Origin of the sequence: Pseudomonas sp. FP1154 (genome assembly GCF_030687245.1) — a bacterium.
Lineage (GTDB): Bacteria > Pseudomonadota > Gammaproteobacteria > Pseudomonadales > Pseudomonadaceae > Aquipseudomonas > Aquipseudomonas rhizophila.
Genome location: NZ_CP117465.1, coordinates 5,360,001 through 5,590,686, shown reverse-complemented (window position 1 = coordinate 5,590,686; position 230,686 = coordinate 5,360,001). Strand labels below are relative to the sequence as shown.

At 60.7% G+C, this 230,686-nt stretch carries 194 protein-coding genes, 1 tRNA gene, 3 pseudogenes and 1 riboswitch (2 of these 199 only partly in view); of the genes and pseudogenes, 99 read left to right on the top strand and 99 right to left on the bottom strand.

The features are described 5' to 3' along the window. The 15 genes from PSH91_RS25030 to madM form a co-directional block, all read left to right on the top strand. On the top strand, positions 1-435 hold the final stretch of the coding sequence (locus PSH91_RS25030) for a choline ABC transporter substrate-binding protein (RefSeq protein ID WP_047226939.1). The gene continues 513 nt to the left of window position 1, outside the view; the window shows 435 of its 948 coding nt (coding positions 514-948); the start codon falls outside the window, past its left edge; it ends in the stop codon at positions 433-435. Between the two features lie 181 nt (positions 436-616). Continuing rightward, on the top strand, positions 617-1,531 hold the full coding sequence (locus PSH91_RS25025; protein WP_305466908.1) for an alpha/beta hydrolase: 915 nt from the start codon (positions 617-619) through the stop codon (positions 1,529-1,531). Positions 1,532-1,636: 105 nt separating this feature from the next. Next, on the top strand, positions 1,637-2,608 hold the full coding sequence (pip, locus tag PSH91_RS25020) for a prolyl aminopeptidase (RefSeq protein WP_047226941.1): 972 nt from the start codon (positions 1,637-1,639) through the stop codon (positions 2,606-2,608). Next, complete coding sequence (gene dtd / locus PSH91_RS25015) at positions 2,605-3,042, top strand: D-aminoacyl-tRNA deacylase (RefSeq protein ID WP_076383364.1); 438 nt, start codon at positions 2,605-2,607, stop codon at positions 3,040-3,042. The genes pip and dtd overlap by 4 nt, the downstream gene beginning before the upstream one ends. A 349-nt stretch (positions 3,043-3,391) precedes the next feature. Continuing rightward, positions 3,392-5,131 carry a glucan biosynthesis protein G gene (locus PSH91_RS25010; RefSeq protein WP_218277732.1) on the top strand — a complete coding sequence of 580 codons (1,740 nt, stop codon included), beginning with the start codon at positions 3,392-3,394 and terminating at the stop codon, positions 5,129-5,131. Next, positions 5,124-7,694, top strand: a complete 2,571-nt coding sequence (gene mdoH, locus PSH91_RS25005; protein ID WP_047226943.1) for a glucans biosynthesis glucosyltransferase MdoH — start codon at positions 5,124-5,126, stop codon at positions 7,692-7,694. The genes PSH91_RS25010 and mdoH overlap by 8 nt, the downstream gene beginning before the upstream one ends. Before the next feature lie 194 nt (positions 7,695-7,888). Then, positions 7,889-9,559, top strand: coding sequence for a malonate decarboxylase subunit alpha (mdcA, locus tag PSH91_RS25000; protein ID WP_047226944.1), 1,671 nt, complete (start codon positions 7,889-7,891; stop codon positions 9,557-9,559). Further along, entirely contained in the window at positions 9,560-10,435 is an 876-nt protein-coding gene (locus tag PSH91_RS24995; protein WP_274090671.1) for a triphosphoribosyl-dephospho-CoA synthase, read from the top strand. Then, positions 10,435-10,734, top strand: coding sequence for a malonate decarboxylase subunit delta (locus PSH91_RS24990; RefSeq protein ID WP_047226946.1), 300 nt, complete (start codon positions 10,435-10,437; stop codon positions 10,732-10,734). Before PSH91_RS24995 ends, PSH91_RS24990 begins: the two co-directional genes overlap by 1 nt. Continuing rightward, positions 10,727-11,578 carry a biotin-independent malonate decarboxylase subunit beta gene (locus tag PSH91_RS24985; protein ID WP_047226947.1) on the top strand — a complete coding sequence of 284 codons (852 nt, stop codon included), beginning with the start codon at positions 10,727-10,729 and terminating at the stop codon, positions 11,576-11,578. The genes PSH91_RS24990 and PSH91_RS24985 overlap by 8 nt, the downstream gene beginning before the upstream one ends. Continuing rightward, a complete protein-coding gene (gene mdcE / locus PSH91_RS24980; RefSeq protein WP_107323038.1) occupies positions 11,575-12,378 on the top strand; it encodes a biotin-independent malonate decarboxylase subunit gamma in 804 nt (267 codons plus the stop codon). Before PSH91_RS24985 ends, mdcE begins: the two co-directional genes overlap by 4 nt. Further along, on the top strand, positions 12,372-12,995 hold the full coding sequence (locus PSH91_RS24975; protein ID WP_274090672.1) for a malonate decarboxylase holo-ACP synthase: 624 nt from the start codon (positions 12,372-12,374) through the stop codon (positions 12,993-12,995). Before mdcE ends, PSH91_RS24975 begins: the two co-directional genes overlap by 7 nt. Further along, the gene (gene mdcH, locus PSH91_RS24970) at positions 12,992-13,912 is read left to right on the top strand and encodes a malonate decarboxylase subunit epsilon (protein ID WP_076383367.1); all 921 of its coding nucleotides are present in this window, start codon (positions 12,992-12,994) and stop codon (positions 13,910-13,912) included. Before PSH91_RS24975 ends, mdcH begins: the two co-directional genes overlap by 4 nt. Before the next feature lie 67 nt (positions 13,913-13,979). Beyond that, positions 13,980-14,372 (top strand): malonate transporter subunit MadL, encoded by a 393-nt coding sequence (madL, locus tag PSH91_RS24965; RefSeq protein ID WP_047226951.1) that lies wholly within the window; start codon positions 13,980-13,982, stop codon positions 14,370-14,372. Between the two features lie 5 nt (positions 14,373-14,377). Continuing rightward, positions 14,378-15,142, top strand: coding sequence for a malonate transporter subunit MadM (gene madM, locus PSH91_RS24960; protein ID WP_076386537.1), 765 nt, complete (start codon positions 14,378-14,380; stop codon positions 15,140-15,142). Between the two features lie 118 nt (positions 15,143-15,260). Here the strand turns inward: madM and PSH91_RS24955 are convergent, their stop codons facing one another. Beyond that, positions 15,261-16,175, bottom strand: coding sequence for a LysR substrate-binding domain-containing protein (locus tag PSH91_RS24955; protein ID WP_305466907.1), 915 nt, complete (start codon positions 16,173-16,175; stop codon positions 15,261-15,263). A gap of 220 nt (positions 16,176-16,395) precedes the next feature. Here PSH91_RS24955 and PSH91_RS24950 point away from each other — a divergent pair, with 220 nt between their 5' ends. Then, complete coding sequence (locus PSH91_RS24950) at positions 16,396-17,013, top strand: hemolysin III family protein (protein ID WP_047226953.1); 618 nt, start codon at positions 16,396-16,398, stop codon at positions 17,011-17,013. A 66-nt stretch (positions 17,014-17,079) separates the two neighbouring features. On the opposite strand, the gene PSH91_RS24945 is transcribed toward PSH91_RS24950, so the two are convergent. Together PSH91_RS24945 and PSH91_RS24940 are read right to left on the bottom strand one after the other, a co-directional pair. Then, positions 17,080-17,799, bottom strand: coding sequence for a 16S rRNA (uracil(1498)-N(3))-methyltransferase (locus PSH91_RS24945; protein ID WP_047226954.1), 720 nt, complete (start codon positions 17,797-17,799; stop codon positions 17,080-17,082). Between the two features lie 185 nt (positions 17,800-17,984). Continuing rightward, on the bottom strand, positions 17,985-19,391 hold the full coding sequence (locus PSH91_RS24940; protein ID WP_076383370.1) for an adenosylmethionine--8-amino-7-oxononanoate transaminase: 1,407 nt from the start codon (positions 19,389-19,391) through the stop codon (positions 17,985-17,987). Between the two features lie 224 nt (positions 19,392-19,615). Between PSH91_RS24940 and PSH91_RS24935 the strand changes: the two genes are divergently transcribed. Continuing rightward, the gene (locus PSH91_RS24935; RefSeq protein ID WP_305466906.1) at positions 19,616-21,373 is read left to right on the top strand and encodes a flavin monoamine oxidase family protein; all 1,758 of its coding nucleotides are present in this window, start codon (positions 19,616-19,618) and stop codon (positions 21,371-21,373) included. Between the two features lie 571 nt (positions 21,374-21,944). Here the strand turns inward: PSH91_RS24935 and PSH91_RS24930 are convergent. Next, entirely contained in the window at positions 21,945-22,451 is a 507-nt protein-coding gene (locus PSH91_RS24930) for a hypothetical protein (RefSeq protein ID WP_047226957.1), read from the bottom strand. 341 nt (positions 22,452-22,792) lie between these two features. On the opposite strand from PSH91_RS24930, the pseudogene PSH91_RS24920 reads away from it, so the two are divergent. Both PSH91_RS24920 and PSH91_RS24915 read left to right on the top strand, forming a co-directional pair. Beyond that, positions 22,793-23,345, top strand: a pseudogene (locus PSH91_RS24920) (cytochrome b). A 32-nt stretch (positions 23,346-23,377) separates the two neighbouring features. After that, complete coding sequence (locus PSH91_RS24915) at positions 23,378-23,974, top strand: YceI family protein (protein WP_047226959.1); 597 nt, start codon at positions 23,378-23,380, stop codon at positions 23,972-23,974. Positions 23,975-24,227: 253 nt separating this feature from the next. Here PSH91_RS24915 and PSH91_RS24910 read toward each other — a convergent pair whose 3' ends face one another. The 5 genes from PSH91_RS24910 to ahcY form a co-directional block, all read right to left on the bottom strand. Beyond that, entirely contained in the window at positions 24,228-26,093 is a 1,866-nt protein-coding gene (locus tag PSH91_RS24910; RefSeq protein ID WP_047230429.1) for a DEAD/DEAH box helicase, read from the bottom strand. Between the two features lie 266 nt (positions 26,094-26,359). After that, positions 26,360-27,136: a transporter substrate-binding domain-containing protein gene (locus PSH91_RS24905; RefSeq protein ID WP_107323034.1), complete on the bottom strand. Its 777-nt coding sequence runs from the start codon at positions 27,134-27,136 to the stop codon at positions 26,360-26,362. Positions 27,137-27,191: 55 nt separating this feature from the next. After that, positions 27,192-28,274: a hypothetical protein gene (locus PSH91_RS24900; protein ID WP_305466905.1), complete on the bottom strand. Its 1,083-nt coding sequence runs from the start codon at positions 28,272-28,274 to the stop codon at positions 27,192-27,194. 83 nt (positions 28,275-28,357) lie between these two features. Beyond that, the gene (gene metF / locus PSH91_RS24895; protein ID WP_047230426.1) at positions 28,358-29,203 is read right to left on the bottom strand and encodes a methylenetetrahydrofolate reductase [NAD(P)H]; all 846 of its coding nucleotides are present in this window, start codon (positions 29,201-29,203) and stop codon (positions 28,358-28,360) included. A 180-nt stretch (positions 29,204-29,383) separates the two neighbouring features. Continuing rightward, positions 29,384-30,793, bottom strand: coding sequence for an adenosylhomocysteinase (gene ahcY, locus PSH91_RS24890; RefSeq protein ID WP_076383373.1), 1,410 nt, complete (start codon positions 30,791-30,793; stop codon positions 29,384-29,386). 23 nt (positions 30,794-30,816) lie between these two features. Beyond that, positions 30,817-30,923: riboswitch (S-adenosyl-L-homocysteine riboswitch) on the bottom strand. 191 nt (positions 30,924-31,114) lie between these two features. On the opposite strand from ahcY, the gene PSH91_RS24885 reads away from it, so the two are divergent. Together PSH91_RS24885 and PSH91_RS24880 are read left to right on the top strand one after the other, a co-directional pair. Continuing rightward, positions 31,115-31,519: an acyl-CoA thioesterase gene (locus PSH91_RS24885; protein WP_047230424.1), complete on the top strand. Its 405-nt coding sequence runs from the start codon at positions 31,115-31,117 to the stop codon at positions 31,517-31,519. Between the two features lie 201 nt (positions 31,520-31,720). After that, positions 31,721-32,604: pseudogene (locus PSH91_RS24880) on the top strand (formate/nitrite transporter family protein). On the opposite strand, the gene PSH91_RS24875 reads toward PSH91_RS24880, so the two are convergent. Then, the gene (locus tag PSH91_RS24875) at positions 32,555-33,724 is read right to left on the bottom strand and encodes an MFS transporter (RefSeq protein WP_047230422.1); all 1,170 of its coding nucleotides are present in this window, start codon (positions 33,722-33,724) and stop codon (positions 32,555-32,557) included. The pseudogene PSH91_RS24880 and the gene PSH91_RS24875 sit on opposite strands and share 50 nt — an antisense overlap. A 196-nt stretch (positions 33,725-33,920) precedes the next feature. Between PSH91_RS24875 and PSH91_RS24870 the strand changes: the two genes are divergently transcribed. Beyond that, entirely contained in the window at positions 33,921-34,754 is an 834-nt protein-coding gene (locus PSH91_RS24870) for an EamA family transporter (protein ID WP_047230421.1), read from the top strand. Between the two features lie 51 nt (positions 34,755-34,805). Further along, entirely contained in the window at positions 34,806-35,189 is a 384-nt protein-coding gene (locus PSH91_RS24865) for an MAPEG family protein (RefSeq protein ID WP_047230420.1), read from the top strand. Positions 35,190-35,342: 153 nt separating this feature from the next. Here PSH91_RS24865 and PSH91_RS24860 read toward each other — a convergent pair whose 3' ends face one another. Further along, on the bottom strand, positions 35,343-36,527 hold the full coding sequence (locus PSH91_RS24860; RefSeq protein WP_076383375.1) for a murein transglycosylase A: 1,185 nt from the start codon (positions 36,525-36,527) through the stop codon (positions 35,343-35,345). A gap of 123 nt (positions 36,528-36,650) precedes the next feature. On the opposite strand from PSH91_RS24860, the gene PSH91_RS24855 reads away from it, so the two are divergent. Next, entirely contained in the window at positions 36,651-37,100 is a 450-nt protein-coding gene (locus PSH91_RS24855) for a cytochrome c (protein WP_047230418.1), read from the top strand. A gap of 74 nt (positions 37,101-37,174) precedes the next feature. Here PSH91_RS24855 and PSH91_RS24850 read toward each other — a convergent pair whose 3' ends face one another. Both PSH91_RS24850 and ligB read right to left on the bottom strand, forming a co-directional pair. Continuing rightward, positions 37,175-37,570 carry a DUF1090 domain-containing protein gene (locus PSH91_RS24850; protein WP_047230417.1) on the bottom strand — a complete coding sequence of 132 codons (396 nt, stop codon included), beginning with the start codon at positions 37,568-37,570 and terminating at the stop codon, positions 37,175-37,177. Between the two features lie 88 nt (positions 37,571-37,658). Continuing rightward, a complete protein-coding gene (gene ligB, locus PSH91_RS24845) occupies positions 37,659-39,332 on the bottom strand; it encodes an NAD-dependent DNA ligase LigB (RefSeq protein WP_305466904.1) in 1,674 nt (557 codons plus the stop codon). 207 nt (positions 39,333-39,539) lie between these two features. On the opposite strand from ligB, the gene PSH91_RS24840 reads away from it, so the two are divergent. After that, positions 39,540-40,160: a LysE family translocator gene (locus PSH91_RS24840; RefSeq protein WP_076383377.1), complete on the top strand. Its 621-nt coding sequence runs from the start codon at positions 39,540-39,542 to the stop codon at positions 40,158-40,160. A gap of 140 nt (positions 40,161-40,300) precedes the next feature. On the opposite strand, the gene metK is transcribed toward PSH91_RS24840, so the two are convergent. Together metK and PSH91_RS24830 are read right to left on the bottom strand one after the other, a co-directional pair. Next, positions 40,301-41,491 (bottom strand): methionine adenosyltransferase, encoded by a 1,191-nt coding sequence (gene metK / locus PSH91_RS24835; protein ID WP_047230414.1) that lies wholly within the window; start codon positions 41,489-41,491, stop codon positions 40,301-40,303. A 19-nt stretch (positions 41,492-41,510) separates the two neighbouring features. After that, positions 41,511-42,506 carry a metalloregulator ArsR/SmtB family transcription factor gene (locus PSH91_RS24830; protein WP_305466903.1) on the bottom strand — a complete coding sequence of 332 codons (996 nt, stop codon included), beginning with the start codon at positions 42,504-42,506 and terminating at the stop codon, positions 41,511-41,513. Between the two features lie 257 nt (positions 42,507-42,763). Between PSH91_RS24830 and tkt the strand changes: the two genes are divergently transcribed. From tkt to fba, 6 genes are all read left to right on the top strand, one after another. After that, positions 42,764-44,761 (top strand): transketolase, encoded by a 1,998-nt coding sequence (tkt, locus tag PSH91_RS24825; protein ID WP_047230412.1) that lies wholly within the window; start codon positions 42,764-42,766, stop codon positions 44,759-44,761. A gap of 148 nt (positions 44,762-44,909) precedes the next feature. Next, complete coding sequence (epd, locus tag PSH91_RS24820; protein ID WP_076383381.1) at positions 44,910-45,965, top strand: erythrose-4-phosphate dehydrogenase; 1,056 nt, start codon at positions 44,910-44,912, stop codon at positions 45,963-45,965. A 24-nt stretch (positions 45,966-45,989) separates the two neighbouring features. Continuing rightward, positions 45,990-47,153 (top strand): phosphoglycerate kinase, encoded by a 1,164-nt coding sequence (locus tag PSH91_RS24815; protein ID WP_139048965.1) that lies wholly within the window; start codon positions 45,990-45,992, stop codon positions 47,151-47,153. A gap of 31 nt (positions 47,154-47,184) precedes the next feature. After that, the gene (locus PSH91_RS24810) at positions 47,185-47,409 is read left to right on the top strand and encodes a hypothetical protein (protein WP_047230409.1); all 225 of its coding nucleotides are present in this window, start codon (positions 47,185-47,187) and stop codon (positions 47,407-47,409) included. A 57-nt stretch (positions 47,410-47,466) separates the two neighbouring features. After that, on the top strand, positions 47,467-47,802 hold the full coding sequence (locus tag PSH91_RS24805) for an MliC family protein (RefSeq protein ID WP_047230408.1): 336 nt from the start codon (positions 47,467-47,469) through the stop codon (positions 47,800-47,802). Between the two features lie 244 nt (positions 47,803-48,046). Continuing rightward, complete coding sequence (fba, locus tag PSH91_RS24800; protein ID WP_003177554.1) at positions 48,047-49,111, top strand: class II fructose-bisphosphate aldolase; 1,065 nt, start codon at positions 48,047-48,049, stop codon at positions 49,109-49,111. A gap of 1,048 nt (positions 49,112-50,159) precedes the next feature. Here the strand turns inward: fba and PSH91_RS24795 are convergent. The 4 genes from PSH91_RS24795 to PSH91_RS24780 all read right to left on the bottom strand — a co-directional run bounded on the left by PSH91_RS24795 (position 50,160) and on the right by PSH91_RS24780 (position 53,492). Next, positions 50,160-50,444 carry a fructose-bisphosphate aldolase gene (locus PSH91_RS24795; RefSeq protein ID WP_305466902.1) on the bottom strand — a complete coding sequence of 95 codons (285 nt, stop codon included), beginning with the start codon at positions 50,442-50,444 and terminating at the stop codon, positions 50,160-50,162. A 460-nt stretch (positions 50,445-50,904) separates the two neighbouring features. Then, on the bottom strand, positions 50,905-51,573 hold the full coding sequence (locus tag PSH91_RS24790) for a polysaccharide lyase family 7 protein (RefSeq protein ID WP_047230500.1): 669 nt from the start codon (positions 51,571-51,573) through the stop codon (positions 50,905-50,907). A 305-nt stretch (positions 51,574-51,878) separates the two neighbouring features. Next, complete coding sequence (locus PSH91_RS24785; RefSeq protein WP_305466901.1) at positions 51,879-52,547, bottom strand: polysaccharide lyase family 7 protein; 669 nt, start codon at positions 52,545-52,547, stop codon at positions 51,879-51,881. A gap of 279 nt (positions 52,548-52,826) precedes the next feature. Further along, entirely contained in the window at positions 52,827-53,492 is a 666-nt protein-coding gene (locus PSH91_RS24780) for a polysaccharide lyase family 7 protein (protein ID WP_076383385.1), read from the bottom strand. Between the two features lie 319 nt (positions 53,493-53,811). Here PSH91_RS24780 and PSH91_RS24775 point away from each other — a divergent pair, with 319 nt between their 5' ends. From PSH91_RS24775 to PSH91_RS24765, 3 genes are read left to right on the top strand one after another with little or no spacing between them, the layout of a single operon-like run. Further along, on the top strand, positions 53,812-55,935 hold the full coding sequence (locus tag PSH91_RS24775) for a bifunctional diguanylate cyclase/phosphodiesterase (RefSeq protein ID WP_305466900.1): 2,124 nt from the start codon (positions 53,812-53,814) through the stop codon (positions 55,933-55,935). Between the two features lie 40 nt (positions 55,936-55,975). Further along, complete coding sequence (locus PSH91_RS24770; protein WP_047230503.1) at positions 55,976-56,479, top strand: M48 family metallopeptidase; 504 nt, start codon at positions 55,976-55,978, stop codon at positions 56,477-56,479. 4 nt (positions 56,480-56,483) lie between these two features. Continuing rightward, the gene (locus PSH91_RS24765; RefSeq protein ID WP_076383387.1) at positions 56,484-56,780 is read left to right on the top strand and encodes a helix-turn-helix domain-containing protein; all 297 of its coding nucleotides are present in this window, start codon (positions 56,484-56,486) and stop codon (positions 56,778-56,780) included. A 125-nt stretch (positions 56,781-56,905) separates the two neighbouring features. Here the strand turns inward: PSH91_RS24765 and PSH91_RS24760 are convergent, their stop codons facing one another. Further along, positions 56,906-57,358: a GNAT family N-acetyltransferase gene (locus PSH91_RS24760; RefSeq protein WP_047230495.1), complete on the bottom strand. Its 453-nt coding sequence runs from the start codon at positions 57,356-57,358 to the stop codon at positions 56,906-56,908. A gap of 261 nt (positions 57,359-57,619) precedes the next feature. Here PSH91_RS24760 and PSH91_RS24755 point away from each other — a divergent pair, with 261 nt between their 5' ends. Beyond that, positions 57,620-58,357, top strand: a complete 738-nt coding sequence (locus PSH91_RS24755) for an ABC transporter substrate-binding protein (protein WP_047230494.1) — start codon at positions 57,620-57,622, stop codon at positions 58,355-58,357. A gap of 142 nt (positions 58,358-58,499) precedes the next feature. Here PSH91_RS24755 and yccS read toward each other — a convergent pair whose 3' ends face one another. The 12 genes from yccS to PSH91_RS24695 all read right to left on the bottom strand — a co-directional run bounded on the left by yccS (position 58,500) and on the right by PSH91_RS24695 (position 76,093). After that, positions 58,500-60,683, bottom strand: coding sequence for a YccS family putative transporter (yccS, locus tag PSH91_RS24750; RefSeq protein WP_160893959.1), 2,184 nt, complete (start codon positions 60,681-60,683; stop codon positions 58,500-58,502). A 243-nt stretch (positions 60,684-60,926) separates the two neighbouring features. After that, the gene (locus PSH91_RS24745; protein ID WP_047230492.1) at positions 60,927-62,105 is read right to left on the bottom strand and encodes an NAD(P)/FAD-dependent oxidoreductase; all 1,179 of its coding nucleotides are present in this window, start codon (positions 62,103-62,105) and stop codon (positions 60,927-60,929) included. 143 nt (positions 62,106-62,248) lie between these two features. Next, on the bottom strand, positions 62,249-63,586 hold the full coding sequence (gene dbpA, locus PSH91_RS24740) for an ATP-dependent RNA helicase DbpA (protein WP_230682660.1): 1,338 nt from the start codon (positions 63,584-63,586) through the stop codon (positions 62,249-62,251). Positions 63,587-63,884: 298 nt separating this feature from the next. Continuing rightward, the gene (gene mdtD / locus PSH91_RS24735; protein ID WP_076383389.1) at positions 63,885-65,312 is read right to left on the bottom strand and encodes a multidrug transporter subunit MdtD; all 1,428 of its coding nucleotides are present in this window, start codon (positions 65,310-65,312) and stop codon (positions 63,885-63,887) included. Between the two features lie 193 nt (positions 65,313-65,505). Further along, positions 65,506-66,843 (bottom strand): TldD/PmbA family protein, encoded by a 1,338-nt coding sequence (locus tag PSH91_RS24730; protein WP_305468592.1) that lies wholly within the window; start codon positions 66,841-66,843, stop codon positions 65,506-65,508. A gap of 14 nt (positions 66,844-66,857) precedes the next feature. After that, the gene (locus tag PSH91_RS24725; protein ID WP_173406467.1) at positions 66,858-68,300 is read right to left on the bottom strand and encodes a TldD/PmbA family protein; all 1,443 of its coding nucleotides are present in this window, start codon (positions 68,298-68,300) and stop codon (positions 66,858-66,860) included. Positions 68,301-68,528: 228 nt separating this feature from the next. Then, entirely contained in the window at positions 68,529-70,232 is a 1,704-nt protein-coding gene (gene betA / locus PSH91_RS24720) for a choline dehydrogenase (RefSeq protein WP_076383391.1), read from the bottom strand. Positions 70,233-70,451: 219 nt separating this feature from the next. Continuing rightward, positions 70,452-71,924: a betaine-aldehyde dehydrogenase gene (betB, locus tag PSH91_RS24715; protein WP_305466899.1), complete on the bottom strand. Its 1,473-nt coding sequence runs from the start codon at positions 71,922-71,924 to the stop codon at positions 70,452-70,454. 80 nt (positions 71,925-72,004) lie between these two features. Continuing rightward, complete coding sequence (gene betI / locus PSH91_RS24710; RefSeq protein ID WP_047230364.1) at positions 72,005-72,625, bottom strand: transcriptional regulator BetI; 621 nt, start codon at positions 72,623-72,625, stop codon at positions 72,005-72,007. Positions 72,626-73,058: 433 nt separating this feature from the next. Beyond that, entirely contained in the window at positions 73,059-74,237 is a 1,179-nt protein-coding gene (gene choV, locus PSH91_RS24705; protein ID WP_047230365.1) for a choline ABC transporter ATP-binding protein, read from the bottom strand. Beyond that, the gene (choW, locus tag PSH91_RS24700) at positions 74,234-75,079 is read right to left on the bottom strand and encodes a choline ABC transporter permease subunit (protein ID WP_047230366.1); all 846 of its coding nucleotides are present in this window, start codon (positions 75,077-75,079) and stop codon (positions 74,234-74,236) included. Before choW ends, choV begins: the two co-directional genes overlap by 4 nt. A 66-nt stretch (positions 75,080-75,145) precedes the next feature. Next, on the bottom strand, positions 75,146-76,093 hold the full coding sequence (locus tag PSH91_RS24695) for a choline ABC transporter substrate-binding protein (protein WP_047230367.1): 948 nt from the start codon (positions 76,091-76,093) through the stop codon (positions 75,146-75,148). 422 nt (positions 76,094-76,515) lie between these two features. Between PSH91_RS24695 and PSH91_RS24690 the strand changes: the two genes are divergently transcribed. After that, positions 76,516-77,892, top strand: a complete 1,377-nt coding sequence (locus PSH91_RS24690; RefSeq protein ID WP_047230368.1) for an L-serine ammonia-lyase — start codon at positions 76,516-76,518, stop codon at positions 77,890-77,892. Positions 77,893-78,339: 447 nt separating this feature from the next. Then, the gene (locus PSH91_RS24685; RefSeq protein WP_047230369.1) at positions 78,340-79,443 is read left to right on the top strand and encodes a GlxA family transcriptional regulator; all 1,104 of its coding nucleotides are present in this window, start codon (positions 78,340-78,342) and stop codon (positions 79,441-79,443) included. A 96-nt stretch (positions 79,444-79,539) separates the two neighbouring features. Here the strand turns inward: PSH91_RS24685 and PSH91_RS24680 are convergent, their stop codons facing one another. From PSH91_RS24680 to choX, 6 genes are all read right to left on the bottom strand, one after another. Continuing rightward, positions 79,540-79,803 carry a hypothetical protein gene (locus PSH91_RS24680; protein WP_047230370.1) on the bottom strand — a complete coding sequence of 88 codons (264 nt, stop codon included), beginning with the start codon at positions 79,801-79,803 and terminating at the stop codon, positions 79,540-79,542. Between the two features lie 379 nt (positions 79,804-80,182). Further along, entirely contained in the window at positions 80,183-81,346 is a 1,164-nt protein-coding gene (locus PSH91_RS24675; RefSeq protein ID WP_305466898.1) for a gamma-butyrobetaine dioxygenase, read from the bottom strand. Positions 81,347-81,366: 20 nt separating this feature from the next. Continuing rightward, complete coding sequence (locus PSH91_RS24670; RefSeq protein WP_047230372.1) at positions 81,367-81,843, bottom strand: thioesterase family protein; 477 nt, start codon at positions 81,841-81,843, stop codon at positions 81,367-81,369. 162 nt (positions 81,844-82,005) lie between these two features. Then, positions 82,006-82,971, bottom strand: a complete 966-nt coding sequence (locus tag PSH91_RS24665; protein WP_281459765.1) for an L-carnitine dehydrogenase — start codon at positions 82,969-82,971, stop codon at positions 82,006-82,008. Between the two features lie 143 nt (positions 82,972-83,114). After that, on the bottom strand, positions 83,115-84,002 hold the full coding sequence (locus PSH91_RS24660) for a 3-keto-5-aminohexanoate cleavage protein (protein WP_076383396.1): 888 nt from the start codon (positions 84,000-84,002) through the stop codon (positions 83,115-83,117). Between the two features lie 72 nt (positions 84,003-84,074). Next, the gene (choX, locus tag PSH91_RS24655; RefSeq protein ID WP_305466897.1) at positions 84,075-85,019 is read right to left on the bottom strand and encodes a choline ABC transporter substrate-binding protein; all 945 of its coding nucleotides are present in this window, start codon (positions 85,017-85,019) and stop codon (positions 84,075-84,077) included. 168 nt (positions 85,020-85,187) lie between these two features. On the opposite strand from choX, the gene PSH91_RS24650 reads away from it, so the two are divergent. Beyond that, entirely contained in the window at positions 85,188-86,147 is a 960-nt protein-coding gene (locus tag PSH91_RS24650) for a GlxA family transcriptional regulator (protein WP_139048986.1), read from the top strand. 266 nt (positions 86,148-86,413) lie between these two features. Here the strand turns inward: PSH91_RS24650 and PSH91_RS24645 are convergent, their stop codons facing one another. From PSH91_RS24645 to PSH91_RS24635, 3 genes are all read right to left on the bottom strand, one after another. Continuing rightward, the gene (locus PSH91_RS24645) at positions 86,414-86,830 is read right to left on the bottom strand and encodes a DUF3010 family protein (protein ID WP_047230377.1); all 417 of its coding nucleotides are present in this window, start codon (positions 86,828-86,830) and stop codon (positions 86,414-86,416) included. Positions 86,831-86,862: 32 nt separating this feature from the next. Then, positions 86,863-87,189, bottom strand: coding sequence for a helix-turn-helix domain-containing protein (locus PSH91_RS24640; RefSeq protein ID WP_047230378.1), 327 nt, complete (start codon positions 87,187-87,189; stop codon positions 86,863-86,865). Positions 87,190-87,414: 225 nt separating this feature from the next. After that, on the bottom strand, positions 87,415-87,816 hold the full coding sequence (locus tag PSH91_RS24635) for a lysozyme inhibitor LprI family protein (protein ID WP_047230380.1): 402 nt from the start codon (positions 87,814-87,816) through the stop codon (positions 87,415-87,417). Between the two features lie 235 nt (positions 87,817-88,051). Between PSH91_RS24635 and PSH91_RS24630 the strand changes: the two genes are divergently transcribed. The 10 genes from PSH91_RS24630 to PSH91_RS24585 all read left to right on the top strand — a co-directional run bounded on the left by PSH91_RS24630 (position 88,052) and on the right by PSH91_RS24585 (position 104,607). Continuing rightward, the gene (locus PSH91_RS24630; RefSeq protein ID WP_047230381.1) at positions 88,052-89,029 is read left to right on the top strand and encodes a dipeptidase; all 978 of its coding nucleotides are present in this window, start codon (positions 88,052-88,054) and stop codon (positions 89,027-89,029) included. Between the two features lie 78 nt (positions 89,030-89,107). After that, the gene (locus tag PSH91_RS24625) at positions 89,108-89,638 is read left to right on the top strand and encodes a DUF5943 domain-containing protein (protein WP_030139308.1); all 531 of its coding nucleotides are present in this window, start codon (positions 89,108-89,110) and stop codon (positions 89,636-89,638) included. A 15-nt stretch (positions 89,639-89,653) separates the two neighbouring features. After that, entirely contained in the window at positions 89,654-91,714 is a 2,061-nt protein-coding gene (gene dgcA, locus PSH91_RS24620; RefSeq protein ID WP_047230382.1) for a dimethylglycine demethylation protein DgcA, read from the top strand. A gap of 160 nt (positions 91,715-91,874) precedes the next feature. Further along, a complete protein-coding gene (dgcB, locus tag PSH91_RS24615; RefSeq protein WP_305466896.1) occupies positions 91,875-93,839 on the top strand; it encodes a dimethylglycine demethylation protein DgcB in 1,965 nt (654 codons plus the stop codon). After that, a complete protein-coding gene (locus tag PSH91_RS24610; protein WP_305466895.1) occupies positions 93,839-95,059 on the top strand; it encodes an electron transfer flavoprotein subunit alpha/FixB family protein in 1,221 nt (406 codons plus the stop codon). Before dgcB ends, PSH91_RS24610 begins: the two co-directional genes overlap by 1 nt. 15 nt (positions 95,060-95,074) lie before the next feature. Continuing rightward, entirely contained in the window at positions 95,075-95,845 is a 771-nt protein-coding gene (locus tag PSH91_RS24605) for an electron transfer flavoprotein subunit beta (protein ID WP_047230385.1), read from the top strand. A gap of 329 nt (positions 95,846-96,174) precedes the next feature. Beyond that, positions 96,175-96,741 (top strand): GNAT family N-acetyltransferase, encoded by a 567-nt coding sequence (locus tag PSH91_RS24600; RefSeq protein ID WP_305466894.1) that lies wholly within the window; start codon positions 96,175-96,177, stop codon positions 96,739-96,741. 1,116 nt (positions 96,742-97,857) lie between these two features. Further along, positions 97,858-101,310, top strand: coding sequence for a GMC oxidoreductase (locus PSH91_RS24595; protein WP_305466893.1), 3,453 nt, complete (start codon positions 97,858-97,860; stop codon positions 101,308-101,310). Positions 101,311-101,466: 156 nt separating this feature from the next. Beyond that, positions 101,467-103,335: a hypothetical protein gene (locus PSH91_RS24590; protein WP_047228151.1), complete on the top strand. Its 1,869-nt coding sequence runs from the start codon at positions 101,467-101,469 to the stop codon at positions 103,333-103,335. Positions 103,336-103,362: 27 nt separating this feature from the next. Then, a complete protein-coding gene (locus PSH91_RS24585; RefSeq protein ID WP_305466892.1) occupies positions 103,363-104,607 on the top strand; it encodes a metallophosphoesterase in 1,245 nt (414 codons plus the stop codon). A 107-nt stretch (positions 104,608-104,714) separates the two neighbouring features. Here the strand turns inward: PSH91_RS24585 and gbcA are convergent, their stop codons facing one another. Further along, positions 104,715-106,010: a glycine-betaine demethylase subunit GbcA gene (gene gbcA / locus PSH91_RS24580; RefSeq protein WP_305466891.1), complete on the bottom strand. Its 1,296-nt coding sequence runs from the start codon at positions 106,008-106,010 to the stop codon at positions 104,715-104,717. Positions 106,011-106,292: 282 nt separating this feature from the next. On the opposite strand from gbcA, the pseudogene gbcB reads away from it, so the two are divergent. Then, positions 106,293-107,392: pseudogene (gene gbcB, locus PSH91_RS24575) on the top strand (glycine-betaine demethylase subunit GbcB). Positions 107,393-107,564: 172 nt separating this feature from the next. Here the strand turns inward: gbcB and PSH91_RS24570 are convergent. Together PSH91_RS24570 and PSH91_RS24565 are read right to left on the bottom strand one after the other, a co-directional pair. After that, entirely contained in the window at positions 107,565-108,098 is a 534-nt protein-coding gene (locus PSH91_RS24570) for a transposase (protein WP_160894082.1), read from the bottom strand. 236 nt (positions 108,099-108,334) lie between these two features. Continuing rightward, complete coding sequence (locus PSH91_RS24565; protein WP_214912522.1) at positions 108,335-109,375, bottom strand: low specificity L-threonine aldolase; 1,041 nt, start codon at positions 109,373-109,375, stop codon at positions 108,335-108,337. A 196-nt stretch (positions 109,376-109,571) separates the two neighbouring features. Here PSH91_RS24565 and PSH91_RS24560 point away from each other — a divergent pair, with 196 nt between their 5' ends. From PSH91_RS24560 to fdhA, 8 genes are all read left to right on the top strand, one after another. Then, entirely contained in the window at positions 109,572-110,276 is a 705-nt protein-coding gene (locus PSH91_RS24560) for a TraX family protein (RefSeq protein ID WP_305466890.1), read from the top strand. A 217-nt stretch (positions 110,277-110,493) separates the two neighbouring features. Further along, the gene (gene glyA, locus PSH91_RS24555) at positions 110,494-111,747 is read left to right on the top strand and encodes a serine hydroxymethyltransferase (protein ID WP_047228145.1); all 1,254 of its coding nucleotides are present in this window, start codon (positions 110,494-110,496) and stop codon (positions 111,745-111,747) included. Positions 111,748-111,768: 21 nt separating this feature from the next. Continuing rightward, a complete protein-coding gene (locus tag PSH91_RS24550; RefSeq protein ID WP_003177603.1) occupies positions 111,769-113,019 on the top strand; it encodes a sarcosine oxidase subunit beta in 1,251 nt (416 codons plus the stop codon). 14 nt (positions 113,020-113,033) lie between these two features. Next, positions 113,034-113,363 (top strand): sarcosine oxidase subunit delta, encoded by a 330-nt coding sequence (locus PSH91_RS24545; RefSeq protein ID WP_003206305.1) that lies wholly within the window; start codon positions 113,034-113,036, stop codon positions 113,361-113,363. Next, positions 113,360-116,377 (top strand): sarcosine oxidase subunit alpha, encoded by a 3,018-nt coding sequence (locus PSH91_RS24540; RefSeq protein ID WP_047228144.1) that lies wholly within the window; start codon positions 113,360-113,362, stop codon positions 116,375-116,377. The genes PSH91_RS24545 and PSH91_RS24540 overlap by 4 nt, the downstream gene beginning before the upstream one ends. A gap of 135 nt (positions 116,378-116,512) precedes the next feature. Further along, entirely contained in the window at positions 116,513-117,145 is a 633-nt protein-coding gene (locus tag PSH91_RS24535; protein WP_076383401.1) for a sarcosine oxidase subunit gamma, read from the top strand. 166 nt (positions 117,146-117,311) lie between these two features. Further along, the gene (purU, locus tag PSH91_RS24530) at positions 117,312-118,169 is read left to right on the top strand and encodes a formyltetrahydrofolate deformylase (protein ID WP_305466889.1); all 858 of its coding nucleotides are present in this window, start codon (positions 117,312-117,314) and stop codon (positions 118,167-118,169) included. Between the two features lie 225 nt (positions 118,170-118,394). Further along, positions 118,395-119,594 carry a formaldehyde dehydrogenase, glutathione-independent gene (gene fdhA, locus PSH91_RS24525; protein WP_047228141.1) on the top strand — a complete coding sequence of 400 codons (1,200 nt, stop codon included), beginning with the start codon at positions 118,395-118,397 and terminating at the stop codon, positions 119,592-119,594. A 574-nt stretch (positions 119,595-120,168) separates the two neighbouring features. Here fdhA and PSH91_RS24520 read toward each other — a convergent pair. Beyond that, the gene (locus tag PSH91_RS24520; protein ID WP_305466888.1) at positions 120,169-120,381 is read right to left on the bottom strand and encodes a cold-shock protein; all 213 of its coding nucleotides are present in this window, start codon (positions 120,379-120,381) and stop codon (positions 120,169-120,171) included. 275 nt (positions 120,382-120,656) lie between these two features. Here PSH91_RS24520 and PSH91_RS24515 point away from each other — a divergent pair, with 275 nt between their 5' ends. Next, positions 120,657-121,238: a DUF2780 domain-containing protein gene (locus PSH91_RS24515; protein WP_047228139.1), complete on the top strand. Its 582-nt coding sequence runs from the start codon at positions 120,657-120,659 to the stop codon at positions 121,236-121,238. On the opposite strand, the gene PSH91_RS24510 is transcribed toward PSH91_RS24515, so the two are convergent. Further along, positions 121,239-122,126, bottom strand: a complete 888-nt coding sequence (locus PSH91_RS24510) for an acyltransferase (protein WP_160893949.1) — start codon at positions 122,124-122,126, stop codon at positions 121,239-121,241. Positions 122,127-122,414: 288 nt separating this feature from the next. Here PSH91_RS24510 and PSH91_RS24505 point away from each other — a divergent pair, with 288 nt between their 5' ends. The 4 genes from PSH91_RS24505 (at position 122,415) to creD (ending at position 126,599) form a co-directional block, all read left to right on the top strand. Then, entirely contained in the window at positions 122,415-122,918 is a 504-nt protein-coding gene (locus PSH91_RS24505; protein ID WP_047228137.1) for an ATP-dependent zinc protease, read from the top strand. A gap of 69 nt (positions 122,919-122,987) precedes the next feature. Beyond that, positions 122,988-123,668: a two-component system response regulator CreB gene (gene creB / locus PSH91_RS24500; protein WP_076383405.1), complete on the top strand. Its 681-nt coding sequence runs from the start codon at positions 122,988-122,990 to the stop codon at positions 123,666-123,668. Beyond that, positions 123,668-125,086 carry a two-component system sensor histidine kinase CreC gene (creC, locus tag PSH91_RS24495; RefSeq protein ID WP_305466887.1) on the top strand — a complete coding sequence of 473 codons (1,419 nt, stop codon included), beginning with the start codon at positions 123,668-123,670 and terminating at the stop codon, positions 125,084-125,086. Before creB ends, creC begins: the two co-directional genes overlap by 1 nt. Before the next feature lie 139 nt (positions 125,087-125,225). Next, complete coding sequence (gene creD / locus PSH91_RS24490; protein WP_188251820.1) at positions 125,226-126,599, top strand: cell envelope integrity protein CreD; 1,374 nt, start codon at positions 125,226-125,228, stop codon at positions 126,597-126,599. 183 nt (positions 126,600-126,782) lie between these two features. Here creD and PSH91_RS24485 read toward each other — a convergent pair whose 3' ends face one another. From PSH91_RS24485 to PSH91_RS24450, 8 genes are all read right to left on the bottom strand, one after another. Continuing rightward, positions 126,783-127,412 carry a glutathione S-transferase gene (locus PSH91_RS24485; RefSeq protein WP_076383408.1) on the bottom strand — a complete coding sequence of 210 codons (630 nt, stop codon included), beginning with the start codon at positions 127,410-127,412 and terminating at the stop codon, positions 126,783-126,785. A gap of 188 nt (positions 127,413-127,600) precedes the next feature. Further along, on the bottom strand, positions 127,601-127,780 hold the full coding sequence (locus PSH91_RS24480; RefSeq protein WP_076383409.1) for a hypothetical protein: 180 nt from the start codon (positions 127,778-127,780) through the stop codon (positions 127,601-127,603). Continuing rightward, entirely contained in the window at positions 127,777-128,907 is a 1,131-nt protein-coding gene (locus tag PSH91_RS24475; RefSeq protein ID WP_076383410.1) for a PepSY domain-containing protein, read from the bottom strand. The genes PSH91_RS24480 and PSH91_RS24475 overlap by 4 nt, the downstream gene beginning before the upstream one ends. A gap of 65 nt (positions 128,908-128,972) precedes the next feature. Continuing rightward, positions 128,973-131,411 carry a TonB-dependent siderophore receptor gene (locus tag PSH91_RS24470; protein WP_305466886.1) on the bottom strand — a complete coding sequence of 813 codons (2,439 nt, stop codon included), beginning with the start codon at positions 131,409-131,411 and terminating at the stop codon, positions 128,973-128,975. A gap of 212 nt (positions 131,412-131,623) precedes the next feature. Next, the gene (locus PSH91_RS24465; RefSeq protein ID WP_305466885.1) at positions 131,624-132,604 is read right to left on the bottom strand and encodes a FecR domain-containing protein; all 981 of its coding nucleotides are present in this window, start codon (positions 132,602-132,604) and stop codon (positions 131,624-131,626) included. Further along, complete coding sequence (locus PSH91_RS24460; protein ID WP_305466884.1) at positions 132,601-133,119, bottom strand: RNA polymerase sigma factor; 519 nt, start codon at positions 133,117-133,119, stop codon at positions 132,601-132,603. The genes PSH91_RS24465 and PSH91_RS24460 overlap by 4 nt, the downstream gene beginning before the upstream one ends. 215 nt (positions 133,120-133,334) lie before the next feature. Beyond that, a complete protein-coding gene (locus tag PSH91_RS24455; protein WP_047228127.1) occupies positions 133,335-134,042 on the bottom strand; it encodes a PolC-type DNA polymerase III in 708 nt (235 codons plus the stop codon). Continuing rightward, entirely contained in the window at positions 134,039-135,973 is a 1,935-nt protein-coding gene (locus PSH91_RS24450) for a putative nucleotidyltransferase substrate binding domain-containing protein (protein WP_305468590.1), read from the bottom strand. Before PSH91_RS24450 ends, PSH91_RS24455 begins: the two co-directional genes overlap by 4 nt. A 257-nt stretch (positions 135,974-136,230) precedes the next feature. On the opposite strand from PSH91_RS24450, the gene PSH91_RS24445 reads away from it, so the two are divergent. After that, positions 136,231-136,677, top strand: coding sequence for a response regulator (locus PSH91_RS24445; RefSeq protein ID WP_047228125.1), 447 nt, complete (start codon positions 136,231-136,233; stop codon positions 136,675-136,677). 126 nt (positions 136,678-136,803) lie between these two features. Here the strand turns inward: PSH91_RS24445 and PSH91_RS24440 are convergent, their stop codons facing one another. Next, complete coding sequence (locus PSH91_RS24440; RefSeq protein ID WP_047228124.1) at positions 136,804-138,981, bottom strand: malate synthase G; 2,178 nt, start codon at positions 138,979-138,981, stop codon at positions 136,804-136,806. 553 nt (positions 138,982-139,534) lie between these two features. On the opposite strand from PSH91_RS24440, the gene PSH91_RS24435 reads away from it, so the two are divergent. Next, positions 139,535-140,053, top strand: coding sequence for a glycine cleavage system protein R (locus PSH91_RS24435; RefSeq protein WP_047228123.1), 519 nt, complete (start codon positions 139,535-139,537; stop codon positions 140,051-140,053). Positions 140,054-140,270: 217 nt separating this feature from the next. Here PSH91_RS24435 and rarD read toward each other — a convergent pair whose 3' ends face one another. The 5 genes from rarD to PSH91_RS24410 all read right to left on the bottom strand — a co-directional run bounded on the left by rarD (position 140,271) and on the right by PSH91_RS24410 (position 146,066). Next, complete coding sequence (rarD, locus tag PSH91_RS24430) at positions 140,271-141,158, bottom strand: EamA family transporter RarD (protein ID WP_047228122.1); 888 nt, start codon at positions 141,156-141,158, stop codon at positions 140,271-140,273. Positions 141,159-141,361: 203 nt separating this feature from the next. Then, positions 141,362-142,336: a serine/threonine protein kinase gene (locus tag PSH91_RS24425; RefSeq protein ID WP_047228121.1), complete on the bottom strand. Its 975-nt coding sequence runs from the start codon at positions 142,334-142,336 to the stop codon at positions 141,362-141,364. Between the two features lie 204 nt (positions 142,337-142,540). Next, positions 142,541-144,436 (bottom strand): PhoX family phosphatase, encoded by a 1,896-nt coding sequence (locus tag PSH91_RS24420; protein ID WP_107323012.1) that lies wholly within the window; start codon positions 144,434-144,436, stop codon positions 142,541-142,543. A gap of 67 nt (positions 144,437-144,503) precedes the next feature. Next, positions 144,504-145,268 (bottom strand): TOBE domain-containing protein, encoded by a 765-nt coding sequence (locus tag PSH91_RS24415; RefSeq protein ID WP_305466883.1) that lies wholly within the window; start codon positions 145,266-145,268, stop codon positions 144,504-144,506. A 57-nt stretch (positions 145,269-145,325) separates the two neighbouring features. After that, entirely contained in the window at positions 145,326-146,066 is a 741-nt protein-coding gene (locus tag PSH91_RS24410; protein WP_139049008.1) for a ComF family protein, read from the bottom strand. 91 nt (positions 146,067-146,157) lie between these two features. Here PSH91_RS24410 and bioB point away from each other — a divergent pair, with 91 nt between their 5' ends. From bioB to PSH91_RS24355, 11 genes are all read left to right on the top strand, one after another. Next, entirely contained in the window at positions 146,158-147,213 is a 1,056-nt protein-coding gene (bioB, locus tag PSH91_RS24405) for a biotin synthase BioB (protein WP_076383416.1), read from the top strand. Positions 147,214-147,364: 151 nt separating this feature from the next. Continuing rightward, the gene (gene bioF, locus PSH91_RS24400) at positions 147,365-148,543 is read left to right on the top strand and encodes an 8-amino-7-oxononanoate synthase (protein ID WP_047228116.1); all 1,179 of its coding nucleotides are present in this window, start codon (positions 147,365-147,367) and stop codon (positions 148,541-148,543) included. After that, positions 148,536-149,267, top strand: coding sequence for an alpha/beta fold hydrolase (locus tag PSH91_RS24395; RefSeq protein WP_047228115.1), 732 nt, complete (start codon positions 148,536-148,538; stop codon positions 149,265-149,267). Before bioF ends, PSH91_RS24395 begins: the two co-directional genes overlap by 8 nt. After that, the gene (gene bioC, locus PSH91_RS24390; protein WP_047228114.1) at positions 149,260-150,072 is read left to right on the top strand and encodes a malonyl-ACP O-methyltransferase BioC; all 813 of its coding nucleotides are present in this window, start codon (positions 149,260-149,262) and stop codon (positions 150,070-150,072) included. Before PSH91_RS24395 ends, bioC begins: the two co-directional genes overlap by 8 nt. Then, on the top strand, positions 150,069-150,752 hold the full coding sequence (bioD, locus tag PSH91_RS24385) for a dethiobiotin synthase (RefSeq protein WP_076383418.1): 684 nt from the start codon (positions 150,069-150,071) through the stop codon (positions 150,750-150,752). Before bioC ends, bioD begins: the two co-directional genes overlap by 4 nt. A gap of 108 nt (positions 150,753-150,860) precedes the next feature. Beyond that, the gene (locus PSH91_RS24380; protein WP_107323009.1) at positions 150,861-151,157 is read left to right on the top strand and encodes a pyrroloquinoline quinone biosynthesis protein PqqE; all 297 of its coding nucleotides are present in this window, start codon (positions 150,861-150,863) and stop codon (positions 151,155-151,157) included. 275 nt (positions 151,158-151,432) lie between these two features. After that, the gene (locus PSH91_RS24375; RefSeq protein WP_047228111.1) at positions 151,433-153,238 is read left to right on the top strand and encodes a phenylacyl-CoA dehydrogenase; all 1,806 of its coding nucleotides are present in this window, start codon (positions 151,433-151,435) and stop codon (positions 153,236-153,238) included. Between the two features lie 334 nt (positions 153,239-153,572). After that, on the top strand, positions 153,573-154,862 hold the full coding sequence (locus tag PSH91_RS24370) for a GGDEF domain-containing protein (RefSeq protein WP_047228110.1): 1,290 nt from the start codon (positions 153,573-153,575) through the stop codon (positions 154,860-154,862). Between the two features lie 91 nt (positions 154,863-154,953). After that, complete coding sequence (locus PSH91_RS24365) at positions 154,954-156,750, top strand: acyl-CoA dehydrogenase C-terminal domain-containing protein (RefSeq protein ID WP_047228109.1); 1,797 nt, start codon at positions 154,954-154,956, stop codon at positions 156,748-156,750. Between the two features lie 219 nt (positions 156,751-156,969). Beyond that, a complete protein-coding gene (locus tag PSH91_RS24360; protein WP_047228108.1) occupies positions 156,970-158,748 on the top strand; it encodes an acyl-CoA dehydrogenase C-terminal domain-containing protein in 1,779 nt (592 codons plus the stop codon). 332 nt (positions 158,749-159,080) lie between these two features. Then, on the top strand, positions 159,081-159,239 hold the full coding sequence (locus PSH91_RS24355) for a YqaE/Pmp3 family membrane protein (protein ID WP_038436734.1): 159 nt from the start codon (positions 159,081-159,083) through the stop codon (positions 159,237-159,239). 70 nt (positions 159,240-159,309) lie between these two features. Here the strand turns inward: PSH91_RS24355 and PSH91_RS24350 are convergent, their stop codons facing one another. The 16 genes from PSH91_RS24350 to rpsU form a co-directional block, all read right to left on the bottom strand. Beyond that, positions 159,310-161,139, bottom strand: coding sequence for a S9 family peptidase (locus tag PSH91_RS24350; protein WP_305466882.1), 1,830 nt, complete (start codon positions 161,137-161,139; stop codon positions 159,310-159,312). Continuing rightward, positions 161,105-162,274: a pyrroloquinoline quinone biosynthesis protein PqqE gene (pqqE, locus tag PSH91_RS24345; protein ID WP_173406480.1), complete on the bottom strand. Its 1,170-nt coding sequence runs from the start codon at positions 162,272-162,274 to the stop codon at positions 161,105-161,107. Before pqqE ends, PSH91_RS24350 begins: the two co-directional genes overlap by 35 nt. After that, on the bottom strand, positions 162,246-162,521 hold the full coding sequence (pqqD, locus tag PSH91_RS24340) for a pyrroloquinoline quinone biosynthesis peptide chaperone PqqD (protein ID WP_047228106.1): 276 nt from the start codon (positions 162,519-162,521) through the stop codon (positions 162,246-162,248). The genes pqqE and pqqD overlap by 29 nt, the downstream gene beginning before the upstream one ends. Further along, positions 162,518-163,270 carry a pyrroloquinoline-quinone synthase PqqC gene (pqqC, locus tag PSH91_RS24335; protein WP_047228105.1) on the bottom strand — a complete coding sequence of 251 codons (753 nt, stop codon included), beginning with the start codon at positions 163,268-163,270 and terminating at the stop codon, positions 162,518-162,520. Before pqqC ends, pqqD begins: the two co-directional genes overlap by 4 nt. Positions 163,271-163,480: 210 nt before the next feature. After that, on the bottom strand, positions 163,481-164,392 hold the full coding sequence (gene pqqB / locus PSH91_RS24330; protein WP_047228104.1) for a pyrroloquinoline quinone biosynthesis protein PqqB: 912 nt from the start codon (positions 164,390-164,392) through the stop codon (positions 163,481-163,483). 81 nt (positions 164,393-164,473) lie between these two features. Further along, entirely contained in the window at positions 164,474-164,548 is a 75-nt protein-coding gene (gene pqqA, locus PSH91_RS24325) for a pyrroloquinoline quinone precursor peptide PqqA (RefSeq protein WP_003177660.1), read from the bottom strand. Between the two features lie 171 nt (positions 164,549-164,719). Then, positions 164,720-167,158, bottom strand: a complete 2,439-nt coding sequence (gene pqqF, locus PSH91_RS24320) for a pyrroloquinoline quinone biosynthesis protein PqqF (RefSeq protein ID WP_305466881.1) — start codon at positions 167,156-167,158, stop codon at positions 164,720-164,722. Between the two features lie 55 nt (positions 167,159-167,213). Beyond that, positions 167,214-168,008 (bottom strand): carbon-nitrogen hydrolase family protein, encoded by a 795-nt coding sequence (locus tag PSH91_RS24315; protein ID WP_173406483.1) that lies wholly within the window; start codon positions 168,006-168,008, stop codon positions 167,214-167,216. 12 nt (positions 168,009-168,020) lie between these two features. Further along, positions 168,021-169,703, bottom strand: a complete 1,683-nt coding sequence (locus tag PSH91_RS24310; protein ID WP_305466880.1) for an NAD(P)/FAD-dependent oxidoreductase — start codon at positions 169,701-169,703, stop codon at positions 168,021-168,023. Between the two features lie 274 nt (positions 169,704-169,977). Beyond that, entirely contained in the window at positions 169,978-170,439 is a 462-nt protein-coding gene (locus PSH91_RS24305; RefSeq protein ID WP_024779396.1) for an Lrp/AsnC family transcriptional regulator, read from the bottom strand. Between the two features lie 199 nt (positions 170,440-170,638). Continuing rightward, a complete protein-coding gene (locus PSH91_RS24300; protein ID WP_274090699.1) occupies positions 170,639-172,069 on the bottom strand; it encodes a sodium:alanine symporter family protein in 1,431 nt (476 codons plus the stop codon). Between the two features lie 478 nt (positions 172,070-172,547). Next, positions 172,548-172,624 (bottom strand) — tRNA-Ile (locus tag PSH91_RS24295). A gap of 15 nt (positions 172,625-172,639) precedes the next feature. Then, the gene (locus PSH91_RS24290) at positions 172,640-176,383 is read right to left on the bottom strand and encodes a bifunctional diguanylate cyclase/phosphodiesterase (protein ID WP_047228084.1); all 3,744 of its coding nucleotides are present in this window, start codon (positions 176,381-176,383) and stop codon (positions 172,640-172,642) included. Positions 176,384-176,507: 124 nt separating this feature from the next. Further along, positions 176,508-178,355 (bottom strand): RNA polymerase sigma factor RpoD, encoded by a 1,848-nt coding sequence (gene rpoD, locus PSH91_RS24285; protein WP_047228083.1) that lies wholly within the window; start codon positions 178,353-178,355, stop codon positions 176,508-176,510. A gap of 67 nt (positions 178,356-178,422) precedes the next feature. After that, positions 178,423-180,381, bottom strand: a complete 1,959-nt coding sequence (gene dnaG / locus PSH91_RS24280; RefSeq protein WP_047228082.1) for a DNA primase — start codon at positions 180,379-180,381, stop codon at positions 178,423-178,425. Between the two features lie 476 nt (positions 180,382-180,857). Beyond that, positions 180,858-181,073, bottom strand: coding sequence for a 30S ribosomal protein S21 (gene rpsU, locus PSH91_RS24275; RefSeq protein WP_002551877.1), 216 nt, complete (start codon positions 181,071-181,073; stop codon positions 180,858-180,860). Positions 181,074-181,272: 199 nt separating this feature from the next. Here rpsU and tsaD point away from each other — a divergent pair, with 199 nt between their 5' ends. Then, positions 181,273-182,298 (top strand): tRNA (adenosine(37)-N6)-threonylcarbamoyltransferase complex transferase subunit TsaD, encoded by a 1,026-nt coding sequence (gene tsaD, locus PSH91_RS24270; RefSeq protein ID WP_047228081.1) that lies wholly within the window; start codon positions 181,273-181,275, stop codon positions 182,296-182,298. A gap of 10 nt (positions 182,299-182,308) precedes the next feature. On the opposite strand, the gene plsY is transcribed toward tsaD, so the two are convergent. Then, positions 182,309-182,878, bottom strand: a complete 570-nt coding sequence (plsY, locus tag PSH91_RS24265) for a glycerol-3-phosphate 1-O-acyltransferase PlsY (protein ID WP_047228080.1) — start codon at positions 182,876-182,878, stop codon at positions 182,309-182,311. Between the two features lie 74 nt (positions 182,879-182,952). Between plsY and folB the strand changes: the two genes are divergently transcribed. After that, positions 182,953-183,306, top strand: coding sequence for a dihydroneopterin aldolase (gene folB / locus PSH91_RS24260; RefSeq protein WP_305466879.1), 354 nt, complete (start codon positions 182,953-182,955; stop codon positions 183,304-183,306). Next, the gene (gene folK / locus PSH91_RS24255) at positions 183,297-183,824 is read left to right on the top strand and encodes a 2-amino-4-hydroxy-6-hydroxymethyldihydropteridine diphosphokinase (protein WP_047228079.1); all 528 of its coding nucleotides are present in this window, start codon (positions 183,297-183,299) and stop codon (positions 183,822-183,824) included. Before folB ends, folK begins: the two co-directional genes overlap by 10 nt. Positions 183,825-183,931: 107 nt before the next feature. Here the strand turns inward: folK and PSH91_RS24250 are convergent, their stop codons facing one another. From PSH91_RS24250 to PSH91_RS24200, 11 genes are all read right to left on the bottom strand, one after another. Beyond that, positions 183,932-185,158, bottom strand: coding sequence for a multifunctional CCA addition/repair protein (locus PSH91_RS24250; protein ID WP_047228078.1), 1,227 nt, complete (start codon positions 185,156-185,158; stop codon positions 183,932-183,934). A gap of 63 nt (positions 185,159-185,221) precedes the next feature. Beyond that, entirely contained in the window at positions 185,222-186,787 is a 1,566-nt protein-coding gene (locus tag PSH91_RS24245) for a SpoVR family protein (protein WP_047228077.1), read from the bottom strand. Beyond that, positions 186,784-188,055 (bottom strand): YeaH/YhbH family protein, encoded by a 1,272-nt coding sequence (locus PSH91_RS24240; protein ID WP_274090700.1) that lies wholly within the window; start codon positions 188,053-188,055, stop codon positions 186,784-186,786. The genes PSH91_RS24245 and PSH91_RS24240 overlap by 4 nt, the downstream gene beginning before the upstream one ends. 113 nt (positions 188,056-188,168) lie before the next feature. Continuing rightward, the gene (locus PSH91_RS24235) at positions 188,169-190,091 is read right to left on the bottom strand and encodes a PrkA family serine protein kinase (protein ID WP_047228075.1); all 1,923 of its coding nucleotides are present in this window, start codon (positions 190,089-190,091) and stop codon (positions 188,169-188,171) included. 299 nt (positions 190,092-190,390) lie between these two features. Then, the gene (glpE, locus tag PSH91_RS24230; protein ID WP_047228074.1) at positions 190,391-190,720 is read right to left on the bottom strand and encodes a thiosulfate sulfurtransferase GlpE; all 330 of its coding nucleotides are present in this window, start codon (positions 190,718-190,720) and stop codon (positions 190,391-190,393) included. A 33-nt stretch (positions 190,721-190,753) separates the two neighbouring features. Beyond that, positions 190,754-191,632, bottom strand: coding sequence for a symmetrical bis(5'-nucleosyl)-tetraphosphatase (locus PSH91_RS24225; protein ID WP_107322998.1), 879 nt, complete (start codon positions 191,630-191,632; stop codon positions 190,754-190,756). Beyond that, the gene (apaG, locus tag PSH91_RS24220) at positions 191,632-192,012 is read right to left on the bottom strand and encodes a Co2+/Mg2+ efflux protein ApaG (RefSeq protein WP_047228072.1); all 381 of its coding nucleotides are present in this window, start codon (positions 192,010-192,012) and stop codon (positions 191,632-191,634) included. Before apaG ends, PSH91_RS24225 begins: the two co-directional genes overlap by 1 nt. A gap of 108 nt (positions 192,013-192,120) precedes the next feature. Next, positions 192,121-192,939 carry a 16S rRNA (adenine(1518)-N(6)/adenine(1519)-N(6))-dimethyltransferase RsmA gene (gene rsmA, locus PSH91_RS24215; RefSeq protein WP_047228071.1) on the bottom strand — a complete coding sequence of 273 codons (819 nt, stop codon included), beginning with the start codon at positions 192,937-192,939 and terminating at the stop codon, positions 192,121-192,123. Continuing rightward, complete coding sequence (gene pdxA / locus PSH91_RS24210; protein WP_160893922.1) at positions 192,936-193,925, bottom strand: 4-hydroxythreonine-4-phosphate dehydrogenase PdxA; 990 nt, start codon at positions 193,923-193,925, stop codon at positions 192,936-192,938. Before pdxA ends, rsmA begins: the two co-directional genes overlap by 4 nt. After that, positions 193,922-195,238 carry a peptidylprolyl isomerase SurA gene (gene surA, locus PSH91_RS24205; protein ID WP_155417177.1) on the bottom strand — a complete coding sequence of 439 codons (1,317 nt, stop codon included), beginning with the start codon at positions 195,236-195,238 and terminating at the stop codon, positions 193,922-193,924. The genes pdxA and surA overlap by 4 nt, the downstream gene beginning before the upstream one ends. Beyond that, complete coding sequence (locus PSH91_RS24200; protein WP_305466878.1) at positions 195,219-198,017, bottom strand: LPS-assembly protein LptD; 2,799 nt, start codon at positions 198,015-198,017, stop codon at positions 195,219-195,221. Before PSH91_RS24200 ends, surA begins: the two co-directional genes overlap by 20 nt. 130 nt (positions 198,018-198,147) lie before the next feature. Here PSH91_RS24200 and PSH91_RS24195 point away from each other — a divergent pair, with 130 nt between their 5' ends. From PSH91_RS24195 to PSH91_RS24185, 3 genes are read left to right on the top strand one after another with little or no spacing between them, the layout of a single operon-like run. Next, complete coding sequence (locus PSH91_RS24195; protein ID WP_305466877.1) at positions 198,148-199,173, top strand: aminoglycoside phosphotransferase family protein; 1,026 nt, start codon at positions 198,148-198,150, stop codon at positions 199,171-199,173. Next, complete coding sequence (gene murU / locus PSH91_RS24190; protein ID WP_047228067.1) at positions 199,170-199,841, top strand: N-acetylmuramate alpha-1-phosphate uridylyltransferase MurU; 672 nt, start codon at positions 199,170-199,172, stop codon at positions 199,839-199,841. The genes PSH91_RS24195 and murU overlap by 4 nt, the downstream gene beginning before the upstream one ends. 1 nt (position 199,842) lies before the next feature. Then, complete coding sequence (locus tag PSH91_RS24185) at positions 199,843-200,610, top strand: TerB family tellurite resistance protein (RefSeq protein WP_047228066.1); 768 nt, start codon at positions 199,843-199,845, stop codon at positions 200,608-200,610. 42 nt (positions 200,611-200,652) lie between these two features. Here PSH91_RS24185 and PSH91_RS24180 read toward each other — a convergent pair whose 3' ends face one another. Then, positions 200,653-201,648, bottom strand: coding sequence for an alpha/beta hydrolase family protein (locus tag PSH91_RS24180; RefSeq protein ID WP_305466876.1), 996 nt, complete (start codon positions 201,646-201,648; stop codon positions 200,653-200,655). 74 nt (positions 201,649-201,722) lie between these two features. Between PSH91_RS24180 and PSH91_RS24175 the strand changes: the two genes are divergently transcribed. The 10 genes from PSH91_RS24175 to trpE all read left to right on the top strand — a co-directional run bounded on the left by PSH91_RS24175 (position 201,723) and on the right by trpE (position 214,188). Beyond that, complete coding sequence (locus PSH91_RS24175) at positions 201,723-204,119, top strand: transporter substrate-binding domain-containing protein (RefSeq protein WP_173406488.1); 2,397 nt, start codon at positions 201,723-201,725, stop codon at positions 204,117-204,119. 125 nt (positions 204,120-204,244) lie between these two features. Further along, positions 204,245-204,874 carry a response regulator transcription factor gene (locus tag PSH91_RS24170; RefSeq protein WP_047228063.1) on the top strand — a complete coding sequence of 210 codons (630 nt, stop codon included), beginning with the start codon at positions 204,245-204,247 and terminating at the stop codon, positions 204,872-204,874. Positions 204,875-205,220: 346 nt separating this feature from the next. Further along, positions 205,221-206,345 (top strand): ABC transporter ATP-binding protein, encoded by a 1,125-nt coding sequence (locus tag PSH91_RS24165; protein WP_047228062.1) that lies wholly within the window; start codon positions 205,221-205,223, stop codon positions 206,343-206,345. 49 nt (positions 206,346-206,394) lie between these two features. Further along, positions 206,395-207,438, top strand: coding sequence for an ABC transporter substrate-binding protein (locus PSH91_RS24160; protein WP_305466875.1), 1,044 nt, complete (start codon positions 206,395-206,397; stop codon positions 207,436-207,438). Positions 207,439-207,632: 194 nt separating this feature from the next. Next, the gene (locus PSH91_RS24155) at positions 207,633-208,880 is read left to right on the top strand and encodes an ABC transporter permease (RefSeq protein ID WP_047228060.1); all 1,248 of its coding nucleotides are present in this window, start codon (positions 207,633-207,635) and stop codon (positions 208,878-208,880) included. A 12-nt stretch (positions 208,881-208,892) separates the two neighbouring features. Next, positions 208,893-209,717 carry an ABC transporter permease gene (locus PSH91_RS24150; protein ID WP_047228059.1) on the top strand — a complete coding sequence of 275 codons (825 nt, stop codon included), beginning with the start codon at positions 208,893-208,895 and terminating at the stop codon, positions 209,715-209,717. A gap of 202 nt (positions 209,718-209,919) precedes the next feature. After that, positions 209,920-211,068 carry an iron-containing alcohol dehydrogenase gene (locus tag PSH91_RS24145; RefSeq protein ID WP_047228058.1) on the top strand — a complete coding sequence of 383 codons (1,149 nt, stop codon included), beginning with the start codon at positions 209,920-209,922 and terminating at the stop codon, positions 211,066-211,068. A gap of 78 nt (positions 211,069-211,146) precedes the next feature. After that, a complete protein-coding gene (gene rpe / locus PSH91_RS24140; protein WP_047228057.1) occupies positions 211,147-211,821 on the top strand; it encodes a ribulose-phosphate 3-epimerase in 675 nt (224 codons plus the stop codon). Then, positions 211,818-212,636: a phosphoglycolate phosphatase gene (locus PSH91_RS24135; protein ID WP_047228056.1), complete on the top strand. Its 819-nt coding sequence runs from the start codon at positions 211,818-211,820 to the stop codon at positions 212,634-212,636. The genes rpe and PSH91_RS24135 overlap by 4 nt, the downstream gene beginning before the upstream one ends. Before the next feature lie 70 nt (positions 212,637-212,706). Continuing rightward, complete coding sequence (gene trpE, locus PSH91_RS24130) at positions 212,707-214,188, top strand: anthranilate synthase component I (RefSeq protein ID WP_305466874.1); 1,482 nt, start codon at positions 212,707-212,709, stop codon at positions 214,186-214,188. 107 nt (positions 214,189-214,295) lie between these two features. Here trpE and estP read toward each other — a convergent pair whose 3' ends face one another. Continuing rightward, positions 214,296-216,203 carry an esterase EstP gene (gene estP / locus PSH91_RS24125; RefSeq protein WP_047228054.1) on the bottom strand — a complete coding sequence of 636 codons (1,908 nt, stop codon included), beginning with the start codon at positions 216,201-216,203 and terminating at the stop codon, positions 214,296-214,298. Positions 216,204-216,613: 410 nt separating this feature from the next. Between estP and PSH91_RS24120 the strand changes: the two genes are divergently transcribed. From PSH91_RS24120 to PSH91_RS24105, 4 genes are read left to right on the top strand one after another with little or no spacing between them, the layout of a single operon-like run. Beyond that, the gene (locus PSH91_RS24120) at positions 216,614-217,207 is read left to right on the top strand and encodes an aminodeoxychorismate/anthranilate synthase component II (RefSeq protein ID WP_047228053.1); all 594 of its coding nucleotides are present in this window, start codon (positions 216,614-216,616) and stop codon (positions 217,205-217,207) included. A 9-nt stretch (positions 217,208-217,216) separates the two neighbouring features. Continuing rightward, positions 217,217-218,266 (top strand): anthranilate phosphoribosyltransferase, encoded by a 1,050-nt coding sequence (gene trpD / locus PSH91_RS24115; RefSeq protein WP_092400967.1) that lies wholly within the window; start codon positions 217,217-217,219, stop codon positions 218,264-218,266. Further along, positions 218,263-219,099, top strand: a complete 837-nt coding sequence (gene trpC, locus PSH91_RS24110; protein WP_047228051.1) for an indole-3-glycerol phosphate synthase TrpC — start codon at positions 218,263-218,265, stop codon at positions 219,097-219,099. Before trpD ends, trpC begins: the two co-directional genes overlap by 4 nt. 4 nt (positions 219,100-219,103) lie before the next feature. Next, a complete protein-coding gene (locus tag PSH91_RS24105) occupies positions 219,104-219,802 on the top strand; it encodes a lipoate--protein ligase family protein (RefSeq protein WP_047228050.1) in 699 nt (232 codons plus the stop codon). Here PSH91_RS24105 and crp read toward each other — a convergent pair. Continuing rightward, positions 219,799-220,443: a cAMP-activated global transcriptional regulator CRP gene (gene crp, locus PSH91_RS24100; RefSeq protein WP_047228049.1), complete on the bottom strand. Its 645-nt coding sequence runs from the start codon at positions 220,441-220,443 to the stop codon at positions 219,799-219,801. The genes PSH91_RS24105 and crp overlap by 4 nt on opposite strands. 234 nt (positions 220,444-220,677) lie before the next feature. On the opposite strand from crp, the gene PSH91_RS24095 reads away from it, so the two are divergent. Next, positions 220,678-221,100, top strand: a complete 423-nt coding sequence (locus PSH91_RS24095) for an OsmC family protein (protein WP_003206127.1) — start codon at positions 220,678-220,680, stop codon at positions 221,098-221,100. Positions 221,101-221,339: 239 nt separating this feature from the next. Then, positions 221,340-222,134, top strand: coding sequence for an adenosylmethionine decarboxylase (speD, locus tag PSH91_RS24090; protein WP_047228048.1), 795 nt, complete (start codon positions 221,340-221,342; stop codon positions 222,132-222,134). A 127-nt stretch (positions 222,135-222,261) separates the two neighbouring features. Here speD and coq7 read toward each other — a convergent pair whose 3' ends face one another. The 6 genes from coq7 to hemJ all read right to left on the bottom strand — a co-directional run bounded on the left by coq7 (position 222,262) and on the right by hemJ (position 226,701). Then, positions 222,262-222,909 carry a 2-polyprenyl-3-methyl-6-methoxy-1,4-benzoquinone monooxygenase gene (gene coq7, locus PSH91_RS24085; protein ID WP_047228047.1) on the bottom strand — a complete coding sequence of 216 codons (648 nt, stop codon included), beginning with the start codon at positions 222,907-222,909 and terminating at the stop codon, positions 222,262-222,264. Positions 222,910-222,983: 74 nt separating this feature from the next. Then, on the bottom strand, positions 222,984-223,322 hold the full coding sequence (locus tag PSH91_RS24080) for a histidine triad nucleotide-binding protein (protein ID WP_003316306.1): 339 nt from the start codon (positions 223,320-223,322) through the stop codon (positions 222,984-222,986). A gap of 82 nt (positions 223,323-223,404) precedes the next feature. Continuing rightward, positions 223,405-224,193 (bottom strand): SDR family oxidoreductase, encoded by a 789-nt coding sequence (locus PSH91_RS24075; RefSeq protein ID WP_047228046.1) that lies wholly within the window; start codon positions 224,191-224,193, stop codon positions 223,405-223,407. Between the two features lie 62 nt (positions 224,194-224,255). Beyond that, entirely contained in the window at positions 224,256-225,212 is a 957-nt protein-coding gene (locus PSH91_RS24070) for a DUF805 domain-containing protein (protein WP_047228045.1), read from the bottom strand. A gap of 52 nt (positions 225,213-225,264) precedes the next feature. Next, positions 225,265-226,233 (bottom strand): nitronate monooxygenase family protein, encoded by a 969-nt coding sequence (locus tag PSH91_RS24065; protein WP_076383441.1) that lies wholly within the window; start codon positions 226,231-226,233, stop codon positions 225,265-225,267. Between the two features lie 36 nt (positions 226,234-226,269). After that, complete coding sequence (gene hemJ, locus PSH91_RS24060; RefSeq protein WP_047228043.1) at positions 226,270-226,701, bottom strand: protoporphyrinogen oxidase HemJ; 432 nt, start codon at positions 226,699-226,701, stop codon at positions 226,270-226,272. A 134-nt stretch (positions 226,702-226,835) separates the two neighbouring features. Here hemJ and argC point away from each other — a divergent pair, with 134 nt between their 5' ends. After that, positions 226,836-227,870, top strand: a complete 1,035-nt coding sequence (gene argC / locus PSH91_RS24055; protein ID WP_047228042.1) for an N-acetyl-gamma-glutamyl-phosphate reductase — start codon at positions 226,836-226,838, stop codon at positions 227,868-227,870. Between the two features lie 155 nt (positions 227,871-228,025). Beyond that, complete coding sequence (gene erpA, locus PSH91_RS24050) at positions 228,026-228,376, top strand: iron-sulfur cluster insertion protein ErpA (RefSeq protein WP_003206114.1); 351 nt, start codon at positions 228,026-228,028, stop codon at positions 228,374-228,376. A 68-nt stretch (positions 228,377-228,444) separates the two neighbouring features. Here the strand turns inward: erpA and PSH91_RS24045 are convergent, their stop codons facing one another. Both PSH91_RS24045 and PSH91_RS24040 read right to left on the bottom strand, forming a co-directional pair. Beyond that, on the bottom strand, positions 228,445-229,536 hold the full coding sequence (locus tag PSH91_RS24045; RefSeq protein WP_047228041.1) for an anhydro-N-acetylmuramic acid kinase: 1,092 nt from the start codon (positions 229,534-229,536) through the stop codon (positions 228,445-228,447). A gap of 3 nt (positions 229,537-229,539) precedes the next feature. After that, positions 229,540-230,686 carry the 3' portion of a peptidoglycan DD-metalloendopeptidase family protein gene (locus tag PSH91_RS24040; RefSeq protein ID WP_274090707.1) on the bottom strand. It continues 266 nt past the right edge of the window, so only the last 1,147 of its 1,413 coding nucleotides appear in the window; its start codon lies beyond the right edge, outside the window; the stop codon is at positions 229,540-229,542.

The window sequence follows — 230,686 nt, the reverse complement described above, 5'->3', positions numbered from 1 at the left end:
AAGGACTTCAAGCTGATCGAGTCCGGTGAGGCCGGGATGCTGGCGGCGGTGCAGCGGGCGGTGAATCGCAAGGAGTTCGTGGTGTTCGTCGGCTGGACCCCGCACCCGATGAACATCAATATGAACATCACCTACCTGACGGGCAGCGAAGACGTCTACGGCCCGAACGAAGGCGCCGCGACGGTCTCCACCGTCACCGCGCCGGACTACGCCCAGCGTTGTCCGAACGTGAACCGCTTGCTGGAAAACCTCACTTTCACCGCCGCCCAGGAAAGTCAGTTGATGGTGCCGATCATGGCGCGCAAGACACCCCAGGACGTCGCCCGGCAATGGCTGCGTGAGCACCCCGAGGATCTTCAGCGCTGGCTCACCGGGGTGACCAGTTTTGACGGCAAGGATGGCGTGGCGGCGGTGCAGGCCAGTCTCAAGAATTGACGATTAGATGATCGTGGCGAGGGGATTTATCTGTAGGAGCAAGGCTTGCCCGCGACGGCGATATGTCAGTCGACACTGATGTTGAATGTACCGCCGTCATCGCGGGCAAGCCTTGCTCCCACTTAGATCCCCTCGTCTCATAATCAGCGCCCATCCCGATCCTCTATGTTGGCGTCGTTCCATGGCTACTTATCCACTCTCCCAGGCAATGTCCGCCTTCATCGACCAAACCCTGAGCTTCAACGCCCCGGACAACAGCCTCCCTGGTCTACGCCAGGCCTACAGCCAGATGTGCCGGGCCTTCACCCCGCCATGCCCGCAAGCGCTGGCAGTCGAGGATTTCGAGCTGGCCGGGGTAGCCGTGCGGGCTTACTGCCCTCGGAGCGCGCCGCCGTCCGAAGGCTGGCCATGCATCCTTTATCTGCACGGTGGCGGCTGGGTGGTGGGTGATCTGGACTCCCACGACTTCATCTGCATGGAACTGGCCGCGACCCTCGGCGTGCTGGTGCTGGCGGTAGATTATCGACTGGCGCCGGAGCATCCGTTCCCCGCCGGCTTTGAAGACTGCCTCGCCGTGTGGCATCACCTGGCGGCCACCCCCTTTGCCATCGACCCTCGCCGTCGGCTGGTGGCCGGTGACAGCGCCGGAGGCAATCTCGCCGCCGCGTTATGCCTGGCCTTGCGCGATGCCGGGCAAGCGCTGCCACGGGGTCAGGTGCTGATTTATCCCGCCCTCGGTGGCCCGGCCCATCTGCCCTCGCGGCGCGAATGTGCCGATGCGCCACTGTTGAGCAGCAGCGATCTGGACAGTTATCACGCCCTCTATCTGAGCGACGCTCAACCGTCTTCCCTCGCCATGCCGTTGCTCGCCGATGACCTGAGCGACCTGCCGCCAGCGCTGGTCGTCGTGGCGCAATGGGACCCGTTGCGCGACGACGGCGTCCTTTATAGCGAGCGGCTGAACAGCGCAGGTGTGGATGCTGTGTTGTATGTTGGGGGAGGATTGGTTCACGGCTGTTTACGTGGCCGGGGCCAAGTGCCGGAGGTCGATCAGATGTATCGCACACTGCTGGCGTATCTGGCTGACACGCTTTGACTGCGCAGGGGACATGCTCATTCGGGTAATTCGGGTTTATGATGCCGGACGGCAGATTAAATAGAAGTCCCCCCAGGGATGACTCGACCCCTTACGGAGCGCGCAATGCAGACTTTGTACCCGCAGATCAAACCTCATGCCCGGCACGATCTGGCTGTCGATGACACCCACACGCTCTATGTCGATGAAAGCGGTTCCCCGGAAGGCCTGCCTGTGGTGTTCATTCACGGTGGCCCGGGTGCCGGTTGCGATGCCCAGAGCCGTCGCTACTTCGATCCGAACCTGTACCGCATCGTTACCTTCGACCAGCGCGGCTGTGGCCGCTCCACCCCTCATGCCAGCCTTGAAAACAACACCACTTGGGATCTGGTCGAAGATCTGGAGCGCATCCGCAAACATTTGGGCATCGAAAAATGGGTGCTGTTTGGCGGCTCCTGGGGCTCGACCCTGGCCTTGGCTTACGCCCAGACCCATCCCGAGCGGGTACACGGCCTGATTCTGCGTGGGATCTTTCTCTGCCGTCCGCAGGAAATCGAGTGGTTCTACCAGGCCGGCGCCAGTCGCCTGTTCCCCGATTACTGGCAGGATTACATCGCACCGATCCCTCTGGACGAGCGCGACGACCTGCTCGCTGCCTTCCACAAACGCCTGACAGGCAATGACCAGATCGCCCAGATGCACGCGGCCAAGGCCTGGTCGACCTGGGAAGGTCGCACGGCGACCTTGCGCCCGAACCCGCTGGTGGTCGATCGCTTCTCCGAGCCGCAGCGGGCGTTGTCGATTGCCCGGATCGAGTGTCATTACTTCACCAACAACGCTTTTCTCGAACCCAACCAGTTGATCCGAGACATGGGCAAGATCGCCCATCTGCCGGGCGTCATCGTGCACGGCCGTTACGATGTGATCTGCCCGCTGGACAATGCCTGGGAACTGCATCAGAACTGGCCCAACAGCGAACTGCAGGTGATCCGCGACGCCGGTCACGCCGCTTCGGAGCCGGGTATTACCGATGCGTTGGTGCGCGCCGCCGCCCAAATGGCCCGGCGTCTGCTCGACCTGCCGCCCGAAGAAGCATGAAGGGGCTGTTGCAACGGGTCCGCGGCGCTCGGGTCGAGGTCGCAGGGGAAGTCGTTGGCGCGGTGGACCAGGGCCTGCTGGTGCTGGTGGCGGTCGAGCCCGAGGACACCCGGGCCAGCGCCGACAAGTTGCTGCACAAGCTACTGAACTACAGGGTGTTCAGCGACGCTGATGGCAAGATGAACCTGTCCCTGGCAGATGTCGGCGGTGGCTTGCTGTTGGTGTCGCAGTTCACCCTGGCGGCGGACACCAAAAGCGGATTACGCCCGAGCTTTTCGACGGCCGCACCTCCGGCCTTGGGCGAGGAACTCTTTGACTATCTGCTCACCCACGCGAAACAGGTGCATGGCACTGTGGCATCAGGTAGATTCGGCGCCGACATGCAGGTGCATCTGGTTAACGACGGCCCGGTAACCTTCCTGTTACAGGTCTGAAAGTGTTTGAAACATCTTTTCGGTCCTGTTTCGAGGCAAAACAGGGAGTTTTCTCGATAAATACTTTGTTACCCCTGATGCGTTGTCACGCGGGCTACTAGATAATCGCGCGCTACGGGGGACCAGCGTTCGCTGGTCCATTTGACTTAGGTAGAGACTTGTCCTGGGCCGTTTGGGGAATCATTTTGTCCCATCGGAGTCGGAACAATGCTCGCCAACTTGGCAAGAGTGGCCTGCAGGTGCGGATTTCAATGCCGATACCTTGCAGATACTTTATCTGGCCGTTGGTTTTTTGATCTGTTTTCGGCGAGGGTTGCTCGTGATTGTTAGTCCCTGTAATGCACCAAAAATGACTGCCAAACGGTTTAGAAACGCTCTGGTAGCGGGCTCGGCCCTGCTGTGCCTGTTTGGCGCGGGCCAACTGTGGGCATTCAGCCTGGATGATGTATCGGCGAAGGCTCAAGAACTGGCCGGGCAAAAATTCGAAGCCCCGCGCAGCAATCTGCCGAACGAATTCCGCGAAATGAAATTCGCTGACTATCAAAAAATCCGTTTCCGCACCGAAAAAGCCGAGTGGGCAGATCAGAAGACGCCGTTCAGGCTGTCCTTCTATCACCAAGGCATGCATTTCGACACGCCGGTGAAGATCAACGAGATCACCGCGACCACCGTCGATGAAATCAAGTATGACCCGACGCGCTTCGATTTCGGTGACGTCAAGTTCGATCCCAAGTCCACGGAGAAACTGGGCTACGCGGGTTTTCGCGTGCTGTACCCGATCAACAAGGCTGACAAGCAAGACGAAATCATGACCATGCTGGGCGCGAGCTACTTCCGCGTCATCGGCAAGGGCCAGGTTTATGGTTTGTCCGCCCGTGGTCTGGCCATCGATACCGCCCTGCCATCGGGTGAAGAATTCCCGCGCTTTCGCGAGTTCTGGATCCAGCGTCCGAAGCCGACCGATAAGCACCTGGTGATCTTCGCCCTGCTGGATTCGCCACGGGCTACCGGTGCCTATCGCATGATCCTGCGTCCGGGCACCGACACCGTCGTCGACGTGAAGTCGCGCGTGTTCCTGCGAGATCGCGTCACCAAGCTGGGCATTGCTCCGTTGACCAGCATGTTCCTGTTCGGCGCCAACCAGCCGTCCAAGATCCTGAACTACCGTCGAGAGCTGCACGACTCCAGCGGCTTGTCGATCCATGCCGGCAACGGCGAGTGGATCTGGCGCCCGTTGAACAACCCGAAACACCTGGCCGTGAGCAATTTCTCGGTAGAAAACCCGCGTGGTTTCGGCCTGCTGCAACGCGGTCGTGACTTCAGCCACTACGAAGACCTCGATGACCGCTACGACAAGCGTCCAAGTGCCTGGATCGAACCGAAAGGCGATTGGGGCAAGGGCTCCGTCGATCTGGTTGAAATTCCGACCGCTGACGAAACCAACGACAACATCGTGGCGTTCTGGAGCCCGGAAAAGCTGCCTGAGCCAGGTCAGCCGCTGGACTTCGCCTATCGCCTGCACTGGACCCTCGACGAAGCCAACCTGCATTCGCCGGACAGCGCCTGGGTCAAGCAGACCCTGCGTTCGACCGGTGACGTGAAGCAGTCCAACCTGATCCGTCAGCCGGACGGCAGCGTGGCTTATCTGGTGGACTTCGAAGGTCCTTCCCTGCAAGCCCTGCCGGAAGACGCCGAAGTGCGTAGTCAGGTGAGCGTCGGCGAAAACGGCGAGATCGTCGAGAATAACGTGCGCTACAACCCTGAAACCAAGGGCTGGCGCCTGACCCTGCGACTGAAGATCAAAGACCCGAAACAGTCCACTGAATTGCGCGCCGCGCTGGTCCGTCCGTTGGTTCCGGTTGAAGCGCCGGCCGCGTCCCATGCGGTGACCACGACCCTTGCCAAGGCTGACAAGGTCGCCAGGCAGCAGAGCGATAAGGAAACCGCGCAAGAAAAAGAGCAGGAAAAAGAAGCCAAGGCCGACAACGCGTCCACTGCCGCTGAATCGACCCCAACCCCGCAGGAACCGGAACCGACTGAACAAGTCCTGACCGAGACCTGGAGCTATCAGTTGCCAGCCGATGAGTAATACTCCAGTACAGCCAGAGACGCTCAGCGAGTATCTGGCCCATTTGCCCATGACCGATGCGCAGCGTGCCGAGCTGGCGGGCTGCAAGTCTTTCAGCGAGTTGCACGAGCGCCTTTCGTCGTCGACTTTCGATGCACCCACCGAAGCGGCGCAAGCCTCGGTGGGCCGTCGGCTGACCCTGAGCACCGCCGAAGAACTCGAAGACGCCGAAATGCTGGCGCTCGACGCCAGCGGGCGTGTCTGTCTCAAAGCCACACCGCCGATTCGTCGGACCAAGGTGGTACCGGAGCCGTGGCGCACCAATATCCTGGTGCGCGCCTGGCGTCGCCTGACAGGTCGCACCAACCCGCCGAAGCCACCCAAGGACGAGCGCGTGCTGCCGCACGCACGCTGGCGCACCGTGGGTTCGATCCGTCGCTATATCCTGCTGATCCTGATGCTCGGCCAGACCATCGTCGCCGGCTGGTACATGAAGGGCATCATGCCGTACCAGGGCTGGTCGTTGGTGGACTTGGACGAAGTCCTGCACCAGCCGCTGTTGCAGACCGCTACCCAGGTGCTGCCCTATGCATTGCAGACCAGCATCCTGATTCTGTTCGGGATCCTGTTCTGCTGGGTATCGGCCGGTTTCTGGACGGCGCTGATGGGTTTTCTCGAGTTGCTGACCGGTCACGACAAGTACCGCATCTCCGGTGCCAGTGCCGGCAACGAGCCAATTCCCAAGGACGCCCGCACCGCGCTGGTGATGCCGATCTGCAACGAGGACGTGCCGCGAGTGTTCGCCGGTTTGCGCGCCACGTTCGAGTCGGTTGCGGCCACCGGGGACCTGGATCGTTTCGACTTCTTCGTACTCAGCGACAGTAACGAAACCGATATCTGTGTCGCCGAGCAGCAAGCCTGGCTGGACGTCTGCCGTGAAGCCGGGGGCTTTGGCAAGATTTTCTATCGCCGCCGTCGTCGTCGCGTCAAGCGCAAGAGCGGTAACCTCGACGACTTCTGCCGTCGCTGGGGCAGTGACTACAAGTACATGGTCGTGCTCGACGCCGACAGCGTGATGAGCGGCGAGTGCCTGACCAGCCTGGTGCGCCTGATGGAAGCCACGCCGGATGCTGGCATCATCCAGACCGCGCCACGCGCCTCGGGCATGGACACGCTGTATGCGCGCATGCAGCAATTCGCCACTCGGGTGTACGGTCCGTTGTTCACCGCCGGCCTGCACTTCTGGCAGTTGGGGGAATCCCACTACTGGGGTCACAACGCGATCATCCGCATGAAGCCGTTCATCGAGCACTGCGCCCTGGCGCCGTTGCCTGGTAAAGGGGCGTTCGCCGGGGCCATCCTGTCCCACGACTTCGTTGAAGCAGCGCTGATGCGCCGTGCCGGCTGGGGCGTCTGGATTGCCTATGACTTGCCGGGCAGCTATGAAGAGTTGCCGCCGAACCTGCTGGACGAACTCAAGCGTGACCGTCGCTGGTGCCACGGTAACCTGATGAACTTCCGGCTGTTCCTGGTCAAGGGCATGCACCCGGTGCATCGCGCGGTATTCCTGACCGGCGTGATGTCCTATCTGTCGGCACCGCTGTGGTTCTTCTTCCTGGTGCTATCCACCGCGCTGCTGGCGGTGAACACGCTGATGGAACCGCAATACTTCCTCGAGCCACGCCAGTTGTACCCGTTGTGGCCGCAGTGGCATCCGGAAAAAGCCATCGCGCTGTTCTCCACCACCATCGTGTTGCTGTTCCTGCCCAAGCTGCTGAGCATCATCCTGATCTGGGCCAAGGGCGCGAAAGAGTTTGGTGGCAAGTTCAAGGTAACGATGTCGATGCTGCTGGAGATGTTGTTCTCCATGCTGCTGGCGCCGGTGCGGATGATTTTCCACACCCGCTTCGTGCTCGCCGCCTTCCTGGGTTGGGCCGCTACCTGGAATTCACCCAAGCGTGACGACGACTCCACGCCCTGGAGCGAAGCCGTCAAGCGCCACGGCCCGCAAACCCTGCTGGGCTTCTTCTGGGCCTTGCTGGTGATCTGGCTGAACCCGAGCTTTTTGTGGTGGTTGGTGCCGATCGTCGGTTCGCTGATGCTGTCGATTCCGGTGTCGGTGATCTCCAGCCGAGTGGGCCTTGGCTTGAAGTCCCGCGATGAAAGCCTGTTCCTGATCCCCGAGGAATACGCACCGCCACAGGAACTGCTGTCGACCGACCAGTACACCCATGAAAACCGTTGGCATGCGCTGAACGATGGTTTCATCCGCGCAGTGGTCGATCCGCAACAGAACGCCCTGGCCTTTGCGCTGGCCACCTCGCGTCACGGCCAGGCCGAGCCGATCGAATGGCTGCGGATCGAACGGGTTCGTCATGCCCTCAAGGTTGGCCCGGCGGGCCTGAACAACAGCGAGCGACTGGCGCTGCTGAGCGACCCGGTGGCCCTGTCCCGCCTGCATGAGCAGGTCTGGAGCGAGGGGCATACCGAATGGCTGTCGGCGTGGCGTGCATCGGTCAAGGCCGATCCCCACGCTCCGTTACTGCCGCTTCAGCCCATGAGCGCACAGCCTCAACTGGCCTGATACGCAAAAAGCCCCGCTTCTGAAAGGAAGCGGGGCTTTTTGTTGGGGGCTGTTTGAGTATGTGAATACCGCCCGAATGGACCCTATGCGCAGACCATTACCCTAACCGTAACAGTTCGCCACTTAGCTTGATTGATGCCCTCGCCACAACACTCCTAATGTGGCCTCCACGACAGCGAACCCGTGGAGTGGTCATGACAACAACAATATCCCCCGACTCGCGCTGGACGCGGCGGCGTTGCGAAAAGCAGCGGCGTCTCGAGCTGGTGAAGGGGCTTGCCGACGGTGTGGTGTTGCCCACCGACAAGATCGTTGCGGCGCTGGAGGCGTTGATTCTGCCGGGCGATCGCGTGGTGCTGGAAGGCAATAACCAGAAGCAGGCGGATTTCCTGTCACGCTCTCTGGCCAAAGTCGACCCGGCGAAGCTGCACGACCTGCACATGATCATGCCCAGCGTCGGTCGCTCCGAACACCTGGACCTGTTCGAACGCGGCATTGCCCGCAAGCTGGATTTTTCCTTCGCCGGAACCCAGAGCCTGCGCATCAGCCAGTTGCTCGAAGACGGGCTGCTGGAAGTCGGCGCGATCCACACCTACATCGAGCTCTATGCCCGGTTGGTGGTGGACCTGATTCCCAATGTAGTGCTCTCGGCCGGGTTCATGGCCGACCGTGCCGGCAATATCTACACCGGCCCCAGCACCGAAGATACCCCCGCGCTGATCGAGCCGGCGGCCTTCAGCGATGGCATCGTCATCGTCCAGGTCAACCAATTGGTGGACGATGTCAGCGACCTGCCACGGGTTGATATCCCGGCGTCCTGGGTCGATTTCGTGGTGGTGGCCGACAAGCCGTTCTACATCGAACCGTTGTTCACTCGCGACCCGCGCCACATCAAGCCGGTGCATGTGTTGATGGCGATGATGGCCATCCGCGGGATCTACGAAAAACACAATGTCCAGTCCCTCAATCACGGCATCGGGTTCAACACCGCCGCCATCGAGCTGATCCTGCCGACCTACGGCGAGTCCCTCGGCCTGAAGGGCAAGATCTGCCGTAACTGGACCCTCAATCCCCATCCAACCCTGATTCCGGCCATCGAAAGCGGCTGGGTCGAAAGCGTGCATTGCTTTGGCACCGAACTGGGCATGGAAAACTACATCGCCGCGCGGCCGGACGTGTTCTTCACCGGTCATGACGGCTCGCTGCGCTCCAACCGCATGGTCTGCCAACTGGCCGGGCAATACGCGGTGGACCTGTTCATCGGCGCCACTTTGCAGGTGGACGGTGACGGACATTCTTCGACGGTGACCCGTGGCCGACTGGCCGGTTTCGGCGGTGCGCCGAACATGGGCCACGACCCGCGGGGGCGCCGTCACGGCACGCCGGCCTGGCTCGACATGCGCCACGGCGATGGTGAGGCGCCGCTGCTTGAGCGCGGCAAGAAACTGGTGGTGCAGATGGTCGAGACCTTCCAGGAGGGCGGCAAACCCACCTTCGTCGAAACCCTCGACGCGGTGGAGGTGGCGAAAAAAGCCGGCATGCCCCTGGCACCGATCATGATCTACGGCGACGACGTCACCCATTTGCTCACCGAAGAAGGCATCGCCTACCTGTACAAGGCCCGCTCCCTGGAAGAGCGTCAGGCAATGATCGCGGCCGTGGCCGGGGTCACTGCCATCGGTTTGCGCCATAACCCGAAAGACACTGCCCGTATGCGCCGCGAAGGCTTGATTGCCCTGCCTGAAGACCTCGGCATTCGTCGCACCGATGCCACCCGCGAGTTGCTCGCCGCCAAGAGCGTGGCCGATCTGGTGGAGTGGTCCGGTGGTCTCTACAACCCGCCCGCCAAGTTCAGGAGTTGGTAAATGCACGCCTTCAACCTGCAACCGAAAAAATTGACCTTGGCCGAGCGCTTGGCGGATATGGCCGTGGACGCGCTGATCGACGAAGCCGACCTGTCACCCAAACCGGCCCTGGTGGATCGGCGCGGCAATGGCGCCCACACTGATCTGCACTTGGGGCTGATGCACGCTTCGGCGCTGTCGCTGTGGCCGGCATTCAAGGAAATGGCCGACGCCGCCCTTGAATGCGGCGAGATCGGCCTGCCGTTGCGCGAAGCCCTTGGGCGGATCGGCCGTGAGGGGGAAGCGGCGATGCTCGCTACCACCGATGGTGTGAACACCCACCGTGGCGCGATCTGGGCATTGGGGTTGTTGGTGGCTGCGGCCGCGCTGGAACCTGAATCCAGCGTCGCCAGCGCCGTCACTTTACGTGCCGCCCGCCTGGCCTTGCTTAACGATCGCTACGCCCCCAAACCTTTCAGCCATGGCGCTCAAGTGGCCCAACGCTACGGCGTGCGCGGTGCCCGGGAAGAAGCGCAACTGGCATTCCCAGCCGTCACCGGCTTGGGCCTGCCACAACTCAAGCGCAGTCGCGCGGCGGGAGCGGGAGAACAGAACGCCCGGCTCGATGCCTTGTTGGCGATCATGACGACATTGGCCGACACCTGCGTGCTCTACCGCGCCGGTGAGCCCGGTTTGCAGGCCATGCAGCACGGCGCCAGAGCGGTGCTCGACGCCGGTGGCAGCGCGAGCCTGGGCGGTCGTCGCCAATTGCATGCGCTGGACCAACAACTGATTGCCATGAACGCCTCGCCCGGCGGCGCTGCTGACTTGCTCGCCGCCTGCCTGTTCCTCGACCGTATCGAGCGCGGCGATGGCCTCTTCCCAGGAGTGTGCTGATGCAAACCTTATCCTTTGAATTTCCCGCCGGGCAGCCGCCACGGGGCCGGGCGCTGGTGGGCTGTGTCGGCTCGGGCGACCTGGAAGTGCTGATCGAGCCGGGCCTGGCGGGCAAGTTGACCATTCAGGTGCAGACCTCGGTCAACGGCAGTGAACAACGCTGGCAACACCTGTTCGCCCGCATGTTCGACGGCCAGATGCCGCCGGCCCTGGCGATCGACATCCACGATTTCGGCGCCACCCCCGGGGTGGTGCGTTTGCGCCTGGAACAGGGCTTCGAGGAGATCGGCCATGACTGACAGCGCCGCGTTGCTCAACAAACACAGCTTCGTCGAGCTGGGTGCCCGGCAACGGGCCAAGGCCCTGCTGGATAACGGTTCGTTCCGTGAACTGCTCGACCCCTTCCAGCGAGTCATGTCGCCGTGGCTGCTGCGCCAGGGCGTGGTGCCGCAAAGCGACGACGGGGTGGTGATCGCCAAGGGCTTGCTGGATGGCCTGCCGGTGGTGATCGCGGCCATCGAAGGCGCGTTCCAGGGTGGCAGCCTTGGCGAAGTCGGCGGGGCGAAGATCGCCGGCGCGCTGGAGCTGGCCGCTGAAGACAACCGCAAGGGCATCCCGACCCGCGCCGTGTTGCTGCTGGAAACCGGCGGCGTGCGTCTGCAAGAGGCCAATCTGGGGCTGGCGGCGATTGCCGAGATTCATTCGGCGATTGTCGACTTGCGCCAGTACCAGCCCGTCATCGGCGTGGTGGCCGGCAGCGTCGGTTGTTTTGGCGGCATGTCCATCGCCGCTGGGCTGTGCAGCTATCTGCTGGTGACCCAGGAAGCGCGACTGGGCCTGAACGGTCCGCAAGTGATCGAGCAGGAAGCCGGGATCGACGAGTACGACTCGCGTGATCGGCCGTTCATCTGGAGCCTGACCGGCGGTGAGCAACGCTTCGCCACCGGGTTGGTGGACCGCTATGTGGCTGATGACGTGGCGCAGATCCGCGAGCAAGTCAGCCAGTTGTTGCAGTTGGGTGTACCCGCCGAGCACCGCAGCGGTCAGGCCGAAGTGTTCCTGCAACGTTTGGCCCGACTGGACACTGAAGTGCAAATCGAACCGGCCGCGGTTCGCCAGCTGTATCAGGGAGAACGCCCATGAATTCGTATTCGTTGAGAGGCTTGCGCTGGTTCGCGGCTCTGAGCGACGGCGCCACGCCGTTGGCAGGATTGCCCGCTTCTCTGAAAGTGGCCGACGTCACGCTGGGCGAGCAGAACGTGCGGCTGTTGGCCGTCGTGGCCGATCCCGATAGCCGTTTCCCTCGTGCCCGCAACGGCGAAGTCGGTTTGCTGGAAGGCTGGGGCTTGGCCAAGGCCGTGGATGAGGCTATTGACGCCGACCGTGATGCGTCCAGCAAGCGCGCGCTGATTGCCATCGTCGATGTGCCGAGCCAGGCCTATGGTCGTCGCGAAGAAGCCCTCGGCATTCATCAGGCCCTGGCCGGTGCCGCAGACAGTTATGCCCGAGCGCGGCTGGCCGGGCATCCGGTGATTGGTTTGCTGGTGGGCAAGGCGATGTCCGGGGCGTTCCTGGCCCACGGTTATCAGGCCAACCGGTTGATCGCCTTGCGTGATCCGGGCGTGATGGTCCACGCCATGGGCAAGGCCTCGGCGGCGCGGGTGACCCTGCGTAGTGTCGAAGAGCTTGAGGCCCTGGCCGCCAGCGTGCCGCCGATGGCCTACGACATCGACAGTTTCGCCAGCCTCGGTTTGCTCTGGGAAACCCTGTCGGTGGAGCAGATCGAACAGCCAAACGCGGCGGATCTGGCACGGGTCAGGGATTGTCTGCAACAGGCGATCAACGAAGTGGCAGGTGCGCCTCGGGACCTGAGCAGCCGTCTCGGGGCGACGCATCGTGCGGCGTCCAGCACCGTTCGCCAATTGTTGAGAGCGCAGTGGTGAGCACCTTCCTGGCCCACGACCTGCTATGGGGAATGACTCCACAGGCGTTGCCTGCGGATGCGCCGGCGTGGGTCATTGAGTCCTTGAGCCTTGAGCAGCCGGTGGTGGTGCGGCGAGCGATCACCGCGCCGGGACAAATTGCCGTGGGCGTGCGAGGCGTCTCGCGGGAACAGCGTTACGCCACGTCGATGCCGGTGGCGGCGATCCAGCGCCGGGTGCGCCCGGAGGACCTTTGCCATGTCGCATTGCGCCGTGAATTGCCGGCGTTGCAGGCGCTCGCTCAAGTGCGGCCGATGCTGGATGCCAGCGGCTGGATCTGGGGCGTCAGCGGCAGCGCCGGATTTGAACTGGCCAGTGGCATCGAGGCGCTGCATGCACGCAGCGATCTGGACTTGATCCTGCGCACACCGGATCCGCTGGATCGTATTCAGGCCAGGGATTTGTTGGCGCAACTGGACGGTTCGACGTGCGCCGTAGACATGCAACTGCAAACCCCTTTCGGCGCCGTCGCCCTGCGCGAGTGGGCAGGCTCGGCGCGGCGGGTGTTGCTCAAGGATAATCTTCAGGCGCGTCTGGTGACCGATCCATGGCAACCGGCGCTGGAGCAAGTGGCGTGAGCAGCCTTTTGGTATTCCCCGGCCAGGGTGCGCAGCGAGCGGGCATGCTCCAGGGCGTGTCGCCGCAACTGCTGGAACTGGCCTGTGAAGTGCTGGGCGAAAACGTACGACAGCTGGACAGCACCGAGGCGTTGCAATCGACCCGAGCCGTACAACTGTGTCTGTTGATCGCCGGTGTCGCGGCGGCCCGGCAATTGTTGGAACAGGCACCTGTGCCGGATTACGTCGCGGGCCTGTCCATCGGCGCGTACCCGGCGGCGGTGGTGGCTGGTGCGCTGGGGTTCGATGATGCATTGCGCCTGGTCAGCCTGCGTGGCGAACTGATGCAGCAGGCGTATCCGCGAGGCTACGGCATGACGGCGATCATCGGCCTTGATCTGGCGACAGTGGAGGCGTTGCTCGCGCAGGTACACAGCGCCATGACGCCGGTTTACCTGGCCAACATCAATGCCGATAACCAGGTGGTCATCGCTGGCAGTGACGAGGCCATGGCCAGCGTTGCCGAGAGAGCACGCCGCCAGGGCGCCGCGAAAGCGTGTCGGCTGGCGGTGAGCGTACCGTCCCACTGCCCGTTGCTGGAGGTCCCGGCCCGGGCGTTGGCCCAGGTGTTTGCCGACGTGTCGTTGAAAGCGCCCGCTTTGGGTTATCTGAGCGGCAGTCGTGCCCGGCCCGTGGTGAACACCGACGCCTTGCGTGAGGACCTGGCCTTCAACATGTGCCGCGTGGTGGATTGGCGCGGCACCGTGCAAAGCGCCTACGAGCGAGGCGTGCGGTTACAGATCGAACTGCCACCCGGTGCGGTTTTGACGGGACTGGCGCGTCGGGTGTTCGAGCAGGGCACCGTCATTGCCTTCGACGGTGCGCGCCTGGACACCTTGCAGACGCTGCTCAGAGAGGAGGGACGCCGCCGACCCTAAACCACCGACTCAAGCTGGCGAAGCACAAAAACAACAACTTCGACGATGCACTTTGAGGACTACAACAATGATTATTTACGGTGTGGCGTTTTTGGCCTTTTGTACCCTGGCGGGTATTTTCATCGGTGAGCTGCTGGGCAAACTGATCGGCGTGCCGGCCAACGTCGGCGGTGTCGGCATTGCGATGCTGCTGTTGATCGGCCTGGGCAGTTACCTGAGCAAACGCGGCCTGTTCAAGGGCAAATCCGAAGCCGGCGTGGAATTCTGGAGTGCGATCTACATTCCTATCGTGGTCGCGATGGCGGCCCAGCAAAACGTCTATGGCGCGCTCAAGGGCGGGCCAATGGCGATTCTGGCTGGGACCCTGGCGGTGGTGATTGCCTTTGCGATGGTGCCGGTGCTGGTGCGCATCGGCAACAAAGGGCCTGAAACCGATGTTTCCGCCAAGACAGTCGGGTGATTGCCATGTACGAATCAATGATGAAAGTGATCACCGGCTACGGTCTGCTCAGTGGCTTTGCGATTGTCGGCATCACCATGTGGGTGTCGTACTGGATCAGCGACACGTTCACCAAGGGCCGCCTGCACGGTTCGGCCATCGCGATTCTCCTGGGGTTGGTGCTGTCGTACATCGGCGGTGCGATGACCGGCGGGCAGAAGGGTGTAGTAGACATTCCGCTGCTCTCGGGCATCGGCCTGCTGGGCGGCGCCATGCTGCGTGACTTCGCCATTGTCGCCACGGCGTTTGGGGTGAGTGTCGAGGAGCTCAAGCGCGCTGGTTTCGTCGGGGTGCTGGCGTTGTTCGTCGGGGTGGCCACCTCGTTCATCGCCGGTGTCGGAGTGGCGATGGCCTTCGGTTACACCGACGCGGTGAGCCTGACCACCATCGGCGCCGGAGCGGTGACCTACATCGTCGGGCCGGTCACTGGCGCGGCGATCGGTGCCAGTTCCGAGGTGATGGCGCTGTCCATCGCCGCCGGTTTGATCAAGGCGATCCTGGTGATGGTGGCGACGCCGTTCGTGGCACCCTTTATTGGCCTTAACAATCCGCGCAGTGCGGTGATCTTTGGCGGGTTGATGGGCACTTCCAGCGGCGTGGCCGGCGGCCTGGCGGCCACCGATCCGAAACTGGTGCCGTATGGTTGCCTGACGGCGGCGTTCTACACGGCGCTCGGGTGCTTGCTCGGGCCTTCGCTGTTGTATCTGATCATGCGGGGGTTGTTGGGCTAAGGCTTTGAATTTGCTGAGAGCGGGCTGTCCTCATCGCGAGCAGGCTCGCTCCCACATTGGATCGGTGTTCACCATCCCGTGTGGGAGCGAGCCTGCTCGCGATGAAGGCGACTGGGTCTCAAGCCTGGCGATTGGCATACATCCGGCACTCCGCCAGCAACGCCAGCAAATTCGGATCGCGCTCCTTGGCCTTCAGGAATACCACGCCGATGTGCTGCTGAAGCCGATACTTTTCCTGCAACGGGATCAGTTTCACCCGGTTTTCATACACCGCCGCAATCCGTCCCGGCAGCAAGGCATAACCGACCCCGGAGCTGACCATGCTCAGCAGGGTGAAGATGTCGTTGACCTGCATCGCCACCTTCGGCTCGAACCCCGCCTGCTTGAACACTCGATTACCATCCTGATGAGTGGCGAAGCCCTGGGTGAGGGTGATGAAGGTTTCGTTGCACACTTCGGCCAGGTCCACTTCACTGCGTTGGGCGAAGGCTGAATCGGCTGGCGTGGCGAGAAAAATGTCGTCTGAAAACAGCTCGATATGCTCGCAGTCAGGGTCGTTCACGCTGTCGTCCAGGGAGATCAGGATGGCGTCCACCTCCATGTTCTTGAGCTTGTACAGCAGGTCGATGTTCGAGCCCAGGATCAGGTCGATGTTCAGTTCGCTGCGGCGGATTTTCAGGTCCATGATCAACTGCGGCACGGTCTTGACCGTCAGTGAATACAGCGAGCCGAGCTTGAACCGCTCCGCGGAAAACCCGGCGGCTTCACGGGTCAGGCGCACGCTTTCGATCACGTCCTGGATCAGCTTCTGTGTGCGTTCTTCCAGCACGTAAGCGCTTTCCAGGGGGGTGAGGTTGCGGCCCTCGTGCTTGAACAACGGGCAACGCAAGGCGCTTTCCAACGAGTGAATGGCCCGGTGTACGCTGACGTTGCTGGTCTGCAACTCGGCCGCCGCCCGCGCAAGATTGCCGGTGCGCATGAACGCCAGGAACACCTCGAGTTTTTTCAGGGTCAATTCTTCGTCGATCAGCATGGGGTGGACTCTTATTCGTATCGCCCGATTGTGCCCCAATCGGTAGGAGGATGTTGATCTGTGGGAGCAAAGCTTGCTCGCGATGCAGGCGACTAGGCTCCTGAGGCACCGCGTTATCTTCATCGCGGGCAAGCCTTGCTCCCACAGAGAGCTAAACATTGCACTTTGTAGCGCCAAGCCTGAGCCTTGGCGTCTGTTTTGGAATGTGAGGTGGGACTGGATGTATCACGGAGAGCGACTCAACGCCTGGACCCACCTGGTCGGGGCGGTGGCGGCTTTTATCGGGGCGGTGTGGTTGCTGGTAATTGCCGGGATGACGGGCGATGCGTGGAAGATCGTCAGCGTGGCGATCTACGGTTTCACCTTGCTGGTGCTGTACAGCGCTTCGACGGTTTACCACAGTGTGCGCGGGCGCAAGAAAGCAATCATGCAGAAGGTCGATCACTTTTCGATCTATCTGCTGATCGCCGGCAGCTATACGCCGTTCTGCCTGGTCACCCTGCGCGGGCCGTGGGGCTGGACCTTGTTCGGGATTGTCTGGGGGCTGGCGCTGATCGGGATCTTGCAGGAGATCAAGCCGCGCTCTGAAGCACGAATCCTGTCGATCGTGATCTACGCGGTGATGGGCTGGATCGTGCTGGTGGCGGTCAAACCGTTATTGGCCGCCTTGGGCAGCGCCGGCTTTGCCTGGCTGGCTTCGGGTGGTGTGTTGTACACCGTCGGCATTGTCTTTTTCGCGCTGGACCATCGGTTGCGGCACGCCCATGGCATCTGGCATCTGTTCGTGATCGCCGGCAGTTTGCTGCATTTTGTGGCGATCTTGTTCTATGTGCTCTAGCTCATAACCACCGCTGGTCCTGTGGGAGGGAGCAGGCTCGCTCCCACACGGCTTCTTCATTCGACTTTAGAAATCCCCCCACAGCTGCTGTGCCACGGCCAGTGCCACCACCGGTGCGGTTTCAGTGCGCAGCACGCGCGGGCCGAGGCGGGCGGCGTGGTAGCCGGCGGTCCCGGCTTGTGCCACTTCGGCATCCGACAAACCGCCTTCGGGGCCGATCAGGAAGGCCAGGCTCGACGGTCTGGCATGGCTGACCAGCGGCTCGGCCACCGGGTGCAGCACCAGTTTCAGTTCGGCGTCGGTTTGCTTCAGCCAGTCGGCCAGTAGCAGCGGCGGGTGGATCACCGGCACGGTGGAGCGCCCGCACTGCTCGCAAGCGCTGATCGCCACCTGGCGCCAGTGCAACAGGCGTTTGTCGGCGCGTTCGTCCTTGAGGCGCACTTCGCAGCGCTCGCTGAAAATCGGCGTGATCTCGTTGACGCCCAGTTCGGTAGCTTTCTGGATCGCCCAGTCCATGCGCTCGCCCCGGGACAGGCCCTGACCGAGGTGGATGCGCAAGGGCGATTCAACCTGCCCGGCGAATTGTTCGTTCAACTGCACAAGCACGCGTTTTTTGCCGACTTCGGCCAGGGTGCCGCGAAACTCCTGGCCAGAGCCGTCGAACACCTGCACCGCATCGCCCTCGGCCATGCGCAGCACCCGACCGATGTAGTGGGCCTGGGCTTCGGGCAGTTCGTGAGCGCCGAGGCTGAGGGGGGCGTCGATGAAGAAGCGGGACAGTCTCATTTCGAATCTCTGAAAAAGTTAAACCTGTGGCGAGGGGATTTATCCCCGCTGGGCTGCGAAGCAACCCCAAATGCTTACAACGCGATTTGCCTGAAGTATCGGAATGTCCGGTTTTAGGGCTGCTGCGCAGCCCAGCGGGGATAAATCCCCTCGCCACAACAGTATTCCAACAAGAACACCGGGGTTTAACCCGGATCACGGAAACCGGGATGAAAATCCTTCGGCACCGCCACGCTGACCTTGTCCCGGGTGGCGATGTCGATGCCCTCGCTGGCCACTTCAGCCAGGAAGTCGATTTGCTCGGGGGTGATGACATACGGCGGCAGGAAATACACCACGCTGCCCAGCGGCCGCAGCAATGCGCCGCGCTCCAGAGCATGCTGGAAGACCGTCAGGCCGCGACGTTCCTGCCATGGGTAAGCGGTCTTGCTCGCCTTGTCCTTGACCATCTCGATGGCCAGGACCATGCCGGTCTGGCGCACTTCGGCCACGTTCGGGTGATCGGCCAGGTGCGCGGTGGCGCTTGCCATGCGTTGGGCCAGGGCCTTGTTGTTTTCGATGACGTTGTCTTCTTCGAAGATATCCAGCGTCGCCAGGGCCGCCGCGCAGGCCAACGGGTTGCCCGTGTAGCTGTGGGAATGCAGGAAGGCGCGCAGGGTCGGGTAGTCGTCGTAGAACGCGCTGTAGACCTCATCGGTCGTCACGCACGCCGCCAGCGGCAGGTAGCCGCCGGTCAGGGCCTTGGACAAACAAAGGAAGTCCGGGGTGATACCGGCCTGTTCACAGGCGAACATCGTGCCGGTGCGGCCGAAGCCGACGGCGATTTCGTCGTGGATCAGGTGCACGCCATAGCGGTCGCAAGCCTCGCGCAGCAGTTTCAGGTACACCGGGTGATACATGCGCATGCCACCGGCGCCCTGGATCAGCGGCTCGACGATTACGGCGGCCACGGTGTCGTGGTGTTCGGCCAAGGTCTGTTCCATGGCCGCGAACAGATTGCGCGAATGCTCTTCCCAGCTCATGCCTTCGGGGCGGAGGTAGCAATCGGGGCTCGGCACTTTGATCGTGTCCAGCAGCAACGCCTTGTAGGTTTCGGTGAACAGCGGCACGTCGCCCACCGACATCGCGGCGATGGTTTCGCCGTGGTAGCTGTTGCTCAGGGTGACGAAGCGCTTCTTGGCCGGCTGGCCACGATTGATCCAGTAGTGAAAGCTCATCTTCATCGCCACTTCGATGCAGGACGAGCCGTTATCGGCGTAGAAACACCGGGTCAGGCCTTCAGGCGTCATCTTCACCAGGCGCTCGGACAGTTCGATCACCGGCTGGTGACTGAAGCCGGCGAGGATCACATGCTCCAGTTGATCGACCTGGTCCTTGATGCGCTGGTTGATCCGCGGGTTGGCATGGCCGAACACGTTGACCCACCAGGAACTGACGGCATCGAGGTAGCGCTTGCCTTCGAAGTCTTCCAGCCACACGCCTTCACCGCGCTTGATCGGGATCAGCGGCAGCTTTTCGTGGTCTTTCATCTGGGTGCAGGGATGCCATAGCACCGCGAGGTCGCGTTGCATCCACTGATTATTCAGGCCCATATACAGTCTCCTCGAGGCGGCTCGCGGCGGGCGCGGGCAAAACAATCGGGCAAGCCTATGCAATGGCAGCCCCGGGGACAACCCATTGTGTCATTCCTGCTACCTTGAGTAAGGCGATAGACGCCGCTGGCGGCGCTGGGGTGGCTGACGTATTCTTCGCCGTTCTCTGAGCCGTCTGGCTCGAAAAACTGATCGTTCCTGCGTTTTATTCCGGAGTTCGCTGAATGTCTGCTGGTTGGCTGCGCGCCTGTGCGCTGGTGGTGATAGGGCTGTTCAGCGTGTGTGCGCTGGCCAAGGACAAGCAACCGACGGTGATCGTCATCGGCGGCGGCCTGGCGGGGCTCACGGCGGCCTACGAGCTGCAGAACAAAGGCTGGCAGGTAACCCTGCTGGAAGCCAAGCCAAGCCTGGGCGGTCGTTCGGGCATGGCCACCAGTGAATGGATCGGCAACGAAAAAACTCAGCCGGTACTGAACAAGTACATCTCGACCTTCAAGCTGAGCACCACACCGGCCCCGGAGTTCGTGCGCACCCCCAGCTATTTGATCGACGGCACCTACCTCACCGCCGCTGACCTGGCGACCAAGCAACCGGCCACGGCTGAGGCCCTCAAACGTTACGAAACCACCCTGGACGACCTGGCCCGTTCCATTGAAGACCCACAGAACCCGTCGGCCAACAACACGTTGCACGCACTGGACCAAATCAGTGTCTCCAACTGGCTCGACCGTCTGCAATTGCCGACCACCGCGCGGCAGTTGGTGAACCAGCAGATCCGCACCCGCTATGACGAGCCGTCGCGACTGTCGTTGCTGTATTTTGCCCAGCAAACCCGGGTCTACCGTGGTGTGTCCGACCGTGACCTGCGCGCCGCGCGCCTGCTGGGTGGCAGCCCTGTGTTGGCCCAGGCTTTCGTCAAGCAACTGAAAACCATCAAGACCAGCTCGCCCGTCTCGGCCATCTCCCAGGACAAGGACGGCGTTACCGTCAAGGTTGGCAGCGTCGGCTATCAAGCTGACTACGTAGTGCTGGCGGTGCCGTTGCGAGCCCTGAACAAAATCCAGCTGACCCCGGCCCTGGACGCCCGGCATCAGGGCGCGATCAAGGGCACCAACTACGGCTGGCGCGACCAGATCATGCTCAAGTTCAAGACCCCGGTCTGGGACAGCAAGGCGCGCATGTCGGGTGAGATCTACAGCAACACCGGTCTGGGCATGATGTGGATCGAGCCGGCCATGAAGGGCGGCGCCAATGTGGTCATCAATCTGTCCGGCGACAACGCCCGGGTGATGCAGGCCTTTGGTGACAAGCAGATGGCCGATCAGGTGCTGATTCGCTTGCACGCGTTTTACCCGCAGGCCCGGGGTGCTTTCACCGGTTATGAAATTCGCCGCTACAGCACCGACCCGTCCATGGGCGGCGCGTACCTGGCCTTCGGACCGGGCCAGATCAGCAAGTACTGGCGCCTGTGGGAAATGCCGTTGCAGCGCGTAGCCTTTGCCGGCGAACACACCGATACCTTGTATCCGGGCACCCTGGAGGGCGCGTTGCGTAGCGGTCAGCGGGCAGCCAGCCAGGTTGAAGACCTGGCGGCGGGCAAATCGTTTGAACCGGCCAAGGTCGTGCCGGTGGCAGCGGCAGCAGCTGCCGGTGCGGTGGCGGCGAAGAAGGGTAATTTTTTCTCCAACCTGTTTGGTGGCTCGGATGACGACAAGAAGCCGGAGCCGGTCAAGGCTCCGGAGCCGGTAGCGCCTGCTCCAGTGCCGGCACCCGCCCCAGCGCCCGCACCGGTGGCACCATCCGCGCCAGCCCCGGCGAAAGTTGAGCCCGCCAAGAAAGCAATCACCAAACCAGCGGTGAAAAAACCAGCCGCCAAGACCCCGGCCAAAAAAGCCCCGGCCAAGGCTCCGGTGAAAAAGGCCCCGCCGGCGAAGAAGCCGGCAGTCAAACCGACGACGACTACTGAAACCAAGGCTCAGTAACGATCAGGTGGAAAGAACGCGGCTCAAGGGCCGCGTTTTTTATCCAGTATCAAGCGTACCGGCGGCGCCACTCAAAGCCCGGCGTCGCTTAATAAGCGCTACGTCCTACACGCCTTGGCGATATATCGGAAACTTCCCACCCTTTAACCAGAAGCAGGCTATAGCGCTTACCAAGCCATAAGTCTAGGCTCCTCGAAAAACAGGAGCGCGTATGAAAATACTAATGGCAGTGGTTGTATTGGTTTCGATATATGGATGTGTGTATGGCGAATGCCGGGATCCTTTGACAATTCCGATGATTCCAAAAAGAGATCCGCAGTTAGCACACAAATGCTCCATCGATCCATATAAGCCTGAGTGTTCGGTAAACTAATTTTTCAAGTTTCAGGCTCGTAAACTGGAGCGACCATGAAACCGATAGAAGCTTTGATGTTCTTTATAATGCTCGCCAGTAGAGGCTTTACTGACGGTCGTATGACGCTTAAAAAATACGACCCTCAATTGGCGTACAGATGCGATATGGATCCACAGGTCCGAGTACCCCATTAAGTAACATTACCTAAGAGAATTTTTAGAGGGGGGGTAACGAAAATGACCACGTATGAATTGGCACGTCCTCAAACAGGATCCTGACCCGCTTCGGCTTCGACATACGTCCCGGAACGAAGCCAAAGCGGGCCCAGCAGAGGTTGCCTGTTCGCATGTCAAAAATGACTAGGTTTCCATCGTCCTGCATGGTCATACAAGTGTTATACCAAAGTGACTTATCAGTACTGTGGGTGCTTTCGGCGATCCACAATCGCCGTCTGGACGGATCATAAAGAAAGCCGCTGTTGCTGACGACGAATTGTAGAGGTTCACGCATTCTCCTTGGATACAACGTGACGCTGTGAGGTTGTTTATCACCAGCGGTCCAGATAATTGCCTCGCGGTCCTTGATTACCAAGTTTCCATCGGCCTGCAATATCAATCGGAACCGCCCATTACTGGATTTTAGGTATTGCCCCGGGGACATCGTTTGATTAGGGGGTAATTGCGGCGAGCCGTTAGCTTTAAAATGGGTATAACGAACAGCCATTTTGTTCACCTTGTTCAATGAGTTGTGGAGCGCTCATTTGATCAAGGGTGAAAGTGAAAATGGCGATAGATATATATATTGAATGGAACAAATAGTTGGACGGCGGTGACGGCTCCGGTGCGGTCCCCTGTGGGAGCGAACCTGCTCGTGATGAGGTCCATACAGGCCCCAAAGGCTGCCTGATCGCCTCGCCATCACCCGCCGTTTCCCCTTTAATCTTTCCTTAACCCACCCCCTCCAGACTGATGATCGTATTTCTCGATATTTCAAAGCAAAATTTTCCGCTTTAAATCGATAGATAACTCGCTAGTCTTGGTCGCAGTTTTCACAGGATATGAGCAATGCAGCTACGCAACTCTTCTTCTCGCTATGGCTGGGTCAGCATCGTTTTGCACTGGGGCATTGCACTGGTGGTGTACGGGCTGTTCGCGCTGGGGCTGTGGATGGTCGGCTTGGATTACTACAGCACTTGGCGTAAAGACGCGCCGGACCTGCACAAGAGCATTGGCTTGGTTGCTGCTGGCAGTCATGTTGCTGCGGGTGATCTGGCGGGTTGTCAGTCCGCCACCACCGACCTTGTCAACCTATGGCCGCCTGACCCGCGTCGGCGCCAAGCTTGGCCATAGCGCACTGTATCTCGGGTTGTTCGCCGTGATGATTGCCGGTTACCTGATTTCCACCGCAGACGGTGTCGGGATTCCGGTGTTTGGTCTGTTTGAAGTACCCGCGCTGGTGTCCGGACTGCCCGATCAGGCAGACGTTGCCGGCCAGATTCACTTCTACCTGGCATGGGCGCTGGTAATTTTCTCCGGCCTCCATGCGTTGGCAGCATTGAAACACCACTTTATCGATCGTGACGCGACCCTCAAGCGCATGCTGGGACGCCAAGCCTGATGTTCAACCTCGACTCCAAAGGAATAGAAAGCATGTTGAAAAAAACGCTCGCCGCCCTGGCAATCGGTTCTGCCCTGCTGTCGGCCGGTCAGGCCATGGCTGCCGACTACGTGGTCGACAAGGAAGGCCAACACGCCTTCGTCGACTTCAAGATCAGCCACCTGGGCTATAGCTACATCACCGGTACCTTCAAGGACATCGACGGCAAGTTCAGCTTCGACGCCGCCAAGCCTGAAGACAGCAAGATCGAGTTCAACGTGAACACCGCCAGCGTGTTCACCAACCACGCCGAGCGCGACAAGCACATCGCCAGTGCTGACTTCCTGAACGCGAGCAAATTTGCCAAGGCCACCTTCGTGTCCACCAGCGTCAAATCCACCGGCAAGAACGCTGATGGCAAGGAAACCGCCGACGTGGCTGGTGACCTGACCCTGCTGGGCGTGACCAAGCCTGTCGTGGTCAAAGCCACCTTCCTGGGTGAAGGCAAGGACCCGTGGGGCGGCTACCGTGCCGGCTTCGAAGGGACCACCAGCATCAAGCGTTCCGATTTCGGCAAGCAGAAAGACCTGGGCCCAACGTCCGACGTGGTCGAGCTGTACGTTTCGTTTGAAGGTGTCAAAGCGAAATAACATTCGCGCCTGACAAAAAACGCCCCTGATCTTGGATCAGGGGCGTTTTTTATTGCCGTATGGAATCTTGTGAACCGCACATGACCCCTTGTGGGGGCGAGCCTGCTCGCGATAGCGGTGGGTTAGTCAACCTCTGTACTGGCTGAACCGACGCAATCGCGAGCAGGCTCGCTCCCACGGGGTGAAGTTGGCGTTACTCAAAAAAAATGCCCCTGATCGCGAGATCAGGGGCATTTTTACGGCTTGGAGAAACTCAGCGATTGCGGGTCAGCAGTGCCGGCTTCTCGCCCCGTGGACGGCTTGGCAGTTGATCCAGCTGTTCAGGCGTCGGGAATCGATCGATCTTCGACTCCTTGTGCATGATCTTCGGCTGGTTACCACGAGGGGCTTGCACGGCAGGTTCCTGACGAGGCTGCTCGTCACGTGCCGGGCGGCGAGGGCGGGAGTCTTCGCGGCGGGCCTGGCCGTCACGAGGTGCGCCGTTGCGCGGGCCGCTGCGCTTGGCCGGCGGGGTGCCGGTGGACGAGCCGTTGCTGTTGCGCGGGCCGTTCTGACGCCCCTGGGATTGGCCACGAGGAGCACCTGCGCCCGCCGCGCCCTGTGCCGGTGCGCCAGGACGACGTCCGCGACCCTGGGCGGGTTTCTGCTGCGGCACGTAATCGACGCGGTTGCCGAAGTTATCGATATCGTCGTCCAGGAACTCGTCCGGTGCGCGATCGGCAGCGGCACGTGGTGCCGGGCGCTGCTGTTCACGGGCCGGGGTACCTTCGCGAGGCTTGTGCTCGCGAGCCGGGCGTTCGCCGCGACTGGTGCTGGCCGATTTTTCCTTGCCCTTGTCCTTGCCTTTGTCTTTACGGCCGCCGCCACCACCGCCGCCGCCATTTGGACCGTCACCGCGAGGGCCACGGGCATTGCGTGGGTTGCGCACGTCCGGACGTTCACGCACTTCAGGCTTCTCGGCCTCGATGGTGCTGGCATCGAAGCCCATCAGGTCGCCATCGGCGATTTTCTGCTTGGTCATGCGCTCGATGCTTTTGAGCAGTTTCTCTTCGTCCGGCGCGACCAGCGAGATCGCTTCGCCCGAACGGCCGGCCCGGCCAGTACGACCGATACGGTGTACGTAGTCTTCATCGACGTTCGGCAACTCGAAGTTGACCACGTGGGGCAACTGGTCGATGTCCAGACCGCGAGCGGCGATGTCGGTGGCAACCAGAATGCGCACTTCGCCGGCCTTGAAGTCGGCCAAGGCCTTGGTGCGGGCGTTCTGGCTCTTGTTACCGTGGATCGCCACGGCCGGCAGGCCATGTTTGTCCAGGTACTCGGCCAGACGGTTGGCGCCGTGCTTGGTGCGGGTGAACACCAGGACCTGTTCCCAGGCGCCGGCGGTAATCAGGTGCGCCAACAGGGCACGCTTGTGGCTGGCCGCCAGGCGGAACACACGTTGTTCGATGCGCTCGACCGTGGTGTTTGGCGGTGTGACTTCAATGCGTTCCGGGTTGTGCAACAGCTTGCCGGCCAGGTCGGTGATGTCCTTGGAGAACGTCGCCGAGAACAGCAGGTTCTGACGCTTGGCGGGCAGGCGGGCCAGCACTTTCTTCACGTCATGGACAAAGCCCATGTCGAGCATGCGGTCGGCTTCGTCCAGCACGAGGATTTCCACGTGGGACAGATCGACGCTGCCCTGGCCGGCCAGGTCGAGCAAACGACCCGGACAGGCCACCAGCACGTCGACGCCACGGGCCATGGCCTGGACCTGAGGGTTCATGCCAACGCCGCCGAAAATGCAGGCACTGACGAATTTCAGGTCGCGAGCATAGATCTTGAAGCTCTCGTGTACCTGGGCCGCCAGTTCGCGGGTAGGGGTCAGGACCAGGACGCGCGGTTGGCGCGGGCCGTGACGCTGGGATTTGTCTGGGTGACCGTTGGGGAAAAGCCGCTCCAGGATAGGGAGGGCAAAACCACCGGTTTTACCAGTGCCTGTCTGCGCCGCGACCATCAGATCGCGACCTTGCAACACGGCGGGGATGGCCCGCTGTTGCACCGGGGTAGGCTGGGTGTAGCCGGCAGCCTCGATGGCGCGGACTAAAGCCTCGGAGAGACCGAGGGAAGCAAAGGACATGAGTAATCCTGTTTTAGTGAGGGCCTGGCCCAATGGGATAGTCTTGCCGGGCGCGAATGACGTTCAACAAAAAGACGTCATCCCGTCCGGTCCTGCCGAGTCTGGAAGGCAGGTCCGGACAGGGCTCGCGCGGGCTGGAAGCTGCGCTGTAGCGGTGTCGGGATGCCTTTTGCAAGACCGGGCGTCCGGGCGTGAGCCTGGCGGGAAGGCCGGAGTATAACAGAGCAAACGCCGTGCGCCGCTTTCCTGCTGCTCAACGGTTTATTTCAACGCTGCACCGGGCTGGACGGTTTGGTCCTGGCAGACGGAACGGCGCCATAGCGGGCGATCAGCTCGGCATAGGCCGGTTCGCGCTTGAAGCGCTTGAGCTCGGCGCTGAAGCGCTGCACCAGCAGATCCATCCCGGCGTTGCGCCGCACCGCCAGGTATTGGCTTTGACGGCTCACAACCACGGGGTTTTCGGTGATCTGGTCGCCCAGTTGCATTTGCTTGAGTACGTGCCGACCCACCCGGCGGTCGGTGATGAGCAGGTCAATCCGGCCCAGTTGCAACTTGCCAAAGTTGGCTTCATGGGTGGGTGCCGTCTCACGTTTGAACAGGGGCGATTCTCTGAAGGCCTGGCTGTACAGATAACCGGGCGAGGTGCCCACGGTCAGGCCGACCAAGTCATCGAGCGTGCGAAAGGGATGGGGGCGGGCGTTGGCGTAGAACATCACGAACTCCACGTCCGAGAGCGGTTCGCTGGGGTAAAGCAGCATGGCGTCGCGTTCGTTGCTGTGGAAAATGTCCAGCGCACCGTCCGCCAGGCCCTGCTCAAGCATCGCCAGGCAACGTTTCCACGGCAGCAGTTGCCATTGCACATCAATGCCCAGGCGCTTGAACACAATGGCGGTGGTTTCGTAGTCGAGTCCCAGGACCTGGCCGTTCTCTTCGTAGACATAAGGCGCCCAGGGTTCGGTGACAATGCGCAACTTCTCGGCCCGGGCATCCATGCTCAGGTACAGGAGGACAAAGGTGGTCAGTAACCGGGTGATGAAGGGCATGGCCTGAGGTTACGACGAGAGCTCATCAAATAGCTAGAGCCCTCTGGCCCGCGGCTTAATTGCCTTTTGCCTGCATTAGGTGCCGATAGATGGCTTCGCGGCGCTCGCCCAGCACCCAGCGAATCAGTGGGTGGTTGAGCCATCGTTTGAGTTCATGGTCTTTCAATGGCTCTTTCAGGCGATTTTCAACGTTCTCCCTGGCCTTTTCCCACCAGACCGGCGCGCAGGCCTGGTCGAACGGGTTGGTGTGACGGTAGCAGCCGTAGAGAATTTCGCGCATGAATTGCCGTTTATGGCTGGGTAACGCCACGGTAATCAATTTATAAGCCAGACGTTGCAATGTGGGCGGTCGGGGTAACGTCGCGGTGACTTGTCGGGTTTCATCCAGGGCCGATTGGCACATGGGCGCGGCATGATGTTTGTCGAGCCAAGCCTTGGTTTTGGCGCGGAACAGCTGTTTGCGGCTCCAGTAATGGTGAATCAGGTCCGGACATTCGCGCACGTGTACCGAACGATAGGCCGCCACCGAAAGGCAAAACTCTTCCAGCGTGTAGGCTCCGTTCGCCATGGGATAAAACTCGTCCATCAGGGCAATCGAGCGATCCAGAACTGATGCGTCGGTCCAATGAAGACCAATCACGCCCGAGTTCAACTGCGGCATGTTGTCATCCGCCAGTTGCCGTCGTTGCAGGGCTTGCGCCAGCGTTACGTAAAGTACGGCATCCTTGTTGGCGCCATAGTTCAGATCTACCGCGTTGCAGAGCAACGTGCCGGGCTGAATGCGCCGAAACAGCTCCAGAGGAGAGCAGTGGAAGAAGGTGTCGGTGTCGATCAGCAGTGCCAGCTCGACTTCCTCAAGCACCTTTTGCATGACTACATGCTTTGCACGAAAGTGATAGCCGTGCGGCTCGATCCAGGCCTGACGGGTTTCGTTGTCGAGGTGGCGTACGCGCACCGGGAGTCCAGCGTAGGGCATGGGATTGTCGGTAAATACTTGGATGTCCAGTGCCTCACCCGGGCTCTCGCGCAGTCCGGCCAAGGCGCTGGCAATGCTGAACACGGCTTCTTGATGATAGGTCTCGGCCCCGTAGACCAGATAAATGAGTTGTGGGGTCGTTAACCTTTGACCAATAGGCATCTACTGCATCCCTCCAGATATTTCGGGTAGAAAAAAGGCCTTGGGTTTTCGCCAAGGCCTCTTTGTACCGCCCAATTAAGACATTAACGCGGCAGTTTGAGGTTATTCCATACTGCGAGGCTGGGCTCGGCTTGGTTCAGGGTATAGAAATGCAGCCCCGGTGCCCCGCCTTGTAACAAGCGTTCACACATTTGTGTGATGACTTGCTCTCCGAAGCTTTGGATGCTGGATGTGTCGTCGCCGTAGGCTTCCAGCTGCTTGCGGATCCAGCGTGGGATTTCTGCCCCGCAGGCGTCGGAAAAACGCGCGAGTTTGCTGTAGTTGGTGATTGGCATGATCCCCGGCACGACAGGAATGTCGACGCCCATCTTGCGTACGCGGTCGACAAAGTAGAAGTAGCTGTCAGCGTTGAAGAAGTACTGGGTGATCGCGCTGTTGGCGCCGGCGTTGGCCTTGCGTACGAAGTTGAGCAGGTCGTCTTCGAAGTTGCGTGCCTGGGGGTGCATCTCTGGGTAGGCCGCCACTTCGATATGGAAGTGCTCACCGGTTTCTTCACGAATGAATTCAACCAGGTCGTTGGCGTGGCGCAGTTCACCGCTCGCCATGCCCATACCCGAGGGCAGGTCACCGCGCAGGGCCACGATACGGGTGATGCCGGCAGCCTTGTACTGGCTCAACAGGCTGCGCAGATCGGCTTTGCTGTCACCCACGCAGGACAGGTGCGGGGCGGCGGGGATTTTGACTTCACTTTCGAGCTGCAACACGGTGTTGATCGTGCGGTCACGGGTCGAACCGCCAGCGCCATAGGTGCAGGAGAAGAAGTCGGGGTTGTAGCTCGCCAACTGACGGGCAGTGGCGATCAGTTTTTCATGCCCAGCATCGGTCTTCGTCGGGAAGAACTCGAAGCTGTAGCGACGGTCTTGGGACATGGTCATATCCTTGGAAACTCGTAGGCCGGGGAGGCTTGCATATCCCTTGCGGGAGCGGACTCATGTGGGAGCGAGCCTGCTCGCGATTGGCATCACCTCGGTCTGACAGTCAGATCGAGGTGTCTGCATCGCGAGCAGGCTCGCTCCCACAGGTCCGCTCCACCAAGGAGGCAGCGCCGATCAGTACCGGTAGGCGTGGGGCTTGAACGGGCCTTCGACGGTCACGCCGATGTAGTCAGCCTGTTGCTTGGTCAGTTTGGTGACCACGCCGCCGAAACCGCGGACCATTTCCAGGGCCACTTCTTCGTCGAGTTTCTTGGGCAGCACTTCCACGGTCAGGCGCTCGGCTTTCTGGGCTGGCGACAGGTCGGCGTATTTCTGGCCGAACAGGAAAATCTGCGCCAGGACCTGGTTGGCAAACGAGCCGTCCATGATGCGGCTTGGGTGGCCGGTGGCGTTGCCCAGGTTCACCAGGCGGCCTTCGGCCAGCAGGATCAGGTAGTCATCGTTCTGTGGGTCGAAGCTGCCGGCGCCGGTGCGATGCACCTTGTGGACCTGTGGCTTCACTTCTTCCCACGCCCAGTTCTTGCGCATGAAAGCAGTGTCGATTTCATTGTCGAAGTGGCCGATGTTGCAGACCACGGCGCGCTTTTTCAGGGCCTTGAGCATGTTCGCGTCGCAGACATTGACGTTACCGGTGGTGGTCACGATCAAGTCGATCTTGCCCAGCAGCGCTTTGTCGATGCTTGCTTCGGTGCCATCGTTGTTACCGTCGATGAACGGCGAAACCAGCTCGAAGCCGTCCATGCAGGCCTGCATGGCGCAGATCGGGTCAACTTCGGACACCTTGACGATCATGCCTTCCTGGCGCAGGGACTGAGCCGAGCCCTTGCCCACGTCACCGTAGCCGATCACCAGCGCCTGCTTGCCCGACAGCAGGTGGTCGGTACCGCGCTTAATGGCGTCGTTGAGGCTGTGACGGCAGCCGTACTTGTTGTCGTTCTTGCTCTTGGTCACCGAGTCGTTGACGTTGATGGCCGGGATCTTCAGTTCGCCCTTGGCCAGCATGTCCAGCAGGCGGTGTACGCCGGTGGTGGTCTCTTCGGTCACGCCGTGGACGTTGTCCAGTACGGCTGGGTATTTCTTGTGCAGCAGTTCGGTCAGGTCACCGCCGTCGTCAAGAATCATGTTGGTGGCCCATGGCTGGCCATCCTTGAGGATGGTCTGCTCCAGGCACCATTCGTATTCCTCTTCGGTCTCGCCCTTCCAGGCAAATACCGGGATACCGGCAGCGGCAATGGCGGCAGCGGCCTGGTCCTGGGTCGAGAAGATGTTGCAGGACGACCAGCGCACTTCCGCACCCAGGGCAACCAGGGTTTCGATCAGCACGGCGGTCTGAATGGTCATGTGGATGCAGCCGAGGATCTTCGCGCCCTTGAGCGGTTGCTCGCCGGCGTATTTGCGACGCAGACCCATCAGGGCTGGCATTTCGGATTCGGCGATGATGATTTCGCGACGACCCCAGGCAGCCAGGGACATGTCAGCGACTTTGTAATCGGTAAAATCTGCAGGCGTGATAACAGCGCTCATGAAGAGCCTCCATTCGTAATGTATGCGAATGGGCGCCGTTGTGCGTTTAGTGTCCGTGCGGGGAGCCCCGTACAAACAACGCCCCATCCGAGCCTGACAGGTCGAACCTGCTGCAGCGCCCCTCGGACAGGTGGCGGGAACGGTCCAAAGCGAGGACCGAGGTAAAGCGGTGGCGATTATAACGGGCTAATCGGATCTTCCAAAGGGTTTCTGTCGGCAAATCAAAATTGCCGATGATCGTTATTGGGACCCCGACATAGAGCCACGCTGCCCGGTCTGCCATGATGCAGGCATCCATCGGCCAGACGCTCAGGAGTGAACATGAATTTCCACACCCGCAAGTGGGTCAAGCCCGAAGACCTCAACCCCAACGGCACGCTGTTTGGCGGCAGTCTGTTGCGCTGGATCGACGAGGAAGCGGCGATCTATGCCATTGTCCAGCTCGGCAACCAGCGTGTGGTTACCAAATACATCTCCGAAATCAACTTCGTCAGCGCTTCGCGTCAGGGCGACATCATCGAACTGGGCATCACCGCCACCGAATTCGGCCGCACCTCGATCACCCTGACCTGCGAAGTGCGCAACAAGATCACCCGTAAAAGCATCCTCACCGTGGAGAAGATGGTCTTCGTCAATCTTGGGGAAGATGGCCTGCCGGCGCCGCACGGCCGGACCGAGATCAAGTACGTCAAGGATCAGTTCCAGGACGATATTGCCAGTGCATGAGATCGGCGGCGTCGCCAATCGCGCGCAGGCTCGCTCTCACATGGACTTGCGGTCGGTCGCAGCATTGTTGTCTACCACCCATCCCTTGTGAGAGCGAGCCTGCTCGCGACGGCAGTGCCAAGCTCCTGGATTTCATCCGCCACTGAACAGCTCCGAAGGCCGCGTGTCGTAGGTACATCACGCCACCGGTTCAGGAGCTCCATGGACACTCGTAAAGACGGCAAGACACCTGATCTTTCGGCACAGGAAAAGCACGAAGTCGACCGCAATCAGCCACCGCGGGCCGCAGTGCTGCATGAAATTATCCGGACCCAGGGCAATCAGGAACTGGAGCGCAGTGTCGCCGCGCTTTGGTGGTCGGCCCTGGCCGCCGGGTTGACCATGGGCCTGTCGCTGATGGCGATGGGGCTGCTCAATTCCCGCTTGCCCGAGGGTGAAGCCTTCAAGGTGATCGCCAGCTTCGGCTACTGCGCCGGTTTTCTCGCGGTGATTCTTGCCCGCCAGCAGCTATTCACCGAAAACACCTTGACCGCCGTGCTGCCCATCATGAGCAAACCCCACCTTGGGCAACTTCGGCCGTCTGTTCCGCCTGTGGGGGGTGGTGCTGGTGGGGAACCTGTGCGGGACCTTGCTGGTGGCCTATGTGATGCTGCATCTGCCGATTTTCGACCGCCGCACCGATATGGCTTTTCTGGAGATCGGTCGCAAGGTCATGGAAAACGACACTGGCCAGATGTTCGCCAAGGGCATCATTTCAGGCTGGATGATCGCCACCATGGTCTGGATGATCCCGTCCATGGAGAAGCGCCAAGATGTGGATCATCATCCTCATCACCTACCTGATGGCGCTTGGGGATTTCACCCACATTGTCGTCGGCTCGGCCGAAGTGTCCTATCTGGTGTTCGCCGGCCAGCTGTCGTGGGCGGACTTCTGGATGGTGTTTGCCGGGCCGACCCTGGCAGGGAACATCATTGGTGGCAGTTTCATCTTTGCGCTGCTGAGTCATGCCCAGGTGCGGAGCGAGACCGGCCAGCCTAGTCGGCCACACCCACCAGGGCGTCCTGACGACGCTGACGATAAATAAAATACAGTGCTGTCAACACGGTCAGCCCGCCCACCAGCGCGCCGGTCCATGGCAGGTCCGCCAGATCGGCACCGCTGGCCACCACCAGGCCGCCAATCCAGGCACCAGATGCGTTGCCAAGGTTGAACGCGCTCTGGTTCAGGGTCGAGCCCAGGTTCGGCGCTTCTTGGGCCTGGTCGATGATCAGCAATTGCAGGATCGGACACAGGGCAAAGGCGAACACACCCCATAGGACCAGGGTAATCGCTGCTGGAACCACAGACCGGCTGGTCTGGCTGAACGCGGCCAGCACCAGCACCACCGCCAGGGCCATGGCTACCAGCGAAGGCAGCAGGCGCCGGTCCGCCAGCCGTCCGCCGAGGAAACTGCCCGCTGTCAGGCCGACACCGAACAGCAGCAGCATGAGCGTGATGCCGTGGGGGCTGACTCCCGTGATGTCCTGCAGGATCGGCGCGATGTAGGTGAACACGCTGAACAGGCTGGTGGAGGCCAGCACGCTCATGCCCAGGGCCAGCAGCACGTTGGCCTTGCCCAGCACTCTGAACTCGCTGGCCAGATTGGCCTTCTCCATGGGAATTTCCCGGGGCAGCCAGACCCATTGGGCAAGGGCGGCAATGATCCCGATGACCGATACCGCCCAGAAGGTCGAGCGCCAGCCGGCATATTGGCCCAACGCAGTGCCCAAGGGCACGCCCAGTACATTGGCCAGGGTCAGTCCTGTGAACATCATCGCAATGGCTTGGGCCCGTTTGTTCGGTGCCACCAGTCCGGCCGCGACCACCGAGCCGATCCCGAAGAATGCCCCGTGGCACAGTGCGGTGATGACCCGGGCGGCCATCAGTGTGGCGTAGTTCGGCGCCAGGGCGCAGAGCACGTTGCCGACGATGAACATCAGCGTCATGCCCAGCAGCGTTGCCTTGCGCGGCATGTTGGCGGTGCCGATGGCCAGGATCGGCGCGCCGAACACCACGCCCAGGGCGTACCCGGTAATCAGCAGCCCGGCCTGGGGAATGCTCACGGCCAGGTCACGGGCGACATCGGGCAACAGCCCCATGATGACGAATTCGGTGGTGCCGATGCCAAAAGCGGCGACGGCCAAAGCAAGCAAGGCGAGTGGCATGCGCAAAGTCTCTGTCTGTAGTCTTGACGCTCTGATCAGGCATACGCATGCCGATGCGCCGGTTCGGATGAAACGGGGCAGCAGCAAAATTATTGGAATTGGTTTATGCGCAACTGAGTGCGGCGTGGTCGTTTGCAGTATAAACGGGCGCTGATGGATGGCGAATCAATTCTCTGGACGCAATAAGGAGCTTGCTGTGCTGGCAACGGCCTTGGTATTGGTCGCCGCGCTGTTGCATGCGGCATGGAATACGCTGATCAAGTTCAGTGGCGAGCGTTTGCTGGTGGTGGCGTGCATGGACAGCGTCGCGTTGCTGTTCGTGGTGCTGGTGCTGGGCTTCGTGGCGTTGCCACCGCTGGAGATCTGGCCGTGGATCCTGGCGTCGGCGGCATTCGAGCTGTTGTACCGCTATCTGTTGATCCAGGCGTATCGGGTGGGTGACCTGGGGCTGGTCTATCCGCTGATGCGTGGTCTGTCGCCATTGGTGGTGCTGGCTTTGACGTTGATCTTCGCCGGAGAAGTGCTGACAACCCATCAGATCATCGGCATCTTGCTGATCCCGTTCGGCATGCTGTGCCTGTTGTGGCAGGGCGGTGGTGGCGAACGGTTGCCCTGGTCGATGCTACCGGTGGTGGCGCTGATCGGCCTGTGCATCGGCTGCTACACCTTTATTGACGGCCATGCCCTTCGGCGCTGGCCCCGGCCACTGGATTACCTGGCCTGGGTCACGCTGCTCAGTGCCTGGCCCTTTCCGTTGCTGGCGCTGGTGCGCAAACGACCTGCGTTCATGCTGTTCTGGCGTGAACAGTGGCGGCTGGGGCTGGCGGTCGGGTTTTGCGTATTGTTGAGCTACGCTCTGGTGCTGTGGGCCATGCAACTGGGCTCGATTGCCGAAGCGGCTGCGCTGCGGGAGATCAGCGTGATCCTGGTAGTCTTGTTTGGCATGCGCTACCTGAAAGAACCTTTCGGCCGGCCGCGGCTCTTAGCCTGCGGGCTGGTGCTGATTGGCATGTTGGTGATGAAATTCTGACCAGTGCCTCGATTCTTGTTTTTCTATAACACTCAAAGAAGGAACTGCTTCATGACGGTTGCCCTGTGGTGCATTTTGATTGCCTTTCTCCTGCCTTACCTGTGCATTGCGATCGCCAAGGCCGGTGGAAAGTACCGGTTGAGCGACAACCACGACCCTCGGGATTTTCTGGACTCGCTCGAAGGAGCCCCCCGGCGTGCATACGCCGCGCAACTGAACAGCTTTGAAATCGCCCCGTTTTTCGCCGCTGCCGTGATCGTCGCGCACCTGGCCGGCAATGCCGAGCTTGTGACCATCAACGTGCTGGCGGTGCTGTTTATCACCAGTCGTCTGCTGTACATCATCTGCTATCTGGCGGACTGGGCGATCTTGCGTTCGCTGGTGTGGTTCGTGGGGGTAGGGTTGGTGTTGAGTTTCTTCTTCGTTTCGGTCTGAGCCTGGCGGTTGAGTCCCGTTGTCTGTGCTGGCCCCATCGCGAGCAGGCTCGCTCCCACAGTTGATCTCCAGTGGACACATGTTTTGTGTACGACTAGATCCAATGTGGGAGCGAGCCTGCTCGCGATGGGGCCGGTACAGTCAGCCCACTTCTCAGGGATTGGCGGTGACCGTATTGGCAACCTGCGGCACCTGCGGCAATGCCATGCCCTTGGGCCACAGCATCCAGATCTGCCCCTGTTGTTTCATATCCCCGGCCAGGTTTCCCGCTGCTTCGCCGGTGCCCCAGAACAGATCCGCCCGTACTTCGCCGGCAATTGCGCCGCCGGTGTCCTGAGCCGCGACCGGGCGGTTCAATGCACTGCCGTCAGGGCGGGTGGTGGACAACCACAACAGGCTTCCCAGAGGAATCACCTTGCGATCCACCGCCACGCTGTAGCCGGCGGTCAGCGGCACATTCAGTGAACCCCGTGGCCCTTCGTTGCTGTCGGGGTTGCGGTTGAAAAACACGTAGCTGGGGTTGCTGCCCAGTAATTCGGGAATCCGGTTCGGGTTGGCTTTTGCCCAGGCACTGATGGTGCCCATGGTCACCTCTTCTTTCTTCAGTTCGCCCTGTTCGACCAGCCAGCGCCCGATGGGCCGGTAGGGGTGGCCGTTCTGGTCGGCATAGCCGATGCGCAACTGGCGGCCGTCATCGAGTCGAATGCGGCCCGAGCCCTGGATTTGCAGGAATTGCAGGTTCATCGGGTCTGTCAGCCAGGCGATCACCGGAGCCTTCACCCCGTTGGTTTCGATGGTGGCCGCGTCGTCGTAGGGCTTGAGCACTCGGCCTTCGAGGCGACCGCGCAGGCGCTTGCCCTTGAGCTCGGGGTAAATACTGTCCAGCGACACGATGATCATGTCCTCCGGAACCCCGTACACCGGGATGTTGGCGCTGGCAGTCTGGGTGAGGCTGCCGGGGTAGACCGGTTCGTAATAACCGGTAATCAGACCGTTGGGGCTGTTGTCACCCGAGCGCAGGCCGTAGACATCCAGGTTCTGCTTCAGAAAGCTGCGCACATCTACAGCGGTCAGCGGCACATTGGCCGCCGCCGCGCAGGTGGCACCCCACACCGCGTCGGCCTTGAGCCGGTTGCAGGCGCTGCGCCAGGAGCCAAAGCCCGCCAGCAGGTCTTCGTCGGACACCGATGGCAAGGCTTCCCACGGTGCGCTGACATAAGTAGCGACGGCGTGGGTCTGGGGCTCTTCGGCTTTGTCGCCGCGATTGCAACCGGCCAACAGCGCGATAAGCGGTAGGGTCAGCGCCAGGCCTTTGTGCCAGGTCTTGAAACTGTGCATGAGATTTCCTTGCCGGTCGTACGGACGCTCCAGGCGTCCAGACAACCCGTATTGATAATAGGGCTATTGGTCTTTGCCGATGACCCGAGGATACTAACCGCCGTTTCCTGCTCCGAGGCCAAGATGTTTGTAAAACGATTTTCCATGGCCGTGCTGGCCTGCCTGATGTTGTCCGCCTGTGGCGGTGTCGATCCCAATTCCCCGCTGGGCCAACGCAAAGCGATCTTCAAGCAGATGCTCAAGACCAACGAAGAGCTCGGTGGCATGCTGCGCGGTCGCATCCCGTTCGACGGCCCGCGCTTTGCCGAGGGCGCGGTGCAACTTGATCAACTGTCCCGCGAGCCGTGGAAGCATTTCCCGCAAGTGCGTGAAGAAGACCACACCAGTGCCCGGGATGAGGTCTGGCAAAAACAGGCGCGTTTCCAGGAACTGGCCCGCAGCCTTGAAGCCGCCACCGGTGAGTTGGTAACCGCCAGCAAGGTCCAGCCGTACAGGGCCAGCAACCTGGGGCCTGCGGTGCAGAAAGTAGAGGACGCGTGCAGTGCCTGCCATAAAGAGTTTCGGGATTATTGAGTAGGGGCAGCTACAAGTTTTTAGCTGCAAGCTGCAAGTGTGAAGCTTGGGGCTTGCAGCTTGAAACTTGCCGCTTATTTATCCAACTCATCCACCGCTTCCTGCAACTCTTTGCGCGAAGCCGCCAGCTTGTCCTTGCGTTTGTTGATCCGCTGCGCGTCGCCTTTTTTCATGGCTTTGTCCAGATCGGCCTGACGCTGGTTGACTTCGTGCTTGGCTTCAAGAACCTTGTTTTCACGTTCCTTGCGCAGGGACGCGTCGGTGCAATGGGTGGTGACCTGGCTTAATGCTGTTTCCAGGCCGGCTTGCTGGTCTTTGTTGTCGCGGGACTTGGCCAGCTCGATTTGATTGATGATGCCCTGGCGCTTAGCTGCGCAGCCGGTGAGCTCCGGTGTTTGCTCGGCTGCCATCAGGGGGGCGGCCATAGCGCTGCATAGTGTCAGCAGTGCGATAGGAGACAGGAAATTCATAGCAACTCCGTGAAAACTCGCGAACGGTCGGTATAGATGCGCTGTTGGAGCGCATGTTTACCCCTTGGGTTCAACTGTGGGACCTGGATTAAAAACCGTCGACCCCGGCACCCGTTAGTACTTCACTTAACGCCAGCACCTGTGGGTCGCGAAAAAAAGCCCTCAGTTGCGCGGCGCGTCCCGGGCCGATACCGGCTTCGGCTTGCCAATGTTCGATGTCGCGCTCGGCAAGCACCTGCCATGGCCCTTCCAGCCGGACCTCGCCGGTGGGTGGCAGGCCAAGAGCCTTGAGCCACTGCCCAAAAGGACGTTGCCGGGCGCTGTGCAGGCTGTCGAGCAAGCGGGCGCTGCTGCGTTCGCCGAAGCCGGCAATGTTAGCAAGCTCGTCGGCATCGAGGGTCATCCAATCCAGCAAACCATTGAGTCGACCGGCGGCCAGGAGTTTTTCCCAGGTGCCCGGGCCGACATGGGGCAGGGCTAACCCGTGCTTGCCGCTGAGCCAGCCCAGGCGCGCCAGAAACTGGCTTTCGCAGCCGGGTGTCGGCTGCCAGCAACTTAAAAAGTGATAATCGGCTGCCGCTGGGGCGTTCACGTCCTGGCGCTCGACACTACGCAACACGACGCTGTCCAGGCGTGGAATGGTCAGCCCGGCCAGGCTGATGGCGACCCGGTCGCCAGGACGAATGTCCATTTGCTCCCAGCGTTTGAGGGTGCTGACGCTCACGCGGCGGATTCTTCGGTCGTCGAGCATGGCAGGTTCAAGTTCCAGCACGGGCGTGATGCGCCCGGTACGACCGATCTTGAAGCGCACGTTGCGCACCTCGGCCAGGGCCTGGGCATAGGGGTACTTCCAGGCCACGCTCCAGAACGGCGCCCGGGCTTGCCAGCGGTCAGCCGGTGGGCGGCGGCTTTGGCGCAAGACGATGCCATCGCTGGCAAAGGGCAGGGGCGTGCGATACCAGTGGTTGCGCCAGTGCTCGACGTCGTCCAATGCCTGAACGGGCTGGCTGTAGCCGATGGTGTCGGCGAAGCCCAGCGCCTGCAGGGTCGCCTCCCGTTCGGGCAGCGTGGCCGGTCCGTCAGGCCAGTCCCAGACAAACAGGCCGATGTCCGCCCCTTCTTGCGCGGTCAAATTCGTGCGCGCCATCAGCCCCGCCACGGTCGCCCGGGCGTTGAGACTGCCGTTGCTGGCCTGGACATGGGCAATCAGCCGCCAGTACAGCTCACCCTGAACGACCAGGTCCAATGGCTGATTCAACCGTTGCGGGATGGCGTTGATTTTGTGCGCAGCCCAGGTCCAGTCTTGCCCCTGGACACCATCACCGCGGCTGATCGCCTGATGCAGGCGCCCCCCGCGATAGATCAGAGTCACGGCCACGCCATCGACTTTCGGTTGGACCCAGAGGTCTTCTCGGCCTTGTAGCCACGCCTTGACCGCGGCGGCATCCTTGAGTTTGTCCAGGCCGGTGTGTGCAACCGGGTGTGGCACTTTCCCGCCCGCCGTACGCAGGGGGAAACTGGGTGCCACAAAGTCAAAGCAGTCGCGCCAATGGCCCAATTGGATGCGGGATTGATCGTAGAGCTCATCGGCTACCAGTGATCGGCCGAGACGGTGGTAGCTGTCATCCCACGAGTCGATTCGCTGCTGCAGGGCGGTGATTTCCGCCTGGGCGCGTCCGAGGGGCCAGTCGGGACAAGGCGCGGCAATGACAGGGGAGCAGATGAATATAAGACAGGCCAATAGGCGTGATAACGGCAGCATCGAAGCATCCTTGCTTGGTGGTGTGCTTGAAGGCTAGTCACTGTCACAGAAGGTGCGAGGCTGGGAGCGTTACCGGATTTTGCAGGGGGCGATAGCGAAGTCGTGGCGGTACAGTGCAGGGTGATTTGGTTGCGCAACTGTGCCTTGAACCCATCAGGGGCGAGTGCAGAATGGGGGCTCGATCCGCTCTGCCAGGCGTGCATCCCTATGGACCTGACGACCCTCGCTGTTTTCATCCCGGCCTGCTTCGCGCTGAACATGGCGCCGGGGCCGAATAACCTGCTGTCCATCAGCAACGCCTCGCGTTATGGCTTCGTCCGGGCGTGCAGCGGTGGCATTGGCCGGTTGCTGGCGTTTGCACTCATGATTGCCCTGGCAGCGGTGGGATTGACCGCTGTGCTGCATACCTCGGAACTGTTGTTCCTGGGGATCAAGTTCGTGGGTGCCGCTTATCTGTTCTACCTTGCCGTGCAATTGTGGCGGGCGCAGCCAGAAGCCGGCGCTGAAACGGCGGTCACTTCGATGAGCGTGACCCGCCTGGCACGCCAGGAGTTTCTGGTGGCGATCGGCAACCCGAAGGCGATCCTGTTGTTCACCGCCTTCCTGCCGCAGTTCGTCGACCGCGCCAGCACTGTCACCCAGCAGTTCGCCGTGCTGGGCGGCCTGTTCCTGGCGCTGGAGTGCATTGCCATCGGGTTGTATTGCTACATGGGGATTTATGCGCGGCGGCTGTTTGCCCGGCCGAGCGGCAAACGTCTGTTCAATCGCCTGTGTGCGGGGCTGCTGGCCAGTGCGGCTTCGTTCTTGCTGGTGGCGCGACGGTCTTGAAGTCGATGGTCCCTTGCTCCCACAGATAAGTGCCCAAGCGACAAATGCTTGCATGGCTTAACCCCCCTGAATGGGTATGAACCGGACATGAAAAAGCCCCTGACGACCCAGTCGCCAGGGGCTTTTCGTACCCGCAGTTTTTACAGGCCGGCAGCGGCGCGCAGGGCGTCGGCGCGGTCGGTTTTTTCCCAGGTGAAGGTGGTGAAGGTGTCGTCACCGACCGTCTTGGTTTGCGGCGTGCGGCCGAAGTGGCCGTAGGCGGCGGTGTCCTGGTACATCGGGTGCAGCAGGTCGAGCATGGTGGTGATGGCGTACGGACGCAGGTCGAACACTTCACGAACCAGCTTGATGATCTTGTCATCGCCGATCTTGCCGGTGCCGAAGGTGTTCAGCGAGATCGAGGTAGGCTGAGCAACGCCGATGGCATAGGAAACCTGGATCTCGCAGCGCTCGGCCAGGCCGGCGGCCACGATGTTCTTGGCCACATAACGACCGGCATAGGCTGCCGAACGGTCGACCTTCGATGGATCCTTGCCGGAGAACGCGCCACCGCCGTGACGGGCCATGCCGCCGTAGCTGTCGACGATGATCTTGCGGCCGGTCAGGCCACAGTCGCCTACCGGGCCACCGATGATGAACTGGCCGGTCGGGTTGATGTGGAACTGGGTGTCCTTGGACAGCAGCTCGGCAGGCAGTACGTGCTTGACGATCAGCTCCATCACGCCTTCACGCAGGTCTTTATAGGACACTTCGGGGTTGTGCTGGGTCGACAGTACGACGGCATCGATACCGACAACCTTGCCGCCTTCGTAACGGCAAGTCACCTGGGACTTGGCATCCGGGCGCAGCCAAGGCAGCAGGCCGGATTTACGGGCTTCAGCCTGGCGTTGAACCAACTGGTGCGAGAAGGTGATCGGTGCTGGCATCAGCACGTCGGTCTCGTTGCTGGCGTAGCCGAACATCAGGCCCTGGTCGCCGGCACCCTGGTCTTCAGGCTTGGCGCGGTCAACACCCTGGTTGATGTCGGGGGACTGCTTGCCGATGATGTTCATCACGCCGCAGGTCGCGCCATCGAAGCCGACGTCGGAGCTGTTGTAGCCAATGCCCAGGATGACGTCACGGACGATCTGTTCCAGGTCGACCCAGGCTGAAGTGGTGACTTCGCCAGCGATGATCGCCACGCCCGTTTTCACCAGAGTTTCGCACGCCACGCGGGCGAACTTGTCTTCAGCAATGATGGCGTCCAGCACCGCATCAGAAATCTGGTCGGCGATTTTGTCCGGATGCCCTTCAGACACGGACTCGGAGGTGAAAAGGGAGTATTCGCTCATCTCGATGTTTTCCTACAAGTTACCGATGGTGAGTGTCGCCAGCCGGTCGCTGAAAATGGCGGACCTGGATCTGGAAACCATTACGTAAGCCCACATAGAGGCTTTCCCCGGGCACGAGGCCCGCAGCGGTGGCCCAACGGGCCAGATCGTCCTGTTCAAACCCCAGCCAGAGATCACCGCAGGCCTCCTTGGCCCAACTCTGGTTGTGGCTGCATAACTCTGTCACTAACAGGCTACCGCCCGGTTGCAGCAAGTCGGCCATGTGCTTGAGCGCATCGGCCGGCGCGGCGAAATGGTGAAGCACCATGTTCAATACAACACAATCGGCCCGCAGGCTCACACCATTCAAGGCATCGGCCAGTTGCAGGCTGACATTAGCCAGTGTTTCACGTTCGCACACCTGGCGTGCCAGCTCGAGCATGGCCGGGCTGTTGTCCAGCGCCGTCACTTGGCTGAAACGCCGCGCCAGCTCCGGCAGAAACGCGCCGTCGCCAGGGCCGACTTCAATGGCCGTGGCGGTGGGCTCGAATCCCAGTTTGTCGAGCAGCGCCACGACGCTTTCACGGTATTGCGGCAACCCGGCAATCAGGTCCTGCTGGGCGCGAAACTTCTCGGCCACCCGGGCAAAAAAATCCTGGCTGGCAGCGGCTCGCTGCCCGTGTACCTGGGCGATGCGGGCCTGCACGTCTGCCGGCAGGTCCAGCTCATCCACCTCTTCGAGCAACGCGGCATGCAGCTTGCCGCCCAGCAGATCGGTATGGGGCAGGGCGCGGCGGTAAAAAATCGCATTGCCTTCACGACGGGTCGCCACCAGGTCCGCCTGGGCCAGGACCTTGAGGTGGTGGCTCATGCCGGATTGACCGATGCCGAAGATCTGCGCCAGTTCCAGCACGCCGAACGAATCGTTGGCCAAGGCGCGCAATACATTGAGCCGCAGCGGATCGCCGCCGGCCTTGCAAAGGGCCGCCAGCTCATCGCAATCGTCATGGCGAATGGAAGGCACGCGTAAATTCATAGGGCGGCAGTCTAGTGAGGGGTATGGATCACCGCAAGGTCAATATCAAAAAGTTTTGATATTGCTCGATAAATGGCACTTCCCAAGGCGTGCTTGACTCTACAAACCTTCAGCGGAAAGGTTTCACCTGGCGAATGCGACTTTATCCACCGGAAAAAAGCCTCTGGATGACTATCTGTCATTGCCCCGGGGCGGGTGGGTGAGGGAAAATGCTCGCCTTTTTTCAGTTTCACAATTCAAAACCCAGGAGATCAGCGATGCCCAGCCGTCGTGAGCGTGCCAATGCCATCCGTGCACTCAGCATGGATGCCGTGCAAAAAGCCAACAGCGGCCATCCCGGTGCCCCTATGGGTATGGCGGATATCGCCGAGGTGCTTTGGCGCGACTACCTCAAGCACAGCCCGAGCAACCCGTCGTTTGCCGACCGTGACCGCTTCGTGCTGTCCAACGGCCACGGCTCGATGTTGATCTATTCATTGCTGCACCTGACCGGTTATGACCTGTCGATCGATGACCTGAAGAATTTCCGCCAGTTGCACAGCCGCACTCCGGGCCACCCGGAATATGGCTACACCCCAGGCGTGGAAACCACCACCGGTCCACTGGGCCAGGGCCTGGCCAACGCCGTGGGCTTTGCCCTGGCGGAAAAAGTCCTGGCGGCGCAGTTCAATCGCCCAGGCCATAACGTTGTCGATCACCACACCTACGTGTTCCTGGGTGATGGCTGCATGATGGAAGGCATTTCCCACGAAGTCGCCTCCCTGGCCGGCACCTTGGGCCTGAACAAGCTGATCGCTTTCTACGATGACAACGGCATTTCCATCGACGGCGAAGTCGAAGGCTGGTTCACCGACGACACCCCCAAGCGTTTCGAAGCCTACAACTGGCTGGTCATCCGCAATGTCGACGGCCACGACCCGGAAGAAATCAAGACCGCCATCGAGACGGCGCGCAAGAGCGCCCAGCCGACCCTGATCTGCTGCAAGACCACCATTGGTTTCGGTTCGCCCAACAAACAAGGCAAGGAAGACTGCCACGGCGCGCCACTGGGTGCCGAGGAAATCGCCCTGACCCGCGCTGCGTTGAAGTGGGAACACGGTCCGTTCGAAATCCCGGCCGACATTTATGCCGAGTGGGACGCCAAGGAAAAAGGTCGTGCCGCCGAAGCCGAGTGGGACCAGCGCTTTGCCGCCTACTCCGCGCAATTCCCTGAGCTGGCCAATGAACTGGTGCGTCGCCTCAGCGGCGAGCTGCCTGCCGATTTCGCTGAAAAAGCCTCGGCTTACATCGCGGAAGTCGCCGCCAAAGGCGAAACCATTGCCAGCCGCAAGGCCAGCCAGAACACCCTCAACGCTTTTGGCCCGCTGCTGCCGGAGCTGCTCGGCGGTTCGGCCGACCTGGCCGGTTCCAACCTGACCTTGTGGAAGGGCTGCAAAGGCGTCAGCGCCGAAGATGCCAGCGGCAACTACATGTACTACGGTGTTCGTGAGTTCGGCATGAGCGCGATCATGAACGGTGTGGCTCTGCACGGCGGCCTGGTGCCTTACGGCGCTACCTTCCTGATGTTCATGGAATACGCCCGCAACGCAGTGCGCATGTCGGCCCTGATGAAGAAGCGCGTGCTTTATGTGTTCACCCACGACTCCATCGGCCTGGGCGAAGACGGCCCGACTCACCAGCCGATCGAGCAACTGGCAAGCCTGCGCTGCACGCCGAACCTGGACACCTGGCGCCCATGTGACGCCGTGGAATCGGCAGTGGCCTGGAAATACGCCATCGAGCGTAACGACGGTCCATCGGCGCTGATCTTCTCCCGCCAGAACCTGCAGCACCAGAACCGCGATGCCGACCAGATCGGCGACATCACCCGCGGTGGCTACGTGCTCAAGGACTGCATTGGCGAGCCTGAACTGATCCTGATCGCCACCGGCTCCGAAGTCGGCCTGGCCGTCCAGGCCTACGACAAACTAACCGCGCAGGGCCGCAACGTACGTGTGGTGTCCATGCCGTGCACCAGCGTGTTCGATGCCCAGGACGCCGGCTATAAGCAAGCGGTATTGCCGTTGCAAGTCAGCGCCCGGATCGCCATCGAAGCCGCTCACGCCGATTACTGGTACAAGTACGTCGGCCTGGAAGGTCGCGTGATCGGCATGACCACCTACGGCGAATCGGCGCCCGCGCCGGCGTTGTTCGAGGAGTTCGGCTTTACCCTGGAAAACATTCTGGGTCAGGCTGAAGAGCTGTTGGAAGACTGATCCGAAGTCGCGTCGTCCGGGCTGACGCCATCGCGAGCAAGCTCGCTCCCACAAGGATCTCCACCGACCCTGTGGGAGCGAGCTTGCTCGCGATGGCGATGGCTCAGGCAACGCTGCCCTGATGGATTCACCCAAGTCAGAGAACCCCATGCCCCAACCGCGTCCCTACAAAGTTGCACTCAACGGCTACGGCCGGATTGGTCGTTGCGTCTTGCGTGCGTTGTTCGAGCGAGGGGCCAGGGCCGGGTTCGAGATTGTGGCGATCAACGATCTGGCCGACATGGCCAGCATCGAATACCTGACACGCTTTGACTCCACCCACGGCCGGTTTCCGGGCGAGGTGCGGGTCGAGGGCGATTGTCTGCACATTAATGGCGATTGCGTGAAAGTCCTGCGCAGTGCCACTCCCGAAGGTATCGATTGGGCATCCTTGGGTGTCGACCTGGTGCTTGAATGCTCGGGCGCCTACAACACCCGTGAAGATGGCCAGCGCTTCATCGCGGCCGGCGCTCCGCGGGTGTTGTTCTCCCAGCCGATGGCCAGCGAAGCGGATGTCGACGCGACCATTGTCTACGGCGTGAACCAGGATTGCCTGAGCGGCGACGAGCTGTTGGTGTCCAACGCGTCCTGCACCACCAACTGCGGCGTGCCGCTATTGCGCCTGCTGGACCAGGCCATTGGCCTGGAATACGTGTCGATCACCACCATTCACTCGGCGATGAACGATCAACCTGTGATCGACGCCTATCACCATGAAGACTTGCGGCGGACCCGTTCGGCGTTCCAGTCGGTGATTCCGGTGTCCACTGGTCTGGCGCGCGGCATTGAACGGCTGCTGCCGGAACTTGCGGGGCGAATTCAGGCCAAAGCCGTGCGGGTGCCGACGGTCAACGTGTCCTGCCTCGACATTACGATGCAGACCGTGAGCGATACCGACGCCACCGAGGTCAACCGGATCTTGCGCGAAGCCGCCACCAGCGGTCCGCTCAAAGGCCTTCTGGCTTACACCGAGTTGCCCCATGCCAGCTGTGATTTTAACCATGACCCACATTCGGCCATCGTCGATGCCAGCCAGACCCGGGTTTCCGGGCCACGGCTTGTGAACATCCTGGCTTGGTTCGACAACGAATGGGGGTTTGCCAACCGAATGCTGGACGTTGCCGAGCATTACCTGCAAACCGCTTCTAAAAAACCTGCTCTCTAAACAGTTACCCAGGAATTGCGACCCATGACCGTGTTGAAGATGTCCGACCTCGATCTGCAAGGTAAGCGCGTACTGATCCGCGAAGACCTCAACGTCCCCGTCAAGGACGGTGTTGTCACCAGCGACGCGCGTATCCTGGCTTCGCTGCCGACCATCAAGCTGGCCCTGGAAAAAGGCGCGGCCGTGATGGTCTGCTCCCACCTGGGCCGTCCGACCGAAGGCGAGTTCTCGGCGGAAAACAGCCTCAAGCCGGTCGCCGCTTACCTGAGCAAAGCCTTGGGCCGTGACGTACCGCTGGTGGCTGACTACCTGGGCGGTGTGGACGTGAAGGCCGGCGATGTCGTGCTGTTCGAAAACGTGCGCTTCAATAAAGGCGAGAAAAAGAACGCTGACGAACTGGCCAAGCAGTATGCAGCCCTGTGCGACGTGTTTGTGATGGACGCGTTCGGCACCGCCCACCGCGCCGAGGGTTCGACCCACGGCGTGGCGAAGTTCGCCAAAGTGGCCGCTGCTGGCCCGCTGCTGGCCGCCGAACTGGACGCACTGGGCAAGGCCCTGGGCTCCCCGGCCCAGCCGATGGCTGCCATTGTTGCCGGCTCCAAGGTCTCCACCAAGCTCGACGTGCTTAACAGCCTGAGCCAGGTGTGCAACCAGTTGATCGTCGGCGGCGGCATTGCCAACACCTTCCTTGCTGCGGCCGGTCACCCGGTCGGCAAATCCCTGTACGAGCCGGACCTGCTGGACACCGCCCGGGAAATCGCCGCCAAGGTCAGCGTGCCGTTGCCGGTGGACGTGGTGGTTGCCAAGGAATTTGCCGAAGGCGCCACCGCCACCGTCAAGCTGATCGCTGACGTGGCCGAAGACGACATGATCCTCGACATTGGCCCGCAAACCGCAGCCAATTTCGCCGAACTGTTGAAATCTTCCAAGACTATCCTGTGGAACGGTCCGGTCGGCGTGTTCGAGTTCGACCAGTTTGGCAACGGCACCAAAGTGCTGGCCCAGGCCATCGCCGAGAGTGACGCTTTCTCCATCGCTGGCGGCGGCGACACCCTGGCGGCGATCGATAAATATGGCGTGGCCGAGCAGATCTCCTACATTTCTACCGGCGGCGGTGCGTTCCTCGAATTCGTCGAAGGCAAAGTACTGCCAGCCGTGGAAGTCCTGGAAAGCCGGGCCAAGGCCTGAGGTTTCGTTGACCAGGCAAAGGAGTGTTGTGATGGTCAAGACGTTCACGTTGCTGTTGACGACGACGCTGTTAGTGGCCTGTTCGAGCAGCCCAAAGGCCACGGCTCCGGAAACCGGGACGCCAACGCCTGAAGGCGGCTGTTACCAGGCCGACTGGCAGGCCGAGACCAATCCGGTGCTGAACAAGCGTTCGGGGCCGGATGGCCTGGATAAATATGAGACGCAAAACCCGGCCAAGGAACATGGTTGTCCTTGACGGGTCAGACTCTTTAACTCATGGCTGGCGGCACGGGTCGTCAGTCGAGGAACACGGATGAAAGGCTTTATCGCCGTTGTGGCGCTGGCAATGCTGGCCGGTTGTGCGCAGCTGGATCGGTTTCGTTCGTCCGAGCCTGTCGTAGAGGGCTGGACAACCTGGACCTGTGACAGTCAGGCCAAGGTGCTGTGGCGCTATACCGATGACACCCGCAAGGAAGTCGACGTTCGCCTCGGCGGTGCCGAGCAGGTCTATCACCTGAAGGAAGAGCCGGGCGCATCGGGTACGCTGTACAGCGACGACATGCTGGCGTTTCACGTCAAAGGTGAGGAAGGCCTGGTTTACTGGGTCGCCACCAATGACTTGATTGGCCGGGGCTGCAAGGCTGACTGATTCAATAGAGATCCAATGTGGGAGCGAGCCTGCTCGCGATAGCGATGTATCAGGCATCAGTGATGTTGACTGTCGGGCCCTCATCGCGAGCCTGCTCGCTCCCACAGGGGCCTCTTATAGTTTCGAGATTTGTTTCACCGAACACACAGGCCGGACCCACCCCCGACCTGCAATGACTTGAATAGCCGCCGCCGCTCCGGCAGGCTGGCACGATTAACGACCCTCGACCGGGAGAGACACACTAATGGCACTTATCAGCATGCGTCAGATGCTGGACCACGCAGCCGAGTTCGGCTACGGCGTCCCAGCCTTTAACGTCAACAACCTTGAGCAGATGCGCGCCATCATGGAAGCCGCTGACAAGACTGACTCCCCGGTGATCGTCCAGGCTTCGGCCGGCGCCCGCAAATACGCCGGCGCGCCATTCCTGCGTCACCTGATCCTGGCTGCCATCGAAGAATTCCCGCACATCCCGGTGTGCATGCACCAGGACCACGGCACCAGCCCTGACGTCTGCCAGCGCTCCATCCAACTGGGCTTCAGCTCGGTCATGATGGACGGCTCGCTGGGCGAAGACGGCAAGACCCCGACCGACTACGAATACAACGTTCGCGTCACCCAGCAGACCGTCGCCATGGCCCATGCCTGCGGCGTCTCGGTGGAAGGCGAACTGGGTTGCCTGGGCTCGCTGGAAACCGGCATGGCCGGTGAAGAAGACGGCATCGGCGCCGAAGGCGTGCTGGACCACAGCCAGATGCTGACCGACCCGGAAGAAGCCGCGGACTTCGTCAAGAAGACCCAGGTCGACGCCCTGGCCATCGCCATCGGTACCAGCCACGGCGCCTACAAGTTCACCAAGCCGCCTACCGGCGACGTGCTGGCCATTGACCGCATCAAGGAAATCCACAAACGCATCCCCAACACTCACCTGGTGATGCACGGTTCTTCCTCGGTTCCGCAAGAGTGGCTGGCGATCATCAACCAGTACGGCGGTGACATCAAAGAAACCTACGGCGTGCCGGTTGAAGAAATCGTCGAAGGTATCAAGTACGGCGTGCGCAAGGTCAACATCGACACCGACCTGCGCCTGGCCTCTACCGGTGCCATGCGTCGTTTGATGGCGACCAATCCGAGCGAGTTTGATCCGCGTAAGTTCTTCGGTGCGACCGTGACGGCGATGCGTGATGTGTGTATTGCGCGTTATGAGGCGTTTGGGACTGCGGGTAATGCTTCGAAGATCAAGCCGATCTCTTTGGAGGCGATGTATCAGCGGTATTTGAAGGGTGAGTTGAACGCTAAGGTTAACTAAGGCTTCAGCGTTGTGGTTGTGAGAAAACCCGCAGTGATGCGGGTTTTTTTATGTGTGGGATTTGTGTGTATATCCGTTTTTTGGGTAACGGCTGCTTATGGTTCCGCCCTTACGGCGGGTCACTTTTGGCAAACGCCCCAAAAGTAACCAAAAGGTCTTGCCCCACCACTCGGTGCCTCGCCTAGGCTCGGCATGCCCGAACGCAGGCATTGCTCCGTGGGCCCGCCGCGAAGGGCCATCCATGGCCCAGCGCGGCTATCCCGGCATCCATGCCGGGATGCCCACTCCACAATACCTACGTTCGGCCAGCGTGGTTAACGGGGCCCCCAGATCAAAATCAAAAGCGAGGCGGCCTGATAGCCGGCCTATTTGTCACGGCTGTCCTCCGATCCAATTGTGGGAGCGAGCCTGCTCGCGATAGCGGTAATTCAGTTGCACAGAAGTTGGATTTACTGCCGTCATCGCGAGCAGGCTCGCTCCCACATTTCGATATTTAACAGACATAAGTTTGTATATGCCACACGTCCATTGTGGGAGCGGGCTTGCTCGCGAAAAGGCCAGTACATTCAACACATCCTCATTGGCTGTTGTACCGCCTTCGCGAGCAAGCCCGCTCCCACAGGAGAAACGCGATCAATCAAAAAACAGGTCGGCTATCAGGCCGCCTCGCGGAGGACTTTGATCTCGGCGCCCCGTTAACCACGCTGGCCGAACGCAGGTGTTGCGTAGTGGGCACCTCGGCATGGATGCCGAGGTAGCCGCGCTGGGCCATGGATGGCCCTTCGCGGCGGGCCCACGGAGCAATGCCTGCGTTCGGGCATGCCGAGCCTAGGCGAGGCACTGAGTGGTGGGGCAAGACCTTTTGGTTACTTTTGCGCTCTTCAAAAGTGACCCGCCGTAAGGGCGGAACCCTAAGTAGCCGTTACCAAAGAAATGGATATACACACAGATCCTGATAGCGCTGTGTCAGTCGCCATCCATGCTGCTGACCCAGCGCTATCGCGAGCAAGCTCGCTCCCACAGGGGATCATCTCCCGCCGGGAGGGCTTTATTGGTCTTCGAGGCCGCGTTGTTCAATGACGCCGAACACATCGGTGACATCCTGAACCAGGAGCCGGGCGACATTGGTGAGGGTATTGAGGTCGCTGGCGGCCGAATCGCGCAGGGTGGCGCAGGCCATGAGCGTCAAGTAGTCGAGCGTGGCATGCAGGCGTTCGCTGGCACAGGCGTGAAGCTCGCTCAGTGGGACGGTTTTATCGATGAACAGGACGGGTTGGGTGGTGGCGATCGGGGTCAAGGGCGTGAAGCGGCTAATCGATTGATGCATGGTCATAGATGAAATTCCCTATAGAAAAAGAATTGCCACCTTTTTGCTGCGAAACAAAGTGGGTGGCAGCTACGCGCGGGTTCGCAGACCGAGAATGACCAAACCCGGCAGACCCAAAGGCCTCCCGCGCGCAACCGCCATAAAATGAACGTCGGCAATTCTGCCTGAGTTTTCATTTTGCGGTGCAAAGTCATTGTTCTCTGTCGGGCTGCGAAACCCGTGCCCCGCTGACCAAAGCCAGCAGACGAGCCCGAACTATAGAGGAGATTTTCGAGCCCAAAATCGACCTGTAGGACGCACCGCGCCCACGTGGCGAGGGAGCTTGCTCCCGCTCGGGGGCGCAGCCGCTGCAAAACCGGCGCATGCGGTCGGTCTGACGAAAGGAGGGGGCTGCTGCGCAGCCCAGCGGGGATAAATCCCCTCGCCACAAAGGTAAATTCCTACGAGATTTTCGGAGCTGAAAATCTCAGGTGTTGTGATCGATATCCAGCTTGCTGAACGTCACTTTCCCTCCTTCGCTGGTGTAGCCCGTATTGTCCTGCACATACACGCCAGCCTTGAAATACAGCGGCTTGACCTTCCATTTGGCGCTCATGGTGGTGTACCAGCTACGACCCGCCGCGGTGATACCCAGGTCGCCGGTACGATCAAGATGGAGCCGATAAGAGAAAGACTGATTGAGTTTTACACCCGAGGCGACGGTGATGACCCGGCCCTCGTCGTCATCGGGGCGCATGCGCACTTTGGCGACGATGTTGCCGGTCTTGCTGTCGTCCTTGTACTGGTATTCCAGCTTCACCATGGGTTTGCTGCTGTCCTTGGCATGAATCTGACCGATCACGATCTTGCCGGTGCTGGGTACCTGGTTGACCACCAGGGTCGCACTCAATTTGTTGTCGGCGTCGGGGTATAGCCAGTTGCGCAAGGTGCCGTTTTTGTAGGTCTCGCGCAATTCGCTGCGCGGGTAGATCGCGTTTTCAGTCTTGGTGCCGGTGACCGGTGACCAGAAATACACCGTGCTGCCTTCAGAGTTGAAGTATTTGTTCTTGAAACCGTCCACCAGTCGAGGGGTTTCGATGGTTTTGGGTGGGCTTCCCTCGGGGATGCTCAAGTTCCAGGTTGCAAGATCGACCATGTTCGGATCCTTTCTGTACATAAGAAATGATTTACGCCACAGCCGAAGGCTCTAGGACGCGCTTTCGCCGACGCCACAAGGAAATGGATCGAACGTTTGTCACGTAGATCCGGCGGCGGGTTGGCGTCAGCAGACCGTCAGAGTTGTGTTTGCCGCTTTGGTGCCCGAGACAGGTGACCGTTAGTCGGCTGGCAGGAAAATTTTTTGAACGATGGCGATATAGCACCGCGCACATGGCCTGTGCTCGAAGGCGGGGCTGAGGGGGGCAGGCAGCATCCGTGCTGCTATGGCGCCAGGAAAAGCGATCAGATGTTGTGATCGATATCCAGCTGGCTGAACGTCACTTTTCCACCTTCGGTGGTGTAGCCGGTGTTGTCCTGCACGTACACGCCCGCCTTGAAATACAGCGGTTTGACCTTCCAGGACGGGTCGATAGTGGTTCTCCAGTTGTAACCCGCCGCGCTGATGCCCAGCGCGCCCTTGGGGCTGAGATGGATCATGTAGGTAAAGCTGCGGTCGAGTTTCACACCGGTGGCGATGGTGATGACTTGGCCGGTTTCGTCGTCGGGGCGTATGCGCACTTTGGCGACGATGTTGCCGGTGGAGCTGTAGGTTTTGTACTGGTACTCCAGTTTCACCATGGGGCTGGTGCTGTCTTTGGCGTGGATCTGACCGATCACGATCTTGCCGGTGCTGGGTACTTGGTTGACGGTTACGGCGGCACGCAGGATGTTGTCCGCCGCCGGATACAGCCAGTTGCGCAGGGTGCCGTCGCTGTAGGTTTCCCGCAGTTCGCTGCGCGGGTAAATGGCGTTTGCAGTCTTGGTGCCGGTCACCGGCGCCCAGAAGAACAGCGTGCCGGTGTCGGAGTGGAAATAGTCGTCCTTGAAGCCCTGGGCTAGCCGCGGTGTTTCGATGGTGATGGCGGGGCTGCCTTCGGGAATGCTCAAGTTCCAAGTGCTGAGATCGATCATGGTCGGATCCTGCGTAACGGGCGTAAAAGTGCTGAGGACCAAAGCGGGAGGCTCTACTCCAAGCATTTGGGGTGTGTTGATCACGCAGGAAGGAGTTTTTTGGATAACCATCCGGCGGATGTTTGACGTCAATTGTCCGTCGAATGGATCTTTTGCAGCATCTGTGCCTGGATGGTGAACCGTTAGTCGGCAGTTCGAATTTTCCCTGAACGATTTCGCATTGATAGGGTCGCCTGGGCGGGCAGCGCTGCGTTGCTGCCATGGCGCCATGCAAAGCGTCTAGATGTGATCGATATCCAGCAGGCTGAACGTCACGGTCCCGCCTTCGGTGGGATAGCCGGTGTTGTCCTGCACGTACACGCCCGCCTTGAAGTACAGCGGCTTGTCGCTCCAAGTGGAGCTGATGGGGGAGCTCCACTGGTAACCCGCACCATTGATGGTCAGGACACCGGCGGGGCTTAGGTGGATCAGGTAAGAGAAGGACTGATTGAGCTTTATGCCTGTGGCGATGGTGATGACCTGGCCCGATTCGTCGTCGGGACGCATGCGCACTTTGGCGACGATGTTGCCGGTGGAGCTGTAGGTTTTGTACTGGTACTCCAGTTTCACCATGGGGCTGGTGCTGTCTTTGGCGTGGATCTGACCAATGACGAGCTTGCCAGTGCTGGGGACTTGGTTGACGGTCAGCGTGGCGGCCAGCTTGTTATCAGCCGCTGAGTACAACCAGTTGCGCTGGGTACCGTTGCTATAGGTTTCCCGCAGTTCGCTGCGTGGGTAAATCGCGTTGGCAGTCTTGGCGCCGGTGACCGGTGCCCAGAAAAACACCGTACCGGAGTCGGCGTGGAAATATTGGTTCTGGAACCCCTGCACCAGTTGAGAGGTTTCGATGGTCGTTGGTGGGCTGCCTTCGGGGATGCTCAGGTTCCAGGTGGCGAGATCAATCATGGTCGGATCCTACGTAACGGAGTGAAAATGCTGAACGCCCAGCCAGAGGCTCTAGCTCAAGCTTTTGGGCGTGTTAATCACGCAGGGAGAAATTTTTTAATGACCGCCCAGCGGATGATTGACGTCAATTGTCCGTCGAAGGTGTCATTGCAGGTTTTGTGCCCGAGGTGGGTGACCGTTAGTCGGCTATTTTGGGCTTTGTCTGGATGATGGCGGGATGACACCTACTGCTTTTCAGAATCACGGTCTAGAGTGAGATCACAGTATTTGTCCGCCTTGCTACGTCAGGTCGGACGTGACGCCCGATAAGAGAAGCAGCATGGAATGCGTGCAACCACCGCTTGGCGAAGACAGTTCCGTCCTTTTGATAGTTGATGATTACCCTGAAAACCTGCTCAGCATGCGAGCGTTGTTGCAGCGTCAGGACTGGAAGGTGATGACCGCGTCCTCGGGTGTCGAAGCCCTTAACCTTCTACTCGAACATGACATCGACCTGGTCCTGCTGGATGTGCAGATGCCCGACATGGACGGTTTTGAAGTGGCGCGTCTGATGCGCGGCAGCCAGCGGACACGGCTGACCCCGATCATTTTCCTGACCGCTAACGAGCAATCCCAGGATGCGGTGATCAAGGGCTACGCCAGCGGCGCCGTGGATTACCTGTTCAAACCATTCGATCCGCAGATTCTCAAGCCCAAGGTTCATGCCCTGCTCGAACACCAGCGCAATCGCCGGGCCTTGCAGCGCCTGAGCCAGGATCTGGAAGCCGCCAGGGCTTTCAACGCCTCGGTGCTGGATAACGCCGCCGAAGGCATCCTCGTGGTGGACGAAAGCGGGTGTATTCGCTTCGCCAATCCGTCTACCTGTCGCCTGCTTAATGCCACCGCCGAGCAGTTGCAGGGAATGCCGCTCCTGGATTTCCTGCAAAAACCCCACATCCCCGAGTGGGCCGGCTCCGATATCCATGTCGCCTACTGCCGGGGGCAGACCTGGCGCCTGCACGATGCGGTCTTGCGCACCGCGCCCGGCCAGCAGGTGTCGGTGGCCTTGTCTTGTGCGCCCCTGCCTGCGGAGCAGAAGGCCATGGTGGTAACGCTTCAGGACATGTCGGTGGTGCGTCACTTGCACCAGCAACTCGAATACCAGGCCGTCACTGACCCGCTGACCGGTCTGCTCAACCGCAGGGGGTTTTATCAGACAGCCGAAAACCTGCTGATGCGCAGCGAGCGGCTGGAAAGCAACTGGGTGCTGCTGTACCTGGATCTTGATGGCTTCAAACGGGTCAATGATTCGTTGGGCCATGATGCCGGTGACCGCGTGCTGCGCTGGGTGTCGGAACAACTGAAGGCGTGCCTGCGCCCGTTCGACATTCTGGCGCGTCTGGGCGGCGATGAGTTCACCGCCCTGCTGGATCTGGAGGTGCCCGAGCAAGCGGCCAAGATTGCCGAGAAACTCATCGAACGAGTGTCTATCTGCCAACAGATCGAGGGCATGGACGTAGCGCTGGGGGCCAGCATCGGCATCGCGACGTACCCCGATTGCGGCGCCAATCTCGACGGTCTGCTGCGTGCATCCGACATCGCCATGTACGAGGCCAAGCGCGCTGGCCGTCAGCAATACCGTTTTTACGATCACGAAATGAACGGTCGAGCCCGTTCACGGCTGATGCTCGAAGAAAGTGTGCGCTCGGCCATCGAAAACCGCGATTTCAATATGGTCTACCAGCCCCAGGTGGGGGTGGGCGACGGGCGCATCCGTGGCTTCGAGGCGCTGTTGCGCTGGCAGCACCCCAGCGTCGGTGATGTGCCGCCGGGGCTGTTCCTGCCATTACTGGAAGAGGCCCGATTGATCAGTCGGCTGGGGAGCTGGATTTATCATCGCAGCGCCGCCCAGCGTAAAGTCTGGGAGCGCTTGTTCGCTGATGATCTGGTACTGGGGGTGAGTCTGAGCAGCACCCAGTTCGGTTTGCCCAACCTGGTGACCGAATTGCGCCAGGTCCTGGAGCGACATGCCCTCAAACCGCGGCAACTTGAGGTCGAGGTGACTGAAGACGCACTGATGCGCAACCCCGACGAAACCCATAAACAACTGCGGCTGCTGCATAACCTGGGGGTGCGGGTGGCGTTGGATGATTTCGGTTCCGGGCCTTGCTCGCTGGCGCACCTGCGCGACCTGGAGCTCGATACCCTCAAGCTTGATCGACACCTGATCGCCCGTCTGCCAGGCTCACCCCGGGATGCGGCACTGGCGGCGTCGGTCATCGATTTGTGCAAGCAATTGGGTTTGCGGGTGATCGCCGAGGGCGTAGAGACGCCTGAGCAATATCAGTGGCTCAAGGCCCACGGCTGCGAATATGTGCAGGGGTTCCTGGTGGCGCGGCCCTTGATGGCCGAAGACACCGATGCCTTTGCCCGGCCATTTGACTGGAGCGCGATGCAGGTCTGAATTCGCTACACTGGCGGCTTTTGTGACTGTGTTGCCGCCGATGATCGCGCTCAAATACCTCCAGGCTTACCCCGCCGCCCTGCAAGCCCAAGTGCAGCAACTGATTGCCCAGGATCGGCTGGGCGACTACTTGCAGCAGCGCTACCCCGACCGGCATTCGGTCCAGAGCGACAAGGCCCTGTACGGTTATGCGCTGGATCTCAAGCAACAATACCTGCGTAACGCGCCCGCTATCGACAAGGTGCTGTTCGACAATCGTCTGGACCTGACTCACCGCGCCCTGGGCTTGCACACTGCCATTTCACGGGTGCAGGGCGGCAAGCTCAAGGCCAAGAAAGAAATTCGTATCGCTGCGCTGTTCAAGGACGCGGCACCTGAGTTTTTGAAAATGATCGTGGTGCACGAACTGGCCCACTTCAAGGAGTCGGACCACAACAAAGCGTTCTACCAACTCTGCGAGCACATGCTGCCGGGGTATCACCAGTTGGAATTCGACTTGCGGGTGTACCTGACCTGGCGCGATCTGCAACCCCCCAAGGAATGACCGAATGGACGTCAGCAAGACCAAAAGCAGCTTCTATCGTCGTTTGTATGTGGCTTACCTGATTGATAGCGGCGTGGCCAGCAACATTCCCTCGCTCACCGAAGTCACCGGCATGCCGCGACGCACCGCCCAGGACACCGTGGCAGCGCTGGCGGACCTGGATATCGTGTGTGAATTCGAGCAGCTAGAGGGCGCCCGTAACCATGCCGGGCATTATCGGATCCGTGATTGGGGGGCGATTGATCGGCGCTGGATCGAGGGGAATTTGCCGCGCATTAAAGCGGTATTGGAATATCCCTGAACATTGGCGGCTTCTGGGGAGGCGTTATCGCGAGCCTGCTCGCTCCCACATTGATCTGCAGTGGGCATATGATTTATGTACCACGCAGATCCACTGTGGGAGCGAGCCTGCTCGCGAAGAGGGCATCAAGGCCGGTGCATGCCAATGTGTGGAATCCCGTCTTCCATGTACTCGATACCCACCACTCCAAACCCATACCGCGAGTAATACCCCTGCAGATGCGCCTGTGCCGACAGTGAGATCGATGTACCGGGCCAGTGCTTCTCGGCCTGCTTGAGACCCTGTTCCATCAGTTTGTGGCCCAGCCCCTGTCCCCGTGCTTGGGGGGCGATGACCACGCGCCCGATGACCACGTCACTGTTTTGCGAGTGCGGATCGAGCAAGCGAAGGTAAGCCACCAGACGATTGTCCTGCCAGGCCATCAGGTGGCAGGTGTCGCCCTCCAGGTCCAGGCCGTCGACGTCCAGGTAGGGGCAATTCTGCTCCACGACGAATACTTCGGCGCGCAATTTGAGGATGGCGTACAGCTGTTCCTTGCTCAGGTCACTGTGATGTTTGCAGACCCAGTCGATATCCATTTTTTGAATTTCCTGAAGAACCTGATGCCGATATTAAGCGGGCTGGCTGCGGAAGTCTCTTTCTTGGACAACTGTAAAAATCTGTGACAAAGGCCAAAATGCCATCATCGAATTGTCGCGGCGTGGCCTTCTTTGTGTAATCTTCGATTCAACGCTGCGCAGCGGTTCCACTGAGCTAATGTTAGGACCGGATGTCTGACGACATCTCTTGAGATTCGGCTAAAAACAAACCGGGCTTTGAACCCGTCAAGGATGTTTGGCATGCCGCGATTGCATCGAGCTCTTGCTTTGGTCGGGTTGCTGTTGCTGAGCCACAACGCCTGCGCGCAAAAGTTGCGTCTGGTGGCAGATGGCTGGCCACCCTTTACCGACACCACGCTGGTCAATGGTGGCCTGGCGACCGATATCGTCAGTACCGCTCTGGCGCGAGCCGGTTATGCCAGTGACTTTGAGCAGGTGCCTTGGGCCCGGGCGATGCTGGGCATCGGCGAGGGGCGCTATGACGTGCTGATCAATGCCTGGTACAGCGAAGAACGTACCCATGTGGGCCGTTTCTCGGCTGAGTACCTGCTCAACCGCGTGCGCTTCATCAAGCGCAAGGACGCACCCATCCAGTACGAGAACTTGCAGCAGCTGCATGCCTATCCCATCGCCGTGGTCCGCGGATACGCCTACTCCAAGGCGTTCGATGAGGATCAGCAATTGCAGAAAGTCCCTGTGCATAACTTTGCAATGGCCGTGCGCATGCTCGCTGCCGGTCGGGTGAAGCTGACCCTGGAAGATGAGTTCGTCGCCCGTTATTACTTGTCTCGTGAGTCGGCCAAGGTGCGCAACGCTGTGGAGTTCATGCCCAAGCCACTGAGTGAAAACAGCCTGCACATCCTGGTCAGCCTGAAGAACCCGCAGCACGAGCAGATTGTCGCGGGATTCGATCGGGAGATTGCGGCGATGAAGGCCGATGGTAGTTATGCGCGGTTATTGAAGGCGCACGGGATGTGATCTTGCGGTGCCGGGACTGGCGCTATCGCGAGCAGGCTCGCTCCCACAGTTGATCTAGAGCGGACACTTAAATTTTGTACGGCTGAGGTCCACTGTGGGAGCGAGCCCGCTCGCGATGGCGGTGGTGCGAGCACCACACTCCTCAAGCCTCACTGGTGTCCTTGACCAGATGCGCCGCCAACGTGCGCAGCGGCCCCAACTGACGGCAGATCAACCCCAGTTGCGTCTGCACCAGCCGCTGACCCTCGTCGATTTCATCGGGCATCTGCTCAAGCTCACTGGCCAAGGCTTCTTCCTCGTCGCTTTGGACCGCTATCGGTTGTTTGCTCGCCAGGCCCTGGGCAATCTCGTCGATGCTCGCGGCCAGTTTCACCCCTGCGCCGTCGATCAGGTGTTCGCGCACGTCTGCAGGCAATGGGGTGTCCCGATGGGCGCCCAGGCCTGACAAGTAGCTGAGCAGGGTGTGGGACAGCACCAGGAAGCGGAACCCGACATCGGCTTCCTTACGGAAATGCCCCGGCTCCATCAGCATGTTTGCCAGGGTGGTGGACAATGCGGCGTCGGCGTTGTGGGCGTTGCGTCGGGCCAGGCGATAGGCCAGGTCGTCGCTTTTGCCCGCGGCGTATTGCTGCATGATCTGGCGCAGGTAAATGCTGTTGCAGGTCAGCGTGTTGGCCAGCACCTTGTTCAACCGGCGGCCTTGCCAGTCCGGCAGGAACAGGAATACCGCAAGGCCGGCGATCAGGCTGCCGAGCAGCGTATCGAACAGGCGTGGCAGCAGCAGTCCATAGCCGTCGCCTACCTGGTTGAAGCAGAACAGCACCATGATCGTGATCGCGGCGGTCGCCAGGGTGTAGCGGGTCGTGCGGTTGGTAAAGAACACCACCCCGGCGGCGATGGCGAAAGACGATTGCACCAGCGGGTTGGGAAACAGATCGAACAGCGCCCAGGCCACCGTCAGGCCGATGGCGGTGCCGATGATCCGTTGGCCGAGCTTGCGCCGGGTGGCGCCGTAGTTGGGTTGGCACACGAACAGCGTGGTGAGAATGATCCAGTAGCCTTGGGACGGGTGGATCAGATGCACCATGGCATAACCCACACTCAGCGCCAGGGGCAGGCGCAGGGCATGTCGGAACAGCAGCGAGGTGGGCGTGAGCTGTGTGCGCAAGCGGACCCAGACGTCCTTCAGGTTGCGCGGTGAGCGATCCAGCAGGCTGCTATCGGTGGCGTCGGCCAGGGCGTCGGGGTTGCTCGCGTCGCTGAGCAGGCGGTCCATGGTGCCAAGGTTCGCCGACAAGGCCCGTAGCGAACGCAGCAATCCGCGCCAGGCCGGGTTGCTCTGGATCCGCAGGTGTTCGAGGGAGGCGTGCAGGTCATTCAAGGCCTCGGCGAAGCTGGCGTCATAGACGAATGGCTGGCGCAGTTGGATCGACTCGGCCAACGCTTGGCAGGCTTTACCTTGCTGGCGCAGCAGGCGTTGGCAGCGGAACAGCACGTCGCTGTGAAAGAACGCCTCGGCCAGTGCGTTGTAGGGGTAGTGGGAAGAGCTGGCGCGCTCGTGGATATCCTGGGCGAGGAAGTACAGCTTCAGGTAGCGGCTGACCTTCGAGCCTGGTCGCCCATTGCCTACGCGGTGCAGGATGATTTCCTTCGCCGCGTTAAGCGCGGCGACGACCCGGCCGTTCTGCTGGGCCAGTTCCAGGCGTCGGGCTTCGACGTCCAGTTGACGGATCGGCTCGAAGAGCGATGATTTGAGCTTCAGATAGCGTCCCAGCTCGCGGAACAGCCGCGCCAGGCTTTGCTGCACCGGCTGGTTGGAAAACAGCGCCTGCCACAGCACCGAGAGCAGGCCGTACCAAGCCGCACCGGCCACCAGCAGCAAAGGTTCGTGCCAGAAATCGGTGACCGCGCCACCGCGCTGGTCTACGCCGATCATGGTGTAGACCGAGAGAATCAACGTGGCCGAGGCAATCGCGCCATAGCGCTCGCCCAGCGCACCGAGCATAGTCAGGGCGAAACTCGCCAGCGCCAGGGCAACGATGAACAGAACCGGATAAGGAAACAGCAATTCCACCGACAGCGCTGCGATGGTGAAGCACACCAGCGTCACGGCCAGCGCGTTGAGGCGGCCCTGCCAGCTGTCATCGGTCTCGGCCAGGGCGCTGGCGATGATGCCCAGGAACAGCGGGATCAACAGCGCCATCTCATCCAGATACCAACACAGCGCCATGCTGCCGGTCAGGGCGATGAACACCCGCACGCTATAACTGAATTTATCCAACGCCCAAAGGCGACGCAGAGACTGACTAAACGAGGTCGATGACATGAAGTGCACGGGCCTGACGGGCAATGACGCTAAATTGAGGCAGTAATGACGCCGACGCAATGGCGGCGATCACATCCGGCAGCAAAAAGTGTTCCGGGATGCTCCAGCAAACCCCAGTGGGAGCGAGCCTGCTCGCGATGAGGCCGGTACATTCAACATTGATGTTGTCTGATAGTCCGCCATCGCGAGCAGGCTCGCTCCCACAGGATCATCATCCCCATTGGATTCTATGCATCCCTTCAATCAGACGTATTGCGCAGCCGCATACCCCGACGCCCAGGCCCATTGGAAGTTGAACCCGCCCAGGTGCCCGGTGACGTCCAGCACTTCGCCAATGAAATACAGGCCAGGGCTTTTCAGTGATTCCATGGTCTTGGACGAGACTTCCCGCGTATCGACACCGCCCAGGGTCACTTCGGCGGTGCGGTAGCCTTCGGTGCCGGCCGGGACGACATTCCAGCTCGACAGTTTCTCGGCAATGTCTGCCAGTTCGGCGTGGGTGTATTGCTTCATGGGTTTGGAGACGAACCAAGTGTCGGCCAGCAGGGTGGCCATCTTCTTGGTGAACAATTCGCCCAGCAGGGTTTTCAGTTCGCTGTTGGGGCGTTCGGCCTGTTGCTGTTGCAGCCAGCTCGGCACGTCGTGGTCCGGCAGCAGGTTGATCTGCACCGTGTCACCCGGTTCCCAGAACGAGGAAATCTGCAGGATCGCCGGGCCGCTGAGGCCGCGGTGGGTGAACAGGATGTTCTCGCGAAAACTCTGCTCGTTGCAGCTCACCAGGCAATCCACTGAAGTGCCTGAAAGTTCGGTGCACAACGCCTTGAGCTGGTCGGTGATGGTGAACGGCACCAGCCCGGCGCGGGTGGGCAGCAGTTGGTGGCCGAACTGTTTGGCCACCTGGTAACCGAAACCGGTCGCGCCCAGCGTCGGGATCGACAGCCCGCCCGTGGCAATCACCAAGGATTGGCAGGTGATGGCCCCGAGGGTGGTTTGCAGCAGGTAGCCGCTCTCGGTTTTCTCGATGCGCTCGATCGAGGTGTCCAGGTGCAGGTTGACACCGGCTTGGTCGCATTCGTCCAGCAGCAGGCCGAGGATGTCGCTGGACTTGTTATCACAGAACAACTGGCCGAGTTTTTTCTCGTGATAGGGCACGCCGTGCTTGGCCACCAGGGCGATGAAATCCCACTGGGTGTAACGCGCCAGGGCCGACTTGCAGAAATGTGGGTTCTGCGAGAGGAAATTGCCCGGTTCGCTGTACATGTTGGTGAAATTGCAGCGCCCACCGCCGGACATGAGGATTTTCTTGCCGGCTTTGTTGGCGTGGTCCAGCAACATCACCTGCCGTCCGCGCCCTGCGGCGGTCAGCGCGCACATCAACCCCGCGGCGCCAGCGCCAATGATCACGACTTCGGTAGAGCGCAAAACGGTGTCCCTCTAAATGTCACCACAAAACCCATTGTGGGAGCGAGCCTGCTCGCGATGAGGCCGGTACATTCAACATTGATGTTGTCTGACAGTCCGTCATCGCGAGCAGGCTCGCTCCCACAGTTTGATCTCTGTTGGAGTTACAGGATCCGCACCCGCAACGAACGGCCCTTGATCTTGCCATCGTTCAGGCGTTGCAGCGCCTGTTTGGCGATTGCGCGCTCCACGGCGACATAGGCCTGGAAGTCGAAAATCGCGATCTTGCCGACCTGGGCGCCGGGGATGCCGGCCTCGCCGGTCAGGGCGCCGAGGATGTCGCCGGGGCGGACTTTGTCTTTGCGCCCGGCACCAATGCACAGGGTGCTCATGGCCGGCAGCAGCGGGCCGCCGCCCTGGGGCTTGAGGTTGTCCAGTTGGTCCCAGCTCAGTGGCGACTTCTGCAACTGTTCGATCGCTTGGGCGCGGTGGGCTTCGGACGGCGCCACCAGGCTGATGGCGATGCCTTTTTCACCCGCACGCCCGGTGCGGCCGACGCGGTGAATGTGAATTTCCGAGTCACGGGCCAGTTCGACGTTGATCACCATGTCCAGTGCGTCGATGTCCAGGCCACGGGCCGCCACATCGGTGGCGACCAGCACCGAGGTGCTGCGGTTGGCGAACATCGCCAGCACCTGATCGCGGTCGCGCTGTTCCAGATCGCCATGCAGGCCGACCGCCGAGATACCTTTGGATGTCAGATGGTCGACGGTTTCCTGGACTTGCTGCTTGGTGAAGCAGAACGCCACGCAGGAGGCCGGACGGAAATGCGCCAGCACCTTGACCACGGCGTCCATGCGCTCCTCGGGGGAGATTTCATAGAAACGCTGCTCGATCTGCGCGTCGGAGTGAAAGGCTTCGGCCTTGACCTGCTGCGGGTTGCGCATGAACTTGGACGACAGTTGCTTGATGCCCACCGGGTAGGTGGCGGAGAACAGCAAGGTCTGACGGCGTTCCGGGGTCTGCTGGATGATGTCTTCGATGGCGTCGTAGAAGCCCATGTCGAGCATGCGGTCGGCTTCATCGAGGATCAGCGTGTTGAGGCCGTCCAGCACCAGCGAGCCCTTGCGCAGGTGCTGCTGGATGCGCCCTGGCGTGCCGACGATGATGTGGGCGCCGTGCTCCAGGGAAGCGATCTGCGGTCCAAACGACACGCCGCCACACAGGGTCAGGACCTTGATGTTGTCTTCGGCGCGGGCCAGGCGCCTGATTTCCTTGGCAACCTGATCGGCCAGCTCACGAGTCGGGCAGATCACCAGTGCCTGGCAGCCGAAGAAGCGCGGGTTGATCGGGTTCAGCAGGCCGATGCCGAAGGCCGCGGTCTTGCCGCTGCCGGTCTTGGCCTGGGCGATCAGATCCATGCCCTTGAGGATCACCGGCAAGCTCTGCGCCTGGATCGGCGTCATCTGGGCATAACCGAGGGATTCGAGGTTAGCCAGCATGGCGGCGGACAGCGGCAGAGTATTAAAAGCGGTGGCAATGGTGGTCACGGGACTGGCCTGCAAAACAAAATGTCGCGCAGTGTAGCAGCCTCGTGCCACTTTTCTCGAAAGTTCTGGACGAGCTGTGAGGGCCACGCTTGTGTTGGGGGCTGGTGGATCCAGAAACTGTGGGGCTCTGGAACTGTGGGAGCAAAGCTTGCTCGCGACGAAGGTGGCGCGCTATTTCAGGAAACCGAGTCGCCTGTATCGCGGGCAAGCCTTGCTCCCACAAAAAGCGCCAAGCCACGACGCCTCTTAGTCAGTGCTCGATATGCTCATCCGGCCGCTTGGCCCGCCGCCCATCCTCTTTCGACAGCTGCGAAAAAATCGTCGCCGCCAGCATCGCCATGATGCCCACCGTCAGGAACGTCAACTGGAACGCGCCAAGCACGGTGTCCACCCCGTCGTTGCCGACCTGGGCGGTAAAGCCGCCGAGCAGCGCACCAGCACAGGCCACGCCCAGGCTCAGGGACAGTTGCGCCACCACCGACAGCAGGCTGTTGCCGCTGCTGGCGCTGGCGTCGTCCAGGTCAATCAGGGTCACGGTGTTCATCGCGGTGAACTGCAACGAGTTGATTGCTCCCAGCACCGCCAGTTGCGCCAGCAGCAGCCAGTACGGCGTCTGTTCGCTGACCAGGCCCATGCTCGCCAGCATCAGGCCCAGGGCCAGGGTATTGGCGGTCAATACGCTGCGGTAGCCGAAGCGCTCGATCAACGGCCGGGCCACGGACTTGGCGACCATCGCCGCCGCGGCCAGAGGTAACATGCTCATCCCGGCCTGGGACGGTGAATAGCCCAGGGCCACTTGCAGCAGCAACGGCACCAGGAACGGCAGGGCGCCGCTGCCCAGGCGCGCGAACAGATTGCCGAGAATCCCCACGGCGAAGGTCCGGGTCTTGAACAGCGAGGGTGCGAACAGCGGGTTTTCGATGTGCCCGGCCCGTAGCCAATAAGCGGCCAGGCAGGCCATGCCGCCGAACAGCAGCAACATCACGCGCAAGTGCGGCAGGTGCAGTTCACCGAGGCCTTCCATGGCGATGGTGATCAGCACCATGGCCGCGCCAAACAGCAAAAATCCCAGGCCATCGAACCGGGTACGCTCGCTGCCGCGCAGGTCCGGGATGAATTTCCACACCGCGTAGCAACCCAGCACGCCCACCGGCAGGTTGATGATGAAGATCCAGTGCCAGGTCAGGTACTCCACCATCCAGCCGCCCATGGTCGGCCCGATCAGCGGGCCGAGCAGGCCGGGAATGGTGATGAAACCCATGATCCGCACCAGTTCCGAGCGTGGGTAGGCCCGCAGCACGACCAACCGGCCCACCGGCAGCATCAGCGCGCCGCCCAGGCCCTGGATCACCCGGGCGCCGATCAGCATGGACAACGAATTGGACAAGGCGCAGAGCAACGAGCCGAAACTGAACAGCAGGATCGCGCCGAAGAAAATCTTCTTGGTCCCGAAGCGGTCGGCGATCCAGCCAGAGGCCGGGATCAGCAGCGCCACGGTGAGCATGTAGGCAATGATCACGCCCTGCATGCGCAGCGGGTTTTCCGCCAGGTCGCTGGCCATGGCGGGCAGGGCGGTGTTGAGGATGGTCCCGTCCAGGGACTGCATGAAGAAGGCAATCGCCACGACCCAAGGAAGCCAGCGGGCGGTGACAGCGTCGAGCGGTGCGCGGTTGGGCATGGGACCTCTTGTACGGAGTGTTGATCAGGAACAGATGCCGCTGTTGTGGCGAGGGGATTTATCCCCGCTGAGCTGCGAAGCAGCCCCAGAACTGTCGCCTCGGTGAGTCAGGCAGAACGCATTTACCCTTTGGGGGTCGCTTCGCAACCCCGCGGGGATAAATCCCCTCGCCACAGGTCCTGTGTTTGGTTGGCTACAACGTCAAGGTCAAGCGCTTGACCAATGCCCCCGGCAACAGCATCGAAGCCGTGGCCCGCTGGCTGTAGGTGCTGGCCGAGAGCAGCAGTTCCCGCTCCCGGCTCAGGCCTTCGAGTTGCGAGCCGAGCAGGCTGTAGACGCTGTCGTCGAAACGCATGGTGCTGACCGGCGCGACGATCTGGCCGTTCTCGACCCAGAACGTGGCGAAGCGGGTCATGCCGGTCATGCGCGCGGCCGGTTGGTCCGAGTAGTTCAGGTACCAGAGGTTGCTGATGTACAGCCCGGTGCCAAGGTGTTCGAGGATGTCTTGCTGCTCGAGCTGGCCTTCGTTCATCACCAGCGCCGTGGGGTATTCGTAGCTGCTGGCGCCGTTGGCGTTCAGGCCGTGCTCGGCGGCGCTGCGGGAGTTGATCAACTGTGCACCGGCCATGCCTTTGACGATCAGGCCCAAGTCATCGCGCGGATAACCTTCGTCGGAAAACGCCGGGCTCAAAGAGCCGCTGACCTGCTCACTGAGCCATACGTCGGGGCTCAAGCTTGCTTCGTTCGCGTAGAACTTCTGCAACGGACTTTGCTTGCTGGCAATCGCCCGGGCCGAAAACCCGCCCCAGCTGAGCATGCCCATGATTTCTTCCATCGCCGCTGGTGCCAGGTAGGCGCGGTATTCACCGGGCGGCAGGGTGCGCAAGGGGCGGCCCAAAAACGCCAACTGCTCGCGGGCCTGTTCAAAGCGCCTGGCAAAGCCTTCGCTGCTCCATTCGTGCCCGGCGTAGCTGGCTTTTACCGCCTGGCCGTTTTCATGGAACAGGCTGAAATCGAAGTTGAAGCTGTTGGCCTGATGCCAGCCGAACGCCCCCGAAGAACTGGCAAAGCCCCGGCTGATGGGGCCGGCGGCATAGAAACCGACCAAATCCAGACCGTCGGCGGCGCGGGTGATTTCGGCCACGGCCTGGTCGGTGTCCGGCAGTGGATGGTCCTGCACGTTGTGGCTCTGCCAGTGATTGTGGTTGAGCAGCAGGTACGGATCGGGCGGCAGCAGCGGCAGGGTTTCGCGCAACTGTTGCAGACCTTCGGCCAGGCGTTGCAGGTCGGTTTCGACTTCGCCGGACAAGGTGATCTGCAAGTCGGCGTGGCGCCCGTCGTTGATCAGTTTGAAGCTGACGCTGGCCTGCTGCACCTGCCCGGCCTGACGGACCTTGCCATGGTTGAAACGCACAAAAGCAGAGGATTCGGCGGCGTAGCCGAGGGTGAACTGCTCGGCTTCGCGCAGTGCATTGCGCAGCCAGTCCACCAGCGCCTTGAAGGCCTCGGCCTGATTGTTGCCGGTGCTCATATTGCCGGTGCTCATCAGGCATCTCCCCCAAACACTGCGACATTGCTGAATACGCACGCCGGCGAGGCATGGCCGACGCGAATGACCTGGTTCGGTTCGCCCTTGCCACAATTTGGCGTGCCCAGTACCTGGGCGGTACTGGCATCGCCCACCGCCCGCAGGCTTTTCCAGAATTGCGCGGAAATGCCTCGGTAGTTGGGGTTTTTCACCACGCCCTTGAGCTCGCCGTTTTCGATCAATTGGCCCCACTCGCAACCGAACTGGAATTTGTTGCGGGCATCGTCGATGGACCAGGAGCGGTTGGTGCGCATCAGCACGCCGTGTTCGATGCCCTGGATCAGTTGCTCCAACGATTGGTCGCCGGGCTCGATGTTCAGGTTCGCCATGCGGTCGATGGGCGGGCGATTCCAGCCACAGGCGCGGCTGTTGGCGACCCCGCTCAGGCCTGCGCGAAATTGCGACAGCGCACCACCCAGGGGGCGCAGCAACAGCCCTTCACGAATCAGAAATTCTTTGCTGGCGGCGGTGCCGTCGTCGTCATGGCTGTAGCTGGCCAGCTCTTCGGGAACGTTCGGGTCGAAGGTCACGTTCAATAGCTGGGAGCCGTACTGCAGATGCCCGAAGTCGCCGGTCGTGACGAAACTGGTGCCGGCGTAATTGCGCTCGTCTCCCAGGATGCGGTCCAGTTCCAACGGGTGACCGATGGACTCATGGATCTGCAGCATCATCTGGTCAGGCATCAACAGCAGGTCACGGGGGCCTTGCGGGGTGTTCGGCGCCAGGAGCAATTGCAGGGCCTGGTCGGCGATCTTTGGTGCGGCACCGATCAGGCCGCAGCGGCGGATGACATCGAAGCCGCCTTGCTGGCCGAAGTTCTCACGGCCCAGGGTGCGGGTCTGGCTGTCGTTGCCGTCGAAGGCGGTGACGTCCAGGGCCGGATAAACAAAGCGTTGGGCCTGGCGCAGTTCGGCGCCGGCGCTGTTGAGGTAGATCTGCTCGACCTGGGTCAGGCCGATGCTGACCTGCCAGTTCACCAGGCGCTCATCCTTGGGCACCGCGGCGGATTCGTCGCCCAGTAACTGATAGCAGTCGTTGAGGGACGGGAACGCCTGGTCGAAGTGAGGCGAGAAGTAGTCGGCGCGATCGCTGGAGACCGCCTGCTCGCGCAAGTCGAGCAGGGCGTGTGGCTTGAGCCGGCGGGCTTGTTGCTCGGCCCGCTCCAGCGCCGCTTGCAGGCCGGCCTGGGACAGGTCGTTGGTGGCCGCATAGGCCTCGACACCGTTGACCCGCACGGTCAGCATCGCTCCTTCGTCACGGCCCAGGCTGGGCGGTTCGGCGATGTTCTTGCGCACCGACAGATGCTGGCCGGACTCGCGCACGTAGCGCAGGGAAAAGAACTCAGCGCCCGTGCGCAAGGCAGCAAACCGCTGCTTGAGCTGGGGGTGGACATCGAACATGGAACCTCCTTGTCTGGAGTGGCGGTGCAGCGAGGTGCGGCGCATTGACGCGACGGCTCTAGATTAGGCCTGGGCGGGGGAGGGATCAAGGCAGATGGGAATATGGAGTGTCAGGCCGGACGCCATCGCGAGCAGGCTCGCTCCCACAGACGGTTGTCGGGCACAAGATCTGTGTCCGCCGCAGATCCACTGTGGGAGCGAGCCTGCTCGCGATAGCGGTGTAATGCTTTACTGTGCCAGAGGCCCGACTTCACGCATTGGCTTGCCGCGCACCGGCGCGTCGCCGGCCACGTAGTACGGCGCGGTGCTACGTGGCAGTGGCTGGCGGCCACGGATCTTGTCGGCGATTTTCTCGGCGATCATGATCGTTGGCGCATTCAGGTTGCCGGTGGTGATGATCGGCATGATCGAGGCATCGACCACGCGCAGCCCTTGCATGCCATGCACGCGGCCTTCGCCGTCCACCACCGCCATGTCGTCGGTGCCCATCTTGCACGAGCAGGACGGATGGAAAGCGGTTTCGGCGTGCTCGCGGATGAACTGGTCCAACTGCTCGTCAGTCTGCACCTCGATGCCCGGACTGATTTCGCGACCGCGGAACGGGTCGAGCGCCGGCTGCTGCATGATCTCGCGGGTCAGGCGGATGCCGTCGCGAAATTCCTGCCAGTCCTGCTCGGTGGCCATGTAGTTGAACAGGATGCTCGGGTGCTGGCGCGGGTCCTTGGACTTGGCCTGGATCCGGCCACGGCTTGGCGAACGCATCGAGCCCATGTGTGCCTGGAAACCGTGTTCCTTCACGCCGTTGCTACCGTTGTAGTTAATTGCCACCGGCAGGAAGTGATACTGGATGTTCGGCCAATCGAAGTCCGGGCGGGTGCGGATGAAACCGCCAGCCTCGAATTGGTTGCTGGCGCCGATGCCGGTGCCGTTGAACAGCCATTCGGCACCGATGGCCGGCTGGTTGTACCAGAGCAGCGACGGGTACAGCGAAACCGGCTGGGTGCAGGCGTATTGCAGGTACAGCTCCAGGTGGTCCTGGAGGTTTTCACCGACGCCTGGCAGGTCATGGACCACCGGGATGTCGAGGCTTTCCAGCAGTTTGGCCGGGCCGACGCCGGAGCGTTGCAAAATCTGCGGCGAGGCGATGGCGCCGGAGCAGAGCAATACTTCCTTGCGGGCGCGGGCCTCGACGCGCTCTTCAGCAGCGCCCACCAGATAACGCACGCCGACCGCACGTTTGCCTTCGAACACGATCTTGTCGGTCAGGGCATGGGTGACGATGGTCAGTGTCGAGCGCTTCTTGGCCACGTCCAGGTAACCGCGCGCGGTGCTGGCGCGACGACCATTGGGCGTGACGGTACGGTCCATCGGGCCGAAACCTTCCTGCTGATAACCGTTGAGGTCTTCGGTGCGCGGGTAACCGGCCTGAACGCCGGCTTCGACCATGGCATGGAACAGCGGGTTGTTGCCGGCCTTGGGCGTGGTCACGCTGACCGGGCCGTCACCACCGTGGTAGTCGTTCGGGCCGATGTCGCGGGTTTCGGCTTTGCGAAAATACGGCAGGCAGTCCAGGTAGGCCCAGTCTTCCAGGCCCGGCAGCTTGGCCCAATTGTCGTAGTCCAGGGCGTTGCCGCGGATGTAGCACATACCGTTGATCAGCGAAGACCCACCCAGGCCCTTGCCGCGACCGCATTCCATGCGACGGCCGTTCATGTGCGGCTCCGGGTCGGTCTCGTAGGCCCAGTTGTAGCGACGACCCTGCAGCGGGAACGCCAGGGCGGCGGGCATTTGCGTGCGGAAATCCAGGCGATAGTCCGGCCCACCGGCTTCGAGCAGCAGGACGGTGACGCCTTCGTCTTCGGTCAGGCGGGTGGCCAGGGTGTTACCGGCCGAACCGGCACCGATGATGATGTAATCGAATTCTTGGGACATGAAATGCACCCTCTTTTTGAATTGGGTTCAGGTCGCGATTGCCTTGACGCCGCGCAACCTGTGGCGAGGGGATTTATCCCCGTTCGGCTGCGCAGCAGTCGTAAATCAGCGACTGGGTTTGTCTGAAGAATGGGGGGCCTTGGGGAGGGGGCTGCTACGCAGCCCCACGGGGATAAATCCCCTCGCCACAACGGCGTTCACTCAAGGCCTCATGTCAGATCAGAACACCGACGCGTAATCGCCCAGTTCGACCTGTACCGATTTGATACGGGTGAAGTTGTTCAGCGAACTGATGCCGTTCTCCCGGCCCACGCCCGATTGCTTGTAACCGCCGACCGGCATTTCGGCGGCCGATTCGCCCCAGGCGTTGATCCAGCAGATGCCGGCTTCGAGCTGATGAATCACGCGGTGCGCGCGGTTCAGGTCGCGGGTCACGACGCCGGCGGCCAGGCCGAAGTCGGTGTCGTTGGCGCGACGGATCACTTCTTCTTCGGTTTCATAGGTGAGGATGCTCATCACCGGACCAAAGATTTCTTCACGCACGATGGTCATCTCATCGGTGCAATCGGTGAACACGGTCGGCGCAACAAACGCGCCCTTGGCCAATTCGCCTTCAGTCAAACGACCGCCGCCGCACAGCAGGCGCGCGCCCTCGGCCTTACCTTTCTCGATGTAGCCCAACACGCTTTCCATGTGGGCGAAGCTGACCAGCGGCCCGAAGTTGGTGTTTTCATCTTCTGGATTGCCGATGCGAATACGTGCCACGCGCTCGGCGATCTTGGCTTCGAAAGCTGCCTTGAGATGGCTCGGCACGAACACCCGGGTGCCGTTGGTGCAGACCTGGCCGGAGCTGTAGAAGTTGGCCATCATCGCGGTGTCGGCGGCGCGATCCAGGTCGGCGTCGTCGAAGATGATCAGCGGTGACTTGCCGCCCAGTTCCATGGTCACGTCCTTGAGCGACGAGCTCGAGGCGCTGGCCATGACTTTCTTGCCGGTGTCGGTGCCGCCGGTGAACGAGATTTTCTCGATGCGCGGGTGCTCGGTCAGCCAGGTGCCGACTTCACGGCCGCTGCCCGTCAGCACGTTGAACACCCCCGCTGGAACGCCGGCTTCGGTGTAGATCTCGGCCAGTTTCAGGGTGGTCAGCGAGGTGACTTCGCTCGGCTTGAAGATCATCGCGTTGCCAGCGGCCAGGGCCGGTGCCGATTTCCACAACGCGATCTGGATCGGGTAGTTCCACGCGCCGATGCCGGCCACCACGCCCAGGGGTTCGCGACGGGTGTAGACAAACGAAGTGGTGCGCAGCGGCACCTGCTCGCCTTCGATGGCGGGCACCAGGCCGGCGTAGTATTCCAGCACGTCGGCGCCGGTGACGATGTCGACGTAGCGGGTTTCGGAATAGGCTTTGCCAGTGTCGAGGGTTTCCAGGGCGGCCAACTCATCGTTGCGCTCGCGCAGGATCTCTACGGCGCGGCGCAGGATGCGCGAACGCTGCATGGCGGTCATGGCGGCCCAGGCTTTCTGGCCTTTTTCGGCGCTGACCACGGCGCGCTCGACGTCTTCTTTGGTGGCCCGCTGCACCTGGGCGAGTACTTCACCGTTGGCCGGGTTGATGGCTTCGAAAGTGGCGTCGCCGCTGGCATCGCTGTACGCGCCATCGATGTAGAGTTTTTGCAGTTCGAAACGGGCCATAAAGTCCTCGCAAGTGCATAAGTGGTTGGCTGACCACCGGGGCGTGTCGTCTACAGCTGACTACGCGGTTCGGTGGCGGTTCAGGAGCCGAGCGGTTCTGTGTGCTCTGTTACCCCTGCCTTGGCCAATTGGAAATCCATGTATTCGTAAGCGATCCGGTGCGCCTGGGCGGTATCGAACGCGTCTCCCGACAGCGCCCCGCGCAGCCACAAACCGTCAATCAACGCGGCCAGGCCCCGTGCCGCGCTACGTGCCTCATCGAGGGGCAACACGCGGCGGAACTGGCAACACAGGTTGGAATACAGACGGTGATCGTTGATCCGCTGCAACCTGTGCAAAGACGGGTGGTGCATGCTGGTGGCCCAAAAGGCCAACCAGGTTTTCATTGCCGGGCCATTGACCTGGCTGGCGTCGAAGTTGCCTTCGATGATCACCTGCAGGTGAGCCCGTGGGCTTGGGTCCTCCAGCGCCTGACGGCGTGCAGTGACGTTCTCGCTCAGGACACTCATCAGGTACTGGGCCGTGGCCGCGATCAGGCCATTCTTGTCCTTGAAGTAGTGGCTGATGATGCCGTTGGAGACACCGGCCAAACGGGCGATCAGCGCAATGCTGGCGTCCCCCATCCCGACCTGATCGACCGCTTGCATAGTGGCTTCGATCAATTGCTGGCGGCGGATGGGTTGCATACCGACCTTGGGCATCTGGTACATCTCCTTAGGCCATCCGATGGATGAGTGTTGTCTATCGGAATGAAGGCCAGTCTATTTTGTTTTGATTGAACGTTCAATCAACAAAAATAAGTTCTATGACAAGTCGTCGCTATTTGCCGGGGCGAGGACTTTTGGGGATGTCTTTATAACACTCGTCGGTTGGCATGTAGGCCAAATGCGCTTGATCGCTGGAATACTGTTGTGGCGAGGGGATTTATCCCCGTTGGGCTGCGCAGCAGCCCTAAAAGCCGCGAACTCATTCCGTCTGATACACCGAGACGCCTAGCTCTGGGGCTGCTTCGCAGCCCAACGGGGATAAATCCCCTCGCCACAGTATTTGCATTCCAAGTCAAGCTGGTCAGCAGTTCAGAATCACCCAAACAAAAACGCCGCGATCGTCTCGCGGCGTTTTTGTCGGTTTCGCTTAGCCCAGGTTTTTACCGAGCAGTGCGTGGTACAGCTCACTGTCGCCAAGAATCCCGACGACCTGCTGGTTATCGTGAAGTACCAGCTTGTTGCCGGTCTGGTAGCGAATCTGCAGCGCGTCGCGCATGCCGATGTTGGAGTCCACCAGGGTCGGACGACGGCCCAGGCCTTCGACGGCTTGGCCCGGGGCCCAGTTTTGCAGGTCCAGCACCGCGCCGTTTTGGCGGGCGCCCTTGATGGTGTTGCCTTCGGCCAGATCGAGCCAGGAGTCGCCGCCCGGATCCAGGCACACCGAACCGTTGATGCGCTTGCAGTTGTCCAGGGTGCGCATCAGGCTGCGGCCACAGAGCACGTTGAGCGGGTTGGTGTGGGCGACGAAGGTGCGCACGTAATCGTCGGCCGGGTTCAGCACGATTTCTTCCGGCTTGCTGTACTGGATGATCCGGCCGTCTTTCATGATCGCGATCCGGCTGCCCAGCTTCAAGGCTTCGTCCAGGTCATGGCTGACGAACACGATGGTCTTGCTCAGTTTGCGTTGCAATTCCAGCAATTCGTCCTGCAAGCCCTGGCGGATCAGTGGGTCGAGGGCCGAGAAAGGTTCGTCCATCAGCAGGATATCGGCGTCCATCGCCAGGGCGCGGGCCAGACCGACCCGTTGCTGCATGCCGCCGGACAACTCGTCCGGTTTCTTGTTGCGCCACTGGGTCAGGCCCACCAGCTCAAGTTTTTCATCCACCAGCTTCTTGCGTTCCTTTTCCGGCCGGCCCTGCATTTCCAGGCCGAAGCTGATGTTTTCGCGCACCGTCAGCCAGGGCATCAGGGCGAACTTCTGGAACACCATGGCAATGCGCTTGGTGCGCATCATCTTCAGTTCGGCCGGGCTGCAGGAGGCGATGTCGATCTGCCGGCCTTCATGCTCGACGAACAACTTCCCGCGACTGACGGTGTTCAAGCCGTTGATGCAACGCAGCAGGCTGGATTTACCGGAGCCGGAAAGCCCCATCAGTACGCAGATTTCGCCTTTTTCAATGTCCAGGCTGGCTTTTTCCACACCGACGATTTGCCCGGTTTTCTTCAGGATTTCGTTGCGTGTCATGCCTTGGTCGAGCAGCTTGAGGGCTTCACGTGGATCTTTGGAGAAGATCACGTCGACCTCTTCGAAGCGGATTATGCTCATGCGTCACCCCCTACTTTGGCGTCGGGTTGCTTGCAGATTCGGTCGAGCATGATTGCCAGCAATACGATCGCCAGGCCTGCTTCGAAGCCCAGGGCGATATCAGCGGTGTTCAGTGCGTTGACCACGGGTTTGCCCAGGCCGTCGGCACCCACCAGCGCGGCGATGACCACCATCGACAACGACAGCATGATGCATTGGGTGATACCGGCCGCGATGCTGGGCATCGCATGGGGCAGTTCGATACGGGACAGCAGTTGGCGACGGGAGCAGCCGAAGGCTTTGCCGGCGTCCATCAGTTCGTCCGGAACGTCGCGGATACCCAGGTAGGTCAAGCGGATGGGCGCGGCAATCGCGAACACCACCGTCGAGATCAGACCGGGGACCACACCCAGCCCGAAAAGGGTCAGGGTAGGAATGAGGTAAACGAAGGTCGGTACGGTCTGCATCAGATCGAGCACCGGACGCATCATGGTGTAGAACAGCGGCTTGTGCGCGGCAACAATGCCCAGCGGCACGCCGATCAAGACACAGACCAGGGTCGCGAACAGCACCTGGGCCAGGGTTTCCATGGTTTCCTGCCAGTAACCCAGGTTCAGGATAAGCAGAAAGGCTGCGATAACGAAGACCGTCAGGCCCCACTTGCGCTGGATAAAATGCGCCAGTAGAGCGATGAGGCCGATCAAGACAAGCGGGTTGAACCAGGTCAGCGCAAACGTCACGCCGTGAATCATCGTTTCCAGTGACAAGGCGATGGCATCGAATGTGTTGGCGCCGTGTTGCGTCAACCAGTCGACAAAGCCCGCAATGTACTGGCCCAAGGGTATTTTCTGATCAATCAGCATGGTAGTGAACATCCGCATGCAAGGAATAAACAGCCCGGACGAGCGAACCCGCCCGGCATAAAAGCATTACTGCGCAAGCTTGGCTTTCACGGCTTCCAGGCCGGGTTTACCGTCAATGGTGGTCACGCCAGCGAGCCAGGTATCGAGTACCTGTGGGTTTTTCTTCAGCCAGGCCTTGGCGGCTGCGTCAGGCTTCATCTTGTCGTCAAGCACGTTGCCCATCAGCGTGCTTTCCATGTCCAGGGTGAAGGTCAGGTTTTTCAACAACTGACCTACGTTGCTGCATTCCTGGACGTAGCCTTTGCGGGTATTGGTGTAGATGGTTGCCTGGCCGAAATTCGGACCGAAGTACTCGTCACCACCGGTGAGGTACTTCATTTTGAAGCGGGTGTTCATCGGATGGGGTTCCCAGCCGAGGAACACCACGGCGGTGCTGCGGCGCTCGGCGCGATCGACCTGTGACAACATGCCGGCTTCGCTGGACTCGACGATCTTGAAGCCGGCGTCCTTCAGGCCGAAGGCATTCTTGTCGATCATGCTCTGGATCAGGCGGTTGCCGTCGTTACCCGGTTCGATGCCGTAGATCTTGCCGTCCAGTTCCTTCTTGAACTTGGCGATGTCGGCGAAATCCTTCAGCCCTTTGTTATAGAGCTCTTCGGGCACCGCCAGGGTGTACTTGGCGTTCTCCAGGTTGGCCCGCACCGTATCCACGGTGCCGGCTTCGCGGTAGGCCTTGATGTCGTTTTCCATCGTCGGCATCCAGTTGCCGAGGAACACATCCATGTTCTTGCCGTCGGCCAGGGACTTGTAGGTCACCGGTACGGAAATCATGGTGGTCTTGGTTTTGTAGCCCAGGGCCTCAAGTACCACGCTGGTGGTGGCGGTGGTCACGGTGATGTCGGTCCAGCCGACATCGGAGAAGTTGACGGTGCTGCACTGCGCGGGTTCAGCAGCGTTGGCCAGCATCGGAAGACTCAGCATGGCGGCCAACAACAACGGCGTGGAACCTTTCATGGGTGGACTCCTGGTGTTTTATCGGCGGTGTCCGGTCAGGACCACCGCGCTTATTGGGGTTGCGGTTGGTGGCGCGTGGGCACTCTTCGACACGCGGCCTTGCAAACGAGCCGTAACCGATCATGTACCAGTGCAAATCTGTCGCCTACAGGGTGCGTCGTATCCAGTACAGGGAGGGTCGCATCCAGTGTCAGTGACGTCGTTTACAGATTTTTTTCACCCTTGGCTGGCCTCTGATACGCAAAAAACGTCGTAAAACCGGGGCAAAGGGCGGGCGACGTCGGTGGGCATGATTGCGTCGGTGTCAGACGTCGAACGCCCTGGCAAAAGCCGGATGATGCGGGCATCCCGGCGTTGAGCGTAGCAGCTCCGCCACCGGGCGCTCCTGCGCCCGGATGTGCCTGTTCTGGAGGTTCTCGGCAATGGCAATCAGCGTGTTCGACCTGTTCAAAATTGGTATCGGCCCGTCCAGTTCCCACACCGTGGGGCCCATGCGCGCTGCGGCGCTGTTCGTTGAAGCGATGCGCGCGAAGTCGTTGCTGCGCGATGTGCGTCGGGTCGAGGTGCAGCTGTTCGGCTCGTTGTCAGCAACAGGCATCGGCCATGGCAGTGACAACGCGGTGATCATGGGTTTGATGGGCGAGTGGCCAGACGCGATCGATCCGTCGCAGATTGGCCCGCGCATCGAGTTGTTGCGCCAAACCCAGACCCTGCTGCTGGACGGTCGCCTGCCGGTGCCTTTCGTCTGGTCCCGGGATATGCGCCTGCTCGACGAAAACCTGCCGTTCCACCCCAACGCGATGACGCTGGTGGCCGAGGGTGACCACGGCGAGTTGCACCGCGACACCTATTATTCAGTCGGCGGTGGCTTCGTCGTCGATCAGGCCCAGGCGTCCAGCGGCGTGGTGGATCTGGACGTCACTGAACTGCCTTACGATTTTTCCAGTGCCGAAGAACTGCTCCAGTTGTGTAGCACCCACAACCTTCGGGTGGCCGAGCTCATGATGGCCAACGAAAAGGTCTGGCGCTCGGAGGAGGAGATCCGCAGCGGCCTGATGAAACTCTGGCGGGCGATGCAGGATTGCGTCGAACAGGGTCTCAAGCATGAGGGCATCTTGCCCGGCGGTTTGAATGTGCGCCGGCGAGCGGCCAAGTTACACCGCAGCCTGCAAGAGCTGAACAAGCCCAATGTCATCGGCTCGACGCTCAGCGCCATGGAATGGGTCAACCTGTTCGCCCTGGCGGTCAATGAAGAAAACGCCGCCGGTGGGCGCATGGTCACGGCCCCGACCAATGGTGCGGCGGGGATCATTCCGGCGGTGCTGCATTACTTCATGAAATTCAGCGAAGCGGTCACCGATGCCAACGTTGTGGATTACTTCCTCGGCGCGGCGGCGGTGGGCATCCTGTGTAAAAAGAACGCCTCTATCTCCGGTGCCGAAGTCGGTTGCCAAGGGGAGGTGGGCTCGGCCTGCGCCATGGCGGCGGCCGGCCTGGCGGAGATCCTCGGTGCGACGCCTGAGCAACTGTGCAATGCGGCGGAAATCGGCCTGGAGCACAACCTTGGCCTGACCTGCGATCCGGTGGGCGGCCTGGTACAGGTGCCGTGTATCGAGCGCAACGCGATAGCCGCGGTGAAAGCCATCAACGCCGCGCAGATGGCGCTGCGCGGAGACGGCCAGCACTTCATCTCTCTGGACCGGGTGATCCGCACCATGCGCGATACCGGCGCCGACATGCATGACAAATATAAAGAGACATCGCGCGGTGGACTGGCGGTCAGTGCGGTGGAGTGCTGATCTCCTCGCCAGAGGCGATCGCATATCGCTCACAAAATGCACACTGATCCACAAACGCGCCACCTTTTAGCGCGTCGCAAACAGACATGACACCGTTTGTCGGACCCACCGCTGTTCGTCCCTCGACCGTTCGTCATTCGCACCTGTGGTGATACCGGTTGCGCAAGTGGCGCAGCCCAGTTCCCACAAGTGCTACCGTTCTGCTCACGGCCAACGGTGGCGGGTGCCTGCCGCCCCTGATGGCACCTATAACCCACACTCATCGCGTGCCTTATTTAGACTGGCCGCGATGTCGTTTTCAGGATTTATTGAACACGCATTCAATTTAGGCATGGCAATTGCTCTATCGATGCAAAGCCCGTCTCTTGCGTAGAGACCGAGGGCAACAACCAATAAAAAGAGCCTCCGCCTGAGGCCATCACTTGCTTTGTGTGAGGAGATACCGCGATGACGACGTCCAACTCAGGGGCCCAACCCCAGAACCGTGCGCCTCAATCCATCGGCTTTTTGCTGCTGGACAATTTCACGCTCATTTCCCTGGCGTCCGCGGTGGAGCCGCTGCGCATGGCCAACCAGCTGTCCGGTCGTGAGCTGTATCGCTGGACCACCCTCACTGTTGATGGCGGCCAGGTCTGGGCCAGTGATGGCTTGCAAATCACGCCGGACGCGGCCATGCACAAAGCGCCGCCCATCGACACCGTCATTGTGTGTGGCGGCGTGGGCATTCAGCGCACCGTCACCCGTGAACACGTGTCATGGCTGCAGAGCCAGGCCCGTCAGTCCCGGCGCCTCGGCGCGGTCTGCACCGGCAGTTGGGCCTTGGCCTGCGCGGGTCTGCTGGATGGCTTCGATTGCAGTGTGCACTGGGAATGTCTGGCGGCAATGCAGGAAGCCTTTCCGCGGGTATCTATGAGCACCCGTCTGTTCACCCTCGACCGCAACCGCTTCACCAGTTCCGGCGGCACCGCGCCACTGGACATGATGCTGCACCTGATCAGCCGCGATCACGGCCGCGAGTTGTCGGCAGCGATCTCCGAAATGTTTGTCTATGAGCGCATTCGCAACGAGCAGGATCACCAGCGCGTGCCACTCAAGCACATGCTGGGCACCAATCAGCCGAAGTTGCAGGAAATCGTCGCGCTGATGGAAGCCAATCTCGAAGAGCCGATCGACCTGGACGAACTGGCGGTGTACGTCGCCGTCTCCCGGCGCCAGTTGGAGCGCTTGTTCCAGAAATACCTGCATTGCTCGCCGTCGCGCTATTACCTCAAGCTGCGGCTGATCCGGGCGCGGCAACTGCTCAAGCAGACGCCGATGTCGATCATCGAAGTGGCGTCGGTGTGCGGTTTCGTCTCCACGCCGCACTTCTCCAAGTGCTACCGCGAATACTTCGGCATTCCACCGCGCGACGAGCGCGTCGGCTCCAACACCGCGCAGCAGGTAGCGATGATGCCGCTGCCACAGGCGCTGGTGCTGTCGCCATTGTCTGGCCCGTTGTCAGCGTTGAGCCAGGCACGTAATGAGTCGACGTTTGCCAGTGTGAGGCTCTAAGACCGAGGCGCCGTCAATCGCGAGCAGGCTCGCTCCCACAGGTTCTGTGATCGACACCGAATCACTGTGGGAGCGAGCCTGCTCGCGATAGGTTTTTCAGACGTTCTGGTTTTTCTGATACTCCGCCAAAGCCGGCAGCAGCTGCAGATCAATCGCCCGGCGCACGGCGGGCAGGATGGTGGCGCCGCTGATGTACATGTCCTTGACCATCTTGCGCAGTTCATTGGCGCGGGCCGTGTCCAGCCCGCGCACCGCACACTCGCAGGCCTGTTCGGCGGTGGAGCCGCTGGGTATTTGCAGCCCCAGGGCCTTGAGCTGGCCCAGCAGGTCTTCCTGGTCGATCAAATCGGCGTACATCATGACGCTTTTCCTTGTTCAGGGATTGGGGTCGTGACTCGATTCTGGTAGCCGGCCGAAGCGGCGGCAAGGGCAAATGGTCGCGATGTCATGAATGACTATGGGGGCGTCGTTTTCGGCTAACTTGCCCAGGCCTGGACTGGGCACACTGGCCCCAAGCTGAATCACGACGGTTTGGTCACCCTCGCGCAACAGCTCCTCCAGTAACGCAACTGCCCCGATCCAGTCACGGCTTGATCGGGGATTTTTTTGCCTGGGTGAATCAGAGGGTGATGGGGTGTTGGACAGACCGCTATCGCGAGCAGGCTCGCTCCCACAGGGACTCTGTGTCGTGCACAAGGTCTGTGGGAGCGAGCCTGCTCGCGATGAACGATGACGCGGTCTACCGTTGCAACACCAGAATCTTCGACAGCAACTCATCGCGATCCACATAGCACCCTTGGAAATGTCGAGCTCCGGTGGCCGGGTCGAAGGCATTGCGGGCGTGCAGGGTACGGCGGTTGTCGAAACACCACAGTTGGCCGGGTTCAAGCCTTTGCATCAGGCGGAACTGCGGCTCGCGAGTCAGCGCTATGAAGCGGCGGTAGGCACGGTAGAGCCTGGGCATCTGCTCGACCGAGGTGTCGAACGGCCCGCGCAGAAAGTTCGCCATGCGGATCTCCGAGACCTGTCCCAGGGCATCCAGCGCGATAATGGGCGCCAGGCAGCGGTAATCACTGTGGCGGTCCTTGTTGCGAAACTCCACCGGGATTTCACACAGCGCGGCAAAGGCCTCGGGGTCTTCCTGGCGCAGCGCCTCGGCGATGGCGAAACCGTCGACAAATAGGCTCTCGCCGCCGTCGGCGTTATTCACCAGGCAATGCAGAAACTGTAATCCTGGTTGCAGCTCCCGGGTGGGCAGGTCGCTGTGCAGTGGCAGGTTGAAAGCGGTGTAGGCGTTACTGTCGGCATCGGCCTTGGATTGCACGTTGAACAGCACGCCGAAGTTGCTCTGGCGGATGAACGAAATCTGCTGGGCGATCAGTTTCAGCGAGCCGGGTTCGGTGGGTACGCCGCGCACCTGGGTCAGGCCAATGTCGCGCACCGCCAGCAACCATTGCAACAACGTATCGGTGTCGTCCATCAGTGCCTGGTAATCGAACACCGGCAGTTGCAGATCGTGCCGCCAGAGCTGGCGCTTGGGCTTGCTCGCCAGGCGTTCAGCCCTGGACTGATCATCGTAGGCATGGGCACGCAGCCAGCCTGGGTCGAAACGGCTTTGGTGGCCGTCCTGCCAATCCACGCACAGGCAGCCTTCACTGTCGAGGCGGGTCGCGCCGGGGGCCAGGTCTTCAGGTACATCGACGATTTCCAGCACCTGCTCGCGGGTCACGGTGTAGACGCATTGCGGGCAGGGGCAGTTGTCCCGCAGCCACTGATGATGGAAGGGGCTGATCCGACCGTCGGCCCAGGTGACCCGCACCCGGTCGGTCAAGGGCGTCACTGCGGTCAATGCACAGATCAGGGGGTAACGACGGAAGTCGGCAAAAGCGGCGGCGGTGTTCATGGCGATCTCCTGTTCGGGTTTTATCGGGCCGGCGGCAATGCGATGACCCGGCCGATATAGGCCGGCGGCGACAGGTCGGATTGCTCCGTGAGCAGGGCTTTGAGCTTGCCCAGGGTCTGTTCCGTGAAGGGCGCCGAGCGCGGGCCGGCCAGGTCGACGTGCAGCAGCATCTGCTCGTTGCCGGCCAGTTCCTTATCGCCGCCGACCAGGTGCAGGCTGTGGTAGAGATGCAGGCGTTTGGCGTCGTGGCCGATGATCTGTGTACGCACCTCGACCTGGGCGTCGAGCTTCACTTCGTGCAGGTAGTTCAAGTGCAGTTCGAGGGTGAACAGCGAGTGGCCGCTGGCTTCGCGGTTCTGGCTGTCCATGCCCAGGTGATCCATCAGTGCGTCGGTCGCGTAGCTGAAGATCAACAGGTAATAGGCATCGCGCAGATGGCCGTTGTAATCGACCCATTCGGGGAGGATGCGGGTTTGGTAGGTGGTGAGGGTGGGCATGTTTCTGGTTCCGACAGTTGTGGTGACTGGGCTGGCGTTATCGCGAGCAGGCTCGCTCCCACAATGAACTTCTGGGTGAGACAGATCGCATTCACACCTCAAATCCTGTGGGAGCGAGCCTGCTCGCGATGGGGCCAGACCTGCTGATCCAAAAGCCAAGGTTTACTCGCTGAAGGCCATCCCATGCTTTTCTTTGGTGGTCTTCACCGCTTCCAGCACTGCCAGCAGGCAATCATCACGATAGCGCTCCAGGGCCGAGATGCTGCGGCTGCCCAGTTGCTCGCTCGTGCCGTCCACCACATCGTCGATCAGCTTGTCGGTCAGCTCCGGCGCCGGCAGGTAGGTCCACGGCAACTGCAACGCAGGGCCGAATTGAGCCATGAAATGGCGCATTCCGGCATCGCCACCGGCCAGTGTGTAAGTCAGGAACGTGCCCATGAACGACCAGCGCAAGCCGGCGCCAAAACGGATGGCATCGTCGATTTCGCCGGTGGTAGCCACACCGTCGTTGACCAGGTGCAGGGCTTCGCGCCAGAGCGCTTCGAGCAGCCGGTCGGCAATGAAACCGGGCACTTCCTTGCGTACATGCAGTGGGCGCATGCCGAGGGACTCATACACCCGCATCGCGGCCTGTACCGCTTCGGGCGCGGTGTTTTTGCCGCCGACGACTTCCACCAGCGGCAGCAGGTAGACCGGGTTGAACGGGTGCCCGACCACGCAGCGTTCCGGGTGGGTGGAACCTTCATAGAACTCGCTTGGCAGCAGTCCCGATGTGCTGGAACCAATCAGCGCATTGGGCTTGGCGGCGGCGCTGATCTGGCCGTGCAGCTCGAGCTTCAGCTCCAGGCGCTCGGGGGCGCTTTCCTGGATGAAATCGGCGTCGCGCACGCATTCTTCGATGGTCGCGACAAAGCGCAGCCGATCCTGGGAGGCACCGGGTGCCAGGCCTTGTTTCTCCAGTGCGCCCCAAGCGTTGGCCACGCGTTTGCGCAGCGCTGCCTCGGCACCCGGCGCCGGGTCCCAGGCCACGACGTCCAGGCCATGGGCGAGGGCGCGACTGACCCAGCCGCTGCCGATAACACCGCTGCCCAGGGCGGCGAAGGTCTTGATGTCGGTGATAAAGCTCATGGTGATTTCCTGAAAAGGGTTCGCTGATCTAAATGTGGGAGCGAGCCTGCTCGCGATGGCGCTGTGTCAGTCGGCACATCAGTCGCCTGTTTCACCGCTATCGCGAGCAGGCTCGCTCCCACAGGGGAAGGTGTCGGTTGGGTTTAGCCGCGGGTGGTCAGACCCATCTTCTTGCGCCCCTCCGCCGGCGTGAGCACGCGCGCGCCGAGGCGGCTGAGGATTTCGCTGGCGCGTTCCACCAGTTGGCCATTGGTGGCGAGCACGCCTTTGTCCAGCCACAGGTTGTCTTCCAGGCCGACCCGCACGTTGCCCCCCAGCAGCACGGCCTGGGCCGCCATCGGCATTTGCATGCGGCCGATGCCGAAGCCGGCCCACACGGCGTCCGCCGGCAAGTTGTCGACCATGGCTTTCATGGTGGTGGTGTCGGCCGGCGCTCCCCACGGGATGCCCAGGCAAAGCTGGAACAGCGGGTTGTCCAACAGGCCTTCCTTGATCATCTGCTTGGCGAACCACAGGTGGCCGGTGTCGAAGATCTCCAGCTCGGCCTTGACCCCCAGTTCGGTGATGCGCTTGGCCCCGGCCCGCAGTTGCGCCGGGGTGGAAACATAAATGGTGTCGCCGTCGCCGAAGTTCAGGGTGCCGCAATCCAGGGTACAGATTTCCGGCAGCAACTCCTCGACGTGGGCCAGGCGGGTCAGGGGGCCCACCAGGTCGGTATTGGGGCCGAACTCCATGGGATTTTCGCCGCCGCCGATCTCCAGATCGCCGCCCATGCCGGCGGTGAGGTTGACGATGATGTCCACGTCCGCCTCTCGGATGCGCTCCATCACTTCGCGGTACAGCGCCACGTCACGGCTGAACTTGCCGGTCTGCGGATCGCGAACGTGGCAGTGGACCACCGTGGCGCCGGCCTTGGCGGCCTCGACGGCGGCTGCGGCGATCTGTTTCGGGGTGACCGGCACGTGTGGGCTTTTGGCGGTCGTGTCGCCAGCACCGGTGAGTGCGCAGGTGATGATGACGTCGTGGTTCATGGTGCAGGTTCCTTACAGGCGTGATGAGTCACTGCGCAGCCGATTGGCGCTGCGCAGATGGATGGCGTTTGTTCAGTTGCTGGTCAGTTTCAGGTTGTCGGCGGCAGGCTTGCCATCGAAGCTGGTAACGCCTTCGAGCCAGCGTTGCTTGTCTTGCGGATTATCCTTGAGCCATTGCTTGGCCGATTCGAGCGGGTCCTTGTGATCCAGCAGTGGCTGCATCATCCGGCTCTCGTCTTCGGCGGTGAACGTCAGGTTGCTCAGCAGACGGCTGACGTTCGGGCATTTTTGCGCGTAGTCCGGCGCGGTGACGGTCCATACGGTGGCCATGCCTTCGTTCGGGCCGAGGGCGTCTTCGCTGCCGGTGAGGTAGGTCATTTGCACGTTGACGTTCATCGGGTGCGGCGCCCAGCCGAAGAACACCACGGCTTCCTTGCGCCGCACGGCGCGGTCCACGGCGGCCAGCATGCCGGCTTCGCTGGATTCCACCAGTTGGAATTTGCCCAGGCCGAACTGGTTCTTGGCGATCATCGCCTTGATCTGGGTGTTGGCGCCGGAACCGGGTTCGATGCCGTAGATCTTGCCGCCCAACTCTTTTTCGAATTTGGCGATGTCGGCGAAAGTCTTCAGCCCTTTGTCGGCCAGATAAGTCGGCACGGCCAGGGTGGCGCGGGCGTCCTTGAGGCTGGGTTGCTCCAGGACCTTGACCTGTTTGGCCTCGACGAACGGGGTGATGGTCTGGGTCATCAGTGGGTTCCAATAGCCCAGGAACATGTCCAGGCGCTGGTCGCGGATGCCGGCGAAAATGATTTGCTGGGAGGCGCTGGTCTGTTTGGTCTTGTAGCCGAGGCCGTCGAGCAACACTTGGGTCATGGCGCTGGTGGCGATGACATCGGTCCAGTTGACCACACCCAGGCGCACGTTCTGGCACGCGGCGGGATCGGCTGCCATCGCAGCGGAACTCAGGAAGGTGGTGGTGCTGAGTGCAAGAACGCAGGAGCTGATCAGTCGTTTCATGTCGGGTTCCTCGGCAGTCTTTGTTATGGGTTCCGGCATCTGCGCGCCGGTGATGCCAAGTTACGCAGCCAGCCTGCCGGCAAAACGCACAGCGGCGACTCGCTCTTGCACTGCAGCGACCTGTGGCGTATCAAGGAGCGCACGCTACCCGCCAACCGAGTGCGCTACATGTCCCAGGATTTCTACTTCTTGTTGATGCCGGGTTTTTCGGCCATCGGTTTCATTTCGGCCATCGAACCGTTGCGGGTCGCCAACCGCTTTCGCGGTGAGTTGTACCGTTGGCATGTGTTGAGCGCCGATGGCGGGGCGGTGCTGGCAAGCAATGGCATGTCGGTCAACGCCGATGCCGCGTTGGAGTCATTGAAGAAAGGCGCGACCCTCTGGGTGGTGGCGGGGTTCGAACCGCTCAAGTTCGTGACCCCGGCGTTGGAGCGCTGGCTGCATCGGCTGGACAACGAGGGCGTCACCCTGGGCGGCATCGACACCGGCAGTGTGGTCCTGGCTGAGGCGGGGCTGCTGGAAGGCCATCGCGTAACCCTGCACTGGGAAGCGATCGAGGCGTTCAAGGAATCTTATCCACAGCTGAGTGTGACCCAGGAACTGTTCGAAATTGACCGCCGGCGCATCACCTGCGCCGGCGGCACTGCGTCCATCGACCTGATGCTGGACCTGATCGGCCAGGCCCATGGCCCGCAACTGGCGATTGAGGTCAGCGAACAATTTGTGCTCGGCCGCATCCGTCCGCGCAAAGACCACCAGCGCATGGAAATTGCCAGCCGCTATGGCATTCGCAACAAGAAGCTGGTGCACGTCATCGGCGAGATGGAAACCCACAGCGAGCCGCCCCTGAGCACCTTGGCCCTGGCCGAATCCATCAACGTCACCCGCCGCCAGCTCGAACGCCTGTTCCGCCTGCACCTGAACGACACTCCCAGCAACTTCTACCTGCGCCTGCGCCTGGAAAAGGCCCGGCAACTGTTGCGCCAGACCGACATGAGTGTGCTGGAAGTGAGCATCGCCTGCGGTTTCGAGTCACCGTCGTACTTCACCCGCAGTTATCGAGCGAGGTTTGAACGGTGCCCGCGGGAAGATCGGCGGCGCCAAGGGGATGGGCGGGAGGTGGTTTGACAGGCTTTTATACTCAATTATGTTCGCGACTAAATTACACCTGTCGCCATAATTGAGTATAAAAGCATGCGTTGACCACCGAGGCAGGGGGCAACGCCATGTTCACCGGCTCCAATCGCGACAAGCTCGTTCGGACCTCTGTGGGAGCAAGGCTTGCCCGCGACGAAAGCGGCGCGGTGCATGGGAGAGCGAGGCGCCTGTATCGCGGGCAAGCCTTGCTCCCACACAAAAAACTGCCGCAAGTCCAGTGTTTGGCTGAAAGAGGCTTACTTCTTCACCAGCGCCGAACACGCCGCCTTATAAGCCTCATGCTGATACTTGTTCAGCGTCGCGGGCAATGCGAAGTCGTGTTTCTTGTTCTGCGCATTGATGGTCTGCGGCGACAGCAGCGTCACCTCACAACCCTCAAGCAACTGGAAAACCCCTTCGATCTTGAACGTGGTCGGCCCGCCGGCGAACTCGCCTTTCTTGCTGCGCTTCTTGATGGCGATGCGGTCGATACCGTTATCCACCACGAACGCCCGGACCTGGGCGGCGAACGCCTTGACGTTGGCGGCCTCGTCATCATCGTCCAGGGCGATTTTCTTGGTATTCAGCGCGACGTGACTCAACGCCTGTGGATCCAGCGAGGCAACGGCAATGATCGCTTCGCTGCCTTTGATTTCGATGCCGCAGATTTTCATGTGAATTCCTTTGCTCGATAGTGGCGTGCAGCTTACAGCTCCAACTGATCGGCATGGATACCAAAGGCGGCGGCAATTTTTTCGCGAGTTGCCCGGCGAGGTTTGGCGACTGATTCCTGCTGGGCAAACGCCGGTTGAGAAATACCCAGGCGCCTGGCGACCTCATCCTGGGTCAAGTTCAGATGTTCGCGCCATGCGCGGATGGGCGTGGCGCCGTCGACGATACGACTGACCACTTCATGAGGAATCAGATCGGGTTCCATTTTTTTTTGCGCAACGTATTGGGCATACGGAATGACCACGAATGCAGGATTCCCGTTTGCGTCGTTTATGATCTGAATATCAGTAGGTACGTTCATCGCGTTTCTTGACCTCTTGAATGCTGACGACCTTGATCGCCCCGTCCCGAACCTGGGCCTGATGCATAGAGTGCATTTTCAGAAGCTGCTTAACGGCCTTTCTGGTCCAGTGAATAGTGTTCATGGAGGAATATAAGTCTTTTATAAGATTTGCTAATCCTGACTTATATTTTCTCTAGGGCCAACGTATGAACGGTGTCTGAATATTGCTCCGTAAACGGCCCTTTATTCCTGCCCAATCGACTCCAAGAACTCCGACCGGTCATCACTCACCTGGGCCATGCAGTCGTTTTCGGCGATTTTGTAGGCTTCGCTGCCGGGTTTGGCCGGGAAGGCGGCGATGGCGCAGTCGGCATCGCGTTGTTTTTGCCACAGTTGCTGGGCAACTCTGATTTTGCTGGTGATGTCGTTGAGCTGGGCCTTGTTGTCGGCGTAGAGGGTTTGCAGACGTTCGTTGAGGCTCTGCAGGTTGTCGGCGAGCAGTTGTTCGGCGGCGGCTTTGCCGTAGGCCGAGCAGGCCAGGGTCTGGACGTCGTTTTCCACGGCGTCGCAGGGGTTGTGTTCGGTGTCTTCGGTCGCGTGGGCGACGGTGCTGATCAGAGCCAAAGCCAGGATGATTGATTTCATTGCGTTGCCGCTCGAGTCCAGTGAAAGCCAGTGATGCGGCAGATTCTGGCGTAAGCCTCGGGTAAAGAACAGACGGGTAGGGTGGCCCGCTCATAGCCCTTTGTCGTGGATTGACGCTTTCGGCAATTCCCCTGTCGTTTTTGCACCCGGTCGCCAATGCACCGAGGCATATGCTGGCCCCAAAGCGCCGGCACACGATTCGGCGCATGAATCGCTGACAAAAGGGGACTGCCTGATGAGCCCAGCCGAATTGCACGCCGACAGCATCGTTATCGACGGGCTGATCATTGCCAAGTGGAACCGTGACCTGTTCGAAGACATGCGCAAGGGCGGCCTGACTGCCGCCAACTGCACGGTGTCGGTGTGGGAAGGTTTTCAGGCCACCATCAACAATATTGTGGCCAGCCAGAAACTGATCCGCGAAAACAGCGATCTGGTGATCCCGGTGAAAACCACCGCCGATATCCAGCGCGCCAAGGCTCAAGGCAAGACCGGCATCATCTTTGGCTTCCAGAACGCCCACGCTTTCGAAGACCAGCTTGGCTACGTCGAGATCTTCAAGCAGCTCGGCGTTGGCGTGGTGCAGATGTGCTACAACACCCAGAACCTGGTGGGCACCGGCTGCTACGAGCGTGACGGCGGCCTGTCGGGCTTCGGTCGTGAAATCGTCGCCGAGATGAATCGGGTCGGCATCATGTGCGACCTGTCCCACGTCGGCTCCAAGACCTCCGAAGAGGTCATCCTCGAATCGAAGAAACCGGTCTGCTACTCCCACTGCCTGCCCTCGGGCCTGAAGGAGCACCCGCGCAACAAATCCGATGAAGAACTGAAGTTCATCGCCGACCATGGCGGTTTTGTCGGCGTGACAATGTTTGCGCCGTTCCTGGCCAAGGGCATTGATTCGACCATCGACGACTACGCCGAGGCCATCGAATACACCATGAACATCGTCGGTGAGGACGCCATCGGCATCGGCACCGATTTCACTCAGGGTCACGGTCAGGATTTCTTCGAAATGCTGACCCACGACAAAGGCTATGCCCGTCGGCTGACCAGCTTCGGCAAGATCATCAACCCCCTGGGCATCCGCACCGTGGGCGAGTTCCCGAACCTCACCGAGACGCTGCTCAAGCGCGGCCATCCAGAGCGGGTGGTGCGCAAGATCATGGGCGAGAACTGGGTCAACGTCCTGAAAGACGTCTGGGGCGAATAAAGCCGCCGCATCACTGAATCCTTAACCTGCGGCCATTAGCGCCGCAGGCATACCACGAATTTTCGGAGTTAAGTTTCCATGGCCAAAATCGCCCCTCAATTGCCTATCGAAGTCGACAGTGAAACCGGTGTCTGGACCTCTGATGCCCTGCCGATGCTCTACGTGCCGCGGCACTTTTTCGTCAATAACCACATGGGCATCGAAGAAGTGCTGGGCGCCGACGCCTACGCCGAGATTCTCTACAAGGCCGGCTACAAATCCGCCTGGCACTGGTGTGAAAAAGAAGCCGAATGCCATGGCCTGGAAGGCGTCGCGGTGTTTGAGCATTACATGAAGCGTCTGTCCCAGCGCGGTTGGGGCCTGTTCAAGATCCAGGACATCGACCTGGATAAAGGCACCGCCAGCGTCAAGCTGGAACACTCGGCGTTCGTCTACGTGTACGGCAAGGTCGGGCGCAAGGTCGACTACATGTTCACCGGCTGGTTTGCCGGCGCCATGGACCAGATTCTCGCCGCCCGTGGCAGTTCGATCCGCACCGTGGCCGAGCAGGTCTACGGCGGTTCCGAAGAAGGCCACGACGACGGCCTGTTCATCGTCAAGCCGTTGTAAGTCGAGGATCGCGCCATGGCTTTTGAAGCAATGTTCCAGCCGATCCAGATCGGCAAACTGACCATCCGCAACCGCGTGCTCAGCACCGCTCACGCCGAGGTCTACGCCACTGACGGCGGCATGACCACCGACCGGTACGTGAAGTATTACGAAGAGAAGGCCAAGGGCGGCATCGGCCTGGCGATCTGTGGTGGATCGTCGGTGGTTGCCATCGACAGTCCGCAGGAATGGTGGAGTTCGGTGAACCTGTCCACCGACCGCATCATCCCGCACTTCCAGAACCTGGCCGACGCCATGCACAAGCATGGCGCCAAGATCATGATCCAGATTACCCACATGGGGCGTCGCTCGCGCTGGGACGGCTTCAACTGGCCGACCCTGATGTCGCCGTCCGGCGTGCGCGAGCCGGTGCACCGTGCGACCTGCAAGACCATCGAGCCGGAAGAAATCTGGCGGGTGATCGGTAACTACGCCCAGGCGGCACGGCGTGCCAAGGCCGGTGGCCTGGACGGCGTCGAGCTGTCCGCCGTGCACCAGCACATGATCGACCAGTTCTGGAGCCCACGGGTCAACAAGCGTACCGACGAATGGGGCGGCAGCTTCGAGGGGCGGATGAAGTTCGGCCTGGAGGTGCTCAAAGCCGTACGCGCCGAAGTGGGCGACGACTTCTGCGTGGGCATGCGCATCTGCGGTGATGAGTTCCACCCGGACGGCCTGTCCCACGAGGACATGAAGCAGATCGCCAAGTACTACGACGACACCGGCATGCTGGATTTCATCGGTGTTGTGGGCTCGGGTTGCGACACCCATAACACCCTGGCCAACGTTATCCCGAACATGAGTTATCCACCGGAGCCGTTCCTGCACCTGGCCGCCGGTATCAAGGAAGTGGTCAAGGTTCCGGTGCTGCACGCGCAGAACATCAAGGACCCGAACCAGGCCACGCGGATCCTCGAGGGCGGTTACGTCGACATGGTCGGTATGACCCGTGCCCACATCGCCGACCCGCACCTGATCGCCAAGATCAAGATGGGCCAGATCGACCAGATCAAGCAGTGCGTCGGCGCCAACTACTGCATCGACCGCCAGTACCAGGGCCTGGATGTGCTGTGCATCCAGAACGCTGCAACCTCCCGTGAATACATGGGCGTGCCGCACATCATCGAAAAATCCACCGGGCCCAAGCGCAAAGTGGTCGTCGTCGGTGCCGGCCCGGCCGGGATGGAAGCGGCGCGTGTGGCCGCCGAACGTGGCCACGACGTGACCCTGTTCGAGAAAAAGGAATTCATTGGCGGGCAGATCACCACCGCTTCGAAAGCCCCGCAACGGGACCAGATCGCCGGCATTACCCGCTGGTTCCAGCTGGAACTGGCCCGGCTGAAAGTCGACCTGCGCCTGGGCGTGGCGGCGGACGCGGCGACCATCATGGACCTGCGTCCGGATGTGGTGGTGCTGGCCGTCGGCGGGCATCCATTCCTCGAGCAGAACGAACACTGGGGCGCCGCCGAAGGGCTGGTGGTCAGCAGCTGGGACGTGCTCGATGGCAAGGTTGCACCGGGTAAGAACGTACTGGTCTACGACACTATTTGTGAATTCACCGGCATGTCGGTGGCCGACTTCCTCGCCGACAAGGGCAGCCAGGTCGAAATCGTTACCGACGACATCAAGCCGGGCGTGGCCATTGGCGGGACTTCGTTCCCCACTTACTACCGCAGCATGTACCCCAAGGAAGTGATCATGACCGGGGACATGATGCTGGAGAAGGTCTACCGCGAAGGCGACAAGCTGGTGGCGGTGCTGGAGAACGAATACACCGGTGCCAAGGAAGAGCGCGTGGTGGATCAGGTAGTGGTGGAAAACGGCGTGCGACCGGATGAAGAAATCTACTACGCGCTCAAGGAAGGTTCGCGCAACAAGGGCCAGATCGACGTCGAAGCCTTGTTCGCGATCAAGCCCCAACCGTGCCTGGAGCAGAGCGGCGATGGTTACCTGCTGTTCCGCATCGGTGATTGCGTAGCGCAGCGTAATACCCACGCCGCCATCTACGACGCGCTGCGGTTGTGCAAGGATTTCTAACGGCTTGCACATAGCCCTGTGGGAGCGAGCCTGCTCGCGATGAACGATAACGCGGTCTGCCTGAGGCACCGCGGCGCCTGAATCGCGAGCAGGCTCGCTCCCACAGGAACCGAGTAAGGCATCTCGACCTGCAAGACCTGAGGTCTTTGGGAGCTTCACCATGCTGAACACCCTTCTTCCCATCCTGCTGTTCGCTGCCCTGGGCCTTGCGGTCCTTGGCGCTTTGCGGCGGGTGAACATGTGGCGCCGGGGGCGACCGTCCAAGGTCGACCTGATCGGTGGTCTTTTCGCCATGCCCAAGCGCTACATGGTGGATTTGCACCATGTGGTGGCGCGGGACAAATACATCGCCAACACCCACGTCGCCACGGCGGGTGGTTTTGTGCTGGCGGCGCTGCTGGCGATTCTGGTGCATGGTTTCGGCCTGCAGAACCGCATTCTGGGCTATGCCTTGCTGTTCGCCACGCTGCTGATGTTCAGCGGCGCGATCTTCATTGCCCTGCGTCGTCGCAATCCACCGTCACGGCTGTCCAAAGGGCCGTGGATGCGTTTGCCCAAGAGCCTGTTCGCGTTCTCCATCAGTTTTTTCCTGGTGACCTTGCCGGTCGCCGGGATCTTGCCGGCCGACTTCGGGGGCTGGGTGTTGGTGGCGCTGTTGGGCCTGGGCGTGCTTTGGGGTGTGTCGGAAATGTTCTTCGGCATGACCTGGGGCGGGCCGATGAAACATGCCTTTGCCGGGGCCCTGCACCTGGCCTGGCACCGCCGCGCCGAACGCTTTGGTGGCGGCCGCTCAACCGGTCTCAAACCTTTGGACCTGAACGACCCCGCAGCACCGTTGGGCGTTGAGAAACCCAAGGATTTCACCTGGAACCAGTTGCTCGGTTTCGACGCTTGCGTGCAGTGCGGCAAGTGCGAAGCCGCGTGCCCGGCCTTTGCCGCCGGCCAGCCGCTGAACCCGAAAAAACTCATCCAGGACATGGTCGTCGGCCTGGCCGGCGGCACCGATGCGAAATTCGCCGGCAGCCCCTACCCATCCCTTGACGGCAGGGGTAAACCGGTGGGCGAACACAGCGGCAATCCACACCAGCCAATCGTCAACGGCCTAGTGGACGCCGAGACGCTGTGGTCCTGCACCACTTGCCGGGCGTGCGTTGAGGAATGCCCGATGATGATCGAGCACGTCGATGCCATCGTCGACATGCGTCGTCACCTGACCCTGGAGAAAGGCGCCACGCCGAACAAGGGCGCTGAAGTACTGGAAAATCTCATCGCCACCGACAACCCTGGCGGCTTCGCCCCGGGCGGGCGGATGAACTGGGCGGCGGACCTGAACCTGAACCTGCTCAGCGAGGTGAAGTCCACCGACGTGCTGTTCTGGGTCGGCGACGGTGCCTTCGACATGCGCAACCAGCGCACTTTGCGCGCCTTCGTCAAAGTCCTCAAGGCGGCGAACATCGACTTTGCCGTGCTCGGCCTCGAAGAGCGCGACAGCGGCGATGTGGCCCGGCGCCTGGGTGATGAAGCGACCTTCCAGCTGTTGGCCAAGCGCAACATCCAGACCCTGGGCAAATACAGCTTCAACCGGATCGTCACCTGCGACCCCCACAGCTTCCACGTACTGAAAAACGAATACGGCGCTTTCGATGGCAACTACCGGGTGCAGCACCACAGCACTTACCTGGCAGAAGTCATCGAGGCCGGCGCCCTGAACCTCGGCCAGCACAAGGGCGACAGCGTGACCTATCACGACCCCTGCTACCTGGGCCGTTACAACGGCGAATACGAGGCGCCACGCCAGGTGCTGCGTGCGCTGGGCATCGAGATCAAGGAGATGCAGCGTTCCGGTTTCCGCTCCCGTTGCTGCGGCGGTGGCGGCGGCGCGCCGATCACTGACATTCCGGGCAAGCAGCGTATCCCCGATATGCGCATGGAAGACATCCGCGAAACCGGCGCCGAACTGGTGGCAGTGGGTTGTCCACAGTGCACCGCGATGCTTGAGGGGGTGGTTGAGCCACGCCCGATGATCAAGGACATCGCTGAACTGGTGGCCGACGCTCTGCTCGAAGACGCGGTTGCGAACAAACCAGCGGTTCCGGCCAAACGTGAACCTGCGGAGGTGCACTAATGAGCGACATCATCCGCCGCGACCCTCGCGCCGAGTGGATCGCCCGTAACCGCCTGCACCCACTGCACGCGGCCATGCAACCGGTCCAGCACAGCTGGATGGGTCCCAACGGTGTCATCCGCAAGAACGTTCATGGTGTCGGATTCATCGGCCCCAACGGCATCAAGCGTATCGACCGCAGCGGCGCCCAGCAGGGCGGCGCGACCAAGCGTACCGCGGCAACTGAAGTGCAATTGCCGCTGCATCAGGTGCCGCAACCGGCGTTTTATATCTGCGTGGTGCCAGACATGGTGGGCGGTCGTCTCAGCAGCCACGACCGCGATCTGCTGGGCCTGGCCCATCAATTGGCCGGTGCCGACGGCGCGGTGCTGGCGGTGGTGTTCGGCGAGCACAAGGAAAGCACCTTTGCCACGGCCGGTGTCGACCGCTTGCTGGTACTGGAAGGCGAGGCGTTCAGCGGTTATGCACCGGAACAGCGAGTCCAGGGTCTGCGGGCTGTGGATAACCAATTCAACCCACGCCATTGGCTGCTGCCTGACAGCCGCACCGGTGGCGGCGAACTGGGCCGGCGGTTTGCCGCAGCCCTGGGCGAGCGCCCGGCCACACGGGTCTGGCAGGTCAAGGGTGAGGAGTGCATCGGCCGGGCCGGTGCCGGCCTGCAAGATTTGGCGCGGCCTTTGGCGCGGTTGATCCTGGCCGCGGCCGAATGCGCCGAACCGGTGAGCGAAACCCGCCACGAAGCCTTGCCGGTGGAGTTATCCACAGGCGTGGCCCGCAGCTTGTCGCGCATCGAAGACCTGGGCGCGGTGGCGGTGGACCCGGGCGCGATCCCGATGGCCGAAGCCGAATTCATTTTTTCCGGCGGCAACGGGGTCAAGGACTGGGCGCTGTTCCACCAGACCGCTGCGGCCCTGGGCGCCACCGAGGGTGCTTCGCGGGTAGCGGTGGACGATGGCTTCATGGCGCGGGATCGCCAGGTTGGCGCGTCCGGCACCTGGGTTACGGCGCGGGTCTACGTTGCGGTGGGGATTTCCGGGGCTATCCAGCACCTGCAGGGCATCGGCGCCTGCGACAAGGTGGTGGCGATCAACCTCGATCCGGGCTGCGACATGATCAAACGGGCAGACCTGTCGGTGATTGGCGACAGCGCGGCGATTCTCCAGGCCTTGATCGCGGCGGTAGAGGCGTACCGCAACGAAGCCAAGCGCGATGCGGCTTAAGCTAAGGATTCAACCATGAGTACTCAAGTGATCAGCCTGGTGTCCATCGGCGCCCACCCCACCTCCGGTCGGCCCCGGCGCGCCGAGCAGGATGCGCGGGCCGTGGAACTGGGCCTGCAACTGGCCGGCAACGACCTGCAAGTGCTGCACGCAGGCGACGTGGCTGAACCGGCCCTGCGCGCCTATCTGGGCATGGGTCTGGACGAACTCTACGTACTGGATAACCCCGCAGGTGCCGACGCACTGCCGGCCCTGACTGATTATCTGCGCGACGCGGGAGCCCAAGTGGTGCTCACCGGCAGTCAGGCGGAAACCGGCGAAGGTTCAGGTATGTTGCCGTTCCTGCTGGCGGAAAATCTCGGCTGGCCGCTGGTGGTGGGGTTGGCCCAGGTCGAATCCATCGACAGTGGCGTAGCCTTGGTTCTGCAAGCCTTGCCCCGCGGCCAGCGGCGACGTCTCAAAGTGCGCCTGCCGTTCCTCGCCACGGTGGATAACGCGGCCCCCAAACCCCGGCAAAGCGCCTACGGCCCGGCCCGACGCGGGGCGTTGCACGCTGAAGAAGTCGAGGTGATCGACGACGCCCTGTTGGCGGTGGCGACCCTGCAACCGGCCAAACCACGGCCCAAACGCCTGAAAGTGATCAAGGCCAAGAGCGGCGCCGACCGCATGAAAGCCGCCACGGCCAAGGCCAGCGGCGGAGGTGGGCAGGTGCTCAAAGGCGTGAGCCCGGAGGCGGGCGCCGAGGCGATCCTCAAGTTGCTGATTGAGGAAGGGGTGGTTCGCTAAATCCAGGCTCACCTTGTCCCTTGTGGGAGCGAGCCTGCTCGCGATAGCGGTCTTCCATTCACCTCCAGGTTGACTGACATGGCCCCATCGCGAGCAGGCTCGCTCCCACAAGGGCTGAGGTTTACCCACAATCCCTGTGCGCGCCTCTGTGGATAACCTGTTCGATCCTATCCAGACACCGCGCAAATCAGGCCTTTCAAGCCTTCGCTCAAAAAACGTCCAATCTGACCCGCTGCAACATCCAGCCATAAAACCGCTGCCCTGGCATGTTGTCGTGACTCAAACCTGCGCCTAAAAAAAGCTATTTGATAGCTAATGGAGCCACATCAATGGAAGTTGAATTTCGTCCGGCGTTGCCCACGGATACACGGGAGATCGCTCGTCTGTTCCGGATTTCCTCAGAGGGCGCGTCGGATTACATCTGGAGCCAGCTGGCGGAGTCCGGGCAGGATCTGCTGGAGGTAGGGGCTGCTCGCTATGCCCGTGAGGATGTCGATTTTTCCTACCAGAACTGCCTTATTGCAGAAGCCGGCGGACAGGTCATCGGCATGATGCATTGTTACGTGACGCGTGAGGATCCGCTGGCGACTCCCGTCACTGATCCGATCCTGGCGCCCTACGCCGACATGGAAGTCCCCGATACCCTCTATATATCGAGCCTGGCCCTGCATGAAGGGTGGCGTAACAAGGGGCTCGGCGTGCGCTTTCTCGAGCGAGCGCAACAACGTGCCGATCAACTGGCGCTCAAAGGCCTCAGTTTGATCGACTACGCAGCGAACATTGGCGCCCGGCGCTTTTATGAGCGCCACGGTTTTGGCATCGTCAAAACCTGCCGGGTCGTCCCGCATCCGCTGATTCGGGTGACGGGGGAGGCGTATTTGATGCATCGGCCTTAACCGTCACGGCGGCCTCACCAGACACCCTTGTGGGAGCGAGCCTGCTCGCGATAGCGGTCTTCCATTCACCTCCATGTTGACTGGCATGGCCTTATCGCGAGCAGGCTCGCTCCCACAAGGGGCTGAGGTTTACCCACAATCCCTGTGCGCGCCTCTGTGGATAACCTGTTCGCCCCTCGCCACACCCCACGCAGATCAAGCTCCCCAAGCCTGCGCTTAAAAAACAACCAGCCTAACTCACGGTTTTTCCTCGATTCTGTTTGTGAATAAGCGTGAGCGCAGGACGCTACTTGCCCCCAATCTCTGTTGGCGCTTCTGTGGATAAGATGTTCGCTACCCTCTACAGGCCATACGGAACGGGGCTTTCATGGGGCTGGTCATAAAATGATCAATTCATCATTTTTATCCGAAAAATTCCGCTAAAACCTCGATTTACCGGCCATAGTCGCGGTTTTCCACAGAACCGTCAGAATTACCCCCAAACACTGTTGGCGCTTCTGTGGATAAGGTGTTCGCTCTCCTCCAGAAGCCACGCTAGACAAGGCTTTCAGGTGGTTGATCAGTTTTTGATCTATATGGAAAGGAAACGCTCTTTGTTCATAAGTCACGGTTTTTCTTTAGCTTTTACTTAAAAAAATCAGTCGCAATGAGGCACTTGTCCCCATTAGCTGTGGGTGGACATGTGGATAACTTGTTTGCGAAAGCGTAAGAGCCACGGCGGGTATAGGCCCAGACGCTATAGATCAAATTTCATACAGTTCTAAGGATCCACCTTGACGTGGCCCTGGCAGCTGTCTTCACTCATGGCACAAGGACACCGCCACTTTATCCACATCTGGTTCAGGGAGAACGCATGATGGATAGCAAGCCCCCCTGCTGGTACCCGATCTCGGCTGCGACCTGTACTCCGACCCCTCCCACCCGGTTACCCAAACGCAGACGTCGTCGTGCCACCAATCAGCGTGCGCGTCTATAGCGCCTCGTTGAGCCCTGAGTTTCCCCTGTAACACCGTTGACTGCCGCTCCAACCCGTACGGGATAGTGGCCAGGCGTTCGTGCGCCTGTCGATTTGCAGGCAACCGCAGAGTTGCCCCATCTGCCTGAGAGGACTTGAACATGACACGGATCTCGACCCCCATTAGCGAAATCAAGGAGCATTACGACGTTATCGTCATTGGTTCCGGCTACGGCGGTGGCATTGCTGCGTCACGCCTGTCCCGGGCTGGGCGCAAGGTTTGTCTGCTGGAGCGGGGCCGGGAGATCCAGCCCGGCGAATACCCCAACACCATGCTTGCGGCCACCGAAGAGTTGCAGGTGCATGACCCGGACGGTCACATCGGGTCGCGCACCGGACTGTTCGACCTGCACGTCAACGCCCAGCAGAACGTGGTGGTCGGTTGCGGCCTGGGCGGCACTTCGCTGATCAATGCCAACGTTTCGCTGGAGCCGGAGCCCGGTGTGTTCGAGGACTCCCGCTGGCCGCAGGCGGTGCGTGACCATTGCGACACGCTGCTCAAGGACGGTTATGCGCGGGCTCGGGAAATGCTCAAGCCCAACCCTTACCCAGATGCGGCGCCGAACCTGCCCAAGCTCGACGCCAACCGCAAGTCGGCGAGTTATCTCAAGCAGGACGCACATTTCTACAAACCGCCCATCAACGTGACATTCGACAAGTTGCCCAACAACCTCAACCACGTCGGCGTCGAGCAGTTGCCGTGCAACGGCTGTGGGGATTGCGTCTCGGGCTGTAACAACAAGGCCAAGAACACCACGCTGATGAATTACCTGCCGGATGCCTGGAACCATGGTGCGGAGATTTTCTGTCAGGCCCAGGTGCGGCACCTGGAGCGCGACGGCGACGGCTGGATCGTGCATTTCCAGTACCTGGACAGCGGTCGCGAGTTGTTCTCGGCGCCAACCCTGTTCGTGCGCGCCGACATCGTGGTGGTGTCCGCCGGCACCCTGGGCTCTACCGAGATCATGCTGCGTTCCCGGGACAAAGGCCTGTCGATGTCCAGTCAACTGGGCGAGAACATGAGCGGCAACGGCGACATCCTCGGGTTTGGCCACAACTGCGACCAGACCATCAACGGTATCGGTTTCGGCGCCCACTCGGCCAAGGAGCTGGAGCCGGTGGGACCGTGCATCACCTCGATCATCGACATGCGTACCGAGGGTGACTGGCGCAGCCGCATGGTCATCGAGGAAGGCTCGATCCCCGGCGCACTCGGTCGGCCCATGGTGCCGAGCATGGCGGCGTTCGCCGGGATGATCGGCGTGCCCACCGACACGGGCCTGGGTGCCAGCCTCAAGTACAAGGCCCGGGAAGCCGAGAGCTTTCTGCGCGGCCCGTACTACGGCGCGCTGCATAACATGCAGACGTACCTGATCATGAGTCACGACAACGGCAAGGGGCGCATGGTGCTCGACAACAAGGACCAGTTGCGCATCGACTGGCCCGGCGTCGGCGAGCAGGAAAACGTGACCCTGGGCAATGAGCGTTTGCACCAGAGCACCAAGGCGTTGGGCGGGATCTGGGTCGAGAATCCGATCTGGACCAAGCTGCTCAAGCACAGCATCGTTTCGGTCCATCCCTTGGGCGGCTGCGTGATGGGGGAAGACGCGACGCAAGGCGTGGTCAACCACAAGGGCCAGGTGTTCAGTGGTGCCAGCGGGACGGATGTCTATCCCGGTCTGTACGTGACGGACGGTGCGGTGATCCCGACTTCCCTGGCGGTGAACCCGTTGTTGACCATCTCGGCGGTGAGCGAGCGCAACATGGGGCTGCTGGCGGCCGATCGTGGCTGGATCATCGACTACACCCTGCCTTCGGCCCCGCGCAAACCGGTGGCGGCGCCGACCCTTGGCGTGCAGTTCACTGAAACCATGAAGGGCTACTTTTCCACAGCCTTCACCCAGCCTCAGGGCACTGATCTTTCGCTTTACGAAGCCGCGGCCAAGCGCGGCAAAGCCGATAACTCGCCCATCGAATTCACCCTGACCATCACTGCCGCCGATCTCAATCGCCTGATCAAGGAACCGGAACACGCCGCCACCCTGGTGGGTACGCTGGATGCGCCGATGCTTTCGCCCAAGCCGCTGGTCGCCAGCAACGGAGTGTTCAACCTGTTCGAGCAATACCAGGAACAGGTGGATGTGCGGCACATGAACTACGACATGAAACTGACCGCCGAGGATGGCAGCGATTATTACTTCAGCGCCTTCAAGACCGTACCCGAGGACAACGGGGTGCTGAACATCTGGCACGACACCAGCACGCTCTATGTCACGCTGTATCGCGGGCCGGACAAGAGCGGCGAGGTCATCGGCTCGGGGGTGATGCACATTCTGCCGGCCGACTTCGCCAAGCAGATGACCACCATGAAAGTGCTCAACGCACGTAACGAGCGTGAGCGAGTGGAAGCGTTGGCCCGCTTCGGCAAGTTCTTCGCCGGCATTTTGTGGGAGAGCTACGGCGGGGTGTTCGCTGGCGATGTGTACTTCAATCCGGACGCGCCGCCTCGCAGCAAGCGGCCACTGGACGCACCGGCGCCGACCGTGCATTTCTTCCAGACCGAGGACAACGTCGAGCTACGCCTGACTCGCTATCAAGCGGGCAGCAAAGGCCCGGTGATGCTGGTGCATGGCCTGGGGGTGGGGTCGAATATTTTCTCCACCGACACCATCCAGACCAACTTGCTGGAGTACCTGTGCAAGCACGAGTACGACGTTTGGTTGCTGGACTTGCGGGTGAGCATCCTGCTGCCGGCCAGCAAGCATGAATGGAACGGCGACCAGGTGGCCCAGCACGACTTCAAGGCTGCTATCGAGCAGATCCAGCAGGCCACGCTGGCCCGTGACGTGCAGTGCGTGGTGCATTGCTACGGTGCGACGACGTTCTTCATGTCGATGCTGGCGGGGCTGCAAGGGGTTCGCTCGGTGGTCTGCTCACAGATTGCCGCCGACACGGTGGTTGCCACCGCCACCGGACTGAAGGCCGGTTTGCATTTGCCGGGGATGCTCGATGCCATCGGCATCAAGTCCCTCACGGCCTACGCCGACACCAAGGAAAGCTGGTTCAACAAACTCTACGACAAGGCTCTCAACGGTTATGCCCGGATCGAGGCCCAGGGCTATTGCACCAACCCGGTCTGCCACCGCATCACGTTCATGTATGCATCGCTGTACCGCCACGACACCCTCAACGAAACCCTGCACGACAACCTGCATGAATTGTTCGGTGAGTCGAACATCCAGACCTTCGAGCACCTGGCGCTGATCGTGCGCAAGGGGCACCTGGTGGACTTCAAGGGCAACGACGTTTACATGCCGCATTTCGATCGGTTGAAATTGCCGATCTGCTTCATCAGCGGTGCCGAGAACCAGTGCTACCTCCCTCAAAGCACCCTCAAGACCTACGAGCGACTGTGCGATATGCACGGCCCGCAACTGTTCAGCCGTCACGAAGTGCCGGGCTACGGCCACATCGACTGCATTTTTGGCAAGGACGCGGTGGTGGATGTGTACCCGATCATCCTTGAACACCTGGAGAAGACGGCGCTGGGCTAGTTCTAGATCGCATCGCGAGCAGGCTCGCTCCCACACGGGGTTTGTGCCGTACGCAGGTTCGGTGGCCCACACCGTTCAATGTGGGAGCGAGCCCGCTCGCGATGCGATCGTCTGGACGCTGCATCTCGTGAGTCAGGAATAAGGAAAAAGGATGCCATGAACACTTACATCCGTTGGTTCCAACGCATCATCTGGGTGGGCATTGTGATGAACATGGTCTTCGCGATTCCGGCGCTGTTCGCGCCGGCGTTGCTGACGTCCATGCTTGGCCTGCCGCCCGTGCTGTCCGATCCCTGGCTGGAAAACACCGGCATGTTGCTGGTGGGGATCAGCCTGTTCTACATGCCCTCGGGGTTCAACGCGCCGCGTTTCGTGGTGCATTCGTGGTTGTGCGTGCTGTCGCGGCTGGTGGCGGTGGTGTTCTGGATCTACCTGATCAACACCAACAACCAGGGTCAGTTGTTCGTGCCGATGTTGATGGGCGACTTGAGCATGTTCCTGATTCTGGGCGTGCTGCTGTACCTGGGCAGCCCGGTGGCCCATCGTCCACTGGCCTTGCTCTGCGCCGGTTGGCGGGAGTGGCGCGCCGGCTGGGCGCGGCGCTGGCACAGTCATGGTTTCAAGGTCGGCACGCTGGTGGTGGTATTGCTGCTGGGTTTCATCGGCTACCAGACCTGGTACCAGATGATACGAGAGGTGCCCCAGCCAGACTTCGCTTCCGACGAGGACCACTACAAATACGCCGCCATCGGCCTGGGCATCGAAGCGCGGATCCCTTATTACCTGTTCGCCGTGCTGCCGCAGATGTGCCCGGAAAAACTGCCCAAGCCCGGCGGTTACGAGGTGTTCGGGTTTCTCTACGAGAACGGCAACGACCTGCCGATCGGCATGGCCAAGCGGCAACTGGGCTACCCCACCGTGGAGCCGAACTGCGCGCTGTGCCACACCGGCTCGTACCGGGCCAATGCCAGTGACGTAGCGGTTCCGGTCGCCAGCGCGCCGGCCAACACCCTGCAACTGCAGGCCTTCCAGTGGTTTGCCTACGATTGTGCCAGCGACCCGAAATTCACCCCAGATGCGGTCATGGCGGCGATCAACAGCAAGTTCCAGCTGGGCTTTTTCGAAAAACTGTACAACCGTTACCTGATAATCCCGATGGCCAAGAGTGGGCTACTCAAGCAGAAGCAGGCCTACGCCTGGCAGAAACTGCGCCCGGCCCAAGGTCCGGGGCGGACCGATACCTTCAACCCGACCAAAATGGTGGTGTTCGGCTTCCCGGATGACTCCACCATCGGCACCGTGGACTTGCCGCAGGTCTGGAACCAGAAACCCCGTGAGTCGATGTATCTGCATTGGGACGGCAATAACAACAAGATTCACGAACGCAACTACGCGGCGGCCATGGCCGTGGGCGCGACACCGCAATCGGTGCTGCCGCCGAGTTTCAACCGGGTGACCAATTGGCTGCTGGGCCACAAGGCGCCGGCGTGGCCGTTCGCCCTGGACCAGGCGAAAGTCGCCCAGGGCAAACCGATCTGGGAGCAGAACTGTGCCGCTTGCCACGACTTCGGCCGTGCCGACACAGGACAGGTCACTACCAACATCGACCAGTTGGGCACCGATCCCCATCGCCTGAACTCCTTCACCGTCGGGCTGGTGACGGCGTTCCACGGCTTCAAGAAACCGCCGTTCGACTTCGGCGCGTACCGCAAGACCCAGAGCTACAGCAACACCCCCACCGACGGCATCTGGCTAAGGGCGCCGTACCTGCACAACGGCTCGGTGCCGACCCTGTGGGACTTGTTGCAACCGCCCGAGTTGCGGCCGCAAGTGTTCTACACCGGCTCCGATATCTACGACCAGGAGAAGGTCGGCTTCATCACCAGCGGCGCGCAGATGAAGGCGTCGGCGGATTTCAAATACGACACCCGCCTGGAAGGCAACCACAACGGCGGCCACCTGTATGGCACGCAGTTGTCGGATGTCGACAAACGGGCCCTGATCGAATTCATGAAAACCCTGTAGCCCAGGGCACTGCGAAGGAGCGTTCACATGTCATTACTGCACCATTGGGAACATGAGTTCGACAAGGTCAAAGTCCGCCTGCACGGGTTGGTCACGCGGCTGGAGATGTCCTGGAAAAAACTCGTCAACGACCTGGAGCCCGAAGAGTTCGAGGCCATCGTCAAGCTGCTCCAGCGTGGCCACGATCAGGCCCGGCACGTCATCGATCACGGCGACCTGCCGGATGACGAACCGGCCGTGCCGTGGGAGCTGGCCCACGGTCTTTCGATCCTGAAGATCGGCAATGCCAGCGCCTTGCCGCAAACCGAGGACGAGCTGCCGACCCGCGTGCTCAAGGACGGCACCTTGCTCGGTTGCCGCAAATGGGAGTTGCTCGACCTGTTGTGGAGTGAGGCGTTGCTCAAGTGGATCGAGAACCTGCGCCATCACGCGCCGTTCGCCACTAACCCGGCACTGGTGAAAATGGACAGCGACGTGGTGTTGGCGATTGCCGGCGACTGGGGCACCGGACCGTTCGACAGTCATGCTCCGGCCGTGGCTGTCGCCAATCAGATGCAACTGGCCGAGGCCGACTTCACCATCCATCTGGGCGATGTGTATTACGCCGGCACCCATTCCCAGGAGGACGTCGACATGGTCGGCTGGCCCCAGGGCAAGCACGGCTCGTTCACGCTCAATTCCAACCACGAGATGTACAGCGGCGCCCACGGTTATTTCAAGGAGTTGGCCAAGCGTTTCCCGGTGCAACAGGGCACCAGTTACTTTGCCCTGTACAACGACGATTGGCTGGTGGTCGGCCTCGACAGTGCCTACGCCTCGGACGCGATGAATCTGTACATGGATGGCACCCTCAACGCGCAACAGATCGACTGGATGAAAAGCCTGCCCAAGCGCAAAAAGCTGATGGTGCTCAGCCATCACCAGGGCTTCGATATTTCCGGGCACCACAAGACCGCGCTTTACCAACCGGTCTGCGATGCCCTGGGGCGTGAGCCGGACTACTGGTATTGGGGGCATCTGCACAACGGCATCTGCTACGCGCCCCAAGGCGGGCTGCACGCACGCTGTGCCGGGCACGGAGCGATTCCCTACGGCACCACCAGCGAGTTGAACGGACATGCCGGGGTGTTGTGGTCGGAAACGCAACTGGCGGGGGATGAGGCGTACCCGGAACGGGTGTTGAACGGGTATGTGAAGGTGCGGCTGGTGAGGGAGGAGATTGTCGAGACGTTTTATGGGGAGGATGGGTCGGTGCGGTGGTCTTCACAGTAATCGGGTGAATGTGAGGCCGCTATCGCGAGCAGGCTCGCTCCCACATTTGATCTTCGGTGCGCCAAAGATCCTTTGTGGGAGCGAGCCTGCTCGCGATGCTTTTGCTGTCAGCCCTGGACCGGAACGCCCTTGAGGTACGGCGCAGGTTCCGCCCCCAGGTTGTTGAGCATGCGCTCGCTGTACCAGTCGACGAAGTTCACCACACCAAACTCATAAGTCTTGGAGTACGGGCCTGGCTGGTAGGCGGTGGAGTTGATGCCGCGCTGGTTTTCTTCGGCCAGGCGACGGTCCTGGTCGTTGGTGGCGTCCCAGACCTGGCGCATGCGTGCCACGTCGTAGTCCACGCCTTCGACCGCGTCCTTGTGTACGATCCACTTGGTGGTGACCATGGTCTCCTGGGCGCTGATCGGCCACACAGTGAACACGATGATGTGGTCGCCCATGCAGTGGTTCCACGAGTGGGGCAGGTGCAGGATACGCATCGAGCCCAGGTCCGGGTTCTTGATGCGGCCCATCAGTTTGGCGCAGCCCTGCTTGCCGTCCATGGTCATCGACACGGTGCCCTTGAGCAGCGGCATGCGCACGATACGGTTGCGCAGGCCGAAACTGGCGTGGGCGTAAGGGATTTTCTCGGCTTCCCAGGCTGCGGCGGAGGCCGCTACATGGTCCTTGAATGCCTGGTCGGCCCGTGGGTCGGTGACGTCGTCCCATTCCAGCAGGGTCTTGAGCAGTTCCGGGTGCGCGCCGCCGCAGTGGTAGCACTCGCGGTTGTTTTCCAGCACCAGCTTCCAGTTGGCCTTTTCCATCAAGGTGGTTTGCACCGCCACCTTGGTGTTTTCCATGTCATAGGGTTCCATGTAATGGGTCAAGGTCGCCAGGAAGTCGTCGATGGTCGGTGGGTTCTCCGCCAGGCTGATGAAGATGTAGCCACCGGCGGTCTTCACGTTCACTGGCTTCAAGCCATACTGGTTCATGTCGAAATCGGCGCCCATTTCGGTGCCGGCGAACAATAGGCGACCGTCCAGCTCGTAGGTCCACTGGTGGTAATGGCAGACCAGCTTGGCGACCTTGCCCTTTTCGCTGGTGCACAGCCGCGAGCCCCGGTGCCGGCAGACGTTGTGGAACGCATGCACCACGCCGTCGGCGCCGCGAATCACGATGATCGGGTTCTTGCCAACCTGCAGGGTCAGGTAGTTGCCCTTGGTCGGAATTTCGCAGGTCATGCCGGCGATCAACCATTCCTTCTGGAAGATTTCCTGCATGTCGATATCAAACAGGCGCTCATCGGAGTAGAACGGCTGCGGCAGCGAGAAAGTGCGCTCGCGTTCCTGCAGCATTTGCGCGGTGGCCTTGCGTGCGGGTTCCAGCGGATCGCCCAGGCTCAGGGTTGCGGTGACGTCCATCGTTTTATCCTCATGGCCCTCTACGTGGCCGGCGAAAGTGGCTAATCAAATGTGCTACGCAAGGCAGAAAATATTATTTATCTGTTGGGGCGAGTGTGGGGCCGCGCAGGGGGCGAACCTTATCCATGGGCGACATGGCCCAATCTGTTCCCGACGCGCAAGGTCCGGTCGTTGGGGGCTGGTCGCGGTAAGCATGTGAATGTCGCAGATAGGTAAATGGGCGATTCGCGCTATACGCAGAATCGCCTCATAAGAGGCCGACAGTCGGCCGTGGAGATCAGCATGTCCAACAGCTTCCTGAACCCGGTAACCACCCAGACCTGGGCCAATGGTCGTCACATTGTCCGTTGCGTCAAAGTCATCCAGGAAACCTGGGATGTGCGCACCTTTTGTTTCATGGCTGATCAGCCGATTCTGTTCTTTTTCAAGCCGGGGCAATTCGTCACCCTGGAGCTGGAAATCGAAGGTCAGCCGATCATGCGCTCCTACACCATCTCCAGCTCGCCGTCGGTGCCCTACAGTTTTTCGGTGACCATCAAGCGCGTACCGGGGGGCAAGGTTTCCAACTGGCTGCACGACACCCTGCACGAAGGTCAGGAGCTGGCGGTGCACGGGCCGGTCGGCCTGTTCAATGCCATCGACTTCTCGAACCCCAAGGTCTTTACCTCAGTGGCGGTGTCGGCATCACGCCGGTGATGTCCATGGCGCGCTGGTACTACGACACCAATGCCAACGTCGACATGGTGTTTATCCACAGCGCCCGCTCGCCCAAGGACATCATCTATCACCGCGAGCTGGAACACATGGCGTCGCGGATCGATAACTTCAACCTGCACCTGATCTGCGAAAAACATGGGCTGGGCGAGCCTTGGGCCGGGTATCGCGGCTATCTGAACCACAAGATGCTGGAGCTGATGGCGCCGGACTTCCTGGAGCGCGAAGTGTTTTGCTGTGGCCCGACGCCCTACATGAACGCGGTCAAGCGCCTGCTGGAAGCCGCTGGCTTCGACATGACGCGTTACCACGAGGAGTCCTTCGGCGCCACGCCACCGGAAGCTCGCGCCGACGCGGTGGAACAGGCCGAACAGGCTGCCGACGCCCCGGAAGTCGATGTGGCGGACCTACATCTGGTGGAGTTCACCGCCTCTGGCAAGAGTATTCGCGTGGGGCCGGGAGAAACCGTCCACGCCGCCGCCGCCAAGCTCGGCATGATGATTCCCAAAGCCTGCGGTATGGGCATCTGCGGCACCTGCAAGGTTTTGAAACTGGGCGGGGAAGTGGAGATGGACCACAACGGCGGTATCACCGAAGACGACGAGGCCGAAGGTTACATCCTGTCGTGCTGCAGCGTGCCGAAGGGGGATGTGCGGATCGAGTTCTGACACATGCTCGGCGCAAGGGGAGCGCGGAGCGTCCCGGGCTGCATTCCCACGCAGAGCGTGAGGAACGATCGATTTCACAGCCATCGCGACCTGATCGTTCCCACGCTCCTGCGTGGGAATGCAACCAGGGGCGCTCTGCGTCCCAGCTTCGTCGCAGTCTGCTGTCTATGGGCTAATACCACCGCTGAATCTCAATCAACCCTTCCATTCCCGCATAATTACGCGCACTGGAATAGCGCCAATGTTCCGGTAATTCCACATATCCACGTTTCACCGGGTTGAAATGGATGTAGTCCAGCTTCTGGCGCATTACCGTTTCGCTATAAATCTGCTCCGCGTGTGAGCCTTCTTGCCAGAGCTGATAAACCCTGTCCTGCTTATGGGCTCGTTTGCTGAACCGCAGGCGTTGCAAAGCTCGCTCAGCGCCTTTGCTTTGCAGGTCGTCGATAATCTGGCGTGCCGTAAAGGATTTGAACTGACGCAGACACTTGCTCAGGTTCGGAGCCTGGGCAACGAAATGCAGATGGTTTTCCAGAACGACATAGCCGAACAGTTGCAAATTCTGATGGGTTTGCTGATAGCGCCAGCACCCGAGCAAGTGATCGACGAGGTAGGGGCGAATGAACAGCGGCAGCCATTCCATCAATGTGCAGGTGAGAAAGTGGGGCTTGTCGGGTTCGGTGATGACGTAGCGGCTCCGGCCCATGGGATGCATTCCTTTGCTGCGGGGAATGACCATGTTGCAGTCTTCGAGACGTTTGGCGATAGACGAAGAGGGCACGAGGCGGGTGGGAATAGTCCGCACACCCTCGATGATCATTCCCACGCTCCTGCGTGGGAATGCAGCCAGGGACGCTCTGCGTCCCCAAGAGCCGAACGCGGAGCGTCCGTAGAGGCGTTCCCACGCAGAGCGTGGGAACGATCATCATGTTAGTCGTTGCCTCAGGCGCTCATCACTTCCCGAATATCCGCTGCCAATTCCCGCACTCGCGCTTCTTCGGTGTCCCACGAGCACATGAACCGCGCGCCGCCCTTGCCAATGAAGGTGTAGAAGCGCCAGCCCTTGGCGGTCAGCGCGGCGATGGCCGGTTCCGAGAGTTGCAGGAATACGCCGTTGGCCTGGACCGGGAACATCAGTTCCACGCCTGGGATGTCGCTTACCAGTTGCGCCAGCAGTTGGGCGCAGTGGTTGGCGTGCCGGGCGTGCTTGAGCCAGGCGTCGTTTTGCAGCAGGCCGACCCAGGGCGCCGAGAGAAAGCGCATCTTCGAGGCCAACTGCCCGGCCTGTTTGCAGCGATAGTCGAAGTCTTCTGCCAGGTCGTGGTTGAAGAACAGGATCGCTTCACCCACCGCCATGCCGTTTTTCGTCCCGCCAAAGCACAGCACATCCACCCCGGCTTTCCAGGTCAGGTCTGCCGGTGAGCAGCCGAGGAAGGCGCAGGCGTTGGAGAATCGTGCGCCGTCCATGTGCAGGTTCAGCCCCAGTTCCTTGCAGGTGGCGCTGATGGCGCGGATTTCTTCCGGGGTATAGACGCTGCCAACTTCCGTGGCCTGGGTCAGGGTCACAACGCGGGGCTTGGGGTAGTGGATATCCTGGCGCTTGAGGGCGATCTCGCGGATCGAGTCCGGGGTCAGCTTGCCATTTTCGGTGCGCGCCACCAGCAGCTTGGAACCATTGGAAAAGAACTCCGGCGCGCCGCATTCGTCAGTTTCGACGTGGGCGGTTTCCGAGCAGATCACGCTGTGGTAACTCTGGCACAGCGAGGACAGCGCCAGGGAGTTGGCCGCGGTGCCGTTGAACGCGAAGAATACTTCGCAGTCGGTTTCGAACAAGGCACGGAAATCATCCGCCGCGCGGTGGGTCCACTCATCATCGCCGTAAGCCCGCTGATGACCCTGGTTGGCTTCTTCCATGGCCGCCCAGGCTTCGGGGCAAATGCCGGAATAGTTGTCGCTGGCGAATTGTTGACTCTTGTCGGTCATGGCCTTGCTCCTGAAATAGAGAGTCCTGGGTAAGAGATCCCTGACAGAATTCCCGGATGGAGAATTCCGTGGTCCGGCGTGCTTTGAGTCCGGCACGCGGTGGTCGATAGTGGTGCGCACTTTACCCAAGATTCGCGGGGGAACACACTGGATGTTTCTGTCAGAAACTCACAAAACCGCTAGGGCGGCTGTACCCATGAACCGACGCGACGGAGCCTTGGACCTGCTCAAGTGGTTGGCTCTGTTGGCGATGGTGCTCGATCATCTGCGATATGTCGGTTACTCCGCCGATTGGTTGTATGTGCCGGGACGTCTGGCGTTTCCCTGGTTCTGCCTGGCGATGGCGGCGAACCTGGCGCGCAACGGGGCCAGTGCGAGCTCATGGCGTTACCTGGGCTGGCTGTTGCTGTTCAGCTCAGTGAGCGAAATTCCTTATCGGTTGTTTATTCCTGTGCCGGCTACCTTGAACGTGCTGCCGACCCTGACCCTCGGGTTGCTGGTGGCGCGTAGTTGGCAAACCCATACGCTGGAAGCGCGTTTGCTGGCGGCGGGGGCGTTGCTGCTGGCGGCGCTGTTTTCCTCGCGGCTGATGTTCGGTTTTTTCGGCGTACTGCTGCCGCTGGCGACGTTGCTGGTGTTTCGCCGGCCCTGGTATTTCGCGTTGTTGCCGGGGCTGGTGTGTCTGGCGGCCAACCAGTGGCGGGTGCTGTATGGCGCGGCCTGGCTGGGGGATGCGGTGGCGATCGGCGGGTTGGTGGCGTGTCTGTTTGCGCCATGGCTTGGGCTGGTGCTTTTGCGACACGCTGGTCGTTTTCATCCGCCGCCCATGCGGCGCTGGGCCTACGGTCTGTATCCCGCGCATTTCCTGCTGTTGCTCGCGGTTCGCCAGATCGCCGCATAGCCCTATGGGAGCAAGGCCTGTGGGATGACACAGTGCTATCCCACAGGCCTTGCTCCCCGACTCTTTGAGCGCATGTCGTAAACGCACCTTTGCGTGGCGTCCATAGGCATTTGACCTGCCTGCGCCGGCCATACCATCGCTTCCAAAGGGCACGACCGAACGGTGGTCAGTGCCTCACCGAGACGAAAGGCGCACCGCCGCCGCTGGGAGAGACGCGATGTTCAGCAAGCAAGACCAGATCCAGGGTTACGACGATGCACTGCTGGCGGCGATGAATGCCGAGGAGCAACGCCAGGAAGATCACATCGAGCTGATCGCGTCAGAGAACTACACCAGCAAGCGTGTGATGCAGGCCCAGGGCAGCGGCTTGACCAACAAATACGCCGAAGGCTATCCGGGCAAGCGCTACTACGGTGGCTGCGAACACGTCGACAAAGTCGAGGCCCTGGCTATCGAGCGCGCCAAGCAGTTGTTCGGCGCCGACTACGCCAACGTCCAGCCGCACTCCGGGTCTTCGGCCAACAGCGCCGTGTACCTGGCCTTGCTGCAGGCCGGCGATACCATCCTGGGCATGAGCCTGGCCCACGGCGGTCACCTGACCCACGGTGCCAAGGTGTCGTCTTCGGGCAAGCTCTACAACGCGGTTCAGTACGGCATCGACACCACCACCGGCCTGATCGACTACGACGAAGTCGAGCGCCTGGCGGTCGAGCACAAGCCGAAGATGATCGTCGCCGGCTTCTCGGCTTACTCCAAGACCCTGGATTTCCCACGTTTCCGCCAGATCGCCGACAAGGTCGGTGCCCTGCTGTTCGTCGACATGGCCCACGTCGCCGGTCTGGTCGCTGCCGGTCTGTACCCGAACCCACTGCCTTACGCCGACGTGGTCACCACCACCACTCACAAGACTCTGCGCGGTCCGCGTGGTGGCCTGATCCTGGCCAAGGCCAACGAAGAGATCGAGAAGAAGCTCAACGCTGCGGTATTCCCCGGTGCCCAGGGCGGCCCGCTGATGCACGTCATCGCCGGCAAGGCGGTGTGCTTCAAGGAAGCGGCGGAGCCAGGCTTCAAGGCCTACCAGCAGCAAGTAATCGATAACGCCCAGGCCATGGCTGGCGTGTTCATCAAGCGCGGCTACGATGTAGTGTCCGGCGGTACCGATAACCACCTGTTCCTGGTCAGCCTGATTCGTCAGGGCCTGACCGGCAAGGACGCCGACGCCGCCCTGGGCCGCGCGCACATCACTGTCAACAAGAATGCCGTGCCGAACGACCCGCAATCGCCGTTCGTGACCTCGGGCCTGCGCATTGGCACCCCGGCGGTGACCACGCGCGGCTTCAAGGTCACCCAGTGCGTGACGCTGGCCGGCTGGATCTGCGACATCCTCGACAACCTCGGCGACGCCGATGTCGAGGCCAATGTTGCCCAGCAAGTGGCGGCGCTGTGCGCGGACTTCCCGGTTTATCGCTGAGTCGGTTTTGGAGTAATCACTATGCAACGCTATTCGGGCTTCGGCCTCTTCAAACACTCTCTCAGCCATCATGAAAACTGGCAGCGGATGTGGCGCACGCCGACCCCGAAAAAGGTCTACGACGTGGTCATTGTCGGCGGTGGCGGGCATGGTCTGGCGACCGCCTACTACCTGGCCAAGGAACACGGCATCACCAACGTGGCCGTGGTCGAGAAGGGCTGGCTGGGCGGCGGTAACACCGCGCGCAACACCACCATCGTGCGCTCCAACTACCTGTGGGACGAATCGGCCCACCTGTACGAACATGCGATGAAACTCTGGGAAGGCCTGTCCCAGGACCTGAACTACAACGTGATGTTCTCCCAGCGTGGTGTCTACAACCTGTGCCATACCCTGCAGGACATTCGTGATTCCGAGCGTCGCGTCAGTGCCAACCGCCTCAACGGCGTGGACGGCGAGCTGCTCAACGCCAAACAAGTGGCCGACGAGATTCCGTACCTGGATTGCTCGAAAAACACCCGCTACCCGGTGATGGGCGCCACCGTCCAGCGTCGCGGCGGCGTGGCCCGTCACGATGCCGTGGCCTGGGGCTTTGCCCGGGCGGCGGACGCGTTGGGCGTGGACCTGATCCAGCAGACCGAAGTGATCGGTTTCCGCAAGGAAAACGGCGTGTGCATCGGTGTGGAAACCAACAAGGGCTTCATCGGCGCCAAGCGCGTCGGTGTGGTCACCGCCGGTAACTCCGGACACATGGCCAAGCTCGCGGGCTTCCGCCTGCCGATCGAATCCCACCCGCTGCAAGCGCTGGTGTCCGAGCCGATCAAGCCGATTATCGACAGCGTGATCATGTCCAACGCGGTGCACGGCTACATCAGCCAGTCCGACAAGGGCGACCTGGTGATCGGTGCCGGTATCGACGGCTACAACGGCTACGGCCAGCGTGGCTCGTACCCGGTGATCGAACACACGGTTCAGGCCATCGTCGAGATGTTCCCGGTGTTGTCCCGTGTACGCATGAACCGCCAATGGGGCGGCATCGTCGACACTACGCCGGACGCCTGCCCGATCATTTCCAAGACCCCGGTGCCGAACATGTTCTTCAACTGCGGTTGGGGCACTGGCGGCTTCAAGGCCACCCCGGGCTCGGGCAACGTCTTCGCTGCAAGCCTGGCCAAGGGTGAAATGCACCCGCTGGCCGCGCCGTTTTCCATCGACCGTTTCCACAACGGTGCACTGATCGACGAACACGGCGCTGCTGCCGTCGCCCACTAACAGGAGAAATCCCTATGTTGCACATCTTCTGTCCTCACTGCGGCGAACTGCGCTCCGAAGAGGAATTCCATGCATCCGGCCAGGCGCACATCCCGCGTCCGCTGGATCCGAATGCCTGCACCGACGAGCAGTGGGGCGACTACATGTTCTTTCGTGACAACCCGCGCGGGTTGCACCATGAGCTGTGGGACCACGTCGCCGGCTGCCGCCAGTATTTCAACGTGACCCGTGACACCGTGACCTACGAGATTCTGGAAACCTACAAGATCGGCCAAAAGCCGCAATTCACCGACAAGGCTGACAGTCCGAAAGCGGCCGCGCAGGCTCTGGGAGAGAAGGTATGAGCCAGATCAATCGCCTGTCCAACGGCGGACGGATCGACCGCAACAAAGTGCTGAGCTTCACCTTCAACGGTCAGACCTATAAAGGCTTCGAGGGCGATTCCCTGGCCGCTGCACTGCTGGCCAACGGCGTTGACATCATCGGCCGCAGCTTCAAGTATTCCCGTCCGCGTGGCATCTTTGCCGCCGGCGCCGAAGAGCCGAACGCGGTACTGCAGATCGGCGCCACCGAAGCCACGCAGATCCCTAACGTGCGCGCCACGCAACAGGCGCTGTATCAAGGGTTGGTCGCCACCAGCACCAACGGCTGGCCGAACGTGAACAACGACATGATGGGTATTCTCGGCAAGGTCGGCGGCAAGCTGATGCCGCCGGGCTTCTACTACAAAACCTTCATGTACCCGCAATCGTTCTGGATGACTTACGAAAAGTACATCCGCAAGGCCGCGGGCCTGGGTCGCTCGCCGACCGAGAACGACCCGGACACCTACGACTACATGAACCGTCATTGCGACGTGCTGGTTGTCGGCGCCGGCCCTGCTGGCCTGGCCGCCGCATTGGCCGCGGCCCGCAGCGGTGCGCGGGTGATCCTGGCCGACGAGCAGGAAGAGTTCGGCGGCAGCCTGCTCGATTCCCGCGAGAGCCTGGATGGCAAACCGGCGACCGAATGGGTGGCTGCTGTTGTTGCTGAGCTCAAGTCGATGCCAGATGTGGTGCTGTTGCCGCGCGCCACGGTGAACGGTTACCACGACCATAACTTCCTGACCATCCACGAGCGCCTCACCGACCACCTGGGTGATCGCGCGCCAATCGGCCAGGTCCGCCAGCGCATCAACCGGGTCCGCGCCAAGCGCGTGGTGCTGGCGACTGGTGCCTGCGAACGGCCGCTGGTCTACGGCAACAACGACGTACCGGGCAACATGCTGGCCGGCGCGGTCTCCACCTACGTGCGCCGCTATGGCGTGGCACCGGGCAAGAAACTGGTACTGAGCACCAACAACGACCACGCCTATCGCGTGGCGCTGGACTGGCTCGACGCCAGCCTGCAAGTGGTGGCCATCGCCGACGCCCGCAGCAACCCGCGTGGTGCGCTGGTGGAAGAGGCGCGTGCCAAAGGCATCCGCATCCTCACCGGCAGCGCCGTGATCGAGGCTCGTGGCAGCAAGCGCGTCACCGGGGCCCGCATCGCCGCCATCGACGTCAAGGCGCACAAGGTCACCAGTCCCGGCGAATGGCTGGACTGCGACCTGGTGGCCAGCTCCGGCGGCTACAGCCCAGTGGTTCACCTGGCTTCGCACCTGGGCGGCAAGCCGATCTGGCGCGAAGACATCCTTGGTTTCGTACCGGGCGAAGCACCGCAGAAGCGCGTGTGCGTCGGCGGCGTGAATGGCGTCTACAGCCTGGGTGACACCTTGGCCGATGGTTTCGAAGGTGGCGTGCGCGCGGCCAACGAAGCCGGTTTCAAAGCGGTGGAGGGTGTGTTGCCCAAAGCCCTGAGCCGCCAGGAAGAACCGACCCTGGCGCTGTTCCAGGTGCCGCATGAAAAATCCACTGCACGGGCGCCGAAGCAATTCGTCGACCTGCAGAACGACGTCACTGCCGCCGCCATCGAACTCGCCACCCGCGAAGGCTTCGAGTCGGTCGAACACGTCAAGCGCTACACCGCACTGGGCTTTGGTACTGACCAGGGCAAGCTGGGCAACGTCAACGGCCTGGCCATCGCGGCTCGCTCGCTGAACGTGAGCATCCCGCAGATGGGCACCACCATGTTCCGCCCGAACTACACGCCGGTGACCTTCGGCGCGATAGCCGGGCGGCACTGCGGGCACATCTTCGAACCGGTACGCTTCACCGCGCTGCATGCCTGGCATGTGAAAAACGGCGCTGAATTCGAAGACGTCGGCCAGTGGAAGCGCCCTTGGTACTTCCCGAAGAACGGCGAAGACATGCACGCTGCGGTCAAGCGCGAATGCAAAGCCGTGCGCGACAGCGTCGGCCTGCTGGATGCCTCGACTCTGGGCAAGATCGATATCCAGGGCCCGGACGCCCGCGAGTTCCTTAACCGCGTGTACACCAACGCCTGGACCAAGCTCGACGTGGGCAAGGCCCGCTACGGTTTGATGTGCAAGGAAGACGGCATGGTCTTCGACGATGGCGTGACGGCCTGTCTGGCGGACAACCATTTCGTGATGACCACCACCACTGGCGGCGCGGCGCGCGTGCTGCAATGGCTGGAGATCTATCACCAGACCGAATGGCCGGACCTGAAGGTGTACTTCACTTCGGTTACCGACCACTGGGCGACCATGACTCTGTCGGGCCCCAACAGCCGCAAGCTGCTGAGCGAAGTCACCGACATCGACCTGGACAAGGACGCTTTCCCGTTCATGACCTGGAAAGAAGGCCTGGTGGGTGGTGTACCGGCGCGGGTGTTCCGTATCTCGTTCACCGGTGAACTGTCGTACGAAGTCAACGTGCAGGCCGACTACGCCATGGGCGTGCTCGAGCAGATCGTCGAGGCCGGGAAGAAATACAACCTGACCCCGTATGGCACCGAGACCATGCACGTATTGCGGGCCGAGAAGGGCTTTATCATTGTCGGTCAGGACACTGACAGCTCGATGACCCCGGACGACCTGAACATGGGCTGGTGCGTAGGCCGGACCAAACCGTTCTCGTGGATCGGCTGGCGTGGCATGAATCGCGAAGACTGTGTGCGTGAGGACCGCAAGCAACTGGTGGGCCTCAAGCCGATCGACCCGAATGTCTGGCTGCCGGAAGGTGCGCAACTGGTGTTCAACACCAAGCAGGCGATCCCGATGACCATGGTCGGTCATGTGACGTCCAGCTACGCCCACAACTCCCTGGGTTACTCATTTGCCATGGGCGTGGTCAAGGGCGGCCTCAAGCGGATGGGCGAACGCGTGTTCGCGCCATTGGCCGACGGCAGCGTGATCGAGGCAGAGATTGTTTCTTCGGTGTTCTTCGATCCGAAGGGGGATCGGCAGAATATTTGATACCTGATCGTTCCCACGCTCCGCGTGGGAATGCATCCCGGGACGCTCCGCGTCCCAAAAGCGGACGCAGAGCGTCCATGGCGGCATTCCCACGCAGAGCGTGGGAACGATCAATCTACGAGACAGGTGCTCCATATGACCGCAGTCAACGTGTACCAACAACGCCCAACCACCGGGGCCAAGGCCGAGTCGTCGCTGCACCATGCCGACCTCGCCAGCCTGGTGGGCAAGGGTCGCAAGAACGCCGGCGTGACCGTGCGCGAGAAGAAACTCCTGGGCCACTTGACCATCCGTGGCGATGGTCATGACCCTGCGTTCGCTGCTGGCGTGCACAAGGCCCTGGGCCTGGAGCTGCCGGGCGCGCTGACCGTCATCGTCAAGGGCGAAACCAGCCTGCAATGGCTCGGCCCGGACGAGTGGCTGCTGGTGGTGCCCAGTGGCGAAGAATTTGCCGCCGAGAAAAACCTGCGCGAAGCCCTGGGCGATCTGCATATCCAGATCGTCAACGTCAGCGGCGGTCAGCAGATCCTCGAACTGTCCGGCCCGAATGTGCGCGACGTGCTGATGAAATCCACCAGCTATGACGTACACCCAAGCAATTTCCCGGTGGGCAAGGCCGTGGGCACGGTGTTCGCCAAGTCGCAACTGGTGATCCGCCACACGGGCGAAGACACCTGGGAACTGGTGATTCGCCGCAGCTTCTCCGATTACTGGTGGCTGTGGTTGCAGGATGCCGCGGCTGAGTATGGGTTGAGCGTGCAGGCCTGACTAGGGTTGGACGCTGTCCTTTTGTGGCGAGGGGATTTATCCCCGTTGGGCTGCGCAGCAGACCCCAAACCTGCCACCTCAGTACGTCAGGCCGATCACATCAAGCTTTTTGGGGCTGCTTCGCAGCCCGACGGGGATAAATCCCCTCGCCACAGGAGTCACTGCAATGAGCCGCGCCCCAGACACATGGATCTTGACTGCCGACTGCCCCAGCGTGCTCGGCACGGTGGACGCGGTGACGCGCTTTCTGTTCGAGCAGGGCTGCTACGTCACCGAGCACCATTCCTTCGACGACCGGCTCTCGGCGCGTTTTTTCATTCGTGTGGAGTTCCGCCAACCCGACGGTTTTGACGAGCAAAACTTCCGGGCCGGCCTGGCCGAACGTGCGCAAGCCTTTGGCATGGTCTTCGAACTGACGCCACCCAACTACCGGCCCAAAGTGGTGATCATGGTCTCCAAGGCCGATCACTGCCTCAACGACTTGCTCTACCGTCAGCGCATCGGCCAGTTGTCCATGGACGTCGTGGCCGTGGTGTCCAACCACCCGGACCTCAAGCCGCTGGCCGACTGGCACCAGATTCCGTACTACCATTTCCCCCTGGACCCGAACGACAAGCCCTCCCAGGAGCGGCAGGTGTGGCAGGTGATCGAAGACACCGGCGCCGAGCTGGTGATTCTCGCCCGCTACATGCAAGTGCTGTCGCCGGAGCTGTGTCGCAAGCTCGACGGCAAGGCGATCAACATCCATCACTCGCTGCTGCCGGGCTTCAAGGGCGCCAAGCCGTATCACCAGGCCTACAACAAAGGCGTGAAACTGGTCGGCGCCACGGCGCACTACATCAACAACGACCTGGACGAAGGCCCGATCATCGCCCAGGGCGTGGAAGTGGTGGACCACAGCCACTATCCCGAAGACCTGATCGCCAAGGGCCGGGACATCGAAGGGCTGACCCTGGCCCGGGCGGTGGGGTATCACATTGAGAAAAGGGTGTTTTTGAACGCCAATCGCACGGTCGTTCTTTAGATTTTTGGGGCCGCTTCGCAGCCCATTCGCGAGCAAGCTCGCTCCCACAGGATCTGCGTCGTTATACAGATTCTGATGACACCCACAATCCACTGTGGGAGCGAGCTTGCTCGCGATGAGGCCCTTACAGACAACAAAGAAACAAGACACAAGCACTACCCGAGCAATCAACGCGCTGCCTGCCTGGGCAACGCAGTTTCATAAAAACAACAGCGAGGTGAAAGCATGTCTGGCAATCGTGGTGTCGTGTATCTCGGCAACGGCAAGGTCGAAGTACAGAAAATCGACTATCCAAAAATGCAGGACCCGCGTGGCAGGAAGATCGAGCACGGCGTCATCCTGCGCGTGGTATCCACCAACATCTGCGGCTCCGACCAGCACATGGTGCGCGGCCGCACCACCGCTCAGACCGGCCTGGTCCTGGGCCACGAAATCACCGGTGAAGTGATCGAAAAGGGCAACGACGTCGAAAACCTGAAGATCGGCGACCTGGTGTCTGTTCCGTTCAACGTGGCTTGCGGGCGCTGCCGTTCCTGCAAAGAACAACACACCGGCGTCTGCCTGACCGTCAACCCGGCCCGTGCCGGCGGTGCCTACGGTTATGTGGACATGGGTGACTGGACCGGCGGCCAGGCCGAATACGTGCTGGTGCCATACGCGGATTTCAACCTGTTGAAGCTGCCGGACCGCGACAAGGCCATGGAGAAAATCCGCGACCTGACCTGCCTGTCCGACATCCTGCCGACCGGCTACCACGGCGCCGTCACCGCCGGCGTTGGTCCTGGCAGCTCCGTCTACATCGCGGGTGCCGGTCCGGTTGGCCTGGCGGCTGCCGCTTCCGCCCGCCTGCTGGGTGCCGCTGTGGTCATTATCGGTGACGTCAACCCGATCCGCCTGGCCCACGCCAAGGCCCAGGGTTTTGAAATCGCCGACCTGTCCAAAGACACTCCGCTGCACGAACAGATCGCCGCGCTGCTGGGCGAGCCGGAAGTCGACTGCGCCGTTGACGCTGTGGGCTTCGAAGCCCGTGGTCACGGCCATGAAGGCGTCAAGCACGAAGCTCCGGCCACCGTGCTCAACTCGTTGATGGGTGTGGTTCGCGTAGCCGGCAAGATCGGCATTCCCGGCCTCTACGTCACCGAAGACCCGGGCGCGGTCGATGCCGCGGCAAAAATGGGTAGCCTGAGCATCCGTTTCGGTCTGGGCTGGGCCAAGTCCCACAGCTTCCACACCGGCCAGACCCCGGTGATGAAGTACAACCGCCAACTGATGCAAGCCATCATGTGGGATCGCATCAACATCGCCGAAATCGTCGGCGTACAGGTCATCAGCCTGGACGACGCGCCTAAAGGCTACGGCGAGTTCGATGCAGGCGTACCGAAGAAGTTTGTGATCGATCCGCACAAGATGTTCAGTGCGGCCTAAGCGGTAGGCAAGACGGAAAAAGGGCGACAGTGATGTCGCCCTTTTTATTTGATAGGTTGCCCTCAAGGTTGTTTATTGAGTGTCAGCTGTTTATTCCTCCAAGCCTGCTGAGGAGGAGGGCCCTCATCCACATACTGCTCCCGGTAACTATATAAGCAGGTGTTTGCTACAGGCGTGGGCGTTGTTAACGTCATTTGGTACATCGGTTGTAGAAAGTTAGGGCCCACGGCCTCGCCCCGCCAGATAACTTTTCCAGAGGAGTCCTTCACAGAATACTCCTCGTAGACCGGTCGGCCAGGAATGGTCTCTGGCATTAAACGAAACACAATTTCCCCTACGGCGGGACAGCTTGTTGCGTTCGCAGCATGGGTCACGCCCAGGAGTCCAGCGACGGAAAGTAAGCAAACTATTAAACCGCGCATTTCAGGTACTCGCTTGTTGATTGGAGCAACGATGATCGCTGAGCGTCGTGCTTGGGCCTACTGTCAGAAATGACAGTGGGTCAGACTAAAAGGAAATAGCCTTGCGGGTTTTCATGCGACGTTTCAGGGGAAGGACCTGAATAAACCGAGGGTTATTCCGGCGTCACTCTCAGAGCCTGCATGCCTTTATCACCCTTCTCGATTTCAAACGAAACAGTCTGATTCTGTTTCAATGTTTTATAACCCTCGCCAGCTATTGCCGAGTAATGAACGAACAACTCCTCGCCTCCTTTGCCGCAGGTAATGAAGCCATAGCCCTTTGCATCGTTAAACCATTTAACGGTTCCTTTGATTCGGTCGTTCATTTTTATTCTTCCTGCTTGCCCGAATGAAGAAAGGCACAGGGACTGTGGTTTGCCCATAGCCTTGTTTTTCGTTGTCACGGCTGCAGCTTAGAGTCCGTATGAACAGCTGCCTACTGTCAACATTGACAGTAGGCAATACCGAAGTCGTGGAGGACGTCGAGGGCTTGGGGGCGATGAGCAGAACAGCAGGGAACAATCCCCCTGGACCCCAGTCCAACGCACGCTTTACGCCGCTCTTTATGAGCGGTTTTTTCATGCTCAAGAGGATGTCCCGGATGAAGGTTTCACGAGGTTTTGCACTGTCTTGCCTGCTCGCGCTGGCAAGCAGCCCGGCCTTCGCGCAGTTCAGCCTCAGTGATGCGGCCAATGCGGTGGCGGCGATGCAGGGCGATCAGCCGGGGGAGGGCGCGGTGGCAGCTGCGCCGCAAGCCGCCGGGTTGCTCAATACCCTGGGCTCGGAGCTCAAGATCACCCCGGAACAGGCCATCGGCGGTGCTGGTGCGATGCTGGGGCTGGCGAAGAACCGACTCAGTGAGCCGCAGTTTTCCGAATTGAGCAAAAGCGTGCCGGGCCTCGATCAGATCGCTGGCAACAACGCTATCGGTGGGCTGAATGGCTTGGGTGGCCTGGGCGGTTTGCTCGGTGGCGGGTCGGACAAGAACGCCTTGCTCGACGGCCTGCTGGGTAACGTCAAGGACACCCACGACCTGAACAACGCCTTCAGCGCGCTGGGCATGGACAGCGGCATGATCGGCCAGTTTGCCCCGGTGATCCTTGAATACCTCGGCCAGCAGGGTGTGGCCAGCTCGCTGCTGCAGAACCTGGGTGGCATCTGGGGGGCCGGCGCAGGTATCTGATCAGTCGCGCTCGCTGCGCAAGGCGGCGATGCGCTGATCTTTTTCGATCCAGAGCTGGTTCACCCAGTTCTGGACATGCTGGCGAAACACCGGATCGTTTTCGTAATCGCCCTGCCACAGCGCCGTGTCCAGCTCGCGGGTCTGGATGTCGATAATGACCTTCGGCACCGCACCGCTGATCAAATCCCAGAACCCCGGCGTCCGTTCCTGGGGGTACACCACCGTCACGTCCAGCACCGCGTCCAGTTGCTCGCCCAGCGCCGCCAGCACGAATGCCACGCCACCGGCCTTGGGTTTGAGCAGGTGTGTGAAGGGAGACTGTTGCTGTTGGCGCTTGGCGGCGGTGAAGCGTGTGCCTTCGAGGTAATTCACCACGGTGACTCGTTGGCGCTTGAACAGCTCGCAGGCCTGACGGGTGATTTCCAAGTCTTTGCCTGCCAGCTCCGGATTTTTTGCCAGGAAGGCCTTGGTGTAGCGTTTCATGAAAGGGTAATCCAGCGCCCACCAGGCCAGGCCCAGGAACGGTACCCAGATCAACTCTTTCTTGAGGAAAAACTTGAAGAACGGCGTACGCCGGTTGAGGGCCTGGATCAGCGCGGGGATGTCGACCCAGGACTGGTGATTGCTGATGACCAGATAGGAGGTGTCGCGGCGCAAGTCGCCGCCGCCGCGTATTTCCCAGCGGGTGGGGATGCACAGGGCGAAGATCAGTTTGTCGATTTCGGCCCAGGTTTCGGCGATCCACATCACTGCCCACGAGGCGCAGTCGCGAAGACGCCCGGGCAGGACCAGTTTGAGCAACGCGAACACCATCAACGGCCCGAACAGCACCAGGGTGTTGAGTAACAGCAGAAGGGTGACAAAACAGCCGGTGAGCAGGCGGCGCATAAATAACTCTTGCAAACAGGTGGGCGGGCCATGATAAGCAGCTTCGGGCGGCAGGCCAAATCGAGGTGAAACGAGCAACCTGTGGCGAGCGAAGTGATCTGTGGGAGCAAAGCTTGCTCGCGATGAAAGTAACGCTATTTCTCTGGAACCGTGGTGGCCGTATCGCGAGCAAGCTTTGCTCCCACAGACCCCCTTTCCCCGGCAGAGATGTTCTTGACGCCAACCGAACGAATTCACAGCCCACGGTCTAAAATCCCGCTGCCCACCCATACAAAGGAAGTCCATTACGTGAAATCCCTTCTCGCTCTGCTTTCCCTGGTGGCCCTTCCAGTGCTGGCCGCCGAACCGACCCTTTACGGGCGCTACGAATACATCGCGCTGCCGGAAATCGGCGGTGAGGTGCTCAAGGCCAAGATGGACACCGGCGCCCTGACGGCCTCGCTGTCGGCCAAGGACATCGAAACCTTTACTCGCGACGGCGAGGACTGGGTACGGTTCCGCCTGGCGACCAAAGGCGCGAGCAACAAGCTCTTTGAGCACAAGGTCGCACGCATCAGCAAGATCAAGACCCGTTCGGAAGAAGATGAAGACGACGAATCGGCTGCCCCCAGCAAACGTCCGGTGGTGGAGCTTGAAATGTGCCTGGGTGATGTCAAGCGGACCGTTGAGGTCAACCTGACGGACCGCAGCAGCTTCAACTACCCGCTGCTGATCGGCGCCAAGGCCCTGCGCGAGTTTGATGCGGCGGTGAACCCGGCCCGACGTTTTACCGCTGACAAGCCCGACTGCTGATTTCCCTGATTGACGTGCCCCCGGGGTTGGGGCACCGTTCCGGCAACTTTACTGTCGGGCGCGGACGCCATGCCTCACATTCTGATTGTCGAAGACGAAGCCGCCATTGCCGATACGCTGGTGTTTGCCCTGCAAGGGGAGGGTTTCGGCACCACCTGGCTGAGCCTTGGCGCGGCTGCGCTTGAGCATCAGAAAAGCACCCCGGCGGACCTGATCATCCTCGACGTGGGCCTGCCGGATATCAGTGGATTCGAGACGTGCAAAAATCTCAGACGTTTCAGCGACGTTCCGGTCATCTTTCTTACAGCCCGGGATGCTGAGATCGACCGGGTAGTGGGGCTGGAGATCGGGGCCGACGATTATGTGGTCAAACCGTTCAGCCCTCGGGAAGTGGCGGCGAGGGTCCGCGCCATCCTCAAGCGGGTCGCGCCGCGACCGCCCACGGATCTGGGCGCCGGGCTATTTCAGGTCGACACCGAGCGGGTGCAGATCCACTATCGTGGCCGACCGCTGAACCTCACCCGTCACGAATTCCGCCTGTTGAACTGTCTGCTGGAGCAACCCGAGCGTGTGTTCAGCCGCGAACAACTGCTCGACGCCCTGGGTGTGGCCAGTGATGCCGGCTACGAGCGCAGCATCGACAGCCACATCAAGAGCGTGCGCGCCAAATTGCGCTTGGTCAGGGCCGAGGCTGAACCTATCCAGACTCACCGTGGCCTCGGCTACAGCTACAGCCCGGGACATAGCTGATGTCGCTGGGCATCCGGATTTTCCTGGTGTATGTGCTGTTCATCGGTTTGACCGGGTATTTCGTCCTCAACACAGTGATGGAAGAAATACGCCCCGGCGTGCGCCAGTCCACCGAAGAAACCCTGGTGGACACCGCTAACCTGATGGCCGAGATCCTGCGGGACGATTTCAAGGCCGGCACCCTCAACCAGAACCGCTGGCCGCAACTGCTCAAGGCTTACGGTGAGCGCCAGCCTGCAGCATCGATCTGGGGGTTGCCAAAGAACCAGGTCAACCATCGCATCTACGTCACGGACGCCAAGGGGATTGTGGTGCTCGACTCCAGCGGTGTGGCGGTGGGCCAGGATTATTCGCGCTGGAACGACGTCTACCTGACCCTGCGCGGGCAATACGGCGCACGCTCGACCCGCAGCGTTGCCGATGATCCGACGTCTTCGGTGATGCACGTTGGCGCGCCGATTCGCGACAACGGCCGGATTATCGGCGTGGTCACCGTGGCCAAGCCCAACAGTTCGCTGCAACCCTATGTCGACCGCACCGAGCGGCGCCTGTTGGCTTACGGCGCCGGGTTGATCGGCCTGGGGCTGCTGTTGGGCGCCTTGTTGTCGTGGTGGCTGAGCGCGGCGCTACGGCGTTTGACTGTTTATGCCGAGGCCGTCAGCCAAGGGCAACGGGTAGAGGTGCCGCATTATCGCGGTGGCGAGTTCGAGCAACTGGCCGGTGCGGTGGAACACATGCGCACCCAACTGGAAGGCAAGGCTTACGTCGAGCGCTACGTGCACACCCTGACTCACGAACTCAAGAGCCCGCTGGCGGCAATCCGTGGTGCCGCCGAGTTGCTGCAGAGCGACATGCCGACGGCCCAGCGTCTGCGTTTCGTCAGCAACATCGACAACGAAAGCGTGCGCATGCAGCAGTTGATCGAGCGTTTGCTCAACCTGGCCCAGGTCGAGCAGCGACAGGGACTGGAAGAAGAGGTTGCCGTGCCGCTGGCGGCATTGATGGACGAACTGCTGGAGGCCCGCAGTGGCTGGATCGAAAGCCGGCAGTTGCAGGTCGAGCGGCACATTGCCGTGGACCTGACATTGACGGGGGAGCCGTTTCTGTTGCGTCAGGCCCTGGGCAATCTGCTGGAAAACGCCCTGGACTTCACGCCCGTCAACGGGTTGTTGCGCATGAGTGCCGAGCGTGTCGGCAACCGCGTCGAGATCCGGCTGTTCAATCAGGCCGAACCGATTCCCGCCTACGCCCTGCCGCGTCTGAGTGAACGCTTCTACTCCCTGCCGCGCCCTGACAGCGGTCGCAAGAGCACCGGGTTGGGCCTCAACTTTGTGGAGGAAGTGGTGCAGTTGCATGCCGGGGAGTTCAGTATTGGCAATGTCGAGGGTGGGGTTGAGGTGGTTTTGCGGTTGCCTTGAAACCGCCTCTGCCGCCTGACAGAACACAACCCTGTGGGAGCGAGCCTTGGACAGTCTCCACACAATCTCCACAATCTCTCCATAACCCCAGCACACAGCCGGCTCAAGCTCTCCCTCATTCGAACAGGGAGAGCCCCACATGAACCGCAGCCTCGCCGTAAAACTGGGCATGATTGCCCTATTGATCCTCCTGCTGATGATCCCGTTGTTGATGATCAACGGCCTCATCGACGAGCGTCAGGAACTGCGCGACGGTGTACTGCAGGACATCGCCCGCAGTTCCAGTCACAGCCAGCAACTCATCGGGCCGATGATCGTGGTGCCGTTTCGCAAGGATGTGCGGGTCTGGAATACCAACGAGAAGACCGGCGCGCGGTTCCTGGAAACCGTCGAGCAAAGCGGTGAGTTATATTTTCTGCCGGAGCAATTGGACGTCGACGGCCAGATCCGCACAGAAACCCGTGCACGCGGGATCTACGAGGCGCGGTTGTTTCATGCCGACAACCGGATCGACGGCCACTTCAAGGTGCCTGAGCGTTTCGGCGTGGCCACCAAGGATTTTGCCGACTACCGCTTTGACGAGCCCTATCTGAGCGTGGGCATCAGCGACATCCGCGGCATCGAGAATGCACTGACCCTGAAGCTCAACCAGCAGACCGTCGATTTCCTGCCCGGCTCGCGGATCGGCTGGCTGGGGCAGGGCGTGCATGTGCCGCTGCCAATGGTCACGGCCCAGAGCAGCACTGAGCTGACCTTCGGTTTCGACCTGCGGCTGCAAGGCACCGGTCAATTGCAGATTCTGCCGGTAGGTAAGTCCACCCAAGTGCACCTGTCGGCCGACTGGCCGCACCCCAGCTTCATCGGCAACTACCTGCCGACCCAGCGCGACATCAATGAGCAGGGCTTCAGTGCCGACTGGCAGACCTCGTTTTTCTCTACCAACCTGCTGGAAACCTTGCAAGCCTGCGAGCCAAGCGATGGCTGTGAAGCGTTTCGCAGCCGTGCCTTTGGTGTGAGTTTCATCGACCCGGTGGACCAATATCTCAAGAGCGACCGGGCGATCAAATATGCACTGCTGTTCATAGCGCTGACGTTTGCCGGGTTCTTTCTCTTCGAAGTGCTCAAGAGCCTGGCGGTGCATCCGGTCCAGTACGCCTTGGTAGGCGTGGCTCTGGCGTTCTTTTACCTGTTGCTGCTGTCCCTGTCGGAACACATCGGTTTTGCCCTGGCGTATTTGCTGTCAGCCAGCGCCTGTGTGCTGCTGATCGGGTTCTATGTCTGTCATGTGTTGCGCAGCGTGAGCCATGGCCTGGGGTTCTCGGCGGGGTTGGCGGGCTTGTACGGTTTGCTCTATGGATTGTTGAGTGCCGAGGACTACGCCTTGCTGATGGGCTCGCTGTTGCTGTTCGGTCTGCTCGGTGTGTTCATGGTATTGACCCGTAAGCTGGACTGGTACCGGGTGGGAGCGAAGCCGGCGGCTGCGATGACGTTCGATCTGGGAGAGGTGAAATGAGCCGGTCGCTGGGGTTGCGCGAGGACCGGCAATGGCGAGCAGTGCTGGTGACTCGCATAGGGCAGTTGTTTCCCTTGGATCCGCTGCGCTGCCATCGCGGGCAAGCCTTGCTCCCACAGGCGGAGCAAGGTCTATGTGGGCGCAAGGCTTGCTCGCGATAAGGCCAGTATGGCTAACGCAGGGCTAGATTCTGGGCACTGTCTCGACCATCGAAGGCCGCAAGCTCACTTCGGCAAACCACGCTGCCAATTGTGGATTGGCCTTGCGCCATTCCAGATCGGGATGGCGCAGGTCCAGGTAACCCAGGGCGCAGGCCACGCTGATGGACGCAATGTCGAAATGGCAGGCCAGTTCGGCTATTGCCTCGGCTTCGAGCATGCCCAGGGCACGGCGGATCTTGTCCCGTTGCGCATCGAGCCACTCGGCCCAGTGTTTTTCGACGGGGCGCAGGGCGGTTTCGTAGCGAATCATCACCGCGGCATCCATGATTCCGTCAGCCAGGGACGCCAGGGTCAGGCGTCGCCACCGGGCTGCGCCGTCGCGGGGGATCAGCGGATTGCCGACGTGCTGGTGGTCGAGGTAATCAAGAATGACGCGACTGTCGTGGAGCACATTGCCATTGGCCAGGCGCAAGGCCGGGATCTTGCTCAGGGGGTTGTCATCAATGAGTGCCTGGTCCGGCCTGACCGGCGTGAGCTGGCTGAGCTGCAACGCCACGCGGTCTTGCTGGCCGGTTTCGTGCAGCAGCACCAGGACCTTGCGCACGAAAGGCGAAGCGGGGTTGTGGAACAACGTCATGCTGGGGGCCGACATGCAGGTATCCTCGATTAACGGGCAAGGGCTTAGCCTAGACAGTTCCAAGGCGGCTGGCGAGGCCGATTGGATACCAGTGTGGGAGCGAGCCTGCTCGCGATAGCGCAGTGTCAGTCGATATCAATGTGACTGGTTCACCGCCATCGCGAGCAGGCTCGCTCCCACATTGGGTCCGCGTCGGGCTGAAGTTATCTGCGTTTGATCAGCCCCCAGGTTCCCAGCACCGTCGGCACGCCCAAACCCACCCAACTCACGGCATCCCAGGCCCCATCGCCGAGCAATGCCGAAAACAACCCCGCCGCGCTCAGCACGCCGATTGCCACGGGAATACCAAACACTTTCCAGAAACTCGACTGCCGGGGCCTCACGAGACCACCTGCGCCGCGACCGCTGCGCGTTTGGCCGCTTTTCGCCGCACGAGCCACAGGTAGACGCCGCTGCCGAGGACGATGATGGTCAGCACGTCCAGGGTCGCCCAGAAAATCTGCATCGGCCGACCGCCGTAGTCGCCGAAGTGCAGCGGCAGGGACAGGCTCATCATATCCATGTACCACGGCCGTTCAGCCACGGCGGTGACGTCCAGGGTGCTGGCGTCGATCAATACGGGTGTCAGCAAATGGGAGGTCAGGTGGGTGTCACCTTTCATGAACACGCTGTAGTGGTGTTCGCTGGAAAACAGCGTACCGGGGAAGGCGATGAAGCTGGGTTCCATGCCCGGCGCAACCTCTTTGGCGATGTCCAGCAAGCGGGTCGCCGGGGCCAGTTGCGTCAGCGGCGGGGCGTCGCGATAGGGCTCGACCATGGCGCTGAGGCTGTCATTGCGCCAGGCGGCGATGATCAGGTCGGCGCACGCCGCGATGACGCCGGTCACGCCCACCGTCAGCGCCCAGACCAGCGTGACCACGCCGATCAGGTTGTGCAAATCGAGCCAGCGCAGGCGCGTGGATTTATCCTGGCGCACCGTGGCGAATTTCAGGCGGCGCATGAACGGCAGGTACAACACCACACCGGAAACGATGGCGATCACGAACAACAGGCCCATGAACGCCAACAGCAACTTGCCTGGCAAGCCGGCGAACATGTCCACATGCAGGCGCAGCATCACCATCATGAAACCGCCGTTGGCCGAGGGCATTTCCAGGGCCTCGCCGGTGCGGGCATCGAGCATGAACGTGTGGGAGGAATTGGGTTCGGTGCCCGGCGTCGGCGCCATGATGGTAATGACACCGTTGGGATCATCCTCGTCCCAGCCAAAATACTGGACCACCTCACCGGGGCGATGGGCCTTGGCTTTTTCCACCAGTTGCGCAAGGTCCAATGGCGGTGTGTCGGCCGGCATTTCGCGAAGCTCGGGGGCGTCGCCCAGCAGATGCTCGATTTCGTGATGAAAAATCAATGGCAGCCCGGTGATTGCCAGCATCAGCAGAAATACCGTGCAGATCAGGCTGGTCCAGGTGTGGACGAAGGACCAGCGACGGATGGTTTTGCTTTTCATGATTGATCCGAATGCAAAAAGGGCCACAGGTGGCCCTTCAAAAGGTTTACGCAAATGCTAACCGTTTACCATTTGTAATTCACGCTGGCGACGACGCTGCGTTGATCGCCGTAGTAGCAGTAGAAACCGTCACACGTGGACAGGTAGTCCTTGTTGAAGACGTTTTTTGCATCCACCGCCACCGATACCCCTTTGAGCGAGTTGTTCAGGCGACCCAGGTCGTAATGGGCCGAGGCGTCATACACGGTATAGGAACCGACATGGCCCCAGTCGGTGTTGGTGGTGTTGCCATAGGTGTCGCCGACGTAACGCACACCCGCACCGACACCAAAGCCGTCCAGCGGGCCGTTGTGCCAGGTGTAGTCCGCCCAGGCGGTGGCTTGGTTACGCGGCACCTGGGCCATGCGCTTGCCTTTTTCCGCCGTCGTGCCTTTGGTGATTTCACTGTCGTTGTAGGTGTAGGAGCCGATGAGCTTCAGGTTGTCGGTCACGTCGCCCGAGGCCTCCAACTCCAGGCCACGTACCTGTACTTCACCCACTTGGCGGGTGACGTTGTTTTCGGTGACAGAGTTGTTTTTCTGGGTCAGGTCGAACACCGCCGCCGTCAGCAGGGTTTTGGTGCCGGGTGGCTGGTACTTGATGCCCGCTTCGTACTGTTCGCCTTCGGTCGGCTTGAATGCATCGGTGCTGTTGACGTTGGTACCGGCCGCTGCCTGGAAGGACTGGGCGAAAGAAATGTACGGCGTCACGCCATTGTCGAAGACGTAGCTCAGCGCCGCGTTACCGCTGAATTTCTTGTCGCGCTGGGTGTTGGTCGCGCCGGCCTGGTTGTGGAACTCGGTGCCGGTGTGGATCCAGTCTTCACGACCACCCAGGGTCAGACGCCAGTTGTCCAGGGCGATCTGGTCCTGGATGTAGAGACCGGTTTGCTGGGTCTTCTGGTTGTAGTCGTACATGGTGAAGTACTGGACGTTGGAGAAATCCTGTCCGTAGGTCGGGTTGTGGATATTGCTGGCCGGTACGCCAGTCGAGCCCCACAGCCAGCGCGAGTTGCTGTTGGAGCGCTGGTGATCCAGGCCCAGCAACAAGGTGTGGCTCAGGGCTGCGGTTTGGAAGTCGGCCTGGAAGTTGTTGTCCACGGCGAACTGGCTGACGTCTTCATCGACGATACCCGCTGTTCGCTGCACGGTTCCGTCGGCGCTGACCGCTTCGTCGGGGCCGGCCGGCCAGATCTGCCCGCCCGCAGTGACACCCTGAAACTCCAGGTCGCTCTTGGTATAGCGCAGGTTCTGGCGGAACTGCCAAGTGTCGTTCAGACGATGTTCAAACGCATAGCCGAGGGCGTAGTAGGTGCGGTCGTAGAATTCCCAGTCCGGGTCACCCAGGTTTTTGTGGTGGGAAATCTTGCCGGCCGGCGACGACAGCTTGGTGCCTTGCAGCGGCAGGAATTGCCCGGTGATGCCGGTGTCGTCGCGGGTGTACTGAGACAGGAAGGTCAGACGGGTGTCGTCGTTGATGTTCCAGGTCAGGCTGGGGGCGATGTTGTAGCGTTTGTCCGGGATGTGATCGACCTGGGCGTTGCTGTCGCGCACCGTGCCGCTGACCCGATACAGGAACTGGCCTTCGTCATCGACCTTGCCGGTGCTGTCGAAGTTGATCTGCTTGTGTTCGTAGCTGCCGGCTTGCAGTTCGACCTCGTGGCTGCTTTCAGCTTGCGGGCGACGGCTGACCATGTCCAGCATGCCGCCGGGTGGCGTCTGGCCGTAGATCGAAGACGCCGGACCACGCAGCACGGCGATGCGTTCGAGGTTCCAGGGCTCGATTTTCGGCGTGACGTAGTTGCCCTTGGGCAGCGGCAGACCATCGAGGAACTGCGTCGGTACAAAACCGCGCACCAGCAGCCAGTCGTTGCGTGAGTCCGAGCCGTAGCCGCTGCTCTGCACGCCAGCGGTGTAGCGCAGGGCGTCATTGAGGTTGAGGACCGAGCGATCTTCCATCTGCTGGCGTGTGACCACGGAAACCGAGCGCGGCAGTTCGACAATCGGCGTATCGGTCTTGGTGCCGGCTGCCGTGCGAGTGGCGACATAGCCATCGGTCGGACCCCACGCGGTCTCGCTGAGGCCGGCGCCGATCACGCTGGTTTCCGGCAAAGCCATGACGCCTTCGGGCACGGCCACCAGGCTGTAGGTGCCGGCGCTGCTTTGTTGCAGCTGAAGACCGGTGCCGCGCAACGCCTCACGCAATGCGCCAATGGCATCGAACTGGCCCTGGACCGGTGCCGAGGTTTTGCCCGAGGCCAGGGACGGGGTCAGACTCAGGGCGAGCCCGGCCTGACTGGCGATCTGGTTCAGGGTGCTGGCCAATGGTGCGGCGGGCAGGTTGTAGGTGCGCACGCTCGAGGCTTGTTCGGCGGCCAGCAACGGGCCGCTGACCAACGGGGCGGCAAAAGCGATGGCAACGGCCAACAGACTGGGGCGCAACAGGGTGTCTAGCGGGCGGGACATACGGCGGCTCCTGAATGGAAATATTTCTCAATTGCCTTGGTGCCGGATGAAAATTCAAAAGTGATAGGGCTGGATGAAAATAATTTAGATTCAGATTGGGGTGAGGTGTCCAACGGGTCTTCGGATCGAGACGGCTTCATCGCGAGCAGGCTCGCTCCCACAGGGAGTCACTGAAGATCAAATGTGGGAGCGAGCCTGCTCGCGATGGGGCCTCAAGGCTTGGTCTCGGCCCTCGGCCCCACCACCACCCACCAGCGCGTGTGATGCTCGACCTGTACCGGCAAGGTCGGCAGCAGGGCGCTGAGTGCCAGATCGGTGTCGTGCAGCGGGAAGCTGCCCGTGATGCGCAGGTCGGCTACCTGTGGCTCGACGCCCAGGTAGCCGCGACGATAGCGTCCCAGCTCATGGACCAGGTCTTCGAGGCGGGCGTTGTCCACCACCAGCATGCCGCGGGTCCAGGCATCGGCGCCCGGATTCAGGGCCATCGTCGGCCCGAGACCGTCGCGGCGCATCAACACCTGCTGGCCTTCACGCAGGATCTGCTCTTCATCGGTGGCCTGTGGATGCGCCGCCACCGCCGACTTCAGCACGCTCAAGCGCGTGCCTTCAGCTTCTCGCTTGACCAAAAACCGGGTGCCCAGGGCGCGCATGTTGCCTTCGCGGGTTTCAACGATAAACGGACGCGGATCGTTGTGGCCGGTTTCCACCAGGATCTCGCCTTCTTGCAGGACAATGCGGCGCTGCTTGTCATCGAAACGCACGTCCAGCGCACTGTGGGTGTTGAGGTTGATCAGCGTGCCGTCGGCCAAGCGCAGGACGCGTTGTTCGCCGGTGGCGGTGCGCTGGTCGGCCAGCCAGTAATCCAGCGGCAAGTAACGATCTCCGGCAAACAACGCCAGGCCGATCACTGCAACAATGCTGGCCAGGCTGCTGCCGAGCTTACGCACCCGGCGACGGATGTTTGCTCTGGATTGCAGCAACGCGGCTCGCCCAGGGCCGTTGGCGACACTGAAGCGTTGGTCAAGCATGCCCAGTTGCCGCCAGGCCCGGGCATGTTCTTCGTCGGCGGCATGCCATTGGGCGAACGCTTCCCGCTCCTGGGCACTACCGCCGCCTGAGTCCAGGGACAGTTGCCAGGCAATGGCCGCATCCAGAACCCCGGTCGAGACGGGTTTGGAAGAAGGCGTGCTCATGTCGGCTCACCATAAAGCGCGATGTAGCACTGGCGCATGCCCTGGGCCAGGTACTGCCGCACCCGGGGCACGGAAACCCCCAGGCGCTCGGCGATTTCTGCATGGCTGAGGCCGTCGAGGCGGTTGTAGAGGAAGGCGGCGCGGGCCTTGCTCGACAATTTGCCAAGCAGCCGATCGATAGCCTTGAGGTCTTCGACGATCAGTTGCTGCTCTTCCAACGACGGCTGTTCGTTTTCCGGGATCAGCATCAGCTCGGTGAGGTAGGCCTGCTCCAGCGCCGCCCGACGGAAATAATCGAACAGCAGTCCCTTGGCGATCGCCACCAGAAACGCCCTGGGCTCTCGGGGCGCTGTCAGTTCCTCCCGGCCCAGCAGGCGCACGAAGGTGTCCTGGCTCAGATCTTCGGCCCGTTGCGGGCAGGCCACGTTGCGGCGCAGCCATGCCAATAGCCACCCGCGATGGTCACGGTACAACGCACCAACCAGATCACTGTGGGGGCTTGGGGCTGACGACACGAAGCATCACCGACGTTTTAAGTAACGAGAATTGTTCGCGATTGTCGCAGAGGCGGGGGAGAGAAAGCAATTGGCGCTGGTCGGAGCACGATCCGCGGGTTCAGGTGAGTCTGTAGGAGCAAGGCTTGCCCGCGATGGCATCGCCGGCACTGGCAGCCTGGCCGAGTCGCCTGCATCGCGGGCAAGCCTTGCTCCCACAGGTCAACCACCTTGGGCTAAAGCGAAGGCGCCCGTTGCCGTCGCTTCCATTGGCTCAGGTGCTGTTGCAGCTCAAGCGGGCTATGGATCTGCTGCTGACGGGCACGGCTGAACAGAATGAGCGCCAATTCGGCGGTGGCCAGGGCGTCGGCGCTGGCGTTATGACGGTCGAAGACTTGCAATTTGCACCAGTCGATCCAGTCGTCCAGGCCGGCCTTGCGCAGGTGCGCTTGAGGGCAGAGCATCGGCGCCAGGTCAGCGACATCCAGAAACGAATGCTGCAAGCGATAACCGAGGTAATCCTTCAGTGCTCGCCCCAGCATGTGGGAGTCGAACGGCGCATGAAATGCCAGCAGAGGGCTGTCGCCGACGAATTCCATGAACGCCAGCAGCGCCTCGGCGGGGTCGCTGCCGGCGGCAATTTCACTCGGCGCCAGGCCATGGATCAATACGCTGGGTCCCAGCTTCTGCTTGTCGCACTGCAAGGTGCGTTCGAACTGTTGGCTGAAGTCGATGGCGCCGTCCTCTATGACCACCGCACCGATGGACAGCACCTGATCCTTGTTCAGGTTCAACCCCGTGGTTTCCAGATCCAGCACCACCCAGCGTTGCTCCCTCAGGCTGCATTCACCCAGGGGCGCGGGGGCCGGCAGGCGCTCCAGGCGCTGTTGCACGTCTTCAGGCAACATCGGTTGGACCGGGCGTAACCAGGAAAAAATGCTCACAACTGGTACCTCAGCGTAAGGCTGCTTTGCAGCCGTTGGGCTTGGCGCAGGGATTCGCGCAGAATGCGCCGGTCCAGATGATTAAGGCTGTCGGGGTCGACCCGGTTGGAGTAGGGCAGGTTTTCGCGGGTCTGCAGTTGATGTTGTTGCATGCGGGTTTGCTGGATGAAGTGGTAGGCCTCTTCATAGGCCGCGCCATCGAGCGGTTGGATCACGTCCTTGATGACCAGTTGCCGCAAGCGCTCCAGGGTATTGTTGGCTTCGATGCCATTGGCCAGGGCCAGCAGGCGAGCGCCGTCGACAAAAGGCGTCAGGCCTTGCACTTTCAGGTCCAAGGTGGCTTTTTCGCCGTTCTTGCGGCTGAGCACGAAATCCCTGAAGCGTCCCACCGGTGGACGATGACGCAGCGCGTTCTCGGCCATCATGCGCTGGAACAAACGGTTATCGGCCACCTGTTCGAGCACTTGCTGGCGCAACTGCTCACAGCCTTGCTCATCGCCCCAGACCACCCGCAGGTCGAAATAGATACTCGAGCTCAATAGGTTTTCCGGCGTCGCTTCACGAATGAATGCGGCAAAGCGTCGGGCCCATTCGGCGCGGGACAGGCACAGCTCCGGGTTGCCGGCCATGATGTTGCCCTTGCACAAGGTGAAACCACAGAGGGCCAGGCTCTGGTTGATCTGTTGGGCGATGGGCAGCAGCAGCCCGCGGATCTGCGCCGCATGGGCGGCGTCCCGGGCTTCGAACAGGATGCCGTTGTCCTGGTCGGTGTGCAGGGTCTGCTCGCGCCGGCCTTCACTGCCGAAACACAACCAACTGAACGGCACGCCCGGGTCACCCTTGTCGGCCAGGGTCAGTTCGATGACCCGGCACACGGTGTGGTCGTTGAGCAGTGTGATGATCTGGGTGATCTGCGTCGACGACGCACCATGGGCCAGCATGCGCTCGACCAATTGACCGATCTCGCCGCGCAGGGCCACCAGGGTCTCGACTTTCGGAGCGCTGCTGATGGTCCGTGCCAGATGTACCAGGTCGACCCGCTGCAGGGAAAACAGATCGCGCTCGGACACCACGCCGCACAAGCGATGGTCCTTGACCAGACAAACATGGGCAATGTGGCGCTCAGTCATGGCGATGGCCGCGTCGAAGGCGCTGTGGTCCGGCGAGAGATAGAAGGGTGTCGGGGTCATGTGCGCGGCGATGGCTTCGGAAAAATCCCCGGAGCCGTCGGCGACCACATGCCGCAGGTCGCGCAGGGTAAAAATCCCTACCGGCGCTTTTTGCTCGTTCACCACCACAATGCTTCCGACCTGCTGTTCGTGCATCAGTTTCACGGCTTCGCGCAGGGGCATGTCGGGGTTGCAACTCACCGGATGACGCATCGCCAGCTCGCCCAGCCGGGTGTTGAGGGAGTATTGGGTGCCGAGGGTTTGCGCGGACTTCTGCTGGACTTGCTGATTGAACTGGTCGAGCAGGCTGCTAACTCCACGCAGCGCGAAATCACGAAACGGGCTCGACAGGGCGAATAGCTTGATGAATGCCTGCTTGTTCAACTGCAGGCAGAAGGTGTCCTCGCCGGCACGGTGTTCGGTGCGCGTGGCCCGCTCGCCCAGCAGCGCGGCAAGGGGGAAGCATTCGCCGGTGGTGATTTCGAAGGTGGTCTCGGTGCCACCTTTTGCCGAATGCGGACGCTCGCCCACGACCCGGCCCTGCTTGACGATATAAAAGTGTTCCACCGTGCCGTCGGCCGGTTTGATGATGGTGTCCCCCGGTGCGTAAAAACGCAGCAGGCATTGCTCCACCAGATAAGCCAGGTGAGCGTTTTCCATTTGGTTGAACGGGGGAAAACGCTGAAGGAATTGCAGCGTTCCCTGGATGTTCTGCAACACCGCGGTTTTCCCAGCCTGGGTAAAGGCGTCCGTTTTTTTCATAACCATGGCGCAGTCTTTTTTGAATTGTTGTGGTCGGATCTGTCCCCATGGTCAACCCCTGAGGGTAGGGTGCCCATTGGACGTAAGTCTAGGTCAACGCAAAAGGCTGGGAACGATAGAAAAATCCCTCGTGTGGTCTATCCGAAGCCTGCAATAAATGTACTTGGAAAAAAATCCGACGAAGTGCACATTGAAGCGACGCAGAACGATGTCTGACCACTGTGCCAGGGGATCGATTAAAGAACGTAGAGAGCATCATGTCCGACCACGATATTTTGAGTGACGCCGAGCGCGAGGCGCTGAGTGCCGTCATGCTGGAACCCGACCTGCCGCCGCAACGAGTCTTGATTGTCGATGACGACAAGGACGCCCGTGAGCTGCTATCGGAAATTCTGGCCCTGGACGGCATTCACTGCATGACCGCCGCCAGCGGTGAAACGGCGCTCAAGTTGCTGGAAACCAAGCCGTCGATTGGCCTATTGATCACTGACTTGCGTATGGGCAATGTCGATGGCCTTGAACTGGTCCGCCTGGTCCGTGAGTCGGAGCGGGCAGCGCTGCCGATCATCCTCGTCTCCGGCGATGCCGACGTGAAGGACGCCATTGAAGCGATGCACCTGAGCGTAGTGGATTTTTTGCTCAAGCCTATTGATACGGAAAAATTGCTGGGTCTGGTCAAGCATGAGCTGGGGATGGATCTTTAAAATTGTCTGTGGGAGCCGATGAATCCCACAATGACTCGAGCATCAGCTAGGGCTTGGTGATTTTGCAATGAAAAAGCCCTGATCTTTCGATCAGGGCTTTTTCTTGTGCTGCGTTTTACCCTTCAATCACAGCCCATTGGCTGCCTTGAACTCGCGACGACGACGGTGCAGCACCGGCTCGGTATAGCCGTTAGGCTGCCGGGTGCCTTCGATCACCAACTCCACCGCCGCCTGGAAGGCGATGTTGCTGTCGAAGTCCGGCGCCAGTGGACGGTACAGCGGGTCGCTGGCGTTCTGGCGGTCCACCACCGGCGCCATGCGCTTGAGGCTTTCCATCACCTGGTCCTGGGTGACGATGCCATGGCGCAGCCAGTTGGCGATGTGCTGGCTGGAAATACGCAGCGTCGCACGGTCTTCCATCAGGCCAATATCGTTGATGTCCGGCACCTTGGAGCAACCTACGCCCTGGTCGATCCAGCGCACCACGTAACCGAGGATGCCCTGGGCATTGTTGTCCAGTTCGTTCCTGATCTGCTCCGGCGTCCAGTTCGGGTTCACGGCCAACGGGATGGTCAGGATGTCGTCCACCGAGGCGCGGGCACGTTGGGCCAGTTCGGCCTGACGGGCGAACACGTCGACCTTGTGATAATGCAGCGCGTGCAGCGCTGCAGCGGTCGGCGACGGAACCCACGCGGTGTTGGCACCGGCCATGGGATGAGCGATTTTCTGCTCCAGCATCGCTGCCATCAGGTCCGGCATGGCCCACATGCCCTTGCCGATCTGTGCGCGACCCTGCAGGCCGGTGCTCAGGCCGATATCGACGTTCCAATTCTCATACGCGGCGATCCACTTCTCGGCTTTCATATCAGCCTTGCGCACCATCGGGCCGGCTTCCATGGAGGTGTGGATTTCGTCGCCGGTGCGGTCCAGGAAGCCGGTGTTGATGAACACCACGCGTTCACTGGCGGCCTTGATGCAGGCCTTGAGGTTGACCGTGGTCCGGCGCTCCTCGTCCATGATCCCGACCTTGAGGGTGTTGCGCGGCAGGTTCAGCACGTCCTCGACGCGACCGAACAGTTCGTTGGTGAACGCCGCTTCTTCCGGCCCGTGCATCTTCGGCTTGACGATGTACACCGAGCCGGTACGGCTGTTGCGGCGCGAAGTATTGCCGTTGAGGCTGTGGATTGCCGCCAGGCTGGTGACCAGGCCATCCAGGATGCCTTCCGGTACTTCCTGACCGTCCTTGTCCAGGATCGCGTCGATAGTCATCAGATGACCGACGTTGCGCACGAACAGGAGCGAGCGGCCATGCAGGGTCAGGCCCGAACCGTCCACTGTCGTGTACGCACGATCGGGGTTCATGGTGCGGGTAAACGTTTGACCGCCCTTGGCGACCTGTTCCGACAGATCGCCCTTCATCAGGCCGAGCCAGTTACGGTAGATCACCACTTTGTCATCGGCATCGACGGCGGCGACCGAGTCTTCGCAGTCCATGATGGTGGTCAGCGCCGCTTCCATCAGGATGTCTTTGACGCCGGCGGCATCGGTCTGGCCGACGGGGGTGCTGGCGTCGATCTGGATTTCAAAGTGCAGGCCGTTGTGCTTCAACAGCACGGTGGTCGGTGCCGAAGCGTCGCCCTGGAAACCGATCAGTTGCGCGTCGTCACGCAGGCCGCTGTTGCTGCCGCCCTTGAGGGCAACCACCAGTTTGCCATCGACGATCTTGTAAGCGGTGGAATCGACATGGGAGCCGGCGGCCAACGGCGCGGCTTCGTCGAGGAAGGCGCGGGCAAAGGCAATGACCTTGTCGCCGCGTACCTTGTTGTAGCCTTTGCCTTTCTCCGCGCCGTCGGCTTCGCTGATGGCATCGGTGCCGTACAGCGCGTCGTACAAAGAACCCCAGCGGGCGTTCGAGGCATTGAGGGCGAAGCGGGCATTCATCACCGGCACGACCAGCTGCGGGCCGGCCATGCGGGCGATTTCGTCATCGACATTTTGCGTCGTGGCCTGGAAATCCGCCGCTTCTGGCAGCAGATAACCGATGTCTTGCAGGAAGGCTTTGTAAGCCACGGCGTCGTGGGCCTGGCCGGCACGGGCCTGGTGCCAGGCATCGATCTGTGCCTGGAAATCGTCGCGTTTGGCGAGTAGGGCTTTGTTCTTCGGGGCCAGGTCGTGGATGACTTTGTCGGCACCGGCCCAGAACGCATCGGCGGTGAGGCCGGTTCCGGGGATAGCTTCGTTATTCACGAAGTCGAACAGGACTTTGGCGACCCGCAGGCCACCGACTTGAACGTGTTCAGTCATTGCTTGCCTCACTCTGCTCAGCTATTTCGCTTTTCAGCTCTTCGATTTTGACAATGAAGCCTCGGGACATTTAAACCACAAACCCCGGAACCAGTACATGCCATCGCTGGCGGCTGGGTGGGACCTGTCACGGGCGTTAAGCCTTGCTGACGGGGCTTTCAGGGATGCGACCGCGCCTTGAACAGTCATTGGTCCAACATTATGTAGTGCGCGCTGCGGCATACTACATGATCAATTGCGGTTGTGAAAATTAGACTAATTGCGTCGTTCCGCGACCCACTAAAGTGTTACGGTCACGACGAGGCACGGGATGTTCTCAAAAAACGTATGGATTGTTCCATATAAATCTTGATCTTTGTACACGATGTATCTGGTTTCATCCTGTGGGAGCAGAGCTTGCAGCGATACAGGTGCCCTGGTTTCAGAAGGACCGAGTTGTTTTCATCGCGAGCAAGCTTTGCTCCCACAGAGGCGAGGTTTATATCTTTAGGGCACGAGCCTGTCCGCGACCACCTGCCTATACTCTTCTTTCCACAACAAGAGGGCTCGCGCCATGGACCATCTCGTCATCACTGTTTTCGCCCCGGACAAGCCCGGGTTGGTCGAGCAGATCGCCCTTTGCATCGCCGAGCACGGCGGTAACTGGCTGGAAAGCCGCATGTCCCGTCTGGCGGGACAATTTGCCGGGATCCTGCGCCTAAGCGTTCCGGCTGAGTCCCATGATGAATTGATCGAAGCCTTGCAAGGCCTGTCGGCCCACAACATCCGCGTGCTGATCGCCGAGGGCATCGTCGAAGAGTCCTGCACTTGGAAGCCTATCGCGATGGAGCTGGTGGGTAATGATCGCCCGGGGATCGTGCGCGACATCACGCGCTTGCTGAGTGAGCAGGGCGTCAACGTCGAGCGACTGGTCACGGACGTGCGGCCGGCGCCGATGAGCAGCGAGTTACTGTTTCATGCCGAAGCGATCCTCGGGGTGCCAGTGACCTTGTCCCTGGACACTTTGCAGGAGCGTTTGGAAACCCTGGCCGATGAACTGATGGTGGAGCTGAAACTCAGCGACGAGAACTGATAAAGGTTATCCAAGGAAAAACTGCGCCTGCCTGTGGATAACCTGTAGAGACACCTCGCCAGCCCACGTCCGCCGGGCGCTGGCGGGATATGATTAAAAAATCACCAGTTTTCAAGGGCTTGTGCACAAACGGCGGGGATCACGCTGTGGATAACCTTGGGAAGGATAAGCGCAGGCCACGCCAGGCGTGGCCTGTGGAGGTTCGTACGTTTTTTGATCAGTTGCGCCGGCGCATGCTGATCACGGCATCGACGCTATACACCGCAAGCCCAGCCCAGATAAACAGGAACGCCACCAATGTGCTGGACGACAGATGCTCACCGAACAGCAGTACGGCGAGCAACAACACCAGCGTCGGTGCGATGTACTGGAGGAACCCGAGGGTGGTGTAGGGCAAATGCCGCGCCGCAGCGTTAAAGCACACCAACGGCACCAGCGTCACGGGCCCGGCCGCCACCAGCCACCAGGCTTCGGAGGTGGTCCAGAAAACGGCTTGGGCGCTGGTAGCCGCCGGGTTGAACAACAACCAGGCAATGGCGATCGGCACCAGCATCCAGGTTTCCACTACCAGTCCGGGTAAAGCCTTGACCGGCGCCTGCTTGCGGATCAGCCCATAAAAGCCGAAGGTCAGCGCCAGCACCAGCGACACCCAAGGCAGGCTGCCCACTTGCCAGACCTGCTGCGCCACACCGACCGCGGCCAACCCCACCGCCAGCCACTGCATGCGTCGCAACCGTTCACCCAGGATCAACATGCCGAGCAATACGTTCACCAGCGGGTTGATGTAGTACCCCAGGCTCGCTTCGAGCATGCGCTCGTTGTTCACCGCCCAGACATAGGTCAACCAGTTGGCCGCGATCAACGTACCGCTCAGGGCCAGGATTGCCAGCCGCTGTGGATTGTCCCGCAGTTCGCGCCACCAGCCCGGGTGTTTCCAGACCATCAGCAACGCCGCGCCGAACAGCGCCGACCACAGCACCCGGTGGATGATGATCTCCACGGACGGCACGTTGGCGATGGCTTTGAAATAGATCGGGAACAGACCCCAGATGATGTAGGCACTCAGGCCCAGGATATACCCGCGACGCGGGTTGGCGGCTTGCATGCAGAATCCTTGCTTAGGCAGCTAACAAAAGAGTGATTGTAAGGAGATTTGTCAGATTGTGCTGTGAACCTTTATGAGCGCCATCGCCGGCCCCTGTGGGAGCGAGCCCGCTCGCGATGACGATGACCCATTCAACATGGACATCGACTGACCTACCGCGATCGCGAGCAGGCTCGCTCCCACAGGGGGGCGGCAGTGGCAAATCAGAACAACTTCAACGGCTCCTCATTGAGCGCCGCCAATTGCTCGCGCAACGCCAACACCTGGTCGCCCCAGTAGCGTTCGCTGCCGAACCACGGGAAGCTGCGCGGGAACGCCGGATCGTCCCAACGGCGCGCTAGCCAGGCGCTGTAGTGCATCAGGCGCAGGGCCCGCAGAGGCTCGATCAAGGCCAGTTCACGCGGGTCAAAGTCATGAAACTCGCGGTAGCCGTCCATCAATTCCGACAACTGCCCCAGGCATTCCTGGCGATCACCGGCGAGCATCATCCACAAATCCTGTACCGCCGGGCCCATGCGGCAGTCGTCCAGGTCGACGATATGAAAAACCTCGTCGCGGCACATCATGTTGCCGGGGTGGCAGTCGCCGTGCATGCGGATGTTCTGGTGAGGCGTGGCGGCATAAACCTCTTCGACCCGTTTGAGCAGGTCCCGGGCCACCGACTCGTAGGCCGGAAGCAGGCTGCGGGGTACGAAACCGCTTTGCAGCACGGTGGCCAGCGAATCGTGGCCGAAGTTTTTCACGCCCAACGCTTCACGATGCTCGAACGGACGGGTCGACCCGACCGCGTGCAGACGCCCGAGCAATTGCCCCAGGCGATAGAGTTGGTCGAGGTTGCCCGGCTCAGGCGCGCGGCCGCCGCGCCGGGGAAACAGGGTGAAACGAAACCCGGCGTGTTCGTGCAGACTGACGCCGTTGTGAATCAGCGGCGCTACCACCGGCACGTCGCATTCGGCCAGTTCGAAGGTGAAGCGGTGCTCTTCCAGAATCGCTTCGTTGGTCCAGCGCTGAGGGCGATAGAACTTGGCGATCAGCGGCTCGGCGTCTTCGATACCCACCTGATAGACACGGTTTTCATAGCTGTTGAGGGCCAGCACACGGGCGTCGCTGAGCAAGCCCATGCTTTCAACGGCATCGAGCACCAGGTCGGGTGTGAGGGTTTCAAACGGATGGGACATGCTGACTCCTGCGCAGCGGCAGGGCTGCCGCGTCCGGCCCAGCATGGTAGCGCAGACGGAGGGAGATAGGTGACGGCTGTCGGTGATCGTTCCCACGCTCTGCGTGGGAACGCCTCATGTGACGCTCCGCGTTACTCTTTGGGACGCGGAGCGTCCCTGGCTGCATCCCCACGCAGAGCGTGGGAACGATCAGCGTGAGGGCTATCAGGCGCCGATGACCCCGCCATCCTCACGAGTAATCACCATCACCGACGACCGCGGCTTACCGTTGGGCAGGTGCTCAGGGAACGTCGAGCTGCCGCTGGGATGCTGGATGCCGACGAACAGGGTTTTGTAGTCTGGCGAGAAGCTGATGCCGGTCACTTCGCAACCCACCGGCCCGACCAGGAATCGACGGATTTCGCCACTGTCGGGGTCGGCGCAGAGCATCTGGTTGTTGCCCATGCCGGCGAAGTCCCCGGTATTGCTGAAATCACCGTCGGTCTGAATCCACAGCCGCCCGGCCTTGTCGAAGCCCAGGCCATCGGGGCTGTTGAACATGTTCTGGGCGTTGATGTTGGACGAGCCGGCTTTCGGCGTGCCGGCGTGTACCGCCGGGTTGCCGGCGACCACGAACAGATCCCAGGAGAAGGTCTTGGAGGCATGATCGTCGCGGTCGGTGCGCCAGCGCAGGATCTGCCCGTAGACGTTCTTGGCCCGAGGGTTTGGTCCTTCCACCGGTTGACCGGCATCACCGCGCTTGGAGTTGTTGGTCAGGGTGCAATAGACCTGGCCGTCCTTGGGGCTGACCACGATCCACTCCGGGCGGTCCATGCGCGTGGCGCCAACGGCACTGGCGGCCAGGCGCGCATGGATCAGCACTTCGGCCTGGTCAGCGAAACCGCTGCTGGCGTCGATGCCGTTCTTGCCGTGGGTCAGTTCGATCCACTGGCCCTTGCCTTTGGGGTGGTCCGGGTTGCCGTCGCCGGCATCGAAGCGCGCCACATACAAGGTGCCGTGGTCCAGCAGGTTGCGGTTGGCTTTGGCATTGCGATGGTTGATGCGCTCGCGGCTGACGAACTTGTAGATGAATTCGCCGCGCTCGTCATCGCCCATGTACACCACGGCGCGACCGTCATTGGTCTGCGCGAGGGCGGCGTTTTCGTGTTTGAAACGGCCCAGAGCAGTGCGTTTTACCGGGGTGGATTGCGGGTCGAACGGATCGATTTCCACCACCCAGCCATGGCGATTGAGTTCGTTGGGGTTCTTCGCCAGGTCAAAACGCGGGTCGTGCAGGTGCCAGTTGATTTCACTGCTGGTGACGGTGGCACCATAGCGTTTTTGTGCCGCGTCGAACTGCAGGTCCGCCTTGCTGCTGCCGAAGCAGTCGGTGAAGTTCTCTTCGCAGGTCAGGTAAGTGCCCCACGGCGTCATGCCGTTGGCGCAGTTCTGGAAAGTCCCCAGCACTTTTTTGCCGCTCTTGTCGGCGCTGGTTTTCAGCAGGTCGTGGCCGGCTGCCGGACCACGCAGGCGAATCGGAGTGTTGCCGTGGATCCGGCGGTTGTAGCGCGATTCCTGGACGAACTGCCACTGGCCGCGGCGACGCTGGATCTCGATCACCGACACGCCTTCGGCGGCTTGGGCCTTGCGCACGTCTTCGGCCGACTGCGGCTGGCCGCCGTGAGGGAACAGGTATTGGTAGTTGGTGTACTCGTTGTTGATCGCCATCAGCGCCCGGTTCTTGTCGCCGGGGAATTCGAACAGGCTCATGCCGTCGGTGTTGTCGCCAAACTGCTCTTCCTGAGCGCGGGCTGTTCCATTGCCACTGGGGTCGAACGCCGGTGCATTTTTGCGCAGTGGCTGGCCCCAACTGATCAGCACCGAGGCTTTGTAGCCCGGTGGCAGGGTAATGGTGTCGGCCGTGGCGGCGGCGATGCTTTTAAAGCCCAGCAGCTTGCTGTTGCCTTCGCTCACGGCGGCGGCCAGCACGCTGCGGCTCAGCAGGTTGCCGCCCAGGAACATCGCCGCGCCGCACAGGGCGCCGGCGCTGATGAAGCTTCGACGGCTCAGGCCGACGATCTTTTCCAGGTCGGTGGATTGGTTTTCTTCTAATAGGCTCATCATCAGGCTCCCTGCTGGTTTTGGCAGTCACCTTAAAGCGGGTCGATGAAACTATTGTTGCAGCGCGCTACAGCGGTGTGCCGAGCAGCACATTTGTCGGTGAAAACGCGACGTGCACCGCAGAACCGGTAGCCAGGTTTCGCTCATGCAATTGGAGCGGATCGGCCAGGGCGCACAATGTCTGGCCGTTGGGCAGGCCGATACGCACTTCACTGGGGCCGTCTTCGGCGGCGGCAACCTGCTCGATCACGCCGCGCAACGTGTTGATTCCCGATTGCTCCGCTGACTCGATGGGGTGCAACTCCAACCAGCCGGCCTTGATCAGGGCCACCACTTCGGTGCCGATAGCCAGCTCCAGGCGTAAGGTGCTGTCATGGGTGATTTGCGCCTCGATGACCAGACCCCGGGCCAGTTCCAGGCGTACCCGGTCATTGTGGCCCTGGGCCTCGATCCCCAGGACTTTGCCATGCAGTTGATTGCGCGCGCTGGTGCGCAGCATCAAGCGACTGAGCAGGCCCAGATCCCCGGCGTCCTCGCTGGCTTCCAGTAACTGCGCCTGCAGCGCTTGCAAGCGCTGATACAGACGCAGCACGCGTTGCCCCTCCTCTGACAGCTTGGCGCCGCCACCGCCCCTGCCGCCGACGCTGCGATCCACCAGCGGCTGGTCCGCCAGGTTATTCAATTCGTCGATGGCATCCCACGCCGCCTTGTAGCTCAGGCCCGCGCTCTTGGCGGCGCGGGTGATCGAGCCTTGTTCGGCAATGTGCTGCAACAAGGCGATGCGTTGTGGGCGCCGGACGATGTGCTGGGTCAGGAGCGGGGGCAATGACATGATGGAGAACTGCGCCAAGGAATCATGAGCGGACGTTGGCGCCTCGCAGGCGGCGCGTCAAGCCGGCTCACCGGGTTTCGGCGTGCGGGCCAGGCAATACACATCGACCCGGGCGGCGCCGGCATCCAGCAGCAGGCGGGCCAGCGCCTGGGCCGTGGCGCCGGTCGTGAGCACATCGTCGACCAACGCCAGGTGACGGTTGCCGAGCACGGCGTCGGGTGTGATGGCAAAGGCTTGACGCAGGTTTCGGCGCCGGGCCCTGGCATCGAGTGCCTGCTGGGCGGGGGTGTCCTGGACGCGCCGCAGCAGTTGTTCTTCGCAAGGGATCTTCAATGTCGCGCTGAGCCAGCGTGCAAGCATCGAGGCCTGATTGAAACCCCGTTGACGCAAGCGCCGATTGGCAAGCGGTACTGGCACCAGTGCGTCGGGTGGCTCCAGTCCTTCATTGAAGTGATGCTGCAGGGACTGCGCCAGCAGTTCGCCCATCAACCGACCGAGCGGCCATTTGGCCTGATGTTTGAAACGTGCGATCAGGCTGTCGATAGGAAAGTCGTAGGCCCATGGCGCCAGGACCCGCTCGAAGGCTGGCGGTTGAGTGGCGCACTGGCCACAACGCAGCCCGGCCATGGGCAGTGGCAAGGCGCAGATACTGCACTGGTCACCGAGCCAGGGCAGTTCGCTCTCGCAGGGGGTGCAAATGGGTTGGGGCGTATCGGTGGTTTCGCCACACAACAGACAAGATTGTTTGTTTTTTAACCAGATGTAAACCGGTCCATCGTATCGTGGTTGACAGCGCATGACTCTTCCTTAAATATGCCGAACATCCGTGTCGCGCCTGTGGGTATTCCATGTCCCCAGGTGCCAGCCAAGCATAATCAAGGAAATGCCCATGAGCGCCAGCACCACTGCCAACCTGCGTCATGACTGGTCTTTGGCCGAAGTCAAAGCTCTCTTCGTCCAGCCCTTCAATGACCTGTTGTTCCAGGCGCAGACCGTGCACCGCGCGCATTTCGACGCCAACCGCGTCCAGGTGTCCACGCTGCTGTCGATCAAGACCGGCGCCTGCCCGGAAGATTGCAAATATTGTCCGCAGTCCGGCCACTACAACACCGGGCTGGAAAAAGAAAAGTTGCTGGAAGTGCAGAAAGTCCTCGAAGAGGCCGCCCGTGCCAAGGCCATCGGCTCGACCCGTTTCTGCATGGGCGCGGCGTGGAAGCATCCGTCGGCCAAGGACATGCCTTATGTGCTGGAGATGGTCAAAGGCGTGAAGGCCATGGGCCTGGAGACCTGCATGACCCTGGGCCGCCTCGATCAGGACCAGACCCAGGCCCTGGCCCAGGCCGGCCTGGACTACTACAACCACAACCTCGACACGTCGCCGGAGTTCTACGGCAGCATCATCACCACTCGTACCTACAGCGAGCGTCTGCAAACCCTGGCTTACGTGCGAGATTCGGGGATGAAGATCTGCTCCGGCGGCATCCTGGGCATGGGCGAGTCCCTGGACGATCGCGCCAACCTGCTGATCCAGCTGGCGAACCTGCCGGAGCATCCGGAATCGGTGCCGATCAACATGCTGGTAAAAGTCGCCGGCACGCCACTGGAAAACGCCGAAGACGTCGACCCGTTCGATTTCATTCGCATGCTCGCCGTAGCGCGGATCCTGATGCCCCAGTCCCATGTACGCCTGTCCGCCGGCCGCGAAGCGATGAACGAACAGATGCAGGCCCTGGCATTTTTCGCCGGTGCCAACTCGATTTTTTATGGCGACAAACTCCTGACCACCGCAAACCCGCAAGCCGACAAGGACATGCAACTGTTCGCTCGCCTGGGCATCCAGCCGGAGGCCCGCGAAGAGCATGCTGATGAAGTGCATCAGGCGGCTATTGAACAGGCGCTGGTGGAGCAGAAGAGCAGCGAGCAGTTCTACAACGCCGCCCTCTGAGCTGACGCAAAAAAAATGTGGGAGCGAGCCTGCTCGCGATGGCGATGGAGCATTCAACATTTGTTGACTGGCACGCCGCTATCGCGAGCAGGCTCGCTCCCACAGGGGGATCTCCTCCAGTCTTTAAATAGCGGTTCACCCCGAGGCCTGCATGCCCTTCGATCTCGCCGCACGCCTGACTGCCCGTCGTGCCGAAAACCTCTATCGCCAGCGCCCGCTGCTCGAAAGCCCACAGGGGCCAGAGGTGGTGGTGGACGGCCAGCCGCTGCTGGCGTTCTGCAACAATGATTACCTGGGCCTGGCCAATCATCCGCAAGTGATCGAAGCCTGGCGCGCCGGTGCGGCGCGATGGGGCGTGGGTGGCGGTGCTTCCCATCTGGTGATCGGCCACAGCGGGCCTCATCATGCCCTGGAAGAAGCCCTGGCTGACTTGACTGGCCGCCCGCGGGCACTGCTGTTCACCACCGGCTACATGGCCAACCTTGGCGCTGTCACCGCACTGGTGGGGCAGGGTGATACGGTGCTGGAGGATCGACTCAACCACGCTTCGTTGCTCGACGCCGGGTTGCTGTCCGGCGCGCGCTTCAACCGTTACCTGCACAACGATGCCCAGAGCCTGGCCAACCGTCTGGAGAAAGCCACCGGCAATACGCTGGTGGTCACCGATGGTGTGTTCAGCATGGACGGTGACATCGCCGATCTGCCGGCCCTGGCCCGTGCAGCCAGGGCCAAGGGCGCCTGGCTGATGGTCGATGATGCCCACGGTTTCGGCCCGTTGGGGGCCAATGGCGGCGGGATCGTCGAACATTTTGGCCTGAGCCAGGATGACGTGCCGGTATTGGTCGGCACCCTGGGCAAAGCCTTCGGTACTGCCGGTGCTTTTGTCGCCGGCAGTGAAGACCTGATCGAAAGCCTGATCCAGTTCGCTCGTCCCTACATCTACACCACCAGTCAACCGCCGGCTCTGGCCTGCGCTACGCTCAAGAGTCTTGAGCTGCTGCGCAGCGAGCATTGGCGGCGCGAACATTTGCAGGTGCTGATCCGCCAGTTTCGCCACGGTGCCGAGCAGATCGGCCTGCAATTGATGGACAGTTTCACGCCGATCCAGCCGATCCTGATCGGCGATGCGGGGCGGGCGATGCGCTTGTCGCAGATGCTGCGTGAGCGGGGACTGATGGTCACTGCGATCCGCCCACCCACCGTGCCGGCCGGCAGCGCTCGTCTGCGCGTGACCTTGACCGCCGCTCACAGTGAGGCTCAGGTGCAGCTACTGCTGGAGGCATTGGCCGAGTGTTTTGCACAACTGGGACCGGAGCCAAGCCATGCGTGATCGACTGATATTGCTGCCTGGTTGGGGCTTGGGCGTTTCCCCGCTGGAGCCTCTGGCGGCTGCGCTGCAAGGGCTCGATGAACATCTGCGGGTCGAGATCGAGCCGTTGCCGGCACTGACCTCAAGCGACCTCAATGAATGGCTCGATGAGCTGGATGCCACATTGCCCCAGGATGCCTGGTTGGGTGGCTGGTCGCTGGGCGGCATGCTGGCCGGCGAGCTGGCGGCGCGTCGGGGCGAGCGCTGTTGCGGCTTGTTGACCCTGGCGAGCAACCCTTCTTTCGTGGCCCACGATCAATGGCCGAGCGCGATGGCCGGTGAAACCTTTGATGGGTTTCTCGCCGGGTGCGCCGCCGACCCGCGCCAGACCCTCAAGCGCTTCAGTTTGTTATGTGCCCAGGGTTGCAGCGATCCGCGCGGCTTGTCGCGATTGTTGCTGGCGGGTGCGCCAGTCACTTCGCCCAATGTGTTGATGGCCGGGCTCGAGCTGCTGGCGCAACTGGATACCCGCGCCGCCTTGCAGGGCTTCGGCGGCCCGCAGCTCCACGTGTTTGCCGGGCTCGACGCGCTGGTACCGGCTGAGGCAGCGGGTGAATTGCTGGTGTTGCTGCCCGATGTTGAAATCGGTCTGATCGAACAGACCGGCCACGGATTCCCTCTGGAAGACCCTCACGGTGTGGCGGGGGCGATTCAGGCTTTTTTGCATGAGTCCGATGATGACTGATTTGTCTGTTGCCAAATTGCCCGGTGCCTTGCCGGACAAGCGCCAGGTGGCGGCCTCGTTTTCCCGGGCGGCGACCAGTTACGACAGCGTGGCCGAGCTGCAGCGCGACGTAGGCCAGCAGTTGCTGGACCGGCTGCCTGCTTCGATCATGCCTGAGCGCTGGATGGACCTGGGTTGTGGCACCGGCTATTTCACGAGGGCGCTGGGTACGCGCTTCGGCGAGGTGACCGGGTTGGCGCTGGATATCGCCGAAGGTATGCTCAACCATGCTCGCCCTCAGGGCGGGGCTGCGCACTTTATAGCCGGTGATGCCGAGCGGTTGCCCTTGCAGGCCTCCAGTTGCGATCTGGTGTTCTCCAGCCTGGCGGTGCAGTGGTGCGCGGATTTTGCCTCGGTGTTGAACGAAGTCCATCGGGTTTTGAAACCCGGTGGCGTGTTTGCCTTTACAAGCCTTTGCGTCGGCACGTTGTACGAACTGCGCGACAGCTGGCGTCAGGTGGATGGCCTGGTGCACGTCAACCGTTTTCGCGGGTTCGAAACGTATCAACAGCTATGTGAGGCCAGCGGGCTGAACGTTATCAGCCTGGAAAACCGTCCCCATGTGATGTATTACCCGGACGTGCGCGGTCTGACCCATGAATTGAAAGCCCTAGGCGCCCACAATCTGAACCCCGGCCGGCCCGGCGGGTTGACGGGCAGGGCGCGGATCCTCGCACTGGTTGACGCTTACGAACAGTTTCGTCAGGTACAGGGTTTGCCCGCGACCTACCGGGTGGTTTACGCCGTGCTGGAGAAACCGCTATGAGCCAGGCTTATTTCATCACCGGTACCGACACCGACGTGGGCAAAACCACCGTCGCGGCTGGCCTGCTGCATGCTGCGCGACAGGCTGGCATGTGCACCGCCGCGGGTAAGCCCGTGGCCTCTGGTTGTGAAGTAACGCCCAAGGGCCTGCGCAACGCCGATGCCTTGGCGCTGTTGGCCGAATGCTCGGTGCCGCTTGAGTATGCCCAGGTCAATCCGGTGGCGTTCGAGCCGGCCATCGCGCCTCACCTAGCCGCTCGGGAAGCCGGCGTGGCCTTGACTGTGCAATCGTTGCTGGGGCCGATGCGTGAAGTGTTGGCCTTGGAGGCCGATTTCACTCTGATCGAAGGCGCGGGCGGCTGGCGCGTTCCGCTGGCCGATCAGGACAACCTCTCGGACTTGGCGATGGCGCTGGGGCTACCGGTGATCCTGGTGGTGGGCGTGCGCCTGGGCTGCATCAGCCACGCCCTGTTGACCGCCGAGGCCATCGCCCGGGACGGCCTGCAACTGGCGGGTTGGGTGGCCAATATCATCGACCCCAAGACATCGCGGCTGGAAGAAAATCTGGCGACCCTGGCCGAACGCCTGCCGGCGCCGTGCTTGGGGCGTGTGCCGAGAATCAAGGGCATCACCGCCGAAGCCGTGGCTGCGCATCTGCACCTGGATTTGCTGGACTACTAAGGTTTTCACTATGACAAGGCACTGTGCCATTAGTGTTTTTGTCGGGCCTTTTCCCCAGGCTTCTGTTTCAATGTCCGCTGTCTACCCTTCCAGAAGACGAGTTCTGCCATGGAAATCTCAGGAAATACCGCGTTCTATGCCGGTCTGAGCACTATTCAGACAGGGCAGAACCGTGTCGATCAGGCCTCGAGCCAGATTGCCAACAATACAATCGAGCGTTCGGTCACCAGCCAGTCGTCCGAACTGCAAGCCGATCGCTTGCGGTCGGTGGATCGCAGCCAGCAATCGGACTTGGCCAGCAACATGGTTGAAATGTCCCAGGGCAAATTTCAGGTCGAACTGGGCGTGAACGTGGCCAAGGCTTCCGATGAAATGCTCGGTACGTTGATCGACACTTTCGTCTGATTCTCTACTTCAGGTTTGTCAAAACGCTGCGATTATTCGCGGCGTTTTCGTCTCTAACTCCTTCTGGCTCAACTAATCTTTTCCTACGGACGCTGTGAGTGTTTCGCTGCGGTGAATTGCTGTGCCTGGGATTTTTTCAGGGACGATGACGAACGGCAAAAGATCGACGCTTGACAAGATTTAGGCGTAAACGTATGTTTCAAACAACTGTTTGACCGTCACAACAAATCCATGCGGTCGTTCATTCCCGGTTACATCAGCAGAGGTTTATCGCTATGCCTGACTACAAGGCCCCCTTGCGTGATATTCGCTTCGTTCGTGACGAACTGCTTGGCTATGAAGCGCACTATCAGAGCCTTCCGGCTTGCCAGGACGCAACGCCAGACATGGTTGACGCCATTCTCGAAGAAGGCGCCAAGTTTTGTGAGCAGGTGCTGGCACCGCTGAACCGTGTGGGCGACATCGAGGGCTGCACCTGGAGCGAATCCGGTGTGAAGACTCCGAGCGGCTTCAAGGAAGCCTACAAGCAATTCGTCGAAGGCGGCTGGCCAAGCCTGGCCCACGACGTTGAGCATGGTGGTCAAGGCCTGCCGGAGTCCCTGGGCCTGGCGGTCAGCGAGATGGTCGGCGAAGCCAACTGGTCGTGGGGCATGTACCCAGGCCTGTCCCATGGCGCGATGAACACTATTTCCGAGCACGGTACGCCCGAGCAGCAAGAGGCCTACCTGACCAAGCTGGTTTCCGGCGAATGGACCGGGACCATGTGCCTGACCGAGCCGCACTGCGGCACTGACCTGGGCATGCTGCGCACCAAGGCCGAGCCTCAGGCCGACGGTTCGTACAAGGTCAGCGGCACCAAGATCTTCATTTCGGCCGGCGAACACGACATGGCCGACAACATCGTCCATATCGTTCTGGCACGCCTGCCGGACGCTCCGGCCGGTACCAAAGGTATTTCGCTGTTCATCGTTCCCAAGTTCCTGCCTAACGCCGACGGCTCCATCGGTCAGCGCAATGCGGTGAGCTGCGGTTCGCTGGAACACAAGATGGGCATCCACGGCAACGCCACTTGCGTGATGAACTTTGACGCGGCCACCGGTTTCCTGATTGGCCCGGCGAACAAAGGCTTGAACTGCATGTTCACCTTCATGAACACCGCACGCCTGGGCACCGCGCTGCAAGGCCTGGCTCATGCCGAAATCGGTTTCCAGGGTGGCCTGAAGTACGCCCGTGACCGTCTGCAAATGCGTTCCCTGACTGGCCCGAAAGCGCCGGACAAGGCTGCCGACCCGATCATCGTGCACCCCGACGTGCGTCGCATGCTGCTGACCATGAAGGCCTTCGCCGAAGGTAACCGGGCGATGGTTTACTTCACCGCCAAGCAAGTGGACATCGTCAAATACGGCGTCGATGAAGAAGAGAAGAAAAAAGCCGATGCACTGCTGGCGTTCATGACGCCGATCGCCAAGGCGTTCATGACTGAAGTCGGCTTCGAATCGGCCAACCACGGCGTGCAGATTTATGGCGGTCACGGTTTCATTGCCGAGTGGGGCATGGAGCAGAACGTTCGCGACAGCCGCATTTCGATGCTGTACGAAGGCACCACCGGCATCCAGGCCCTCGACCTGCTGGGCCGCAAAGTGCTGATGACCCAGGGCGAAGCGCTCAAGGGCTTCACCAAGATCGTTCACAAGTTCTGCCAAAGCAACGAAGGCAACGACGCGGTCAAAGAGTTCGTAGAACCTCTGGCTGCGCTGAACAAGGAATGGGGCGAGCTGACCATGAAGGTCGGTATGGCGGCCATGAAAGACCGCGAAGAAGTTGGCGCGGCCTCGGTGGATTACCTGATGTACTCCGGTTACGCCTGCCTGGCCTACTTCTGGGCTGACATGGCGCGCCTGGCGGCGGAAAAACTCGCCGCCGGCACCACCGAAGAAGCTTTCTACACCGCCAAGCTGCAGACCGCGCGCTTCTACTTCCAGCGCATCCTGCCACGCACCCGCACTCACGTGGCAACCATGTTGTCGGGCGCCAACAACCTGATGGACATGAAAGAAGAAGACTTCGCACTGGGTTACTAAGCCTTACGCGGTTCTTCTAAAAAAGCCGTTGCTTCCTTCGGGAGCAGCGGCTTTTTTGCGCCTGACCGCAACCCCTGTGGGAGCGAGCCAGCTCGCGATGACGGCGGCATATCCAACATCATTGTGGGCTGACCCACCGCTATCGCGAGCAGGCTCGCTCCCACAGGAGTTGTTGGCAATCGTGGAACAACATTCATCCAACAAAGCCCTAAGAAAACATCCCCCCCTGCCGTTACAAGGATGGCAGTGTGACATCTGTCACATCTCGCGTGCCTTAATGCCCCAGTAGCAGGCACAATGCCATCTTTGATCAGCCGGGTCGGAGCTTTTACCCTTGCCGCGTTCTTCCGCTGTACGTCTCAGTCATTTCCTACCGTCATTGGTGCTATTGCTGGCGGGGCTTGCGGCTGCCTACGTCAAGGATCTCAATGTCTTTTTCACCTCCCTGTTCAACGTTCTTCCTACATTGGTGTTGTTGCTCGGAGGGGCGTACTGCGCCGTTTACCGACGTCAGCGTGAGCTGTTTCTGATGATCACGGTGTACATCGCCTATTTCCTGCTGGACACCCAGACCGACTTCTATCGCGACAACGGCAAGGTGCGCGATGACGCAGCGGTGGTGTTTCACCTCGTCTGCCTGTTGTTGCCGCTGTTATTTGGCCTGTTCGCCGCGTGGCAGGAGCGGACTCATTTGTTCCAGGACATGGTGGCGCGGTTCGCGGTGCTGCTGATCTTTGGAAGCGTGGCGCTGGCCCTGGAGCAAAGTTTTCCCCAGGCACTGCTGTTGTGGCTTTCGGAGATCCGCTGGCCAGCGTTGCACGGTGCCTGGATGAGCCTGATCCAGTTGTCCTACCCGGTGTTCATCGCCGCCTTTGTGTTGCTGGCCTGGCAATACTGGCGCCATCCGCGACCGTTGCATGCCGCGCAATTGGTGGGTTTGCTCGGCGTGTTCTGGATGTTGCCCAAGACCTTCATCCTGCCATTCACCCTGAACATCATGTGCAGCCAGGTGATGCTGATGATCGCGGCGGCGGTCGCCCACGAGGCTTATCAGATGGCGTTCCGTGACGAACTGACCGGCCTGCCGGGGCGTCGGGCACTGAATGAGCGCATGCAGCGCCTGGGTCGCAATTATGTCTTGGCGATGAGCGACGTGGACCATTTCAAGAAATTCAATGACACCCACGGCCACGACGTGGGCGACCAGGTGTTGCGTCTGGTCGCCAGCAAACTGTCGAAAATCAGCGGTGGCGGTAGGGCTTATCGCTACGGTGGAGAGGAATTTGCGCTGGTATTCGCAGGAAAAACCATCGAAGAGTGCATGCCTCATCTGGAAGTCATTCGCGAATCCATCGCGAACTACAGCATCCAGCTACGCAATCCCGACAGTCGTCCCCAGGATGATCAACAAGGTCGCCAGCGTCGTGCCGGTGCCGGGGCATCCAGTGTATCGGTGACGGTCAGCATCGGTGTGGCCGAGCGCATCGAACAGCGCACCCCCGAAGAAGTGCTCAAATCCGCTGACCAGGCTCTCTACAACGCCAAGGGAGCCGGGCGTAACTGTGTGATTGCCTATGGGCAGAACCGTCGCGGTGCGGTGCGCATGGAAGCGGCCGCGGGTTGAGTGATGATGGCGCATTCAGCGTCTGGACTGTGATTGTGAGCCTCGGTGGCCGGCAGTAGGTTTGAACGACCTGTTACCGGAGAAGACCACCATGCCCGAGTACAAAGCCCCGCTGCGCGACATGCGCTTTCTGATCGATCACGTCTTCGATTTCCCTGGCCGCTATGCCGAACTGGGCGCCAGCGATGCCAGCCCGGACATGGTCAGCGCGATCCTCGAGGAAGGCGCCAGGTTCTGTGAGAATGTGCTGGCGCCGCTCAATCGCTCCGGTGACGAAGAAGGCTGCCATTTCGACAACGGCGTGGTCACCACGCCTACAGGCTTCAAGCAGGCGTTCGCACAGTACGTGGAGGGCGGCTGGCACGGCCTGGCGGCGGACCCGACTTACGGCGGCCAAGGATTGCCCAGTTCCCTGGGCCTGGTCATCAGCGAAATGGTCGGCTCTAGCAACACCTCCTGGGGCATGTACCCGGGCCTGACCCATGGTGCGATGTCGGCCATTCATGCCCACGGCACCGAAGAGCAGAAACAGGCCTACCTCACCAAGCTCACGGCCGGTCAATGGACCGGCACGATGTGCCTCACCGAAGCCCATTGCGGCACGGACCTGGGCATCATCAAGACCCGAGCCTTGCCTCAGGCCGATGGCAGCTACGCGATTACCGGCAGCAAGATTTTCATTTCCGCCGGCGAACACGACATGAGCGACAACATCATTCACTTGGTGCTCGCCAAACTGCCGGATGCGCCTGCCGGGACCAAAGGTATCTCGCTGTTCATCGTGCCCAAGTTCCTGCCAGACGCCAGTGGCGAAGCGGGACCGCGCAATGGCGTCTCCTGCGGCTCGATCGAGCACAAGATGGGCATCAAGGCGTCCGCCACCTGCGTGCTTAATTTCGACGGGGCCAAGGGATTCTTGATCGGCGAGCCGAACAAGGGTCTGAACTGCATGTTCACCATGATGAACCATGCCCGGCTGGGCACCGGCATGCAGGGCCTGTGCCTCGGGGAAGCGAGCTTCCAGGGCGCGATCAAATATGCCAACGACCGTTTGCAGATGCGCTCGCTGACCGGCCCCAAGGCGCCGGAAAAAGCCGCCGATCCGATCATCGTCCACCCCGATGTGCGCCGGATGTTGCTGACCATGAAAGCCTTCAACGAGGGCAACCGGGCGCTGACTTACTTCACCGCGCAACTGCTGGATATCGCACACCTGAGCAGCGACGAAACCGCCCGCCAGGAGGCCGAAGACCTGCTGGCGTTCCTCACCCCGATCTGCAAGGCTTTCATGACCGATACTGGCCTGGAAGTAACCAACCACGGCATGCAGGTGTTTGGCGGCCATGGTTTCATTCGTGAGTGGGGCATGGAACAGCTGGTGCGCGACTGCCGTATTGCGCCGATCTATGAAGGCACCAACGGCATCCAGGCCTTGGATCTATTGGGGCGCAAGGTGCTGGGCAGCCAGGGCAAGTTGCTGCGAGGGTTCACCAAAATCGTCCATAAGTTCTGCGCCGCCAACGCTGAACATCCGCAGCTCAAGGATTACGTCGCGCAACTCAACGGGCTCAACCAGCAATGGGGCGAACTGACCACCCGGGTTGGCATGGCGGCCATGAAGAACCCCGATGAAGTCGGCGCCGCTTCGGTGGACTATCTGATGTACAGCGGTTACATCATCCTGGCCTATCTGTGGTTGCGCATGGCGTTGGTGGCCCAGGCGCAACTGGATGCAGGCGAAGGTGATGCGGATTTCTGCCGGGGCAAACTGGCGACCTGTGAGTTTTACTTCAAGCGCCTGCTGCCAAGGACCGCTGCCCATCGGGCCGCGGTTGAGGCGGGGAGCGATTGCTTGATGAAGCTGCCGGCGGAGTTGTTTGCCCTCTGATGTGAGGGGGACAAAGATCGCAGGCTTCGCCAGCGCCTACAGACGTGCGCATATTCCCTGTAGGAACTGGCGAAGCCTGCGATCTTTTCTTTGGTGACTAAAAATAACAAAACAGTCACTGGCTGACCCTATGTGTCGCAAAAGTTGTTGGGGTACACTCAGGCCACTGCAAAAACCGTTTTCTTACGAACCAATTGTTTAGATCTTGCGAGGTTTGCCATGGCTGACTACAAAGCGCCCCTGCGCGATATGCGCTTCGTCCTCAATGAAGTGTTCGAGGTCGCGAAGCTCTGGGCTCAACTGCCGGCGCTGGCCGAGACCGTAGACGCTGAAACCGTCGAGGCGATCCTTGAGGAAGCCGGCAAAGTCACCAGCAAAAGCGTTGCCCCCCTCAGCCGTGCAGCTGACGAAGAAGGTTGCCACTGGGCTGACGGTGCCGTCACCACGCCAGCCGGTTTCCCACAGGCCTACAAGACTTACGCTGAAGGCGGCTGGGTCGGTGTCGGTGGTGATCCGACCTACGGCGGCATGGGCATGCCCAAGGCTGTTTCGGCTCAGGTCGAAGAAATGGTCAACTCCGCCAGCCTGTCCTTCGGCCTGTACCCCATGCTGACCGCCGGGGCTTGCCTGTCGATCAATGCTCACGCCAGTGAAGAGCTGAAAGCAGCCTACCTGCCGAACATGTACGCCGGCGTCTGGGCTGGTTCCATGTGCCTGACTGAGCCGCATGCCGGTACGGACCTGGGCATCATTCGCACCAAGGCCGAACCTCAGGCCGATGGTTCCTACAAGGTCAGCGGCACCAAGATCTTCATTACTGGCGGCGAACACGACCTCACCGAAAACATCATCCACCTGGTGCTGGCAAAGTTGCCGGACGCACCGGCAGGCCCTAAAGGCATCTCGCTGTTCCTGGTGCCCAAGTTCCTGGTCAATGCCGACGGCAGCCTGGGGGCGCGTAACGCGGCCAATTGCGGGTCGATCGAACACAAGATGGGCATCCAGGCGTCCGCCACCTGTGTGATGAACTTCGACGACGCCGTGGGTTATCTGGTCGGCGAGCCGAACAAAGGCCTGGCGGCGATGTTCACCATGATGAACTACGAGCGTTTGGGTGTGGGTATCCAGGGCCTGGCCACCGGTGAGCGCTCCTACCAGAACGCCATCGAATACGCCCGTGACCGCCTGCAAAGTCGTTCGCCAACCGGTGCGCAGAACAAAGACAAAGTCGCTGACCCGATCATCGTCCACCCGGACGTGCGCCGGATGTTGCTGACCATGAAAGCTTCGAACGAAGGTGGCCGGGCATTTTCCACCTACGTGGCGATGCAACTGGACACCGCCAAGTTCAGCGAAGACCCGGCCACCCGCAAGCGTGCCGAAGATCTGGTGGCCTTGCTGACCCCGGTGGCGAAGGCGTTCCTGACTGATCTGGGACTGGAAACCACTGTCCATGGCCAGCAGATTTTCGGCGGCCACGGCTACATTCGCGAATGGGGTCAGGAGCAACTGGTGCGTGACGTGCGCATCACCCAGATCTACGAAGGCACCAACGGTATCCAGGCGCTGGACCTGGTAGGGCGCAAGATCGTCGGCAGTGGCGGGGTGTTCTACAAGCTGTTCGCTGACGAAATCCGCCACTTCACGGCTACCGCGAGCAGTGATCTGGCCGAGTTCACCAAGCCGTTGAACGACGCTGTCGGTACGCTGGATGAGCTGACCGAATGGCTGCTGGACCGGGCGAAAAGCAACCCGAACGAAATCGGCGCGGCTTCGGTGGAATACCTCCAGGCGTTCGGCTACACCGCCTACGCCTATATGTGGGCACTGATGGCCAAGGCGGCCTTGGGCAAAGAAGCGCAGGATGATTTCTATGCGAGCAAACTGGGCACGGCGCGGTTCTACTTCGCCCGTCTGCTGCCGCGCATCCACTCCCTGAGTGCCTCGGTGAAGGCGGGTAGCGAGTCACTGTTCCTGCTGGACGCTGGGCAGTTTTGAAATCTGACGGCGTGTAAGCAAATGCTTACACGCCGTGCTGGCGTTTTCCCTCTATCGGCTGATTGGATCCAGAGCTAATCTACTTCACATGGACGTCGCGCAGGATGCGCAAAGCAAAAACACGGACACGTAGGATTCTGCCAGGATGGCGGAGCGAAATGGATGTCAGGGAAACAGTCTGCAAAGCCCCGCTTCGGCGGGGTTTTCTTTTGTCCGCGTTTTTATCTTCCCGCGCTTTATCCCTTCTGGATGGCTTCTCACTGAACCCTGACGAGCGGTCGGGTGTCCATGTGCTATATGGCAATGTGGCCATCGCCAATCAGGAGTCATCCATGGATATCATTCGAATCATCATCGCCATCCTGCTGCCGCCGTTGGGTGTGTTTCTGCAAGTGGGCTTCGGCGGGGCATTCTGGCTCAACATCCTGCTGACTCTGTTGGGTTACATCCCGGGTATCGTGCATGCGGTGTACATCATCGCCAAGCGCTGAATTTGTTGGTTTGCACAAATCCCCTGTGGGAGCGAGCAGGCTCGCTCCCACATTTGGTTTTGCATTTGCCCTATAGGGGGCCATCCATCACCCTGCGATAGAACAACCATTCATGTTCCAGCGCATGAGCCTGGTTGATCGCCTTGCGAAAGCCATGGCGCTCATCGGCGTAGTAATGCGCTTCTACCGCGATTCCGTTGTTCTGCAATGCCTCGACCATATCGCGTGTTTGCTGCGGCACGACCACGGCATCCAGTTCACCCTGGAAAAATATCACCGGGGTGCGGATCTGATCAGCGTGCAGCAGTGGCGTGCGGTCCCGGTAGCGTTCGGCGTCCTGTTGCGGGTCGCCGATCAACCAATCCAGATAATCGCCTTCGAATTTGTGCGTGGCATGACCCAGGGCGACGGGGTCGCTGACACCATAGAGACTGGCGCCGGCGCGGAACACGTCATGGAACGCCAGGGCGCAAAGAGTCGTGTAGCCGCCGGCACTGCCGCCACGAATGAACGCGCGACGGCCATTGATCAAGCCTTGTTCCTCAAGGTACGTGACCACCGCGCAGGCATCCTCGACGTCCACCACCCCCCAATTCAAATACAGCGCCTGTCGATAGGCCCGGCCATAACCGCTGCTGCCGCGGTAATTGAGATCGGCTACGGCAAAGCCGCGCTGGGTCCAGTACTGGATGCGCGGATCAAAGATGGGATAACACGCCGAGGTCGGTCCGCCATGGATGAACACCACCAATGGCGGCTTCTCTTCGGCGTTCATGGCCGGGTAAAAGAACCCATGGGCTTGGCTGGAAGCCGAGGGATAGCGCAGGGTCCGGGGGCGACTGATGTGTTCGACGGGCAACGGCGCAACGCCACCGGCGAGCACCACCACTGCATGGTTTTGCCGCTCAATGGCTATCACCGCCGACGGGCTGATTGGCGAAGCGGCGATGGCATAAATGAACCGCTCATCGAGTGCCAGGCTGCGAAAACGCGAATAGGAGCCGGTGAAATCCTCGGATACGCCGTCACTGCGGCAGAGGCCCAGTCGCCCGAACCCCGCCTCGGTCCAACTCGCCAGGTAATCGCGTTCGCCCAGCGGCAGCCACGTACAGCCGCCCAGTTGCCAGGGTGCTGGGGCGTGATCGGCTTCGGCGGCGGGCAGCGGCTCCAGGTCGTCGGCGGATTCAGTCCAGGGCTGCCAATAACCGTCACGATCGCTCAGGCAATAGAGGCGACTGCGATCATCAAAACGCGGTTGCTGAATGGACTCCTCGTGACCGCTGCCCGCGACGCAACGCGGCTCATTCCAGGCGCCAGCGTTGCGCTCGGCCAGCATCAGTCTCGTTGACGTCCACGGTTGATGGGGGCGGCTCCACTCAATCCAGGCCAGCCGTCGACCATCCGGACTCAAGGTCGGCGCGGCATAGAAGTCCGCACCTTCGGCCAGCAGATGTCGTTGATGATCTGCCAGGCCGATCGAGACCAGGCGATGCTGATTGGCCTGCTCCTCCACCGCCAGCACCTGGCCGCAAGCGAAGTGAAGATCGCCATATCGACAATCACTTGAGGTCAGCGCCACGGGCTGTTCGCCGGCCAGCGACTGGTGATACACCTGCTGATCGGCCTCATTGACGAACAGCACACCGTCGTCGCTCAGGCAGAACGAACCGCCGCCGTATTCATAAACCCGGCTGCGGACACTGAACCCGTCCGGGGTCAGGCATCGGGCCTTGGCATCCTGCCAATGCCAGATCCGGCAGGCACCGTCTTCGGGACGGTATTGATTCCAGAACAGTCCAAGGGGCCCGGCTTGCAGCTCAGCGAAGTCGATGCCTGCCGCAACGGCCTGGGCTGCGCTGAAAGAATCAGCCTTTGGCGATGAGGCGTGAGTTTCGTTCATTGCGAAAGGCCAGTTGTTCAATCGTCTGAGTGGCATGCTCGGCGTCTTCCCGAGCCTGAAGAATCATCCCGTGATGCTCGGATTTGCTGCACACCGGGTCGGCATTGCTCGCATCGCCCGTGAGCATGAACGCCTGGCAGCGACAGCCGCCGAAGTCCTTTTCTTTTTCATCACACGAGCGGCACGGCTCGGGCATCCAGTCATAGCCGCGGAAACGATTGAAGCCGAACGAGTCGTACCAGATGTGCTGCATGCTGTGGTCACGCACGTTGGGAAATTGCACGGGCATCTGACGGGCGCCGTGACAGGGCAATGCGGTGCCGTCCGGCGTGACGGTCAGGAAAATGCTGCCCCAGCCGTTCATGCAGGCCTTGGGGCGTTCTTCATAATAGTCCGGGGTGACGAAGATCAACTTGCACGGATGCCCTTGGGCTTCCAGTTTGGCGCGGTATTCGTTGGTGATACGTTCGGCACGCACCAGTTGTTCCCGGGTGGGCAGCAGGCCGACGCGGTTGAGCTGTGCCCAACCGTAGAACTGGCAGGTGGCGAGTTCGACGAAGTCGGCTTCAAGGGCGATGCACAGCTCGATAATGCGGTCGATCTTGTCGATGTTGTGTCGATGGGTGACGAAGTTCAGCACCATCGGATAGCCGTGGGCCTTGACCGCCCGGGCCATTTCCAGTTTTTGCGCGAAGGCTTTCTTTGAACCGGCCAGCAGGTTGTTCACCTGTTCGTCGCTGGCCTGGAAACTGATCTGGATGTGGTCGAGGCCGGCCTTTTTGAAATCGCTGATTTTCTGCTCGGTCAAGCCGATGCCAGAGGTGATCAGGTTGGTGTAGAAACCCAGCCTGCGCGCCTCGGCGATCAGTTCGGCCAGGTCCTGGCGCACCAGCGGCTCGCCGCCGGAAAAGCCCAATTGCGCGGCGCCCATCTCACGCGCCTCGCGAAACACCTTGAACCACTGCTCGGTACTCAGCTCCTTGCCCTGTTCGGCGAAGTCCAGCGGATTGGAGCAGTACGGGCATTGCAACGGGCAACGGTAGGTCAGCTCGGCCAGCAGCCACAGCGGCAGGCCGACTTCAGGCTTGGGCGGCAGGCTTGTGGCGTCAGACAAGTTCGATCCAATGCTCTGCACGGGCGACCTCCATGAATTGCTCGATGTCGTCACCGAGTTCCGGCACGTCGGGGAACTGTTTGGCCAACTCGCCAATGATGGCGGCCACATCCCGTTCACCGTCGATCAGGCCGCCAATCAGCGAAGCGCTGTCGTTGAGCTTGATCATGCCTTCAGGATAGAGCAGCACGTGGCCCTTCTGTGCCGGCTCGTACTGGAAACGATAGCCGGGGCGCCAGCGTGGGGTCTTGCTGCGATCGAAACTCATAAGGTAATTCCTTTGTGCCACACCCGTTGCCCGGTCACGCTGTGATAGGGCGGGCGGTTCAATTCGTAGGCCATGCTCATGGCATCGAGCATGCTCCAGAGGATGTCCAGTTTGAACTGGAGAATCTCCAGCATGCGCTCCTGGCCTTCGCGGGTGGTGTAATGCTGCAAGGTAATCGCCAGGCCGTGCTCCACGTCACGCCGGGCCTGGCCCAGGCGGGTGCGGAAATATTCGTAGCCGGCGGGGTCGATCCAGGGGTAATGCTGCGGCCAGCTGTCCAGGCGCGACTGATGGATCTGCGGTGCGAACATTTCGGTCAGGGAGCTGCTGGCGGCTTCCTGCCAAGAGGCGCGGCGGGCGAAGTTGACGTAGGCATCCACCGCGAAGCGCACGCCCGGCAGCACCAGTTCCTGGGAGCGCAGTTGATCGGGATCCAGGCCAACCGCCTGACCCAGCCGCAACCAGGCTTCGATGCCGCCGTCTTCGCCGGGCGCGCCGTCATGGTCGAGCAGGCGCTGGATCCACTCGCGGCGGATTTCCCGGTCCGGGCAGTTGGCCAGGATCGCGGCATCCTTGAGCGGGATGTTCACCTGATAGTAAAAACGGTTCGCGACCCAGCCCTGGATCTGCTCGCGAGTGGCGCGGCCCTCATACATCGCCACGTGATACGGGTGATGGATGTGGTAATACGCACCCTTGGCACGCAGGGCCGCTTCGAACTCGGCGGGGGACAGGGGGGTGTCAGTCATTGCGGTTCTCCGGGCAATTCCCGTGGATTCTGTGGCGTCAGGGTTGGCCCCATCGCGAGCAGGCTCGCTGCCACACTTGATCTGTAACGCATGAAATATCCGGTACGACTCAAACTTCTGTGGGGCGAGCCTGCTCGCGATGGCGTCTCATCAGCCATCAGCGATTGGCTGACTCAGCGCACACCCACTCCCACAATCGTCGCGCCCGTCCTACAACTCAATACTCATTCCGTCGTAAGCCACTTCAATCTTTCGACGTACAAGCTCGGCCCGCTCGGGCGAGTCTTCGTCGAGGATCGGGTTGGTATTGTTGATATGAATAAGGACCTTGCGCGGCTCGGGCAGTTGCTCCAGCACTTCGATCATCCCGCCAGGCCCGTTCTGTGCCAGATGGCCCATCTCGCGACCGGTGCGGGTGCCGACGCCACGACGCTGCATTTCATCGTCGTCCCACATCGTCCCGTCCACCAACAGGCAATCGCTGCCGGCCATGATCTCCAGCAAAGGCTCGTCGACTTTGCCCAGGCCAGGGGCGTAAAACAGCTTGCCGCCGGTGCGCAGGTCTTCGACGATCAGGCCGATGTTGTCGCCTGGGTGCGGATCGAAACGGTGCGGTGAATAGGGCGGCGCGGCGCTGCGCAGCGGCAGGGGAGTGAAGCGCAGGTTCGGGCAGGCCGGGATGGTGAACGGCTGGTCGAGTTCGATGCGGTTCCAGCTCAGCCCGCCGTTCCAGTGGGTCAGCATGTTGAACAGCGGAAAACCGGTGCTCAGGTCTTCATGGACCATGTCGGTGCACCAGACTTGATGCGGGCAGCCTTCGCGCAGGCTGAGCAGGCCGGTGGTGTGGTCGATCTGGCTGTCCATCAGAATGATGGCGCCGATACCGGTGTCCCGCAGTGCCCGACCCGGTTGCATCGGGGCGAATCCTTGGAGCTGGGCGCGAATGTCCGGGGAGGCATTGCACAGCACCCAGTTCACGCCATCATCGGAAATCGCGATGGACGACTGAGTGCGTGCCTGGGCTCGCAGGCTGCCGTTGCGAAAACCTGCGCAATTGGCGCAGTTGCAATTCCACTGGGGGAAACCGCCGCCGGCGGCGGAACCTAGAATCTGGACAAACATGGCCGCTCCATCTGCAAACCGAAATAAAAAACGCCCCGGCTGACCGAGGCGTTGTGCTGCGCGTTCAACCGCCTGCAGCAATCAACGGCTGGCGAAGTACATGGTGACTTCGAAACCGATACGCAGGTCGATATATGCGGGTTTGGACCAAGACATGGAAATACTCCTTTAGGTGGGATGCTGTCATCAGGATGGGTCGGTTGAGACCTATACATATAGTCCACCTCCGAAGGGAGATGTTCAGATGCTTAGGCGGCTATGTTACTAAATCTGACATATTCGTTGGCTGCAATTCTCCAAGAAAGCTCATTGCACAGACTGTAATGATCACGGCACCGCGTGCCAGGGCTCTCCAGGGCAGGCTCCATTGGTCAGGCAGTAGCGTGCACTTTCGGCGCTAGTCAGATGCCCCACGGCGTCCATCAGCTGTTCTCGATTCACACGCATGATGGCGTCGGACAATTGCTCTAGATAATCCGACGGATGGCCAGCGAGTTTGCCCTGCCAGAGCAGTTCGGCCGCTTGGGCGCAGGGTAGGGCGGCGCTCTGGAACTGGGCGGCGAGGGCCTGCTGCTGACTGGCCAGCGTCGAATCGTCGAGCTGCTGGAGACGGTCCGGCAGGCCGCTCAGGAACTGGTCGATATGGGCGATCAACTGGGCCGCCGAGGCGCTGGGTGATTGGACACCGAACAACAAACCGGTCTGCCCATCGATCTGCTTCACACCGCTGAACACTGCGTAACCCAACTGCAACTCGACCCGCAGGCGCTGGTAAAACGCTGTTTGACACAGCTGTGCCAGTAACCGCCATGCGGCTTCGTCGTGCAGGGCTCGGGTAGGCGTGGGACAAAACAACAACACGGCCTGTTCGTCGCCGTGGGTCTGAAGGGTGTGCCAGATCGGCTGCCGGCAAGGGGAGGTCGGTTGGGCTTGCTGGCCGGCAATGCCGGGCACCCGGGCCAGCACCGGGCCCATTGCTCCCTGGGTGGCGGCCGAGAGACCGATGGCCAGTGCGTCCCAATGCGCCGTCGTCCACACGCTGTTGTCGCGATCGGGCAGCGCCAAGGCTGACGATGAGGAGTTTTGCTGGCAATGAATCGGCAGCTCCTTCAACAGGTGTCGAATCGGTATCAGTGCAGGTTCGCTCTTCGCTGGCGCCGGCGGCAGTGGTTGTCCCAGCTTCGTCAGGATGTGCTCGAGCACCAAGGGCATCGGTGCCTGCAGGCCAACCAGCTTCAGCAGCCATTGGTCGGCGCAGGGCTCAAAGGTGACTTCCACGCCGGCCTGCTGCGCATCTTCACGCAGATCCTGCAGGTGCCGATCAAGCCTGGCCGAGAGGTCGAGCGGGGGCAGCGTCGCCAGGCGCCAGCGCAGATACACCGCGCCTTGCGAGGTGTTGTCCGCCAGCCCTTGGCTGAACTGCATGGGGGAACGTTCCCGCCGGCCCCGGGAGCGGTCCTGGGCGAAGGTGCGCAGACCGCGATGGGCGCTGGTCTGGCCGCGTATCAACCCGGTACGGGGTGGTTCGCTTGCCGTTTGCAGGAACGGGTTGGGCGCGGGCAGTTGCCATTGCCCGGTGACGTGCTCCGCCGGGTGCAATTGCTTGAGAATTTCCCTGAGCCGCGACAGATCGTTTTCCGACAGTTGAACATCACGTTCTTCATTGTCCCAACGGGCCAGTTGCAACGCCGTCGCGGTCTCCTGCCGACGTTGCAGGCGGGCGCTGAACTCATCGCGCAAGGGCGCCCAGTCGTCCTGGGCGGCGAAAAATCCCAACCAATCGTGCAGCAATGGCTGAATGTCGTTCAGTGCGTGATCGTTGTCGAGTTTGAACTCGATGTGCAACAGCGCCTGCTCGGCAAACTCGTACAGCGCCGATGCCTTGAGGCTGTCAGCCAGACCGCGTTGACGCAAGGTGGCGAGCAGGCCCCCCGGTTTGCTGTTATTCAGCCATGTGCAGAGAAAATCCATGGTTTGCGGCGAGGCGACGGGCAAACCTTCGAAGGCGTACAGCAGATCGAGACGTCCTGGGCTGACCTGTTGATAACCGGACTGGTGCGATGCCATCAGCTCTGGCGCCGGCTGTCGGGTGACCGCTTCACCCGCAGGCACATCGCCGCTGAACTGCTCGGCCAGTGCCTTCATGGCTTCGATGCTTTGCGGGCCCGCCAGACTCAGCGTCATTTGGCCGCTCTGGTAGAACCTTCGATAAAAGTCTTGCAGTGCCATTTGGAACTCGGCCCGCTGCACCGCGAGGCTGTCGCGATTACCCGCATGGAAACCTCGCAGTGGATGAGCTGCGGACAGTCCTTCGTGCAGGGCCACTTGTCGCTGGGCCGTGGGGTCCTGAGACCAGGCGATGAATTCCGCGTGCAGCACTTCTCGCTCGCGCAATTGGACAGTTTCATCCAGGCGCGGATGGGAGAGCATGTCCCCGAGTCGCTCCAGACCGCCGGCAAAGGCAGCCGGTGGTAATTCGAAGAAGAAATCGGTGGTGCGATCGCTGGTGCGGGCATTGACCTGGCCGCCATGCCGTTGCACGTAGGTCATCAGGTTCTGCTCTGTGGGAAACCGCTCAGTGCCGAGGAAGAAAAGATGTTCGAGCAAGTGCGCCAGTCCCGGCCAGGCGAGCGGCGCATCATGGCTGCCGACCGCCACCCGCAGCACCGCAGCGCTGCGCTTGAGGCCGGGGACATGGCGCAATGTCACTCGCAAGCCGTTGGCCAGGGTTTCAGTGTGGGGGCAGAAGGAATCGACGGCCGACATGAGCGTTTCCAGAACAGAGAAGCGCTCATGCTAGCGGATTAGGGAGCGTTCTCAATCAGTGTTTGTTCAAGTCGTCGTAAAGCTCAGGGCGGCGGTCATGCAGGTAGTTGTAGGCCGCACGGCAATCCTCAATCAGTTGCCGATCCAGTTCCCCCACGATCAAGGCCTCGTCCAGCCCGGCAAGGGCAGGGCGGCTGCCATCCGGGGCGGCGATGCTGCTTTGCCCGCAGTACTGCAATTCACCTTCATGACCGCAATAGTTGGCGTAAGCCACAAAACACTGGTTCTCGATGGCTCGGGCGCGCACGGTGACATCGGCGATGAACTCATAGGGCTGCATGTTGGCGGTGGGCACCAGGATCAGTTCGGCGCCGGCCAGGGCCAGGCGCCGGGCGTTTTCCGGAAACTCCAGGTCATAGCAGATCAGAAAGCCGAGCTTCCAGCCGTTAAGCTCGACGATGGGCAGCTCGCTATCGCCAGCGCTGAACATCGCGTGGTCCAGATCGCCAAACAGGTGACTCTTTCGATAATTTGCCAGGCGTTCGCCGTGGGCGTCGATCAGTTGCACCGCGTTGTAAATCTGCCCATCTTCGCTGCGTTCCGGGTAGCCATAGGCGATCGCCAGACTGGCCGCCTTGGCGATGCGAGCGATCTGCTGCGCCCATTCGCCGTTGTAGACCTCGGCCAATACATTCACCGCGTCGACGCCAATGTTGTAGCCGGTCAGGAACATTTCCGGCAACACCAACACATCGGCGCCCCTGGCCTCCAGCGCCACCTGATGCAGGCGTTGCAGGTTGGCGGCCGGGTCCAGCGGCAGCGGTGAACATTGGTAAAGGGCTACACGCATCAAAAACTCCTTTTATTCGGGCAGGGCGATCGGACCGATTTCGTCGAACACGTCACCTGGCCCCGGGTTCTCGGGGTGAGTTTCACCGCCGAAGTGCTTCATGATTCCCCACACGGCATTGAGTGAGGTTTGTACCGCGCCCTCAACCCAGGCCGGTGTCCATGAGACGTCATCGCCGGCGATAAAGATCCCTCGCTGTTCGGCCGGCATGCCGTCCTGCATGAAATGGGCGTACATGCGCTGGTTGTAGCGATAGTGGCCGGGCAGAGCACCTTTGAATGCGCCGAGGAAATGCGGGTCGGCTTCCCAGGAGACGGTGATCGGATCGCCGATGATCCGTGCGGCGATGTCCACCTTGGGATAAATCTTCTTCAAAGCGTCGAGCGCCAGCTTCACGCGTTTTTCCACCGGATGGGGGAGCATTTTCAGCGCATCGCTCATCCACGAGTACGACAGGCAAATGACCCCCGGCTTGTCATCGCCATTGTCGAACAAATAGGTGCCACGGGTGAGGCGGTCAGTGAGGGTCATGCTCATCAGGTCGCGGCCGGTTTCCGGATCCTTGTCCTTCCAGAAGGGCCGGTCGACCATCACGAAAGTCTTCGACGATTGCATGTAGCGGGTGCGGTCCAGGGCCATCCACATTTTTTGCGAGAACAGCGCCTCTTCGCATTCGATCTGAGTGGTCAGCAGCCAGCTTTGGCAGGTGACCAGCACCGCGGCATATTCGCGGGTGTTGTCCCACACGTCGGTCACGCTGAACCGGCCATCGTCGGCGCGCGCGATGCGCTTCACACCGCTGCGCGGGGCGCCCAGGTGCAAGGAGTTGAGGCTGGTACCTTCTGGCCAGTGCGCGCAGCGCTCCGGCACATGCTTCCAGATGCCATGGGGCACCTGCTCGACGCCACCGACCACCAGATGCTGATGATCGTCGCAATTGGTCATCACCACGCGGAAAATTTCCAGCATCGAATTGGGAAAGTCCGAGTCCCAGCCGCCGGTGCCGAAACCCACCTGGCCGAACACTTCACGGTGCTGGAACGAGAGTTTGGCAAACGCCTTGGACGTGGCGACGAAGTCGTAAAAAGTGCGGTCGTCCCACAGGGGGACCAGGGTGTTCCACAGTTCCTTGAGGCGTGGCACGTCGCGGTCGCGAATCGCCTGCTGGATATCGCCGAAGCGCGAACCGTCCTCCAGCGCATCGGCCCAGGCGTCGGCCACTTCCTGGAACAATGCCGGCAGGTCGGCCAACTTTTGTGCGTAGTAGGTCTGGCCTTCCAGATCGATGACCGTGCTGCCCGAGGCCGGGGTCAAAGGGTTGGGAAACGGTTTGGTCTCCAGGCCCAGTTTGTCGACGTAGTGATAGAACGCCGTGGACGACACCGGAAACCGCATGCCCCCCAACTCGGCAACGACACCCTCGGCGCCGTTGAACGCTTGTGAGCGCAGGCGCCCACCCATTTTCGACGCTTCGTAAACCACCGGCTTGAGGCCCAGCTTCATCAACTCGTAGGCCGCCACCAGACCGGCGATCCCGGCACCGACAATCGCGACTTCTGCCCCGTGGTTGTGGGCGGGAATACTGCCCAGGCCGGCGGGATGCTCGATCCAGTCGTCAAAAGCGAAAGGAAAGTCCGGCCCGAAAATGGTGATGGGCTTCTTGCCGTCTGCTGGGTGGCGATTGTTCTTGTTCATGGCTGACCTTGATTGGGCGACTCGACGCGGCTTTCGCGTCTGAGTATAGGAAAGATGCCAGCCATTCTAGAGAGGGTGAAACACGTTAATAAGACGCAATGTGTCGTCGTTCTGGATTGTTATCAGTCATTTTGATGCGTTGGTTAGTCGTAATGACGAGTCTGAGCCTGGTGAGTATGGGTATTCTGGTGAAGGCGGTGGGCGGTTACTGGGGAGGCTGGCTGTGCTCGGGTCTTCGTGAGCAAGCCCGCTCTGACAGGTAAGTCGCACCCCTCTAGACCGGCTGCCCCCGATCGATCTTGCTGCTGAGGATGATCGAAGTGGTGGTTTTCTCCACCCCATCCACACTGCCAATCTGATCCAGTAACTGATCCAGCTGCTCCGGTGAATCCGTGCGCAGCCAGGCCACATAGTCGAATTCGCCGCTGACCGCACACAGTTGCTGGACCTGGGCCATCGCACTCAAGCGCCGCAGCACGTCCTTGCCGGAGCGCGGTTGAACCTTGATGCCGACGTAAGCCTGTAACCCGCCGTCTATCACCCGCTGCCCCAGACGCACGCCGTACCCGGTGATGACCTTGGTTTTTTCCAGCCGTGCCAGCCGCGAAGTCACGGTGGTGCGGGCGATGCCCAATTGTCGGGCGAGCATGGCGACGCTTTCCCGGGCATTGATTTGCAGGGCGGCGATCAGTTGGCGGTCGATTTCGTCGAGGACGGGAGGGCGGGTGTCAGACAAGATGGGCTCCGGCGTGGATATCGGTGGCTGGCATGTTACAGGCTCGCATGCCTTTGCCACCTACTCCATTGGGATGCGCTCGGGAATGCCTGCCACCATGACGTTGGTCATGGTGGCAGTATCCGCAGATTTGACGATGCTGGCATCAGCCCGTTTCAGATGCGGCCGCAGCCCAATCCAGGCTGCGACCGGGCCGGGATCATTTCCAGCGATTGGTATCCCATGCCTTGCGGTCGAGATCGAGGTCGGGGAAATTTGCCGGATCGAAGACCGGCCTTGCCACACCGGCTTTCAGCTGCGCGCGGAAGTCGTTGATCACCCGTATCGCAGTAGGGAACAGCATCAAAATCGCAATCAGGTTCACCAGTGCCAGAATGCCCATCATCGGATCTGAGAAGAAGAACACCGAGGTGGCGTTCGGGGCCGCGGCGCCGAGGAAAATCAAGCCCAGGATAAACACGCGCAGCACCAGCAGGGCCGGTTTGGATTTGGTGATGGCCGCCAGTGCGTTCTCACCCAGATAGACGTTGTAGATGATGGACGAGAAGGCGAAGAGCAGGATCGCCAGAGTCAACGCGTAGCGCGACCACTCACCAAAATGGCTGGCCAGTGACTGTTGTGTCAGTACGACACCGTCGATGCCTGTTGCACCGGCAACATAGACATCACCCAGCAGGATGATGAAAGCCGTGCACGAGCAAATCACGATCGTGTCGATGAAGACCGAGAACGATTGGGTGATGCCCTGGCTGACCGGGTGATGCACCAGCGCAGTTGCCGCGACGTTCGGTGCGGAACCAAGCCCGGCCTCGTTTGAGAACAGCCCGCGGCGCAAGCCTTGTGCAATCGCAGCCCCCATGCCACCGGCGATGGCTTCTTCATAGCCGAAGGCGCTAGAGACGATGCGTACGAAGAGCGCCGGAATTTCACCGATGTTCATCACGATGACGATCAGGGCAAGCGCCAGGTAACCCAGCGCCATGACGGGCACCACGACATCGGCCGCCTTGGCGATGCGCTTGATTCCACCAAAGATCACAAACCCGGTGACAAGCACCAGTAGCGCTCCGGTCACAAAGCGGCTGATCCCGAACGAATCCTGCATCGCGCCGGCCACAGTGTTGCCTTGGAAGGCATTGAAGCCAAGGCCGAAGGCTGCCAGCAGGCAGACTGCATAAACTATCGCCAGCCAGTTGTAGTTCGAGCCGAGGCCGTGCCGGATATAGTCGGCTGGGCCGCCACGGAAGGAGTGCTCCCCGTCGGTGCGCTTATAAACCTGGGCAAGCGTACATTCGACGAGACTTGTCGCCATGCCGACGAGCGCGATGCACCACATCCAGAAAACCGCGCCGGGCCCACCGAGCGTGATCGCGACGGCTACACCGGCAATGTTTCCGCCGCCCACGCGGCCGCCCACGGATACGAGTAGCGCCTGTCGCGCGCTGAGGTTATTGGGGTCGCTGTTCTGGTTCTTCCCTGACAGCACGCGGAACATCCGGCCGAAGAATTCGAACTGGACGAAACCCGACATGATCGTGATGAACACTCCGAAGACCACGAGAATGGGTATGAGCGACCACCCCCACGTGAGGCTGTCGACATACCCAAACAGCGTTTGCAGGAATTCCATCTGTTTCTCCTATATTTCTTATTATCGGCGGAATCGCTCTCTTGAGCGTCCCGCGATCAGTTTATGCCTGGTTTTACATCCGATTTCGCGTCTTCGGACGTTTCGGTGCCGCCGATCGTTCCCGATCCGAAAACCCGCCATATGGCACCGTCGAGTCGTTCGAGGGCTAAACTGACCTTTATCGCTGGCAGTGGCCGGGCCCTGGCGGGCGCAACTGTACTACAGAGCGGTACTTTCGGCGCCCTGAGAGTTGTGCTTAATCAGCCTCAGGGGCTGCCCAATGTCTGTTCAGTTGAGTGCTACTGCCAGTTTGATCTTCTAAACGTCCGGTATAGGCGAAATTCACTATAGCTGGGCGGGTATACATCGCATGGATGACGTGCTTATTGCGCAGCGGTTGTTTATGAAGACCTTTGGCCAGTGCGCCCAGTCTCGCCGCTCAAAAACGCAAAAGCCGCGCAATGCGCGGCTTTGAGTATGGTGGGCCCACACGGACTCGAACCGTGGACCAAAGGATTATGAGTCCTCTGCTCTAACCAACTGAGCTATAGGCCCTCAGTAGGCCGCGGATTATAGCGACGGTTTCTCGGCTGTGCTATCCGAAAAATCCGATACGGTCATACGAAGAAACGTTGCGGCGAACTCTTCGGCGCACAGGGGCAGGCTGACGATGTAGCCCTGGATCTGTTCGCACCCTTCTTCAGCCAGGAATTGTTGTTGGGCCAGGGTCTCGACGCCTTCGGCGATGATGGTGAATTGCATACTGCGGCCCAGCGCGATGATTGCCCGCACGATGGCCACGTCGTGCGGGTCATCGGGCAGGCCACGGACGAAGGACTGGTCGATCTTGAGGAAGTCCAGTGGCAAACGCTTGAGATAGCTCAGGGAGGAGTAGCCGGTGCCGAAGTCGTCTATCGCCAGTTGCACACCGAGTTTTTTCAGCTGGTGCAGCACCGCGAGGGCTTCTTCGGCCTGGCTCATGATGAAGTTTTCGGTAATTTCCAGTTGCAACAAGCCGGGCTTGAGGTGGTGCTCACGCAGCAACTGTTCGATACGCCCCAGCAGGTTGGGTTGGCGCAATTGGGCTCCGGCAAGGTTGACCGACAGCGGGCCGAGGCTTTCGTAGGCGTCGTTCCATTCGGACAGTTGTCGACAGGCATGTTCCAGTACCCAGTCGCCAATCTGCAGGATCATGCCGTTTTCTTCGGCCAGCGGGATGAAATGCTCCGGCGGTACGTCGCCAAATGTGGGGTGGGTCCAGCGAATCAGCGCCTCGGCGCCCACCAGGCGATTGTCGGCAAGGCTGAATTTGGGTTGGAAGGACAACGATAATTCGTTGCGCTCGATGGCGCGTCGCAACTCGTGTTCCAGTGCCACCCGCTCACTGGCCTGGGCGGTGAGGTCGCGGGTGTAGCTTTCAACCCGGTTGCGGCCCTTGGCCTTGGAGCGGTACATCGCCGCGTCGGCATTCTTGACCAGCGTGGCGACGTCGCAGCCATCCTGTGGGTACAGGCTGGTGCCGATGCTGGCGCTGATGAAAAACTCATGTTCACCGGCCTGGAACGGTGCGGCAAAGCAATTCAACAGTTTTTGGGCAATGTGTTCGGCGTCGCTGGGTTGTTGCAGGCCTGGCAGCAGGATGATGAATTCGTCACCCCCCAGGCGCGCCACGGTATCGATATCGCGCAACTGCTCGCGCAGGCGCACGGCGATACCCTTGAGGAGCAGATCTCCCACCGGGTGTCCCAAGCTGTCATTGATGTGCTTGAAGCGGTCCAGGTCCAGGAACAGCACCGCACCCTGGCCGCCATCTTCCTGCTGGCTGTTGAGCGCCGTCAGTAATCGGCTTTCGAACAATGTGCGATTTGGCAGGCCGGTGAGCGGGTCGTGGTGCGCCTGGTAATCGAGTCGGGCCTGGGCGTGCTTGAGGCTGGAAATATCGGCAAAGACCGCAACGAAATGGGTGATTTCCCGATCCCGGTTACGCACCGCGCTGATGGTCAGCCAACTGGGATACAACTCGCCGTTTTTACGCCGGTTGGAAATCTCCCCCTGCCAGTGTCCCTCGGCGGTCAACTGGTGCCACATTGCGGCATAGAACGCACTGTCATGCAGGCCGGAAGCCAACAGCCGCGGCGTGTGACCCAAGGCTTCGGTTTCGCTATAGCCGGTGATCTCGCTGAAGGCGCGGTTCACCGCGCTGATGTGCTGTTGTGTATCGGTGATCAGCACGCCTTCGGCAGTGCTTTCGAACACGGTGGCTGCCTGTTGCAGTTTTTCCTGCATCAGGTGGCGTTCGGTGATGTCCCGGGCGATGGTCAGCATGCAGTCTTCGTTGCCGATGGGCAGAGGGCGGCTGGACACTTCGCAGAGCCTTATCTGCCCATCGTTACGGCGTATATGACATCTGAAGTCCCTGACATAACCGTCTCGTTGCAATTGGTCGAGCATCTGTTTGCGCTCATTGAGGTTGACCCAGATACCCAGGTCCAGGGTGGAACGGTCCACCGACAAGGCGCTATTGAAACCGGTAATACGGCTGAAGCCTTCGTTGACCTCAATCAGCAGGCCGTCGCTTTGCCGGGACAGTAGCAGGCCGTCGGGCGAGGCATGAAAGGCCTTGGCGAACTTCTCTTCGGAAGTCTGCAACTGCTGCTGTGTTTCCTTGAGCTGGCTTATATCACGCACTACCACGACCAGGGCTGGGGTGGTGTCGAGGTCGAAGGGTTCGGCCGAGATCAGCCCGGTGAACACCTGGCCATTGCTGCGACGGAAAGGCATCTCCAGATTGCGGATACTGCCGGCCTGTAATCGTTGCAGCAGGCCCGGGCCGACGTCCTGGATGCCCCAGATGTTCAGTTCGGTCGCGGTTTGGCCCACCACCTCTGCGGCGCTCAGGCCAATCTGCTCCTCGAAGGCTTTGTTGACCTCCAGCAGGCAACCGTCCATCAGGCGCGCTATCACCAGGATGTCCGGACATTGACGAAATACCGAGGCGAATTTTTGCTCGGAGAGGCGCAGGGCTTCCTCGGTGCGTTTGGCTTCGCTGATGTCGATCATCAGCCCGCGCATCACCGGTTCGTGGCCGTGTTCGATCAGGCTGACAATATCGCGCACCCACAGGCAGCGGCCGTCAGCAGTGATCACGCGGTAATCAATGCAATGGTCCCGGCCCGCCAGCACTTCATGCTCACAATAGCTCTGGGCGCGAATCAGGTCGGCAGGATGAATGATGTTGCGCCAGAACCCTGGAATCAGCCAGTGGGAGAGGGGATAACCGAGCAGATCTTCGGCGTGAGGCGACACGTAGCTGTAGGTGAAGTCACTGACCCTTGCCTCCCAGGCAATTGCTGAAAGGCTCTCCACCAGCCCGCGGTAGTGGTATTCGCTGCTGCGCAGTTCTTGTTCCAGATCGACTCGTCGCGCGATCTCTGAGCTGAGGCGGCGATTGATGCGAATCACCGCCGCAAGGACACCGCTCAAGAGGAGCAGCGCAGGCAAGCCGTAAACCAGCAGGTCTGACCAGAACCTTCGGTAATCTCGGACATTGCCGACCCATTTCTCCTGGATTTCGCTGATCTGGGCCGGGCTCATGTCCGCTATCACCTTGTCCAGGATACCCACCAGTATCCTGTTCTCCCGGGGGACGCCCATGGCCAGTTGATAGCGATAGGGTGTTTCTCCGCTGACATAGAGCCCGTCAAGCTTGAGTTGGCGCAGGCTCCAGACACTGGAAGCCAGGTCGCCCACCACCGCATCCACTTTATCTGTGGCCAAGGCTTGCAAGGCTGAGCTGACATTGGGCAGCGCCACCAGATTCAGGTCTGGATGGTGGTTGCGCAACAGTTCGTGGGGCGCATAGTTTTCCACCACGGCGATTTTCAGCCCGTACAAATCCTCAAGGTTATGAGGTTCTGCACCGCCATGATGGGCCAGGATGACGATGGGAAAGTCCAGATATGGGCGGGTGAAGGCCAGGTAGTTCTGACGTTCGGGCGTGGACATGATGCCGGGTAAAAGATCGATTTTGCCCTGTGCGACCTGCTCCAGCACCATCGTCCAGCTGACGGGCTCGATAGGCGTGAGCGTGACAGCCAGCCGCTCGCGGATAACATCCACGTAGTCGGCGGCCAGGCCCTGATACCGCCCCTGATCGTCGCGAAATTCGAACGGTGGCCAGGAGGCGTCGACACCCAGGCGCAGGTCGGGGTGGTCCTTGAGCCAGCGGCGCTCTTCGTCGGTGAGCGTCAGCGCGCCAGCCGTTGCGGTCCAGCTCATCAATGACAGCAAAATCACGGCCGTCAGTCTGGGCATCACGGTCTCGTCATGGCTTGGGGAGGATGTTTCGAGTGTAGACGGGCAATAGGGCGGGGGGGCGTAGCGGGGGGATTTTATCTGCACATAACAAAACCCCCGGCAGGGCCGGGGGTTTTTAACATCACTCGTCGAGGAAGGAGCGCAGGTGCTCGCTTCGCGTCGGGTGGCGCAATTTGCGCAAGGCCTTGGCCTCGATCTGACGAATCCGCTCGCGGGTTACGTCAAACTGCTTACCGACTTCCTCAAGGGTGTGGTCGGTATTCATGTCGATGCCGAAACGCATGCGCAGTACCTTGGCTTCACGGGCAGTGAGGCCGGAGAGCACTTCGCGAGTCGCTTCCTTGAGGCTCTCAACGGTGGCGACATCGATCGGCGACTGCATGGTGGAGTCTTCGATGAAGTCACCCAGATGGGAGTCTTCGTCATCACCGATCGGGGTTTCCATGGAGATCGGCTCTTTGGCGATCTTCAATACCTTGCGGATTTTGTCCTCAGGCATTTCCATGCGTTCGCCCAGCTCTTCCGGAGTCGGTTCACGACCCATCTCCTGCAACATCTGCCGGGAAATGCGGTTGAGCTTGTTGATGGTCTCGATCATGTGCACCGGAATACGGATGGTGCGGGCCTGGTCGGCGATCGAGCGAGTGATCGCCTGACGGATCCACCAGGTGGCATAAGTCGAGAACTTGTAGCCGCGACGGTATTCGAACTTGTCCACCGCTTTCATCAGGCCGATGTTGCCTTCCTGGATCAGATCGAGGAATTGCAGGCCGCGGTTGGTGTACTTCTTGGCGATGGAGATCACCAGACGCAAGTTCGCTTCGACCATCTCTTTCTTCGCGCGGCGGGCCTTGGCCTCACCGATCGACATGCGACGGTTGATGTCCTTGATCTCGGCGACGGTCAGGCCGGTTTCGGCCTCCAGCGCGGTCAGCTTCTGCTGGCAACGAATGATGTCCGGTTGCAGGCGGGCAATGGCTTCAGCGTATTTGCTTTTGCCTTTGGCCAGTGCATCGGTCCAGCTTTCGTCGACTTCGTGGCCAGGGAACTGACGCAGGAAATCAGCACGTGGCATGCGGGCATCACGCACGCACAGTTGCATGATCGCGCGCTCTTGCTGACGCAGACGATCCAGGGCGCCGCGGACACGCTCGACCAGGCCTTCGAATTGCTTTGGCACCAGTTTGATCGGCATGAACAGCTCGGCCAGTGCCAACAGCTCGGCAATTGCCTGCTTGTTGTTGCGGCCATGCTTCTTCAGCGCCTTGCGGGTGATTTCCATCTGGTCGGCCACAGCGCCGAAACGCTGGGCAGCGATGACCGGATCCGGACCGCTTTCGGCTTCTTCTTCGTCGTCGCTGGCTTCGGCGTCGTCGTCATCGGTGTCGTCGTCGGCCTTGGCGGCTTTCGCGTCGATCGGCGGCGGCACTTCGGCTGCAGGCGGCGCGATACCGTCGTCCGGGTCGATGTAACCGCTCAGGACGTCGGACAGGCGGCCACCTTCGGTGGTGACGCGGGTGTACTCGGAGAGAATATGGTCAACCGTGCCAGGGAAGTGCGCGATTGCGCCCATCACTTCGCGGATGCCTTCTTCAATGCGCTTGGCGATTTCGATTTCGCCTTCACGCGTGAGGAGCTCTACCGTACCCATTTCACGCATGTACATGCGCACGGGATCGGTGGTGCGACCAATGTCGGTCTCGACCGCTGCCAACGCTGCGGCCGCTTCTTCAGCGGCCGCCTCGTCGGTATCGGCGTCGGCCAGCATAAGGGCATCCTTATCTGGAGCAACCTCGAATACGTTGATCCCCATGTCGTTGATCATGCGGATGATGTCTTCCACCTGTTCCGGATCTGAAATATCCTCCGGCAGGTGGTCGTTGACCTCCGCGTAAGTCAGGTAGCCCTGCTCACGACCCAATAGGATCAACTCTTTGATACGAGACTGCTGTTGCGCTTTTCCGGACATAACACCCTATCCACTGAAGGTCTTGGCGGGCAAAAAACAAGCCGAGGATTATACCTGAGCTGTGACCTCACGCGCCAGTTGAGGTCGGGTTTGATGCGCAAACATTGCGGCTGAGTAAATCGCGCAATTGGTTTTTCTCTTCGCTGGTCAACTCGCTCTGGCGAGCTTTTCGCAGAAGTTGTTCCAGATTTCGCTCGCGTTGGCGGGCGGACAAGCTAGTAATGGTGTCGAAAAACTGTTGTTCAAGGTTGTCTCCATCAATCAACCATTCCTTCTCGGCCAGGGCCTTCAACAGGCGCCCTTGTTCGGTGCCGTGCCACCGGGCGATCAACTGGAAAGAGTTAAGTTTGGGGTTCTTCTGCACGGCTTCAAGGAGTGCGATCAGCAATTGCGTATTGCTGTGGTCCTCGGCGGCGAAGTGCCCGGCGTCCTCGACCTTTTCAGCCAGTTGCGGGTGGTGCAGCAAAGTCCGCAGGGCGGCCAGTGTTGGTGGTTCGACGGCGGCCGGCACGCGCGGGGCACGTGGCTGGTCGCGATCGCCGCGCTTACCGTTCTTGTCCCAGGGTTTTTTGTCCCATTTCTTGCCGCCGCTGCCCGGTTTCTTGGGTGTCCATTCCTGCGCAGGCGCATAGTCCTGCTGAGGTTGATGATAGTCGGCGAAATCCGGCATCGCGTCGTAATCAATGCCTGGGTCGTAAGCCGGCGGTGCTTCCTGGGGGGCGCTGTGGACCAACTGATTGACCGCTTCACTGTTCAGGCCGGTGATTTCGGTCAGACGCTGGCGCATCAGTGTGCGCAAGTTGGCGCCGGGTACCTTGTCGATCAACGGTGCCGCGAGGGTGGCCATATGGGCCTTGCCTTCGAGGGAGCGTGGATCGGCTTCTTCGGTCAACTGCTGGAAAAAATAATCGGCCAGCGGTTGCGCGTGCTGGTTGATCCGCGCACGGAAAGCATCGGTGCCTTCGGAGCGCACCAGGGTATCCGGGTCCTCGCCCTCGGGTAAAAACAGAAAGCGCGCTCGCCGCCCATCCTGCAGGCATGGCAATGTCGCTTCCAGTGCTCGCCAGGCGGCATTGCGGCCGGCCTGATCGCCGTCGAAGCAGAACAGCACGCTGGGCACGACGCGAAACAGGCGCTTCATGTGCTCTTCGCTGGTGGCGGTGCCCAGGGTCGCAACGGCATTGCGCAAACCTTGCTGGGCCAGGGCGATCACGTCCATGTAACCTTCGACGACGATGATTTCGTCGAGGTTGCGGTTGTTCTTGCGCGCTTCGTACAGCCCGTAGAGTTCCTGTCCTTTATGGAATACCGGGGTCTCCGGGGAGTTCAGATACTTGGGTTTGTCGTCGCCCAGGACCCTGCCGCCAAACGCGATGATCCGTCCGCGCGTGTCACGGATCGGGAACATTACCCGGTCGCGGAAGCGATCATAGCGCTTGCCGGTTTCGGCATTCTCGATCAGCAGGCCGGCGTCGATCATCGCGCGCTGCTGCAAGGTGTCGCTGCTTAAGTGCTTGTACAGATTGTCCCAGCCGGGTGGGGCAAAGCCGAGGCCGAAATCCCGGGCGATTTCCCCGGTCAGGCCGCGGCCCTTGAGATAATCCACGGCTGCCTTGCGGGCAGGATGGCTTTTGAGGGCCTGGCGATAAAAATCGGCCGCCGCAGTCAGCAATGGGTAGAGCGGCGAGTCGGTGGGTTGGCGCGGTTTGTGCGCTCTGCCACTTTCCTCGCGGGGAATTTCCATGCCGGCGGCTTTGGCCAGTTCTTCGACAGCCTGGGGGAAGTCCAGGTTGTCGTGGTCCATGATGAAGCCGAGGGCATTGCCGCCAGCGCCACAGCCGAAACAGTAGTAAAACTGTTTGTCGGGGCTGACGCTGAAGGACGGGGTCTTTTCCTTGTGGAACGGGCAGCAGGCCGTGTAATTCTTGCCGGCTTTTTTCATTTGCAGGCGAGAGCTGACCACATCGACGATGTCGGTGCGGTTCAGGAGGTCGTCAATAAAGCTCTGGGGAATCAGCCCGGCCATGGCGTTCTCATCATCACTGCGCGAAATATGGACCCGAAATCAGCAGGCGTAACCGACTCTTGGTCTTGAGGCACGGTAAAACGGTGGCTCGACCGGGTCGTCTGCATCATCGCTGTCGGGAAGTGTATCTGCCGATAGTCCACTGACGTTAATCACTAATCAGTATTCGACTGTTTGAATATGTTGCGCTGAGTCCGGTAACGGCCGTTCAGGCCTCGGATCATCAGGCGGGCACGCAAGCAGGTGCCTTGGGCTGATCGTCGTTAGAGGAATCAGGGTGTGCTCGTCAGTAGCCTTGGAAGGCTCGTCAGAAGAGACGTGCACCGCTGGCAAAAGAGCCAGGTCTGACGTGGTAAAGCAGGTTGTCTCGGTCGCATGTGCGACTTTGACAGTGAAGCATCAAGCGTTTTCCGCAAATGCCATAAGCCCGGCTTGAGGGCCGGGCTTGGCAGAAGCTTGCTACGGACGTCTGTGTATTAGTACAGACGTACGGCGCGGCGCTGTTCGCGCTGAACTTTCTTGGCGTGACGCTTAACAGCGGCTGCTGCTTTGCGCTTACGCTCGGAAGTCGGCTTCTCGTAGAATTCGCGGCTACGAACTTCAGCCAGAACACCGGCTTTTTCGCAGGAGCGCTTGAAACGACGCAGAGCTACGTCGAAGGGTTCGTTCTCTTTTACTTTGACGGCTGGCATCCAGAGCTACCTTCATTCATTACCGGGGTCAACATCCTCGCGGCAAAAGAGCACTTGAAGACGTCGGTTTTTAAGGGTTGCGGATGTTAACCCCTCATCGCTCGGAATGCAAAGCCTCTGATCGAAAACCGCTGGTCGGGGCACAACGTGACGACTATTATGCGCGCCTTCGAATTCAGCCTCTACAAGGCGCAAACCCATGCTAGTACTGGGATTAGAAACCTCCTGCGACGAAACCGGTGTCGCATTATACGACAGTGAACGCGGCCTGTTGGCCGATGCGCTGTTCAGCCAGATCGACCTGCACCGCGCCTATGGCGGCGTGGTGCCCGAGCTTGCGTCCCGCGATCACGTCAAGCGCATGCTGCCCTTGATTCGCCAGGTCCTGGCCGAGGCCGGCTGTGTGCCGACCGAGATCGACGCCATTGCCTACACCGCCGGGCCGGGCCTGGTGGGCGCGCTGCTGGTGGGTGCTTCCTGTGCCCAGGCGCTCGCCTTCGCCTGGGGTATCCCGGCCTTGGGTGTGCATCACATGGAAGGTCATTTGCTGGCGCCGATGCTGGAGCCGCAACCGCCGGAGTTTCCGTTCGTCGCTTTGTTGGTCTCTGGCGGTCATACACAGTTGGTCCGGGTCGATGGCATCGGCCAATACGAACTGTTGGGGGAAACCCTGGACGACGCTGCCGGTGAAGCCTTCGACAAGACCGCGAAGATGATGGGCCTCAATTACCCGGGCGGACCGGAAATCGCACGGTTGGCGGCCCACGGAGTGGAAGGGCGTTTCGTCTTCCCGCGGCCGATGTGTGACCGCCCCGGCCTGGATTTCAGCTTCAGCGGCCTGAAAACCTTCGCCCTGAACACCTGGCAGCAATGCGTCAGCGCCGGAGACGACGGCGAGCAAGCCCGTTGCGACATCTCGCTGGCGTTCCAGCAGGCGGTGGTGGAGACTTTGACCATCAAGTGCAAGCGCGCCCTGAAACAGGCCGGACTCAAGCGTCTGGTGATCGCTGGCGGAGTCAGTGCGAACAAGGCTTTGCGCGTGTCACTAGAGAACATGCTTGGCAGCATGAACGGCGACGTTTACTACGCCAGGCCGGAGTTCTGCACAGATAACGGGGCGATGATTGCCTTCGCCGGGTGCCAGCGTTTGCAAGCCGGCCAGCACGAAAGCCTGGCAATCAGCGTGCAGGCGCGCTGGCCCATGGAGCAGTTGTCACCGCTGTAGGGCGTGTGGATTAAAAATGCCGTTCGCGCCCGGCAAACAGGTCGCGTAGATTGCCCCGGTGGCGCCAGACGATCAGTGCAACGAGTGCGGTTACCGGCAGCAAGGCCGCCGGCTCCTGCCAGGCCAGCAATGGCAGGATCAGCGGTGTGGCGATCAGGGCGGCCAGGGAGCTGGTACGGGTCAGGTAGAACGTCAGCAGCCAGGCAGCGACGGCCAGCAGGGCGGCGGGTGGATACAGACCCAGCAGCATGCCGGCGGCGGTGGCGACACCCTTGCCGCCGCGAAAGCGAAAGTACAGCGGGAACAAGTGACCGAGGACGGCGCAGACACCGATCCAGGCCTGTTGCTGCAACGAAAGTCCTGCAAGATTGGCGAGCAGAACCGGGACAAGGCCTTTGCAGAGGTCGCCAAGCAAGGTCAGGATGGCAAGTTTGCGTCCGGCCAGGCGCAGCATGTTGGTGGCGCCGGCATTGCCCGAGCCACTCATTCGCGGATCCGGGCGACCGGTCAGGCGGCTGAGCAAAATGGCGAAGGACAGCGAGCCAAGCAGGTAGGCGAAAGTCGCCAGTAACCAAAACATGCTAACTATTCCGGGCGAGGACGCCCTGATTCTAACGGCGCATTGCGCCCTTGTCGTGCTGCGGAGAAGAGTGCTTGGACAGAGTGTTTATCGAAGGCCTGGAAGTCGACACGGTCATTGGTGCCTACGACTGGGAGCGCGGCATCCGCCAGTGTCTGCGGCTGGATCTGAGTTTCGCCTGGGATAACCGTCCGGCCGCCGCCGGCGATGACCTGACCCTGGCGCTCGATTACGCCAGCGTATCGTCGCGCATCCAGGCATTTGCCGAGCATGCCCAGTTCCAATTGGTCGAGACCTTTGCCGAACGACTGGCCCAGGCGCTGATGGACGAGTTCAAGATTACCTGGCTGCGTCTGAAAGTGACCAAGCCCGGCGCTGTGCCGGCCGCCAGTGGCGTGGGCGTGGAGATCGAGCGCGGATGTCGCTGACTCAGGTTTTTCTCGGGCTCGGCAGCAATATCGAGCGCGAAGCCCACTTGTGCGCAGGTCTTGAAGCCCTTGCCGGTTTCCTGGTGGACATACGCTGTTCGGCGGTGTTCGAGAGCCAGCCGGTGGGGATCAAGAGCGGGCCTTTTTTCAATTTCGTCGTAGCTGCCTACACGGATCTGCCGCTGATGGAGCTGGACCGTCGCCTCAAGTTCATCGAAGCAGACAACGGTCGTTATGCGCCGGACCGTAAAGGGCTGCCGCTGGATATCGACGTGTTGTTGTATGGCGAGCAGGTCGGCAATTTCGACGGCTTGATCCTGCCCCGCGCCGAAATTCTCAAGAACGCCTTTGTCCTGTGGCCATTGTCGTTGATTGCACCCGATCGGATACATCCTGGCGTAGGCAAAAGCTTCGCGACTTTGTGGGATGAGTCGCAGATTGACCAGGTGTTGGCTCCGGTGGCTTTTGAATGGCGGGGTGTACCGCTCACGCCTTTGGAGCTGCTGTCAGGCCTCTGACGTCATCGCGAGCAGGCTCGCTCCCACATTGCGCCTGAGCGGCCCGCGATGCCTGTGGGAGCGAGCCTGCTCGCGATGGCCGAGATGCAAGCCGACACAAAGCTTTCTCAGCTCGCCGCGTCTTTATACGCTTTCAATGCCCGAAGACGCTCACGCTTGATCGCCTCGCCCAATTCAGGTCCCTTGAAGCCTTTTTCCAGCAAGGGCTGCACCGCTACTCCGCGTGCGGCCGCTGCCGCTCCACGCAGGTAATCCGCCTGTGGATAACTTCGACTCTCCAGGCCCTTGCGGCCGCGCGCATCCATCTCGCACGCGGCGATGAACTCCTCGAAGCGCTGAGGGCGGCGATACACGTCAAAACTCTGCAACAGCTCAAGCAAAGTGGATGCCTTCAGCTCAAGCGCACGATGGCCGTGGGTATGGTATTGACCGACCAATAAAGCCAACTCCTGACAGTCGCGCGGCGCCTTGAAACGTTCATTGACCGCCTTGATCAGCTTCAGGCCCGTGTGTTCATGGGCGATATGCCGGGGCCATTCGTGCGCGGGCGTCAGGCCTTTGCCCAAGTCATGCAGCAGGCACGCCCAACGAACTGTCAGGGGCTGTTCATGCAGCGCGGCCTGCTCCAGCACGCTCAGGGTGTGGACGCCGGTGTCGATTTCAGGGTGATGGGCCTCGGGTTGCGGCACGCCGAACAGTGCATCCACCTCGGGCATCAAGACTTTGAGGGCTGTGCAATCGCGCAGGACCTGGATAAACACCTGCGGTTGTTTTTCCATGAGAGCGCGGGAAATTTCTTTCCAGCTGCGTTCGGCGGTCAAGGCTTGCAGTTCGCCCGAGTCGCTGAGCTGGCGCATCAGTTCCAGGGTTTCGTCCGCCACTTTGAAACCGAGCGGAGCATAGCGCGCGGCAAAGCGGGCAACCCGCAGGACCCTGAGTGGATCTTCGGCGAACGCGGGGGAAACATGACGTAGCAGGCGGGCTTTGAGATCGCGTTGGCCGTGATACGGGTCGGTAAGATTGCCATGGTCATCTTCGGCCATGGCGTTGATCGTCAGGTCCCTGCGGATCAGGTCTTCTTCGAGGGTCACTTCAGGGCTGGCATGGAACACGAAGCCGCCATAACCGCGGCCACTTTTGCGTTCTGTGCGGGCGAGGGCGTATTCCTCCCCGGTCTTGGGATCAAGGAATACCGGAAAGTCAGCTCCCACCGGGCGAAAGCCCTTGGCGAGCATATCCTCGGCCGTAGCCCCCACCACGACCCGATCAATGTCGGTGACAGGAATGCCCAGCAGGCGATCGCGAACGGCGCCGCCGACTTTATAGATCTGCATAAAAAACCTCCGTTGGTCTGACAGGATAACCTTTGCGCCAGGCCTTCGGAGGTGAAAACGGGTTCAAAGATGAATGACAGCCAAGTCCAACCGGCCATAATCTCCTTCGGTTTGCTCGGTTCTGGGGGGCACGTGATGGGTTTTCATCACCTGCTCGCCTTGCAGGGTTTCGAGATGGATGTCGAAACCCCAGAGGCGGTGCAGGTGCTTGAGGACTTCATCGGTTGAGTCGCCCAACGGTTTGCGATCATGCGCCTGATGGCGCAGCGTCAGCGAGCGATCGCCCCGGCGATCGATGCTGTAGATCTGAACGTTGGGTTCGCGGTTGCCCAGGTTGTATTGCGCCGCCAGTGTCTCGCGGATGACGCGATAACCGCTTTCATCGTGGATGGCAGGCACCAGCAGGTCATCTTTCTGGTCATCATCGAGGATGCTGAACAGTTTCAGGTCGCGGATGACCTTGGGCGAGAGGTACTGGAGGATGAAGCTCTCGTCCTTGAAGCTGCTCATGGCGAATTTGATAGCGGACAACCAGTCCGAGCCGGCGATGTCCGGGAACCAGCGCCGATCCTCCTCTGTGGGGTTTTCACACATGCGCCGGATATCGCGGTACATGGCAAAGCCCAGTGCATAAGGGTTGATGCCGCTGTAATACGGGCTGTCGAAACCGGGCTGGAACACCACGCTGGTGTGGGACGTGAGGAACTCCATCATAAAACCGTCGGTGACCAGGCCTTCGTCGTACAGGTCGTTCATGAGCGTGTAATGCCAGAACGTGGCCCAGCCTTCGTTCATGACCTGGGTCTGGCGTTGCGGATAAAAATATTGAGCGATCTTGCGCACGATGCGCACGATCTCCCTCTGCCACGGCTCCAGCAGCGGAGCGTGTTTTTCAATGAAATAGAGGATGTTTTCCTGAGGCTCGGCAGGGAAGCGCGCGTTGTCTTTCTCGCTGTACTTGTCGGCCCCTTTGGGAATGGTGCGCCACAGATCGTTGATCTGCTTTTGCAGATGTTCTTCGCGATCCTTTTGACGCCGGCGTTCTTCTTCGGCGGAAATCGGATACGGTCGTTTGTAGCGGTCCACGCCGTAGTTCATCAGCGCGTGGCAGGAGTCCAGCAGGTCTTCCACGGCATCGATGCCGTGACGCTCCTCGCATTGCATGATGTATTGCTTGGCAAATACCAGGTAATCGATGATTGAGCTGGCATCGGTCCAGGTGCGAAACAGGTAATTACCCTTGAAGAAGCTGTTGTGGCCGTAGCAAGCATGGGCCACCACCAAGGCCTGCATGCAGATGGTGTTTTCTTCCATCAGGTAGGCGATGCAAGGGTCGGAGTTGATCACGATCTCATAGGCCAACCCCATCTGGCCGCGGCTGTAGGACTTCTCGGTACTGAGGAAGTGCTTGCCGTAGGACCAGTGGTGATAGCCCAAAGGCATGCCGACCGACGCGTAGGCGTCCATCATCTGCTCGGCGGTGATCACCTCGATCTGGTTCGGGTAAGTGTCCAGGGCATAACGGTCCGCGATACGGCTGATTTCCCGGTCGTAGGCCTGGATCAGCTCGAACGTCCATTCGGAGCCGGTGGAGATGGGTTGACGCTTCTGCTCTTTTTTGGCGGTCATGTCACTAACCTGCGCTGGAAGAGTTCACGGAAGACCGGGTAGATGTCCCCGGCCGAGACCAGTTGCTGCTGGGCAAATGTGTCGGAAAACGCTTCGGCAATGCGTTCATATTCGTACCACAAGGCCTGATGTTCCCGTGGAGTAATTTCCACATAGGTGTAGTACTGGACGAACGGCATGATCTGGTTGATCAGGATGTCGCGGCAAATGGGTGAATCATCGTTCCAGTTGTCGCCGTCGGACGCCTGGGCGGCGTAGATGTTCCATTCATTGGCCGGATAGCGTTCGGACATGATTTCCTGCATCAACTTCAGGGCACTGGAAACGATCGTGCCGCCGGTTTCCCGGGAATAGAAGAACTCCTCTTCGTCCACTTCCCTGGCGCTGGTGTGGTGGCGGATGAACACCACATCGATCTTGTCGTAGTTCCGTTTGAGGAACAGGTACAACAGGATGAAGAAACGCTTGGCAATATCCTTGGTGGCCTGGGTCATGGACCCCGACACGTCCATCAGGCAGAACATCACGGCCTTGGAGCTGGGGTTGGGTTGTTTCACCAGCAGGTTGTACTTGAGGTCGAAGGTATCGAGAAATGGCACACGGTGAATCCGCGCGCTAAGTTTTTCGATCTCCGCTTCCAGCTCCTGAATATCGCCAAAATTGTCGGGTTCTTCGCGCTTGAGGCGGGCGAGCTCCTCCTTTGTCTCGCGCAACTTTGCCCGGCTGCTGCCAGACAGCGCGATGCGCCGGGCATGGGCCGAGCGAAGCGTACGGATAATGTTGATACGCGAAGGATTGCCTTCATTGCTGATGCCGGCGCGCACCGTCTTGAACGTATCGGTGCCGGTCAGGTTGCGCTTGACCAGATTCGGCAGCTCGAGGTCCTCGAACATGAACTCCAGGAATTCCTCCTGGGTAATCTGGAACACGAATTCGTCCATGCCCTCGCCGGAGTTACCGGCCTTGCCTGGACCTCTCCCGCCACCTCCGCCTTGCGGACGCGGAATGTGTTCGCCGCTGGTGAATTCCTTGTTGCCGGGGTGCACGACAGTCTGTTTGCCGCCACGCCCGTGGTGAAGCACCGGCTCGTCGATGTCGCGTCCGGGGATGCTGATCTGCTCGCCATGTTCCATGTCGGTAATGGAACGGCGACTGACCGCCTCTTCGACGGCCTTCTTGATATGGTCGCGGTAACGCCGCAGAAACCGCTGGCGGTTCACCGTGCTTTTGTTCTTGCCATTAAGGCGTCGGTCGATCACATAGCTCATAGGTGGCCCTCTGGGCAGCTTCAAGTTCTCAGCTTCAAGCTGCAAGCCGCAAGCGCAGGGACGGTGAGCGCCCCTGCAGCTCAAGGCTTGAAGCTTGCCGCTGCTTCACTGCCTCACTGCGATTTCCGGACCCGCAGGTACCACTCGGAGAGCAGTCGTACCTGTTTGTCGGTGTAGCCACGTTCGACCATGCGTGTGACGAAGTCGTTGTGTTTTTGCTGGTCCTCCTTGCTGGCCTTGGCGTTGAAACTGATGACTGGCAGCAGGTCTTCGGTGTTGGAGAACATTTTCTTCTCGATGACCACCCGCAGCTTCTCGTAGCTGAGCCAGGTCGGGTTCTTGCCGTTGTTGTTGGCCCGGGCCCGCAAGACGAAGTTGACGATTTCGTTGCGGAAATCCTTGGGGTTGCTGATCCCGGCCGGTTTCTCGATTTTTTCCAGTTCCTCGTTCAGCGCCACGCGGTTGAGGATTTCGCCGGTTTCCGGATCGCGGTATTCCTGATCCTGGATCCAGAAGTCCGCGTAAAGCACGTAGCGATCGAAGATGTTCTGCCCATATTCGCTGTAGGACTCCAGGTACGCGGTCTGGATTTCCTTGCCGATGAACTCGATATAACGCGGAGCCAGATACTCCTTCAGGAAACGCAGGTAACGCTCGCGGGTTTCCGCCTGGAATTGTTCCTGCTCGATCTGCTGTTCCAGCACATACAGCAGGTGAACCGGGTTGGCTGCGATCTCGTGTGGATCGAAGTTGAAGACCTTGGACAGAATCTTGAAGGCAAAACGCGTGGACAGACCATTCATCCCTTCGTCGACCCCCGCGTTGTCGCGGTATTCCTGGATCGACTTGGCCTTCGGATCAGTGTCCTTGAGGTTCTCACCGTCATAGACGCGCATCTTCGAATAGATGTTGGAGTTTTCCGGCTCCTTCAGGCGCGACAGCACCGTGAACTGGGCAAGCATCTTCAGTGTGTCGGGGGCGCAGTGGGCCTTGGACAACGAGCTGTTGAACAGGAGCTTGTCGTAGATCTTGACCTCATCGGTGACTCGCAGGCAGTAGGGCACCTTGACGATGTAGATCCGGTCGATGAAGGCTTCGTTGTTCTTGTTGTTGCGGAAGGTGTGCCATTCCGATTCGTTGGAGTGCGCCAGCAGGATGCCGCTGAACGGAATCGCCCCGAGGCCTTCAGTGCTGTTGTAGTTGCCTTCCTGGGTTGCGGTCAGCAGGGGGTGCAGCACTTTGATGGGCGCCTTGAACATTTCGACGAATTCCATCAGGCCTTGGTTGGCCCGGCACAGCGCACCCGAATAGCTGTAGGCGTCGGCGTCGTTTTGAGGAAACTCTTCCAGCTTGCGGATATCGACCTTGCCCACGAGGGCCGAAATGTCCTGGTTGTTTTCATCCCCCGGTTCGGTCTTGGCCACCGCGATCTGGTTGAGGATCGAAGGGTAGAGCTTGACCACCCGGAACTGGCTGATGTCACCGCCGAACTCGGCCAGGCGCTTGGTGGCCCATGGCGACATGATGGTATTGAGGTAGCGGCGCGGAATACCGAAGTCTTCCTCCAGAATCGCGCCATCTTCGGTAGCGTTGAACAGCCCCAGGGGGGATTCGAACACGGGAGAACCCTTGATGGCGTAGAAGGGCACCTTTTCGATCAGTTCCTTGAGCTTCTCGGCCAGGGACGATTTACCGCCGCCGACGGGACCAAGCAGGTACAGGATCTGTTTCTTTTCTTCCAGACCCTGAGCTGCGTGGCGGAAATAGGACACGATCTGGTCGATGCACTCTTCCATGCCATGGAAGTCCTGGAAGGTCGGATAGCGGCGAATCACCTTGTTGGAAAAGATCCGCGAAAGCCTCGAATTGGCCGAGGTATCCAGCAGTTCCGGTTCTCCGATTGCCAGCAACAGGCGTTCCGCAGCCGATGCGTAGGCGCTGCGGTCCTGCTTGCAGAGATCGAGGTATTCCTGCAGCGAGTATTCCTCCTGCCGCGTGGACTCGAAACGTTGCTGGAAGTGGCTAAAAATACTCATGACGTCACCTCGCTCGATACGTGGAGCCGGTGTCGGATCAATCAGTCGATGCTGGTCGGCCGCTGGGAACCCAGCTGCCGTTTACCCCCCAGAATGCTTTCAGAAATGCCGTCTCCTGAAAGCTGTCTCCCGATGAACCCGCGCGCCGGTGTACCGGCTCTCCCCTGTTTTGGATGGCCTGAGGCTAAGGATAGTTCGGAATCGGAGAGGTAAAGGTTGAATGCGTAATTAGTTGTGGCAGACCGTTCGTCCGCCATCACCCAAACCCGCGGTTCACGTGGGCTTGGGCGTCATAAAAATTATTCCGGGTTACCTGGGGCTGTTTCTGCAGGATAAGTCGTGCGCCACAGCTCAAAACCGCCGTCCAGGCTATAGACATCGGAGAAGCCTTGGCTGACCAGGTAAGCGGCTGCGCTCTGGCTGGAATTGCCGTGATAACAGACCACCACCACGGGGGCATCGAGGTCCGCATTGCGGATGAAATCGGAGAGGGAGTGGTTATCCAGATGGGTCGAGCCGCTGATGTGCAGGGCGGCGAAGGTGGCCGGATCTCGAACGTCGACGACAACCGCGCCTGTTTCACGCAGGGCCTGGGCCTGCTCTGGGGGGATGCGTTTAAAAGCGGTCATTTGGGACTCCTGTAGCCTGACGCGCGGCATCGATCAAACGATGGTAGCGGCCGTTACTGATGCAATGGTCGGATGATGAAGGGATTTGGCGTGACCCTGTTCGTCACACTCGCAACGCAGTTGCTCGCCAGAGTCGACGTTCATCAGCGTCATCGCGCTACCCCATACGCATCCGGTGTCGAGGGCGAAAACCCCAGGTTCGTCGGATTGGCCTTCCAGTGCCGCCCAGTGCCCGAAAATGATCTTCAGATTACGGGTCTTGCGCTCTTTGTGTTTGAACCAAGGGGCGTAGCCAGGTGGCGCGGTCTCGATGCCTTCCTTGCCCTTGAGGTCCAGCTTACCGTCGCGGGTGCAGAAGCGCATGCGGGTGAAATAATTGGTGATGACTCGCAGACGGGCGGTGCCGGTGAGATCGTTGTCCCATTTGACCGGTTCATTGCCGTACATGCCATCCAGGTAGGGGCCGAACAGGTTGTCGTCGCGCAGCGCGTGTTCGACTTCGCCGGCGTACTTGAGCGCCTTGCGCAAGGACCACTGGGGTGGGATGCCGGCGTGCACCAGCGCCAGATTGCGTTGCTCGTCGTAGTGCATGAGCTTTTGCAGGCGCAGCCATTCCAGCAGCTCGACGCAATCGGGGGCATCGAGGATCTCGCTCAAGGTATCGGATTTTTTCAGGCGCTCGATGTTCTGCCAGGCGGCCAGCAGGTGCAGGTCGTGATTGCCGAGCACGCAGACCAGTGAATCGCGGATGTTGTAGAGAAAGCGCAAGGTCTCAAGCGATTGTGGGCCGCGATTGACCAGATCGCCCACCAGCCACAGCGTGTCTTTCTGTGGGTCGAAGGCGACCCGTTCCAGCAGGCATTTGAGCGGGTCCAGGCAACCTTGCAGATCGCCGACCGCATACGTCGCCATCAGTGCAGGGCTCCGGGTACCGCCAGGCGAAACGGCTTGATGATCGCGTCGAAACGCGTGCCGTCCTCCGCCAGCATTTGGTACGTGCCCTGCATGGTGCCGACCTTGGTCGTCATCACCGTCCCGCTGCTGTAGCTGTGGCTTTTTCCAGCGTCGATCAGCGGTTGCTGACCGACCACACCCTCGCCCCGCACGTGCTCAACATGACCATCGCCGTCGGTGATGACCCAGTGGCGTGATAGCAGGCGGGCTGGCAATGAGCCGTTGTTGCTCACGGTAATGGTATAGGCGAAGGCGAAACGGTTGTGCTCGGGTTGCGACTGTTCTGCCAGAAAGCGGGTGGCGACGCTGACGTCGACCTGATAACGAAGATCGGACATGCAAAAAGGCCTTAAAAGCGAAGCGGGACGCGGGCGTAGCTGAGAAGATCAGTCTAGGCCATGTATCGGGTAGTAGACCAGACGTCCCACCCGATAGCGATGAGCTTGTCAGATGGCGTCGGCTTTGGGCGTTACCTGTTCGCTGAGTTTGTCGGCCAGGCGCACGAACGCCGCCAGGTCCAATTGCTCGGGACGCAGGCTGCCGTCAACGCCGGCGGCTTCGATTTCGGCGCTGCTGAGCAATAGCTTCAGGGTGTTGCGCAGGGTTTTGCGACGCTGATTGAAAGCTTCGCGTACGACGCGCTCCAGCAGGCGATGATCCTTGGCCGGGTGCGGCAGGACGGCATGGGGTACCAGGCGGACGATGGCCGAGTCGACTTTGGGGGGCGGGTTGAATGCCCCAGGGCCTACGTTGAACAGATGTTCTACCCGGCAATGGTACTGAACCATGATCGACAGGCGACCCCAGTCACCGCCGCCAGGGCCAGCAGCGAGCCGTTCGACCACCTCTTTTTGCAACATGAAGTGCATGTCGCGGATCAGGCCAGCGTTGCTCAGCAGATGAAAGATCAGCGGCGTGGAGATGTTGTACGGCAGATTCCCCACCACCCGCAGGCTATTGGGCGCAGCCTCCAGGCTATTGAAGTCAAACTTCAGCGCGTCGCCCTGGTGCAGGTTGAAATTGCTCATGCCAGCGAACTGCTGGTTGAGGATCGGGATCAGATCCTTGTCCAGTTCCACCACATCCAGTTGCGCACCGCTGCCGAGCAGGCCTTCGGTCAGCGCGCCCTGGCCCGGGCCAATCTCCAGCAGGCGATCGTCGGGTTTGGCATTGATGGAGCGCAGGATGCGATCGATTACGCCAGCGTCATGCAGGAAGTTCTGGCCGAAGCGCTTACGCGCGCGGTGTTGGTATTGCTCGGTCATAAATGGGTCTCGGCCATCTGGTAGGCGGTTTCCAAGGCGACCTGCAGGCTGCCGGTATCGATCCTGCCACTGCCGGCCAGGTCCAGGGCGGTGCCATGGTCCACCGATGTGCGGATGATCGGCAGGCCCAGGGTTACGTTGACTGCCGCGCCGAAGCCTTTGTACTTCAGTACGGGCAGGCCCTGATCGTGGTACATCGCCAGCACCGCGTCGCAGTGCTCCAGATATTTGGGGGTGAACAGAGTGTCGGCAGGCAGCGGGCCACGCAGGTCCATGCCCTCGCTGCGCAAGCGCTCCAAGGTGGGTTCTATGGTGTCGATTTCTTCATGGCCCAGATGTCCGCCTTCACCGGCATGGGGGTTGAGCCCGCACACCAGGATACGGGGCCGGGCGATGCCGAACTTTTCCTGCAGGTCGGCGTGCAATATCCGCGTGACCCGCTCCAGGCGTTGCGGGGTGATGGCATCGGCGACGTCCCGCAAGGGCAGGTGCGTGGTCACCAGTGCCACGCGCAGGCCGCGGGTGGCGAGCATCATTACCACCTGCGTGGTGTGGGTCAGGTCCGCCAGGAACTCGGTATGTCCGGAAAAGGCAATCCCGGATTCGTTGATCACGCCCTTGTGCACCGGAGCGGTGATCATGCCGGCGAAGCTCCCGTCCAGGCAGCCCTGGCCAGCGCGGGTCAGGGTTTGCAGGACGAATGCCGCGTTGGTTTTGTCCAGTTGCCCGGTAACCACCGGGGCGCCCAGTGGCGTATCCCAGACATACAGGCTGTTGGCGGGTGCCGGGACATCCGGCCAGGCTCCCGGTGTCACCAGCAGCAGGTCGACGACCACCCCCAGCTGCGCAGCCCGCTCGAGGAGCAGGTCGCGGCTGGTGATGGCTATCAGGGGATGTGGCTGGGGTTGCGAGGCGAGCAGCAGGCACAGGTCGGGACCGATGCCGGCAGGCTCGCCGGGTGTCAGCGCGAAACGCTTGGGTTTCACTGCGCTGCCTGGTCTGCACCAGGGAGTTTGATTTCGACGTAGGCTTCATCGCGAATCTGACGCAGCCAGGTTTGCAGCTCTTCGTCGTATTTGCGGTTGCGCAGCACGGTCATCGCCTGTTGTTCACGAGCCTGGGTGGTGCTGTCGGTGGCGCGGCGGCCAAGGACTTCCAGTACGTGCCAGCCATAAGGGCTCTTGAACGGCTTGGACAACTGGCCTTGTGGTGTCTCGGCCATCACCTGGCGGAACTCGGGCACCAGTGCGTTCGGGTCAACCCAGTTCAGGTCGCCGCCGTTGAGGGCTGAACCCGGGTCTTCCGAGAAGCTCTTGGCCAGCTCGGCGAAATCTTCACCCGCTTCGATGCGCTCATAAAGCTTTTGCGCCAGACGCTGGGTCTCGGCTTCGCTGCGGATCTCGCTTGGCTTGATCAGGATATGACGAACATGCACTTCGTCACGCACCTGAGCACCGCCACCGCGCTTTTCCAACAGCTTGAGGATAATGAAGCCGCCGGGCGTGCGGGCTGGTTGAGTGATGTCACCCACGGCCATGCTGCTCAGTTCGCGATCGAACGGAGGGGGCAATTGGGCGGCTTTGCGCCAGCCCATATCACCACCTTCCAGGGCGTTGTCACTGCCAGACCTGGCAATGGCCATCTGACCGAAGTCGGCGCCTTGCTTGAGCTGCTGGTAGATGTCCATCGCCTGGCGGTAAGCATTCTGGATGGCTTCGGAGTTGGCGCTTTCCGGAGTAGGAACCAGGATGTTCGCCAGGTGCAGTTCCTCGGAAAGCTGCATCTTGCCCAGATCGGAGGCGAGGAAGTTTTTCACTTCCTGCTCGGACACCTGGATGCGTTCGGCTACACGACGCTGGCGCACACGGCTGATGATCATCTCGCGGCGGATCTGATCGCGAGCGTCCTCGTAAGAGAGGCCGTCGCGAGCCAGGGCGGCGCGGAACTGGTCGACGCTCATGTTGTTGCGCTGGGCAATGGTGCCGACGGCCTGGTTCAATTCTTCATCAGTGATGCGGATGCCCGAGCGTTCGCCAATCTGCAATTGCAGGTTTTCGACGATCAGGCGTTCGAGCACCTGTTGATCCAGTACGCCCGGAGGCGGCAAGCCACCACCGCGCTTGGCGATGGTCTGCTGCACTTCATGGACGCGCTGGTCCAGCTGGCTTTGCATGACCACGTCGTTGTCGACGATAGCCACCACTTTGTCGATGGGCTGTACCGCGGCGTTGGCCGCAGTACCCAGGAACAGCGCGCCCAGCATCAGCGGGCGCAGACAATCAGAAAGCTTGGTCTTCACGTTCACGATAACCTTGGATGCCTTTGTCGAGGAAGCTCTCTACCTTGGCGCCGGTGAGGCCGCCGAGTCCCTTCAGGACAATTTGGAGGAAGATGCCGTGGTCGCCCTTCTCGTTTTCCGGGGCGGCTTGACTGAACTCTTCATAGTCGACCCAGTAACGGTTGATCAGGCGCAGTTTCCAGCAGCAGTTGTCGTATTCGAAACCACCGAAGGCTTCCAGGGTACGGTTGCGGTTGTAGTCATACTGCCAGCGGCTGATGAGATTCCACTGCGGCACGACCGGCCAGATGACCGAGAAGTCGTGCTGCTGGATCTTGTAGTAGTCCTTCACGTAGCCCGGAGTGCCCGGAGTGCCATAGTCGCCACCACCCACGGACCATTGGCCAGTAGTCTGGTCGTAGCGCACCTGGTCGTTGCGGTAGCGGTAACCGGCGTTGATGACCTTGTTCGGGTTGTCTTCAGGCTGGTAGTGGAACATCGCGCTGCCAGAGCGGGGGCTGCGGGTGTCCGGGTCCCAGTTGTACGTAGCCGTGGTTCGCCAATCGCGGTTCCAGCGGAATTCGTACTCCAGTGCATAAGGAGATACGTCTGACTTGGCATCTTCACGCGTGTTGAAATCGATGCCTGGCAGTTGAACTTCGCGGTCCTTGAAGTAAAAGGCCTGGCCGACGCTGACGCGCTGGCGCTCGAAACCGTTTTCCTGGATCCAGCGGCTGGTCACGCCCAGGGAGAGTTTGTTCTCGTCGCCGACACGGTCGGAGCCGGAGAAACGGTTGTCCCGGAACAGCGAGGAGTAGCTGAAGGTGGATTCGCCAGTGTCGAAAACCGGGATGTCGCTCTGATCTTTCTCCGGAACATAGAGGTAGAACAGGCGCGGCTCCAGGGTTTGACGGTAGTTACTGCCAAACCACTGGGTGTCCCGGTCGAAGTACAGACCGCTGTCGATGCTGGCGATTGGGACGCCGCGGCTCTGGCTGCCACTATAAGTACCCCGCAGGCGATCAGCCTCGGCAGACTGTGCGGCAATTTGCGACTTGCCCGTGCCATCCAGGTCGAGATCGTATTGGGTGTACTGGTATTTAAGCGACGGCTTGATGAAGCCATAGCTTGCTTCCATTGGTAGGCTCACAACCGGCGCCAGGTTCAGGCGATTGCCGTTAGCCCGTGCCAGGCCGCGAACGTTGGTGTCCAGCCATCGCTCGGCGTTGCCGTCCTCATCGGTGTAATTGCCGGTCCGTAAATCTCGATCAAACCGCACCAGCTCCGTCTTGTAGGCGAAATCCAGACCATACGGGTGCTGCGGCAGGTCGCCAATGAAGGTGATCTGCGGCAGGCGGTTATACGGCGTGATCTTCGAAATCGTCGCCATCTGGTAAGCCTGGGCATTCAGCCGCGCAACGTAGTTGTCACCCCGATAGCTGACGGCGCCCTGCTGGTTCACGTAGTCATTTGACTCGACACCAATCTGGTCGGACTGCAGATCCTGGAAGTAATAAGGATCGCTGATCTTGGTGTAGTCGACTTCCGTCAGCACACGCGAATCGAGCCCGCCCTTGTGCTGCCAGTTGTACATGTAGCGGGTCTTGTCGTAGTCGGACTGGCCGCTGCGTTCATCGTCTTCATCGTTGAGGTACGCCGCACCGAACTGACCTTCGCTGGACTTGGTCAGGTAGCGGAATTCGCCTTCCATCAACAGGCCGCGCTTGCTCATGTAACGTGGGTACAACGTGGCATCGTAGTTGGGTGCCAGGTTGAAGTAATACGGGGTGACCAGCAAAAAGCCGGTATCGCTGCCAGTGCCGATGGTCGGCGGCAGGAAGCCGGACTGGCGACGGTCATCGATCGGGAAATAGATGTACGGCGTATACAGGACCGGGAAGTCCTTGACCCGCAGCGTCACGTTGGTGGCGGTGCCGAAGCCGGTAGCCGGGTTCAGGGTGATGTTGTTGCCCTTGAGTGTCCAGGCGTTGCTGCCCGGCTCGCACGTGGTGTACGTACCGTCCTTGAGGCGGATGATCGCGTTTTCAGCACGCTTGGCGTACAGCGCGTTACCGCGGATGCGCGACTTGTGCATCACGTATTCGGCGTTGTCGACCTTGGCTTCGCCAGTGTCCAACTGCACATCGGCGTGGTCGCCGACGATGAGCGCACCGTTATCGCGAACGCGCACGTTGCCGCTCAGCTCGCCGCGGTTTTCAGCCTGGTACAGGTTGGCCTCGTCGGCCTCGACCTGCATGCTGCCTTGACGCATGACCACGTCGCCGGCCAGCGTTGCCACCTGCTCTTCCTGCTGGTAGCGCGATGCTTTGGCGCCAAGGAAGGTCGGAGCGTCGCTTTTGTCCGTCTTGTCATTCATGCCAGGACGAACGGGCTCGATATAGGCGCCGGCGCAATAAGGACCGGTTTCGGCCAATTGGGCAGGGGTGAGGTTCTCCCGTGGAACCCAGTCCAGGTGACTGTAGTCCGCACTGCGAGACTTCAGGCCGCGGCCTTTGGCTTCGGTGACGAGCACGGGCTTGTCGCCGGCTTCTTCGCCCGAGCTGCTGTCGGCCGGGGCCTCGCCGCTGGCGGAAATCGCACTGCCGTCATGCACCGGACGTGGCGGCAATGCAGCAGCCGGCGTCTTGGGCGAACAGTCCCAGGCACCCGAAGCGGAGACGGAGCAGTCATACTGCTCTGCCGCGACGACGAATGAAGAGGCCAAGGGTTGCAGGGCCAGCAGACTGCCGGTGACCAGCAACGGAAATTTTTTACGAAACGCGGGGGATTTCAATGCCATCTTATTAGTCCGGGCTTCCTGCGTGCCATCTGCCCGCGGTGTGGGCCGCACGCCTCTCGATGGTCTGAAAAAGATGCTGGATAATAAAGCATGACCCGCTTGACGGCTAGCGCCGTCGGAGACCCTTGCAATGCCTGACCAAGATGTACGCCTGCAACACCTGAAAGTTTGGCTCGATGAGCAGCTGCCGATCCTTTTTGTTCAGCAGGGCTGGGGCGCCGTACCCCCGGCCACGTTGACTGCGGCCAGCAGCGACGCGAGTTTTCGCCGTTATTTCCGCTGGGAAGGCGAGGGCCGCAGTTTGATCGTGATGGATGCGCCACCGCCCCAGGAAAACTGCAAACCCTTCGTGGACATTGCTTTTTTGCTGGCTAAATCCGGCATCAACGTGCCAAAAATTTATGCCGAAGACCTTGAGCGCGGTTTTCTTTTGCTCAATGACCTGGGCAATCAGACGTATCTGGACGTGATCAACGGCGACAATGCCGACCCATTATTCCGTGACGCCCTGCAGGCCCTGCTGGCTTTCCAGCAACTGCCGATGGTCGCGCCACTGCCCAGCTACGACGTCGCTTTGCTGCGTCGGGAACTGGAGCTGTTTCCTGAGTGGTACGTCAAGCATGAGCTGGGTATCGAATTCGATGCTGCCCAACAAGCGCTCTGGCAACAGGCCAGCGACCTGCTGATCAACAGCGCGCTGGCTCAGCCCAAAGTGCTGGTTCATCGCGACTACATGCCGCGCAACCTGATGCTCAGCGAACCGAACCCCGGCGTACTGGACTTTCAGGATGCGGTCTACGGCCCGGTGACCTATGACGTCACGTGTCTGTTCAAGGATGCCTTTCTCAGTTGGCCCGAGGAGCGCGTGCGTGGCTGGCTCGAGGATTACTGGCAGCAGGCCGGTGCGCTTGGCATCCCGGTCCAGCCGGACTTCGAGGATTTCCTGCGGGCCAGCGACCTGATGGGCGTGCAGCGCCATCTCAAGGTCATCGGGATTTTCGCGCGTATTTGCCACCGCGACGGCAAGCCGCGCTACCTGGGCGATGTGCCGCGCTTCTTTGCCTATATAGAAGCGGTCATTGCCCGTCGCCCTGAACTGGCGGAACTGGATCGGTTGCTCTCCAGCCTGCGTCAGTCGGCCGGAGCGACGGCATGAAAGCGATGATCCTGGCGGCGGGTAAAGGGGAGCGCATGCGGCCCTTGACCCTTACCACGCCTAAACCGCTGGTTCGTGCCGGCGGCGTTCCCTTGATCGAATACCATCTGCGTGCCTTGGTTCGGGCCGGGTTCAAGGACATCGTGATCAATCACGCCTGGCTCGGTCAGCAAATCGAAGATTATCTAGGGGACGGTTCACGTTTTGGCGTGAGCATTCATTTCTCGCCCGAAGGTGAGCCGCTGGAAACCGGCGGTGGCATTTTCCGCGCCCTGCCGTTGTTGGGCGACGAGGCGTTCCTGGTGGTCAACGGCGACATCTGGACCGATTACGATTTCAGCGCCTTGCGCCGACCTCTGGACGGCTTGGCGCACCTGGTACTGGTGGATAATCCCGAACACCATCCGGGCGGCGATTTCCTCCTGGCCGACGGACAGATTCATGATGGCGGGGCGGCTGCCGACAAACTGACCTACAGCGGCATTGCCGTCTTGCATCCGCGGTTGTTCGAGGGTTGCCTGGACGGCGCGTTCAAACTCGCACCGCTGCTACGCAAGGCCATGGCCGAGGGCCAGGTCAGCGGCGAGCACCTGAAGGGACACTGGGTGGATGTGGGGACTCATGAACGTTTGGCGCAGGTTGAAACCTTGATAGAAGCGAGCCGTTGATATGTGGTGGCCAGGGACTCTGATTGGAGCCGGGGCGGGCTTTGCCATAGCCAGCATTCCGGGGGCCATGCTGGGAGCGTTATTAGGACAGGCGCTGGATCGGCGACTTAATCTGCAAGGCTGGGCGCAGCTGCGCGAGCGTTTGGGTGGCCGTCCGGCATTACGCAACGATGAGTTGCTGTTTGTATTGCTGGGCCGGCTGGCCAAGAGCGATGGACGAGTGGTGGATGGGCACATCCAGCAGGCGCGTCAGGAGATGCGCGCGCTGGACCTGAGCGAGCCAGCGCAACGCCGGGCCGTCGCCGCATTCAACCGGGGCAAAACCGGAAACGACCATTTGCGCGGTTATTTGCGTCGCCTTGCGACCCAGCCCCATGCGGCTGAGGGTGTGCTGCGCGCCTGCTGGCGGATGGTCTGGGCCGACGGTCGCGCGGGCATAGCCGAGCGTGAGTTGCTTGCTCAGTGGGGCAAATGGCTGGGGTGGACGCCGCAACAGGTCCAGGCACTGGCGGCGGATTACGAACCACACAAACAGTCGTTGCCCAACAGCGGCGCGACCTATCAGGAGGCGTTACGCTTGCTGGGAGTTTCGGCCACCAGCGAGCCGTCGCAGATCAAGCGGGCTTATCGCCGTCTGCTCAGTCGTCACCACCCGGACAAGATTGCCGGCAGTGGGGCGACGCCGTTGCAAGTGCGTGACGCCACCGACAAGACCCGGGAGTTGCACAACGCCTATCGGTTGATCCGCGAGCGCCGGGACTTTCGCTAGAAGGGAATCGCCACGGTGGCTGGCTTGGGGCTTGTCTAAGCCTCACTCCCCCGGCTTCTGCGGGTTCAACCAACCCCGTACCCGACGAAACAGCTGTTCTTGCTGCGCCGATGAGTTGGGCACCGCTTTGAGTGACACCTGACTGAAGCTCGACCCTTTAAGACGCTTACTGGCCTGTAAACGCTCCAGCGCTGCATTGCGATCCTGCGGTTTGTCCATGTAGAACATATCGGCGGTGGCCAGTTTCAAGGTGGGGGTCAGTTCGGCCAGGGCGGGCTTGACTGCGAGCGGGGTCTGGGCGGCGACCATCACGAAACGCTCGATCTGCGAGGGCTGTTTTTCATTCAGGTAACGTGCCGCCCAATAGGCGCCGGTGCCGTGGCCCAGCAGAACAATACTGCGGGCGCCCTGCTGTTCGGCGTAGGCCAGTGCGGCATCGATGCGGGCAAAGATACGTTCGGCATCGGCCAGGAGGTGTTCCTCGCTGGTTTGGGCAACGACCGGATCTACAGCGTCAGCCTCGCCGCCCGCCACTTGTTCAATCGGTGCTGCGGTCGTGGCGTCCGGTGCCGCGCCAGCCACGTCGGCCGGTTTGGTCTCGGGCGGTGTTTCCACCACGCGCGGTGCGATGACGTCGCTTTGCAGGTCCGGCAGGGTGATACTCAGGCTGCTCCACTCGATATCCGGTAACTTTTTGCGCATCGGGCCGATCACTTGAGGCCAGTCAGCGGTTTCGCCGGCGCCGGGGACTATGATGACCGCACCCTTGGGTTCGCTGGTGTTGGCTGGTTTCCAGAGAGCCAGGAAGGTGTCGCTGCCGGTTTGTAGCTGTTGTTGCTCCTGGACCGGGATCTCCCGTTCAAGTGCTGTCGCTTCTTCCTCGCTGCGCTCGAGCAAAGGCGGACGCTCGACCGGTTTTTCCTCGGTGGCTTGATCCGCCGCCGCGGGGGCCGGTTCTTCAGCCTGTACAGAAAAGGCACTCGGCAGGATCAGCGACAGGCACAATGCTGGCAATGCCAGGCGATAAACAAAGGGCATCGGATATTCCATGACCAGAAGTATTTCCGGCAGCCTAATGGGTTGGTCAGTATTTGTCAGTGCATGAGACTTCGATGATGCGTTTTTGCTGCCTGTGGGTTATCGGCTGTTTATGGCTTCCCTTGATGGCGTGGGCCGCGCCCGCACCGTCGTTGACTGGGGTGCAACTGGACGCGGGCCAGCGACAATGGCTGCTCCAGCATCCGCAACTGCGCGTCGGCCTCGTGTTGCAGGCGCCCTATGCGCAATATGACCGGCGCTTGCAGCGTCTGTCCGGCACCAATGTCGAGCTGATGCAGTGGTTGGGCAAGGCGTTGAATGTCGAACTGACCTGGCGCAATTTCCAGGACGTGGCGCAGTTGGAAGCCGCGTTGCGCTCCGGTGAGGTGGATATTGCCCCAGGGCTGACCCAGACCCCGGCCGGGCTGCGACTCTGGCGGTTTTCCGACCCCTACATGCGCGTGCCGCAATTGATCGTGGGCCAGAAGAAGGGCGCCGAAGGGGTCGAGCTGGAAAAGCTCGATGCTCAAGTGCGGGTGGCGGTGCGCATGCCCAGTACCACGGCCGATTATTTGCGTAGCAACTACCCGACGTTGAATCTTCAAGGCGTACCGTTGGAGCGTCAGGCGTTGCAACTGTTGTTGAGCCAGCAGGCCGGTTACGCGGTGGTCGATGAGGCGCAGTTGGGGCGACTGATGGTCGAACCTGAATTCGCCGGGCTGGTGGTCGTAGGCGATATCGGCCTGCCGCAACTGTTGCGCGTCGCCACTCGCCGGGATTGGCCTGAGTTGGCCGACATCATCGAGAGCGGTTTGCAGGCGATCCCGGCCAAGGAACTTGAGCAACTGCACAGTCGCTGGCTCAAGCCCAAATATCCACGTCTGACCGACACCCCGGGTTTCTGGCAAAACCTGACCCTGTTGCTGCTGGCCCTGCTCTTGAGCTGCGTGGCAATCGTGTTCTGGCAGCGCCGCGAGCAAAGGGCGCTGGAGCGGCGCCTGCGCAATGCGCGAAATGACATCGCCCAGCGGGCCGCCAGCGAGGAAGCCCTGCGCCTGACACAATTTTCCATCGACCAAAGCACTGTCGGCATTCTCTGGGTCAATTGGGATAGCCATGTACGGTATGCCAACCGCGCCGCCGAAATCATGCTGGGCTATGCGCCGGGCGCGATCATTGAACGCCCCTTGATCGACTTCGAACCGGGCCTGCACATGGATCGCTGGCTGAACCTGTGGAAACGCGCCCGGGCCAGCGAGGAGGGGCCACAGAGTTTCGAAACCGAATGCGTGCGGGCTGATGGAAGCATCCTTCCGGCCGATGTTTCCTTGAGCTTCCTGCGCTTTCGCGATGCCGAATACCTGGTGGTCTACATAAACGACGTCACCGAGCGCCGTCGCGCGCTGGCGGCGCTGCGCGAAAGCGAGGCGCGCTTGCAGGGGATCGCTGCCAACGTCCCGGGCCTGGTCTTTCGCCTGGAGCGGGCGCCGGTAACCGGGCAGATCGACTTTGCCTACATCAGTGAGGGTAGCGAAAGCCTCGTGGGGTATTCGCCCGCGACCCTGGCCCGTAGCGACACCGGCCTGCGCAGCCTCGTACACCCCCAGGACAAGGCCAGTTATCACCGCACTCAGGATCAGGCGCTGGACAGCGACAGCGACTGGTCGTGGCAGGGGCGCATCCTGACCCGCGAGGGCCGGGAGCGCTGGGCCGAGATCAAGGCCATTACCCGTCGCCTCGAAGACGGCGCTTACGTGTGGGACGGTATCGTCTGGGACATCACCGAAAGCAAGCGCATCGAACTGGAGCTGGCCAGCTCCAGGGAGCAGCTGCGCGAATTGTCGGCGCATCTGGAGAGCGTGCGGGAAGAGGAAAAGGCGCGCATAGCTCGGGAGGTCCACGACGAGTTGGGGCAAATGTTGACCGTCTTGAAGCTGGAAACATCCATGTGCGAACTGGCCTATGCGCAGCTCGACCCGGGCCTGCAAGAGCGGCTCAACAGCATGAAGCGCCTGATTGCCCAGTTGTTCCAGTTGGTGCGGGACGTGGCGACGGCATTGCGACCTCCGATCCTTGATGCGGGCATCGCCTCGGCCATCGAATGGCAGGCGCGGCGTTTCGAGGCGCGCACGCAGATCCCATGCCTGGTGCAGGTGCCGGACAATCTTCCGCCCTTGAGCGACGCCAAGGCCATCGGTCTGTTTCGAATTCTCCAGGAAGCGCTGACCAATGTGATGCGCCATGCTCAGGCGCATACTGTAGAACTGACGCTGGTGCAGGAAGACGACCAGCTTTGTCTGACGGTGAGCGACGACGGTGTAGGATTCGTTCCCGCCACGGGGCGGCCGACCTCCTTTGGTCTGGTCGGCATGCGGGAACGGGTGTTGATCATGGGCGGGCAGTTATCGTTGGAAAGTGAGCCTGGGGAGGGGACGACCCTGGCGGTGCGGGTACCGGTGAATGAGGCCTGATGATTTTTGGTTGGCTTGGCTGACACTATCGCGAGCAGGCTCGCTCCCACATTGATTGAGATGCACACACAAAACCCTGTGGCAGCGAGCCTGCTCGCGATGAGATTCTGAATCTGGAGAAAAACGTGATCCGTGTACTGGTAGCCGAAGACCACACCATCGTGCGCGAAGGCATCAAGCAGTTGATCGGCCTGGCGAAGGACCTAGTGGTCGTGGGGGAGGCGAGCAATGGCGAACAATTGCTGGAGACCCTGCGGCATGTGCCCTGCGAAGTGGTGCTGTTGGATATCTCCATGCCTGGCGTCAATGGTCTGGAGGCGATCCCGCGGATCCGTGCGTTGAACAATCCGCCGGCCATCCTGGTGTTGTCGATGCACGACGAGGCGCAAATGGCGGCGCGCGCGCTGAAGGTCGGTGCCGCCGGCTACGCGACCAAGGACAGCGACCCGGCCTTGCTGCTCATGGCGATTCGCAAGGTCGCGGCCGGCGGACGTTACATCGACCCGGAACTGGCCGACCGCATGGTTTTCGAAGTGGGCCTGACCGACAGCCGACCGCTGCACTCGCTGCTGTCCGAGCGCGAATTCTCGGTCTTCGAGCGCCTGGCCCAAGGGGCCAACGTCAACGACATCGCCCAGCAATTGGCCCTGAGCAGCAAAACCATCAGCACTCACAAAGCGCGGCTGATGCAGAAACTCAACATCACTTCCTTGGCGGAACTGGTGAAGTATGCGATGGAGCATAGGTTGCTCTAGCATCCCCACGATTCCCTTGTGGGAGCGAGCCTGCTCGCGATGGCGGTGTGTCAGTCAACCACGATGCTGGCTGATCCGCCGCCATCGCGAGCAAGCCCGCTCCCACAGGGCCAGTGTGTCGGCATATCCATTTGCGACACGCCCCAACACCGCTTTTGTCCCTGCTTGCAGCTTGCAGCTCATAACTCACGACTGTCCTTATCCAATCCCGCCATCCTTGTAGGGAAATCCCTACACCGACTCTTCCATCCGGCTGAGGCGATTCTCTCCTGCGCCCCGATTTGCGCAGGCCCCAGGCTCCACTAGGCTTGATTCACAAGCAGTCATCAATACAAAAGGTGCGGGTATGAGCCAGGTCGATTCAAGCGCGGGGGCCAGTGATGTGCTGGTCAGCTTTCGTGGTGTGCAAAAGAGCTACGACGGCGAGAACCTGATCGTCAAGGACCTCAACCTGGACATTCGCAAAGGCGAATTCCTGACTCTGCTCGGGCCGTCCGGTTCCGGCAAAACCACCAGCCTGATGATGCTCGCCGGGTTTGAAACACCCACTGCCGGTGAGATTCAGCTGGCCGGACGCTCCATCAACAACGTGCCGCCCCACAAGCGTGACATCGGCATGGTGTTCCAGAACTACGCTTTGTTCCCGCACATGACCGTTGCCGAGAACCTGGCCTTCCCGCTGACCGTGCGCGGCTTGAACAAAAGCGACGTGAGTGATCGGGTCAAGCGCGTCTTGAGCATGGTCCAACTGGACACGTTTGCCCAACGCTACCCGGCGCAGTTGTCCGGCGGCCAGCAACAGCGCGTGGCCCTGGCCCGGGCGCTGGTGTTCGAACCGCAACTGGTGCTGATGGACGAACCCCTTGGCGCCCTGGACAAACAACTGCGTGAACACATGCAGATGGAGATCAAGCATCTGCATCAGCGCCTCGGTGTGACAGTGGTCTATGTGACTCACGACCAGGGCGAAGCCTTGACCATGTCCGACCGGGTAGCGGTGTTCCATCAAGGCGAAATCCAGCAGATTGCCCCGCCACGCACCCTCTACGAAGAGCCAAGGAACACCTTCGTCGCCAACTTCATCGGCGAGAACAACCGTCTCAACGGCCGCCTGCACAGCCAGACCGGCGATCGTTGCCTGGTGGAGCTGGGGCGTGGTGAAAAGGTCGAGGCCCTGGCGGTGAACGTCGGCAAACCCGGCGAGCCGGTGACCCTGTCGATCCGCCCGGAGCGGGTGAGCCTCAACGGCGCAAGCGAACAATGTGTCAACCGCTTCTCAGGGAGGGTGGCGGAATTCATCTATCTGGGCGACCACGTCCGGGTTCGCCTGGAGGTCTGTGGCAAGAATGACTTCTTCGTGAAACAACCGATTGCCGAACTCGATCCCGGGCTCGCTGTTGGGGACGTGGTTCCGCTTGGCTGGCAAGTCGAGCATGTGCGTGCGCTCGATCCCCTTCTAGAGGCGAATTGATCGCCCCCTGCTGTACCAACACCAACCCTGCACGTGGAGAGAACAATAAATGTTGAGATCCCTGAAGTTCACAGCCCTGACCCTGGGCATGATGGGTGCGGCAAGCACGATGGCGGCGGGCCCGGACCTGACTGTGGTGTCTTTCGGTGGGGCGAACAAGGCGGCTCAGGCCAAAGCCTTCTACGCGCCGTGGGAAGCAGCCGGCAACGGCAAGATCATCGCTGGCGAATACAACGGTGAAATGGCCAAGGTCAAGGCCATGGTCGACACCAAGAGCGTTTCGTGGGACTTGGTGGAAGTCGAGTCCCCGGAGCTGTCCCGTGGTTGTGACGAAGACATGTTCGAGCAACTGGACCCGGCTCTGTTCGGTAAGGCCGAAGACTACGTCAAGGGCGCCATCCAGCCTTGCGGCGTGGGCTTCTTCGTGTGGTCCACCGTGCTGGCCTACAACGCCGACAAACTGAAAACCGCACCGACCAGTTGGGCGGATTTCTGGGACACCAAGCAATTCCCAGGCAAGCGTGGCCTGCGTAAAGGCGCCAAGTACACCCTGGAATTTGCCTTGATGGCCGACGGCGTCGCGCCGAAAGACGTGTACAAAGTGCTGGCCGGCAAAGATGGCCAGGATCGTGCCTTCAAGAAGCTCGACGAACTCAAGCCGAACATCCAGTGGTGGGAGGCCGGCGCCCAGCCGCCGCAGTACCTGGCTTCCGGTGACGTGGTCATGAGCTCGGCCTACAACGGTCGGATCGCTGCGGTGCAGAAGGAAAGCAACCTGAAAGTGGTGTGGAACGGCGGCATCTACGACTTCGACGCGTGGGCAATTCCACGCGGTCTGGACAAGACCCGCGCCGAAGCTGCGAAGAAATTCATCGCTTTCTCGGTGGCACCGCAGCAGCAAAAGATCTACTCGGAAAACATCGCCTACGGCCCGGCCAACACCCAGGCTGTACCGCTGTTGTCCAAGGATGTCTTGAAAGACATGCCGACCACCCCGGAAAACATCGCCAACCAGGTGCAGATCGACGTCAGCTTCTGGGCTGACAACGGTGAGCAACTGGAGCAGCGCTTCAACTCCTGGGCGGCGAAGTAACCGCTGACAGAGATCGTTCCCACGCTCCGCGTGGGAATGCCGCCCAGGACGCTTCGCGTCCTTTGTGACGCAGAGCGTCATTGGATGCATTCCCACGCGGAGCGTGGGAACGATCGGCTCAGAGGCCAACGTTTCAAAAGAACAGAAGCGGCACGCCGCTTCTGTAACGATCAAAAAGATTTGCGGAGTTCGCCATGGCCATCGCCGTTCCACTGAACGCGGGCACCAGCCCCACCCTGAAGCAACGGCTCAAGCGCGCCGAGCGGGTCAACCGCTGGAAGGCCCAGGCCTTGATCGCGCCGCTGGTGTTGTTTCTGTTGCTGGTGTTCCTGGTGCCAATCGTGGCGCTGCTGTTCAAAAGCGTCAGCAACCCGGAAGTGGTCAACGGCATGCCGCGCACCGTCGCCGCGGTCGCTGCCTGGGACGGACGTGGGTTGCCAGGCGAGCCGGTATACAAAGCCGCCAGCGAAGACCTGGCCGAAGCGCGCAAGAATCAGACCTTGGGCGATTTGTCCAAGCGCCTGAACATGGAGCTGGCCGGCTATCGCAGCCTGCTGACCAAGACCGCCCGTGCGCTGCCGTTCGCCACCGAGCCGGTTTCCTATAAAGAAGCGATGGAGAGTCTCGACGAACGCTGGGGGGATCCGGCGTATTGGCAGGTGATCCGCCGCAACACCAGTGATGTCACCCCGTATTACCTGCTGGCGGCCGTCGATCATCGCATCGATGATCTTGGCGAACTGGCCCCGGCCACCCCCGACCAGGCGATCTACCTGGATATTTTTGCCCGTACGTTCTGGATGGGCCTGGTGATTACCGCGATCTGCCTGGTGCTGGCCTATCCGTTGGCCTACCTGCTGGCGAACCTGCCGTCGCGCCAAAGCAACCTGCTGATGATTTTGGTGCTGTTGCCGTTCTGGACGTCGATCCTGGTGCGGGTGGCGGCGTGGATCGTGCTGCTGCAATCGGGCGGGCTGATCAACAGTGGCCTGATGGCCATGGGCATTATCGATAAGCCTCTGGAGTTGGTGTTCAACCGCGCCGGTGTCTACATCTCCATGGTCCATATCCTGCTGCCGTTCATGATCCTGCCGATTTACAGCGTGATGAAAGGCATCTCTCCGACTTACATGCGTGCGGCGATTTCCCTGGGCTGCCATCCGTTCGCCAGCTTCTGGCGCGTGTATTTCCCGCAGACCTATGCCGGTGTCGGCGCCGGTTGCCTGTTGGTGTTCATCCTCGCCATCGGCTACTACATCACTCCGGCGCTGCTGGGCAGCCCGAGCGATCAGATGGTCAGCTATTTTGTCGCGTTCTACACCAACACCAGCATCAACTGGGGTATGGCCACGGCGCTCGGCGGGTTGTTGTTGCTGGCAACCGTCGTGCTTTATCTGATTTACAACTGGCTGGTGGGCGCCAGCCGCCTGCGCCTGAGCTGAGGGGAGATTGAAATGCTGAGTCCTTACATGTCCCCCGTCGAGCGGGTGTGGTTCTACAGCTTGCGCATATTCTGCGGGCTGATCCTGTTGTTCCTGATCCTGCCGGTGCTGGTGATCATTCCATTGTCGTTCAACTCCGGCAGCTTCCTGGTGTACCCGTTGCAAGGCTTTTCGTTGCAGTGGTACCACGATTTCTTCGCTTCGGCGGAGTGGATGCGGGCGCTGAGGAACAGCGTCATCGTCGCCCCGGCGGCGACGGTACTGGCGATGGTCTTCGGTACCCTGGCGGCGATTGGCCTGACCCGTGGTGATTTCCCAGGCAAGGCGCTGGTGATGGCCCTGGTGATCTCGCCGATGGTGGTGCCGGTGGTGATCATCGGGGTGGCCAGTTACCTGTTCTTCGCGCCGCTGGGAATGGGCAACAGTTTCTTCTCGCTGATCGTGGTCCATGCCGTGCTGGGCGTGCCGTTCGTCATCATCACGGTGTCAGCGACTCTGCAGGGCTTTAACTACAACCTGGTTCGGGCCGCCGCCAGCCTTGGGGCTTCGCCGTTGACGGCGTTTCGTCGAGTGACCTTGCCGTTGATCGCCCCGGGCGTGATCTCCGGCGCACTGTTCGCCTTCGCGACCTCGTTCGATGAAGTGGTGGTGACGCTGTTCCTGGCCGGTCCCGAGCAGGCAACTCTGCCAAGGCAGATGTTCAGCGGTATCCGCGAAAACCTAAGCCCCACCATCGCCGCCGCCGCGACGCTGCTGATCGCCTTTTCGGTGATCCTGTTGCTGACTCTGGAGTGGTTGCGTGGGCGTAGCGAGAAACTGCGTACTGCGCAGGTCTGACGGTCAGTGTTGTACCCTGTGGGAGCGAGCCTGCTCGCGATAGCGGAGTGTCAGTCGATAAAAATGTCGAATGTTCTACCGCCATCGCGAGCAGGCTTGCTCCCACAGGGGATTTGCGGTGTATTCATGGGCTGAATGGAAGACAACCTTAAATACCGAGCTATCCTTGTGCCAGCCCATACGCGAATAAGAGGCCGCGCACATGAGTCTTTCCTCATTCAAGATCGCCCACAAACTGATCACCGGTGCGGCTGCCATCGAGCAACTGGCGGCCGAGCTGACGCGGCTGGATGTCGATAACCCGCTGATCGTCACCGACGCTGCGCTGGTCAAGTCCGGCACCGTGGAGCTGGCGCTGCAGCATCTGGGCGGGCGCGACTACGAAATTTTCGACCGGGTCATGCCGGACCCGGAAATCGCCATCGTTGAAGACTGCATGCAGGCCTACCGTGACGGCGGCCATGATGGCTTGATCGGCCTGGGCGGCGGCAGTGCCATCGACATTGCCAAATGCGTGGGGGTCTACGCCGGTTACCACGGCGAGCTGCAGGATATGTTCGGGGTCGATCAGGTCCCGCGCAAAGGCGCGCCCATGATCGCCATCCCCACCACGGCCGGGACCGGCTCTGAAGTCACCAACGTGGCCATCCTCTCCGACAAGGCCGCGCAACTCAAGAAAGGTATCGTCAGCGATTATCTGCTGCCGGACGTGGCGCTGGTCAGCCCGCAGATGACCCTCACCTGTCCCCGGAGCGTGACCGCCGCCAGTGGCGTCGATGCACTGGTGCATGCCATCGAGTCCTACCTGTCGCTCAATGCCTCGCCGATCACCGATGCCTTGGCTATCGGCGCAATAAAACTGATCACCCGCGCCTTGCCCAAGGCCTACGCCAACCCCGCTCATTTGCAAGCTCGCGAAGACATGGCCACTGCAAGCCTGATGGCCGGCATGGCGTTCGGCAATGCCGGGGTCGGGGCGGTACATGCGCTGGCGTATCCGCTGGGGGGGCGCTTTCACGTGTCCCATGGTGTGGCAAACGCCTTGTTGCTGCCGTATGTCATGGCGTGGAACAAGATGGCTTGCGTCGAGCGCATGCGCGACATTGCCGAAGCCATGGGCATAAAGACCGCGCACCTGAGTGACCTTGAAGCCGCTGACGAAGCCGTGGAGGCCATGGTTGCGCTGTGTGCTGCCGTGGAAATCCCCCAGGGCCTGAGCAGCCTTGGGGTGACGGACGAAGTGATACCGTCCATGGCGGTGGAAGCAGCCGGGATCGAGCGATTGATGCGCAATAACCCACGCAAACTGAGCGCCAGCGATATCGAGAAGATCTACCGCGCGGCGTATTGATCGTCTGCCACGGTGGGCGCGCCAAATCTTGAGGTATACAATGCGCGCCATCGTGATTTCGCTCAAAACAGGTGCGTCATGCAGCCCTTCGCTATTGCTCCGTCGATTCTCTCCGCCGACTTCGCCCGCCTGGGCGAGGAAGTGGACAACGTTCTGGCCGCCGGCGCCGACATCGTGCACTTCGATGTCATGGACAACCATTACGTACCCAACCTGACCATCGGCCCGATGGTCTGCGCAGCGCTGCGCAAGTACGGCGTCACGGCGCCGATCGACGCGCACCTGATGGTCAGCCCGGTGGATCGCATCGTCGGCGACTTCATCGAGGCCGGTGCCACCTACATCACCTTCCACCCCGAAGCCACCCAGCACATCGACCGCTCCCTGCAGTTGATTCGCGAAGGCGGATGCAAGGCCGGCCTGGTGTTCAACCCGGCCACGCCCCTGGACGTGCTCAAGTACGTGATGGACAAGGTCGACATGATCCTGCTGATGAGCGTCAACCCCGGCTTCGGCGGGCAGAAGTTCATTCCTGGTACCCTCGACAAGCTGCGCGAAGCCCGCGCGCTGATCAAGGCATCGGGCCGTGATATCCGCCTGGAGATCGACGGTGGCGTGAACGTCAATAACATCCGCGAAATCGCAGAGGCCGGTGCCGACACCTTTGTCGCAGGCTCGGCCATTTTCAATGCGCCGGACTACAAAGAGGTCATTGAAAAGATGCGTGCCGAACTGGCCCTGGCCCGTCTATGAGCGGCTTTGAGCAGCTGTTCCCCGGCAGCCTGCCGCGTCTGGTGATGTTCGACCTCGACGGCACGCTGGTCGACTCGGTGCCGGACCTGGCGGCGGCCGTGGACAACATGCTGCTCAAGCTCGGTCGTCCGGCCGCCGGAATTGACGCCGTGCGCCACTGGGTCGGCAACGGCGCGCCCATGCTGGTGCGGCGGGCCTTGGCCAACCATATCGATGCCCAGGGCGTCGATGACGCCGAGGCCGAGCGGGCGCTGGAGTTGTTCAACGAAGCCTATGAAGGCAATCACGAACTGACGGTCGTCTACCCCGGTGTGCGTTCCACCCTCAAGTGGCTGCACAAGCAAGGCGTGGAAATGGCCCTGATCACCAACAAGCCGGAGCGCTTTGTCGCGCCGCTGCTGGATCAGATGAAAATCGGTCGTTATTTTCGCTGGATCATCGGTGGCGATACCCTGCCACAGAAAAAACCTGACCCGGCCGCGCTGTTTTTCGTGATGAAAATGGCCAACATCCCGGCCTCTCAATCGCTGTTCGTCGGCGACTCGCGCAGCGATGTGTTGGCGGCGAAAGCCGCCGGGGTCAAATGTGTGGCACTGAGCTACGGCTACAACCATGGCCGGCCGATCGCCGAAGAGTTTCCCGCGCTGGTGATCGACGATTTGCGCCTGTTAATTCCCGGTTGCCTGGACCCGGCCGCTGAGATAACGTTGCCCGACGCTGTTCAATCCTCTTCTGGAAACGCCATCGTGGTGGTCACTCGCAAACTCTGGATGAAAGTCATGAAGGCCCTGGCCCGCTGGCGTTGGCGCGCCTGACCTGATCCTGGCCGGTTATCCGGCGCGTTTGCATACCTGACTGTCAGCTCCTCCTGCCACGAGGCACACCATGATCCGCGAAGAATTCCTGCGTCTAGCCGCTGCCGGCTATAACCGTATCCCGCTTGCCTGCGAAACCCTGGCCGACTTCGACACGCCGCTGTCGATCTACCTCAAGCTGGCCGATGAGCCCAACTCATACCTGCTCGAATCGGTGCAGGGCGGTGAGAAATGGGGCCGTTATTCCATCATCGGCCTGCCGTGCCGCACGGTGCTGCGGGTCCATGACCATCGTGTCAGCGTGACCCATGACGGCGTCGAGATCGAAAGCCTGGAGGTCGAAGATCCGCTGGCCTTCGTCGAAACCTTCAAGGCTCGCTACAACGTGCCTACCATCCCCGGCCTGCCGCGGTTCAACGGTGGCCTGGTGGGTTATTTCGGCTACGACTGCGTACGCTATGTGGAAAAGCGTCTGGGCACCTGCCCGAACCCGGACCCGCTGGGCGTGCCGGACATTTTGCTGATGGTCTCTGACGCAGTGGTCGTCTTCGATAACCTCGCCGGCAAGATGCACGCCATTGTCCTGGCCGATCCGTCCCGGGAAGACGCCTACGAGCAAGGTCAGAAAAGTCTTCAGGCGCTGCTGGAAAAACTCCGGCAGCCGATCACGCCGCGTCCTGGCCTGGATTTCAGCAAACAGTCGGCGGCCGACCCGGTGTTCCGTTCCAGTTTCACTCAGAACGATTACGAAAGGGCCGTCGATACCATCAAGGAATACATCCTGGCCGGCGACTGCATGCAAGTGGTGCCGTCGCAACGGATGTCCATCGACTTCAAGGCCGCGCCCATCGACCTGTACCGGGCACTGCGCTGTTTCAATCCGACGCCTTACATGTACTTCTTCAATTTCGGTGACTTCCATGTTGTGGGCAGTTCACCCGAAGTGCTGGTGCGGGTCGAAGACAACCTGATCACTGTGCGGCCTATCGCTGGCACCCGCCCTCGTGGGGCCACGGAGGAAGCCGATCGGGCGCTGGAAGAGGACCTGCTGTCGGATGACAAGGAAATCGCCGAGCACCTGATGCTGATCGACCTGGGCCGCAATGACACCGGGCGCGTCTCGGAAGTCGGTTCGGTGAAGCTCACCGAAAAGATGGTCATCGAGCGTTATTCCAACGTGATGCACATCGTCTCCAACGTCACGGGCCAGTTGAAGGCCGGGCTGACGGCGATGGACGCCCTGCGGGCCATCCTGCCGGCAGGAACGTTGTCTGGCGCCCCGAAAATCCGCGCCATGGAAATCATCGACGAACTGGAGCCGGTCAAGCGTGGGGTGTACGGCGGGGCCGTGGGCTATTTTGCCTGGAACGGCAACATGGACACTGCCATTGCCATCCGCACCGCCGTCATCAAGGACGGTGAGCTGCACGTGCAGGCCGGCGGCGGGATCGTGGCCGACTCGGTGCCGGTGCTGGAGTGGGAAGAAACCCTGAACAAGCGCCGGGCAATGTTCCGTGCCGTGGCGCTGGCCGAGCAGACCCCAGGCGACTGAAGGGAAGCTGATCAACTGTGGGAGCGAGCCTGCTCGCGAGGCGATGCATGTGTCGAACATGCCGGCCTCATCGCGAGCAGGCTCGCTCCCACACAGGGTTATCTCGATCAGAAATCCAGGCTGACCCCGACATTCACGCCCTGCTGGGTAAAGTCATCGTCCTTGCGCAGCGTATAACCGCCCCGCAGGGCCAGATCGTTGGTCAACTTGTGGCTGACCCCCAGGCTCAGGCGATTCAAATGACTCTGCGGCGTATAGCCTTCAAGCGTGAAATCATTGGCCGGCAGACTGTTGAGGGCGATGTTCACTTTTTGGGTGTCGTCTTCGTACTCGCGTTCGTGGGCATATTCGCCATACACCTGGGTCTGACGGGTGAAGTTGTATTTGCCTTGCAAGCCAATGCCCAAGCGTTTCGAGTCGCGGGTCTGGTCATCGAAAGTCAGGGCGGTGGAGCGGCTGCTCTTTTCTGAATACCCGTCGACTTCCACCTTCGCATAATCGGCGCTGATAAACGGTGACAGGTGCCACTGACTGCCCGGCTGGGCGATGTCGTAGCCCAGGCGCGTGCTGAAGGCCCACAGGTGACCGTCGGTGTCACCTTTCTCTTGCGCCTGGTTGACGCCCAGGTCGAACTTGCGCTCCAAGTTGTCGTAGTCGAGCTTGCCGCCGGTCAACGCGGCATCGGCCCACCAGCGGTTCTGCTGGAACTGGGCGAAAGCGGTGGCCAGGTAGCTGTTGAGTTTGTAGTCCGAATCGGCGCTGCCTGCCTCCATGTCCTGGCGGTAGAAACCGGCGGCTACACCCACGCGCCAAGCCTCGTTGAGACGATAGCTGCCACCGACGTTCAGGCTGTAGCCGCTGCCGTCGGCGCTGGCGCCACTGCTTTGGCTGTCGATGTCCAGGTGCTGGCCGCCGCCTGCGACGATCGCCCGCCATTGGCCGACGGCTTGCCAGTTCTCCCAGTCCGATTGCCACTGGCTGCGTAATTCATCCTGGTGGGCGCGCAGGGTCGAGTGGGCCATTTCCGGCAGCAATGTCAGCTCCCATGGCGCCGCGAGCAGGGAAAAGGCGTAATCGGCGATCAGTTGCTGTCCGGTCTCGGTGGGGTGGACCGAGTCGTTATAGATCAGCTTGGTGGGGTCTGGCGTCGCGCTGTTGATGCCATAGGTGGGGTTTTCCGTGCAGCCGTTGCCGCTGAAGCAGGTGGCGGTGAGGTTCTCGCCGGTGGCGAGGCCGAATCGTGCTGGATCGGCGAAACTTTCCTGCAGCAGTAGCGGAACGTTCAGTGGAATGATTTCGGCATCAATGCCTTGCAGCCGCGTGACCAGTTGCTGGTTGAACTGGTTGCTGAGCTGCGAAACGGCGTCTTGCAAAGGCGTGCCATTGAGCGCAGGGGTCAGGCCCAGGTCGGGCAGCAGCCAGACCATCACATAACGGGCTCCGGCGGTTTGCAGCACCTGGACACTGTCGGCCAGGCGGTCCGCGGCGGCGTTCGCCTGGGCGGGGGTCAGTACCAGACCCTGGAGGAAGTCGTTACCGCCCCCGGAAAGGTAGTACAGCGCGTTCGGGTCGGCACGCAGGCCGTTGGACAGCAGGTATCCGTCACGGCTGCGTTCGCCAGTGTCGGAAACGCCGGTAATCGACTCGAGGATCTGGTCGGTACGATACCCGCCCACGGCCCAGTTGTTGCCATCGGCCTGGCCTTCGCTGGCACGAACCGCCGAGGTGGATGCCGCGGTTTCATCATCGGAAAAGCCCAACCGTCCGCCCAGCAGTTGGGTGGAATTGAGGGAATAGGATTCGCCGCTTCCGTCGAGATAGAGCGGGCCGGTGCGGTTGGTAAAGCGTTGCGTGGCCCCGGACGGACCGTCCGGGTCGGCAAACTGGCCGGCATCGTTGAGGCTGTCGCCAAACACGATGAAGCTGGAGTAGGGATTGGGCGCGGCGCTCGCCTGGGCGCAGGCCATTGCCAGCAGACAGCCGGCCATTGGTACGAACAACGTTTTTCTTAGCATGAGAAAGTCCGTTTTTATCTTATTGTTGTTAGAAAACGAAACGACAGTACCAAAAACTTCCGGCGTTTTGCCATCCATCAGGCTCGTCGCGATTGTTTCAAAGCCCTTCGGGGGTCGTCATATTGCGTGCACCGTCCAGCTAAGCTACTGTGCCGGAACGTATGAACGAGACTTCCCCTGTGTCGATTGTCAGCAAACTTCTGGATCAATTGATCAAGGCACACGCCCGTTGGCGTTGGCGCGCCTGAACGTTCTCTGCCGGCCTGGCCGGACCTGTACCGATTTGCCTTCTTTACCCGCTTGAAAGTCGCTTCGCTGGCCCATCACACGCCTCGCCAAGCGCAACACCGCGCGGGTCACTCTCCGAAGGCTGTATTTCAAGTCAGTGAATTCAATAGGTTGCTTACGCCATGTTGCTGATGATCGATAACTACGACTCTTTTACCTACAACGTTGTGCAGTACCTGGGCGAGCTGGGCTCCGAGGTCAAGGTCGTGCGCAACGACGAACTGACCATCGCCGAAATCGAAGCCCTCAAGCCCGAGCGCATCGTGGTCTCTCCCGGTCCTTGCACGCCGACCGAAGCGGGCATTTCCATCGAAGCCATCAAGTATTTCGCCGGCAAGCTGCCGATCCTGGGTGTCTGCCTGGGGCACCAGTCGATCGGCCAGGCCTTTGGCGGCGACGTGGTGCGCGCCCGGCAAGTCATGCACGGTAAGACTAGCCCGGTATTTCACGAGAACAAGGGCGTGTTCGAAGGTCTGAATCTTCCGCTGACCGTCACCCGCTACCACTCCCTGATCGTCAAGCGCCAAACCCTGCCAGATTGTCTGGAGCTGACCGCCTGGACTCAGCTCGAGGACGGCTCTGTGGATGAAATCATGGGGCTTCGTCACAAAACGTTGAATATCGAAGGCGTGCAATTTCACCCCGAGTCTATTCTCACCGAACAGGGTCACGAGCTGTTCGCCAACTTCCTCAAACAAACCGGCGGCACGCGCTAAGGACTTTTCATGGATATCAAGACAGCCCTGAGCCGTATCGTCGGCCATCTCGACCTGAGCACCGACGAAATGCGCGATGTGATGCGCGAAATTATGACCGGCCAATGCTCGGATGCGCAGATCGGCGCGTTCATGATGGCCATGCGCATGAAGAGCGAGAGCATCGATGAGATCGTCGGCGCGGTTTCGGTCATGCGCGAGCTGGCGGACCAGGTCGAACTCAAGACCCTGGATGGCGTGGTGGATGTGGTGGGCACCGGCGGTGACGGCGCCAATATCTTCAACGTTTCCACGGCCTCGGCCTTCGTTGTCGCCGCGGCCGGTTGCACCGTTGCCAAGCATGGCAATCGTGCGGTCTCCGGCAAGAGTGGCAGCGCCGACCTGCTGGAGGCGGCCGGGATCTATCTGAACCTGACGCCAGTACAGGTGGCGCGTTGCATCGATAACGTGGGCATCGGTTTCATGTTCGCCCAGACCCACCACCGCGCCATGAAGTACGCCGCCGCGCCGCGTCGTGATCTGGGCCTGCGGACGATGTTCAATATGCTCGGCCCGCTTACGAATCCGGCCGGCGTGAAGCATCAAGTGGTCGGTGTGTTCAGCCAGGCATTGTGCCGACCCCTGGCCGAGGTCTTGCAGCGTCTGGGCAGCAAGCACGTGCTGGTGGTCCATTCGAAGGATGGCCTGGACGAATTCAGCCTGGCTGCACCCACGTACGTGGCTGAATTAAAAAATGATCAGATCAGCGAGTATTGGGTCGAACCTGAAGACCTGGGCATGAAGAGCCAGAGCCTGCATGGGCTGGCGGTGGATGGGCCGGCCCAGTCGCTGGAGCTGATTCGCGATGCCTTGGGGCGCCGCAAGACTGAAAATGGCCAGAAGGCCGCCGAGATGATCGTGCTCAATGCGGGCGCCGCGTTGTATGCGGCGGATCACGCCAGCAGCCTCAAGCAGGGCGTGGAACTGGCCCATGATGCGTTGCACACCGGCCTTGCCAGGGAAAAACTCGAAGAGTTGGGTGCATTTACCGCCGTATTCAAAGTGGAGAACGAAGGATGAGTGTGCCAACGGTTCTGGAAAACATTCTGGCTCGCAAGGCTCAAGAGGTTGCCGAACGCAGTGCTCGGGTCAGTCTGGCAGAGCTGGAAACCTTGGCGCGGGCAGCGGATGCGCCGCGTGGCTTTGCCAAGGCGCTGATCGATCAGGCCAAGAGAAAGCAGCCAGCGGTGATTGCCGAAATTAAAAAGGCTTCCCCCAGCAAAGGCGTGATTCGTGAACACTTCGTCCCCGCCGACATCGCCAAGAGCTATGAGAAGGGCGGTGCGACTTGCCTTTCGGTGCTGACCGATATTGATTTTTTCCAGGGCGCCGATGAATACCTCAAACAGGCGCGGGAGGCGTGCAAGCTGCCGGTGATTCGCAAGGATTTCATGATCGATCCTTACCAGATCGTTGAAGCCCGAGCCCTGGGCGCAGATTGCGTGCTGTTGATTGTGTCCGCCCTGGACGATGTGAAAATGGCCGAGCTGGCGGCGGTCGCCAAAGGCGTGGGCCTGGATGTCCTGGTAGAGGTCCACGATGGCGAGGAGCTGGAGCGGGCCTTGAAGACCCTCGATACTCCGCTGGTCGGGGTGAACAACCGTAACCTGCATACTTTCGAAGTCAGCCTGGAAACGACTCTGGATTTGTTGCCGCGTATTCCGCGTGATCGCTTGGTGATCACCGAGAGCGGGATCCTGAACCGGGCCGATGTCGAACTGATGGAAGTCAGCGATGTGTATTCGTTCCTGGTGGGCGAAGCGTTCATGCGCGCGGAAAATCCGGGTACCGAGTTGCAACGTCTGTTCTTCCCTGAACGCGGCGTTCCGATAAGCGGCTCGACGCTGGATTGATTCAATGTCGCCGGTGATTTCCCTGACCGTCGAAGCCGGTCTGCAAGCCGAACAGGATTTGCTGGCCAGCATCTGTGCAGGCGACGCTGAGTTCGGCTTGTTGTTCTGGCAGCCCAATGATCGCGCGCTGGTCATGCCTCGTCGTTTGAGTCGTTTACCGGGGTTCGAACACGCCTGCCAAATCTCGGCGGCCCACGACTGGCCAGTGCTGCTGCGCGAAACCGGCGGTGAGCCGGTGCCGCAGTCTGCCGCCACCGTCAATATCGCCCTGGTTTACGCTCCGCCGCGTAGTGAAGGCGACCATGGCCGCATCGAAACCGGTTATCGCCGGTTGTGTGATCCGATCTGCCAGTTATTGGATGAGCTGGGTGGGGTGGCTTCGTTGGGTGAAGTCGAGGGTGCGTTCTGCGACGGTCGATTCAACGTCAATCTCGACGGCCGGAAAATGGTCGGCACTGCTCAGCGCTGGCGTCAGAGCAAGGGCGGCCAACGCCCGGTGGGTCTGGTGCATGGAGCCCTGTTGCTGGAGAACGAACGCGAATCGATGGTTGCCGCGGTCAATCGTTTCAATGAAGCCTGTGGCCTGGCGCAGCGAGTGCGCGCCGAGAGTCATATTGCCTTGCATGAAAAATTCCCGGCGCCTCACGCGTTGCAGCGGCTTGAGGCGCTGTACCGGGAACTGCTGACCAGGCTGCTCGCCTAGCGCGTCCCAAAGACCACCATGGTCTTGCCTTTGACGCTGACCAGGTTGCGCTCTTCCAGATCCTTGAGCACACGACCGACCATCTCCCGCGAGCAACCCACAATCCGGCCGATTTCCTGGCGCGTCACCTTGATCTGCATGCCGTCCGGGTGGGTCATGGCATCGGGTTGCTTGCACAGTTCCAGCAAGCAGCGGGCGACGCGACCGGTCACGTCGAAGAAGGCGAGGTCGCCCACCTTGCGGGTAGTGTTGCGCAGGCGCTGTGCGATTTGTCCGCTGAGGACGTAAAGAATGTCGGGATCCTGCACCGACAGTTCCCGGAACTTGCTATAGCTGATCTCCGCGACCTCGCATTCGACCTTGGCCCGTACCCAGGCGCTACGTTCCTGTTCTTTGCCTGCCTGTTCAAACAATCCAAGTTCGCCGAAGAAATCCCCGGCGTTGAGATAGGCGATGATCATTTCGCGACCGTCATCATCCTCGATCAGGATCGTGACCGACCCTTTGATGATGAACGACAGGGTGTCGGAGCGATCGCCCGCGCAGATGATGTTGTGCTTGGCTGGATAGCGGCGACGCTGACAATGCATCAAGAGTTTGTCGAGATTCTTGATCTTGGGTGTGGGAGTAATGGCAACCATGGTTGTATCCCGAAAGACTGCGCGGTGTATTGATTTGGATTTTTTGTGGGGCGCGAATGGCAATCGCTATAGCTGGCCATACGCCAGCTAATTGGCGCCAGCTTAACAGAGGCGTCCTTAATTGATTTGAGAATTTACCTACACGTATTTGTCATGCGTCCTAAGGCAGAAGCCGCCGTGGCGGGGGGCTGTGCTAAGCTGGCGACCCTTTTTTCAGACAGTGGAGTCTTGGCGATGAAGGCACGCATCCAATGGGCTGGCGAAGCCATGTTCCTCGGTGAGTCAGGTAGCGGTCATGTGGTCGTCATGGATGGCCCGCCAGAAGCCGGAGGTCGGAACCTGGGTGTAAGGCCGATGGAAATGCTCCTGCTGGGCGTGGGTGGTTGCAGTAATTTCGATGTGGTCAGCATCCTTAAAAAATCGCGCCAGGCCGTCGAAAGTTGCGAAGCCTTCCTGGAAGCGGAGCGCGCCACCGAAGACCCGAAAGTGTTCACCAAGATTCACATGCATTTCGTGGTGAAGGGGCGTGCCTTGAAGGAAGCCCAGGTCAAGCGCGCCATTGAGCTGTCAGCCGAGAAATATTGCTCGGCTTCCATCATGCTCGGCGCCGCCGGTGTTGAAATCACTCACGATTATGAAATCATCGAATTGGGTTGAATCGACATCCAACCATCATAAAAGCAGTGCAAGCTCTGGCGATCAGAAGCCGACCTCTGCATAATGCGCCACTTTTTTCAGGGCAGTGATCGGTCCTCCGGCCGGTCCCTTGTCTGGACAGACAACCAAAATCGCCATCGCGAAGAGGTGTTAACCGTCCTACGCAGGTGCGTCGTTCGCATCTGACGGGCATGCTTGATCACGCGGCCAGGCCGCAATACATAGAGAGTTTTCAAACGGTGAAAAGCAAACTCAAGCTCCATGGGTTCAATAACCTGACAAAGACCTTGAGCTTCAACATCTATGACATCTGCTATGCGGAAACCCCGCAGGACCAGCAGGCCTACGTCGAGTACATCAATAAAGAGTACAACGCCAAGCGCCTCACGCAGATCCTCACGGAAGTTGTCGATATCATTGGTGCCAACATCCTGAACATCGCCAGTCAGGACTATGAACCCCAAGGCGCCAGCGTGACCATTCTGATCTCGGAAGAACCGGTGACACCGACCGACAGCCAGATCGAAGAGTCCCCGGGCCCATTGCCGGAAATCATCCTGGCCCACCTCGACAAGAGCCACATTACGGTACATACCTACCCGGAAATCCACCCGGTGGATGGCATTGCGACGTTCCGTGTGGACATTGACGTGTCGACCTGTGGCGTCATTTCACCGCTCAAGGCACTCAATTTCCTGATTCACCAGTTCGACTCGGACATCGTGACGGTGGATTATCGCGTGCGTGGCTTTACCCGCGACGTTGAAGGCCACAAGCACTTTATTGATCACGAGATCAACTCGATTCAGAACTATCTCTCCGAAGACACTCGCGACGCGTATCAGATGACCGACGTGAACGTGTATCAGGAAAACCTGTTCCACACCAAAATGCTGCTCAAGAACTTCGAGCTTGATAACTACCTGTTCGGGGACGCTACCAGCAACCTTTCTGCTGAACAGCGGGATCAGGTGGAAGACCGTGTGAAACACGAGATGCTGGAAATTTTCTACGCGCGCAACATGCCACGCTGAAGGTTTCAGCTACAAAAAAGGCGGCTCCCCATGGGAGTCGCCTTTTTTAGTTTCTGTAGAACGTGGATGAACGCACAGGCCTGCAACGCTGTGGCGTGGGTATAACCCCTTCGCCACCCTTGCACGATCAGATTCGATAGGTGCTCTTGGTCATGACCTTGGCCAGCAGGCTCATGCCGAACTTCACCGGCGCTGGAAAACGAAACCCTCCGGCCTCGAGCGCACTTTCGGCGTGCTGCTCTTCATCCTCGCGCATCTGCTTGAGAATCGCCCGGGACTTTTCGTCCTCGGCCGGCAACTGCTCCAAGTGCTCATTCAGGTGTTTGCACACCTGATGTTCAGTGGCCGCCACAAAGCCGAGGCTGACTTTGTCGCTGATCAGCCCGGCCACTGCACCGATTCCAAATGACATCCCATAAAACAACGGGTTCAGGACGCTGGTATGGCTGCCCAGTTGGTGAATGCGTTGTTCGCACCAGACCAGATGGTCGATTTCTTCCTCGGCGGCATGCTCCATCGCCTCACGTACCTGGGGCAGCTTCGCCGTCAGCGCCTGGCCCTGATACAGCGCCTGGGCGCAGACTTCACCGGTGTGGTTGATGCGCATCAGCCCAGCGACATGGCGGGTTTGCTCGTCACTCATTTGCACGTCTGGCTGCACGATAGCCGGCGATGGACGGTAGGGCTGACCACTGAAGGGCAGCAGCGTACGCATCGCGGTATCAGCTTGCAGCAGTAGACGGTCAATCGGTGAGTAGTGACGTTGGGTAGTCATGCTTACCTCCGGGAAAAATCTCGGCGGCCAGTTTAACTCAATCGGCCGCTCAGGATTTGCGTTGGGTCAGGGTATCAACCCGGCGGCCAGTTCATCTGGCGCTGCCCAAGCACATGCATATGAATGTGATAGACGGTCTGTCCCCCAAGTTCATTGCAGTTCATCACCACACGAAAACCTTCTTCGCAGCCCAGTTCAAGCGCCAGGCGCTGGGCAGTGAACAGGATATGCCCGGCCAAGCCTTTGTCTTCTTCGGTCAGATCATTGAGCGTGCGGATCGGTTTCTTTGGGATGACCAGGAAATGCACAGGTGCTTGAGGGGCGATGTCGTGGAACGCCAGAACTTGATCATCTTCGTAAATGATCTTGGCCGGAATCTCCCGGTTGATGATCTTGGTAAACAGAGTATCCACAGCTGTTTCTCCATTGGGTTAGTCGAGCTTGAGTGTACTTAAGGCGCGATTGGCGAGCCCGGTTTTTCACGGGAAAAGGCATTCAGCGGGGGCAGCAGGCCTTGTTGGTCATGCCGGCAATCGTGCGAACCAGCCATCGCGGGCCCAGTCGCGGCAACGCCGCCAGCCAGCGATTGCGGCGCCCAGGAATGATGATCGCCCGGTTTTTTTCCAGTGCGCGCACGGCATACAGCGCGACTTCCTCCGGGCTCATCAGGGTTTGACTGTCGTTGAATTTCTGTTCATTGAGCTGCGCCCGGGCGAAAAAGCCGGTTCGTGTCGGGCCAGGGCAAAGCACCGATACCTTTATTGCGCTTTTTTTCAGCTCGACCCGCAGGGCTTCGGAGAAATGCAGCACGTAAGCCTTGCTGGCGTGATAGGTGCTCATCCAGGGGCCAGGCTGGAACGCGGCGATCGATGCAACGTTCAGGATCTGGCCACCGCCCTGCAGCGCCATGCTGTTGCCCACCGAGTGACAGAGCCGCGTCAAGGCGAGGATGTTGACTTCGATCAGGTCCTGCTCGGTCATCCAGTCCTGGCCCAGGAACGGCCCGCTGGTGCCGATACCGGCACAATTGACCAGCAGGTCGATCTGTCGCTCGCCTTCTTCCAGCTCGAGCAGAAAGCCTGAAAGCCTCAGCGGTTCTCCCAGGTCACAGGCCCGGAACAACACCTCCACGCCAAAACGCTGAGTCAGTTCGATTGCAATACTTTCCAGCCGATCACGCTGTCGAGCCACCAATATCAGGTCGCGACCGCGGCGGGCGAGTGCTTCGGCCATTGCCAGGCCAATGCCACTGGAGGCGCCAGTGATCAGAGCGTAACGGGTCATGCAGTTCTCCATCGCAACGGCCCGTCACCAGTGTACTGAGCTGTCACCGGCACGAAGCGCGCTTATTGTTCCTCTTCATAGTCTACAGAAGGCGCAGCAGGCTCGGCTGCTTCGACGGCTGGTTCTGCAGTGTCTTCATCAATGAGCTCGCTGCTCTCATAGCTGCTCAAGGAACTGCTGTCGTATTCCTCTGTGATGCCGCTGAATGCACCGGCCATTGCGGCAAGGAAAGCCACCACGATCATGACAATCCACAGTGACGAAAGTACCTTGACCGCAGTGCTGTTGGGCGGCGGCGGGGGGCCATAGCGATTGGCGCCGGTGTTGCCGGGCAAGGCCATGAGTACGAAGGGGAAGACACTGCCCACGAACGGCACCAGGTTGAGCAGCCACAACCACCCGGACCAACCCAGGTCGTGCAGGCGCTGGACGCTGAACTGGATGCTTACATAAGCAAAGCCCAGTGCGATGATCAGTCCCAGCAGGCCGCCGACGATCATTGCCGCTGTGGAGCTGGAGGCGAGGAACCAGGTCACGCCCAATGAAAAGGCTGTGCCCACCACAAACAGCATGACCAGCGTCAAGGCCATGGTCCAGCCCAGGAAGCGCAGTCGTCCGATGCGCCCATCGAAGCTGAAGGGCTTGAGCGTGCTGTACTCGGCCATTGCCTCACCCACCTCGGCTCGGGGTGGCGCGTAGGGCGATACCGGGTCGATGATGGAGTCCGGGTGGCGTCCGTTCGACGGCGGCGAATGCTGTACCTCGTCCAGGTTCAGTTCGAGGGAAGGTTCGGCTTCGATTCGTGCATCGATCCCGCTCTTGTTGAGAGCCTCCAGGTACTTCTGCGCTTCGGCCTGGGACAGGTTGCTTTTAAGCGCCACCTTGCGCCCGCTGAACAACCGCTCAATGGCACTGACATCGCTTTTGAACAGTTCAGCCAGGTTGAGCTTGGCTGTGGTGGTTTCGACACCCGGCAGCAGGGCTCCATCGAATACGATATTGAAACGGGTTTCGCTCATGCCAGGCATCCTTGTCTCATAAGGTTAAGCAATGGTTTTGATCCGGTTGATTTCAGCGGGGCCATTGGCCGCCGAGTTGTGTCGCGCGGGCCAGCGCTTGCCGGTATTCTTCATCCAGGCGTGTCACTAGCTGATCGACACTTGGCAGATCATGGATTTCACCCACGCCCTGGCCTGCGGACCATACGGTTTTCCAGGCCTTGGCTTCGTCGTTCAGTGGCTTGAGTTTGGAACCGAAATCCACCTCGCCCTTGCCCTGCAGGGCGGCCAGGTCGAAACCGGCGTTTTCCAGGCTTTGGCGCATGAAGCTGGCCGGCACTCCAGACACCGCAGGAGTATGCACGATGTCTGCGGCTCTGGATGTGAGCAACATCTCTTTATAAGCGTCAGGCGCATGGCTTTCGGTCGTGCCGATGAAGCGTGTGCCGAAGTAGGCCAAATCCGCGCCAAGCAGTTGGGCGGCCAGAATCTGATGGCCGTGGTTCAGACATCCCGCAAGCAGCAGGGTTTTGTCGAAGAACTGGCGGATTTCGGCGACCAGTGAGAAAGGGCTCCAGGTCCCGGCGTGGCCACCTGCGCCGGCGGCGACCGCTATCAAGCCGTCGACACCGGCTTGGGCAGCTTTCTCAGCATGACGGCGCGTGGTGACATCGTGGAATACCAGCCCACCATAGCTGTGAACCGCATCCACCAGTTCTTTCACGGCGCCCAGGCTGGTGATGACAATCGGCACCTTATGTTCGATGCAGATGGCCAGGTCGGCCTGAAGTCGTGGGTTGCTATGATGGACGATCAGGTTCACGGCATAGGGTGCCGGGTTTTCCATTGTTGCCAGGCCCGCTTCGATTTCTTCCAGCCAAGCCTTGAAACCACTGCTTTCGCGCTGGTTCAGCGCCGGAAAGCTGCCGACGATTCCGTTGCGGCAGCAGGCCAGTACCAGCGGTGGATTGGAAATCAGAAACATCGGCGCTGCCACGACGGGCAGGCGCAAACGTTGTTCGAGCAGAGCGGGCAGCGACATCGGAAGTACCCCGGATAAGGTGGTGCTGATTGAAAGTTAGAACGGCCGAACCACGACCAGAATTACGATAGCCAGCAATATCAGAACCGGCACTTCATTGAACCAGCGATAAAAGACATGGCTGCGGGTGTTTTCGCCACGGGCGAAGCGCTTCAATTGCGCGCCGCACATATGGTGATAGCCGATCAGCAATACCACCAGGGTCAGCTTGGCGTGCATCCAGCCGCCTTGAGTGAAGTAGGCACTGGCGTTGAGACTCAGCAGCCAGATGCCGAATACGAGGGTGGCGATCATCGCCGGCCCCATGATGCCGCGATACAGCTTGCGCTCCATGACGATGAAGCGTTCTTTGCTGACGCTGTCTTCGCTTTGGGCGTGATAGACGAACAGGCGAGGCAGGTAGAACAGGCCGGCGAACCAGCAGACCATGCTGATGATATGAAGTGCTTTGAGCCATAGATAGAGCATTTTTTTGTATTCCCAGATTCACGGTAGCCCGATAGTAGAGGCTAGAGCGGCCACACGTCACCTTGGCGGTTGTCGCCGGGCCGCGCGGCCCCTATCATCGACAGCTTTCCAGTGGGTTCGTTGAGGGCAGGTATATGGTCAAGGTCGGTATCGTCGGCGGCACGGGTTACACCGGTGTCGAACTGCTGCGTCTGTTGGCACAGCATCCGCAGGCTGAGGTGGTGGTCATTACCTCCCGATCCGAGGCTGGACTGGCCGTCGCCGACATGTATCCGAACCTGCGGGGCCATTACGACGGCCTGGCGTTCAGCGTTCCGGACATCAAGACCCTCGGGGCCTGTGATGTGGTGTTCTTCGCCACGCCTCACGGTGTTGCCCATGCCCTGGCAGGCGAGCTGCTGGCCGCCGGGACCAAGGTCATCGACCTGTCGGCAGATTTCCGTCTGCAGGACGCTGAAGAGTGGGCCAAATGGTACGGTCAGCCACACGGTGCGCCAGATCTGCTGGACGAGGCGGTCTACGGCCTGCCGGAAGTCAATCGCGAGAAAATCAGGCAGGCACGGTTGATCGCTGTCCCGGGCTGCTATCCAACGGCAACGCAACTGGGTTTCCTGCCGCTGCTCGAGGCGGGGCTTGCTGATGCGTCGCGTCTGATCGCCGACTGCAAGTCGGGTGTCAGCGGTGCCGGCCGTGGTGCCAGTGTCGGCTCGTTGTACTCCGAGACGTCGGAAAGCATGAAGGCGTATGCCGTCAAAGGCCACCGTCATCTGCCGGAAATCCGCCAGGGGCTGCGTCGCGCGGCAGGCAAGGATGTCGGCCTGACTTTTGTGCCGCACCTGACGCCGATGATTCGGGGCATTCACTCCACGCTGTACGCAACCGTCGTCGACCGTTCCGTAGACCTGCAAGCGTTGTTCGAGAAGCGTTACGCCAACGAACCGTTCGTCGATGTGATGCCGGCTGGCAGCCACCCTGAAACTCGTAGCGTACGCGGCGCTAACGTTTGCCGGATCGCGGTGCATCGCCCACAGGATGGCGATCTGGTAGTGGTGTTGTCGGTCATCGATAATCTGGTCAAAGGCGCGTCCGGCCAGGCTGTGCAGAACTTGAACATCCTGTTCGGGCTGGATGAGCGTCTGGGTCTGTCCCACGCTGGGATGTTGCCTTAACTCCAATCTGAGGCTGCAAGCTTGAAGCGCCAGGCTTGCAGCTCATAACGTGTAGTTTGCGCCTGCCTCTCAAATAGTTGACCGATTTTCTAGGAGAAGCGGATAATGCGCGTCATCACGCATTATGGCGGCGTAAGCGCCGGGAGATATTCAGCATGAGCGTCGAAACCTTCACCCCCACGGCTTTGCAATTCACCCACGGTGCCGCGCACAAGGTGAAGAGTCTGGTCGATGAGGAGGGGAATGATCGTTTAAAGCTGCGCGTTTTTGTGACGGGCGGCGGTTGTTCGGGTTTTCAATACGGCTTCACTTTCGATGAGGAAGTGGCTGATGACGACACCATCGTCGAACGCGAAGGTGTCAGCCTCGTGGTCGATCCGATGAGCTTCCAGTACCTGGCGGGTGCTGAGGTGGATTATCAGGAAGGGCTGGAAGGGTCGCGCTTCGTCATCAAGAACCCTAACGCCACCACAACCTGTGGATGCGGTTCTTCGTTTTCGATCTGAGGCTTTAAATAAGAACGCCGCAGCGCCTTACGGCTCTGCGGCGTTTTGCTGTGCGGCGAAAAATGGATTCAGGCGGGATAGATTGCGCCGAGTATGCGCAAACCCCGTGCGCCGGTGACACTTGGGCGATTCGCTGAAATGCCTTCAAGGCAGCAATGGGCCAGCCAGGCAAAGGCCATGGCTTCGACCCAATCCGGGTCTACACCGTAAGTGGCTGTGCTGCTGACTTGGGTGTTTGGCAGTAAGTCGGCCAGCCGCTTCATGAGTGTGCGGTTGTGCGCGCCGCCGCCGCAAACCAGCAGCTCTTGAGTGTTGGTCTGGGCATTCTGCAGTGAGTGGACGATGGTCAGGGCCGTCAGTTCGAGTAGCGTTGCCTGCACGTCTTCAGGGGCGAAGACCGGTAGGTGCGACAGGTGCTGGGTCAGCCAGGACAGGTTGAACACTTCGCGCCCTGTGCTTTTAGGGCCTTGAGTGACAAAGAAAGGGTCGCCAAGCAGAGCCTTTAGCAGAGCCGGTTCGACTTTTCCGCTGGCAGCCCACAGACCATCGCGATCAAAGTGCTCGCCCCGTTGCTGATGTATCCAGGCGTCCAGCAATACGTTGCCAGGGCCGCAATCGAAACCGGCTACGGGCTTTTCGGGTTCTATCAGGCTGAGATTGCTGAAGCCGCCGATATTCAGTACGGCGCGATTGCCGGCCCGTTCTTCAAACAGTGCTTCGTGAAACGCAGGAACCAGCGGGGCGCCTTGCCCGCCAGCAGCGACATCGCGACTGCGAAAATCGCTGACGACGGCAATGCCGGTCAATTCGCTCAACAATGCTGGGTTGCCGATCTGCACGGTAAAGCCACGGGCCGGTTCGTGTCGTATGGTCTGACCATGGCTACCGATTGCCCGGATACCTTCAGGTTTGAGCTTCTGTGCGTCGAGCAGCGTGTGGACGCCCTGCGCAGCCAGCCTTACCCAGTTTTGTTGGGCAATGGCTGAGCGAGCGATCTCATCGGGCCCGCTGCTGCATAACTCGAGCATTTCGGTGCGCAGGGAGGCGGGCATGGGGATGTAGTGCGTGGCGATCAACTTGATCGCCGGAGTCAGTTCGATCAGCGCGATATCCAGTCCATCCAGGCTGGTGCCAGACATCACGCCGATATAGTGCGCCATGGTTTAGCGCTTGCTTGAGGCGAGCATGGTGGCTTTTTCCTGGTCCATGCGAGCCATCAAGGGTTGGCTCTGAGCCAGGAAGCGTGAGCGCTCGGACTTGGCAATCGGATCGGCCATGGGGAGCTTCTGGCCCAGCGGATCAACGTGAACGCCGTTGACCTGGAATTCATAATGCAAATGCGGCCCGGTGGACAGACCGGTAGTGCCAATATAGCCAATCACCTGGCCTTGCTTGACGCTGCCGCCGGTTTTCACGCCTTTTGCGAAGCCCTGCATATGGCCATACAGCGTACGGTAAGTGTTGCCGTGCTGGATGATCACGGTGTTGCCATAGCCACCCCGGCGTCCGGCCAACAGCACTTTGCCGTCTCCGGCGGCCTTGATTGGGGTGCCGCGGGGAGCTGCGTAGTCGACGCCTTTATGGGCGCGGATCTTGTTCAGGATTGGATGTTTGCGGCCTACGGAGAATCTTGAGCTGATGCGGGCGAAATCAACCGGCGTACGGATAAATGCCTTGCGCATGCTGTTGCCGTCGGCAGTGTAATAGCTGCTGTTGCCTTGTTTGTTGGTGTAGCGCACCGCCGTGTAGGTCTTGCCGCGATTGGTGAAGCGGGCGGAAAGAATAGGGCCGTTGCCGACGCTTTTTCCGTTGACCATTTTCTGTTCGTAAATGACGTCGAACTCGTCGCCCTGGCGAATATCCTGAGCGAAGTCGATGTCGTAGCCAAACACGCTGGCCATGTCCATTGTCAGGCTATGGGAAAGGCCGGCGCGTGCGGCCGATTGCGACAATGAGCTGTTAATGACGCCGTGAGCATAGGCTGAGCGCACGGTTGGTTTGGTGATGACGCGGTTGAACGCATAACCCTTGTCGTTTTTGCTCAGGGTGATGCTTTCCAGGTCACTTAGTTTGGTATGCAGGCTGGTCAGTTGTCCGTCTGGGCTGAGTTCGAACTCGAGTTTCTGACCCCTCTGGAGCCGAGCGAACTGTTTGGCTTTCTTGTCGCTGGCCAGGACCTCGTGGACCAGGGTCGACGGCAGCCCAACCTTTTCGAAGAGAGTGGAGAGCGTGTCGCCTTTGGCAACTATGACCTCATGGTGGCCCGGGTCTTTCTTTTCTTCGATCGCAGGCTCCGCTTGGGCGGACGCG

Coding starts and splice junctions, on each gene's coding strand:
- PSH91_RS25025 (WP_305466908.1), top strand. CDS start 617: ATGGCTACTTATCCACTCTCCCAGGCAATGTCCGCCTTCATCGACCAA.
- pip (WP_047226941.1), top strand. CDS start 1,637: ATGCAGACTTTGTACCCGCAGATCAAACCTCATGCCCGGCACGATCTG.
- dtd (WP_076383364.1), top strand. CDS start 2,605: ATGAAGGGGCTGTTGCAACGGGTCCGCGGCGCTCGGGTCGAGGTCGCA.
- PSH91_RS25010 (WP_218277732.1), top strand. CDS start 3,392: ATGACTGCCAAACGGTTTAGAAACGCTCTGGTAGCGGGCTCGGCCCTG.
- mdoH (WP_047226943.1), top strand. CDS start 5,124: ATGAGTAATACTCCAGTACAGCCAGAGACGCTCAGCGAGTATCTGGCC.
- mdcA (WP_047226944.1), top strand. CDS start 7,889: ATGACAACAACAATATCCCCCGACTCGCGCTGGACGCGGCGGCGTTGC.
- PSH91_RS24995 (WP_274090671.1), top strand. CDS start 9,560: ATGCACGCCTTCAACCTGCAACCGAAAAAATTGACCTTGGCCGAGCGC.
- PSH91_RS24990 (WP_047226946.1), top strand. CDS start 10,435: ATGCAAACCTTATCCTTTGAATTTCCCGCCGGGCAGCCGCCACGGGGC.
- PSH91_RS24985 (WP_047226947.1), top strand. CDS start 10,727: ATGACTGACAGCGCCGCGTTGCTCAACAAACACAGCTTCGTCGAGCTG.
- mdcE (WP_107323038.1), top strand. CDS start 11,575: ATGAATTCGTATTCGTTGAGAGGCTTGCGCTGGTTCGCGGCTCTGAGC.
- madL (WP_047226951.1), top strand. CDS start 13,980: ATGATTATTTACGGTGTGGCGTTTTTGGCCTTTTGTACCCTGGCGGGT.
- madM (WP_076386537.1), top strand. CDS start 14,378: ATGTACGAATCAATGATGAAAGTGATCACCGGCTACGGTCTGCTCAGT.
- PSH91_RS24955 (WP_305466907.1), bottom strand. CDS start 16,175: ATGCTGATCGACGAAGAATTGACCCTGAAAAAACTCGAGGTGTTCCTG.
- PSH91_RS24950 (WP_047226953.1), top strand. CDS start 16,396: ATGTATCACGGAGAGCGACTCAACGCCTGGACCCACCTGGTCGGGGCG.
- PSH91_RS24945 (WP_047226954.1), bottom strand. CDS start 17,799: ATGAGACTGTCCCGCTTCTTCATCGACGCCCCCCTCAGCCTCGGCGCT.
- PSH91_RS24940 (WP_076383370.1), bottom strand. CDS start 19,391: ATGGGCCTGAATAATCAGTGGATGCAACGCGACCTCGCGGTGCTATGG.
- PSH91_RS24935 (WP_305466906.1), top strand. CDS start 19,616: ATGTCTGCTGGTTGGCTGCGCGCCTGTGCGCTGGTGGTGATAGGGCTG.
- PSH91_RS24930 (WP_047226957.1), bottom strand. CDS start 22,451: ATGGCTGTTCGTTATACCCATTTTAAAGCTAACGGCTCGCCGCAATTA.
- PSH91_RS24915 (WP_047226959.1), top strand. CDS start 23,378: ATGTTGAAAAAAACGCTCGCCGCCCTGGCAATCGGTTCTGCCCTGCTG.
- PSH91_RS24910 (WP_047230429.1), bottom strand. CDS start 26,093: ATGTCCTTTGCTTCCCTCGGTCTCTCCGAGGCTTTAGTCCGCGCCATC.
- PSH91_RS24905 (WP_107323034.1), bottom strand. CDS start 27,136: ATGCCCTTCATCACCCGGTTACTGACCACCTTTGTCCTCCTGTACCTG.
- PSH91_RS24900 (WP_305466905.1), bottom strand. CDS start 28,274: ATGCCTATTGGTCAAAGGTTAACGACCCCACAACTCATTTATCTGGTC.
- metF (WP_047230426.1), bottom strand. CDS start 29,203: ATGTCCCAAGACCGTCGCTACAGCTTCGAGTTCTTCCCGACGAAGACC.
- ahcY (WP_076383373.1), bottom strand. CDS start 30,793: ATGAGCGCTGTTATCACGCCTGCAGATTTTACCGATTACAAAGTCGCT.
- PSH91_RS24885 (WP_047230424.1), top strand. CDS start 31,115: ATGAATTTCCACACCCGCAAGTGGGTCAAGCCCGAAGACCTCAACCCC.
- PSH91_RS24875 (WP_047230422.1), bottom strand. CDS start 33,724: ATGCCACTCGCCTTGCTTGCTTTGGCCGTCGCCGCTTTTGGCATCGGC.
- PSH91_RS24865 (WP_047230420.1), top strand. CDS start 34,806: ATGACGGTTGCCCTGTGGTGCATTTTGATTGCCTTTCTCCTGCCTTAC.
- PSH91_RS24860 (WP_076383375.1), bottom strand. CDS start 36,527: ATGCACAGTTTCAAGACCTGGCACAAAGGCCTGGCGCTGACCCTACCG.
- PSH91_RS24855 (WP_047230418.1), top strand. CDS start 36,651: ATGTTTGTAAAACGATTTTCCATGGCCGTGCTGGCCTGCCTGATGTTG.
- PSH91_RS24850 (WP_047230417.1), bottom strand. CDS start 37,570: ATGAATTTCCTGTCTCCTATCGCACTGCTGACACTATGCAGCGCTATG.
- ligB (WP_305466904.1), bottom strand. CDS start 39,332: ATGCTGCCGTTATCACGCCTATTGGCCTGTCTTATATTCATCTGCTCC.
- PSH91_RS24840 (WP_076383377.1), top strand. CDS start 39,540: ATGGACCTGACGACCCTCGCTGTTTTCATCCCGGCCTGCTTCGCGCTG.
- metK (WP_047230414.1), bottom strand. CDS start 41,491: ATGAGCGAATACTCCCTTTTCACCTCCGAGTCCGTGTCTGAAGGGCAT.
- PSH91_RS24830 (WP_305466903.1), bottom strand. CDS start 42,506: ATGAATTTACGCGTGCCTTCCATTCGCCATGACGATTGCGATGAGCTG.
- tkt (WP_047230412.1), top strand. CDS start 42,764: ATGCCCAGCCGTCGTGAGCGTGCCAATGCCATCCGTGCACTCAGCATG.
- epd (WP_076383381.1), top strand. CDS start 44,910: ATGCCCCAACCGCGTCCCTACAAAGTTGCACTCAACGGCTACGGCCGG.
- PSH91_RS24815 (WP_139048965.1), top strand. CDS start 45,990: ATGACCGTGTTGAAGATGTCCGACCTCGATCTGCAAGGTAAGCGCGTA.
- PSH91_RS24810 (WP_047230409.1), top strand. CDS start 47,185: ATGGTCAAGACGTTCACGTTGCTGTTGACGACGACGCTGTTAGTGGCC.
- PSH91_RS24805 (WP_047230408.1), top strand. CDS start 47,467: ATGAAAGGCTTTATCGCCGTTGTGGCGCTGGCAATGCTGGCCGGTTGT.
- fba (WP_003177554.1), top strand. CDS start 48,047: ATGGCACTTATCAGCATGCGTCAGATGCTGGACCACGCAGCCGAGTTC.
- PSH91_RS24795 (WP_305466902.1), bottom strand. CDS start 50,444: ATGACCATGCATCAATCGATTAGCCGCTTCACGCCCTTGACCCCGATC.
- PSH91_RS24790 (WP_047230500.1), bottom strand. CDS start 51,573: ATGGTCGATCTTGCAACCTGGAACTTGAGCATCCCCGAGGGAAGCCCA.
- PSH91_RS24785 (WP_305466901.1), bottom strand. CDS start 52,547: ATGATCGATCTCAGCACTTGGAACTTGAGCATTCCCGAAGGCAGCCCC.
- PSH91_RS24780 (WP_076383385.1), bottom strand. CDS start 53,492: ATGATTGATCTCGCCACCTGGAACCTGAGCATCCCCGAAGGCAGCCCA.
- PSH91_RS24775 (WP_305466900.1), top strand. CDS start 53,812: ATGGAATGCGTGCAACCACCGCTTGGCGAAGACAGTTCCGTCCTTTTG.
- PSH91_RS24770 (WP_047230503.1), top strand. CDS start 55,976: ATGATCGCGCTCAAATACCTCCAGGCTTACCCCGCCGCCCTGCAAGCC.
- PSH91_RS24765 (WP_076383387.1), top strand. CDS start 56,484: ATGGACGTCAGCAAGACCAAAAGCAGCTTCTATCGTCGTTTGTATGTG.
- PSH91_RS24760 (WP_047230495.1), bottom strand. CDS start 57,358: ATGGATATCGACTGGGTCTGCAAACATCACAGTGACCTGAGCAAGGAA.
- PSH91_RS24755 (WP_047230494.1), top strand. CDS start 57,620: ATGCCGCGATTGCATCGAGCTCTTGCTTTGGTCGGGTTGCTGTTGCTG.
- yccS (WP_160893959.1), bottom strand. CDS start 60,683: ATGTCATCGACCTCGTTTAGTCAGTCTCTGCGTCGCCTTTGGGCGTTG.
- dbpA (WP_230682660.1), bottom strand. CDS start 63,586: ATGCTGGCTAACCTCGAATCCCTCGGTTATGCCCAGATGACGCCGATC.
- mdtD (WP_076383389.1), bottom strand. CDS start 65,312: ATGCCCAACCGCGCACCGCTCGACGCTGTCACCGCCCGCTGGCTTCCT.
- PSH91_RS24730 (WP_305468592.1), bottom strand. CDS start 66,843: ATGAGCACCGGCAACAATCAGGCCGAGGCCTTCAAGGCGCTGGTGGAC.
- PSH91_RS24725 (WP_173406467.1), bottom strand. CDS start 68,300: ATGTTCGATGTCCACCCCCAGCTCAAGCAGCGGTTTGCTGCCTTGCGC.
- betA (WP_076383391.1), bottom strand. CDS start 70,232: ATGTCCCAAGAATTCGATTACATCATCATCGGTGCCGGTTCGGCCGGT.
- betB (WP_305466899.1), bottom strand. CDS start 71,924: ATGGCCCGTTTCGAACTGCAAAAACTCTACATCGATGGCGCGTACAGC.
- betI (WP_047230364.1), bottom strand. CDS start 72,625: ATGCCCAAGGTCGGTATGCAACCCATCCGCCGCCAGCAATTGATCGAA.
- choV (WP_047230365.1), bottom strand. CDS start 74,237: ATGAGCATAATCCGCTTCGAAGAGGTCGACGTGATCTTCTCCAAAGAT.
- choW (WP_047230366.1), bottom strand. CDS start 75,079: ATGCTGATTGATCAGAAAATACCCTTGGGCCAGTACATTGCGGGCTTT.
- PSH91_RS24695 (WP_047230367.1), bottom strand. CDS start 76,093: ATGAAAGGTTCCACGCCGTTGTTGTTGGCCGCCATGCTGAGTCTTCCG.
- PSH91_RS24690 (WP_047230368.1), top strand. CDS start 76,516: ATGGCAATCAGCGTGTTCGACCTGTTCAAAATTGGTATCGGCCCGTCC.
- PSH91_RS24685 (WP_047230369.1), top strand. CDS start 78,340: ATGACGACGTCCAACTCAGGGGCCCAACCCCAGAACCGTGCGCCTCAA.
- PSH91_RS24680 (WP_047230370.1), bottom strand. CDS start 79,803: ATGATGTACGCCGATTTGATCGACCAGGAAGACCTGCTGGGCCAGCTC.
- PSH91_RS24675 (WP_305466898.1), bottom strand. CDS start 81,346: ATGAACACCGCCGCCGCTTTTGCCGACTTCCGTCGTTACCCCCTGATC.
- PSH91_RS24670 (WP_047230372.1), bottom strand. CDS start 81,843: ATGCCCACCCTCACCACCTACCAAACCCGCATCCTCCCCGAATGGGTC.
- PSH91_RS24665 (WP_281459765.1), bottom strand. CDS start 82,971: ATGAGCTTTATCACCGACATCAAGACCTTCGCCGCCCTGGGCAGCGGT.
- PSH91_RS24660 (WP_076383396.1), bottom strand. CDS start 84,002: ATGAACCACGACGTCATCATCACCTGCGCACTCACCGGTGCTGGCGAC.
- choX (WP_305466897.1), bottom strand. CDS start 85,019: ATGAAACGACTGATCAGCTCCTGCGTTCTTGCACTCAGCACCACCACC.
- PSH91_RS24650 (WP_139048986.1), top strand. CDS start 85,188: ATGTCCCAGGATTTCTACTTCTTGTTGATGCCGGGTTTTTCGGCCATC.
- PSH91_RS24645 (WP_047230377.1), bottom strand. CDS start 86,830: ATGAAAATCTGCGGCATCGAAATCAAAGGCAGCGAAGCGATCATTGCC.
- PSH91_RS24640 (WP_047230378.1), bottom strand. CDS start 87,189: ATGAACGTACCTACTGATATTCAGATCATAAACGACGCAAACGGGAAT.
- PSH91_RS24635 (WP_047230380.1), bottom strand. CDS start 87,816: ATGAAATCAATCATCCTGGCTTTGGCTCTGATCAGCACCGTCGCCCAC.
- PSH91_RS24630 (WP_047230381.1), top strand. CDS start 88,052: ATGAGCCCAGCCGAATTGCACGCCGACAGCATCGTTATCGACGGGCTG.
- PSH91_RS24625 (WP_030139308.1), top strand. CDS start 89,108: ATGGCCAAAATCGCCCCTCAATTGCCTATCGAAGTCGACAGTGAAACC.
- dgcA (WP_047230382.1), top strand. CDS start 89,654: ATGGCTTTTGAAGCAATGTTCCAGCCGATCCAGATCGGCAAACTGACC.
- dgcB (WP_305466896.1), top strand. CDS start 91,875: ATGCTGAACACCCTTCTTCCCATCCTGCTGTTCGCTGCCCTGGGCCTT.
- PSH91_RS24610 (WP_305466895.1), top strand. CDS start 93,839: ATGAGCGACATCATCCGCCGCGACCCTCGCGCCGAGTGGATCGCCCGT.
- PSH91_RS24605 (WP_047230385.1), top strand. CDS start 95,075: ATGAGTACTCAAGTGATCAGCCTGGTGTCCATCGGCGCCCACCCCACC.
- PSH91_RS24600 (WP_305466894.1), top strand. CDS start 96,175: ATGGAAGTTGAATTTCGTCCGGCGTTGCCCACGGATACACGGGAGATC.
- PSH91_RS24595 (WP_305466893.1), top strand. CDS start 97,858: ATGACACGGATCTCGACCCCCATTAGCGAAATCAAGGAGCATTACGAC.
- PSH91_RS24590 (WP_047228151.1), top strand. CDS start 101,467: ATGAACACTTACATCCGTTGGTTCCAACGCATCATCTGGGTGGGCATT.
- PSH91_RS24585 (WP_305466892.1), top strand. CDS start 103,363: ATGTCATTACTGCACCATTGGGAACATGAGTTCGACAAGGTCAAAGTC.
- gbcA (WP_305466891.1), bottom strand. CDS start 106,010: ATGGACGTCACCGCAACCCTGAGCCTGGGCGATCCGCTGGAACCCGCA.
- PSH91_RS24570 (WP_160894082.1), bottom strand. CDS start 108,098: ATGGGCCGGAGCCGCTACGTCATCACCGAACCCGACAAGCCCCACTTT.
- PSH91_RS24565 (WP_214912522.1), bottom strand. CDS start 109,375: ATGACCGACAAGAGTCAACAATTCGCCAGCGACAACTATTCCGGCATT.
- PSH91_RS24560 (WP_305466890.1), top strand. CDS start 109,572: ATGAACCGACGCGACGGAGCCTTGGACCTGCTCAAGTGGTTGGCTCTG.
- glyA (WP_047228145.1), top strand. CDS start 110,494: ATGTTCAGCAAGCAAGACCAGATCCAGGGTTACGACGATGCACTGCTG.
- PSH91_RS24550 (WP_003177603.1), top strand. CDS start 111,769: ATGCAACGCTATTCGGGCTTCGGCCTCTTCAAACACTCTCTCAGCCAT.
- PSH91_RS24545 (WP_003206305.1), top strand. CDS start 113,034: ATGTTGCACATCTTCTGTCCTCACTGCGGCGAACTGCGCTCCGAAGAG.
- PSH91_RS24540 (WP_047228144.1), top strand. CDS start 113,360: ATGAGCCAGATCAATCGCCTGTCCAACGGCGGACGGATCGACCGCAAC.
- PSH91_RS24535 (WP_076383401.1), top strand. CDS start 116,513: ATGACCGCAGTCAACGTGTACCAACAACGCCCAACCACCGGGGCCAAG.
- purU (WP_305466889.1), top strand. CDS start 117,312: ATGAGCCGCGCCCCAGACACATGGATCTTGACTGCCGACTGCCCCAGC.
- fdhA (WP_047228141.1), top strand. CDS start 118,395: ATGTCTGGCAATCGTGGTGTCGTGTATCTCGGCAACGGCAAGGTCGAA.
- PSH91_RS24520 (WP_305466888.1), bottom strand. CDS start 120,381: ATGAACGACCGAATCAAAGGAACCGTTAAATGGTTTAACGATGCAAAG.
- PSH91_RS24515 (WP_047228139.1), top strand. CDS start 120,657: ATGAAGGTTTCACGAGGTTTTGCACTGTCTTGCCTGCTCGCGCTGGCA.
- PSH91_RS24510 (WP_160893949.1), bottom strand. CDS start 122,126: ATGCGCCGCCTGCTCACCGGCTGTTTTGTCACCCTTCTGCTGTTACTC.
- creB (WP_076383405.1), top strand. CDS start 122,988: ATGCCTCACATTCTGATTGTCGAAGACGAAGCCGCCATTGCCGATACG.
- creC (WP_305466887.1), top strand. CDS start 123,668: ATGTCGCTGGGCATCCGGATTTTCCTGGTGTATGTGCTGTTCATCGGT.
- creD (WP_188251820.1), top strand. CDS start 125,226: ATGAACCGCAGCCTCGCCGTAAAACTGGGCATGATTGCCCTATTGATC.
- PSH91_RS24485 (WP_076383408.1), bottom strand. CDS start 127,412: ATGTCGGCCCCCAGCATGACGTTGTTCCACAACCCCGCTTCGCCTTTC.
- PSH91_RS24475 (WP_076383410.1), bottom strand. CDS start 128,907: ATGAAAAGCAAAACCATCCGTCGCTGGTCCTTCGTCCACACCTGGACC.
- PSH91_RS24470 (WP_305466886.1), bottom strand. CDS start 131,411: ATGTCCCGCCCGCTAGACACCCTGTTGCGCCCCAGTCTGTTGGCCGTT.
- PSH91_RS24465 (WP_305466885.1), bottom strand. CDS start 132,604: ATGAGCACGCCTTCTTCCAAACCCGTCTCGACCGGGGTTCTGGATGCG.
- PSH91_RS24450 (WP_305468590.1), bottom strand. CDS start 135,973: ATGAAAAAAACGGACGCCTTTACCCAGGCTGGGAAAACCGCGGTGTTG.
- PSH91_RS24445 (WP_047228125.1), top strand. CDS start 136,231: ATGTCCGACCACGATATTTTGAGTGACGCCGAGCGCGAGGCGCTGAGT.
- PSH91_RS24440 (WP_047228124.1), bottom strand. CDS start 138,981: ATGACTGAACACGTTCAAGTCGGTGGCCTGCGGGTCGCCAAAGTCCTG.
- PSH91_RS24435 (WP_047228123.1), top strand. CDS start 139,535: ATGGACCATCTCGTCATCACTGTTTTCGCCCCGGACAAGCCCGGGTTG.
- rarD (WP_047228122.1), bottom strand. CDS start 141,158: ATGCAAGCCGCCAACCCGCGTCGCGGGTATATCCTGGGCCTGAGTGCC.
- PSH91_RS24425 (WP_047228121.1), bottom strand. CDS start 142,336: ATGTCCCATCCGTTTGAAACCCTCACACCCGACCTGGTGCTCGATGCC.
- PSH91_RS24420 (WP_107323012.1), bottom strand. CDS start 144,436: ATGAGCCTATTAGAAGAAAACCAATCCACCGACCTGGAAAAGATCGTC.
- PSH91_RS24415 (WP_305466883.1), bottom strand. CDS start 145,268: ATGTCATTGCCCCCGCTCCTGACCCAGCACATCGTCCGGCGCCCACAA.
- PSH91_RS24410 (WP_139049008.1), bottom strand. CDS start 146,066: ATGCGCTGTCAACCACGATACGATGGACCGGTTTACATCTGGTTAAAA.
- bioB (WP_076383416.1), top strand. CDS start 146,158: ATGAGCGCCAGCACCACTGCCAACCTGCGTCATGACTGGTCTTTGGCC.
- bioF (WP_047228116.1), top strand. CDS start 147,365: ATGCCCTTCGATCTCGCCGCACGCCTGACTGCCCGTCGTGCCGAAAAC.
- PSH91_RS24395 (WP_047228115.1), top strand. CDS start 148,536: ATGCGTGATCGACTGATATTGCTGCCTGGTTGGGGCTTGGGCGTTTCC.
- bioC (WP_047228114.1), top strand. CDS start 149,260: ATGACTGATTTGTCTGTTGCCAAATTGCCCGGTGCCTTGCCGGACAAG.
- bioD (WP_076383418.1), top strand. CDS start 150,069: ATGAGCCAGGCTTATTTCATCACCGGTACCGACACCGACGTGGGCAAA.
- PSH91_RS24380 (WP_107323009.1), top strand. CDS start 150,861: ATGGAAATCTCAGGAAATACCGCGTTCTATGCCGGTCTGAGCACTATT.
- PSH91_RS24375 (WP_047228111.1), top strand. CDS start 151,433: ATGCCTGACTACAAGGCCCCCTTGCGTGATATTCGCTTCGTTCGTGAC.
- PSH91_RS24365 (WP_047228109.1), top strand. CDS start 154,954: ATGCCCGAGTACAAAGCCCCGCTGCGCGACATGCGCTTTCTGATCGAT.
- PSH91_RS24360 (WP_047228108.1), top strand. CDS start 156,970: ATGGCTGACTACAAAGCGCCCCTGCGCGATATGCGCTTCGTCCTCAAT.
- PSH91_RS24355 (WP_038436734.1), top strand. CDS start 159,081: ATGGATATCATTCGAATCATCATCGCCATCCTGCTGCCGCCGTTGGGT.
- PSH91_RS24350 (WP_305466882.1), bottom strand. CDS start 161,139: ATGAACGAAACTCACGCCTCATCGCCAAAGGCTGATTCTTTCAGCGCA.
- pqqD (WP_047228106.1), bottom strand. CDS start 162,521: ATGAGTTTCGATCGCAGCAAGACCCCACGCTGGCGCCCCGGCTATCGT.
- pqqC (WP_047228105.1), bottom strand. CDS start 163,270: ATGACTGACACCCCCCTGTCCCCCGCCGAGTTCGAAGCGGCCCTGCGT.
- pqqB (WP_047228104.1), bottom strand. CDS start 164,392: ATGTTTGTCCAGATTCTAGGTTCCGCCGCCGGCGGCGGTTTCCCCCAG.
- pqqF (WP_305466881.1), bottom strand. CDS start 167,158: ATGTCGGCCGTCGATTCCTTCTGCCCCCACACTGAAACCCTGGCCAAC.
- PSH91_RS24315 (WP_173406483.1), bottom strand. CDS start 168,008: ATGCGTGTAGCCCTTTACCAATGTTCACCGCTGCCGCTGGACCCGGCC.
- PSH91_RS24310 (WP_305466880.1), bottom strand. CDS start 169,703: ATGAACAAGAACAATCGCCACCCAGCAGACGGCAAGAAGCCCATCACC.
- PSH91_RS24300 (WP_274090699.1), bottom strand. CDS start 172,069: ATGGAATTCCTGCAAACGCTGTTTGGGTATGTCGACAGCCTCACGTGG.
- PSH91_RS24290 (WP_047228084.1), bottom strand. CDS start 176,383: ATGCCCAGACTGACGGCCGTGATTTTGCTGTCATTGATGAGCTGGACC.
- rpoD (WP_047228083.1), bottom strand. CDS start 178,355: ATGTCCGGAAAAGCGCAACAGCAGTCTCGTATCAAAGAGTTGATCCTA.
- dnaG (WP_047228082.1), bottom strand. CDS start 180,381: ATGGCCGGGCTGATTCCCCAGAGCTTTATTGACGACCTCCTGAACCGC.
- rpsU (WP_002551877.1), bottom strand. CDS start 181,073: ATGCCAGCCGTCAAAGTAAAAGAGAACGAACCCTTCGACGTAGCTCTG.
- tsaD (WP_047228081.1), top strand. CDS start 181,273: ATGCTAGTACTGGGATTAGAAACCTCCTGCGACGAAACCGGTGTCGCA.
- plsY (WP_047228080.1), bottom strand. CDS start 182,878: ATGTTTTGGTTACTGGCGACTTTCGCCTACCTGCTTGGCTCGCTGTCC.
- folK (WP_047228079.1), top strand. CDS start 183,297: ATGTCGCTGACTCAGGTTTTTCTCGGGCTCGGCAGCAATATCGAGCGC.
- PSH91_RS24250 (WP_047228078.1), bottom strand. CDS start 185,158: ATGCAGATCTATAAAGTCGGCGGCGCCGTTCGCGATCGCCTGCTGGGC.
- PSH91_RS24245 (WP_047228077.1), bottom strand. CDS start 186,787: ATGACCGCCAAAAAAGAGCAGAAGCGTCAACCCATCTCCACCGGCTCC.
- PSH91_RS24240 (WP_274090700.1), bottom strand. CDS start 188,055: ATGAGCTATGTGATCGACCGACGCCTTAATGGCAAGAACAAAAGCACG.
- PSH91_RS24235 (WP_047228075.1), bottom strand. CDS start 190,091: ATGAGTATTTTTAGCCACTTCCAGCAACGTTTCGAGTCCACGCGGCAG.
- glpE (WP_047228074.1), bottom strand. CDS start 190,720: ATGACCGCTTTTAAACGCATCCCCCCAGAGCAGGCCCAGGCCCTGCGT.
- PSH91_RS24225 (WP_107322998.1), bottom strand. CDS start 191,632: ATGGCGACGTATGCGGTCGGCGATCTGCAAGGTTGCCTGGACCCGCTC.
- apaG (WP_047228072.1), bottom strand. CDS start 192,012: ATGTCCGATCTTCGTTATCAGGTCGACGTCAGCGTCGCCACCCGCTTT.
- rsmA (WP_047228071.1), bottom strand. CDS start 192,939: ATGACCGAGCAATACCAACACCGCGCGCGTAAGCGCTTCGGCCAGAAC.
- PSH91_RS24200 (WP_305466878.1), bottom strand. CDS start 198,017: ATGGCATTGAAATCCCCCGCGTTTCGTAAAAAATTTCCGTTGCTGGTC.
- PSH91_RS24195 (WP_305466877.1), top strand. CDS start 198,148: ATGCCTGACCAAGATGTACGCCTGCAACACCTGAAAGTTTGGCTCGAT.
- murU (WP_047228067.1), top strand. CDS start 199,170: ATGAAAGCGATGATCCTGGCGGCGGGTAAAGGGGAGCGCATGCGGCCC.
- PSH91_RS24185 (WP_047228066.1), top strand. CDS start 199,843: ATGTGGTGGCCAGGGACTCTGATTGGAGCCGGGGCGGGCTTTGCCATA.
- PSH91_RS24180 (WP_305466876.1), bottom strand. CDS start 201,648: ATGCCCTTTGTTTATCGCCTGGCATTGCCAGCATTGTGCCTGTCGCTG.
- PSH91_RS24175 (WP_173406488.1), top strand. CDS start 201,723: ATGATGCGTTTTTGCTGCCTGTGGGTTATCGGCTGTTTATGGCTTCCC.
- PSH91_RS24165 (WP_047228062.1), top strand. CDS start 205,221: ATGAGCCAGGTCGATTCAAGCGCGGGGGCCAGTGATGTGCTGGTCAGC.
- PSH91_RS24160 (WP_305466875.1), top strand. CDS start 206,395: ATGTTGAGATCCCTGAAGTTCACAGCCCTGACCCTGGGCATGATGGGT.
- PSH91_RS24155 (WP_047228060.1), top strand. CDS start 207,633: ATGGCCATCGCCGTTCCACTGAACGCGGGCACCAGCCCCACCCTGAAG.
- PSH91_RS24150 (WP_047228059.1), top strand. CDS start 208,893: ATGCTGAGTCCTTACATGTCCCCCGTCGAGCGGGTGTGGTTCTACAGC.
- PSH91_RS24145 (WP_047228058.1), top strand. CDS start 209,920: ATGAGTCTTTCCTCATTCAAGATCGCCCACAAACTGATCACCGGTGCG.
- rpe (WP_047228057.1), top strand. CDS start 211,147: ATGCAGCCCTTCGCTATTGCTCCGTCGATTCTCTCCGCCGACTTCGCC.
- PSH91_RS24135 (WP_047228056.1), top strand. CDS start 211,818: ATGAGCGGCTTTGAGCAGCTGTTCCCCGGCAGCCTGCCGCGTCTGGTG.
- trpE (WP_305466874.1), top strand. CDS start 212,707: ATGATCCGCGAAGAATTCCTGCGTCTAGCCGCTGCCGGCTATAACCGT.
- estP (WP_047228054.1), bottom strand. CDS start 216,203: ATGCTAAGAAAAACGTTGTTCGTACCAATGGCCGGCTGTCTGCTGGCA.
- PSH91_RS24120 (WP_047228053.1), top strand. CDS start 216,614: ATGTTGCTGATGATCGATAACTACGACTCTTTTACCTACAACGTTGTG.
- trpD (WP_092400967.1), top strand. CDS start 217,217: ATGGATATCAAGACAGCCCTGAGCCGTATCGTCGGCCATCTCGACCTG.
- trpC (WP_047228051.1), top strand. CDS start 218,263: ATGAGTGTGCCAACGGTTCTGGAAAACATTCTGGCTCGCAAGGCTCAA.
- PSH91_RS24105 (WP_047228050.1), top strand. CDS start 219,104: ATGTCGCCGGTGATTTCCCTGACCGTCGAAGCCGGTCTGCAAGCCGAA.
- crp (WP_047228049.1), bottom strand. CDS start 220,443: ATGGTTGCCATTACTCCCACACCCAAGATCAAGAATCTCGACAAACTC.
- PSH91_RS24095 (WP_003206127.1), top strand. CDS start 220,678: ATGAAGGCACGCATCCAATGGGCTGGCGAAGCCATGTTCCTCGGTGAG.
- coq7 (WP_047228047.1), bottom strand. CDS start 222,909: ATGACTACCCAACGTCACTACTCACCGATTGACCGTCTACTGCTGCAA.
- PSH91_RS24075 (WP_047228046.1), bottom strand. CDS start 224,193: ATGACCCGTTACGCTCTGATCACTGGCGCCTCCAGTGGCATTGGCCTG.
- PSH91_RS24070 (WP_047228045.1), bottom strand. CDS start 225,212: ATGAGCGAAACCCGTTTCAATATCGTATTCGATGGAGCCCTGCTGCCG.
- PSH91_RS24065 (WP_076383441.1), bottom strand. CDS start 226,233: ATGTCGCTGCCCGCTCTGCTCGAACAACGTTTGCGCCTGCCCGTCGTG.
- hemJ (WP_047228043.1), bottom strand. CDS start 226,701: ATGCTCTATCTATGGCTCAAAGCACTTCATATCATCAGCATGGTCTGC.
- argC (WP_047228042.1), top strand. CDS start 226,836: ATGGTCAAGGTCGGTATCGTCGGCGGCACGGGTTACACCGGTGTCGAA.
- erpA (WP_003206114.1), top strand. CDS start 228,026: ATGAGCGTCGAAACCTTCACCCCCACGGCTTTGCAATTCACCCACGGT.
- PSH91_RS24045 (WP_047228041.1), bottom strand. CDS start 229,536: ATGGCGCACTATATCGGCGTGATGTCTGGCACCAGCCTGGATGGACTG.